General features: G+C 69.7%; 174 protein-coding genes, 5 tRNA genes, 3 rRNA genes, 1 other RNA gene and 4 pseudogenes. 77 read left to right on the top strand and 110 right to left on the bottom strand.

What is annotated here, in order from left to right:
* Window positions 1–173: 173 nt before the first annotated feature.
* Both H0524_RS24405 and H0524_RS01895 read left to right on the top strand, forming a co-directional pair.
* Window positions 174–385: pseudogene (locus tag H0524_RS24405) on the top strand (IS5/IS1182 family transposase); the annotation flags it as partial.
* 306 nt (window positions 386–691) lie between these two features.
* Entirely contained in the window at window positions 692–1,261 is a 570-nt protein-coding gene (locus tag H0524_RS01895; protein ID WP_218941338.1) for a carbonic anhydrase, read from the top strand.
* Window positions 1,262–1,354: 93 nt separating this feature from the next.
* Here the strand turns inward: H0524_RS01895 and H0524_RS01900 are convergent, their stop codons facing one another.
* The gene (locus H0524_RS01900; RefSeq protein ID WP_375371984.1) at window positions 1,355–3,385 is read right to left on the bottom strand and encodes an NAD-binding protein; all 2,031 of its coding nucleotides are present in this window, start codon (window positions 3,383–3,385) and stop codon (window positions 1,355–1,357) included.
* Between the two features lie 104 nt (window positions 3,386–3,489).
* On the opposite strand from H0524_RS01900, the gene H0524_RS01905 reads away from it, so the two are divergent.
* Window positions 3,490–5,016 (top strand): FAD-dependent oxidoreductase, encoded by a 1,527-nt coding sequence (locus H0524_RS01905; RefSeq protein WP_180197137.1) that lies wholly within the window; start codon window positions 3,490–3,492, stop codon window positions 5,014–5,016.
* Between the two features lie 24 nt (window positions 5,017–5,040).
* Here the strand turns inward: H0524_RS01905 and H0524_RS01910 are convergent, their stop codons facing one another.
* Both H0524_RS01910 and H0524_RS01915 read right to left on the bottom strand, forming a co-directional pair.
* Entirely contained in the window at window positions 5,041–5,898 is an 858-nt protein-coding gene (locus H0524_RS01910; RefSeq protein WP_180197581.1) for an enoyl-CoA hydratase/isomerase family protein, read from the bottom strand.
* A 51-nt stretch (window positions 5,899–5,949) separates the two neighbouring features.
* Window positions 5,950–6,456, bottom strand: coding sequence for an MSMEG_6728 family protein (locus tag H0524_RS01915; RefSeq protein WP_180197138.1), 507 nt, complete (start codon window positions 6,454–6,456; stop codon window positions 5,950–5,952).
* 208 nt (window positions 6,457–6,664) lie between these two features.
* Between H0524_RS01915 and H0524_RS01920 the strand changes: the two genes are divergently transcribed.
* The 3 genes from H0524_RS01920 to H0524_RS01930 all read left to right on the top strand — a co-directional run bounded on the left by H0524_RS01920 (window position 6,665) and on the right by H0524_RS01930 (window position 9,982).
* Complete coding sequence (locus H0524_RS01920) at window positions 6,665–7,834, top strand: glycosyltransferase (protein WP_180197139.1); 1,170 nt, start codon at window positions 6,665–6,667, stop codon at window positions 7,832–7,834.
* Between the two features lie 235 nt (window positions 7,835–8,069).
* A complete protein-coding gene (locus H0524_RS01925; RefSeq protein WP_180197140.1) occupies window positions 8,070–9,260 on the top strand; it encodes a globin domain-containing protein in 1,191 nt (396 codons plus the stop codon).
* Window positions 9,257–9,982: a DivIVA domain-containing protein gene (locus tag H0524_RS01930; protein ID WP_180197141.1), complete on the top strand. Its 726-nt coding sequence runs from the start codon at window positions 9,257–9,259 to the stop codon at window positions 9,980–9,982. Before H0524_RS01925 ends, H0524_RS01930 begins: the two co-directional genes overlap by 4 nt.
* Before the next feature lie 23 nt (window positions 9,983–10,005).
* Here the strand turns inward: H0524_RS01930 and H0524_RS01935 are convergent, their stop codons facing one another.
* Together H0524_RS01935 and sigJ (H0524_RS01940) are read right to left on the bottom strand one after the other, a co-directional pair.
* Window positions 10,006–11,184, bottom strand: coding sequence for an NAD(P)/FAD-dependent oxidoreductase (locus H0524_RS01935; RefSeq protein ID WP_180197142.1), 1,179 nt, complete (start codon window positions 11,182–11,184; stop codon window positions 10,006–10,008).
* 81 nt (window positions 11,185–11,265) lie between these two features.
* A complete protein-coding gene (gene sigJ, locus H0524_RS01940; RefSeq protein ID WP_180197143.1) occupies window positions 11,266–12,210 on the bottom strand; it encodes an RNA polymerase sigma factor SigJ in 945 nt (314 codons plus the stop codon).
* A 69-nt stretch (window positions 12,211–12,279) separates the two neighbouring features.
* Here sigJ (H0524_RS01940) and H0524_RS01945 point away from each other — a divergent pair, with 69 nt between their 5' ends.
* Both H0524_RS01945 and H0524_RS01950 read left to right on the top strand, forming a co-directional pair.
* Window positions 12,280–12,579 (top strand): DUF1905 domain-containing protein, encoded by a 300-nt coding sequence (locus H0524_RS01945; RefSeq protein WP_180197144.1) that lies wholly within the window; start codon window positions 12,280–12,282, stop codon window positions 12,577–12,579.
* Between the two features lie 49 nt (window positions 12,580–12,628).
* Window positions 12,629–14,887: an ATP-dependent RecD-like DNA helicase gene (locus H0524_RS01950; protein ID WP_180197145.1), complete on the top strand. Its 2,259-nt coding sequence runs from the start codon at window positions 12,629–12,631 to the stop codon at window positions 14,885–14,887.
* Between the two features lie 76 nt (window positions 14,888–14,963).
* On the opposite strand, the gene H0524_RS01955 is transcribed toward H0524_RS01950, so the two are convergent.
* Window positions 14,964–16,667: a bifunctional UDP-sugar hydrolase/5'-nucleotidase gene (locus H0524_RS01955; protein WP_180197146.1), complete on the bottom strand. Its 1,704-nt coding sequence runs from the start codon at window positions 16,665–16,667 to the stop codon at window positions 14,964–14,966.
* Window positions 16,668–16,957: 290 nt separating this feature from the next.
* Here H0524_RS01955 and H0524_RS01960 point away from each other — a divergent pair, with 290 nt between their 5' ends.
* A complete protein-coding gene (locus H0524_RS01960; protein ID WP_180197582.1) occupies window positions 16,958–18,379 on the top strand; it encodes a diguanylate cyclase in 1,422 nt (473 codons plus the stop codon).
* Between the two features lie 4 nt (window positions 18,380–18,383).
* Here H0524_RS01960 and H0524_RS01965 read toward each other — a convergent pair whose 3' ends face one another.
* Both H0524_RS01965 and H0524_RS01970 read right to left on the bottom strand, forming a co-directional pair.
* The gene (locus H0524_RS01965) at window positions 18,384–19,445 is read right to left on the bottom strand and encodes an aspartate-semialdehyde dehydrogenase (protein WP_180197147.1); all 1,062 of its coding nucleotides are present in this window, start codon (window positions 19,443–19,445) and stop codon (window positions 18,384–18,386) included.
* Window positions 19,446–19,448: 3 nt separating this feature from the next.
* Complete coding sequence (locus H0524_RS01970) at window positions 19,449–20,714, bottom strand: aspartate kinase (protein WP_018221656.1); 1,266 nt, start codon at window positions 20,712–20,714, stop codon at window positions 19,449–19,451.
* 485 nt (window positions 20,715–21,199) lie between these two features.
* Here H0524_RS01970 and leuA point away from each other — a divergent pair, with 485 nt between their 5' ends.
* Window positions 21,200–22,954: a 2-isopropylmalate synthase gene (gene leuA / locus H0524_RS01975; RefSeq protein WP_180197148.1), complete on the top strand. Its 1,755-nt coding sequence runs from the start codon at window positions 21,200–21,202 to the stop codon at window positions 22,952–22,954.
* Window positions 22,955–23,177: 223 nt separating this feature from the next.
* Here leuA and H0524_RS01980 read toward each other — a convergent pair whose 3' ends face one another.
* Window positions 23,178–24,680 carry an MFS transporter gene (locus H0524_RS01980; protein ID WP_180197149.1) on the bottom strand — a complete coding sequence of 501 codons (1,503 nt, stop codon included), beginning with the start codon at window positions 24,678–24,680 and terminating at the stop codon, window positions 23,178–23,180.
* A gap of 144 nt (window positions 24,681–24,824) precedes the next feature.
* Between H0524_RS01980 and H0524_RS01985 the strand changes: the two genes are divergently transcribed.
* Window positions 24,825–25,433 (top strand): DUF1524 domain-containing protein, encoded by a 609-nt coding sequence (locus H0524_RS01985; protein WP_375371989.1) that lies wholly within the window; start codon window positions 24,825–24,827, stop codon window positions 25,431–25,433.
* A complete protein-coding gene (locus H0524_RS01990) occupies window positions 25,430–25,891 on the top strand; it encodes a hypothetical protein (protein ID WP_180197150.1) in 462 nt (153 codons plus the stop codon). The genes H0524_RS01985 and H0524_RS01990 overlap by 4 nt, the downstream gene beginning before the upstream one ends.
* Window positions 25,892–25,946: 55 nt before the next feature.
* Here H0524_RS01990 and H0524_RS01995 read toward each other — a convergent pair whose 3' ends face one another.
* The 9 genes from H0524_RS01995 to ffs form a co-directional block, all read right to left on the bottom strand.
* Window positions 25,947–27,062 (bottom strand): ABC transporter ATP-binding protein, encoded by a 1,116-nt coding sequence (locus H0524_RS01995; RefSeq protein ID WP_180197151.1) that lies wholly within the window; start codon window positions 27,060–27,062, stop codon window positions 25,947–25,949.
* On the bottom strand, window positions 27,055–28,113 hold the full coding sequence (locus H0524_RS02000) for an ABC transporter ATP-binding protein (protein WP_180197152.1): 1,059 nt from the start codon (window positions 28,111–28,113) through the stop codon (window positions 27,055–27,057). Before H0524_RS02000 ends, H0524_RS01995 begins: the two co-directional genes overlap by 8 nt.
* 67 nt (window positions 28,114–28,180) lie before the next feature.
* Window positions 28,181–29,143 (bottom strand): ABC transporter permease, encoded by a 963-nt coding sequence (locus H0524_RS02005; protein WP_019870369.1) that lies wholly within the window; start codon window positions 29,141–29,143, stop codon window positions 28,181–28,183.
* Window positions 29,140–30,144 carry an ABC transporter permease gene (locus tag H0524_RS02010; protein WP_180197153.1) on the bottom strand — a complete coding sequence of 335 codons (1,005 nt, stop codon included), beginning with the start codon at window positions 30,142–30,144 and terminating at the stop codon, window positions 29,140–29,142. The genes H0524_RS02005 and H0524_RS02010 overlap by 4 nt, the downstream gene beginning before the upstream one ends.
* 75 nt (window positions 30,145–30,219) lie before the next feature.
* A complete protein-coding gene (locus H0524_RS02015) occupies window positions 30,220–31,881 on the bottom strand; it encodes an ABC transporter substrate-binding protein (protein ID WP_180197154.1) in 1,662 nt (553 codons plus the stop codon).
* 309 nt (window positions 31,882–32,190) lie between these two features.
* Window positions 32,191–32,784: a recombination mediator RecR gene (gene recR / locus H0524_RS02020; RefSeq protein ID WP_018218002.1), complete on the bottom strand. Its 594-nt coding sequence runs from the start codon at window positions 32,782–32,784 to the stop codon at window positions 32,191–32,193.
* A gap of 7 nt (window positions 32,785–32,791) precedes the next feature.
* Entirely contained in the window at window positions 32,792–33,100 is a 309-nt protein-coding gene (locus tag H0524_RS02025) for a YbaB/EbfC family nucleoid-associated protein (RefSeq protein ID WP_218941301.1), read from the bottom strand.
* Window positions 33,101–33,222: 122 nt separating this feature from the next.
* Window positions 33,223–35,772, bottom strand: a complete 2,550-nt coding sequence (locus tag H0524_RS02030; protein ID WP_180197156.1) for a DNA polymerase III subunit gamma and tau — start codon at window positions 35,770–35,772, stop codon at window positions 33,223–33,225.
* 165 nt (window positions 35,773–35,937) lie between these two features.
* Window positions 35,938–36,028: signal recognition particle sRNA small type (gene ffs, locus H0524_RS02035), an RNA gene on the bottom strand.
* A gap of 82 nt (window positions 36,029–36,110) precedes the next feature.
* Here ffs and H0524_RS02040 point away from each other — a divergent pair.
* Window positions 36,111–36,195: transfer RNA gene (locus tag H0524_RS02040), tRNA-Ser, on the top strand.
* Window positions 36,196–36,512: 317 nt separating this feature from the next.
* Here H0524_RS02040 and H0524_RS02045 read toward each other — a convergent pair.
* Complete coding sequence (locus tag H0524_RS02045) at window positions 36,513–37,550, bottom strand: peptidyl-alpha-hydroxyglycine alpha-amidating lyase family protein (RefSeq protein WP_180197584.1); 1,038 nt, start codon at window positions 37,548–37,550, stop codon at window positions 36,513–36,515.
* Between the two features lie 556 nt (window positions 37,551–38,106).
* On the opposite strand from H0524_RS02045, the pseudogene H0524_RS24410 reads away from it, so the two are divergent.
* From H0524_RS24410 to H0524_RS02070, 6 genes and pseudogenes are all read left to right on the top strand, one after another.
* Window positions 38,107–38,247 (top strand): annotated as a pseudogene (locus tag H0524_RS24410) (helix-turn-helix domain-containing protein); the annotation flags it as partial.
* Window positions 38,248–38,463: 216 nt separating this feature from the next.
* Entirely contained in the window at window positions 38,464–39,243 is a 780-nt protein-coding gene (locus H0524_RS02050) for a hypothetical protein (protein ID WP_309225013.1), read from the top strand.
* A gap of 95 nt (window positions 39,244–39,338) precedes the next feature.
* Window positions 39,339–39,518, top strand: coding sequence for a hypothetical protein (locus tag H0524_RS02055; protein ID WP_180197158.1), 180 nt, complete (start codon window positions 39,339–39,341; stop codon window positions 39,516–39,518).
* Window positions 39,518–39,745 (top strand): hypothetical protein, encoded by a 228-nt coding sequence (locus H0524_RS02060; protein ID WP_180197159.1) that lies wholly within the window; start codon window positions 39,518–39,520, stop codon window positions 39,743–39,745. The genes H0524_RS02055 and H0524_RS02060 overlap by 1 nt, the downstream gene beginning before the upstream one ends.
* 156 nt (window positions 39,746–39,901) lie before the next feature.
* Window positions 39,902–40,789, top strand: a complete 888-nt coding sequence (gene sigJ / locus H0524_RS02065; protein WP_180197160.1) for an RNA polymerase sigma factor SigJ — start codon at window positions 39,902–39,904, stop codon at window positions 40,787–40,789.
* Between the two features lie 90 nt (window positions 40,790–40,879).
* Window positions 40,880–41,239 carry a DoxX family protein gene (locus H0524_RS02070; RefSeq protein ID WP_180197161.1) on the top strand — a complete coding sequence of 120 codons (360 nt, stop codon included), beginning with the start codon at window positions 40,880–40,882 and terminating at the stop codon, window positions 41,237–41,239.
* A gap of 47 nt (window positions 41,240–41,286) precedes the next feature.
* Here the strand turns inward: H0524_RS02070 and H0524_RS02075 are convergent, their stop codons facing one another.
* Genes H0524_RS02075 through H0524_RS02090 form a run of 4 tightly spaced genes read right to left on the bottom strand, consistent with a single transcriptional unit; the run spans window position 41,287 to window position 43,049 of the window.
* Window positions 41,287–41,613 (bottom strand): hypothetical protein, encoded by a 327-nt coding sequence (locus H0524_RS02075; RefSeq protein ID WP_180197162.1) that lies wholly within the window; start codon window positions 41,611–41,613, stop codon window positions 41,287–41,289.
* A complete protein-coding gene (locus tag H0524_RS02080) occupies window positions 41,600–42,331 on the bottom strand; it encodes a hypothetical protein (protein ID WP_180197163.1) in 732 nt (243 codons plus the stop codon). The genes H0524_RS02075 and H0524_RS02080 overlap by 14 nt, the downstream gene beginning before the upstream one ends.
* A complete protein-coding gene (locus H0524_RS02085) occupies window positions 42,328–42,690 on the bottom strand; it encodes a WXG100 family type VII secretion target (RefSeq protein ID WP_180197164.1) in 363 nt (120 codons plus the stop codon). The genes H0524_RS02080 and H0524_RS02085 overlap by 4 nt, the downstream gene beginning before the upstream one ends.
* Window positions 42,687–43,049 carry a hypothetical protein gene (locus H0524_RS02090; protein WP_309224975.1) on the bottom strand — a complete coding sequence of 121 codons (363 nt, stop codon included), beginning with the start codon at window positions 43,047–43,049 and terminating at the stop codon, window positions 42,687–42,689. Before H0524_RS02090 ends, H0524_RS02085 begins: the two co-directional genes overlap by 4 nt.
* A gap of 193 nt (window positions 43,050–43,242) precedes the next feature.
* Between H0524_RS02090 and H0524_RS02095 the strand changes: the two genes are divergently transcribed.
* From H0524_RS02095 to H0524_RS02115, 5 genes are all read left to right on the top strand, one after another.
* A complete protein-coding gene (locus H0524_RS02095; RefSeq protein WP_180197165.1) occupies window positions 43,243–43,953 on the top strand; it encodes a class I SAM-dependent methyltransferase in 711 nt (236 codons plus the stop codon).
* A gap of 311 nt (window positions 43,954–44,264) precedes the next feature.
* The gene (locus H0524_RS02100) at window positions 44,265–45,566 is read left to right on the top strand and encodes a right-handed parallel beta-helix repeat-containing protein (protein WP_180197586.1); all 1,302 of its coding nucleotides are present in this window, start codon (window positions 44,265–44,267) and stop codon (window positions 45,564–45,566) included.
* 54 nt (window positions 45,567–45,620) lie between these two features.
* Window positions 45,621–46,547 carry an aminoglycoside phosphotransferase family protein gene (locus H0524_RS02105; protein WP_180197166.1) on the top strand — a complete coding sequence of 309 codons (927 nt, stop codon included), beginning with the start codon at window positions 45,621–45,623 and terminating at the stop codon, window positions 46,545–46,547.
* Window positions 46,548–46,595: 48 nt separating this feature from the next.
* Window positions 46,596–47,825, top strand: a complete 1,230-nt coding sequence (locus H0524_RS02110; RefSeq protein WP_180197167.1) for an MFS transporter — start codon at window positions 46,596–46,598, stop codon at window positions 47,823–47,825.
* A gap of 97 nt (window positions 47,826–47,922) precedes the next feature.
* Complete coding sequence (locus tag H0524_RS02115; protein WP_180197168.1) at window positions 47,923–48,558, top strand: hypothetical protein; 636 nt, start codon at window positions 47,923–47,925, stop codon at window positions 48,556–48,558.
* Here the strand turns inward: H0524_RS02115 and H0524_RS02120 are convergent.
* Complete coding sequence (locus H0524_RS02120) at window positions 48,542–48,922, bottom strand: YccF domain-containing protein (protein ID WP_026322547.1); 381 nt, start codon at window positions 48,920–48,922, stop codon at window positions 48,542–48,544. The genes H0524_RS02115 and H0524_RS02120 overlap by 17 nt on opposite strands.
* Window positions 48,923–49,019: 97 nt before the next feature.
* Between H0524_RS02120 and H0524_RS02125 the strand changes: the two genes are divergently transcribed.
* The gene (locus H0524_RS02125; protein ID WP_180197169.1) at window positions 49,020–50,036 is read left to right on the top strand and encodes a methyltransferase; all 1,017 of its coding nucleotides are present in this window, start codon (window positions 49,020–49,022) and stop codon (window positions 50,034–50,036) included.
* Between the two features lie 83 nt (window positions 50,037–50,119).
* Here the strand turns inward: H0524_RS02125 and H0524_RS02130 are convergent.
* A tRNA-Ser gene (locus H0524_RS02130) sits at window positions 50,120–50,209 on the bottom strand.
* Window positions 50,210–50,286: 77 nt separating this feature from the next.
* Between H0524_RS02130 and deoD the strand changes: the two genes are divergently transcribed.
* A complete protein-coding gene (gene deoD / locus H0524_RS02135) occupies window positions 50,287–50,994 on the top strand; it encodes a purine-nucleoside phosphorylase (protein ID WP_018726310.1) in 708 nt (235 codons plus the stop codon).
* Window positions 50,995–51,051: 57 nt separating this feature from the next.
* Here the strand turns inward: deoD and H0524_RS02140 are convergent, their stop codons facing one another.
* The 3 genes from H0524_RS02140 to H0524_RS02150 all read right to left on the bottom strand — a co-directional run bounded on the left by H0524_RS02140 (window position 51,052) and on the right by H0524_RS02150 (window position 52,847).
* A complete protein-coding gene (locus H0524_RS02140; protein WP_180197587.1) occupies window positions 51,052–51,516 on the bottom strand; it encodes a nucleoside deaminase in 465 nt (154 codons plus the stop codon).
* 160 nt (window positions 51,517–51,676) lie between these two features.
* Window positions 51,677–52,201 carry a tRNA adenosine deaminase-associated protein gene (locus tag H0524_RS02145; protein WP_180197170.1) on the bottom strand — a complete coding sequence of 175 codons (525 nt, stop codon included), beginning with the start codon at window positions 52,199–52,201 and terminating at the stop codon, window positions 51,677–51,679.
* 283 nt (window positions 52,202–52,484) lie between these two features.
* Window positions 52,485–52,847 carry a hypothetical protein gene (locus H0524_RS02150; RefSeq protein WP_180197171.1) on the bottom strand — a complete coding sequence of 121 codons (363 nt, stop codon included), beginning with the start codon at window positions 52,845–52,847 and terminating at the stop codon, window positions 52,485–52,487.
* Window positions 52,848–52,903: 56 nt separating this feature from the next.
* On the opposite strand from H0524_RS02150, the gene H0524_RS02155 reads away from it, so the two are divergent.
* Together H0524_RS02155 and H0524_RS02160 are read left to right on the top strand one after the other, a co-directional pair.
* Window positions 52,904–53,635 carry a M23 family metallopeptidase gene (locus H0524_RS02155; RefSeq protein WP_180197172.1) on the top strand — a complete coding sequence of 244 codons (732 nt, stop codon included), beginning with the start codon at window positions 52,904–52,906 and terminating at the stop codon, window positions 53,633–53,635.
* 31 nt (window positions 53,636–53,666) lie between these two features.
* The gene (locus tag H0524_RS02160) at window positions 53,667–54,737 is read left to right on the top strand and encodes a PHP domain-containing protein (protein WP_180197173.1); all 1,071 of its coding nucleotides are present in this window, start codon (window positions 53,667–53,669) and stop codon (window positions 54,735–54,737) included.
* Window positions 54,738–54,769: 32 nt separating this feature from the next.
* On the opposite strand, the gene H0524_RS02165 is transcribed toward H0524_RS02160, so the two are convergent.
* On the bottom strand, window positions 54,770–55,774 hold the full coding sequence (locus H0524_RS02165) for a DMT family transporter (protein WP_309224976.1): 1,005 nt from the start codon (window positions 55,772–55,774) through the stop codon (window positions 54,770–54,772).
* A gap of 165 nt (window positions 55,775–55,939) precedes the next feature.
* Between H0524_RS02165 and H0524_RS02170 the strand changes: the two genes are divergently transcribed.
* Window positions 55,940–57,610: a DUF885 domain-containing protein gene (locus tag H0524_RS02170; protein ID WP_180197174.1), complete on the top strand. Its 1,671-nt coding sequence runs from the start codon at window positions 55,940–55,942 to the stop codon at window positions 57,608–57,610.
* Between the two features lie 71 nt (window positions 57,611–57,681).
* On the opposite strand, the gene H0524_RS02175 is transcribed toward H0524_RS02170, so the two are convergent.
* Window positions 57,682–58,734 (bottom strand): DUF3068 domain-containing protein, encoded by a 1,053-nt coding sequence (locus H0524_RS02175; RefSeq protein ID WP_180197175.1) that lies wholly within the window; start codon window positions 58,732–58,734, stop codon window positions 57,682–57,684.
* Window positions 58,735–58,849: 115 nt separating this feature from the next.
* Between H0524_RS02175 and H0524_RS02180 the strand changes: the two genes are divergently transcribed.
* Together H0524_RS02180 and H0524_RS02185 are read left to right on the top strand one after the other, a co-directional pair.
* Window positions 58,850–60,064, top strand: a complete 1,215-nt coding sequence (locus tag H0524_RS02180; protein ID WP_180197176.1) for an acyltransferase — start codon at window positions 58,850–58,852, stop codon at window positions 60,062–60,064.
* A gap of 79 nt (window positions 60,065–60,143) precedes the next feature.
* Complete coding sequence (locus H0524_RS02185) at window positions 60,144–61,340, top strand: glycosyltransferase family 4 protein (protein ID WP_180197177.1); 1,197 nt, start codon at window positions 60,144–60,146, stop codon at window positions 61,338–61,340.
* On the opposite strand, the gene H0524_RS02190 is transcribed toward H0524_RS02185, so the two are convergent.
* The 3 genes from H0524_RS02190 to H0524_RS02200 are packed head-to-tail and all read right to left on the bottom strand — an operon-like array spanning window position 61,325 to window position 65,096.
* Window positions 61,325–61,519, bottom strand: a complete 195-nt coding sequence (locus H0524_RS02190) for a hypothetical protein (protein ID WP_026322543.1) — start codon at window positions 61,517–61,519, stop codon at window positions 61,325–61,327. The genes H0524_RS02185 and H0524_RS02190 overlap by 16 nt on opposite strands.
* Entirely contained in the window at window positions 61,512–63,263 is a 1,752-nt protein-coding gene (locus tag H0524_RS02195) for a hypothetical protein (RefSeq protein ID WP_180197178.1), read from the bottom strand. Before H0524_RS02195 ends, H0524_RS02190 begins: the two co-directional genes overlap by 8 nt.
* Entirely contained in the window at window positions 63,264–65,096 is a 1,833-nt protein-coding gene (locus tag H0524_RS02200) for a hypothetical protein (protein WP_255435775.1), read from the bottom strand.
* Window positions 65,097–65,309: 213 nt separating this feature from the next.
* Here H0524_RS02200 and H0524_RS02205 point away from each other — a divergent pair, with 213 nt between their 5' ends.
* Window positions 65,310–69,647, top strand: coding sequence for an alpha-(1->3)-arabinofuranosyltransferase family protein (locus H0524_RS02205; RefSeq protein WP_180197179.1), 4,338 nt, complete (start codon window positions 65,310–65,312; stop codon window positions 69,645–69,647).
* The gene (locus H0524_RS02210; protein WP_180197180.1) at window positions 69,644–70,915 is read left to right on the top strand and encodes a lipopolysaccharide biosynthesis protein; all 1,272 of its coding nucleotides are present in this window, start codon (window positions 69,644–69,646) and stop codon (window positions 70,913–70,915) included. Before H0524_RS02205 ends, H0524_RS02210 begins: the two co-directional genes overlap by 4 nt.
* Here H0524_RS02210 and nudC read toward each other — a convergent pair.
* Window positions 70,901–71,842 (bottom strand): NAD(+) diphosphatase, encoded by a 942-nt coding sequence (gene nudC, locus H0524_RS02215; RefSeq protein ID WP_180197181.1) that lies wholly within the window; start codon window positions 71,840–71,842, stop codon window positions 70,901–70,903. The two genes, H0524_RS02210 and nudC, sit on opposite strands and share 15 nt — an antisense overlap.
* 202 nt (window positions 71,843–72,044) lie before the next feature.
* Here nudC and H0524_RS02220 point away from each other — a divergent pair, with 202 nt between their 5' ends.
* Window positions 72,045–73,925 (top strand): VanW family protein, encoded by a 1,881-nt coding sequence (locus tag H0524_RS02220; RefSeq protein ID WP_180197182.1) that lies wholly within the window; start codon window positions 72,045–72,047, stop codon window positions 73,923–73,925.
* Between the two features lie 434 nt (window positions 73,926–74,359).
* Here the strand turns inward: H0524_RS02220 and rrf are convergent.
* The 3 genes from rrf to H0524_RS02235 all read right to left on the bottom strand — a co-directional run bounded on the left by rrf (window position 74,360) and on the right by H0524_RS02235 (window position 79,599).
* A 5S ribosomal RNA gene (rrf, locus tag H0524_RS02225) occupies window positions 74,360–74,476 on the bottom strand.
* 84 nt (window positions 74,477–74,560) lie between these two features.
* Window positions 74,561–77,667, bottom strand: a 23S ribosomal RNA gene (locus H0524_RS02230).
* A gap of 416 nt (window positions 77,668–78,083) precedes the next feature.
* A 16S ribosomal RNA gene (locus tag H0524_RS02235) occupies window positions 78,084–79,599 on the bottom strand.
* The 16S, 23S and 5S rRNA genes sit together here, the layout of an rRNA operon.
* 633 nt (window positions 79,600–80,232) lie before the next feature.
* Here H0524_RS02235 and H0524_RS02240 point away from each other — a divergent pair.
* Window positions 80,233–80,454, top strand: coding sequence for a hypothetical protein (locus tag H0524_RS02240; RefSeq protein ID WP_018216643.1), 222 nt, complete (start codon window positions 80,233–80,235; stop codon window positions 80,452–80,454).
* 104 nt (window positions 80,455–80,558) lie between these two features.
* Here the strand turns inward: H0524_RS02240 and H0524_RS02245 are convergent, their stop codons facing one another.
* The 6 genes from H0524_RS02245 to H0524_RS02270 all read right to left on the bottom strand — a co-directional run bounded on the left by H0524_RS02245 (window position 80,559) and on the right by H0524_RS02270 (window position 86,089).
* Entirely contained in the window at window positions 80,559–81,365 is an 807-nt protein-coding gene (locus tag H0524_RS02245; RefSeq protein WP_180197183.1) for a carbon-nitrogen hydrolase family protein, read from the bottom strand.
* Window positions 81,366–81,537: 172 nt separating this feature from the next.
* Complete coding sequence (gene clpX / locus H0524_RS02250; protein ID WP_018727848.1) at window positions 81,538–82,827, bottom strand: ATP-dependent Clp protease ATP-binding subunit ClpX; 1,290 nt, start codon at window positions 82,825–82,827, stop codon at window positions 81,538–81,540.
* A gap of 203 nt (window positions 82,828–83,030) precedes the next feature.
* Entirely contained in the window at window positions 83,031–83,693 is a 663-nt protein-coding gene (locus tag H0524_RS02255; RefSeq protein ID WP_018216646.1) for an ATP-dependent Clp protease proteolytic subunit, read from the bottom strand.
* 14 nt (window positions 83,694–83,707) lie between these two features.
* Window positions 83,708–84,349: an ATP-dependent Clp protease proteolytic subunit gene (locus tag H0524_RS02260; protein ID WP_018216647.1), complete on the bottom strand. Its 642-nt coding sequence runs from the start codon at window positions 84,347–84,349 to the stop codon at window positions 83,708–83,710.
* A gap of 170 nt (window positions 84,350–84,519) precedes the next feature.
* Window positions 84,520–85,872 carry a trigger factor gene (tig, locus tag H0524_RS02265; protein WP_180197184.1) on the bottom strand — a complete coding sequence of 451 codons (1,353 nt, stop codon included), beginning with the start codon at window positions 85,870–85,872 and terminating at the stop codon, window positions 84,520–84,522.
* A 143-nt stretch (window positions 85,873–86,015) separates the two neighbouring features.
* A tRNA-Pro gene (locus tag H0524_RS02270) sits at window positions 86,016–86,089 on the bottom strand.
* Window positions 86,090–86,371: 282 nt separating this feature from the next.
* Here H0524_RS02270 and H0524_RS02275 point away from each other — a divergent pair.
* Window positions 86,372–86,445, top strand: a tRNA-Gly gene (locus H0524_RS02275).
* Window positions 86,446–86,564: 119 nt separating this feature from the next.
* Here the strand turns inward: H0524_RS02275 and H0524_RS02280 are convergent.
* A complete protein-coding gene (locus H0524_RS02280; RefSeq protein ID WP_180197185.1) occupies window positions 86,565–86,711 on the bottom strand; it encodes a hypothetical protein in 147 nt (48 codons plus the stop codon).
* 169 nt (window positions 86,712–86,880) lie between these two features.
* On the opposite strand from H0524_RS02280, the pseudogene H0524_RS25310 reads away from it, so the two are divergent.
* Window positions 86,881–87,273: pseudogene (locus tag H0524_RS25310) on the top strand (uridine kinase); the annotation flags it as partial.
* Window positions 87,274–87,399: 126 nt separating this feature from the next.
* Window positions 87,400–87,963, top strand: a complete 564-nt coding sequence (locus H0524_RS02290; protein WP_180197186.1) for a hypothetical protein — start codon at window positions 87,400–87,402, stop codon at window positions 87,961–87,963.
* A gap of 24 nt (window positions 87,964–87,987) precedes the next feature.
* Here the strand turns inward: H0524_RS02290 and H0524_RS02295 are convergent, their stop codons facing one another.
* Entirely contained in the window at window positions 87,988–88,320 is a 333-nt protein-coding gene (locus H0524_RS02295) for a hypothetical protein (RefSeq protein ID WP_255435754.1), read from the bottom strand.
* Window positions 88,321–88,617: 297 nt separating this feature from the next.
* On the opposite strand from H0524_RS02295, the gene H0524_RS02300 reads away from it, so the two are divergent.
* Window positions 88,618–89,136: a phosphatase PAP2 family protein gene (locus H0524_RS02300; protein WP_218941353.1), complete on the top strand. Its 519-nt coding sequence runs from the start codon at window positions 88,618–88,620 to the stop codon at window positions 89,134–89,136.
* A 57-nt stretch (window positions 89,137–89,193) separates the two neighbouring features.
* On the opposite strand, the gene H0524_RS02305 is transcribed toward H0524_RS02300, so the two are convergent.
* The 5 genes from H0524_RS02305 to H0524_RS02320 form a co-directional block, all read right to left on the bottom strand.
* Entirely contained in the window at window positions 89,194–90,162 is a 969-nt protein-coding gene (locus H0524_RS02305; RefSeq protein WP_180197188.1) for an NAD(P)-dependent alcohol dehydrogenase, read from the bottom strand.
* Between the two features lie 10 nt (window positions 90,163–90,172).
* Window positions 90,173–90,433, bottom strand: coding sequence for a hypothetical protein (locus H0524_RS02310; protein WP_018216654.1), 261 nt, complete (start codon window positions 90,431–90,433; stop codon window positions 90,173–90,175).
* A gap of 20 nt (window positions 90,434–90,453) precedes the next feature.
* On the bottom strand, window positions 90,454–90,804 hold the full coding sequence (locus H0524_RS02315) for a winged helix-turn-helix domain-containing protein (RefSeq protein WP_050576931.1): 351 nt from the start codon (window positions 90,802–90,804) through the stop codon (window positions 90,454–90,456).
* Window positions 90,805–91,070: 266 nt separating this feature from the next.
* Entirely contained in the window at window positions 91,071–91,388 is a 318-nt protein-coding gene (locus H0524_RS24420) for a DUF6059 family protein (protein WP_255435755.1), read from the bottom strand.
* A 162-nt stretch (window positions 91,389–91,550) separates the two neighbouring features.
* Window positions 91,551–92,144: a hypothetical protein gene (locus tag H0524_RS02320; RefSeq protein ID WP_180197189.1), complete on the bottom strand. Its 594-nt coding sequence runs from the start codon at window positions 92,142–92,144 to the stop codon at window positions 91,551–91,553.
* Between the two features lie 141 nt (window positions 92,145–92,285).
* Here H0524_RS02320 and H0524_RS02325 point away from each other — a divergent pair, with 141 nt between their 5' ends.
* The gene (locus H0524_RS02325) at window positions 92,286–92,603 is read left to right on the top strand and encodes a hypothetical protein (RefSeq protein ID WP_180197190.1); all 318 of its coding nucleotides are present in this window, start codon (window positions 92,286–92,288) and stop codon (window positions 92,601–92,603) included.
* Between the two features lie 10 nt (window positions 92,604–92,613).
* Here the strand turns inward: H0524_RS02325 and H0524_RS02330 are convergent, their stop codons facing one another.
* The 3 genes from H0524_RS02330 to H0524_RS02340 form a co-directional block, all read right to left on the bottom strand.
* Window positions 92,614–93,081 (bottom strand): ribose-5-phosphate isomerase, encoded by a 468-nt coding sequence (locus H0524_RS02330; RefSeq protein ID WP_018727837.1) that lies wholly within the window; start codon window positions 93,079–93,081, stop codon window positions 92,614–92,616.
* Between the two features lie 83 nt (window positions 93,082–93,164).
* Complete coding sequence (locus H0524_RS02335) at window positions 93,165–94,379, bottom strand: DUF1015 family protein (protein WP_180197191.1); 1,215 nt, start codon at window positions 94,377–94,379, stop codon at window positions 93,165–93,167.
* A gap of 132 nt (window positions 94,380–94,511) precedes the next feature.
* Complete coding sequence (locus tag H0524_RS02340; RefSeq protein ID WP_180197192.1) at window positions 94,512–95,135, bottom strand: disulfide bond formation protein DsbA; 624 nt, start codon at window positions 95,133–95,135, stop codon at window positions 94,512–94,514.
* A gap of 217 nt (window positions 95,136–95,352) precedes the next feature.
* Between H0524_RS02340 and pepN the strand changes: the two genes are divergently transcribed.
* Window positions 95,353–97,899 carry an aminopeptidase N gene (pepN, locus tag H0524_RS02345; protein ID WP_180197193.1) on the top strand — a complete coding sequence of 849 codons (2,547 nt, stop codon included), beginning with the start codon at window positions 95,353–95,355 and terminating at the stop codon, window positions 97,897–97,899.
* Between the two features lie 69 nt (window positions 97,900–97,968).
* Here the strand turns inward: pepN and H0524_RS02350 are convergent, their stop codons facing one another.
* The 14 genes from H0524_RS02350 to H0524_RS02415 form a co-directional block, all read right to left on the bottom strand.
* Entirely contained in the window at window positions 97,969–98,382 is a 414-nt protein-coding gene (locus H0524_RS02350; protein ID WP_018216662.1) for a DUF5130 family protein, read from the bottom strand.
* Entirely contained in the window at window positions 98,369–98,656 is a 288-nt protein-coding gene (locus tag H0524_RS02355; RefSeq protein WP_018727832.1) for a hypothetical protein, read from the bottom strand. Before H0524_RS02355 ends, H0524_RS02350 begins: the two co-directional genes overlap by 14 nt.
* A 70-nt stretch (window positions 98,657–98,726) precedes the next feature.
* Window positions 98,727–100,193 carry an amidase gene (locus H0524_RS02360; protein WP_180197194.1) on the bottom strand — a complete coding sequence of 489 codons (1,467 nt, stop codon included), beginning with the start codon at window positions 100,191–100,193 and terminating at the stop codon, window positions 98,727–98,729.
* Window positions 100,190–101,275 (bottom strand): amidohydrolase family protein, encoded by a 1,086-nt coding sequence (locus H0524_RS02365; protein ID WP_180197195.1) that lies wholly within the window; start codon window positions 101,273–101,275, stop codon window positions 100,190–100,192. Before H0524_RS02365 ends, H0524_RS02360 begins: the two co-directional genes overlap by 4 nt.
* Window positions 101,275–101,799 (bottom strand): 3-hydroxyanthranilate 3,4-dioxygenase, encoded by a 525-nt coding sequence (locus H0524_RS02370; protein ID WP_018727829.1) that lies wholly within the window; start codon window positions 101,797–101,799, stop codon window positions 101,275–101,277. The genes H0524_RS02365 and H0524_RS02370 overlap by 1 nt, the downstream gene beginning before the upstream one ends.
* A complete protein-coding gene (locus tag H0524_RS02375) occupies window positions 101,796–102,260 on the bottom strand; it encodes a RidA family protein (RefSeq protein WP_180197196.1) in 465 nt (154 codons plus the stop codon). Before H0524_RS02375 ends, H0524_RS02370 begins: the two co-directional genes overlap by 4 nt.
* Window positions 102,257–103,030 (bottom strand): 2-keto-4-pentenoate hydratase, encoded by a 774-nt coding sequence (locus tag H0524_RS02380; RefSeq protein ID WP_180197197.1) that lies wholly within the window; start codon window positions 103,028–103,030, stop codon window positions 102,257–102,259. Before H0524_RS02380 ends, H0524_RS02375 begins: the two co-directional genes overlap by 4 nt.
* Complete coding sequence (gene dmpG / locus H0524_RS02385) at window positions 103,027–104,082, bottom strand: 4-hydroxy-2-oxovalerate aldolase (RefSeq protein WP_018216669.1); 1,056 nt, start codon at window positions 104,080–104,082, stop codon at window positions 103,027–103,029. Before dmpG ends, H0524_RS02380 begins: the two co-directional genes overlap by 4 nt.
* Window positions 104,079–105,005, bottom strand: a complete 927-nt coding sequence (locus H0524_RS02390; RefSeq protein WP_180197198.1) for an acetaldehyde dehydrogenase (acetylating) — start codon at window positions 105,003–105,005, stop codon at window positions 104,079–104,081. The genes dmpG and H0524_RS02390 overlap by 4 nt, the downstream gene beginning before the upstream one ends.
* Complete coding sequence (locus H0524_RS02395) at window positions 105,002–105,799, bottom strand: 2-keto-4-pentenoate hydratase (RefSeq protein ID WP_180197199.1); 798 nt, start codon at window positions 105,797–105,799, stop codon at window positions 105,002–105,004. The genes H0524_RS02390 and H0524_RS02395 overlap by 4 nt, the downstream gene beginning before the upstream one ends.
* Window positions 105,796–107,277 carry a 2-hydroxymuconic semialdehyde dehydrogenase gene (locus H0524_RS02400; RefSeq protein ID WP_180197590.1) on the bottom strand — a complete coding sequence of 494 codons (1,482 nt, stop codon included), beginning with the start codon at window positions 107,275–107,277 and terminating at the stop codon, window positions 105,796–105,798. The genes H0524_RS02395 and H0524_RS02400 overlap by 4 nt, the downstream gene beginning before the upstream one ends.
* A 20-nt stretch (window positions 107,278–107,297) precedes the next feature.
* A complete protein-coding gene (locus H0524_RS02405) occupies window positions 107,298–108,635 on the bottom strand; it encodes an NAD(P)/FAD-dependent oxidoreductase (protein WP_180197200.1) in 1,338 nt (445 codons plus the stop codon).
* Window positions 108,635–109,924, bottom strand: coding sequence for a kynureninase (gene kynU / locus H0524_RS02410; RefSeq protein ID WP_180197201.1), 1,290 nt, complete (start codon window positions 109,922–109,924; stop codon window positions 108,635–108,637). Before kynU ends, H0524_RS02405 begins: the two co-directional genes overlap by 1 nt.
* A gap of 19 nt (window positions 109,925–109,943) precedes the next feature.
* Window positions 109,944–110,840, bottom strand: coding sequence for a tryptophan 2,3-dioxygenase (locus H0524_RS02415; protein WP_180197202.1), 897 nt, complete (start codon window positions 110,838–110,840; stop codon window positions 109,944–109,946).
* Between the two features lie 162 nt (window positions 110,841–111,002).
* Between H0524_RS02415 and H0524_RS02420 the strand changes: the two genes are divergently transcribed.
* The 3 genes from H0524_RS02420 to H0524_RS02430 all read left to right on the top strand — a co-directional run bounded on the left by H0524_RS02420 (window position 111,003) and on the right by H0524_RS02430 (window position 113,017).
* Window positions 111,003–111,479, top strand: a complete 477-nt coding sequence (locus H0524_RS02420; protein ID WP_180197203.1) for an Lrp/AsnC family transcriptional regulator — start codon at window positions 111,003–111,005, stop codon at window positions 111,477–111,479.
* Between the two features lie 157 nt (window positions 111,480–111,636).
* Window positions 111,637–112,131, top strand: coding sequence for a hypothetical protein (locus H0524_RS02425; protein WP_180197204.1), 495 nt, complete (start codon window positions 111,637–111,639; stop codon window positions 112,129–112,131).
* Window positions 112,132–112,144: 13 nt separating this feature from the next.
* Window positions 112,145–113,017 carry a class F sortase gene (locus H0524_RS02430; RefSeq protein ID WP_218941304.1) on the top strand — a complete coding sequence of 291 codons (873 nt, stop codon included), beginning with the start codon at window positions 112,145–112,147 and terminating at the stop codon, window positions 113,015–113,017.
* A gap of 92 nt (window positions 113,018–113,109) precedes the next feature.
* Here the strand turns inward: H0524_RS02430 and H0524_RS02435 are convergent, their stop codons facing one another.
* Window positions 113,110–113,643 carry an HNH endonuclease gene (locus H0524_RS02435; RefSeq protein WP_026322881.1) on the bottom strand — a complete coding sequence of 178 codons (534 nt, stop codon included), beginning with the start codon at window positions 113,641–113,643 and terminating at the stop codon, window positions 113,110–113,112.
* Between the two features lie 300 nt (window positions 113,644–113,943).
* Between H0524_RS02435 and H0524_RS02440 the strand changes: the two genes are divergently transcribed.
* The 3 genes from H0524_RS02440 (at window position 113,944) to H0524_RS02450 (ending at window position 117,123) form a co-directional block, all read left to right on the top strand.
* Window positions 113,944–114,987: a mechanosensitive ion channel family protein gene (locus tag H0524_RS02440; protein ID WP_180197205.1), complete on the top strand. Its 1,044-nt coding sequence runs from the start codon at window positions 113,944–113,946 to the stop codon at window positions 114,985–114,987.
* 271 nt (window positions 114,988–115,258) lie between these two features.
* On the top strand, window positions 115,259–116,638 hold the full coding sequence (locus H0524_RS02445) for an MFS transporter (protein ID WP_180197206.1): 1,380 nt from the start codon (window positions 115,259–115,261) through the stop codon (window positions 116,636–116,638).
* Window positions 116,635–117,123: a globin gene (locus H0524_RS02450; protein ID WP_309224979.1), complete on the top strand. Its 489-nt coding sequence runs from the start codon at window positions 116,635–116,637 to the stop codon at window positions 117,121–117,123. Before H0524_RS02445 ends, H0524_RS02450 begins: the two co-directional genes overlap by 4 nt.
* A gap of 38 nt (window positions 117,124–117,161) precedes the next feature.
* Here the strand turns inward: H0524_RS02450 and H0524_RS02455 are convergent, their stop codons facing one another.
* From H0524_RS02455 to ettA, 4 genes are all read right to left on the bottom strand, one after another.
* Window positions 117,162–117,746 carry a YbjN domain-containing protein gene (locus H0524_RS02455; protein WP_180197207.1) on the bottom strand — a complete coding sequence of 195 codons (585 nt, stop codon included), beginning with the start codon at window positions 117,744–117,746 and terminating at the stop codon, window positions 117,162–117,164.
* 131 nt (window positions 117,747–117,877) lie between these two features.
* The gene (locus H0524_RS02460) at window positions 117,878–118,606 is read right to left on the bottom strand and encodes a hypothetical protein (protein WP_180197208.1); all 729 of its coding nucleotides are present in this window, start codon (window positions 118,604–118,606) and stop codon (window positions 117,878–117,880) included.
* Entirely contained in the window at window positions 118,603–119,049 is a 447-nt protein-coding gene (locus tag H0524_RS02465) for a thioesterase family protein (RefSeq protein WP_180197209.1), read from the bottom strand. The genes H0524_RS02460 and H0524_RS02465 overlap by 4 nt, the downstream gene beginning before the upstream one ends.
* A gap of 3 nt (window positions 119,050–119,052) precedes the next feature.
* A complete protein-coding gene (gene ettA, locus H0524_RS02470; RefSeq protein WP_018216686.1) occupies window positions 119,053–120,729 on the bottom strand; it encodes an energy-dependent translational throttle protein EttA in 1,677 nt (558 codons plus the stop codon).
* Between the two features lie 330 nt (window positions 120,730–121,059).
* On the opposite strand from ettA, the gene H0524_RS02475 reads away from it, so the two are divergent.
* Both H0524_RS02475 and otsB read left to right on the top strand, forming a co-directional pair.
* A complete protein-coding gene (locus tag H0524_RS02475; protein ID WP_026322878.1) occupies window positions 121,060–122,460 on the top strand; it encodes a trehalose-6-phosphate synthase in 1,401 nt (466 codons plus the stop codon).
* A complete protein-coding gene (otsB, locus tag H0524_RS02480; RefSeq protein WP_180197210.1) occupies window positions 122,457–125,060 on the top strand; it encodes a trehalose-phosphatase in 2,604 nt (867 codons plus the stop codon). Before H0524_RS02475 ends, otsB begins: the two co-directional genes overlap by 4 nt.
* Before the next feature lie 116 nt (window positions 125,061–125,176).
* On the opposite strand, the gene cobA is transcribed toward otsB, so the two are convergent.
* The 3 genes from cobA to cobC are packed head-to-tail and all read right to left on the bottom strand — an operon-like array spanning window position 125,177 to window position 128,719.
* Window positions 125,177–126,457, bottom strand: coding sequence for a uroporphyrinogen-III C-methyltransferase (gene cobA, locus H0524_RS02485; protein WP_180197211.1), 1,281 nt, complete (start codon window positions 126,455–126,457; stop codon window positions 125,177–125,179).
* Between the two features lie 34 nt (window positions 126,458–126,491).
* On the bottom strand, window positions 126,492–127,583 hold the full coding sequence (gene cobT / locus H0524_RS02490; protein ID WP_180197593.1) for a nicotinate-nucleotide--dimethylbenzimidazole phosphoribosyltransferase: 1,092 nt from the start codon (window positions 127,581–127,583) through the stop codon (window positions 126,492–126,494).
* Complete coding sequence (gene cobC / locus H0524_RS02495; RefSeq protein ID WP_255435756.1) at window positions 127,583–128,719, bottom strand: Rv2231c family pyridoxal phosphate-dependent protein CobC; 1,137 nt, start codon at window positions 128,717–128,719, stop codon at window positions 127,583–127,585. The genes cobT and cobC overlap by 1 nt, the downstream gene beginning before the upstream one ends.
* A gap of 121 nt (window positions 128,720–128,840) precedes the next feature.
* Between cobC and H0524_RS02500 the strand changes: the two genes are divergently transcribed.
* Both H0524_RS02500 and H0524_RS02505 read left to right on the top strand, forming a co-directional pair.
* Complete coding sequence (locus H0524_RS02500; protein ID WP_180197212.1) at window positions 128,841–130,973, top strand: transglycosylase domain-containing protein; 2,133 nt, start codon at window positions 128,841–128,843, stop codon at window positions 130,971–130,973.
* A gap of 79 nt (window positions 130,974–131,052) precedes the next feature.
* Window positions 131,053–131,871, top strand: a complete 819-nt coding sequence (locus H0524_RS02505) for an SURF1 family protein (protein WP_180197213.1) — start codon at window positions 131,053–131,055, stop codon at window positions 131,869–131,871.
* A 120-nt stretch (window positions 131,872–131,991) separates the two neighbouring features.
* Here H0524_RS02505 and H0524_RS02510 read toward each other — a convergent pair whose 3' ends face one another.
* From H0524_RS02510 to H0524_RS02520, 3 genes are all read right to left on the bottom strand, one after another.
* Window positions 131,992–132,198: a hypothetical protein gene (locus tag H0524_RS02510; protein WP_018216694.1), complete on the bottom strand. Its 207-nt coding sequence runs from the start codon at window positions 132,196–132,198 to the stop codon at window positions 131,992–131,994.
* A 149-nt stretch (window positions 132,199–132,347) separates the two neighbouring features.
* The gene (locus tag H0524_RS02515; RefSeq protein WP_180197595.1) at window positions 132,348–133,694 is read right to left on the bottom strand and encodes a dipeptidase; all 1,347 of its coding nucleotides are present in this window, start codon (window positions 133,692–133,694) and stop codon (window positions 132,348–132,350) included.
* Window positions 133,681–134,361, bottom strand: coding sequence for a uridine kinase (locus tag H0524_RS02520; protein ID WP_180197214.1), 681 nt, complete (start codon window positions 134,359–134,361; stop codon window positions 133,681–133,683). Before H0524_RS02520 ends, H0524_RS02515 begins: the two co-directional genes overlap by 14 nt.
* A 61-nt stretch (window positions 134,362–134,422) precedes the next feature.
* Between H0524_RS02520 and H0524_RS02525 the strand changes: the two genes are divergently transcribed.
* Window positions 134,423–134,899 (top strand): rhodanese-like domain-containing protein, encoded by a 477-nt coding sequence (locus tag H0524_RS02525; protein ID WP_018727800.1) that lies wholly within the window; start codon window positions 134,423–134,425, stop codon window positions 134,897–134,899.
* Between the two features lie 153 nt (window positions 134,900–135,052).
* Here H0524_RS02525 and H0524_RS02530 read toward each other — a convergent pair whose 3' ends face one another.
* From H0524_RS02530 to H0524_RS02540, 3 genes are all read right to left on the bottom strand, one after another.
* Window positions 135,053–136,606 carry a cobyric acid synthase gene (locus tag H0524_RS02530; protein WP_180197215.1) on the bottom strand — a complete coding sequence of 518 codons (1,554 nt, stop codon included), beginning with the start codon at window positions 136,604–136,606 and terminating at the stop codon, window positions 135,053–135,055.
* The gene (locus tag H0524_RS02535) at window positions 136,603–137,604 is read right to left on the bottom strand and encodes a cobalamin biosynthesis protein (protein ID WP_180197216.1); all 1,002 of its coding nucleotides are present in this window, start codon (window positions 137,602–137,604) and stop codon (window positions 136,603–136,605) included. The genes H0524_RS02530 and H0524_RS02535 overlap by 4 nt, the downstream gene beginning before the upstream one ends.
* 291 nt (window positions 137,605–137,895) lie before the next feature.
* The gene (locus H0524_RS02540; RefSeq protein ID WP_180197217.1) at window positions 137,896–138,675 is read right to left on the bottom strand and encodes a single-stranded DNA-binding protein; all 780 of its coding nucleotides are present in this window, start codon (window positions 138,673–138,675) and stop codon (window positions 137,896–137,898) included.
* A gap of 300 nt (window positions 138,676–138,975) precedes the next feature.
* On the opposite strand from H0524_RS02540, the gene H0524_RS02545 reads away from it, so the two are divergent.
* The 3 genes from H0524_RS02545 to H0524_RS02555 all read left to right on the top strand — a co-directional run bounded on the left by H0524_RS02545 (window position 138,976) and on the right by H0524_RS02555 (window position 140,664).
* The gene (locus tag H0524_RS02545) at window positions 138,976–139,365 is read left to right on the top strand and encodes an HPF/RaiA family ribosome-associated protein (RefSeq protein ID WP_180197218.1); all 390 of its coding nucleotides are present in this window, start codon (window positions 138,976–138,978) and stop codon (window positions 139,363–139,365) included.
* 102 nt (window positions 139,366–139,467) lie between these two features.
* Window positions 139,468–140,505, top strand: coding sequence for an alpha/beta hydrolase (locus H0524_RS02550; RefSeq protein ID WP_180197219.1), 1,038 nt, complete (start codon window positions 139,468–139,470; stop codon window positions 140,503–140,505).
* Window positions 140,506–140,591: 86 nt separating this feature from the next.
* Window positions 140,592–140,664: transfer RNA gene (locus H0524_RS02555), tRNA-Arg, on the top strand.
* Window positions 140,665–140,834: 170 nt separating this feature from the next.
* On the opposite strand, the gene H0524_RS02560 is transcribed toward H0524_RS02555, so the two are convergent.
* Window positions 140,835–141,146 (bottom strand): hypothetical protein, encoded by a 312-nt coding sequence (locus H0524_RS02560; protein ID WP_180197220.1) that lies wholly within the window; start codon window positions 141,144–141,146, stop codon window positions 140,835–140,837.
* A gap of 332 nt (window positions 141,147–141,478) precedes the next feature.
* The gene (locus H0524_RS02565) at window positions 141,479–141,673 is read right to left on the bottom strand and encodes a hypothetical protein (RefSeq protein WP_180197221.1); all 195 of its coding nucleotides are present in this window, start codon (window positions 141,671–141,673) and stop codon (window positions 141,479–141,481) included.
* A gap of 419 nt (window positions 141,674–142,092) precedes the next feature.
* On the opposite strand from H0524_RS02565, the gene H0524_RS02570 reads away from it, so the two are divergent.
* Both H0524_RS02570 and H0524_RS02575 read left to right on the top strand, forming a co-directional pair.
* Complete coding sequence (locus H0524_RS02570) at window positions 142,093–142,899, top strand: helix-turn-helix transcriptional regulator (RefSeq protein WP_180197222.1); 807 nt, start codon at window positions 142,093–142,095, stop codon at window positions 142,897–142,899.
* Window positions 142,886–143,077, top strand: a complete 192-nt coding sequence (locus H0524_RS02575) for a DUF397 domain-containing protein (RefSeq protein WP_180197223.1) — start codon at window positions 142,886–142,888, stop codon at window positions 143,075–143,077. The genes H0524_RS02570 and H0524_RS02575 overlap by 14 nt, the downstream gene beginning before the upstream one ends.
* Window positions 143,078–143,166: 89 nt before the next feature.
* Here the strand turns inward: H0524_RS02575 and H0524_RS02580 are convergent, their stop codons facing one another.
* A complete protein-coding gene (locus H0524_RS02580; protein ID WP_180197596.1) occupies window positions 143,167–144,960 on the bottom strand; it encodes an FAD/NAD(P)-binding protein in 1,794 nt (597 codons plus the stop codon).
* Window positions 144,961–145,250: 290 nt separating this feature from the next.
* Between H0524_RS02580 and H0524_RS02585 the strand changes: the two genes are divergently transcribed.
* From H0524_RS02585 to H0524_RS02595, 3 genes are all read left to right on the top strand, one after another.
* A complete protein-coding gene (locus H0524_RS02585) occupies window positions 145,251–146,222 on the top strand; it encodes a YHYH protein (RefSeq protein WP_180197224.1) in 972 nt (323 codons plus the stop codon).
* 72 nt (window positions 146,223–146,294) lie between these two features.
* Window positions 146,295–146,639 carry a helix-turn-helix transcriptional regulator gene (locus H0524_RS02590; protein ID WP_018216708.1) on the top strand — a complete coding sequence of 115 codons (345 nt, stop codon included), beginning with the start codon at window positions 146,295–146,297 and terminating at the stop codon, window positions 146,637–146,639.
* Complete coding sequence (locus H0524_RS02595) at window positions 146,636–147,103, top strand: SRPBCC domain-containing protein (protein ID WP_180197225.1); 468 nt, start codon at window positions 146,636–146,638, stop codon at window positions 147,101–147,103. The genes H0524_RS02590 and H0524_RS02595 overlap by 4 nt, the downstream gene beginning before the upstream one ends.
* A 193-nt stretch (window positions 147,104–147,296) precedes the next feature.
* Here the strand turns inward: H0524_RS02595 and H0524_RS02600 are convergent, their stop codons facing one another.
* Window positions 147,297–148,448, bottom strand: a complete 1,152-nt coding sequence (locus H0524_RS02600) for a hypothetical protein (RefSeq protein ID WP_180197226.1) — start codon at window positions 148,446–148,448, stop codon at window positions 147,297–147,299.
* Window positions 148,449–148,705: 257 nt separating this feature from the next.
* Between H0524_RS02600 and H0524_RS02605 the strand changes: the two genes are divergently transcribed.
* Complete coding sequence (locus H0524_RS02605) at window positions 148,706–149,254, top strand: dihydrofolate reductase family protein (protein WP_180197227.1); 549 nt, start codon at window positions 148,706–148,708, stop codon at window positions 149,252–149,254.
* A 109-nt stretch (window positions 149,255–149,363) separates the two neighbouring features.
* On the opposite strand, the gene H0524_RS02610 is transcribed toward H0524_RS02605, so the two are convergent.
* The 9 genes from H0524_RS02610 to H0524_RS02650 form a co-directional block, all read right to left on the bottom strand.
* Window positions 149,364–150,092 carry a 1-acyl-sn-glycerol-3-phosphate acyltransferase gene (locus H0524_RS02610; RefSeq protein WP_018727786.1) on the bottom strand — a complete coding sequence of 243 codons (729 nt, stop codon included), beginning with the start codon at window positions 150,090–150,092 and terminating at the stop codon, window positions 149,364–149,366.
* A 115-nt stretch (window positions 150,093–150,207) separates the two neighbouring features.
* Window positions 150,208–152,265 (bottom strand): glycogen debranching N-terminal domain-containing protein, encoded by a 2,058-nt coding sequence (locus H0524_RS02615; RefSeq protein WP_180197228.1) that lies wholly within the window; start codon window positions 152,263–152,265, stop codon window positions 150,208–150,210.
* Window positions 152,265–152,636 (bottom strand): SCP2 sterol-binding domain-containing protein, encoded by a 372-nt coding sequence (locus H0524_RS02620; protein ID WP_018727784.1) that lies wholly within the window; start codon window positions 152,634–152,636, stop codon window positions 152,265–152,267. Before H0524_RS02620 ends, H0524_RS02615 begins: the two co-directional genes overlap by 1 nt.
* A 147-nt stretch (window positions 152,637–152,783) precedes the next feature.
* The gene (locus H0524_RS02625; protein WP_018222920.1) at window positions 152,784–153,200 is read right to left on the bottom strand and encodes a CBS domain-containing protein; all 417 of its coding nucleotides are present in this window, start codon (window positions 153,198–153,200) and stop codon (window positions 152,784–152,786) included.
* 85 nt (window positions 153,201–153,285) lie between these two features.
* Complete coding sequence (locus H0524_RS02630; RefSeq protein WP_180197229.1) at window positions 153,286–153,723, bottom strand: PPOX class F420-dependent oxidoreductase; 438 nt, start codon at window positions 153,721–153,723, stop codon at window positions 153,286–153,288.
* A 173-nt stretch (window positions 153,724–153,896) separates the two neighbouring features.
* On the bottom strand, window positions 153,897–154,922 hold the full coding sequence (locus tag H0524_RS02635) for an aspartate-semialdehyde dehydrogenase (protein WP_180197230.1): 1,026 nt from the start codon (window positions 154,920–154,922) through the stop codon (window positions 153,897–153,899).
* 81 nt (window positions 154,923–155,003) lie between these two features.
* Window positions 155,004–156,350, bottom strand: coding sequence for a pitrilysin family protein (locus tag H0524_RS02640; RefSeq protein WP_180197231.1), 1,347 nt, complete (start codon window positions 156,348–156,350; stop codon window positions 155,004–155,006).
* Window positions 156,347–157,639: a pitrilysin family protein gene (locus H0524_RS02645; protein ID WP_180197232.1), complete on the bottom strand. Its 1,293-nt coding sequence runs from the start codon at window positions 157,637–157,639 to the stop codon at window positions 156,347–156,349. Before H0524_RS02645 ends, H0524_RS02640 begins: the two co-directional genes overlap by 4 nt.
* Before the next feature lie 147 nt (window positions 157,640–157,786).
* A complete protein-coding gene (locus tag H0524_RS02650; protein ID WP_180197233.1) occupies window positions 157,787–158,938 on the bottom strand; it encodes an alkaline phosphatase PhoX in 1,152 nt (383 codons plus the stop codon).
* Between the two features lie 308 nt (window positions 158,939–159,246).
* Between H0524_RS02650 and H0524_RS02655 the strand changes: the two genes are divergently transcribed.
* The 3 genes from H0524_RS02655 to H0524_RS02665 all read left to right on the top strand — a co-directional run bounded on the left by H0524_RS02655 (window position 159,247) and on the right by H0524_RS02665 (window position 160,946).
* Window positions 159,247–160,344: a 3-deoxy-7-phosphoheptulonate synthase gene (locus H0524_RS02655; protein ID WP_180197234.1), complete on the top strand. Its 1,098-nt coding sequence runs from the start codon at window positions 159,247–159,249 to the stop codon at window positions 160,342–160,344.
* Between the two features lie 39 nt (window positions 160,345–160,383).
* On the top strand, window positions 160,384–160,629 hold the full coding sequence (locus H0524_RS02660) for a hypothetical protein (protein ID WP_180197235.1): 246 nt from the start codon (window positions 160,384–160,386) through the stop codon (window positions 160,627–160,629).
* A 110-nt stretch (window positions 160,630–160,739) separates the two neighbouring features.
* Entirely contained in the window at window positions 160,740–160,946 is a 207-nt protein-coding gene (locus H0524_RS02665; RefSeq protein WP_026322870.1) for a hypothetical protein, read from the top strand.
* A gap of 100 nt (window positions 160,947–161,046) precedes the next feature.
* Here the strand turns inward: H0524_RS02665 and H0524_RS02670 are convergent, their stop codons facing one another.
* The 3 genes from H0524_RS02670 to H0524_RS02680 are packed head-to-tail and all read right to left on the bottom strand — an operon-like array spanning window position 161,047 to window position 162,281.
* Complete coding sequence (locus tag H0524_RS02670) at window positions 161,047–161,574, bottom strand: DUF1360 domain-containing protein (RefSeq protein WP_180197236.1); 528 nt, start codon at window positions 161,572–161,574, stop codon at window positions 161,047–161,049.
* A gap of 51 nt (window positions 161,575–161,625) precedes the next feature.
* Window positions 161,626–161,943, bottom strand: coding sequence for an SRPBCC family protein (locus H0524_RS02675; RefSeq protein WP_018727775.1), 318 nt, complete (start codon window positions 161,941–161,943; stop codon window positions 161,626–161,628).
* Window positions 161,943–162,281: a DUF6158 family protein gene (locus tag H0524_RS02680; protein ID WP_180197237.1), complete on the bottom strand. Its 339-nt coding sequence runs from the start codon at window positions 162,279–162,281 to the stop codon at window positions 161,943–161,945. Before H0524_RS02680 ends, H0524_RS02675 begins: the two co-directional genes overlap by 1 nt.
* Before the next feature lie 121 nt (window positions 162,282–162,402).
* Between H0524_RS02680 and H0524_RS02685 the strand changes: the two genes are divergently transcribed.
* The 3 genes from H0524_RS02685 (at window position 162,403) to H0524_RS02695 (ending at window position 164,345) form a co-directional block, all read left to right on the top strand.
* Window positions 162,403–162,834: a hypothetical protein gene (locus H0524_RS02685; RefSeq protein ID WP_018727773.1), complete on the top strand. Its 432-nt coding sequence runs from the start codon at window positions 162,403–162,405 to the stop codon at window positions 162,832–162,834.
* Window positions 162,835–162,858: 24 nt separating this feature from the next.
* Window positions 162,859–163,194, top strand: coding sequence for a DUF3817 domain-containing protein (locus tag H0524_RS02690; RefSeq protein WP_180197238.1), 336 nt, complete (start codon window positions 162,859–162,861; stop codon window positions 163,192–163,194).
* A gap of 179 nt (window positions 163,195–163,373) precedes the next feature.
* Complete coding sequence (locus H0524_RS02695) at window positions 163,374–164,345, top strand: NlpC/P60 family protein (protein ID WP_180197239.1); 972 nt, start codon at window positions 163,374–163,376, stop codon at window positions 164,343–164,345.
* 59 nt (window positions 164,346–164,404) lie between these two features.
* Here H0524_RS02695 and H0524_RS02700 read toward each other — a convergent pair whose 3' ends face one another.
* On the bottom strand, window positions 164,405–165,397 hold the full coding sequence (locus H0524_RS02700; protein WP_180197240.1) for an RNA polymerase sigma factor RpoD/SigA: 993 nt from the start codon (window positions 165,395–165,397) through the stop codon (window positions 164,405–164,407).
* A 322-nt stretch (window positions 165,398–165,719) separates the two neighbouring features.
* Window positions 165,720–166,532: a dTMP kinase gene (locus H0524_RS02705; protein ID WP_180197241.1), complete on the bottom strand. Its 813-nt coding sequence runs from the start codon at window positions 166,530–166,532 to the stop codon at window positions 165,720–165,722.
* A gap of 158 nt (window positions 166,533–166,690) precedes the next feature.
* On the opposite strand from H0524_RS02705, the gene H0524_RS02710 reads away from it, so the two are divergent.
* The 7 genes from H0524_RS02710 (at window position 166,691) to H0524_RS02740 (ending at window position 172,095) form a co-directional block, all read left to right on the top strand.
* A complete protein-coding gene (locus H0524_RS02710) occupies window positions 166,691–167,275 on the top strand; it encodes a nucleotidyltransferase family protein (protein WP_018727768.1) in 585 nt (194 codons plus the stop codon).
* Window positions 167,272–167,550, top strand: a complete 279-nt coding sequence (locus H0524_RS02715) for a hypothetical protein (RefSeq protein ID WP_180197242.1) — start codon at window positions 167,272–167,274, stop codon at window positions 167,548–167,550. The genes H0524_RS02710 and H0524_RS02715 overlap by 4 nt, the downstream gene beginning before the upstream one ends.
* A 10-nt stretch (window positions 167,551–167,560) precedes the next feature.
* Window positions 167,561–168,337: a metallophosphoesterase gene (locus tag H0524_RS02720; RefSeq protein ID WP_180197243.1), complete on the top strand. Its 777-nt coding sequence runs from the start codon at window positions 167,561–167,563 to the stop codon at window positions 168,335–168,337.
* The gene (locus H0524_RS02725; protein ID WP_018216735.1) at window positions 168,328–168,471 is read left to right on the top strand and encodes a GPGG-motif small membrane protein; all 144 of its coding nucleotides are present in this window, start codon (window positions 168,328–168,330) and stop codon (window positions 168,469–168,471) included. The genes H0524_RS02720 and H0524_RS02725 overlap by 10 nt, the downstream gene beginning before the upstream one ends.
* Window positions 168,472–168,673: 202 nt before the next feature.
* Window positions 168,674–170,017 carry an ABC transporter substrate-binding protein gene (locus H0524_RS02730; protein ID WP_180197244.1) on the top strand — a complete coding sequence of 448 codons (1,344 nt, stop codon included), beginning with the start codon at window positions 168,674–168,676 and terminating at the stop codon, window positions 170,015–170,017.
* Window positions 170,018–170,084: 67 nt separating this feature from the next.
* Window positions 170,085–171,137, top strand: coding sequence for a carbohydrate ABC transporter permease (locus tag H0524_RS02735; protein WP_180197245.1), 1,053 nt, complete (start codon window positions 170,085–170,087; stop codon window positions 171,135–171,137).
* Between the two features lie 4 nt (window positions 171,138–171,141).
* Window positions 171,142–172,095, top strand: a complete 954-nt coding sequence (locus H0524_RS02740) for a carbohydrate ABC transporter permease (protein ID WP_180197246.1) — start codon at window positions 171,142–171,144, stop codon at window positions 172,093–172,095.
* Between the two features lie 12 nt (window positions 172,096–172,107).
* On the opposite strand, the gene H0524_RS02745 is transcribed toward H0524_RS02740, so the two are convergent.
* From H0524_RS02745 to H0524_RS02790, 10 genes are all read right to left on the bottom strand, one after another.
* Window positions 172,108–173,532, bottom strand: coding sequence for an MFS transporter (locus H0524_RS02745; RefSeq protein WP_180197247.1), 1,425 nt, complete (start codon window positions 173,530–173,532; stop codon window positions 172,108–172,110).
* A 34-nt stretch (window positions 173,533–173,566) separates the two neighbouring features.
* Window positions 173,567–175,027 carry a xylulokinase gene (gene xylB, locus H0524_RS02750; protein WP_180197248.1) on the bottom strand — a complete coding sequence of 487 codons (1,461 nt, stop codon included), beginning with the start codon at window positions 175,025–175,027 and terminating at the stop codon, window positions 173,567–173,569.
* A gap of 11 nt (window positions 175,028–175,038) precedes the next feature.
* Complete coding sequence (xylA, locus tag H0524_RS02755; RefSeq protein WP_018727760.1) at window positions 175,039–176,226, bottom strand: xylose isomerase; 1,188 nt, start codon at window positions 176,224–176,226, stop codon at window positions 175,039–175,041.
* A gap of 145 nt (window positions 176,227–176,371) precedes the next feature.
* Window positions 176,372–177,847 carry a sugar transferase gene (locus H0524_RS02760; protein ID WP_180197249.1) on the bottom strand — a complete coding sequence of 492 codons (1,476 nt, stop codon included), beginning with the start codon at window positions 177,845–177,847 and terminating at the stop codon, window positions 176,372–176,374.
* Window positions 177,848–178,081: 234 nt separating this feature from the next.
* Window positions 178,082–179,812, bottom strand: a complete 1,731-nt coding sequence (locus tag H0524_RS02765) for a substrate-binding domain-containing protein (protein WP_180197250.1) — start codon at window positions 179,810–179,812, stop codon at window positions 178,082–178,084.
* A gap of 84 nt (window positions 179,813–179,896) precedes the next feature.
* On the bottom strand, window positions 179,897–180,979 hold the full coding sequence (locus H0524_RS02770) for a lactonase family protein (protein ID WP_180197251.1): 1,083 nt from the start codon (window positions 180,977–180,979) through the stop codon (window positions 179,897–179,899).
* Between the two features lie 165 nt (window positions 180,980–181,144).
* A complete protein-coding gene (locus tag H0524_RS02775; protein WP_180197252.1) occupies window positions 181,145–181,744 on the bottom strand; it encodes an ATP/GTP-binding protein in 600 nt (199 codons plus the stop codon).
* Window positions 181,725–182,108, bottom strand: a complete 384-nt coding sequence (locus H0524_RS02780) for a DUF742 domain-containing protein (protein WP_180197253.1) — start codon at window positions 182,106–182,108, stop codon at window positions 181,725–181,727. The genes H0524_RS02775 and H0524_RS02780 overlap by 20 nt, the downstream gene beginning before the upstream one ends.
* Window positions 182,098–182,523, bottom strand: a complete 426-nt coding sequence (locus tag H0524_RS02785) for a roadblock/LC7 domain-containing protein (protein ID WP_018727754.1) — start codon at window positions 182,521–182,523, stop codon at window positions 182,098–182,100. The genes H0524_RS02780 and H0524_RS02785 overlap by 11 nt, the downstream gene beginning before the upstream one ends.
* Complete coding sequence (locus tag H0524_RS02790) at window positions 182,520–184,937, bottom strand: nitrate- and nitrite sensing domain-containing protein (protein ID WP_180197254.1); 2,418 nt, start codon at window positions 184,935–184,937, stop codon at window positions 182,520–182,522. The genes H0524_RS02785 and H0524_RS02790 overlap by 4 nt, the downstream gene beginning before the upstream one ends.
* Window positions 184,938–185,379: 442 nt before the next feature.
* On the opposite strand from H0524_RS02790, the gene H0524_RS25540 reads away from it, so the two are divergent.
* Together H0524_RS25540 and H0524_RS02795 are read left to right on the top strand one after the other, a co-directional pair.
* Entirely contained in the window at window positions 185,380–185,937 is a 558-nt protein-coding gene (locus tag H0524_RS25540; RefSeq protein ID WP_375371985.1) for a hypothetical protein, read from the top strand.
* Complete coding sequence (locus tag H0524_RS02795; RefSeq protein ID WP_180197255.1) at window positions 185,934–186,290, top strand: hypothetical protein; 357 nt, start codon at window positions 185,934–185,936, stop codon at window positions 186,288–186,290. The genes H0524_RS25540 and H0524_RS02795 overlap by 4 nt, the downstream gene beginning before the upstream one ends.
* Before the next feature lie 126 nt (window positions 186,291–186,416).
* Here the strand turns inward: H0524_RS02795 and H0524_RS02800 are convergent, their stop codons facing one another.
* Window positions 186,417–188,195, bottom strand: a complete 1,779-nt coding sequence (locus H0524_RS02800; protein WP_180197256.1) for a glycoside hydrolase family 6 protein — start codon at window positions 188,193–188,195, stop codon at window positions 186,417–186,419.
* A gap of 485 nt (window positions 188,196–188,680) precedes the next feature.
* Between H0524_RS02800 and H0524_RS02805 the strand changes: the two are divergent.
* Window positions 188,681–189,142 (top strand): annotated as a pseudogene (locus H0524_RS02805) (hypothetical protein); the annotation flags it as partial.

The following is a 189,142-nucleotide window of genomic DNA, read 5'->3' on the forward strand; positions in this document are numbered from 1 at the left end:
GCCCACCATCCTCACCGCCGGAATCCTGCTCACCCTCACCGGCGCAGCCCTGACCCTTGCCACCCACCGACGCCGACCAACACACAGGCCCTGAGGAGCATCCATGTCGGCCTGACCGAACCCGCTAACGGTGCCGCTAACCGGGCGGTGTCATCGCCCGGTTAGCGGCTCGCACGTGGACGGTCAGCGTGGGCTCGATGACCAGCCGTGCGCACCAACACGCCGCCGGCGCCCGTACCGACGCCACGGGCAGAAAGAGCCACCCGGTGGTCTGCACGACGAGCCCGCCGACCACGCCCTCGGACGATTCCGCAGCGGTCTGAGCACCAAGACGCATCTGGCCTGCGAGCGGCGGGCCGCCCTCGCACCTGCGGTCCGTGGCGGCGCTGAGCACCCCACCACCTGCCGCCCGTGGGACCACCGAGAATACGCCTGCTTGTCCCCCTCTGAGGGCTTCGACGTATAATTCGACCGCTAAAGGTGAGAGTATGGCTATAAACCAGTTCAGGGGAAATCAATGAATAGAGTTGTACGCCCGAATCGGCGGGCGTTGCTCTCCGGCGCGCTGGTCGGCACCGTGGCCGCGCTCGCGGGCTGCTCCTCGACGGAGGCACAGCCGTCAACGACCAGCGCAGCGCCCCAAACGCCGCCCGCCACCCCCACCACGCCCAAGGCAGCACTCGAGCGGCTGATGGAGGGCAACCAGCGGTGGGTACAGGGCAAGCCGCAGGCCCCCCACCGGGACCCGGCCCGGCGTCAGGCCGTAGCCCAGGAGCAGAAGCCCTTCGCGGCGGTCCTCTCCTGCATCGACTCGCGGGTGCCACCGGAACTCATCTTCGACGTCGGCCTGGGCGACCTCTTCGTGACCCGCACCGGCGGCGAGGCGGTTGGCCCGGTGGTCACCGGTTCTGTCGAATACGGGCCGCTGGCCAACGGCACTCCGCTCATCGTGGTCCTCGGTCATCAACGTTGCGGCGCCATCAAGGCGGCGTACGCCTCCCTCAGTGACGGCGAAACGCCGCCCGGCAACCTGGCGGAGATCGTCGCGGCCCTGCAGCCGGCGTACGAACAGGTAGCTGAGGCGGGGGGTGACGACCCGATCGATGCCATGGTCCGCGCCCAGATCGAGTTGGCCGCGAACGAGTTGCGCTCCAACCCGGAACTCGCCCCGCTCGTGACGAAGCAGGACCTCGCCATCGTCGGCGCCTACTACTCCCTCGACACCGGTGCGGTCGAGGTCCTCAGCGGCGCCCCCTCCTGACCGGCCGAACGGTGACCGAACAACACTGGTCCCGGCCAGCCGCATGGAAGCTGGGGGCCGCTCCCCTGGTGCTGGCGCCTTCCGGGACCTGGGTTAGTCGGCAGAGTCGGATTGCTGATTAACCGAACCGTCCTGCTCCCCCGCCCGGGGCAGTGGCGGGCCCCCCGGGGGCATCGCGGCCTCCGGGGAGGAGCCGGCCGGGGGCGTCACGGCCTCCGGGGACGAGCCGGCCGGTGGCGTCACGGCCCCCGGGGAGAAGCCGGCCGGTGGCGTCACGGCCTCCGGGGACGAGCCGGCCGGTGGCGTCACGGCCCCCGGGGAGAAGCCGGCCGGTGGCGTCACGGCCCCCGGGGACGAGCCGGCCGGGGGTCCGGAAACCTCTGAATCGAGAGGGCCGGTCGCACGGAGCAGGGCATTCAGCCCGGCCCGACGGGCAACCACGGTCAAGCGGTCCCCGGCCATGATCACTAGCCGGTGGTCGAACTCCCACTCGTACCGCTGGCCGGAGCGGGCATGGGCGAGGAGCCGGACGCTTCCCGCACGGCCGACGGCGGCGAGCGGCTGACCCTCGAGCGAGGAGCCGGCGGCGACCGGGACCTCGGTGACCAACAGGGCGTGCCGGCCGACCGAGATGGTGGCGATGACGGCACGGTCCAGCAGGGCACCAGCGAACGACGGCGCCGCCAGGTACGACACGCTCCGCGAGACGCCGATACCGAAGGACCGCTGGACGCGCTCGGCGAAGTGCCCATCGAAGAGCCGCAGCACCACCTGAACATCGTCGTTGAGCGAACGGGCGGTCAGCGCGGCCCGCAGGTTCACCCCGTCGTCGGTGGAGACCACGACGAGGGCCTGGCTGGTAGCGACCGAGGCCGCGCGCAGGATCTCCTCGGCGGAGGCGTCCCCCACCACCACCGGCACGCCGAGCTGCCGGGCCAGCTCGGCGCCCCGCGCATCCGGGTTCTTGTCAATGGCGACCACCTCGACACCGAAATCGCGGAGTTGCGCGGTCACCCGCATCCCGATGTTGCCGAGGCCGACCACGACCACGTGCCCGGAACGGTCGGTCAGGGGCCGCCCGGAGTGCAGCGCCAGCCGGGCGTTGACGAGGCCGTCCACCACCACGGCGGTGATCAACGGGATCAGTGCCAGCCCGGAGAGGTTGAGGACCACCTGGAGGACCTGTTCGCCGACCGGCTTGGCGGCGTCCGGGTCCTGCCCGCTCAGGGCGGTGACCAGGGTCAGGTAGAGCGCCTCCCCCCAGCTCACCTCGGCGGTGCTGGCGTAGAGGCCGCCGAGCACGACGATCACCGCCAGCAGCGCCAACACGGCGGTGCCGATCCGGCGGGTGGCGAAGCCGCGGACCGCCCGGAGCAGCATCGTGACCGGCCGGCGCCACCGCCGGGCCCGGCGCAGTCGGCGTGCTGCCACCTCGGTTCCCGGTGGCGTACCCGCCGCCTCGGCGAGCACCACGTCGGCGGCGGTCGCATCCGCGGGCAGGACCCGGACCTCCCGCGGGTCGCGGGTATCCGCCACCGGGCAGACGACGTCCTCGTCGCGAAGGTCGACGCGGCGGGCCACATAGAGGGTTCGCCCGCCGTGTCGGAAGTGCGCCGGCGCGACCTCACCCAGCGCGGCAGCGACGAAGGCCGGGGCCGCCATCGCGGCATCGGAGAGCACCGCCGAGTCGGGGAAGATCTGTCGCACCCCGTTGGCCAGGCTGGTGTTGAACATCCGCACCACCAAACGCAGGCTCGGCTGGACCTCCTGCGCGCAGAGCGCGGCGTGCATGTTGCCCACATCGTCCTGGTGCAGCAGCGCCAAACCCTCGGCCCGGTCCAGCCGCGCTTCGCGAAATGTCACCTCGTCGAGCCGGTCAGCCTGGATGACCTCGATGCCGTCGAGATCCCGACCGTCCGGGCTGTCCGTCCGCTGCCGCCTCGGCACCACCAGCGTGATCCGGATCCGGGTCAGCTGCGGCTCGGTGCCGAGCAGCGACCTCACCACCCAGTACGCCAGGGCGTCGTGGCCACAGACCACGTAGTGCGTCCAGGGATCGCTGTTGCCTCGGAGCCGCCGCCCGGTCCACCACGCACGATCGAAGGGCCCCGTCATGTGGCGCATAGTAGACAGCCGGCGGCCCTCGTGCAGCCCATTGATCACGATTGCGACGGATCAGTAGCGCGAGTCCATTCTCCACCCGGGCCCGGCTCCGGCAAACTGGGGCGATGACGCTGTCGCAACTGGCGGGTCGGCTGCTCGGCGTCCGCGAACGCGTGGTGGAGCAGGGCGGTGAGGGCTCGCCGCGCGTACCCCACCCCGCACCCACCGTGGTGGTCGGCGGCGGAATCGCCGGCATGTCCGCAGCGGTGGTGCTGGCCGAACGGGGAGTGCCGGTCACCGTCCTGGAAGCCGCCCCCACCATCGGCGGGCGACTCGGCGCGTGGCCGGAGATCTCCCCCGACGGCACCCGGACCAACGAACACGGGTTCCATGCCTTCTTCCGCCAGTACTACAACTGGCGGAACATCCTCCGCCGGGTCGACCCGACGCTGGGCTTCCTCCGGCAGATCCCGCACTACCCGGTCCTGTCCGCGCGCTGGCCCACCGAGGAGTTCGGGCGGCTGCCACCCGCGGCGCCAGCTAACCTGCTCGCCCTCCTGCTCCGCAGCCCCAGCCTGCGCCTACGGGACCTACGCGCGATGAACCGGGACGCCGCGCTGCCGCTGCTCAGCTACGACCCGATCCAGACGTACGCCGAGTTCGACGACACCACCGCCGACGCCCTGCTCACCTCACTCCGGCTGCCGGACCGAGCCCGAGCGATGCTCTTCGAGGTCTTCTCCCACTCGTTCTTCAACCACGAAGCGGAGATGTCCGCTGCCGAAATGATCGCCCAGTTCCACTTCTACCTGCTTGGCAACCCGGAGGGGCTGGCCTTCGACTGCCCCACCGCGGACTACGCGGCGTCGATCTGGCAGCCCCTCACCCGGCACCTCGAGCAGCACGGCGGCCGGGTCATCACCGAGGCCGCGGTCACCGAGCTGCACCGCGACGCCACCGGCTGGCAGGTGATGAGCACCGCCGGCGGGTACGAGGCCCGGCACCTCGTGCTCGCCGTCGACCCACCGGCCCTCGCCGCGCTGGTAGCGGCCTCCCCCGTCCTCGCCGAGGCCGCCCCCGACCTGGTAGCGCGCATGCCCGCGTTCGGCCAATCCGGTCCGCCGTACGCGGTGGCCCGCTACTGGTGTGCCGGGGACGTGGATCCCGGGCGGGCGGTCTTCAGCGGGGTCTCCCGGCAGCCCACCCTGGACTCGGTGACGCTCTACCACCGGCTGGAGGTGGAGTCCCGCCGCTGGGCTGCGCGCAACGGCGGCGCGGTGGTCGAGTTGCACGCGTACGCCTGCGAACCGGACGTGCCCGCCGAGGAGCTGGCCGAACGGATGTGGCGCGAGCTGAGGCCCCTCTGGCCGGAGGCGGGGCGGCTGCGGATCCGCGAACTGCGGGCCCGGGTGGAGGCCCGGGCGCCCGCGTTCCCACCCGGCGGCCACGCGGGGCGGCCCGGTGTCCGCACCGACGCCGACCGGCTCTACCTGGCCGGCGACGGCATTCGCACCGACTTCCCCAGTGCGCTGATGGAGCGCTCCGCCGCCACCGGCATCCTCGCGGCCAACCACATCCTGCGGGACGAGGGCGGCGCGACCGAGCCGATCCACTCGATCCGTCCTCGGGGCCTGCTCGCCCGACCGCACTGATCGGAGGCCGGGGCGACCCCACCGCTACCCGGTGTCGCCTGTTTCGCCGGGCCCCACCTCGGGCGGGGACCACGGAAAGCGGGCCGGTCGGCGCTCGTTGGCCGCCGCCACGCCCTCCCGAGCCTCCCCGCTGGCCCGCACCTGCCCGTGCCACCAGGCGATCCGGTCATCGTCCGCCCGCCCGTCGACGATCTCCTTGGCCGCCATGACGCTGAGCCGGGACCGCGCGGCCACCGCGGCGGTAACCGCACCGACCCGGGCCGAGAGCGCGGCGGCGGGCAGCACCTCGTCCACCAGGCCAACCCGGAGCGCCCGCTCGGCGTCGATCAGCTCCGCGGTGAAGAGCAGAGCCTTCGCCGTGGACGGCCCGACCAGTCGGGCCAGCCGGCGGGTGGTGGGTGCCGGATAGACCAGGCCGAGCCGGGCCGGAGGTACGCCGAAGCGCGCGTCGTCGGCGGCGAGCCGCAGGTCGCAGGCGACGGCGAGTTGACACCCACCGCCGACGCAGGCGCCCCGAATCGCGGCGACTGTCGGCTTGGCGAAGGCGACGAGTCGCTCCTCGGCCGTCACGGCGATACTGGCGTCACCGGCGTCCAGCAACTCGTCCAGGTCACCGAGGTCCGCGCCGGCGCAGAAGGTGTCGTCGGCTCCGGTGAGCACCAGGGCCCGTACCGCCGGGTCGGCCTCCAGCTGATCGAGTACCCCCGGCAGGCGTCGCCACATCGTCGCGGTCATCGCGTTCCGCCGGGCCGGATTGTGGATCACCACGGTCGCCACCGGACCGGCCACCTCGACAAGCAGTTCCGCGTCCGCCACCGCAACTCTCCCTCCGGTTCCTGTCACCGCGGTGACGATATCGACGCAGCCGCCACCCCGCCCCATCCCGGTGACGCCGGTCACGGTCCGGTGGCTCTTCCCGGCCGGTGGCTCTTCCTAGCTGGTGGCGCGATCCGAGCGGGTGGCACGATCCGAGCGGGTGGCACGATCTGAGCGGGGCCAGACGTACTCCAGATCGATCGGGATGTCCCCAAACTGGGGTCGATAGTGCTCGGGGTCCTTGCGCAACAGCGACGAACGGTGGCTCAGGTGCAGGTCGTCGCGGCCCAGCCAGGGCGGTAGCTCACCGGCCTCAGCCAACTCGGCCTGGGTGCGTACGGTGCGTACGCCCCGGGCGGCGGCGAAGTCGGTGACCAGCGTCGCGGCACAGGTGTCGGCTCGACCTGGCTCGCACCAGACCGCGCACACGTCCAGCCCGTACCGCGTCAGCGCCTCCTCGTAGCCGGCCCACATCTTCACCGTGGGATGGTGTCGCCAGCCGTAGCCCGGACGGGTCAGCCCCCGCAGCACCTGAATCGCCTCCACCCGCTGCTTACCGAGCCGACGTTGGTCCAGCACGGCCGCGCTGGCCAGAAAGTCCGGGTACGGAAGGAACGTCTGCATCCTGACTACCTACCCGCCGCCGCGCCCGACAATCCCTCGGACAGCAGGCGGCAGGCCACGCAGCAGGCGGCGGGCAGCGCGGCGGGCGACGAAGCGACGGGGTTCGCGGACGTTATAGTCGATCTACCACAACGTCAGAACGCCCACCCAGTCCATCCTGGCTGGTCGGCAAGGATGCCAGCCGGGCGGACACCGCACAGGGGAACGCATGGCCGTCTACAGTGCCCAGCAGCTCCACGGCTTGCGAATCATCGTCACCGGCGGCGGCACCGGGGGGCACACCTACCCGGCACTGACGACCATCCGCACGCTCCGCGCCCGCCTCGCCGAAACCGGCGCCGAGCCCGACATTCTCTGGGTCGGGGTCGAGCAGGGACTGGAGGCGAAGGTCGCCCGGCAGGAGGGCCTGCCCTTCCGCGCCATCACCACCGGAAAGTTACGGCGGTCCCCCAACCGTCAGGAACTGTGGCGCAACATCACCGACGCGTTCCGGATTCCGGTCGGCGTACTGCAGGCCATGGCGACCGTGCTGCGGGTCCGGCCGCACGTGGTCCTCTCCACCGGCGGTTACGTCTCTGTCCCGATCGGTCTGGCCGCCTGGCTGGCCCGGCGCCCCCTGGTCATGCACGAGCAAACCCTCAACCTGGGCCTGGCCAACCGGATTCTCGCCCTGGTCGCCCGCCGGGTGCTGCTGAGCCACGCCTCCTCGTTGCCGAACCTGTCGAAGCGAGCGCAGGCCAGGGCGGTGGTCACCGGCAACCCGGTCCGCCCCGACATGCTTACCGGAGACCCGGCTGCCGGTCGCGCCGCCTACGGGCTGGAGCCGCACCTGCCACTGGTCTTCGTCACCGGCGGGGCGCAGGGCGCGGTGCAGGTAAACCAGATGGTCGCCGAGGTCCTCCCTGATGTCCTGCAACGCTGCCAGGTGCTGCACCAGTGCGGGGAGTACAGCCTGGACCGCATGCGACAGCTCGCCGCCCAGCTACCGCCGCACCTACAGGCCCGCTACCGGGTCGTGGACTACATCCATGGGCAACTGCCCGATGTGCTCGCCGCCGCCGACATCGTGGTGGCGCGCAGTGGCGCCGGCACGGTAGCCGAGCTGACCGCGTTGGGCCGACCGGCAATCCTGATTCCACTCGTGCCGACCTCCGGCGACGAGCAGCGGCAGACCGCGCGGCACCTCGCCGCGGCCGGCGCGGCGCGGATGCTCACCGGCGGCGATGCCACCGGCGCTGCGCTCCGCGCCGAACTCTTGACGTTGCTCGACGACGCGCAGCGTCGGCACGCCCTGGCGGAGGCTGCCCGCCGCCACGGCCGGCCAGACGCCGCTGCCGCCGCGGTCACCGAGCTGATCGACGCCGCCCGCCGCGGCTGACGGGGGCACCCGTAGGCGCCGCCGGGCTCGGGGCAGTGTGCGCCAAGTCGAGTTGGTATCATGCAATAAGTCCACTAAACCGGTTAAGTCACCATAACCGATGCCGTGGTTACACCCAACCGCCGTGCCAGTCACTCCACGGACCAGACCCAGGGGGCCGAGTGAAGTCGATGCACGACCGTACCGGCGGCGCGTCCAGTGCCGACTCCGCTCTCACACCAGCCGGCTCGTCGACGTGACAGTGGATCCTGACCGGCTACAGGCGTCCTGGGCGCGGGTTGTCGCGCACGGTGATGCGGTGCCGACCTACTTCTACGCGGCCTTGTTCGCGCGTAACCCACAGCTGCGACAGCTCTTCCCGGCGTCCATGGCGGGCCAGCGGGATCGGCTGGTCACCGCGCTCGGACGTATTGTCGCTGGCGTTGGTCAGCCAGATGTGATGCTGCCCTTCGCGCGCGGACTCGGCCGCGACCACCGACGCTTCGACGTTCGTCCCGAGCACTACCCACCCGTTGGGGAGGCGCTACTGGCCACCCTCAGCCAGTTCCTCGGCCCCGACTGGGACGCCGACCTCGCCGCCGGATGGACTGAGGCGTACAGCCTGGTCGCGCAGGTCATGTGTGATGCCGCGGCGGAGGCCACCCGCAACGAGCCCCCGTACTGGCGAGCGCTGGTTGTCGAACACGAGCGCCGGGGCCTGGACGTGGCCGTGGTCCGACTGCAGGTGGACCAGCCCATGCCCTACTGGTACCTGCCGGGCCAGTCCTGTGCGATCGAGGTGCCGACGCGGCTGCGCCTCTGGCGCTACTACTCGCCGGCGAATATTCCGCGTCGCGATGGGCTGGTCGAGCTACACGTGAAGGCAGTACCGGGTGGGGAGGTCTCCACCGCCATCGTGCAGTCGCTGCGCAACGGTGACGAGATCCGCGTCGGCGCGCCCATCGGACACAGCCTGACCCTGGACCCGGACTCCGGCCGCGACCTCTTACTGCTCGCTGGCGGCACCGGTCTGGCACCGCTGAAGGCACTGACCGAACAACTCGCCGCCGAGGGCGGCCGGCGACGAGTCACCCTCGTCGTCGGCGGCCGCACGGGTGGCGACCTGTACGACCTGCCCGCTCTGGAGACCATGGCGCAGCAGATGCCCTGGTTGACCGTCGTACCCACCCTGTCCCACGATGCCCACGCCGTCGGTGTTCACCGTGGCAACGCCGTGGATGTCGCACTACGCATGGGCCGCTGGGACGCGCACGACATCTACGTGTGCGGTCCAGCCGAAATGGTCGCCACCAGCCGCGAGCGCCTCGCCGAGGCTGGTATCGCCCCGCAACAGGTTCGAAGCGAGGACGGCACCAACGACCCCTACCGCCCCGACTCCGTAGCCACCCTCACGGTGGCCGACCGCGCCGAGGTGTACGCACGATGAACCCAGCCAACCATCCCGGCGACGAGCCTGACCTCGGCCGCCAACACACCGCGCTCCGGGGATGGCGGCCGCTGTCCCCGGAACACATCCGGGGACACCGGTTCCGCGAAACCGCACTCGGGCGCCGTGGTTACCGCCCGGACGAGGTGGAGGCCTTTCTCGCCCGAATGGCCGAGGAGGTGCAGCGGTGGACCAACACCCATGCCCGCGACCTCGCGGAAGTCAATCGGCTACGCGGCTTCTTCCGCAACCAGAACATCGACACCGAACCCGCCAGCCAGCGCGCCTTCTCCAACGAGGCGATCAACATCCTGGCCACCGCCCAGCACCAGGCCGACCAACTCATCGCCGACGCCAAGACCCACGCCCGCAGCATGCAGACCGACGCACGTGGCCAGGCCGAACGCGTCGTCGTCGAGGCACGCCGCGAGGCGGAGGCAGCCGCCCACGCCTACCGCGTCCGCGCCGGGCAGCAGTACTCCGCCGACCGCGAACAGGTCGAACGCCTCACCGCCATCGCCCGGAACATCCTCGCCGCAGTCGCGGGTGCCACCAGTCAACTCGACGGCGCCAGCGCCCAGATTCGCGCCGTGGGCGACGCCTTCAGCGCCGAACTGACCAAGCTGGTCGGTCCGCCAGCCGCCGCACCCGAACACGCCGCCATACCGGACCATCCCACGGCTACCGGCATCCAACCCGTCCACGGGCAGACACACCGATAGCCACGCGCCACCAGCCCCGCGGCTCACCGCAGCGCGTTCTGCCCGCGCGGGCTGGTGCGGTGGCGACGGGATGGCAGCAGCAGCGTGGGGTGGCGGACGCTCCAGGCCGCCCCCCTGCAGACCATCTCCTTGTACCGGGCCGCCACCCTCCCCGCGAGGAAAGACGCCTTGGCCTGGTCATCGGCGGTCACGAACTGGATGAGCCCGTCCCGCCGGCCGAGACTGACGCACTGGTTGTAGTAGCGGAACGCGAGTTTCGGCACCTCCCGGCCGGTCAGGCGGGCGGCGATCGCATCGGCGGCCTGCCAGCCCATCGGGATCCCGGTAGCACAGGACATCCGGAGCGGCCTGCCCCCGGGCCCCTCGGCGAACGCGGCATCTCCGATCGCATACACCTCGGGGTGCGAGACCGCCCGCATACTGGCATCCACCCGAATCTGTCCAGTTTCGGCAAGCTCGAGGTGCGTGGCGGCGGCGATGGGGTGAACGGCGAAGCCCGCCGTCCAGACAGTCACCTGGGCCGGAACGGTTCGGGCGTCGCCGGTAGCCGCGCTGGCCGCGTCGACCCCGACGATGTCCGTCTGCTCGTGCACGGTGATACCGAGCCGGTCGCAGACGCGTCGCAGGTGACGCCGCGCCCCGCCGTCCAGCCAGTCACCGAGGCCGCCGCGGGCGGCGATCGCGACGGCGAGGTCCGGCCGTGCCTCGGCGATCTCGGTGGCGGCCTCGAGACCGGTCAGCCCACCTCCAACGACCAGAACGTTCCCGCCGGCGCCGAGGCGAACCAGACGATCGCGCAGCCGCAGGGTGGACTCCCTTCCGGCGATGTCGTAGGCGTGCGCGGCGACACCGGGAACCCCGTGGTCAGTACCGGTGCTACCGAGGGCGTAGACGAGGGTGTCGTAGCTGATCTCGTCCGCGCCCTGCTGATCCACCAGCGCGACGACTCTGCGGTCGAGATCAACGGCGGTGACTCGCCCCAGGAGTAGCCGCACGCCCGTACCCGCGTAGATGTCGCGCAGTCGGCGGTGGGCGAGGCGCTGTCCGGCCGCCAGCTGGTGCAGCCGGACCCGCTCCACGAACTCGGCCCCGGCGTTGACGACAGTGATCTCGACGCTGTCGGGATGCAGCCGCCGGGCGAGGCGTCCGGCGGCAGCCGCTCCGGCGTATCCGGCCCCGAGGACGACGATGCGGTGCTTCATGGTCTCACTCCTGTCTCGATGCGTCTGCCTCCTGAACCGGACAGCGACGCGGTTGCTGACAGGAACTCGCCGTGAGCTGAATCACCACGCTTCGATGAGGGGTTCACCGGGCTCGACCGCGGACCAGCGGTGGGTGGCGCGGGCAAGCTTGTCGGGGTTGACCTGGGTGTGGATAGCCGCGACGCCCTCCCCGGTCAGGTGCAGGGACATGACGGCGACGACCCGGTCGTCGAGCACGACCAGCACCGCAGGCCCGCCATTGACGACGCCGGCAAAGACCGCAGGTCGACCGCCGATCCGGTCGCGTTTGACGTTGGTGGGAACGAAGAGACCGCGCAGGAACCTCGCCACCGCCAGCGCGCCGGCGACCGGTGTGGTCCGGGCCGGAACCTTGCCACCACCGTCGCCGACGCTCGTCGCGTCCGCGGTCAGGAGCTCGACGAGCCGCCCAACCTCCCCACTGGTGGCGGCCGCGAGGAACTCTTCGACAACCTTCCGCGTGCTGGTCGCGTCCACCTCCGCGCGGACCCTGCCGGTGCTGATGTGCTGCTTCGCCCGCCGATAGAGCTGTTGGCAGTTCGACTCGGTGAGGTCGAGGAACACGGCGATCTCAGCGTGCGAGTAGCCGAACGCCGCCCGGAGCACGTACACGACCCGCTCGTTGGCCGAGAGCCGCTCCAGCAGGACGAGCACCGCCATCGAGACCGACTCCCGCTGCTCCACGGTGTCGACCGGGCCGAGCATCGGGTCCCCGGGGAGTAACGGCTCGGGCAGCCAGGTGCCCACGTACCTCTCGCGCCGGGCGCGCGCCGAGGTGAGCTGGTGGAGACAGAGGTTGGTGAGCACCTTCGTCAGCCACGCCCCGGGGGTCCGGACCACCGTCCGGTCGGCGGCCTGCCATCGGAGAAACGTCTCCTGGACGGCGTCCTCGGCGTCGCTCGCCGAGCCGAGCAGCCGGTAGGCGATCGCCTCCAACCGAGCCCTGGAGTGCTCGAACAGCTCGACCTCGTGCGAACTCAGCGGCATGGCCCGACAGTAGCCACGCGGCCCTCGAGGCACCACGGCCGTGTCGGACCGTCGTGTCAGGCTGGACCAGTGATCGTCACCTTCGAGGCCGAGCTATGGAGCTGGAGTGCCCGGCGGGCCGACAGTTGGACCTTCGTCAGCCTCCCCATCGACCTGTCGGAGGAGATCCGGGAGCTGTCCGGACCGCCGCGGCGTGGCTTCGGCTCGCTGCGGGTCCGGGTCACGGTCGGTGACAGCACCTGGACAACCTCGATTTTTCCGGACAAGCAGCGAAGCTGCTACGTGCTGCCCGTCAAACGCGCCGTCCGCGCGGCGGAAAGCATCGAGGCCGGCGACGTCACCACCGTGCGCCTCGAACTCCTCGCGTAGGGAAACCCGCCCGGACCGGAGCGCCGCGCCGCCGCTGGGGTACGGCAGGATGGCCGACGTGACCGCTGCCCCCCGTCCCGCCCTGGCGACGCTCGAGGCGGTGCTGGAGCGGCTCACGTACGTCAACGAGGAGACCGGCTACACCGTGGCCCGGGTCGCCACCGACCGCAGTGGTGATCTGTTGACGGTGGTGGGTGCGCTGCTGGGCGCGCAGCCGGGGGAGAGCCTACGGCTACACGGGCGCTGGTCCTCGCATCCCAAGTACGGCCGGCAGTTCGAGGTCGACTCGTACACCACGGTCCTGCCGGCCACGATCCAGGGCATCCAGCGCTACCTCGGCTCGGGCTTGGTGAAGGGCATCGGACCGGTGTTCGCCGAACGGATCGTCGCCCACTTCGGCCTGGAGACGCTGCGGATCATCGAGGAGGAGCCGGCCCGGCTGGTGGAGGTGCCGGGGCTGGGCCCGAAACGTACCGCGAAGATCGCCGCGGCGTGGGAGGAACAGAAGGCGATCAAAGAGGTGATGGTCTTCCTCCAGGGCGTCGGTGTCTCGACCTCGCTGGCGGTACGGATCTACAAGCAGTACGGCGACGCTGCCACCGACGTGGTCACGAAGGAGCCGTACCGGCTGGCGGCCGACGTGTGGGGCATCGGCTTCAAGACCGCCGACACCATCGCCCAGTCGGTTGGTATCCCGCACGACAGCCCGCAGCGGGTCATGGCCGGCCTGCAGTACACGCTCTCCGAGGCCACCGACAACGGCCACTGTTACCTGCCCGAACCGGAGCTGGTCGCGGACGCGACGAAGATCCTCGACGTGCCGGCCGACCTCGTCACCCGCTGCCTGGACGACCTGGTCTCCGAGGAGGGCGTGGTCCGTGAGTCGCTACCGGGCGGCGACGCCGATCGGCCAGCGTCGGCAACACCCGGCCCAGCGGAGCCGGTGCGGGCGGTGTACCTGGTGCCGTTCCACCGGGCGGAGCGGTCTCTCGCCACCAGCCTGCTCCGCCTGCTCGGCGACGGGGCCGATCGGTTGCCGCACTTCGCGGGCGTCGACTGGGACAAGGCGCTGACCTGGCTGAGGACGCGCACCGGCAACGACCTCGCCCCGGAGCAGGAGCAGGCGGTCCGGCTCGCGCTGACCTCGAAGGTCGCGGTGTTGACCGGCGGGCCGGGCTGCGGCAAGAGCTTCACTGTCCGTTCGATCGTCGAGCTGGCCGCCGCCAAGAAGGCCAAGGTCACGCTGGTGGCCCCGACCGGGCGGGCCGCCAAGCGCCTCTCCGAGCTGACCGGGCATCCCGCCGCCACGGTGCACCGCCTGTTGCAGCTCCGCCCGGGCGGGGACGCCTCCTACGACCGGGACAACCCCCTCGACGTTGACCTGCTGGTCGTGGACGAGGCCTCCATGCTCGACCTGATCCTGGCCAACAAGCTCGTCAAGGCCGTCCCGCCCGGCGCGCACCTGCTGCTGGTCGGCGACGTCGACCAGCTTCCCTCCGTCGGCGCTGGCGAGGTGTTGCGCGATCTACTCGCCGCTCCCACCATTCCGCGGGTGCGGTTGACCCAGATTTTCCGCCAGGCCGCCCAGTCCGGCGTCGTCACCAACGCGCACCGGATCAACGCCGGCCGCCCGCCCCTGCTCCAGGGCCTGCCGGATTTCTTCCTCTTCGCCTGCGACGACACGGAGGCCACCGCCGACCGTACCGTCGATGTCGCCTACTCCCGCATCCCCGCCAAGTTCCGCCTTGATCCCCGCCGGGACGTGCAGGTCCTCACCCCCATGCACCGCGGCCCCGCCGGCTCGGGGGCGCTGAACACCCTGCTCCAGCAACGACTCACCCCACATCGGGAGGGGCAGCCGGAGCGACGTGCCGGTGGGCGGGTGTTCCGCATCGGCGACAAGGTCACCCAGATTCGCAACAACTATGACAAGGGGCAGGCCGGGGTCTTCAACGGCACCCTCGGCATCGTCACCCAGCTCTCCACCGAGGAGCAGACCCTGACCGTCCGCACCGACGAGGACGAGAGCATCGACTACGACTTCGACGAGCTGGACGAGCTGGCGCACGCCTACGCGATGACCATCCACCGCTCGCAGGGCTCCGAGTACCCGGCGGTCGTCATCCCGCTGACCACCAGCGCCTGGATGATGCTGCAACGCAACCTGCTCTACACCGCGGTCACCCGCGCCAAACAGCTCGTCGTCCTGGTCGGTTCCCGCCGGGCCCTCGCCGCCGCGGTCCGTACCGTCGGCGCCGGCCGACGGCACACCGCCCTCAACCACCGACTCGCCACCACCACCCCCTGATCGCGGGGAACACCGGGCCAAGACGAGGACGGGCCCCGGGTGTTCCCGGGGCCCGTCTGCGCTGGAAGCGGTGGCGTCAGCGGCCAGGCTCCCCGGTGGTACGGATCCGGTCCAGCGCCGGGGCGGAGACCGGCGAGGTCTCGGTCAGGTACGCGACGAGCGCGTCCAGGTCGATCTGGCCGGTGGCCGGGTTGGTGCCGTCGGTGAGGACGGAGAAGCCGTCACCCCCGCCGGCCAGGAAGTTGTTCACCGTGACCCGGTAGGTCCCGTCGGTCTCCACCGGTACGTCGGCGAAGGTCAGGCTGCCGGGGACCACGCGCGTGCCAGCGCAGGGGTCGTCCGCCGGGGCGGTGCTGCCGGCCGGATCGACGACGTACCCGACCGTGGCCGACGGGTAGAGCACCCGCTCGGTGACGAACTGCTGCTCCAGCAGGCAGTAGAGCTGCTCGCCGGTGAGGTCGAGGGTCACCAGGTTGTTGGTGAACGGCTGGGTGGTGAATGCCTCCCCGTAGGTGACCGGGCCGGCGTCGAGGTCGGCCCGGACACCACCCGGGTTCATGAACGCGGCGACCGCGTCCTGGTCCCCCTCGGTGGCCCAGAGCTGGGCGTCGGCGATCAGGTTCCCGAGCGGGGATTCCCCGCGAACGGTGTCGAAGAGGGTCTCCTGCGTCCGGGTGATCGCCTCGGTGGTCTCGCCGACCTCCCGGCCGGCGACCGGGCCGAGGACGGTCTGGTACCGGTCGATCAGCGCGGTCTGGGCCGGGTCCTCGGCGACGTCCCGGGTGACCACCAGGTTCTCGGCGGTGGCCCGCAGCACGTCCCCGGTCCGCCGGTCGATCTTCAGGTCGATGTCGGTGATCAGCCGGCCGTACGAGCTGGCGCTGGTCACCAGCTTGTTGTTGACCTCGCAGTTGTACGCCTGGTGGGTGTGCCCGCTGACGACGACGTCGATGGACCGGTCCATCCGGTTGACGATGTCGACCACCGGGCCGGTGAAGTCGACGCAGTCGTTGATGCCACCGGCGCCGGCCTGGTTACCGCCCTCGTGCAGCAGCACCACGATGGTCTCCACGCCCTTGCGGCGCAGTTCCCGCGCGTACCGGTTGGCGGTCTGCGCCTCGTCGGCGAAGGTCAGGCCGGCGACGCCGTCCGGGCTGACGATGTCCGGCGTGCCCTCGAGGGTCATTCCGATAAAGCCGATCTTGACGCCCTGCACCCGGTGGATCGCGTACGGGGGCAGCAGCGGCTCGCCGGTCTCGGTCACGAAGGAGTTCGCGGCGAGGTACTGGAAGTCAGCGCCCCGGTACGGGGTGCCGTCGGCGCAGCCGTCGACCGGGTGGCAGCCGCCGTGCTGAATCCGCAGCAGCTCGTCGGAGCCCTCGTCGAACTCGTGGTTGCCGACGCTCGCGTAGTCGAGCCCGGCCTGCGACAACGCCTCGATGGTCGGCTCGTCGTGGAAGGCCGCCGACAGCAGCGGTGAGGCACCGATCAGGTCACCGGCGGCGACCGTGATGGTGTTCTTCTTCTTGCTGGCCTTACGCAACTCGGCCAGGTGGGTCGCCAGGTACTCGACCCCGCCGGCCGGCTGGCCCTCGATCGTGCCGCTGGAGCCACCGGGCGGCTCGAGATTGCCGTGGAAGTCGTTCAGCGCGAGCAGCGTGACGTCGACCGGCTTCCGCCCGGCGTCCGCCGCTTCGGGGGTGGTCGCGACCGCGCCGAAGGCGGCCACAGCGAGCGCGGTCAGGCCGATCGCGGCCCGGCGCATCCCAGGGATGGACATGGAACTCCTCGTGGGAACCGGCGCGGAACATCCGGGCTAGGCACGCCCACCATTTCGCGCCATCGGCAGGATTCGGACACCGGCGGCGACGGGTACCGCCACCAGCACCGACAACAGCCTCTCATCGCTCCCGTCACCAGTCGACCGGGCGGCACACCACAGCTTCGACAACAGTGGGTAGCCCGCTGGTACGCCCGTACCGCGCAGACCGGGGTGCCAGCGACCGGCTGGCTACCCTGGTACCCGGCACCGGCAGCGGCCGGTCACCTCCGACCCGGGACAACATGCGAGTGGATCACGATCAAATCATCTGTGCCGGCACGGCCCGCCTGCCGATGGCGTCGACCGTCACCCAGGCGTGCCAGTGGACCGTCGCCGCCCTGGCCCAGTCCACCCCGGCCGCCATCTCGGTGCTGCTGGAGGTCCACGACCAGCTCCGCTGCGTCGCGGCCACCGGGTCGTGGCAGGTCTTCTCCACCGTCGGGCCGGCTACCGGCGTCGTCGGTCGGGTGCACGCCACCGGTCGCCCCGCGGTCATCACCGACCTCGGGGCGGACCCGGATCACCTCCCGGTCCGCCCCGACGCCACCGGTGAGGTCTGCGTACCGGTGCCGGGGCCGGCGGGCCGACCGGTCGGCGTCCTCGACCTGCTCTGGAACCAACCGGCGGACCTGACGGCGTGGCGGGACACCGCCGAACGCCTCGCGGAACAGCTCGGCGCGCGGATCGTGGCACTCGGCGGACCGCCGGCAGAGACCCGGAGCGAGAAGCTGTTGCGGCACGCCGCCGCGCTGGCCGCCGCCGACACCGAGCGGGAGCTGCGACACGCGGCGTGCACGGCGGCGCGGGAGGTGTCGACGCTCTCCACCGCCGTTCTGGTACTCGCCGGGCCGTCGGGTCCCCGGCTGTGCGCGCCGACCAACCGGCCCGACGAGTTGGAGGCCCAGGTCCGGGCTGCGCTCGCCGCGGCCGGCCCGGAGGCGCTGGGGCGGATCGTCGACCTGGCCCACCGCTACGGCGCCGGTTACACCCTCGGTGAAGCCGAACCGCCGGCGACCGACGACCACGCTCCGCTGACCCGGGCCGGGGTCCGCACGCTGGTGGCGGTGCCGGTCGGCGCAGCAGACGACGCCGGGCTCCTGCTGGTCGCCGACGCGCGGCGACTCCGTCCCGACCCGACCACCGTCAACCTGCTGGAGTTGCTCGCCGGCCAGACCGGAAGCGCGCTGGACCGGCTCCGGACCGTGGCTCGGCTCCGCGAGCGGGCCAGCTCCGACCCGCTGACCGGGTTGCGGCACACCGGGCCGTTCGGGGAGCGGATCGCGGCGGCCACCCCCGGGCGTACCGCCCTGCTCGCGATCGACGTGGACGGTTTCAAGACCGTCAACGACACGTACGGCCACCAGGCCGGTGACCGGCTGCTGGTGGGGCTGGCGCGGGCGTTGGAGGGCGCGTTACGCCAGGGCGACGAGCTGTACCGGACCGGTGGCGACGAATTCGCAGCGGTGATCGAGGTGAACCGTCCCGAGGAGGCGGTCCGGGTCGCCGAGCGCCTCACCGCGGCGGCGCGCGGGATCGGCCGCACCATCAGCGTGGGCGTCGCCCTCCCGTACCCGGATGAGCCCGCCGGCCACGCCCTCCACCGCGCCGACCAGGCGCTCTACCGGGTGAAACGGGAGGGCCGCGACGGCGTACGCCTGGCCGCCGCCTGAACCGTCAACGCCGGGTGAGCTCGCCGGCCAGGAGTTCAGCGATCTGCGCCGCGTTCAGGGCGGCACCCTTGCGGAGGTTGTCCCCGGTCACGAAGAAGTCGAGCGCGCGGGGGTCGTCCAGGGCACGGCGGAGGCGGCCGACCCAGGACGGGTCGGTGCCGACGGCGTCGATCGGCATCGGAAACTCGCCGGCCGCCGGTTCGTCGACCAGGATCACGCCGGGCGCGTTGCGCAGCACCTCACCGGCTCCCTCGGCGTCCACCTCGGTGCCGAAGACGGCGTGTACCGCCACCGAGTGCCCGGTGACCACGGGTACCCGGACGCAGGTGGCGGTGACCTTCAGATCGGGCAGGTCGAGGATCTTGCGCGAGTCATTACGCAGGGTCACCTCTTCGGAGGACCATCCGCCGTCGGTGGGCACCCCGGCCCAGGGCACCACGTTCAGCGCGAGGGGTGCGGGGAAGGGGCCGAGGTCGTCACCGACCGCCTGCCGGACATCTCCGGGGCGGGAGCCGAGCCCCCGGTCTCCGACGACCTTGACGAGCTGGCGGTGCAGGGTGTCCACCCCGGCCTGCCCGACATCGGAGACCGCCTGGTAGGACGAGAGCACCAGCTCCCGCAGGCCGTACTCGCGGTGCAGTGGCGCCACTGCGACGATCATGGCGAGGGTCGTGCAGGTCGCGTTGGCGACGATGCCCCTCGGCCGGTTCCGGACCTGCTCCGGGTTGATCTCGGGGACCACCAACGGAACATCGCTTTCGGTACGGAACACGGCGGTGTTGTCCACCACGATGGCGCCCCGGTCGACCGCGGTCGGCACCCACTGGGCCGAGACCGCGTCCGGAACGTCGAAGATCGCCACGTCAACGCCGTCGAAAACCTCCGGGGTGAGCGCCTGGACGGTCAGCTCCTCACCCCGGCAACACACCGGCTGCCCGACCGACCGGGGGGAGGCGACGAGTCGGATCTCGCCCCAAACGTTCCGACGGCCGGTGAGCAGCTCACACAGGATGGTGCCGACCGCGCCCGTCGCCCCTACCACAGCCAGGGTGGGCTGCGACGCCACGGGCTACCGCCCCGTCCCCGCGTACACGACCGCCTCGGTGTCACCACCGAGCTCGAAGGCGTCGTGGATGGCGCGTACGGCGTTGTCCAGGTCGGTGTCGCGGCACACCACGGAGACCCGGATCTCCGACGTGGAGATCATCTCGATGTTCACGCCGGCCTGGCCGAGGGCGGCGAAGAAGCCGGCCGCCACGCCCGGGTGGGACCGCATCCCGGCACCGATCAGCGAGACCTTGCCGACGTGGTCGTCGTAGAGCAGCCCCTTGAACTTGACGCTGTCCTGAATCTTGCTGAGCGCGGCCATGGCGGTGGGGCCGTCGGTCTTGGGCAGGGTGAACGAGATGTCCGTCCGGCCGGTGCCCTCGGTGGAGACGTTCTGCACGATCATGTCTATGTTGATCTCTGCACCGGCGACGGTGTCGAAGATCCGCGCGGCCGCACCCGGCTCGTCGGGCACCCCGACGATCGTGATCTTGGCTTCGCTGCGGTCGTGGGCGACTCCGGTGATCAACGCCTGTTCCACGGGAAGGTCCTCCATCGATCCGGTGACCATCGTGCCGGTGCTGGTCGAGTATGACGAACGGACGTGGACCGGCAACCCCGCCCGGCGGGCGTACTCCACGGCGCGCAGCGCCAGAATCTTGGCGCCGCAGGCGGCCAGCTCCAGCATCTCCTCGTAGGTGATCTGTCGGATGTGCCGGGCGTCCGGCACGATCCGCGGATCGGCGCTGAAGACGCCGTCGACGTCGCTGTAGATCTCACACACGTCGGCGTTGAGCGCGGCGGCGAGCGCCACGGCGGTGGTGTCCGAACCACCCCGTCCCAGGGTGGTGACGTCCTTGGTGTCCTGCGACACGCCCTGGAAACCGGCGACGATGACCACCGCGCCCTCGTCGAGGGCACCCTTGAGCCGCCCCGGCGTGACGTCGATGATCCGCGCCCGACCGTGCACCGAGGTGGTGATGACCCCGGCCTGCGAGCCGGTGAACGACCGCGCCTCGTACCCCAGGTTGTGGATCGCCATCGCGAGCAGCGCCATCGAGATGCGCTCCCCGGCGGTGAGCAGCATGTCCAGCTCCCGACCGGGCGGCAGCGGGCTGACCTGGTTGGCGAGATCGGTCAACTCGTCGGTGGTGTCGCCCATGGCGGAGACCACCACCACCACGTCGTCGCCGGCCTTACGGGCGGCGACGATCCGCTCGGCCACCCGCTTGATCCGCTCGGCGTTGTCGACGGAGGACCCGCCGTACTTCTGCACCACGAGTGCCACGACGGCGCACTCCCCTCCCACGTGATCCTGAGCGTGCCGACGCCGCCGACGGAGCCGGCGGCGTCATGTCAAGACGCCCTCAGGGTATCCGGCGGACCACTCGGTCGCCTCGGGTGATCCCAGCATCCGGCCCTGAGCGCCGGAACGCTCCGGACAGCGGACCGTTCCGGGTGCCTTTTCCCACATTTGCCCGCTGCCAACCGCCCCGGCGCTACCAGCGAGTTCGGCCTTCCCGCCGACCTACTGCCGGTCACTCCGGGCTGCGACTCCCATCTCACAGTCCGGGCGATCCTTCCCAGATCTGTCCCCCGCCACGTAGGGTGACGCTGTCATGTGGCAGCCGTTGCTTCTCCTTGGTCGCCGCGGCGAGGCCTGACGGCCGGCACCTCGCCGCGGGGTCGAACCGTGCCGCCCGCTCCGACCCGTTCTTCGGCGCCTCGCCGACCTCGACTGCTGACGTCACATGACCACGGAGGCACTTCCGCATGGCTCACCCTGCTGTCACCCCCGCCGCTGAGACCGACCCCATCGCCCGGCAACGCCCCAGCCGGATGCCGCACCACCGCTACCAGCCCTACCAGCGGCAGTTCCGCACCGACCTCCCCGACCGCAGCTGGCCCACCCGGCAGGTCGAGGCCGCGCCGCGCTGGTGCGCGGTCGACCTGCGAGACGGCAACCAGGCCCTGATCGACCCGATGTCCCCCGAGCGCAAGCGCCGGATGTTCCAGCTCCTGGTGCAGCTCGGCTACAAGGAGATCGAGGTCGGCTTCCCCTCGGCCAGCCAATCCGACTACGACTTCGTCCGGCAGCTCATCGCGCAGGACCTGATCCCCGACGATGTCACCATCCAGGTGCTGACCCAGTGCCGGGAACACCTGATCGACCGCACCTTCACGGCGCTGCGGGGTGCGAAGCGGGCAATCGTGCACTTCTACAACTCGACCTCGACGCTGCAACGCCAGGTCGTCTTCGGGCTGGACCGCCACGGCATCACCGACATCGCGACCACCGGCGCCCGGCTCTGCCAGAAGTACGCGGAGATCCACACCCCGGACACCGACATCCACTACGAGTACTCCCCCGAGTCGTACACCGGCACGGAGCTGGACTACGCCGTGGAGGTCTGCGCGAAGGTGATCGAGGTCCTCGATCCGACCCCGGACCACCGGCTGATCGTCAACCTGCCGGCCACCGTCGAGATGGCGATGCCGAACGTCTACGCCGACTCGATCGAGTGGATGCACCGACACCTGCCCCGACGGGACAGCCTGGTGCTCAGCCTGCACCCGCACAACGACCGCGGCACCGGAGTGGCCGCCGCCGAGCTGGGCCTGCTGGCCGGTGCGGACCGGATCGAGGGCTGCCTCTTCGGCAACGGCGAGCGCACCGGCAACGTGGACCTGGTCACCCTGGGCCTGAACCTCTTCTCCCAGGGCATCGATCCTATGATCGACTTCTCGAACATCGACGAGATCAAACGCGCCGTCGAGTACTGCAACCAGCTACCCGTGCACGAGCGTCACCCGTACGCCGGCGACCTGGTCTACACCGCCTTCTCCGGCTCCCACCAGGACGCGATCAACAAGGGGTTCGACGCCCTCGCGGCCTCCGCCGACACCGCCGGCGTCCCGGTCGAGCAGCACCCGTGGGCGGTGCCGTACCTGCCGATCGACCCGAAGGACCTGGGTCGCACCTACGAGGCCGTCATCCGGGTCAACTCGCAGTCCGGCAAGGGCGGAGTGGCGTACATCATGAAGACCGAGCACCAGCTCGACCTGCCCCGCCGGCTCCAGATCGAGTTCTCCGGCGTGGTCCAGCAGGTCACCGACGACAACGGCGGCGAGGTCGACCCGCAGACCATGTGGGAGATCTTCGCCGGGCAGTACCTGCTCGACCACCAGGCGGACCCCACGGTCACCCTGACCAACTACACGCTCGGCACGGTGGACGGCAAGGTCGAGTTCGAGGCGCTGGTCGGGCACGGCGGCGGGCAACGCGCCGTCACCGCCATCGGCAACGGCCCGGTGGACGCGTACGTCAGCGCGCTGCAGTCCCTCGGCGTCAACGTACGCGTCCTCGACTACCACGAACACGCCCTCTCCGCCGGCGGCGACGCCCAGGCGGCCGCGTACGTGGAGTGCGCGGTGGACGGCCGTACGGTCTGGGGCGTCGGGGTGGACGCCAACATCGTCACCGCCACCATCAGGGCGGTGACCAGCGCCGTCAACCGCGCCCACTGAGGCACCCGGGGCCCAGTCCGGGTTGGTCTCCACCCGAGATCAACCCGGGGGCCGGTCCGGGTTGGCCTCCATCCGAGGTCAACCCGGGCACCGGTTACCTGCCGGCCGTACCGGCCTGGGTCAACCCGGGCCCGGCCGCCTGCCGGCCGTACCGGCCTGGGTCAACCCGGGGCCCGGCCGCCGGCCGTACCGGCCTACCTCGGTCGGCCGCCCCGCTGAGCCGTCAGGAAGCCGCCCCCGTACCCTTTTCCGGCCCGGTGGCGGCCGGCAGGGACTGGCAGGGCTGCGACGGTGGCGGCGCCCGGCGCGGACGGCGCACGAAGACCACCGCCAGCACCGCCCCCATCAGCAGCAGCGCGGCGCACCAGGCCAACGCGCCCCGGTAGGCGGCGGTCAGCTCGTCCGGCCGTTCGTAGTCGGTGCCGGAGAGACCGACCAGCAGCGGTAGGGCGGCCACCGCGAGCAGCCCCCCGGCGCGCGAGGCGGCATTGTTGAAGCCGCTCGCCACTCCGGCGAAGCGGTCCGCGACGGCGGCCAGCACCGAGGCCGTCAACGGCGCCACCACCAGGGCCAGCCCGAGCCCGAAGAGAAACACCCCGGGCAGCACGTCCCGCCAGTAGGACGCCTCCGCCCCGGCCTCGCGGAGCAGCACAAGCCCGATCGCGGACACCACCGGCCCCACGGTCAACGGCAGCCGGGGCCCGACCCGAGTCGCCAGATCACCGGCGACCGGTGAACCGACCAGCAGCAGCACGGTCACCGGCAGCAGCGCGACGCCGGTGGCCAGCGCCGACCAGCCGGCCACGTTCTGGAGAAAAACGGCAACGAAGAAGGTGAACCCACTGAGCGCCGCGTAGATCACCACGGTGAAGACGTTCAGCACGGAGAAGATTCGGCTGGTGAACAGCCCGGTCGGCAGCATCGCGGTCTCCCCCCGGCGTCGCTCGACCAGCACGAAGGCCACCGAAGCGAGGACCCCGGCCGCGACGGCCAGCAACACCGCTACCGACGTCGCACCCCGAGCCGGCGCGTCGATCAGCGCGAACGTGATCCCGGCCAGGGCAACCGCCCCCAGCATCGTGCCGAGCACGTCGAACCGCCGCCGGCCCGCCCCCTTGGTCCTGGTACGCGAGGCGCTCTCGTCCCGGCTCTCCGGCACCCAGCGCAGGGCCGCCAGCAGCACCAGCACGGCCAGCGGCACGTTCAGGAAGAAGATCCATCGCCAGGAGAACTGGTCGATCAGCCAGCCGCCGACGAAAGGGCCGAGCGCGGTGGAGACGCCGGAGAAGCCGGCCCAGGCACCGATCGCCCGCCCCCGGTCGTCGGGGTGGAAACTGGCCTGCAGGACCGACAGGGAGCCGGGGGTGAGCAGGGCCGCTCCGGCACCCTGCAGGAGCCGGGCCGCGATGAGCTGCCCGGTGTCCTGGGCCAGCCCACACAGCACCGACGCCACGGTGAACCACACCACCCCGAGCAGGAAGACCCGCCGCCGGCCGAACCGGTCACCGAGCGCGCCACCGAGCAGTACGAACGCAGCGAGCATCAGCAGGTAGCCGTTAACCGTCCACTGCAGATCTGAAACGGTGGCGTCGAGGTCTTCACCAAGGCGGGGAAGGGCAACGTTGACCACGGTCCCATCGAGGAAGACCATGCCGGAGGCGAGCACCGCGGCGAGTAGCGTGCCGGCCCCCGCAGGGGTACCCAGGCGAAGGGAGGGTGGCGTCATGGCCCCAAGGTTGCCCCGACTCGATCTCGAAGCGGCTACGAAACGCCGAAACCGCCCGCCGCGGTACTGGGCGGAGCCGCCGGAAACCGCCAAGCTAAAGAGGTGTCGTCTCTGCGTACCAGATCCGGACCGCTGCTCGCGACAGTGCTGGCGCTCGGCCTGGCCGGCTGCGTCCCGGCCAGCACGCCCGACCCGTCGCCCACCAGCGACGACGGGAATGTCATGGCGAAGCTGGCCGAGCTGACGGTGGCCAGCGCCGGATCAATGAAGGGCTACAGCCGCGACCGCTTCCCCCACTGGCGGGGCACCGGCAAGAACTGCGATGTCCGGGACACCGTGCTCGCGCGCGACGGGGAGGGCATCGAACTCTCCGGCTGCAACGTGGTCGGTGGGCGCTGGGAGAGCGTCTACGACGGCCAGGTCCTCACCGACCCCTCCGAGGTCGATGTTGACCACATGGTGCCGCTGGCGAACGCCTGGCGATCCGGGGCCGACCGGTGGACCGACGCGAAGCGGGGAGACTTCGCCAACGACACCCGGTCGCCGCACCTCTTCGCGGTTTCCCGCACCGCCAACCGGTCGAAGGGTGATCAGGATCCATCCCAGTGGCGACCGGCGAACCGCTCGTACTGGTGCCGCTACGCCGAAAGCTGGGTCACGGTGAAGCATCACTGGCAGTTGTCGGTGCGCACCGACGAGAAGACCGCGCTGGCCGACATGTTGGCCGGCTGCACCGGGGGGAGCCAATCATGACCAGCACCGGGACGGAACCGACACCGCACCGGCCACCGGGAGCCGACAACGACGCGACGGCCGCCGCTGGTGGTCCCGCCCCGGGCAGCGCCGGGATGACGGCCGACGGCGCGGCCGGTGCCGCGGTACCCGGCGCCGGGATGAGCGCGGAGACCCCCGGCGCCCCGGCGGGCGGCACTCCCGGCTCCGGGATGCGGGCCGACGGCGGGTCCCGAGTCTGCAGCGCGGACATCGTCCCCGGGCCGGGCGGGGTGATGACCGACGAGGTCGGCGTGATCACCGGCGAGCTGACGCTCCGCACCGACTACCTCGACGGCCAGGTCACCCTGCGGGTGCAGTACCGCGAGGCCGACGAATGGTACGTGGTGACCGGCGGACGGGCGACGCTGCCCGACCCGGCCGGCCTCGGAGCGGTACACGCAATCGCCGTCGCCCTGCTCCACCGCCCCGACGGCTGAGCCGGGCCGCGGAGGCGGCCGGTCCTGGCTGCCCCGCGACCCGGCTTTTGACGGTTCAGCCGTCGGCGGAGTCCGCCTTCGCGGTCGGGGCCGCGATCGACACCGACTCCGGGGCCGCACCGCCGTCGGACGCCCCGGTGACTCCCGCCCCGCCGCGACTCGGACGGAGTTCCCCGCTGGCGATCCGCTCGGCCCAGTGGCAGGCCACCCGGCTGCCGCCGATCTCGCGCAGCACCGGCCGTTCGTCGGCGCAGCGCGTCGGCTGGGCCCACGGGCAGCGGGTGTGGAACCGGCAGCCCGCCGGCGGGTTGGCCGGCGACGGCAGGTCACCGGCGAGCAGGATCCGCTCCCGGCGGTCCTCCACATCCGGGTCCGGCACCGGCACCGCCGACATGAGCGCCCGGGTGTACGGGTGCAGCGGCTCGGTGTAGAGCCGGTCGCTCGGTGCCTCCTCCACCAGGGCGCCGAGGTACATGACGCCGACGATGTCGGAGATGTGCCGGACGACGGCCAGGTCGTGCGCGATCACCAGGTAGGTGAGGCCGAGGCTCTCCTGTAGTTCGTCGAGGAGGTTGACCACCTGCGCCTGGATCGACACGTCCAGGGCGGACACCGGTTCGTCGGCGACGATCAGTTCCGGACCGAGGACCACCGCCCGGGCGATACCGATCCGCTGCCGCTGCCCGCCGGAGAACTCGTGCGGGTAACGGGACAGCGCCCACCGGGGCAGCCCCACCTTGTCGAGCGCCTCCCCGATGATCGCGCGTCGCTCGTCTCGGCTACCGCCGATGCCGTGGGTCTGCAAACCCTCGGTGAGGATCGACTCGACGTTCTGCCGCGGATCCAGGCTGGACATCGGATCCTGGAAAATCATCTGCATCCGACGGCGCATGGCGCGCAGCCGGGCCGGCGGCAGTGTGGTCAGCTCGACATCGTCGAAGACGACCTCGCCACCGGTGGGCGGCGTCAGCTGGAGCAGCGCCCGACCGAGCGTCGACTTCCCGCACCCGGACTCGCCCACCAGGCCGTAGGTCTGACCGCGCGGGATCCGCAGGTCGACCCCGTCGACCGCCTTCACGTGGCCGATCGTGCGATCGAAGAGCACCCCCCGCTTGATCGGAAAGTGCACCTTCAGGTCACGGACCTCGACGAGGATGTCGTTGTCAGTCACGGGTCTTCTCCTCGTTGGGCTCCGGGCTCGCCGCCCCGGACTGGTCGGCCGGGCCGGCCTGGGCCGGGACGGCGCCGGGCAGCGGCACCGGGTCGACGCAGCGGTAGCTACGGCCGTCGTGGGTACGTACCAGCGGCGGCGTCTCGTCGAGGCAGGCGTCCACCTGCCGGGAGCAGCGCGGAGCGAACGCACAGCCCTCCGACCAGGACAGCACGTCACGTACCGAGCCGGGGATCGGGTTCAGCGGCTCGCCGCGCCCACTGTCCAGGCGGGGCACCGAACCGAGCAGACCCGAGGTGTACGGGTGCCGTGGTTCCCGGAAGAGGGGACGTCGACGGGCGGTCTCGACCACCCGACCCGCGTACAGCACGTTGATGCTGTCACACATGCCGGCGACCACCCCCAGATCGTGGGTGATCATGACAAGTGCGGTGCCGGAGTCGTGGACCAACTCCTTGAGCAGCTCCAGGATCTGCGCCTGGATGGTGACGTCCAGCGCGGTGGTCGGCTCGTCGGCGATCAGCAGCCGGGGGCGGCAGGCGAGCGCCATCGCGATCAACGCCCGCTGCCGCATCCCGCCGGAGAGCTGGTGCGGATACTCCTTGAGCCGCCGGGTCGGATCCGGGATGCCGACCCGGTCCAGCAGCCCGGCCGCTTCCTTGCGCGCCGCGTCACCCTTCATTCCCCGGTGGCGGGCCAGCACCTCGGTCACCTGCAACCCGATCGGGATCACCGGATTCAGCGAGGAGAGCGGATCCTGGAAGATCATCGCTACGTCCCGACCGCGGATGTCCCGCCGGGCGCGGTCGCCGAGTCCAAGCAGGTCGGTGCCGTCGAAGACCGCCTTACCGCCGATCCGGGTGCCAGGATGCCGCGGCAACAGACCCATGATCGCCATCGAGGTGACGCTCTTGCCGCAGCCGGACTCACCGACCAGACCGACGACCTCACCGGCGTCGACCGAGAAGGAGACCCCGTCCACCGCGCGCACCGTACGCTGCCCACGCCGGGCGAATGTGACGCTCAGGTCATCTACTTCGAGCAGTGCCATTACCGGCCCTCCGTTCGCACCTGCGGGGCTCGCGAACCCGTTTCTCGGGCTACACACATGGCGGGACCTACTTCCGCAGCTTCGGGTCGAGGGCCTCACGCATCGCCTCACCGAGCAGGGTGAAGCCGAGCGCGGTGATGATGATCGCTACCGCTGGGAAGATCGCCAGTGCGGGTCGAATGCCGAGGTACGGCTGGGCGTCGGCGAGCATGACGCCCCACTCGGGCTGGGCCGTGTCCGGGTTGCCGAGGCCGAGGAACGAGAGCGCGGCGGCCTCGATGATCGCGGTGGCCAGGGTCAGCGTGGCCTGCACGATGACCGGGGCCAGCGAGTTCGGCACGATGTGCGTCAGCGCGATCTTCGGCTTCCGGACGCCGAGCGAGGTGGCCGCGAGCACGTAGTCGCTGTTGGCCTGCGCGATCATCGAGACCCGCAGCAGTCGGGCGAAGACCGGCACCGACACCATGCCGACCGCGATCATGACGGTGCTGAGGCTCGCCCCGAGCAGGGCGGCGATGCTGACCGCGAGCAGGAGGCTGGGCAGCGCCAGCATCATGTCGATGACGCGCATGAGCGCGTTGTCGACCGCGCGCCCCCAGCGGCCACCGAGGCCGGCGGCCGCTCCCGCGACCCCGCCGATCAGGGCGCCCACGGCCAGTCCGATCAGGGTGGCGACCACGCCGACCAGCAGGGTCTGCCGGGCTCCGACGATCATCCGGCTGAAGACGTCCCGACCCTGGTGGTCGTAGCCGAACCAGTGCTCGGCGGAGGCGCCGGGGATGATGCCCTGCCCCGACTTCACCAGGCCCTCGCGAATTCCGATGGTGTCCTTCGGCTCGTAGGGGACGAAGAACGGGCCGACCAGCGCCACCAGGACGAAGGCCGTCAGAATGACGGCGCCGATGATGGCGGCGGGGTTCCGCCGCAGCCGCCGGAACGCCTCCTGCCAGAGGCTGACCCCCCGCTCGTCGTCCCGGTTCACCATCTCGGCGAGCCGGTCCAACCGCTCCTTCTTACCTGTCATCGTCATCGGACCCTCACCCTCGGGTCGATCAGGCTGTAGGAGAGGTCAACCAGGAGGTTCACCAGCACGTACACCACCGATATGATCATGATGAAGCCCAGCAGCACCGGGTAGTCACGCTGGCCGATCGCCTCGTAGATGAAGGCCCCGATGCCGGAGAACGCGAAGACCGTCTCGGTCAGCACGGCACCGGAGAGCAACCCCCCGGTGAGCAGGCCGATCGAGGTGACCACCGGCAGCAGCGAATTGCGCAGCACATGCCGGCCCCGCACGGTCCGCTCGGTCAGCCCCTTCGCCTCGGCGGTCCGGACGAAGTCCTCGTTGAGCACCTCCAACACGCTCGCCCGGGTGATTCGGACGATGATCGCCAGCGGGATGCTGGCCAGCGCGAGCCCCGGCAGCACCAGATGCCAGAGCGCGTCCATGGCGGCATCCCACTCCCGGGTCATCAACCCGTCGAGGACGAAGAAGTTCGTGATCCGGGTCGCGTCGAGGGTCGGATCCTGTCGGCCGCTGGACGGGAACCAGCCCAGGTTCTCCGAGAAGATCGCCTTCAGGACGTAGGCCAGGAAGAAGATGGGGACGCAGATCCCGACCAGCGAGCCGCCGACCGAGAGATGGTCGAGTAGCTGCCCCCGACGGCGGGCGGCCAGGTAGCCGAGGGGAATGCCGACCCCGATCGCGATCACCAGGGCGGTGATCGTCAACTCGACGGTGCCGGGGAAACGCTCCAGGAACTCCTCGACCACCGGGCGCTTGGTCGACGTCGAGGTGCCCAGGTCCAGGCGGAGGAGCCGCTGCACGAAGCGGCCGTACTGGACCAGGATCGGCTCGTCGAGACCCATACTGCGGCGAATCGCCGCGCGCATCTCGGGGGTGGCCCGCTCGCCGAGGATGGCGTCCTCGGGGCCGCCCGGTAGGCGGCGGACCCAGATGAAGAGCAGAAGCGAAAGCCCGAACAGCGTTGGTATCAGCTGGAGCAGGCGTCTGACGATAAACCGGAACACGATGCCTCAGAAGGGTGCGGAGGGACGCGGGCGGGCGCTGTGCAGCACAGCGCCCGCCCGGTTTCTTGCGTTAGATCAGGACTTGAACTCAGCGTTGGCGAACCGCTCGTCGGTGAGCGGGCTGGCCTTGACACCGGTCACGTCCTTGCCGAACACGATCGTCGGCGGCGAGTGCGAGACCGGCACACCGGGCAGGAAGTCCATGATGGTCTTGTTCAGACCCTTGTACTTCTCCACCCGTTCCGCCGCATCGACGGTGGAGTCGGCGTCCTTGAACTGCTCGAAGAGGGCCGGGTTGTCGAAGCCCCACTCGTCCTTCTGCCGGTCGAAGAAGGTGCCGATGAAGTTGTAGGCGTCGCCATAGTCGCCGGTCCAGCCGAGGAAGTGCAGGTCGTGCTCGCTACCGGAGGTGGTGGCGTTGAGGTAGTCCGGGCTCCACTTCAGCGGGATCGGCTCGACCGTGATGCCAGCGGCCTCGAGGTCCGCCGAGACCAGCTCGAAGAGATCCTTCGGGTTCGGCATGTACGGACGGGTGACGTCGGTCGGGTAGTGGAACCGCAGCGTCAGGTCCGCCGCGTCGGCCTCGGCCAGCAGCTGCTTGGCCTTGTCGACGTCGTAGTCGTAGGTGGTGACGTCGCCGTTCCAACCCTCGACCGTGTCCGGGAAGAAGTTCGTCGCGACCTTCGCGCCCGGGGGCAGTTTCGAGTCGACCAGGGCCTGCCGGTTGATCGCGTGGGCGATCGCCTGCCGGACCTTGAGGTCGGCCAGCTTCGGGTTCCCCTCCTGGTTCATGCCCAGGTAGAGAATGTTGAACGCCGGCCGGGTCAGGACATTGAAGCCCTCGCTCTTCAGCGGCTCGACATCAGCCGGCCCGACCAGGTCGTAGCCGTCGACGTCGCCGGAGCTCAGCGCCTGCTTGCGCGCGTTCTCCTCCGAGATGGTCTTGAAGATGAGGGTCTTCAGCTTGGCCTTGTCGCCCCAGTAGTCGTCGTTGCGCTCGATGGTGAGCGACTTGTTGGCGATGTCCCAGGTCTTGAACTTGAAGGGCCCGGTGCCGGTCGGGTGCTTGGTCGCGTACTCGGGGTACTGGACGTCCGTCGCGGTGCCACCGATGTTGTCCGCGTCGTACTTCTCCAGCGCCGTCGGGCTGTGGATGGAGAACGACGCCAGCATCAGGGCGGCCGGGACCTTGCTGGACGCCCGGGTGAAGGTCAGGTCGACCGTGGTGGCGTCCTTGGCGGTGCAGGACTTGAAGAGGCTCTCCGAGAGCCCTTCGTCCTCGTTCTGGGCGTAGCCGCCCATCACGTCCTGCCAGTAGGCGGTCACGTCCGGGCTCTGCATGAGGCCCGTGGCGTTGTACCAGCGATTGAAGTTGACGCAGACGGCCTCGGCGTTGAAGTCGGTGCCGTCGTGGAACTTCACGCCCGAGCGGAGCTTGAAGGTCCAGGTGGTCCCCGCCTCGTCCGGAGTCCAGGACTCGGCCAGGCCCGGGCTCACCTTGGTGCCACCCTCCTCGGGACGGACCAGGGTCTCGAAGATCTGACGGGCCACCCGCAGCGACTCACCGTCGCTGGCGAAGCTCGGGTCGAGCACCTTCGGGTCAGAGGCGACACCGAAGACAAGGGTGTCGTTGTTACTACCGCCGGAATCCTCGCGGTCGCTCTCGGCGCAGCCGGCTACCGCGAGGGCCGCGACCGCGACGGCCGCGACAGCAGCCTTCGGCCTGGATGCACGCATGGGTGCTTCACCTCGTCCTTGTGGATACGGACAACGCGGTGACCGGGGTCACCGATGGCGGGAACCATAGCCGTCCGGCCAACGCCGCGGAAACTGCCGGGTGGACAGTCGATGTCGGGTCGCGGCTTTTCGCCGCCCAGACCGAAGGATCGAAGGAAAAGCGACGATCTTCCCGAATGATCGGCGGCCGCGATGCGAAACTGTTACGTCATTCCGGCCCTGGAAGACCTCAGGTGTTAGATCAATACGACCCCCGTTGATGCGGTGCCAGCAGGGCCCAGGCCGCTGGCCTGGGATGCCAGCGGGGGGTCAGACCGTCCGGCGCCCCTCGAAGGCACGACCGAGGGTGATCTCGTCGGCGTACTCCAGGTCACCGCCGACCGGCAGGCCGCTGGCCAGCCGGGTCACGGCGATACCCATCGGCTTCACCATCAACGCCAGGTAGGTGGCGGTCGCCTCACCCTCGGTATTCGGGTCGGTGGCCAGGATCAGCTCCCGCACCGCGCCGCCGCCCAGTCGGGTCAGCAACTCCCGGACGCGCAGATTGTCCGGCCCGATCCCCTCCAGCGGGTTGATCGCGCCACCGAGGACGTGGTAACGGCCGCGGAACTCACCGGTCCGCTCAATCGCCACCACGTCCTTCGGCTCCTCCACCACGCAGAGCACCTCATCGGTACGGCGTGGATCGCGACAGATCCGGCACTGCTCGGACTCGGCCACGTTGTAGCAACTGGTGCAGAAACGCACCAGCTCCTTGACCTTGCGCAACGCGTCGGCCAGCCGGTTGATGTCGGCCGGATCCGCGGACAGGACATGAAAGGCGATCCGCTGGGCGCTCTTCGGGCCAACACCCGGCAGTCGGCCCAGCTCGTCAATCAGATCCTGGATGGCGCCCTCGTACATCGTCGGCTCAGAGACCGGGCAGGCCGAGGCCGCCCATGCCGCCGGCCACCGGCCCCATCTTCTGGTCGGTCAGCTCCCGGACCGCCTCGGCGGCGTTCCGCACCGCCGCGACCACCAGATCCTCCAGGGTCTCGACATCCTCCGGGTCGACCGCCTTGGGGTCGATCGTGACCGACTTGAGCTCGCCGGTGCCAGCGACGGTCGCGGTGACCAGGCCACCACCCGCGGCACCGGTCAGCTCCGCCTCGGCCAGCTCGGCCTGCGCCTGGGCGATCTGCTGCTGCATCTTCTGCGCCTGCTTCAGCATCTGCTGCATGTTCGGCTGTCCACCTGGGCGCACGAACGGCTCCTTAATCACTCGACCTGCTGCTAACACTGCTTACTGCTGATTACTGGTGTTCCTCACGGGTGTTGCTCCCCGCCGTCTGCACCGCTGACCTACCGGGACTCGACCTCGTCGATCCGCTCCGCGCCGAACGCCTCGCGGAGCAGCCGCACCGCCTGCTCCTCACTGGACTGACGGGCGGTCCGCTCATCAATCACCTCGTCCAGCGGCTCGTCTCCCGGATCGAACCCCTCATGCACCACCGCGGAAGCCGTACCACCACGCGGCGCACCGTCGTATTCCGGATCGTACGGCGGCTCGCCGGCCCAGTCCGGCTCCGCTATCCGTCGCGCCGGGGCGGAGGAACGCTGCGCCCGCCCCCCACCGGCAGCCGCCGCCCGGGCAGCGGCGATCGCACTACTCGCCGGGGAACCGCTCGTCGCGGACGGCCGGGATGCAGCCGCAGCGGCAGGCGCCGCACCCGCACCGGAGACCCGGCCACCACCCGCGGCCGACCCCGCCGCTGACGGCGCCGACCCCGCTGCTGACAGCGCCGGTCCCGGTGCTGATCCTGCCGACGCCGCTGCTGACGGAGCCGTGGCGGCCGAACCTGGCCCACCCGGGCGGGCGGTCGCGGGCCACTCCTCAGCCGCGCTGTCGACCGGCTCGGGCGAGGCAGCAGCCCCACCGGGGCGCGCCGGCTCCGGCCACTCCTGCTCCTCGGCGGCGAAACGCCGGACCGCACCGCCAGCCGCCCCACCGCCAGCCGCCCCACCACCGGCCGACGAGCGGGTCGGCGCGGCTGGAGCCGCTGCCGGCTCCGGCCGAGCCGGCGCGGCCGCAGGCCGAGCCGGGCCGCCGGCGCGGGGCCCGGCAGCAGGTCCGCCGACCCGCTCCCCAGCTACCTCGCACCTGATCTGCCAGCGCTCGCCCAGCTCCTCGTGGAGGGACTCGATGAGCAGATCCGGCTCGTTGGCGAGGGCCTGGGCGTGAAACGGATAACGGAAGGCCAACACGAGGGTCTGACCGTCGACCTCGTGGACCGTCGCCTCCCGCGCCCAGGCAGCGGCCTTCTTGCTCTTGCGGCCCACCAGGCCGACCACCTCCGACCAGCGCCGCCGTACGGCGGCCGCGTCGAGCGGGCCCGGGCCGGTCGTACCCGGCCGGGGCGGCTCGGGCGTGGCCGGGTCGGGCATGACCGCCGGCCGGGGGGAGGTACGGCGAGCATCGTCGGACACGGCCGGATCAGCCGGGCCCGGCGTGCTCGCGGACGTCGCGGTAGCCGCCGGGCGGGGCGGGGAGTCGGCCGCTGACACGGGAGACGGGGCGGTAGCCGGCGCGGAAGGCGTACCAGCTGCCGGGGCGGGGGCAGCCGGCGGGGCGGACGAGCCAGCAGCCGGCGAGGCGGAAGCCGGCGCGGGGGCAGTGGCCGGCGGGGCGGAAGCTGGCGCGGGGGCAGTGGCCGGCGGGGCACCGGCACCGGCACCGGCACCGGCACCGGCAAGCGTGAGCCGACGCTCCAGAGTTTCGAGGCGTTGCAGGAGGCCAACGGTCGAGTCGTCGGCGCCGGGCAGCAGCAGCCGGGCGCAGATCAGCTCCAGCAGCAGCCGGGGGGCGGTGGCACCCCGCATCTCGACCAGGCCGTCGTGCACGATGTCGGCGCACCGGGACAGGGTGCCCGGCCCGAGCCGCTGCGCCTGGGCGGTCATCCGCTCGATCTGGTCGTCCGGGCCGTCCACCAGGCCCTTCGGCGCGGCGTCCGGCACCCGCTGGAGGATGATCAGATCCCGCAGGCGCTCCAGCAGGTCAGCGGCGAACCGGCGCGGGTCGTGACCGGCGCCGACGATCCGGTCAACGGTGGCGTACGCCGCCGCACCGTCCCCCGCGGCGAGCGCGTCGCACATCTCGTCGATCAGCGCCGAGTCGGTGACACCGAGCAGCGCGGCGGCCCGGGCGTAGGTGGCCCCCTCCGGGCCTGCCCCGGCGATGAGCTGGTCGAGCACCGAGAGACTGTCCCGGGCGCTGCCGCCACCGGCCCGCACGACGAGGGGGAAGACCGCCGGCTCAACCTGGACGCCCTCGGCCTGGCAGAGCTGTTCCAGGTACGGCCGGAGCACCTTCGGCGGGATCAGCCGGAACGGGTAGTGGTGGGTCCGCGACTTGATCGTGCCGAGGACCTTCTCCGGCTCGGTGGTGGCGAAGATGAACTTGACGTACTCCGGGGGCTCCTCGACCAGCTTGAGCAGCGCGTTGAAGCCGGCCGACGAGACCATGTGCGCCTCGTCGATGACGTAGATCTTGAAGCGGCTCTGCGCGGGCGCGAAGAACGCCTTCTCGCGCAGCTCCCGCGCGTCGTCAACGCCGCCGTGACTGGCCGCGTCGATCTCGATGACATCGATCGAACCGGCGCCGTCGGTGGCCAATGCCCGGCAGGAGACGCAGGTCCCACAGGGCTCCGGGGTCGGGCCGTGCTCGCAGTTGAGCGACCGGGCCAGGATGCGGGCACTGGAGGTCTTGCCACAGCCACGCGGCCCAGAGAAGAGGTACGCGTGATTGAGCCGCCCGCTGCGCAGTGCCTGCGACAACGGCTCGGTGACGTGCTCCTGCCCGATAACCTCGGCGAAGGTACGTGGTCGGTACTTGCGGTAGAGCGCCAGCGCCACAGCGTCCCGCCTCCTCTCGACCGAGCCATTCTGCGCCGGTCCGGCCCGGGTGACCACCCGCCCCGCTGACCCCGGGGCAAGGAAGGAACCGGATTGACGCCCGCGTTAACAGAAGGAGCCCTTGCTGACAAGGCAGCTCAGCGGCAGGTGCCGACGGCGGCACCGAAAGGCCCCCCGTGCACCCGCCAGAGCCCGCTTATCCTTGCTGCCTTCCGGCCCTGGGGAGGTTCACGAGATGCACGCCGCACGGGGGGGTGCAGACAGCCTACCCGACCGGATGTCGATCAACGGGGGGTGGTGGGGCGGGCGCCCCCGGCGGGACCTGTATCCTGTTCGGCGGAGGATTCGCCTAGAGGCCTAGGGCGCACGCTTGGAAAGCGTGTTGGGTTTACACCCTCACGAGTTCGAATCTCGTATCCTCCGCTCGCGGTGAGCGCGTAAAAGCGCAGGTCAGGCCCCGGTTCACGCCGGGGCCTGACGATCTTTAGGGGACAGGGCAGGGGCAGGGGTCACTCCGCAGGCTTCCCAGGCCTCCGCGACAACCGCTTCAACACCCCCGCCACGTACCCCCTTCGCTGAGAGCGACCGGCGAGCTTAGAGCGACCGGCGATGGGTCCAGGATGCGGACGGGCGGGCACCCGCGGGCAGTGAACTGCAACGGGTCCATCAATCATCAAAGTTGCCTTCTACCTGTACCACCCGCCGACTCCGTCAACCCCCTACTGCCGTCGCGGGACTATTCACTGGGAAGCCCATCGCCACAGGGGTGCGCCGGCAAGAGCGGCCACGTAAATCTCCCCCCGGACACCGATGGCGAGTTGGTGGGGGTTGGCGCGCTGATCAGCTAGCGCCCACCGGTGGGTGACCTGCCCGGTGGTCGACAGCCGGCACACGTAGCCGCGCTGCTCACCGTTGTTCTCATCCAGGAGATCTCCGCCGTCGAGGACGTAGACCGCGTCGTCTGGACCGATCGCGACGTCGTAAGGACGGCCCAGGGCGCTGCTGTGCCACACGTGCCGCACCGACCCGTCGGCATTGAAGACCTGCACTCGTGCGTTGCGCCGGTCGGCGACGTAGACAGCTCCATTGCTGTCCAGGGCCACGCCATGCGGAATGTTGAATTGTGCGGGCTGGTCACCGAGTTCGCCCCACTGGCGGGTCAGCACGCGGTCCGTGTCGAACCGGGCCACTCGGGAGTTGCGGTAACCATCGGTGACGACGATGGACCCGTCGGCCGACACGGCCACGTCGGTGGGGCGGGCGAAGATGTACTCGTCGAGGGTGCACGGCAGGTTGCTGAGGACGTTGCGTACTCGCAGGCAGGTTTCCAGTCCGGTGGGGTAGTCGTTGCCCAGTTCACCGACCTGCCGTCCCGCCGCGTCGAACGTGGTGATCTTGTTAGTACTGACGTCGGTGACCCAATACCGTCCCTCACCGTCGGCGGTGATCGAGTGAGGGGAACGAAACCGTCCCGCTCCCCAAGTCCGACGCACCGTGCCGTCGCGCGGGTTCAGCACGACGACCGTGTCCGTGTCGATGACCGCGTCGTGGGCGAACGCGGTGCCCGCCCGGTGCAGCAGAGCTATCTCCCCGGTAGGCCCCACCGTGATTCCGGTACCGACGCGCGCCGTGGCAGGTAGCCGTCCCCACGGCCGTAACAGCCGGTCCTCGGGGATGGCGCCCACCGCAGGATCGCTGACCGTGGCTGCTGAGGGCGGATCGCCCCAGAGCGTGGCGCCGGCGGCGGTGAGCAGACCAAGACAACTACCGGTCAGCACGGCGCGGCGCGACAGTTGGGGGCGGGTCGAGCGTTTCGACGGCGGTTGCGACGACATGGTTTCACCCTGCCCATGCGCTCCCCCCAAGATCAATCAGGTGTTCCCCGGACCGAATCGCTCAGGTGTTACCCGTACGAATCCTGAGCACCTCATCAGGGCACGGGCGTCCAGGCCCGGGTCCTTGGGCGCCTCACCCGCGCGACCGATCCGCCCTTCCGGAGGAACGGGGGTAAACATCGCACCGCCTACTGCCGGGGTCGCTCTTAAGCCCCCACGCCGCCTCCTTCAGCCCTGCGGCGCCGCGACCTCGGTACGAGTCTGCCGGAGCTGGGCGCCAAGATCACCCACACTTCCCTGCTGAAAAGCCCTGAAACATCGATCTCCTTCCCAGCGTAGTCCCGTAGTCGCACGCTGAAATCACACGACGTGGCCGGATGGATCACGCAAGGTGTCCGCAGACAGCACGACGGGCAGGTGGGGAGTACCGTCGATGGCGGTGGCCCGCCGGGGTTGAGGCCGGTGGCCCGCCGCCCCGACCTCAACCTGGGGGAACCCGATGCCGGCGATCGTTGACCCCTGTTTTGGAGCTGAACTTCGCCAGCTGCGCACAGTTGCGGGAATCAGCCTCCGCCACCTCGCATCCCTTGCCCTGTCCAGTCGAGGGCATCTGCATGACATTGAAACTGGCCGTCGACAACCCACCCTGGATCTCGCTGAACGGTTGGACGACGCGCTCAACAGCGGCGACCGGCTCACCCGCTTGATCCGTCCAGCCCTGCCGGCAGGTCAGCCGGCTGACCGCCTGGCCTACGCCCAAGAGCACCCTCGCCGGGTTGAGCCCGCCACTCTCGACGCCCTCACCGATGCACTCGCCGCACACCGCCGCCTCGAAGACAGCATTGGCGCTGCCGCGGTGCTCCCAGCAGTCCGCATCCAACTCAACCTCCTCACCGACTTGACCACCGAAGCGCGCGATGGCCCGCGGCCTCGTCTCGTGGATTTGGCCGCCCAATGGGCCCAGTTCGCGGGCTGGCTAAACGCCGCCGTCGGACACCCACGCGCGGCTGATCGCTGGTACTCCACCGCTTTGGGGTGGGGTACCGAGGTTGGCAACTCGAACATGATCGCCACGGTGTTGAGCATGCGTGGACACCTGGCGTGGCAACACCGCCGACCGGGACCTTTGATCGGGTTGTCGGCGGCAGCCCGGCGGCAACCAGCCAGCCCGGGCGTACGGGCGCTTGCCGCTCAGCAGGAGGCGCGAGGTCACGCCCTGATCGGAGCGGCCTCCACCGCGATCGGGCTGCTCGACCAGGCTATTGATCTCGCCATGCAAGCGACCGCGGCTCCAGATCAGGAGCCGCCATGGATCTATTTTCACTCTCTGGACTACCTGAAGATGCAGCGCGGCCTGACCTATCGGCTGCTCGGCGACAGCGCCCTGGCAGTCGAGCACCTTCGCGCCGGCCTGCACGGATTGCCGCCGTATGCGAAAGGTGCGGCATGGACCGTCCCCTACAGATTGGACCTCGCGGCAACGCTGGCCGAACGTGGCGACGTCAGCGCCGCACTTGAGGCGTACGAACGGGTGCAGGTCATCGCGGAGACGACCGGAACAGGGAATCTGGCCAGGCGTGTCGAGTCCGCCGTTCGCAATATGTCCGCAGCAAACCTGCGGACACACACCACCTAGCAGTAATTTCCCCCTCACGGAAAGCTCCCGAATGAGGGCGGCCATAGCCAGAGTCCGGGCCGTCTCACCGCTATCGACGCTGCGGGAGCACGCACATGATCCGACTATTCCGCCGACTCCGCCGCCAGCCCGCACGGTTGGACGCCGTCGGTCCCGCTACCCGGTACGCGGCACGGGCCGGCGCCTACTCCCCGCTGCACAATCAGCCGACGGTCATCTTCGACAACCGGCCGTTGCTGACCCCGCTGGCCCGGCAACGGGCAAACCGCCGGTGATGGCCACCCACGCCCGGCCCCGCCTCGGACTGTCGACGGTCCAGCTATGCAACCGGATGATCCTGTCCGCCCGGCGGATCATCACCGAACACTGGCCGCGGGTGGACCGGTGCCCGATCTGCGGATCCGGGTGGCCGTGTCCGCCCACCGAGACCGCCTACGACTACCTCGCCACGGTCGGGCAGGGCAACTGGGTGCCCCCGCAACGCGCCGGGAGCAGACGTTGAGTCCCAAGCAACTGCTCCCGATGCACCCGGCTGCGTTGGATAGGAATCCGAGCACATCGGATCGAGGAGGCCCCCGTTCCACCGCCGGTCGGGAGGAACGGGGCCTTCATCCGACGAGAAGACCGCGCTGGCGAAGTTCGGGCCAACAGCCGGATCATGGGTCGGGTGGCTGAGGAAGTGGCAGGGGCCCCGCACGAGGCGCCCTTCATGAGGCACCGTGGCCTGTTGTACGCGGTCGCGTACCGGACGCTCGGCAGCGCCAAGGAGGCCGAGGACGTGGTGCAGGAGACCTGGCTGCGGTGGAGTCGGGTCGATCCGGCCACCGTTGCGGACGCCGAGGCGTTCCTGGTTCGGGTGACTGTCCGACTGGCGATCGACGAGCTCCGCAGCGCCCGGGTACGACGGGAGGCGTACGTCGGGCCGTGGCTGCCGGAGCCCATCCGCACTCGACCGGACATCGCCGACGACGTGGTCCTCGCCGATTCCGTCTCCACCGCACTACTGCTCGTCCTGGAGGCGTTGTCCCCGCTGGAACGTGCGGTGTTTGTGTTGAGGGAGGCCTTCGGGTACCCGTACGCCGAGGTCGCGCAGCTCCTGGGCCGCGGCGAGCCGGCGGTACGGCAGCTTGCGCACCGGGCCCGGAAGGCGGTGGAGAACCGCCACCGCCGCTATGACAGCGACCCGGCGACCCGGCAGCAGGTGACCGAGCGCTTCCTGGCCGCCTGTTCCGGTGGTGACATCACCGCGCTGATCGGCGTGCTGGCCCCAGACGTGACGATGGTCAGCGACGGCGGCGGCTTCACGGGTGCGCCGCGCAAGCCCGTTCACGGTTCGGACCTGGTGGCCCGGGCCATCGTCGTGCTCTCCCGGCAGCAGCCGGTCGGTTCGACGAGCGGGGTGCTACCCGTCAACGGTGGCCCCGGTGTGGTGGTCCGCTGCGACGGAGAGACCGTGCTCGTGATGACCCTGCACCTGGCGGGGGGCCTGGTCCAGACCATCCACGTGGTCAGCAACCCGCAGAAGCTGACCGGGATAGCCGGGTGACCTGGCTCACCCGCGGCCGCGTCACAAATCGGGTCGCCATCTCGTCCGTGAACGACTGACAACACCCCTGTCCTGTGCACGGAGGCAACGATGTTCGCAACGTATCTTGTCGTGACCCTGCTCGCCGCGGCCCTCACCGGTTCGGCCGCCGTCGCCAACCTGATCGGGCACGAGTATCCAAAGATGGAGGCGGACCGCAACCGGGTTCCCCGGTCGTGGGTACGGCCCCTGGGGGTGCTCCTCGGCGCCGGTGCGGTCGGCCTGCTGGCCGGGTTCGTCGTGCCGGTCCTGGGCACCCTCGCGGCGGCCGGTCTGGTCCTGTACTTCCTCGGTGCGCTGGGCGCACACGTGCGGGCCGGCAATTTTCGGCTCGGTGCCTGGGCACTCTTCTTCGTGGTCGCTCTCGCCGCGCTCACCGTCAACCTCGCCTATGCCGCCGTGGTGGGCTAACCAGCGGCCGGGTCTACGGTTGTACTACAAGGTTCCGGAGATATTCCTTACTGCTGATCATGGCCGGTGAGGTCCGTCGCCAGCTGCGCAGCTTGTTCGGCGAGGCGTTGTTGCTCCTCCGGGTCGAGGTTTTGTTCCCAATCTCTGAAGTGGTGGAAACGGCCAAGGATTTCGTCGCCATAGGCATCGCTGGCGGCGACTTGCCGGAGGTCGGTGTGGCCGGCGAGGACACTGCCTGCCATCTCTTGCAAGTCCTTGCCCGCGATGCCGTCGCGTAGGTGGGCGAGGCTGGAGTAAAGGATCTTGGCTAGGCCAGGGTCGCCTTCAGTGAGGTCGAGGAACTGCTGTTCTGGCCGCGACTCAGATTGCGTCATGGAGCACCGGACTGGTGTAGGGCTGATCCGGCAGCGGAAACTGGGACAAGTCGCCTCCCTGTTCGGCGAGGGTCTTTATGAAGCTGAAGAATCCCATGATGACGGTGCCGCCGGTTTGAATCTTCAATGCGGCATCGTTTATTTTTTTTGACAATTCGATGGCCTGCCAGGCGGCGATGCCGTAGCCAGCGAAGGCACCGACACCGGTTTTGATAAGCGCGGTTCCGGCAGCGGCGCTGACACCAATAATAATAGCCTTGTCAATGATCATTTTTATTAGGCCACCGACAACGTCGGCCAAGAGCCAGATAGCACGCGCGGCCTCGTGGTAATTCTCCTTGATCTGGCTCAGGACAATATTCTGCTGGACGGTTGCCACGGCAAGTTGGCGGAAGTAGACAAAGGCGGCGTCAGCGGCTTGCCCATCCCAATTCCCGTCCATCTGGGAAGCTACCAAGCTGACGTTGCGACCGATTGCCTGCAAGCTTTGGCCGAGGTTGCCGTAGGCATCCCCCGCCTTGTAGAAGGCTTCCCAATCGCCGACGAAGAAGTTGGTGACGTGGCCGATGAGGTCGTAGCCCGCGACTTCCTTGATTATTTGGTTCACCCAGTGGGATACGCTAATGGCGTCCAGGATGCCGAGCGGGTTGGCAAAGCCTTTAGTCAGCGAGGCATCCGGCTGGTTAGGCTCGACGAGAAAGTTGGTAGGATCGATCACGGCAGGGGTCCATTCATCGGTCGCCCATCGGTCGCCTCAAAGGCGCTGCGGTCAACGGCCGGGTAGGTAGCGTCCAAACGGGCGGCGTTGTCTAGGTCGGTCTGCCGGTAGTGCGTCGCGATGCTTTGCAGCCCGTCACCCGACTGTCTCAAAACCTCAACCAGGTGAGTTAGTCGATCGTTCATGGCGTTGACAAGTCGCTCGTGCGCGGGCCAAAATTCACTTAAGAGCCCTTGCTCCTGTACAGGCATGTCCGTGTGCTTGACGATGTAGGCCTTGGCTTCCTGCGCATCGTCGTTCGCGTTCTTTATTTCTCTCGCGGCGCGTTCCACGATGCTGGGGTCAACGAAGAAGGTCACGACAGGCCATCCTTGATAAGGCCCGTCACAAGGAGTAGCACCGCAGCAGTCAGCAATGCTAGGGCCATGATCCGGCCATGCCGTTTCGACTCAACGTTGTTGGCGGCCCGGTAGACGCCGATACCCGTTAGCGCAGCCACACCAAGCGGCAACGTCACCGACATGGCCCGGAAAAACGACCAGGGATTAAACACACGGCGGTCGTCACCAGCAATGACCAGTTGATAGGCCAAAAAACCTAGGCCTACCAGGCAGAAGAAAAACAGCACCATCGAAAGCAGTGCTACGCTTTTGCGGAAGTCATGCCATTGGTCCAGCTTTTCAGGTACCGCCGCCCGCTTCACCGTATCACCACTCACGGCGCGACCATGTCACAGAGCTACCGCGAGGCGCTACCCCGCTCAGACACCGTCATTGGGGCCTTACCGGAGGATCGCCGTGCCGCTCCTGGGCACCGTCGCGGCGGCCGGTCTGGTCCAGTACTTCCTCGGCGCGCCAGGCGTACACGTAAACCCATGGAGAGTTCGCGCCGCTGCGCGTAGAACCGACGACATGACGGACGCCGTGGGGCCGGGACCGCAGTACGACGCGTTCGCCGACGAGTTCTTGGAGCACGCACGCGAGGGCCTCTACAACGCTCACTACGACCGGCCGACCTGCCTGCGGCTGCTGGGTGCGGTCGCTGGGCGCACGGTGCTGGATGTGGCCTGCGGTCCCGGGCTCTACGCCGAGGAGCTGGCCGCCCGGGGCGCCCGGGTGATCGGGCTGGACCAGAGTCCGCGCATGATCCAGCTGTGTCGAGAGCGCGTCCCCGCTGGCGTCTTCCACGTACACGATCTTGCTGACCGGCTGCACTGGCTGCCGGACGCCTCGGTGGACCTGGTCTTGTTCGCGCTCGGGCTGGAGTATGTCGATGACCGAACCTCGGCGCTGCGGGAGTTGCGGCGGGTGTTGCGGCCGGATGGGGCGCTCGTGCTGTCCCGGCTACACCCCACCGGTGACTGGCTTCGGCATGGCGGCAGCTACTTCGACGTGCGCGTTGTCGACGAGACCTGGAGCAGGGGCTGGCAGGTGCGCTATTGGCTGGCCCCGCTGGAGCGGACCTGCGAAGAGCTACACGAGGCGGGCTTTCTGATTGAGCGGCTGCTGGAGCCACGACCGGCCGCCGAAGGGGCGCTGGTCGATCGAGACCGCCACGAGCGTCTGCTGCGGGAGCCGGTCGGGTTCCTCGCGATCCGGGCGCTGCCAGCCCCGGGGCGGTAGCGCCCCAGCCGGCGCTACCGCCCCGCTGGGACACGCGGCAGCGCGCTATCCACGTGACCCCTTGACTGGTTTGGGCATATTTTTCGTATTCATGTCTTTATCAGGTCTATGTCAGGTTTAACTCAGCGGTGGCTGCTACCGCCGGCCTGGTAGCCGAGGAGCATCGCACCGGCCAGCCCCGGCATGGTGGCTTCTCGTCCATGACGGGGAAGGAGACCGAGACCACGATGAGCCATCAGGAGCACACGCACCAGCCCGACCCGGCTCGATCTGGTGGACGCCGGGGGCGGTCCCGGTGGTGGGCTGTCGGAGTGACGGGCCTGGCCCTCACCACCGCCAGTGTCGCCGCCACCCCGGCCGCCCCTGCGGCCGGACGCACCCGCGCCGCTGTCGCCGACCGCCCCGCCACCGACGAGCACCGCGGCCAACTCGATGGCGGCAAACCCAGCCACCAGAGCAGGGAGGACCCGGGAAAGAAGGGCGGGACGTCACCGGGCGTACCGGTGCCCTGCGACGCGGACGCCCTGATCGCTGCGATCACCCTGGCCAACGCCCGCGGTGGGGGCGTGCTCGACCTGGCCCGGGACTGCACCTACCTGCTGACCGCGAACATCGACGGCGCCGGCCTGCCCGCAATCACCAGCCCGATCACCCTCAACGGGAGTAAAGGCACCACCATCGAACGCGCCGCCGCGGCTGACCAGTTCCGCGTCCTCACCGTCAACGCCGGCGGCAACCTCACCCTCAACCATCTGACGATCACCGGCGGCCAGACCACCGGCGCTGGCGCTGACGGCGCTGGCCTCCTGGTGGACGCGGGGGGAGCGTTGACCACTAGTCACAGCACCATCACCCGCAACATCGCCAGCGACGCGGGTGGCGGCATCGCCAACAACGGCACCGCCCGCCTCCGGTCCTCCAAGGTCAGCCGCAATACCGCCGACTCTTCCGGCGGAGGCGTCTTGAATTCCGGCCTACTCAATATCAGCAAGTCCGGCATCCACTCCAATACCGCCCTGGTGGGCGCCGGGGCCACCAGTACGGGAACTGTCCTGATCGAACACAGCAGCATCTCCGGAAATAGCGCCCGGGAAGCCAACGGCGGCCTTTTCGTCGAAAGTGGCACCGCTACGGTCACGGACAGCAGGGTTACGAAAAACAGCGCCACCGAGGTGGTCGGCGGCATCCTCGCGGGCCTGGACACAGAAGTAACGCTCCGTTCGGTTACCATCGCCGACAACGTGTCCCTGACCGCAATCGTCGGCGGCCTGGGGGTGGACGACGGCGCCTCCGTCGTCGTCGACGCCAGTGTTATCAAGAACAACAACGCCAGCTTCGAGGGCGGCGGCATCTACAACCTCTCCGAGCTGGTACTACGAAACACGAAGATCTTCGGCAACCAGGCCGGAATCCAGGGCGGTGGCATCTACAACGAAGACATCGGAACCGTCACCCTCTTCACCACCAAGGTCACCAAAAACATCGCCGGCGAGGATGGCGGTGGCATCTACAACGAGGCGGGCGGCACGGTGAACCTGAACACCGCCACCGGCACCGTCGTGGTCAAGAATCGACCGAACAACTGCGTCGAGGTTCCCGGCTGCGCCGGTTAGTAGTCGAGTACTGCCGGGCCCCTCGGGGGCCCGGCAGTAGATACATTGCCCCGCATGAGCCACGTCGATCATGAGATCACCGCGGAGCTGGTCCGGGAGTTGGTCCGCGACCAGCACCCCGACCTCGCCGAACGCCCGATCCGGCTCGGCGCGCGGGGGTGGGACAACCAACTGTGGCGGCTCGGTGCCGACCTGGCCGTCCGGCTTCCGTGGGCCACGGTGCACGCGGACGCGCTGCTACACAAGGAACACGCCTATGTACCCACCCTGGCCCCACGCCTACCGTTGCCGGTCCCCGTCCCACAACGACTCGGCGTACCCTCCGAACGGTTTCCCCGGTCGTGGCTGATCACCACCTGGATTCCGGGCGCCCCCGCCGACCAGGCCCCGGTCACCCGCCCCCTCGACGCGGCCAGGTCGCTGGCGACCTTCCTGACGGCGCTGCACCACCCCGCCCCCAGCGGGGCACCTGCCGGCTGGGGCCGGGGTGGGCCACTGGTGGACCAGTCCGAGCAGTTCGCCGAGGCACTCGCCGCCGCCACCGAACGTGGGCTGATCGACGAGCCGGACGCGCTTCGCGCGATCTGGCAGGACGCGGTTGCCGCTCCCCCGTGGACCGGCCCACCGCTCTGGCTCCACGCCGACCTGCACCCGGCCAACGTTCTCACCGCCGACGGCACCCTCTGCGGAGTGATCGACTTTGGTGACCTCTGCACCGGTGATCCCGCCTATGACCTCGCCGCCGGGTGGCTGCTGCTGCCCGAGGGCATCGACCACTTCCACGCGGCGTACGCGCCGGCCCCCGACCCCGCCACCCGGCGCCGCGCCCGCGGTTGGGCGGCGACACGTGCCCTCGGTTGCCTCCTCATCGGCGACAACGGCGTCCACGGCCGTCCCGGCGGCAAGCCCTCCTGGGGCCCACCGGCGCACGCCGCCCTCCGCCGCCTCACCGCCGCGGTGCACAGTTCACCGCCAGGCTGATGGCTGCGGAGCCGATCCGGCGCCCCCACCGGAGGCGCTGGTAGTGCAATGATGCCCGTCATGGTGACCAGTTCCGTTCCGTTGGGCCGGCCCTTCTGGACGTTCTGGAGCGCCTCGACCCTCGCCAACGTCGGTGACGGCATCCGACTGGCAGCTTTCCCCCTACTCGCCGCGTCGCTGACCGCCAACCCGATCGCGGTGGCCGCGGTAGCCGCGGCCCAGTCCCTGCCATGGCTGGTGACCGGCCTCCTCGCCGGGTCGCTGGCCGACCGCCGCCGTCCTCGCGCGCTGCTGGCCCAGGCGGACATCGCCCGGGTGGTCGTCCTCGGCGTCCTGGTGGTAGCCGTGGCGACGGGCTGGGCGTCGCTGCCACTGGTCCTGCTGGCCAGCTTCCTGCTCGGGGTCGGGGTCGGGGTCGGGGAGACGGTACGCGACACGGCCGCGCAGACGGCACTTCCCGGCCTGGTACCCGAACGGCTACTCGAGCGCGCCAACGGAAGACTGGTCGCCGGCGAGATCGTCGGCAACGAGTTCGTCGGCCCGCCGGTCGGCGCCGCGCTCTTCGTGGCCGGCGCCGCGCTGCCGTTCGCGGCGAACGGGGCGTCCCTCGCCCTGGCCGTCATGCTCCTGCTGACTCTGCCGATCAGCATCGCCGCCCGGCCACCGCAGGACGCGCCGAAGCAGGCCAGCCCGGGTGTGGTGGCGGGTCTGCGCTGGCTGGCAGGCCAGCGGGTGCTGCGCACACTCGCGTTGGTCACCGCCGCGGTCGCCGCCGCCGACAGTGCCTGGTTCGCGATCCTGGTGCTGTACGCGGAGGGCCCCCTCGGCATCGGCGCGACCGGCTTCGGAATCCTGCTCGCCGCCGGCGCCCTCGGTGGCCTGCTCGGCTCGTTCATCGTTGACCGACTCGTCGCCGGCCGCCGGCACCGCATGATCCTCACCTGCTCACTGGCGATCACCGCCGGCATCCCGGCGGTACTCGCCGTGACCACCCAGTTGTGGGCGGCGATCCTCGTCATCGTGGTCACGAGCGGCTCGTTCGCGGTGCTCAACGTCACGGTCGTCTCGCTACGGCAACGGCTGGTGCCACGGGAACTACTCGGCCGTACGGTCGCGGCCGGTCGCACCCTGAGCTTCAGCGCCGCCGCCGCGGGCGCACTGCTCGGCGGTGTCCTCACCGCAACGATCGGGATCGAAGCGCCCTTCGTCTTCAGCGGCCTGGTCGCGGTCCTGGCGACCACCGCCTGGTGGGTCGTGTCCCGGCCCGCCCCGAGCTGAGCAGGGATACTGGGGGCGTGCAGCGGAGCGGGCAACCAACGGGGACGAAGCCAGCCGGGCTCTTCGTACACATGTCTCATCCACAGCCTGTGGACACATGAGTTACCAGCTCAGCGCGATCATCGCGGACGTCGGGTTGCTGCGCGGGGAAGCCCGCGGGCTGGATCACGCGGTCCTCGGCGACCTACGCCAGGATTTCGCCCTACTGCCGGTGACCTCGCAACTGGTCGAGGAGCTGACCGGGGCGCCGCCGGACTACGCCGTCGAGGAGCCCGCCCCGGAGCGCCCGTTCACGCTGGTGCTCTCCACCGCGCTGACCGGAGTCCTGGCCGACTGGTCACGGCGCGGGCCGGTGGCGTACGTCGAGGCGGAGTTCGCCGGCGGCCTCGGCCACCAGGCAGCGGCGGTGTGGCTCGGCGGTCAGCGGTCCTGGGGGCCCCGCTTCGACTCGGTGTTCGACGGACCGCGGGAGCGGTGGCCGATCAACGCCGCCCTGGTCGAGGTGGGGGTGGAGCCGGGGCCGTGGATTGACCTCTTCGCCGAGCTCGGGCTGCACGTGGAGCGGAACACCGCCGGCTGGCTGGCGCACGGGCGTCGGGGGTTGGGGGTCGACTACTGGGACGAGTTGGTCGAGGAGTGGGAACGGCGCGAAGCCGAGGCCAGCCAGCGCCCCGAGCCAGGCGGGTTTCCGCCCGGCGAGCCAGGCGGGTTTCGGTTCAGCGGACCTCGATGACCTCCTGGCCGAGCGGCCAGAATGCCGCCGGTACGAGCTTGAAGTTGGCGATGCCGAACGGAATGCCGATGATCGTGACACAGAGCGACACCCCGGCGATCAGGTGCGACAGCGCCAGCCACCAGCCGGCCAACAGCACCCAGAGCACGTTCGCCAGCCCGGAGGCGATGCCGGCCCCCGGCTTGGTGACCAGGGTGCGGCCGAAGGGCCACAGCGAGTACGAGGCGAGCCGCAGCGAGGCGACCCCGAACGGGATGGTGATGACGAGGAGGAAGCAGATCAACGCGGCGACGAAGTAGCCGAAGGCCAGCACGATTCCGCCGCCGAAGATGAGCCACAGCACGTTCAGGACGAAGCGCATCATGCCACTAGCGTGACGCACGTCCGCCACCTCGCCGGCCTCGCGCACCACCCCCGGTGCCGGCCCATGTCCATGAACCGCTTTGTGTTCTTATCTCCTAATGATCACCCCCACTCCACTGATGCAGCTCGTAGCCGGCGTCTGGGGCTTCAAGACCCTCGCCGTTGGTGTCGAGTTCGGACTTTTCACCCGGCTGGCCGGCGGACGGACCATCACCGTGACCGAAGCCGCCACCGAATTCGGGATGGACGAACGCCCCACCGACCTGTTGCTGGCCGCCAGTGCCTCCCTGGGGCTGCTGGAGAGAGCCGGCGCCGGATACCGCAACTCCGAGCTGGCCGAACAGTTCCTGGTGGAAGGGCGGCCGTACTACTTCGGCGCCCAGGTCCGCTACTCCGACCTGCACACCTACCTGCCCTGGCACCGCATCGGCGAGGCGCTACGCGGTAATCGCCCACTGACCTGGGACCCACAGCAGCAGCAGTCCATGTTCGACACCACGGACCCGAAGCTGGTTGCCGAGTTCTGGGACGCCATGTTCTCCACCTCCCGCTTCACCGCCCGCGCGCTGGCCGACGCGTACGACTTCGGCGCCCACCGCCGGCTGCTCGACGTCGGCGGCGGCGCCGGGGCCTTCCCGATCGAGCTCTGCCAGCAACTGCCGCAGCTCCAGGCCACGATCCTGGACCTACCGCACGTCTGCGCCCGGGCCGAGGAACGGATCGCCGAAGCGGGCCTGGCCGGTCGAATCGGCGCGGTCGCCGGCGACTTCCTCGCCGACCCGGCCCTGCCGGACGGGCACGACGTGATCCTACTCAGCATGATCCTGCATGACTGGGACGAAGCAACCAACCGGGCGCTACTGGCCCGATGCCACGCCGCGCTGCCCTCCGGCGGCGCGATCGTCATCTCCGAACTGCTCCTCAACGATGAACGCACCGGCCCACCGGAGGCCGCCCTGATGGGGATGAACATGCTCGTCGAAACCGAGGGCGGCAAGAACTACTCCGGCGCCGAGTACGTCACCTGGCTCGACGACGCCGGCTTCGTGGACGCCCGGGTCGTGGCCTTCGACGCGCCCGGCGCGAACGGCGCGGTGGTGGCCCGCCGGCCCTGACATCACCACCGGGCCCAGCGATCTCGAGAAAACGAAACGCCCGGCTGGTCCTGCCGGACCGACCGGGCGTTTCGCCTGTTCACTGGCGGTGGTGGCGGGATTTGAACCCGCGGAGGGCGTAAACCCTCACACGCTTTCGAGGCGTGCTCCTTAGGCCACTCGGACACACCACCGCCGAGTAGGCTACAGGACCACCCGACGGAAGGCCCAACCGGTACGACGCCGGGGGTGGGCTGGCAGAATCCCTGCCATGAGTACGCACATCGGCGCAAAGCCGGGAGAGATCGCCGAGCGGGTCCTGATGCCAGGTGACCCGCTGCGGGCCAAGTGGATCGCGGAGACCTACCTTGAGGGCGCGCAGTGCTACTCGACCGTCCGCGGGATGCTCGGCTTCACCGGCCGCTGGAACGGGGTCGACGTGTCGATCCAGGGTTCCGGCATGGGCATGCCGTCCGCCTCGATCTACGCGCATGAGCTGATCAACGAGTACGGCGTCCGGTCCCTGATCCGGGTCGGCTCCTGCGGCGCCCTCACCGAGGACCTCCAGCTCCGCGACGTGGTGGCGGCGATCGGTTCCGCCACCGACTCGAACATGAACCGCGTACGTTTCGACGGGCTGATCGACTACGCCCCGGTCGCCGACTTCGGGCTACTGCGTACCTCGGTGGAGGTGGCCGAGCAGCGCGGCGTCACCATGCGGGTCGGGCCGGTTCTGGCGGCCGACGCCTTCTACACCGACCGGCCGGACCTCTACGACTCGCTCGCCGACTACGGCGTGCTGGCGGTCGAGATGGAATCGGCAGCCCTTTACACCATCGCCGCCCGGTTCAAGGCACGCGCGCTCACTATCCTGACGGTCAGCGATCACATCCGTACCGGGGAGAAGACCACCTCGCAGGAGCGGGAGCAGACGTTCAGCCAGATGGTGGAGATCGCCCTGGACACCATCATCGCCTGATCAACACACGCTCGACCGGGGCCGGGGGCGGGACCTGGGGCGGACCGGCCGTCGGCCCTACCGGAAGAAGGCGCGCAGGACCGCCGCCGTCTCCGTTTCCAGGACACCGCCGTAGACCTCGGGGCGGTGGTTCAGTCGACGGTCGCGCAGCACGTCCCAGAGCGAGCCGGCCGCGCCGGTCTTCGGCTCCCACGCCCCGAACACCACGGTGGAAACCCGGGCCAGCACCAGCGCCCCGGCGCACATCGTGCACGGCTCCAGGGTTACCACCAGGGTGCACCCGTCGAGCCGCCAGCGGCCGAGCCGGCCAGCTGCCCGGCGTAGCGCCAGCACCTCGGCGTGCGCGGTCGGGTCCCCCGTCAGCTCCCGCTCGTTGCGGGCGGTGGCCAGCTCGGCCCCGTCCGGGCCGAGGAGCACCGCACCGACCGGAATGTCGTCAGCGGCGGCGGAGGCCGGAATGCCGTCCGGGGCAGTGACCGTGGTCGCCGCCCCGGCGACCGCGACCTCCAACGCCCGACGCATCCACTCTTCGTGGCGCTGCCGGCGGCCGGCACCCCCCAGGCCGATCTCGCGCTCGCCCACGCTCCCGCTCCCGCCCACGCTCCCGCTCCCGCCCACGCTCCCGCCGACGGGCCCGCCAACGCTCCCGCTCCCGCCGACGGGCCCGCCCACGGCGACGGGCTCACACCTCACGCAGTTCCTCGACCTCGTCGGCGCAGCCCAACACCGTGCACGCCTCGGTGGTGACATCGGCGGGCAGCATCCCCTCGTGCCCGCAGAGCGCGATCAGCTTTGTCCCGGACACCCCCAGGTCGGCGAGGAGGTCCGCGTCCCCGACCGGGTCCGCCTCCGGGTCCGCGGCGGGCTGTTCGCTCTCCGGGTCACCGGTGATGGCGCGGGGTTCCTCGATCTCGTCGAACCCCGGCACCGACGCCTTGAGATCCCCGACCAGCAGCGCGCCCAGCTGGTTCTCCTCGGCGTACGCCGAATCCGAGCCGAAGACCCGCAGGTCCTCACCCGCATCGAGCCGCAGGATCACCAGGTACTCGTCCTCTGCCTCGACGAAGAGCAGCGACAGGTCGGCGCCGGGGTCAACGTCGCGCAACCGGTCGGCAACCCCGTCCACGTCAACAGCACCTCGAAGGTTCACCTCGGCGGCGGTCCAGCCGCTCTCGTCCCGCACCACGGCCGCAGCAAAGTACGACACGCTTCCCCCCAAAACTTCCTCGGCGTAGCCCGAAATCCTCGGACCGTCCGCGGCGGCGCGTCGTCGGTGGGCGGCCCGGCCACGGCCGGTTGCGGCGTGACCAGGCCGCCAGCCCCACCTGCCGCTCGCCCAGCGATGCCCGGACGGTCTTACGCGTGCACGTTAGCCGGTGGGGTCGCCGGACGACCGGCCAACGCCCCGACGGATGGCCAATCGACGCCGCCGCACTGGTCGAAGCAGCCGAGGGAAGGGTGGACCGGGCAGCCCCGGGTAGCCGATCCACCTACCAGAGGGGCCAGTCTCCGCTGACCATCCAGCGGCTCGCAACGACCGCGGCCGCGGTGCTCCACCCGCCACCGACGACGATCGCGACCCCGGTGGCAACTCCCCGATCGCCGTGCCGCACCAACAGCAGGGCCGCCAGCCAGGCGACGCCACCAGCGAACACCGTCCACCAGGCGAATCCCCGCACGCTGGTGCCGAGCAGCCCAAAAAGCAGCAGCCAGGTCGTGGCGACAACGCCGCCGAGGACTACCGCGGCGCCGTGAATTGGATGGGGTTCACGGTAGGTGGGCCGCGCTGGCGGCCCGGCGGGGAAGAGCCCCGACGGGTCTCCCGGGCGGCCCCCGTCGTACGGGTCGGTCACGGTCCCCTCCTCCCCGGCTTCGCCCTCCCACCGTACTGGTCTGTCAGGATGGCCGGATGCCTGCGCCGTTGACCGGATGCCGCCCGGCGTATCCCCTGCTGCTTCTGCTCGCCGCGGTGCTCACCGCGAGCTGCGCGACGACCCGCCCCGGGGTGGACACCGGCACGGCAAGTCGCCCGGCCACCACGGCCCCAACCCCCACCACCCCCGCGGCCAGCGCGACAGCGGTTCCGCCGAGCGCGTCGGCGACCCCACCGCCGCCGCGGCCCGCCGAGGTACGGCACGTCTTCCCGGTACGGGCCGGTAACGCCTCCTACCATCCGACCCACTCGGTGTATCCCGCCACGGACATCTTCGCCGACTGCGGTGCGCCGGTGGTGGCGGTGACGGACGGCTCGGTGCTGGAGGTGAGCCGGGTGGACCGCTTCGACCCGGGCGGCCCCCGCGGTCCGTTCAACGGCGGCCTGTCAGTGGCGGTGCTGGGCGATGACGGGGTGCGCTACTACGGCTCGCACCTGACCGAGGTCGCGGCGGGCCTCGATCCGGGCGTACGCGTCGTCGCCGGGCAGCAACTCGGCACCGTCGGCCGGACCGGCAACGCGAACAACGTGTGTCACCTGCACTTCGGCATCTCACCGCCGTGCCCGGGAAAGGACGGCTGGTGGATCCGGCGGGGAGTGGTGTGGCCGGCGCCCTACCTGGACGCGTGGCGACGTGGGGTCAACCGGTCACCGGCCGTGGCGGTGGCGGACTGGCAACGCCGACACGGTTGCCCGAAGGAGCCGTGAGTGTCCCGGCCGCAGCCGCTAGGTTGCAGGAATGACCGCCCGGGATCCCATCGCCGACCTGCGCCGGATAGCGTTCCTGCTGGAGCGGGCCAACGAGGCCACCTATCGGGTGCGCGCGTTCCGCTCGGCGGCGAAGGCCGTGGCCGCCCTGCCGACCGCGGAGGTCGCCGAGCTGGCCCGGGCCGGCAAGCTCACCGACCTGTCCGGGGTGGGCGCGGTCACCGCCCGCTGCGTGGCCGAGTCACTGGCGGGCGAGGAGCCGGTCTACCTGCGTCGGCTGGCGGCGACCGAGGGCACCGACCTGGACGCTGAGGCGGCAGCGTTACGGACAGCGCTACGCGGGGACTGCCACACCCATTCGGACTGGTCCGACGGCGGCTCCTCAATCGAGGAGATGGCGTTGGCCGCGGTCGAGCTGGGCCACGAGTACCTGGTGCTCACCGACCACTCGCCTCGGCTGAAGGTGGCGCACGGGCTGACCGCCGACCGGCTACGCCGCCAGCTGAAGCAGGTGGCGCGGCTGAACGAGGCGTTGCCGCCGGGGTTCCGGATCCTCACCGGCATTGAGGTGGACATCCTCGCCGATGGCACGCTGGACCAGGACGAGGAGCTGCTCGCCCAGCTCGACGTGGTGGTGGGCTCGGTACACAGCAACCTCTCCGACGAGCGGGGGCGGATGACTCGTCGGATGCTCGCCGCGGTCGCGAACCCGCACCTGGACATCCTCGGGCACTGCACCGGCCGGATGGTCTCCGGCCGACCGGCGGGCGTGACCGGGCCGGGCGACCGGGGGCACCGGCGGCGCACCCGGGGGGAGAGCGACTTCGACGCGGACGCCGTCTTCGCGGCCTGCGCGGAGCGGAGCGTCGCAGTCGAGATCAACTCCCGGCCGGAGCGGCAGGACCCGCCAAAACGGCTGATTCGGCGGGCGCTGGAGGCCGGCTGCCAGTTCGCGATCAATACCGACGCGCACGCCCCAGGTCAGCTCGACTGGCAACGGTTCGGCTGCGAACGCGCCACCCGCTGCGGCGTCCCCGCCGACCGGGTGATCAACACCTGGCCGGCGAAGCGGCTGGTGGCGTGGGCCGCAAGCCGCTCCTGACCGACGGCGGCCGATGCTCCCGCCGCCGGGGTCTAGGTACCGGCTGTCGCGGCCGGGGTTCCCGCCGCCTCGGCCGAGGTTTCGGCTGCGGCGGCCGGTTGCGCGGCGGCGCGTGCTCGGCGGCGGGGGCCGATCAGCCCCTGGGTAACGGCGACACCGAGTAGGACCACCACCGCACCGACCGGTTGGTGCCAGGTCAGCCGCTCGTCGAGCACCAGCGCACCGGCCAGCACCGCGAAGACCGGGATCACGTAGGTCACCGTCGCCGCGGTACTCGCACCGGCGACCCGGATGTTGCGGAAGTGAATCAGGAAGGCCAGTCCGGTACCGAGTACGCCGAGCGCGACCATGCTGGCCAGGACCGAGCCGGAGAGGGCGGTCGGCAGCGGCGGGGCACCCGCCACGAACGGGGTGACGACGGTGAGTAGCGCCAGCGCCATCAACAGCTGCGCCGCCGACAGGGCCAGCCCGGAGTAGGAGCGGCCCGCGACGAACTTCTTCTGATACGGGATGGCCACCCCGTAGCAGGCCGCGGCGCCGAAGCACATCAGCTGGCCGACGAAGTGCGCACCGCCAACTCCCTGCCACACCCCGAGCACCACCAGTACGCCGACGAAGCCCAGCCCGAGTCCGACCGCCCGGGCGGCAGTCAGTAGTTCGGTGCGGAAGACCAGCACCGCCATGGGAAGCACGACCAGCGGTGTGGTGGCGTTCCAGATCCCGGAGAGCATGGACTCGACCCGCTCCCCGCCGTAGCCGAACAGGGTGAACGGAAGCGCCACCCCGATGCCCCCGGTGACGACCAGGTGGGCCCAGACCCGCGGCTCGCGGGGCAGCCGGTCGCGCAGCACCGCGAGCAGGATCAGCAGCGTTGCCGCGCCGGCGCCGACCCGGTAGAGGGTCAGGTGCACCGGGTGCAGCTCCCGTACCCCGATCTTGATGAACAGAAAGCTGGAACCCCAGATCGCGGCCAACGCTAGGTACCCGGGCAGCCAGCTCCGCAGCACAGCCCGGTCAGGGGCGGACTCGACTGTCACCCCTGACACTCTGCCGGCCGTGGGCAGGAAAGTCTGGTGATTTTCCGACGCCGTGTTGGCTGTCACAGGAGTCTGCCGGCCGGTGACCAAGGGCTCGGGAGCGACCCCCGGATCCGGCGAACTCACGGGCGCATCCCGACTTCACGATCACGTAGGGTCGAGCTCGTGGGACAAATCGACGATATTGCGAACCGGTACGTGGCGGAGTGGGCCGCGCTGAGTCCGACCGGCGCCACCTACGTCGGCATCACCGGCCACGACGGCCGCCTCGACGACCTCTCGCCGGACGGCTACGCCGCCCGTGCCGACCTGAACCGCCGAGCCCTCGCCGATCTCGACGGCGTGGAGCCTCGGTCGCTGTCGGAGCAGACCGCGAAGGAGGCCATGCAGGAGCGGCTCGGCCTGGAGCTCGCCCGCTACGCGGCGGGAGAGGTCGGCCGGGGAGTCAACGTCATCACCAGCGGGCTGCACGAGCTCCGCTCGGTGTTCGACCTGATGCCGACCGAGGGCGAGGAGGCCCAGGCCAACATCGCCGCGCGGCTCAACCACTTCGCCGAAGCGCTCGAGCAGTACCAGACCACGCTGCGCGAGGCGGCTGCGGCCGGCCATTCCAGCGCGCGAGCCCAGCTGCTCGAGGTAGCCAAGCAGTGTGACACCTGGGTGGACCCGGACCGGGACAACTTCTTCCACGGGCTGGTCGAACGGCTGGGCGCGGGTGGCGCACTCGGTGCCGAACTGCGCCGGGGCGCCACGACAGCCACGGCGGCGACCGCCGAGTTCGGTCGCTTCCTCCGGACCGAACTGGCCCCGCGGGGCAGGGCGAAACAGGCCGCCGGCCGGGAGCACTACGAGCTGGCCTCGCAGTACTTTCTCGGTGCCCGGGTTGACCTGGACGAGACGTACGCCTGGGGGTTCGAGGAGCTGGCCCGCCTGGAGACGGAGATGCGAGCGGTCGCCGCGCGGATCGTCGGCCCCGGCGCCACCGTCGACGAGGCGGTGGCCGCGCTGGACGCGGACCCGGCGCGGACCATCCGGGGCAAGGAGGCGTTCCGGGGCTGGATGCAGGACCTGGCCGACAGGGCGGTCAGCGAGCTGCACGGCACTCACTTCGACATCCCGGAACAGGTCCACCAGATCGAGTGTTGCCTGGCGCCGACGAGTGACGGCGCGATCTACTACACCGGCCCGAGTGAGGACTTCTCCCGCCCCGGCCGGATGTGGTGGGCGGTGCCGCAGGGCATCGACAACTTCTCCACCTGGCGCGAGGTCACCACCGTCTACCACGAGGGCGTTCCGGGCCACCATCTTCAGGTTGCCCAGACGGTGCTCCGGGCAGAGACCCTCAACCGCTGGCAGCGGCTGCTCTGCTGGGTTTCCGGGCACGGCGAGGGGTGGGCCCTCTACGCCGAGCGGCTGATGGACGAGCTGGGCTACCTCGGGGACCCGGGCGAACGGCTGGGCATGCTCGACGGCCAGGCGCTCCGCGCCGCCCGGGTGATCGTCGACATCGGCATGCACCTGGAGTTGACGATCCCGGCCGACAACCCGTTCGGCTTCCATCCGGGTGAGCGCTGGACGCCGGAGTTGGGCTGGGAGTTCATGCGGGCGCACTGCCGAGTACCGGATGAGGTCCTGCGATTCGAGCTGAACCGCTACCTGGGCTGGCCCGGGCAGGCACCGTCCTACAAGATCGGTGAGCGAATCTGGCTGCAGGCCCGGGCCGACGCCGAGGCGCGCAAGGGGACGGAGTTCGACCTCCGGGAGTTCCATCGGCAGGCACTCGACCTGGGCTCGCTCGGCCTGGACCCGCTACGTCGGGCGCTCGCCCGGATCTGAGGGCGGGGGCAGGAGCCCGGGTAGGGGCGGGCACGACCCGCCCCTACCCCCGGGGTCAACCACCCACGCCGCTAGCTCGGATCTTGATCCACTTTGGTGGCTGCCGGACCACCGGCGACGGACGCTCCGGCGGAGTGCCGACCTGCGGCGCCCCCGGCCGAAAAGAACAGCCAGAGGCCGACAGCCAGGGCGATCAGGCCGAGGACGGCCGCGGCGATCGGCGCCCAGAGCCTGACCAGACTGATCTGGAGCCGGTTCTTCTTAACCGACTCGACGGTGCTGCTGATGGTGTCTTCCGTGTAGTTGAAGTCAGCATCGAGCAGTACGGTGGTGGGCCCGATGTCCGGACGCAGCTCCTTGCGCGGCTGGTCCCGCGCGTCGATCCAGATGCCAGTAACCGGATCGACCCAGTACGTCCGGGTGTTGCGGTAGATGACCTTGCCGGTGGTGGCCTCCGGGGCGAAGGCGCCCAGCAACGTCTGCAGGCTCTCCTCCGGGGTGTACAGCTCCTGCTCTTCGATCTGCTGCTCGTAGCGGTATACCTCGATGCCCTCGACGGTCTCGGTGCCGACGAAGGCCACCGGGAACGTCTTCTTGAGATCGCGGTCGAAGAGCGGATAGTCCTTCTTCTCCGCACCGAACGGGAACTTGTAGGTCAGCCCCGAGTATTCGACGTTGCCCAGCGGGGTCCCGTCGCTGTCGTCCTGCTTGAGCCACTGATCTTCCCAGGGAGCGGCGGTGCCGGAGACCCGGTAGAGGGCCAGTTGCGTGCTGTACGCGGTGATATCCCGGTCGTTGTCGGTCCGCCGCACCGTTTGGTAGACGTCCCAGATGACCGCGTCGCCCCTGAGCGCCTTCGGCAGCTCGTCCTTGGTGAGACCGGGTTGGGGAACAACCTCAATGGTGGACCGTAGATCCGCTCGTGGGACCTCGATCGTGACCGTTTCCGCCTCGGCCGTGATCTGCAAGAACCGGGCGTTCTTCGCCTCGGCGACCGACGTCATCGGCTCCAGGTCGTAGGGGAGCTTGGTTACGGCGGGGGCGACGTAGAGCGGCAGCCCGACCGCGAGGACCAGCAACAAGATGCCGAGCCCGAAGAGCGCGGCACTTACCCGAAGCTTCACTCATCCTCCTTTGATGCCTGCCGCCCCTACGGCCTGTCGCCCGGGGCAATCGATCCATAACATGGCGGGAGGTTACTCCTCAGTCAACATTAAAGCGAACCCCCTGGATGTCCAGATGTCCGCAACCGTTACCCCGAACGCGCCCCATCCTTCGATCACCGGCCGCCTACCCGCCCTGGATGCGCTCCGCGCGATCGGCTCGGTAGCCGTCGTCGCCCACCACGTCGGGTTCCAGACGGGCGTGAGCCTGAACAGCCAGTGGGGCACCTGGTTGGCGCGGATGGACGTCGGTGTCGCCATCTTCTTCGTCCTCTCCGGATTCCTGCTCTTCCGACCCTGGGCGCTCAACGCCGCCGTCAAGCTCCCCCGACCCAGCGTTCGCCGGTACTTCTGGCGCCGCTCCCTGCGAATCCTGCCGGCCTACTGGCTGACGGTGCTGGTCTGCCTGATCGTGCTGCCGCAGAACCAGCCCGCCTCGGCTGGCGACTGGCTCCGCCACCTGACCTTCACGCAGATCTATCAGCCCAATCAGCTCCGCGCTGGCCTCAGTCAGACCTGGAGCCTCGCCACCGAGGTCGCGTTCTACCTGGTCCTGCCGCTGGTCGCGGTGCTGGCCGTGGGCCGGTCCTGGCGCCCGGTCCGCACCCTGGTGCTCGCCGCCGGGGGCGCCCTGCTGACTGCCGGGTGGCTCACCCTGATGGGGCTTGGCGTCGTTGGCACCGCCTTCCACACCATGTGGCTTCCCTCGTACGCGGCCTGGTTCTGCGGCGGCATGGTCCTGGCGGTAGCGCATGTCGCCCTCCGGAGCGGGACGGGCCCGGCCGTTCTGCGCATCCTCGACGACCTCGCCGCGGCGCCAATCGCCTGTTGGGCCGCTGCCGGGGGCCTGCTGGCGATCGCGACGACGCCCATCGCCGGCCCACTGGACCTCGTCGAGCCGACCGCCGCGGAGTTCGCCGTGAAGCTCACCCTCTATCTCGCGGTCGGAACCCTGATCATGATTCCGGTGGCGTTCGGCGAGCGGAGGACCCGGGTGCACAAGGCCTTCGGCAGCGCCTCCGCCCGCTGGCTCGGCCTCGTCTCGTACGGGCTGTTCCTCTGGCATCCGCTGGTGATCGAAACGATCTACCTCGTGGGGGACCGTCCACTGTTCACCGGGGGATTTCTCGAGACCTTCACCCTGACGATGGCGGGTGGGTTGGTGTTGGCGGCGGCGAGCTACTACGGCGTCGAACGCCCGGCCCAGGCCCTCGGTGACCGCCGCCGCCGCCCTCGACCGACCACCCCTCAACCCGGGAGCAGAGTGCCGACAGTCAATTCACCACATTGACCCAGATAGTTCACCTAGGCATTGCCTAGACAGCTCTCGAGCTTTAGTGTGGCGCTAATTACTCGAGAGTAGGGATCACGTGGAGCACTTTTCCGCCACCGCCGGACATGTGCTGTTCCTCAACTGGCGGGACACCCGGAACCCCGAAGGCGGCGGATCCGAGGTATACGTTGAGCGGATTGCCGCAGAGCTGGTAGCCCGCGGCTTCCGGGTCACGCTGTTCTGCGCCGCGCATCGTCAAGGCATCCCCGACGAGGTAAACGAGGATGGGATTCGGCTGGTCAGGCGCGGTGGACGGCACACCGTTTACCTGTGGGCCGCCGTCTGCTATCTCGCCGGCGCCCTCGGCATCGGCCCCCTGTCCCGCCGACACGGCGGCCGACCGGACGCGCTCGTGGATGTCTGCAACGGCCTGCCATTCATGACCCCACTGTGGGCTCGTCGACCGATCGTCAAGCTCATCCACCACATTCACCGAGAGCAATGGGGGGTGGTACTTCCGGCATGGGCAGCTCGGTTTGGCTGGTGGGTGGAGTCATCCTTCGCCATATTCGTCTACCGGCGCTGCCACCACATCACCGTCTCCGACGCCACCCGTCAGGAGCTGATCCAGCTCGGCGTACCCGCGGAACAGATTTCCGTGGTACACAACGGCACCCCGCCGCTCCCGCCCACCGACGCGGAACGCGCAGCCTCCCCGCTGCTCGTCACGCTCAACCGGCTGGTCCCGCACAAGCGCGTCGAGGTGGCGTTGCAGGCGGTCGCCACCCTCGCCGATGAGCTGCCGCAGCTGCGGCTGGTCGTCGCCGGCCAGGGCTGGTGGGAGGGGCAGCTCCGCGAGGTCGCCAACGACCTGGGCATCACCGACCGGGTGGAGTTCCGGGGATACGTGACGGAGGAGGAGAAAGCGGCCCTCCTCGCCTCGGCCTGGGTGGCACTGACCCCGTCCCTAAAGGAAGGGTGGGGTCTGACCATCGTGGAGGCGGGTTCGGCGGGCACCCCGACGGTCGCGTTCCGCAGCGCGGGCGGCGTGGGCGAGGCGGTGGTGGACGGCCACACGGGGCTTCTCGCCGAGGACGTGGACGACTACGTGGCGAAGGTGCGGACCCTCCTGCACGACCACGAGCTACGGCAACAGCTGGGTACGGCGGCCCGGGAGCACGCGGCGACCTTTACCTGGCCGGCGGCCGGAAGGCGGTTCGCCGCTCTACTGGAGAGCGCGGAGTCGCCCCGTCAGACGCGTTCACGGGGCGCCCCGTCCTACCTGCTGCCGTAGATCGCGGGTGTGTAGGGGTCCGGCTCGTTGGCCTGCTTGGCCTTCTCGATGAGCTCTTCAGCCTTGGCGACCGCCTCCTCCTCGGTGGCGGTCGTAGCGGCTGCCAGCCCAGCGAGAGACAGCATCCCGAGCACCGCCGCCATCAGGCCGGTGACGACCAGGGTCACGGCTTTATGCATGCCAATCCTCCAATGTCTGAACCTCGGAGCGGAGGTTACCACGCAGTAGCCCACCGGCGTACCGCCGAAACAGGGCAGCGATTACCACCACGACGGCGACAGCCAGTGCCACCACCACCGCCCACCGAGCCGGGGCGGCCAGCACCGGGCTCGGCGATACGGCTGGGTTGCGATACAGGGCCAGGACCGCCCCCTGGTGCACGGGTTCGAGGCCGGCGAGGGTAGCCGGATCCACCTGGTCCGCGCGGTGTTGCTGGACCAACACCCAGCGCACCCCCGTCTCCGCCGCCGGCCGTCCCGCCCCGATCAGCTGCCGGATCTCCTGCAGACGCGGGTTTTCACCGATCACCGCGACGTCGCCGACCCGGAGCGTGTCGTCGATCAGGACCGTCGCCGGTAGGTAACGCGGGGCCGGGTCCAGAACGGTCCGCCCACCATTCCACGGGTACGCGCGGTAGCCGCTCAACGGCAGCGCCAAAACCTCCCCACCGGGGTCGGCGGCCAGTCGCCCCGCTACCACCGGCCAGTCCGCCGGATAACTGACCGGCCACAGCCGACCCGCGCCGCCGAACGCGAGATCCGGCATGGCTGCGACCGGCAGTAGCAGCACGCCACCCAGCACCACCCCCGCCACATCCCGGTTCATCCGCTCCACCCGGGTCACGAGCCGCTCGGCGCCCAGCGCCACACACACCACCAGCAGCAGCGCGTACGGCGCCAGGAACTTCTGCCCGTCGCGAAGCAGCCCGGCCCCCGGTAGCTCCGCCACCGCCCACCGCAGTACATCAGCGGTCCCCGGCGCCGTACCCAGCGCGGCGAGCAGGAAACCGGCCCCCGCCAGCACCAACAGCCGGGCTGAGACGCCCGGCGGCATCCGCCGCCGCAGAAGGCCAAACCCCGCGCCGGCCAGCGCCAGTAGCGCCAGGGTCACCAGCGGCACCAGGGGCAGGGCGCGGCTCGCCGGAGTGGCCTGAGCGCTCCAGATGCCCCCGGTACCGGCGAGCGCCGCCAGCGGACCCGCCCAGTTCTCGCCCCGAGCGGCGAAGGCGGCCACCCCAGCCGGGTCGGAGGCGCCGCCCGCGTCGGTCACCAGGGCAGCGGTCACCCACGGGGCGTTGAGCAGGGCGACCCCCGCCACCGCGATCGTCGATCCCCGCCAACGTCCCCGCTGCGGTGCGAGCAGCGACACCACACCGAACGCGATCAGGCCACCGGTCGGGGTTATCGCAGCCGGCGCGGCGGCGAGTAGCACGCGGGGCACCGCGCCGGCCCGCCCGGCCCGCAACTCCAACCCCGCCCGCACCAGCCACGGCAGGGCGGCGTAGCAGACCAGCAGGCCCCACTGCCCGATCAACAACCGCTCGGCCAGGTACGGCGTCCAGGCGTAGCCGACCGCGGCGAGCAGCCGAACCCCGATCCGTTCGGTCGGCACCAGGCGGGCGGCACCGACCGCCGCCAGCAGGACCGCCCCGCCCAGCGCGATCCGCTGCACCACCCAGCCCGGGACAAGCTGGGTGAGCACCGAGACCACGGCGTCCATCGGCACCGCCCGCGGCAGGCCCTGCGCTGGCGCCACGAGGTCCCAGGTCAGCGGCTGCCGGGGCACGAAGACCATGTCATAGCGCAACACGTAGCCCGGTGCCGCCAGTGGGGCGAGCACTATCGCCGTCACCACCGCCGCGACGGCGTACAACAGGAGCCGATCTCGAACCACCCGGGCCCGTGCGGCCGGTCGGTCACCCACTCACGACGCCGGCACCACCCGCCCGACGGTGATCAACCTCGTGCAGAGGGAGATGTCCGGAGTGCTGATGGTGACCTCGATGGCGTCCCCCGCACCGGGCAGCGGGAAATACAGCTGGTTCAGTCCACTCCGCACTGTGATCTCCCGGGTGGCCTCGCCCAGGCGCAGGGTCACGGTCGCGTCGCCGGAGCTCAGGTAGCCGAACTCCACCACGTACGGCCATTCCGCAACCGGTGCTGCCAACGGAATCTGAGTCGTACGACCGCTCTCCACCAGGTGCCCGCAGTCGGGCACCTGGCCCGGCAGAACCTTGACTCCGTCGATCCGGACCGGACGGATTCGACCCTCCGCGTCGAAGGTCAACGGCAGCTCGGCCACCTCGACGAACTCTGGCTGGTGCTCCGCCGGTCGGAAAAAGTGGGACTGAAGGTTGTCCGGCCAGAAATAGCCGGACACCACCCGATCAGGGACGATCGTGTCGAGGAAAACGGTGTCCGGTGGCGCGGCGGCCAGCTCGGCCTGAGCCGTGGCGAGGTACTCCCGGCCGTACTTGGTGCTCCAGTTGTCGCCAAACGTGACGGTGCTCCACACCGTACCGAGCCCGACCGCGACCAGGACAGCGATCGCCGCCCGACCAACCGCGAACGAGTCGAGCGCCCACGGAATCCCCGGTAGCGGCCGCGGGACGTACCGGTCCTGCTCGCCGGCATCCCGAAGCCCGAACAGGGCTACCCCGACGCAGATCGCGGCGACCGGAACCACATCAGCCACGAAACGCGGGACCGTGCCCACCATCGGGCCGAGCGCACCACCAAGGCGGGTCACCGCGAAGAGCACCGCGACCAGGCCGAGGTAGGAGGCCAGCAGCAGCCAGGCCCGCGCCGCCGACCGGCGCCGACGGACGGTCACCACAATCAGGGCCGCCAGCACCAGCCACGACAGCCACATCGCCACCGGATAGGGGTCCACCAACGGCGGCCCGTCACCGGCGTAGGTCCACCGCCACGGACCCCCGAGCAGGCCCGGCACGACGGTCGCACCGACCAGGTCACCGAGGAAGGTGAAAGCCTGACCGGGCGAGGTCACCTGGTCCAGGGCACGAGCCGGTCGGGTCAGGTAGAACGCCAGGTAGGCCCCGGAGAGCACGGTGAGCAACAGCCAGACCCGCCAGTGCCGGCGCACCACCGTGACCAGGCTGCGCCACGGCGAACCGTCGGTAAACAAGAATATGGTCAGCAGGAACAACAGCGGCGCTATCAGCAGCGCCTTCGGGTCGAACAGCAGCCCGAACAGCAGCCACAGGACGACCATCGCTAGGTGCCGGCGGCGGCCGGTACGCAGATACCGGACCTGCGCCCACACCGCCAGGACCAGGGCGAGTTGCACCGGCAACAGGAGTAGCCCGACCAGCCACAGCGACGACACCTCCAGCGTCAGCGGGCTGAACAGGAAGAGGGCCAACGGGACCAACAAGCCCCAGCCCGGCCGCAGCAGGTCGCGCAGCAGCCGGTAGACGGCGAAGCCCACCGCCGCCTGTCCCACCGCCAGCATCAGCACCCAGGGCCAGCTGGCGAAACCGGCCAGCCGCACCATCAGCCACGCTGTCAACAGGCCGCCGGGCATCAGGTGATTGTTGAAGGTTCGCAGCAGGAAGTCCGCGTCCAACCGGGCGTCAAGGACCTGGGCGGCGAGCACGAACTCGTCCTGGGAGAACCAGCCCCGCGCGGCGAGGCCGGCCCGCCAGGCGACCGACACCACGATGAGAGCTATCGCCACCGCTCCGACCTGGTCCGGACGTAACCGTCGAACGAACGCTTTCGGCTGGTCGGACATCGACGCGGTGGGCTCTCCAGGTGCCACAGCCCTAGCCTCTGGCATTGACATGCTCGGCAGCCTGCCACACGCTTACACGCCGTGGGGGGGTAGCCATCCATCCATATTCGTCACATCACCCGTTGCCGCCGCCCCACCCACCCCCGGTCCCGGCTACGTCGCTCGACCGTCGCCGGCTGCCGGTACCCGTACCACCGGCGAAACAGGAGCGACATGCGTGCAGAGGTGACCAGTGGCGCCGGCGCACGGCCGAATCGAGCCCGACGGCTGAACCAGAGATTCCGGCACCTCGCCATCTGCGTCGTCCTCACCGCTCTCGCCTTCCAGCAGGCACCCGGGCTGATCGTCCCCGACACCAAGGTCGACCTGAACGTCAATCCCGCGGGGTGGCTACTCCGCTCGTTGCACCTCTGGGACCCCACCGGCACCTTCGGCCAACTGCAGAACCAGGCCTACGGGTACCTCTGGCCAATGGGCCCGTTCTTCCTGGTGGGCTCGGAGCTCGGCCTGGCACCGTGGGTGATCCAACGGTTGTGGTGGGCGCTGCTCTTCTGCGTCGCCTACCTGGGTGTGGTGCGGCTGGCCCGCAGCCTCGGCATCGGCTCACCCGCCGGACGCATGATCGCTGGCATCGCCTTCGCCCTGTCACCCCGGATCCTCACCCAGCTCGGCTGGTCCTCGGTCGAATCCTGGCCCAGCGCGGTGGCACCGTGGGTACTGATCCCCCTGGTCGGCCTCGCCCGAGGTACGCCCCTACGTCGGGCGGTCGCGGGGTCGGCACTCGCCGTGGCCTGTGCGGGCGGGGTCAATGCGACCGCCGTCTTCGCGGTGGTGCCGCTCGCTCTGCTCTGGCTCGCCACCCTGGCACCAGTCCGCCGCCGGATCACCGCAATCGCCGCCTGGTGCGGTGCGGTCGCCCTGGCCACCGCCTGGTGGCTGGTTCCACTGCTCATTCTCGGGCGGTACAGCCCGCCGTTTCTCGACTACATCGAAACCGCCCAGAGCACCACCAGCGTGACCGACGCCGTGACGACGCTCCGGGGCACCTCCTACTGGGTGGCGTACCTGGCCTCCCCGGTCGAGCAGGCCATCCCCGGCGGCGCCCGGTTGGCCACCGAGCTTGGGCTGATTCTCGCCACGCTCGCCGTCGCCGCCCTGGGTGTACTGGGGCTTTCCCGGCGCGGGATGCCGCACCGCCGCTTCCTCATCACCGGCCTGGTGCTCGGCGCCGCGATGGTCGGGCTGGGACACGCCAGTGATCTCCCCAATCTCCTCACCGGAGGACAGCAACAGTTCCTCGACGGGGTGGGCGCCCCGCTACGGAACACCCACAAGTTCGACGTCCTGCTCCGGCTACCACTGGTACTCGGATTGGCCCACCTGGTTGGCCTGGTCGGGCAGGCAGCTCGTACCGCGCCCGCCGCACGACGCCGGCCGGCTGTCGCGCGGGCCTGGATCACCACCGGCGTGACCATGGCGGCGGTCGCGGCGGTCGCCAGCCCGGCGATCGTCGGCGGACTCGCCACTCCGGGAAGCGCGCGGGAAGTACCCCGATACTGGCAGGAAGCCGCCGACTGGCTGGACGCGAACACCGGTCCGGGACGGGTGCTGGTCGTCCCCGGAGCCCGCCGTCCCGCCTACGACTGGGGCAGCACCACCGACGAGATCGTCCAACCGCTGCTGGAGAGCAGCTGGGCGATCCGCAACTCGATCCCCTTCACCCCGCCCACCACTATCCGACTCCTGGACGCGATCGAGGCCACGCTCAGCTCCGGCGCCGGCTCGGCGGGCCTCGCCGACCTCCTCGCCCGCTCCGGGGTCAGCCACGTCCTGTTCCGCGCCGACCTCGACCACGGTCGCTCCGACACGACCCGCCCCGCCGTGGTTCGCCAGGCCCTGCAGCGCTCACCGGGGCTGACCCGGGTCACCACCTTCGGCCCGGTCCGGGGTGGGCCGGAGGCGGTGGACGAGCGGCGCGACCAGGGGCTCGATGTGCCCGGACGGGCGCTCGAGGTCTACCAGGTCAACCGCCGGGTGGAACCGGTCGTCGCCTACGACCGGAGGGATGTCGCGACCGTCGTCGGTGGCCCGGAGTCCCTACTCGACCTCGCTGCGGCGGGCCTGTTGAGCCCCGCCCCCACGGTCCTGGCCGGTGACGCGGATGCCAGCGCGGAAGCCGGCGACGCGGAAGCCGGCGACGGCTACGGTCCGATCGCGATGACCGACGGACTGCGGCGCCGCGAGGTCTCCTTCGGTCGGTCCCAGGACAACGCCTCGCACACCCGTACCGCCGACGAGCCCCTCGCGCCGTCGATCCCCGCGCACGACTACCTGCCCGAGTGGGCCCCGGACTGGTTCACAGTGGCCGAGTTCGAGGGCATCAGCGCGATCCGCGCAGCTACGGCACACTCACAGGTCGACATTCCGGGCGGGAACCGCTCCGAGCATCAGCCGTACGCGGCCATGGACGGTGACCCGACGACCTCCTGGCAGTCCGCTCCGCACCACCGTGGCGATCGACAGTGGATAGAGATCACCCTGGACAACCCGACCAACGTCACCAGGGTGGAGCTCAGCTTCGACCTGACGGCGGACGTCGTGCCGACCACGGTGACCGTCACCGCCGGGTACGAGAGCCAGACCGTGGAGAGCTTCGGCGATCGCATGATCTTCGACCTGGACGGTATCCACGCCACCCGACGCGTCCACATCGCCATCGACGACACCTTCGCCCTCCGCCCACTCGGTGCCGGGGTGGTGGGGATCTCCGAAATCAGCATTCCGGGCGTCGAGACCAGCCGGACTCTCCGGCTGCCGGAAGCACCCGCCACCGACCACCCACCGGCCGTCGTCGTCTCCGCGGATCCCCGTACGCCCGCCTGCTTCCAGGTGGACGGGCAGCCGCACTGTTCCACCAACGCGATCCGCGGCTCGGAGGATGGACGCACGATCGACCGTACGCTCATCCTGCCCGCTGCCGGGACCTACGACCCGCAGCTGTGGGCCCGCCCGATGGACGGCTCCGCCCTGCACGCAGTCCTGGACGAGGCGGTGACCGACGCACAGGCGCTGGGCCTGGCACCCGAGGTAAGCGCCTCGTCAACCGGCGTCCCGCACCCGACCCGCCGCCCCGGCGCGGTGTGGGACGGGGATCCGGCCACCAGCTGGTCACCGGCGATCAGCGATGACGCCCCGATTTTGCGCCTCACCTGGCTGAAGACCCAGGTGATCGACGGCCTTCGGTTCGCCGTCGACCCGGCTGTGGCGGCCACCCGGCTCGGTAGCGTACGGGTGATCGCCGACGATGGCATCCGCGGCGGCCTGCTCGGCGAGGACGGTGTGCTGACGCTGGATCCGCCGATCCGCACCAAAGAGCTCACCATCCAGTTCCTCGACCAGCCCGCCGTCACCAGCATCGATCCGTACGGATTTCGGTTGCCCGAGCCGCTGCCGATCGCGGTCGGCGAGCTCACGGTGCTTCCGGGCGCCCCCTCCAGCCCGGTAGATCTGGACACACCGTTGACGCTGGACTGCGGCTCCGGTCCAACGCTGACGGTCGGCGAAGAGACCGTGACCACCGCCCTACGCGGCACGATGCGGGACCTCCTGGAATTGCGGGAGGTGCCGGCCGAGCCGTGCGGCACCGATACCGAGTTACCGCTCGACGCCGCCGAACACCGCCTCGTCGCCGCCGCCAGCCAGTTCGCCACGCCGACCCGGGTCGCTCTCGTACCGCAGCAGCAGCCCACGGACGTGCTGGGCCCGAGCGCCCTCGAGGTCACCGCCTGGGATGCGACCGAGCGGCGGGTACAGGTCGCTGGGCATGCCGGCGAACGGGTACTCGCGGTGCGGGAGAACACCAACCGGGGCTGGCAGGCCACGCTCGCCGGCGAGCCACTGCGCCCCATGGTCGTTGACGGCTGGCAGCAGGGCTGGGTGCTACCCGCCGGCGCGGCGGGCGAGGTCGTCCTCCGCTTCACCCCGGACCGCCCGTACCAGGTGGCGCTCCTGACCGGAGGCGTCCTGCTCCTGGGCGTCGTGCTCCTCGCACTGCTCCCCGAACGCCGCGGCGGCAGCCCGACCCGTCCGACCCGGCGACCGCGACGCCGGGCCCCCCGCTCCCTGCCCCTGCTGGCGGTCGGCGCGACCGCCCTGATCCTGCTCGGCGGCCTCGCCGGCGGGGCACTCGTCGCCGCCGGAGTCCTTCTCGCCCTCCCCGGTAGGCTGCGCGAACCGCGGCCAACCGACCCCCACTGGGTACGGCTCGCCCCCCGGTTCGTCGAGTCCTGGCTTCCCGCCGGCCTCGTCCTTCTCGCCGGCTGGGCGTACCTGGACGCCACGCAGCGGCACACCGCCGCCCTTCCGCAGCTCCTGATGGTTCTCGCCCTCGGCTGCCTCTGGTTGTCGACCTGCCTTCGAGGCCGGTCCGTCCACCGCGCTCCCCAGCGCCCCGAACCCGTACCGTCGGCGGTGGATGTGCCCGTGCCGTCGCCCGGCGGCGTCACCCCGGACACCGCCCGGCGGGAATCCAACCCCTCGGGAACCGTGTGAGCCGGCGAACCAACGATGTGGACGGCTCGGGGACGCGGTCCCCGAGCGCCGGCGTCCGGGCACTCGGCACCGCCGGCCTGGCCGTGACCGCCGCGGGGCTGCTGGGCAACGGACTCGCCTACCTGGCCCCGGTGCTGGCCGCCCGCCAGCTCGACTCCGCCGAGCTCAGCGCGCTCGCCACCACGCTCGGCCTGATCGCCATCGCGAGCGTGCCGGGGTTCGGCCTGCAGCTCGCCGTCGCCGTGCACCACGCGCGGCACGGTCCCACCCCGACCCGCCGGGCAGCCCTGTTGACCGCAGCCCTCTGCGCGTCCGCCCTGGTTCTCGCCACCCCGTTACTCGTCAAAGGCTTGCGTCTTCCGGTCGAGGTGCTCCTCCTCTCCGCGGTCACCACGGCCGCCATCGTGCTCTCCTGCCGGACGTTGGGGGAGCTCCAGGGCGGGCAACGGTTCGTTCGACTGGCCATCGCCATGGGACTGCTGGCCGCCGGCCGGTACGGCGGAGTGCTGGTCGGTCTCCTGCTGGACGCCGGCCTAACCGGATCCCTGCTGCTCGGCGCCGGGACCGCCGCGCTCACCCCGGTCGGGCTGGCCGCCCTGGCCCGGTCGGCTGCCCCGCGGACCCCCTCCACGGCGCCACCGCTGGATGCCGGCCAGATCCTGACCGGCTGCGCCGCGATGCTCGCCATGCTCGTCGTCTCGTACGTGGACCTCTTCCTCGCCCGTCAGCTCCTGCCGGTCGACGACTCCGGCGGGTACGCGGTGGGGACGGTGTTGACCAAGGGCGCACTGTGGGCGCCGCAGGTGGCCACCGTGCTCGCCCTACCCCGGCTGGCCCGCGACGATCGGTTCAGTCGAGCCGTCGCGCTCGCCGTGACCGCTGGCTGCGGCGTACTGCTGATTCTCGGCTCGACGTTCGCCGGCACCCTGGCCTTCCAACTCGCCGGCGGCCCGGACTACACCCACCTGGGCCCGTTGGCGCCGCTCTTCGCCGCGGTCGGAGCGCTCTGGGCCGTCGTTTTCGTCCTGCTGAACGCGGCGGTCGCCACTGGTGTCCGCTGGCCCGCCGCGCCGCTGTGGGTGGGCAGCGTCCTGCTGGCGACGGTCGTGCTGTGGACCGCGCCACGGACCATCGCCGGGCTGCTCTGGCCCACCCTGGGAGCCGCCGTGGTCATCACCCTGGTCATGACGCTCCGTACGTGGCGGTCGACCCCAGCGCGTGCCGACCCGCGGGTGCCGGCGCCACGGCGGGCGTCAGCGGGGAGCTGAACCGGCTGCTTCGTCCTCGGCCAGCCAGCCGCTGAGCAGGTGGTTGCCGATCGAGTCCGGCCGGCCGAGCCGATGGCCTGTCGCCGCCCGCTGACGTAACTCGGCGCGAGTGAACCAGCGCGCCTCCAGCAGCTCGACCCCGTCCACCCGGATCTCGTCGGATTCGGCGGTGGCGCGGAAGCCCACCATCAGCCCCGCCGGAAACGGCCAGGCCTGCGACCCCTGGTACGCCACGTCGGTCACCACTACGCCCGCTTCTTCAGCCACCTCGCGCCGGACCGCGTCTTCCAGCGTCTCCCCCACCTCGACGAAGCCGGCGAGGGTCGAAAACGCGTTCTCGGCCGCCCCGGCGTGCCGGGCCAACAGGCAGCGGCCGGGCGAGCCCGCTGTCTCCACGAGCACAATGATGGCGGGCTCGATCCGGGGAAAGTACAGCCGGGCGCAGTCCGGATCCGTACACCGCCGGGCATGCCCGGCATCTTGGACATTGGTCGCCGCACCGCACGCACCGCAGTACCGCTGCTGCCGGTGCCAGTGCAGCAGACCACGCGCGTACCCCTGGATGGCCGCCTCGGCCGGGCTGAGCCGCCCGACGAGCGCGCGCACCCCCACCACCCGCGTCGCCCCGGCGGCCGCCAGTGCGGCGTCCTCAGTGAGCTCGGAGAGGTCCACCGCGAAGACCGCCCGCCCGGCCGCGAACCCCAGGAAGACCGTCTCCGCCGCGGCGGCGCGGGCCCGCTCCGCTGCGTCGCCGGTCAGTTGCACCGGCACCGCCTCGTTGACCAGGCAGTGGTCCTGCCACAACGGCAGCACTCTGGTGTCTGCCCCGCCCAACAGTTGCGCCAGCCGCTCCGGATCGGCGCGGAGGGCACCGGCCCGGTCCACCCAACCACCGCCGTACGCCAGGGCCGCCTCGTCCTCCCGCATGGACCCCACCGTACGGAACCCCCCGCTGGGCGATGCTGGGCGGCACCCTTACCCGCCGCCGTTGCACGTCCGGACTGACCCGCGAGGATCGGGAGGACGCGACACGCGACGCAGGACACGGCCTGCCGCTACGGGCACATGTTGGTTACCGTAGTTTCCTTCCGGGTGTGATAACCGCCCGAGCGCGACGCCCCTAGTCGAGGTGACTGTGACCCTGTACGGCGACAAAGATCTGCCCGCCGACGACCGGCCCACCGTGCAGGTGACCGCGGTGCAGTGGCCCGTTGAGGAGGCGGAACCCGCCACCCGTCAACGAGGCGGGAAGTGGGCCTTTCTAACTGGCGGCAAAAGGTTCTTTCCTCCCGGTGGGAAGTGGTCCTTTCCGCCGGGCGAGGGGCGGGCCCGCCGGGCCTGGTTGCTGCTCGCCACCGGGGTCGCCACTGTGGTGCTCGCCTCCACAGTCGGCATCGGCACCTTCGCGTACGCCGGTGACATACCCCGTGGCACGACGGTCCTCGGCACCGATCTCGGCGGTCAGAGCCAGGCGGCCGCGGTCGAGCGGCTGCACGCGGCGGTGGAACAACAGACCGCCATGCTGACCGCCCCCCTGCCGGTGGTCGTCGGTCAACAGGCTGCGGAACTGGTGCCGGCCGAGATGGGTCTCCGGGTTGACGTGGAGGCCACCGTGCGAGCCGCCATGCAGGTGGAGGCGCATGTCTTCGAACGCCTCGCCGGCTCCCGCGCGGTGCCACCGGTGGTGACGGTGGACGCGGAGAAGCTCGACGCGGCACTCGAGGAGGTCTTGGGGGACCAGGGCCGCGAGATGACCATGCCCGGCATCACCTGGAGCGGCCTCACGCCGAAGGCAACCCACCCGAAGCCCAGCCTGGAGCTCGACCCGGAGCACTCCGCGCAGGCGGTTCGGGAGGGCTGGTTGAGTGGCGACCCGGTCACCGTTCCACTGGTCGAGACCTACCCGGTGACCACCGCCGAGGAGGTGGACCGGCTGGTGACCGAGTTGGCGAAGCCGGCCGTGGCGGCCCCGGTAGCCCTGACGACGGACCAGGGCTCGGTGAGCATTCCGCCGGAGGCGATCGCGAAGAGCCTGCTGTTCACCGCCGACGAGACCGGCACGCTGTCGGCGAAAGTCGACGTCAAACGACTCCGCTCCGCACTCGGCGATGACCTGGCCAAGGTCGAGGTGACCCCGAAGAATGCCCGGATGACGCTCACCAACGGCAAGCCGAAGATCATCGATAGTAAGGACGGGAAGGAACTGGATGCCGACGACCTCGGGGAGGCCCTGCTCGCGGTCCTACCGCAGTCGGACGGCCGCCGGGTGACCGGCACGCTCGAAACGAAGAAGCCGGAGCTCACCACGGAGAAGTTGGCCGGCCTGGGCATCAAGGAGAAGGTGTCGACCTTCACCACCCAGTTCCCCGGCGGGCTCTCCTCCCCCCGCAGCCAGAACATCATCACTGCGGCCAAGGACGTCGACAACACGCTGGTGCTGCCCGGCGAGACGTTCTCCTTGAACAAACACACCGGCGAACGAAACTACGCGAAGGGCTACCAGGACGCTCCGGTCATCCTCAATGGCAAGCTCGTACCGGGGGTCGGGGGCGGGGTCTCGCAGTTCACCACGACGCTTTTCAACGCCACCTACTACGCGGGGCTGGAGGATGTCGAGCACAAGCCCCACTCGTACTATTTCAGCCGTTATCCGGCGGTCATTGAGTCCACGATCTTCTACCCAGATCTCGACTTCAAATTCCGCAACAACACCGAGTACGGACTCCTGATCGACACCTCCTACACGTCCAACAAGATCACCGTCTCGATCTGGAGTACAGAGATCTGGGACAAGGTAAAGACGGAGTACGGCCCCCGCAGCAACATCACCAAGCCGAAGACGGTCTACCTGGAGCCCGGCCCGGACTGCATCGCCGCCAACGGCAGCGACGGGTTCAGCCAGAGCGCCTACCGGGTGTTCTACAAGAACGGCAAGGAGGCGAAGCGGGAGAAGTTCAGTTGGCGCTACGCCGCGGAGCCACGCTTCATCTGCGGCCCGGAACCCTCCTGATCCCCCGCACCCACCGGAACTGACCGGGCCCTGTCGGCATCACGCCGGCAGGGCCCTCTCCTTGGGCTACCGAGGTTGGGGAACGGGTCGGCGCCGTCATCGACAACCACCGCGCAGGGCGCCGACGTCCCGTGGCCGAACCGCTGTTGTCGCCGGCAGCTGCAGAGCGTTTTCGGCCACCCGCCGAGCACATGGCACCGGCCAGCGATCCGGCGGACCACGACGGCGAGGCAAAAGAACCGGGTGCGGTCGGTAACCGCCAGGCTCCCCGAAGTCCGGGTGGTCCGGAAACCGATGTGTCACCTAAGTCCGGTAGTCGGGCACGCTGCCGGCGGCGGGCCCATAGCATCTTGGTGCTGTTGCTGGCTGGTGTTGTTCGGCGGGAAACGCGTTGAGGGCCGACCCTGATGGGGTCGGCCCTCAACTGAAGTTTTGCCCGGCGGTGTCCTACTCTCCCACACCCTCCCGAGTGCAGTACCATCGGCGCTGGAGGGCTTAGCTTCCGGGTTCGGAATGTAACCGGGCGTTTCCCCTCCGCCATGACCGCCGTAACACTTATCGACATATCAAACACACCCAACACCACAGGCAATGTTTGCTTGCCAAGAGTTACACAGTGGACGCGTAGCAGCTTAGTAGTCAAGTCCTCGGCCTATTAGTACCGGTCAACTGAACCCGTTACCGAGCTTACATTTCCGGCCTATCAACCCAGTCGTCTAGCTGGGGGCCTTACCCCACCAAAGGTGGGTGGGATACCTCATCTTGAAGCAGGCTTCCCGCTTAGATGCTTTCAGCGGTTATCCCTTCCGAACGTAGCTAACCAGCCGTGCCCCTGGCGGGACAACTGGCACACCAGAGGTTCGTCCGTCCCGGTCCTCTCGTACTAGGGACAGCCCTTCTCAAGTATCCTACGCGCACGGCGGATAGGGACCGAACTGTCTCACGACGTTCTAAACCCAGCTCGCGTACCGCTTTAATGGGCGAACAGCCCAACCCTTGGGACCTGCTACAGCCCCAGGATGCGACGAGCCGACATCGAGGTGCCAAACCATCCCGTCGATATGGACTCTTGGGGAAGATCAGCCTGTTATCCCCGGGGTACCTTTTATCCGTTGAGCGACACCGCTTCCATTCGCCAGTGCCGGATCACTAGTCCCGACTTTCGTCCCTGCTCGACCCGTCAGTCTCACAGTCAAGCTCCCTTGTGCACTTACACTCAACACCTGATTGCCAACCAGGCTGAGGGAACCTTTGGGCGCCTCCGTTACCCTTTAGGAGGCAACCGCCCCAGTTAAACTACCCACCAGACACTGTCCCTGAACCGGATAACGGTCCGAAGTTAGATACCCAAACCAACCAGAGTGGTATTTCAAGATTGCCTCCACATGCACTGGCGTGCACACTTCACCGGCTCCCACCTATCCTACACAAGCTAATTCGGATACCAATGTCAAGCTATAGTAAAGGTCCCGGGGTCTTTCCGTCCTGCCGCGCGTAACGAGCATCTTTACTCGTAATGCAATTTCGCCGGGCCTGTGGTTGAGACAGTGGGGAAGTCGTTACGCCATTCGTGCAGGTCGGAACTTACCCGACAAGGAATTTCGCTACCTTAGGATGGTTATAGTTACCACCGCCGTTTACTGGCGCTTAAGTTCTCCGCTTCGCCCCGAAAGACTAACAGGTCCCCTTAACGTTCCAGCACCGGGCAGGCGTCAGTCCATATACATCGAATTACTTCTTCGCATGGACCTGTGTTTTTAGTAAACAGTCGCTTCCCCCTGCTCTCTGCGGCCATACAACGCTCCAGCAGCACGTGCCTTCACGTCTCCGGCCCCCCTTCTCCCAAAGTTACGGGGGCAATTTGCCGAGTTCCTTAACCACAGTTCACCCGATCGCCTTGGTATTCTCTACCTGACCACCTGTGTCGGTTTAGGGTACGGGCCGCTCGGAACTCGCTAGAGGCTTTTCTCGACAGCATAGGATCACTGACTTCACCTGAATCGGCTCGGCATCACGTCTCAGCCACACGCGCCGCGGATTTACCTACGACACAGCCTACACGCTTACCCCGGCACAACCACCGGCCGGGCTCAGCTACCTTCCTGCGTCACCCCATCGCTTGACTACTACCCGCCAGGTTCCCACGCTCCCCCAGCACAGTCCGAAGACCACACCAAGCTCGGATGGTTAGCACAACGAGGTTCATCAGGGACGCTCCTTCGCGGGTACGGGAATATCAACCCGTTATCCATCGACTACGCCTCTCGGCCTCGCCTTAGGCCCCGACTCACCCAGGGCGGATTAACCTGGCCCTGGAACCCTTGGTCATCCGGCGGAAGGGTTTCTCACCCTTCATTCGCTACTCATGCCTGCATTCTCACTCGCACCGCGTCCACAACTCGATCACTCGGCTGCTTCACCCCCGGCACGACGCTCCCCTACCCATCCACACACCTACACACAACCCAAAGGCCATGCGAAGTACACGCGTGAATGCCACAGCTTCGGCGGTGTGCTTGAGCCCCGCTACATTGTCGGCGCGGAACCACTTGACCAGTGAGCTATTACGCACTCTTTCAAGGATGGCTGCTTCTAAGCCAACCTCCTGGTTGTCTATGCGACCCCACATCCTTTTCCACTTAGCACACGCTTAGGGGCCTTAGCTGGTGATCTGGGCTGTTTCCCTCTCGACTACGAAGCTTATCCCCCGCAGTCTCACTGCCGCGCTCTCACTTACCGGCATTCGGAGTTTGGCTGATTTCGGTAAGCTTGTAGGCCCCCTAGACCATCCAGTGCTCTACCTCCGGCAAGAAACACGCGACGCTGCACCTAAATGCATTTCGGGGAGAACCAGCTATCACGGAGTTTGATTGGCCTTTCACCCCTAACCACAGGTCATCCCCCAACTTTTCAACGTTGGTGGGTTCGGCCCTCCACGCAGTCTTACCCACGCTTCAGCCTGCCCATGGCTAGATCACTCCGCTTCGGGTCTAGGACACGCGACTCTGACGCCCTATTCAGACTCGCTTTCGCTACGGCTCCCCCACCCGGGTTAACCTCGCCACATGCCACTAACTCGCAGGCTCATTCTTCAAAAGGCACGCCGTCACCCCTAAAGGCTCCGACGGATTGTAGGCGAACGGTTTCAGGTACTATTTCACTCCCCTCCCGGGGTACTTTTCACCATTCCCTCACGGTACTATCCGCTATCGGTCACCAGGAAGTATTTAGGCTTACCAGATGGTCCTGGCAGATTCACGGCAGATTACAGGAGTCCGCCGCTACTCGGGAACACCCACAGGAGACTGGCAGCTTTCACCTACCGGACTTTCACCGTCTACGGTCAGCCATTCCAGACTGTTCAACTAACCACCAGCTTTATAACTCCCCACACGAGTGTCAGCCCGTGCCGCAGGGTCCCACAACCCCGACCACGCAACCCCTGACAGGTATCACACGCAGCCGGTTTAGCCTCAATCCGCTTTCGCTCGCCACTACTCACGGAATCACAATTGTTTTCTCTTCCTACGGGTACTGAGATGTTTCACTTCCCCGCGTTCCCCCCACACACCCTATGAATTCAGGTGCAGGTGACATCACATGACTGATGCCGGGTTTCCCCATTCGGACATCCTGGGATCACAGCTCGGTTGACAACTCCCCCAGGCCTATCGCGGCCTCCCACGTCCTTCATCGGCTCCTGGTGCCAAGGCATTCACCGTTCGCCCTTGACAACTTGACCACAAAGATGCTCGCGTCCACTGTGTAATTCTCAACAAACAACCAACCCGCAACCACCACCCCGCACCAGCAACACCAACCCCACCCCCCAAAAGAGGCAAAACCAGCATCCGGTATACGAGACAAGCCACGCCAGGCAACACCGCCACCCCCACAACACCACCAACCGGCAGCATCACAGGAACAACAGCCCAAGAAACAACCACACGGTCATTCCTTCAGGACCCAACAGGGTGTTCATCGCCAACCCCAGCCGCATCATCAACCCCTTCCAACCACCCCCCGAAGAGAGCGTGTACAAGAGCATCAAACCGCTGCCAAAACCGACTAGCCAGTGTCTCCGACCAATGAGCACCCCATCACCCAACACAGGCAACCGAGGCTCCATACCGCCCTTCGACGGATGGCGCTCCTTAGAAAGGAGGTGATCCAGCCGCACCTTCCGGTACGGCTACCTTGTTACGACTTCGTCCCAATCGCCAGCCCCACCTTCGACGGCTCCCCCCACAAGGGTTAGGCCACCGGCTTCGGGTGTTGCCGACTTTCGTGACGTGACGGGCGGTGTGTACAAGGCCCGGGAACGTATTCACCGCAGCGTTGCTGATCTGCGATTACTAGCGACTCCGACTTCACGGGGTCGAGTTGCAGACCCCGATCCGAACTGAGACCGGCTTTTTGGGATTCGCTCCACCTCACGGTATCGCAGCCCATTGTACCGGCCATTGTAGCATGCGTGAAGCCCTGGACATAAGGGGCATGATGACTTGACGTCATCCCCACCTTCCTCCGAGTTGACCCCGGCAGTCTTCGATGAGTCCCCGCCATAACGCGCTGGCAACATCGAACAAGGGTTGCGCTCGTTGCGGGACTTAACCCAACATCTCACGACACGAGCTGACGACAGCCATGCACCACCTGTCACCGGCCCCGAAGGACCCCCCATCTCTGAAGGATTTCCGGCGATGTCAAACCCAGGTAAGGTTCTTCGCGTTGCATCGAATTAATCCGCATGCTCCGCCGCTTGTGCGGGCCCCCGTCAATTCCTTTGAGTTTTAGCCTTGCGGCCGTACTCCCCAGGCGGGGCGCTTAATGCGTTAGCTGCGGCACAGAGAACCGGAGAGGCCCCCCACACCTAGCGCCCAACGTTTACAGCGTGGACTACCAGGGTATCTAATCCTGTTCGCTCCCCACGCTTTCGCTCCTCAGCGTCAGTATCGGCCCAGAGACCCGCCTTCGCCACCGGTGTTCCTCCTGATATCTGCGCATTTCACCGCTACACCAGGAATTCCAGTCTCCCCTACCGAACTCTAGCCTGCCCGTATCGACTGCAAGCCCGCAGTTGAGCCACGGGTTTTCACAGTCGACGCGACAAGCCGCCTACGAGCTCTTTACGCCCAATAAATCCGGACAACGCTCGCGCCCTACGTCTTACCGCGGCTGCTGGCACGTAGTTGGCCGGCGCTTCTTCTGCAGGTACCGTCACAAACGCTTCGTCCCTGCTGAAAGAGGTTTACAACCCGAAGGCCGTCATCCCTCACGCGGCGTCGCTGCATCAGGCTTCCGCCCATTGTGCAAGATTCCCCACTGCTGCCTCCCGTAGGAGTCTGGGCCGTGTCTCAGTCCCAGTGTGGCCGGTCGCCCTCTCAGGCCGGCTACCCGTCGCCGCCTTGGTAGGCCATTACCCCACCAACAAGCTGATAGGCCGCGAGTCCATCCCAAGCCGAAAAATCTTTCCACCAACCGCCATGCGGCAGCCAGTAATATCCGGTATTAGCCCCGGTTTCCCGGGGTTATCCCAAAGCCTGGGGCAGGTTACTCACGTGTTACTCACCCGTTCGCCGCTCGAGTACCCCGAAGGGCCTTTCCGCTCGACTTGCATGTGTTAAGCACGCCGCCAGCGTTCGTCCTGAGCCAGGATCAAACTCTCCAACAAAAACTTGAAGAAAATCCCAGCAACAAACAAAAATTTGCTGCCAAATTCAAGCCCAAGCCAACCCACCAAACAGCAGGCCAACCCAGACCAAAACGGCACTGGCTTTCCAAACACCCTGTTGAGTTCTCAAAGAACAACCACACACCATCCGAACCCCAAAGGGCCCATCCGGAGGCAACCGCTCTAAACTACCCGGACTATTCCGCGATCGTCAACCTGACCATTCAGGCGACAAACTCGTCTTAGCCGACCCACAATCACGCACGCCAACTTGGCGGTCGTTACTGTTGTGGGGATCGACAGACCGGCCGACATCCGCTTCGCGGCTATCCGCCCGGCTCCTGCCGGCTTCAGTACTCTACCCGGTCGGCTTCGTGATTGCAACTCCGTCTCCGGAAGCGCCTCACACCGCCCGCGCTCCAGCCCCGCTCGGCGAAGTCGCCACGGCCCTGGTACCCGCTCTCTGCCGGTTTGCCCGGCTTCCCGCGTGCAAAGAGAAAGTTACGCGGTCGCCCCGCAGAAGGCAAATCAAGATCCATCACTGACACCAACCGACGGCAGCACCCACCTCCGCCGCCACCACTCGACACCGTGCAGAAGACCGGAACCGCTCATCCGTGGGAGAGTGTCTGCATGGCCGAGCTGACAGCGACCCCGGTGCTGGCCGAGGAGGCGCTGCTCGGGCTACTCCTGCCGTTCTGGCAACTCGTCATCGGTGCCTTCGTACTCGTCGTCCTGGTCCTGTCGGTCGGCCGGCTGGCTCGCCGGGGACCTTCACGAATGACAACGGCGCTCCTGGTCACCGCCGCCGCCATCGTCGGCCTCGCAACAATCGGGGTCCTCCTACAGGGCTGAGGACGGATTCGGCGAACAGCGGCTCCGACGACAAGCCGTTCGCCGCCTGCAGCTCAGGACTCCACGGTCAGGCCATTTTCGTGGCCGAAGACCGTTCGGGGGGCTCAGGGAAGCTGGAGGCGACGGTTGGCCAGGCTCGGCAACTCGGCCCGGACCGTCCGCAGCCGCTCCAGGTCGAGGTCGACAATCGCGAGCCCAGAACCATCCGGCACCTGGGCGAGCACTGTCCCCCAGGGATCTATCACCATGCTGCGCCCGAAGCAGGTACGGCTCGGCTCGTGGTCCCCCGTCTGGGCGGCAGCCGCAACGAAGCACTGGTTCTCGATGGCCCGGGCACGCAACAGCACCTCCCAGTGGTCCCGCCCCGTGTGCAGCATGAAAGCTGCCGGGACAAGGAGTAGCTCCGCCGCACCGTCCGTAACGAGCTGACGATAGAGCTCGGGAAAGCGGAGGTCGTAGCAGATCGACAGCCCAACCCGAAGGCCCTCCACGTCTACGACGACCGGCTGCACGCCAGCGGCGACCGTGGCTGACTCCAGATACGACACCCGACCGGGAATCTCCACGTCGTACAAGTGGATCTTGCGATAGGTGGCGGCGAGCGTCCCGGAGCGATCGAACACCAGGCAGGTGTTGTACGAATGCTCCGGATCCGGGCCCCGCTCGTGAATCGAGCCAACCACGACCCAGATACCGAGCCGCTGCGCGGCGCCGGAAAAGAAGGTCCCGACCTCCCCGTCCACCGGCTCCGCGACCGGTTGCCCGGCGGCCGGGCCGAGATAGTCGACGTATTCGGGGAGGATCGCCAGATCGGCACCGCCGACCGCCGCCCGCTCCAGCAGGGCCTCGGCTGCTGCCAGATTTGACCCTCGGTCCTCCCGGGCGTTCAACTGGCAGACCGCGACTCGCATGGACCCAGGTTACGGGCAGGGGAGTCAGCGGAACAGGCGCAGGACTACGGCCGCGGCACAGTTGGCAACAGCAAGGTTGCGGGGTTCGCAACACGACGTTGCGGGGTTGGCAACAGCGAGGCAGCGGGCGGACCTTGCGGGCTCGGCTAGCCCCCGGGACGAACCAACCCGGTCACGCCGACTTCTCCTCACGCTCCCGCCGCGCCCGGCGGCTGGTGAACTCACGCGGAACAATCGTCGGGTTGACGTTCTCCAGCACCACTTCGCGATTGATCAGAACGCGGGCCGCGTCGGGGTTGCTCGGCACCTCGTACATCACGGAGAGCAGAACCTCCTCCATGATCGCCCGAAGGCCGCGGGCACCGGTGCCCCGGAGCATCGCCTGGTCGGCGATCGCCTCCAGGGCCGACTGCTCGAACTCCAGCTCGACGCCGTCCAACTCGAAGAGGCGCTGGTACTGCCGGACGAGCGCATTTCGCGGCTCGGTGAGGATCTGCACCAGGGCCTCACGGTCGAGGCTGCGTACGTTGGTGATCACCGGAAGCCGACCGATGAACTCGGGGATCAGACCGAACTTCAGCATGTCCTCCGGCATCACCTGGCTGAAGGTGTCATCGGTGGAACGCTCCGAGACCGCCCGCAGCCGGGCACCGAAACCCGTGCCGCCGTGACCGGTACGCGCCTCAATAATCTGGTCGAGGCCGGCGAAGGCACCGCCGCAGATGAAAAGCACGTTGGTGGTGTCGATCTGGATGAACTCCTGATGCGGATGCTTGCGGCCGCCCTGGGGCGGAACGTTCGCAACCGTCCCCTCCAGCATCTTGAGGAGGGCCTGCTGCACGCCCTCGCCGGAGACATCGCGGGTAATCGACGGATTCTCCGACTTGCGCGCGATCTTGTCGACCTCGTCGATATAGATGATCCCGGTCTCGGCGCGCTTGACGTCGTAGTCGGCAGCCTGGATCAGCTTGAGGAGGATGTTCTCCACGTCCTCCCCGACGTAGCCGGCCTCGGTCAGGGCAGTGGCGTCCGCGATGGCGAACGGCACGTTGAGCATCCGAGCCAGGGTCTGCGCCAGGTGGGTCTTGCCACACCCGGTGGGGCCAAGCAGCAGGATGTTGGACTTGGCCAGCTCAACGCTGTCCACGCTGGGCGCCCCGGCCGTCTCGGCCTGAATTCGCTTGTAGTGGTTGTAGACCGCGACGGCGAGAGCCTTCTTGGCCTGAGCCTGACCCACGACGTAATTGTCGAGGAACTGGCAGATCTCCATCGGCTTGGGAAGCTCTTCCCACTTCACTTCGCCCGACTCGGCCAGCTCTTCTTCGATGATCTCGTTACACAGATCGATACACTCGTCGCAGATATAGACACCGGGACCAGCGATAAGCTTCTTGACCTGCTTCTGCGATTTCCCACAGAAGGAGCACTTCAGCAGGTCGCCGCCGTCACCGATCCGTGCCACCTACAGTCTCCCTGCACTCGTCGGCCAGTGATCCGGCCATGGCTCCCGGACCCCGCGCCGCCCATCTCAGCTACCGGCCGGATCGACCGGCGAAGCGGCACAGACCCGACGTTACCCGTTGGCGCGGGTTTCTCCGACCCCAAATACGGGTGTGTCAGAGGTCGGTCGAGGCTACCCCCGGCCGACCTCTGACCCAATCCGGCTCAGTTGGCGGCGTTGGCGGCCAGCAAGCCCTTCTTACGGCTGGTGAGGATGGTGTCTACCAGCCCGTACTCGCGGGACTCCTCGGCCGTCATAATCTTGTCCCGGTCGATATCCTTGCGGACCTTCTCCACCGGCTGGTTGCAGTGCCGGGAGAGCATTTCTTCCAGCTGGGTACGCATCCGCAGAATCTCCCGGGCCTGGATCTCGATATCCGAGCCCTGCCCGTAGCCCCCCTCCGTGGCAGGCTGGTGGATGATGATCCGCGAATTCGGCAGTGCCATCCGCTTACCGGGCGTGCCGGCCGAGAGCAGCACCGCCGCCGCACTGGCCGCCTGCCCCAGGCAGACCGTCTGGATATCCGGCCGGACGTACTGCATCGTGTCGTAGATCGCCGTCATGGCCGTGAACGAGCCACCCGGCGAGTTGATGTACATGATGATGTCGCGGTCCGGGTCCGTGCCCTCCAGCGTGAGCAGCTGGGCCATCACGTCGTTGGCCGACGCGTCATCCACCTGGACCCCGAGGAAGATGATCCGATCCTCGAAGAGCTTGTTGTACGGGTTGGACTCCTTGACCCCGTACGACGTGCGCTCGACGAAGGACGGCAGGACGTAACGGTTGTGCACGGCCGCGAACTGCGGCGGCAGGCTCAGGTCGGTCATCGTCAGCTCCTCGCTCAGCTCAGGGTCCCGGCGCCTTCCGGAACCTGAGCGGCCCCGGTGATCACCTTGTCGATGAAGCCGTACTCCATGGCCTCCTGGGCGGTGAACCAACGGTCCCGGTCCGAGTCTGCCTCGATCTCCGCCTGAGTCTGGCCGGTGTGGAAGGCGACCCGCTCCTGGAACATCCGCTTGGTGTAGAGCATCTGCTCCGCCTGGATGGCGATGTCCGAGGCGGTGCCGCCCATGCCACCCGACGGCTGGTGCATCATGATCCGGGCGTGCGGCAGGGCGTACCGCTTGCCCTTGGTGCCGGCGCAGAGCAGCAGCTGGCCCATTGAGGCCGCCATGCCCATCGCCACCGTGGACACGTCGTTGTCGATGAACTGCATCGTGTCGTAGATCGCCATGCCCGAGTAGACCGAGCCGCCCGGCGAGTTGATCCAAAGGTTGATGTCGCGGTCCGGGTCCTCCGCGGCGAGCAGCAGCAGCTGCGCGCAGATGCGGTTGGCGACCTGGTCGGTCACCTCGCTGCCCAGGAAGATGATCCGCTCCTTGAGCAACCGGTTGTAGACCGAGTCGTCGAGGTTGCCAATGTTGTCGCCACCGCGGGCGTCGATCGCCCGGAGCGGCGTCGGCGGGATGTGCATGTCGGTCATGGCAGCCCTTCGCTCTCCGTACCGTCCTACCCGACACTAACGGCTCGACCGAGTGGCAGAACCCCGGTCGGGGCACTGTTCGCTCTCAGCGCAGCCCGGTCAGGCGTACCCAAAAACAGGTTTCGGCCGTCGCCCCAGCCAACGGCGGGGACGGCGGCCGAAACCAAAGATCATTCCGCGTGAGCGTGTGCGTGCGCGGCCTCGTTCTCGGCCCGCAGGGCGTCGAGGCTGACCGCCTCGCCGTTGGCGTCCTTGATCGTGATGTGATCCATGATCGAGGCCAGGGCCTTGCCCCGCCGGACGTCACCGAAGATCGCGCCGGCGGCACCGGAGCGGACCAGCTGGTCGTAGAACTGCTGCGGAGCCACCCCGGCGCGCTGCGCCCGGTGCACGATCTCGTGACCGAACTCGTCGTCGGAGACCTGAATCTCCTGCGCGTCGGCGACCGTGTCCAGCAGGAGCTGAATCTTAACGCCCTGGGTGGCCGCCTCGGTCAGCTCGGTGTTGATCTGCTCCTCGGTCTTCTCCTCGGCCGCGAGGTACTCCTCCATCGAGGCACCGATCCGCTCGAGCTGATCCACCATCGCCGCCTTGCGGCTCTCGACCTCCTCGCGGACAACGCCCTCCGGCGCCGGCACCTCGGCCGCCTCGACAATCTGCTCGAGGGCCTTGTCCCGGGCGGCGTAGATCTGCTCGACCTGCTTACTCCGGGTCACCCGCTCGCGGACGTCGTCGCGAAGCTCCGCCATGGTGTCAAACTCACTCGCCAGCTCGGCGAAGTCGTCGTCCAGCTCCGGCAGCTCCTTCTCCTTGACCGTGCGGACGGTCACCGAGACCTCGGCGTCGCGGCCGGCGTAGTCCCCGCCGACCAACTGCGTGGTGAAGGTGGTGCTCGCGTCGGCCGCCAGACCGACGACGGCCTCATCCAGGCCCGGCAGGAGCTGCTTGCTGCCGACCTCGTGCGAGAGGTTGGTCGCCGAGCCCCCCGGGACCTCCTCGCCGTCAACGGTCGCGTTCAGGTCGATCTGCACGAAGTCGCCCTCGGCGGCCGCCCGCTCGACGGTCTTCAGCGTCGCGAACCGCTCCCGCAGGCTCTGCACCTGCTCGTCGATCTCGCTGTCATCGATCATCAGCTCGTCAACGGTCACCTCGACCGTCGACAGGTCGGGGAGGTTGAGCTCCGGCCGGATGTCCACCTCGGCGGTGAAGTTGAGCGAGTCACCGTCCGCGAACTCGGTGATCTCGACCTCGGGACGACCGAGCGTCTTCAGGTCGTGCTCGCGCACCGCCGAGAGGATGTTCTGCGGGATGGCCTCCTGGACCGCCTCGTTGAGCACGGTGCCCCGGCCGACCCGCTGATCGATCACGGCGGCCGGAACCTTCCCCCGGCGGAAGCCGGGAACCTGGACCTGCTGGCCGATCTCCCGGTACGCCTTCTTGAGGCTCGGCTCGAGCTCGACGAACGGCACCTCGATGGCGAGCCGCACGCGCGTCGGGCTCAGAGTCTCGACGGTGCTCTTCACAGGCGTACTCCTTGACGGATCTTGGTGGTCTGGGCGCTGTCTACAGCCCATCGAGTGTAGGCGAGCCGGTGCGGCCTGCAGGCAGCGCCCGGGAACCACACGCAGAACGGCGGTGCCCGGGTCGACCCGGCCGCGAACGACAGTCGGGGTGGCGGGATTTGAACCCACGGCCCCTCGCTCCCAAAGCGAGTGCGCTACCAAGCTGCGCCACACCCCGTGGCGGGATGCAGTCTATGCCGTCCACGCCCACGCACAGTTCCCCGGGGCCCACACCCGATGGCGTGTTCCGCCGTTGGGTCGACCGACGGAGCTCGTCGGATGGCTCGCGGGGGACGGCAACAGCAACCCCTCCGGTCGCACCGTACCCCCGAGGAGCAGGACTGTCCCGAACGCGCCCGGACCGGGCCCGAGGTTCGTTCCCGACCACAGCGATGGGCAGGCTGCGCGGAGATCGGCGGCATTGGGTACGCTGTCGGCGCACCTCCACACGGAGGCCGTCGCGGGCGTAGCTCAATGGCAGAGCTTCAGTCTTCCAAACTGACGGTGCGAGTTCGATTCTCGTCGCCCGCTCCACGCGCTCCGGCCCAGGTCAACGGCGTGATCGCCGAACCTGGGCCGTTCTCGTTACCTGGACGACGGTCGCCACCGGGCGCGCCGGGGTGCGATAGCGGTCACAGCCCTTCCGGCTCAGGTCAAGTCCGAGATTCGCGGATCGCGGCTTCGATGCGCAGTCCAATCCCGCTGGCGCCGAGGAAGCCTGCCAGGATGTGCACCTCGGTCGGCCCGGTGTCGCTTGACAGCGTGATGACCGAGACGGGGAAGCCGGCGACCAGGGCCATGCTGCCGAGAATGCGGACGGTAGGTGCACGCCTCGATGCAGGGTTCACCCGGCGGACCGTACCGGGGCCCCTGGACCGGCGCTGTCCCGATCTGTACCCGCCGGGTGGAGAGCCGGCGACACGGCAAGTCGCCCCCCCCGGGGCCCGACAGTCCAGGGGGCGGTAAGCCTCGTGGGACAACTTCGCCGGCTGGTGGCCTCGCTTCGACGCCCAGGTACTCACCCCGCTGCTACGCGGCCAGGATGCCCACTACCAAGCGCGGGACTGGACGGACTGGTACGGCAACCGGCTCGGCGGGTGGAAGACCCAACCCTGGGCCCCGGTCGTGATCCTCGAAGGACTCACCTGCACCCGCCGCGACACGATCGGTTGGCTCGCCTACGCGATCTGGGTCGACGCACCGGTACCGTTGCGGCTGGCGCGCGGCCTCGCCCGCGACCGCTCCTTCGCCGGCGCCGCGCAGCTCTGGCAGAAGTGGATGGTCGAGGAGGAGAAGTTCTTCGCCGCCGACGGCACCCGCGACCGCGCCGACCTCGTCATCGACACCGCACACCGTGGCTGACCGCTACCGCGCACCTGGGACCACCAACCGTTCCCGGCGCGGAGCCCACTTTCCGGGATAGCGAAGCCCACCCGCCATTGCTATGGTCCACTGCCGCATCGAAGGGTCCGGCGGGAAGGGGCATCCATGTCCGACGACCTGCTCTACACCGGGGTCGTAGTTGCGCTGTTGGCGGCAGCCGTCGTGCTTGGCGGGAGGCTGGCCAAACGGCGGCACTGGCGACTTCTGCCCATGATGGCGACCCTTACCACATCGGTAACAGCGCTGACGCTGATCACGGGGCCATTCGGTATGCGTTCGTTGGCGGTAGCGCTGGCCGCCGCGCTCTGGGCCGCGGTCCTCTTCTCCACCGCAAGCTTGGTACGACACCGGCACACACTCCACGCGACCGTCGTCAGCGTGGTTGGTGGTGCCATTGCGATTAACGCGGCGCTCGTTGCGTTCGTGCTGATGAGGTTCAGCTCGACCGATGCACCCCGGGAGTACGCCCTGCACTGGTTGCCCGCGATGCTGACCGGTGGGGCCACGGACCTGGGTGGGGTGCGCAGCGAGACCGAGACGCCGCTGTTCGTGCACATGTCCGAGGATGTCAGCTTTTTGCCGTTGCTGATGGTCTTGCTGACGGGCTTCGCCCTGTCCTATGTCGTGCGACGAGGGGCCCTCACCCGTACGGCCGAACTTGCGGGCTGAGCTGGCGCTTTGATCCGGTTGGTGTCATCCGCCGGCGGCTGGACGCGGCGAAGGCGCCGCTCGGCCTGGCCCCGGCGACCGGACGCCCCGCCGGATGCGGCGCTGGGTGCTGCTGCTCGCCGCGTGGGGCGCTGCCGCGACGAACGCCGGCTCCCGGGCCAGCGCAGGCCCTTCAACGGCCGGGCCGAGCGTGCCCTGTCCCAACCGGCCGCCAGCCGCCCAGTGGAAGCTCAACCCGGCGAACGACAGCGACCAGAGGCCAGCGCCGTAGCCGGCCCAGGAGCCCCGTCGCCCCCCAACCGTGCCGGCGGTGCCCCCGCCGCGCCGGTCATCGGTGTTCATGGCGCTCCGGCTCACGTTGCCCTCCCGGTGAATCGGCCCCGGTGTGGTAGCACTGTGCGGTTCCAGCACGGACCACCGACCGGCCCGAAACTGACGGGGTCCAATGCTGCCACCCAGGTGGCTCGGGCCTACCATTCGACGGGATGGCTCCTGGCACGTTCCCCGTACCCCGCCGGCGCCATTCGCCGAAGAAGTCAAGAGGTAGGAAGCTCTGTGGTCGGATCTACCGAGGTAGCCGCCCCGCACCCAACGTCGAGTCGCGCCGCCCGCACAGTCACGGAGGCGTTCGCGCCGGCGGTGTGGGCGACGGCCATGCCACTCGCCGTCGCCCTCCACGCCACCGCGCCGTCGTGGTTCGCCGGGCTCGGTTGGGGGCTGCTCGCCGTCCTGTTCGGTTCCCTCGTGCCGTACGGCATCATCTATTTCGGCGTACGTCGCGGCACGCTCACCGATCACCACATCGGCGTCCGCGAACAACGCCGCAAGCCACTGGTCTACGGACTGTTCTCCCTGCTCGCCGGCCTCGTCGTGCTGGTCTTGCTGGGTGCGCCGCGGCCGCTTGTCGCGATGGTTGTCGTGATGTTCGCGGTCCTGCTGGTCACCACCGGGATCAACCAGGTGTGGAAGCTCAGCGCGCATGCCGCGGTGTCGGCCGGCTCCGCTGGTGTGCTCATCAACGTCTTCGGCCCGGCACTTCTCGTCGTCGTCCCGGTCGTGGCGCTGGTCGCCTGGTCGCGGGTCCGGCTCCGCGATCACACCACCAGCCAGGTCCTCGCCGGAGCCGCCGTGGGTGTGCTGGTCGCGGTCCCCACGTTCCTCGTACTCTCGTAATCCGGCCCGGCTCAGGGCCGGCGTGCAGTGCGACGTCGAACGAGGTGAACCGGCCGGTCAGACGGTGATGATGACCTTTCCCCGGGCGTGGCCTCCCTCCAGGTAGCTGATCGCCTCGGGCACCTCGCTCAGGGGGTAGGTCCGGTCGAGGACCGGGGTGACCTTTCCGGATTCGAAGAGATCGCACAGCGCCGCCAGGTCGTCCCGGTTGGGGCTCGCCACGAAGAACACCAGGCGTTGCCGTACGAACGGCGACAGGGCGAGCCCACGGAGTACGCGAGCCAGCGGGCCGAGCAGCCCGTCGCCCGTACCGCTGTTGAGGATGAGTGTGCCCCGCGGGGTGAGCATGCGTCGGCAGGCGAGCAGCGGGTGGTTACCGACGTTGTCGAGGAGCAGGTCGTAGCGTCGTCCGCCGCGGGTGAAATCCGCTGTGGTGTAGTCGATGACATGGTCGGCACCCAGATCGCGGACCAGCTCGACGTTTCGGCTGCTGCAGACCCCGGTCACCTCGGCTCCCAGTGCCTTGCCGATCTGTACGGCGAAGGTGCCCACGCCACCCGCCGCGCCGTTGACCAGGAGCCGCTGACCGGGTTGCAGCCGCCCGTGGTGCCGTAGCGCCTGGTAGGCGGTGAGGGCGGCCACCGGCACGGAGGCGGCCTGTTCCAGGGTCAGGCTGGCCGGCTTTTTCAGCACTCCGGCGTCGTGGCGCATCGTGACGTACTCGGCGAACGCCCCCTGCTGCAGGGCGAACACCTCGTCTCCGACCTCGAGCGTGGTGACGTTACTGCCCACCGCTTCGACCTGCCCGGCCAGGTCGTACCCGAGCGTGTTCGCCTTGGGACGGGCCAGCCCACCCTGGGCCCGGGTGATGTACGGGCTGCCGCGCATCATGTGCCAGTCCAACGGGTTGACCGAGGCGGCCCGCACCCGGACCAGCACGTCGTCGGCACCGACGGCCGGCATCTCGAGATCTTCAAGGGTGAGGACGTCGGACGAGCCGTACGCGTAGTAACGGATTCCTTTCATCGGTTCCCTCTCATTCCACGCTGCGGAGGATGTGTTCGATCGATGCGGTACGGGTTCGTAGTTCGGCGAGGTCAACGGCGCTTCGCTGCTGGGCGTCGAGAGTGTTCTCGGCGAGCTTCTCGAACCGGTGCACGAGCTGACGCAGGTCGTCTGCGCGGGCGGCTGCCCGCTTCTCCTTTCGGCCCTCGAACAGCCCGACGATGACCAGGGCGACCAGGAAGGCCGCCACGATGACCACGACCAGCAGGAAGACTGTCGTTGGCCAGGACATTTCCCCTCCAAGCGGGTCCATTACGTTGACTCCTTGGGTGCGGGACCCTTTCCTGGGTCCGGCCGGGTGAGGGTCTGGGCCGCCTCGGCCACCGCCGATGCGGTCAGATGTAGATCGAAGTCGGTGACTTCGTAGTACTTCATGGCTTTCCCATCGTCGGAGAGCTCGAGCCGGCCGGTGATCAGGCCTGCTGCCTCCAGCCGCCGCAGGTGCATGTGCAGGAGTGGACGACTCACTCCAAGCTCGCGGGCCAGCTGGCTCACGTAGTCACGACGGCCGGCCAAGGTTGCGACGATGCGCAGTCGAATCGGATTGGCCAGAGCCGCCAGCATCTCGACCAGGTCGTCTCCGGTCGGTCCGCTCACTGACACAAGACCCCTTCACATGTCATTTTTTACTTACACGTGAAACTCTAGCAGTCCCCGCCCCCGCCGGCAACGCTCACCGCCGGCCGACAATGCGCGCCACCGGCCAGCAATGCGCACCGCCATTCGACCCGGCGCTGCCGCAACGACCGCCCAAGGCCAGGGGCGCGATGCCGACCCACGATCGAGGTCACTGCGGGATTCGGGCTAGTCGGCGGCGAGCTGGACGGCGGACAGCTGACCGCCACCCGCAGCACAGGGGGCCCGGATGATCACCACAACTGGCGCCAGATCCGCCGCTCCTCGTCGGTGAGGGGCTGATCTGGGACCAGCCGCTCCGGGTGACCCGGCGGCGGCTGCTCGATAACCCGCCGCCTGGAAGCGCCAGCCGGCGGACCCCCAACGACCGGGGGGAAACTGTCGGCCGGGACAGAGTCGCCTTCCGGGCCGGCACCGCCCGCGGGCGCCGCGTCACCCCAGCGGGCCCGACCGCCCCGCAGAATCTCCCGGGGATCCATTCCGACGACCGACGCCCCGAACAGGCTCAGGCCGAACGCCAACTCGGACGCGATTCGCCGGAGCCAACCCATCAGCCCGCCACCCCCGCGACAGGAGCGGCACGGTCGGCAACCAGTCCGGCCACTGATGCGTACGTCACGGAGCTCCTCGGGTCCGGCTCCAAGCTGAGCCGACCGATTCTCCCGAGCTCCACTCAACGGCGACTCAAGTCAACGGACGGAAGACCCGCCCCGTCAACTGTTGGTGATCCAGCTCCAGAACGACACCACCCACTCGGTCTGCTTGAGCCACCCGAAGCCGAGGCTGACCAGAAAGACCGCCGTCACCAGGTGCGCGCCGCGGGCGCCGCGTCGCACCCGGCCCAGACGCTGCTCCAGTACCACCCGGCCAACAAGCCGGGCGAGGGCGAAGAGCCCGACCGCGACCAGCAGACTCAGCAGAAAGATCAACAGTGGTGCGGCGAGGTTACCGCCACCCGAAATCGCCCAGATCCCCCAACAGACGAACGCGAAGAGTGCTCCGCCGGCGCTCCACTCCCGGCCCGGGCGGAGCTGCGCGAGGTGCCAGCTCATCGGCCGACGCGAAGGCCGCGCCTCCGGCCAGCCCGCTCCGTCCTGCTCCGGCTCGACCACCGGGAACGGCGTGGTCCGACCGACGCCGGTCTGCCCTACCGAGGCCACCCCCCGCTGGAAGGCATCCGGCTGCGGCGGCATCCCGCCTCCCCACTGCGGCGGCACCCCGATCCCGGGCTGCGGCGGCACCCCGACGCCTGGCTGCGGCGGCACCTCGACGGTCCGCTCGGCCCACGGTTGCGTCTGGTCGGCCATGTCGTCCCTCCCCTGGACCAGACGGGGACCGGCGGACCCCGTCTGCCTATCGAGGGTAGCCAGCACACAAACGTGGGTCCGGTCAGCACCGGCCTCCCGCTGCCATCGAGATCTTCGGACACCGCGGGGTACGGTCGGTTGATGGGTGACGTGGAACGACGACGGCGGCGGCACCGGAAACCCGCTGACCCCACCACCGAGAGCCCGAGCCCGGCCCGGACCGCGGCCGGGGGACAGAGCGGCGGCCAGCCGTCCCGGGTCCGCCGGGGCGGCGCCGAGGAGAGCGAACGCGGGCTGCGGGGCCTGGTCGGCTCGGGCTCGTCGCAGCTGAGCGTGACCGCGGCGATGCGAGCCCGGGACGCCACCCGACCGACGGAGCAGGACCTGGCGGAGGCGGAGGCCCGGGTAGTCCTGGTCCGCCGGAACTGGGTTCCACGCGAGGACCTCCCCCGCCGGTGAACGGCCCGGTTCAGGGCAGGTCCGGAAGCTTCCGGGTGCGCTCGTAGTCAGCCACCTGGTCGATGCGGCGGGTGTGTCGTTGCTTTTCGGAGAACGGCGTGGTCAGGAACGCCTCGACGATGGCGGTGGCCTCATCGAGGGTGTGCTGCCGCCCGCCGATCGCGACCACGTTGGCGTTGTTGTGCTCCCGGGCCAGGTGCGCGGTGTCGATACTCCAGGCCAGTGCTGCCCGCACACCGTCGATCTTGTTCGCGGCGATCTGCTCCCCGTTGCCGGAGCCCCCGATAACCACGCCGAGGCTACCCCGGTCGGCAACCACCCGGTCGCCGGTGTGTAGGCAGAACGCCGGGTAGTCGTCGTCCGGGTCGTAGGCGTGCGGGCCGACGTCAACCACGTCGTACCCCTCCTTGGCCAGGTGGTTGGCCAAGTGCGCCTTCAGCTCGAAACCGGCGTGGTCGGATCCCAGGTAGACACGCATACCGGCAGTCTGACAGGAGGTGACTCCGACCGACGCTCGCGGGTCGGTCGGAGACAACTTCAGCACAGCCCGGGTGGGTGTGCCTACCCTCCGCCCGGTCCGGACAGCAACTCGGCGACGACCAGGCCGCCACGGGCCTTCGGGGTGAACCAGGTGCTCTTGCGGGGCATCTTCTCCCGCGCCAGGTTCACCGCGACGAAGTCGTCCACGGTCACCGGTGCGACGAGCACGGCCAGCTCGGCGCGGCCGGCGTCAACCTCACCGGTGAGCCAGCTCGCCGGGTAGTCGCCGCCGACGTAGGTGATCCGCTTGTCGCCCGGGTCCAGCCCCAGCGTGTCCCGCAGCAGCAACCGCTCGACCAGGGCATGGTCCAGGTTCTCCAGGCGCCCCGCGCCGACCGGAGGCAGGCGTACGGCGTACGCCGCATCGGGGAGCCGGAGGTGGATGGTGCCGCCGGCCGCCGGGACCTCGACCGGGCCGTCGATCGGCTCGACCTGGGCACCGGCCGCGCGGAGCCGGTCGATCACCTCAGCTGGGCTGGTGGTGAGCTCGTCAACCAACCGGTTGTACGGGGCGATGGCGACCGAGGCCGGCGTGGTGACCACGGCCAGGAAGCGCGGTAGCCCGCCGGTCTGGGCCGCCAGACTGCGGTGGTTGCCGTCGGCGACGACCAGCTCGCCACCGCCGGCCAGAGCGGTCAGCTCGTCCTGCTGCTCGCCCGGACCGACCAGCCAGATGGCGTGCGTCCGTCCGGTCTGGTCGGTGTCGGTCGCCGCCGGCGCCCCGGCCCGGTCGGCCGCCGCCGCGAGGGCGGTGTGTAGCTCGTCGCCCCGGCCGGTCTGCAGCAGGAGCACCGGCGACAGCAGATGCCCCAGCGCCTCGGCCAGGGCCACCCGCTCGCGCACCTTGGCGATGAAGACATCCTCGTTGCGGATGACCAAGCCCGGCTCGGCGGCGCTGGTGGAGATCTGGTCGGTGTCGACCATGACGAACAGCCCGTACCCGGGCTCCTCCTGCGGGGCGCTGATCCGGTAGAGGACCACCACCTGCTCGGCGGGGGTGTAGCTGCCCGCCGCCTTCGCCTCGGCAAGCCGGGCTACCGCCTCCGGGAGCGCGTCGAGAAAGGCCTTCCCCCTGCTCTCCGGGGCCCGATGCGGCATCTCGATGCCGAGGGCGCTGTGCGGATTCACCTCGATGATCGAGGTGATCTCCGCGTCGTCGGCGAACTCATCGTAGTTCTGCGCGCCGGTGCCGCCGGTGGTGATCCAGGCCCGGGCGATTGGATGGGCGACCGTCATGCCCGCTGACGCTACCGGTATCGCTCATCCCCGGTATCCGGGCCCACCCGCTGCGCGCCGGAGCAACCCCCGATACCGGCGGTACTGCGGGCCCCGGGCATCTCCCGGGCGATGCCGGGGCCCGCCGCGCACTCAGTCGAAGATGGGGTCGAGCTCACGGGAGCGCTTGAGTTCGAAGAACCCCGGCGTGGCGGCGACCAGCAGGACTCCATCCCACAGTCGGCCGGCGACCTCGCCCCGGGGAGCCGGGGTGACGACCGGGCCGAAGAAGGCGACCGGTTTCCCGTCCGGACCCGGGGCATGGATGACGGGGGTACCGACGTCGGTGCCGACCGGCCGCATGCCCGCCTCGTGGCTGGCGCGCAGCGCTTCGTCGAACTCGGTGCGCTCGGCGGCCCCGGCCAGCTCCGGGTCCAGCCCGGCGTCGGTCAGGGCAGCGGTGAACAGCTCCCCGGTGAGCTGCTCGGACTGCAGATGGATCCGGTTGCCCAGCGCGGTGTAGAGGTCCCGCAGCGCCCCGGTGCCATACCGCTGCTCGGCGGCGACACAGACCCGGACCGGACCCCACCCGGACTTCATCAGCGCCTGGTACTCCGCCGGCAGGTCCCGGCCCTCGTTGAGCACGGACAGACTCATCACGTGGAAGCGGATCTCCACGGGCCGGACCCGCTCGACCTCCAGCAGCCAACGAGAGGTGATCCACGCCCACGGGCAGATCGGGTCGAACCACATGTCGACGGTGACACGCTCACTCACAGTGAAGCCCCTTTACGACCGGTGCGCCGGTTTTCGACGCCTGCCCCGATCCTCGCCGCAAGTTCCCGGGCACAACACGGAAAGAGACCGTGACCTGTCCCACCCACCGACACGGGTGCGTGTAAGACTCGACTCGCGCGACCGCTACGAGCGGTTGCCCAACGACGCCGCGGTCAGCGTGCGGTGAGACGAGAGATGGAGACGAACAGTGCCGGGAGTGCGCAACCTGAGGCAGGCGGAGGCCATTGAGCGAAGCCGGCTACTCGACGTGACCGGGTACGACATCAACCTGGATCTGTCGAGCGCCGTGCAGGCCGAAGGCGACACGTTCCGGTCCCGGACCGAGGTCCGGTTCCGGTGCAGTGAGCCGGGTGCGAGCACCTTCATCGAGGTCGCCGCGAACTCGGTCCGGTCGGCCACCCTGAACGGCACCCCGCTGGAGCTGGGTGGCTGGTCGGCGGAGGCGGGGCTCACCCTGCCCGACCTGGCCGCGGAGAACACCCTCGTGGTGGACGCGGACTTCGCGTACTCCAACAGTGGCCAGGGGCTACACCGCACGGTGGACCCGGTCGACGGCGAGACCTACCTCTACAGCCAGTTCGAGACGGCGGACGCGCAACGGGTCTACGCGGCCTTCGACCAACCCGACCTGAAGAGTGTCTACACCTGGCACGCCACCGTGCCGGAGCACTGGAAGGTCGTCTCCAACATGCCGGTGGAGCGGGAGGAGCCGGCCGGCGAGGGTGGCAAGACGGTTCACTTCGTGGAGTCGGTGCGGATGAGCACCTACATCACCGCGCTCTGCGCCGGGCCCTACCACGAGGTGCGGGACAGCCACGACGGCATCGACCTGGGCGTCTTCGTGCGCGCCTCGATGGCGCAGTACCTGGACGCCGACGATCTCTTCCTGGTCACGAAGCAGGGCTTCGACTTCTTCCACGCCCAGTTCGACATTCGGTACCCGCTACCCAAGTACGACCAGCTCTGGGTGCCGGACTTCAACGCGGGCGCGATGGAGAACTTCGGCTGTGTCACGCACGCCGAGTCGCTGTTCATCTTCCGGTCACAGGTCACCGACTTCGAGTACGAGCAACGCGCCAACACGATCCTGCACGAGCTGGCGCACATGTGGTTCGGCGACCTGGTCACCATGCGCTGGTGGAACGACCTCTGGCTGAACGAGTCGTTCGCCGAGTGGGCCAGCCACTGGTGCAACACCCACGCGACCCGCTTCTCCGAGGCGTGGACCACCTTCCTCTCCGTCCGCAAGAACTGGGGTTACCGACAGGACCAGCTCTCCTCCACCCACCCGGTCTACTGCGAGATGCCGGACCTGGAGGCGGTCGAGGTCAACTTCGACGGGATCACGTACGCCAAGGGCGCGAGCGTGCTCAAGCAGCTCGTCGCGTACGTGGGCGAGGAGCCGTTCGTGGCCGGGCTCCGGTCGTACTTCCGCAAGCACGCCTGGGGTAACGCCACCTTCGACGACCTGCTATCCGAGCTGGAGGCGGCCTCCGGGCGGGAGCTGCGCAAGTTCGCCGCCCAGTGGCTGGAGACCGCACAGGTGAACACGCTGCGCCCGGAGCTGACGATCGGCCCCGACGGCAACTACCAGCGGGTCGTGGTCCGCCAGGAGGCGCCGGCCGACCACCCGACCATGCGTACCCACCGGATCGGGGTCGGCCTCTACGACCGCACCGACGGCGGGCTGGTCCGCCGCGAGCGGTTGGAGGTCGACGTCGTCGGCGAGACCACGGAGCTGGCCGAGCTGGCCGGGGTTCCCGCCGCGGACGTGCTGCTGCTCAACGACGACGACCTGACCTACACCAAGCTGCGGCTCGACGAGCGGTCGATGGCCACCGTGGTGCAGCACATCACCGGCTTCGAGTCGTCGCTGGCGCGGGCGCTGTGCTGGACTGCCGCGTGGGACATGATCCGTGACGCCGAGCTGGCCGCCCGGGACTATGTGGCGCTGGTGCTCGCCGGCCTCCCCACCGAGACCGACATCAACCTGGTCACCGCCACCCTGCGGCAGGTCACCACCGCCCTCACCTTCTACGCCGACCCGACGTGGGCACCGAGCGGCTGGGCCGACCTGGCCCGCACCGCGAAGACCGCCCTCGCCGCCGCCGAGCCGGGCAGCGGCTTCCAGCTCGCCTGGGCGCGGGCGTACGCCTCCGCCGCTCGGTCGGCTGAGGACCTGGCGGCGTTGCGTGGCTGGCTGGAGGGGAACGGGGTCCCGGCCGGGCTGCGCATGGACACCGAGCTGCGGTGGTCGGTGCTTACCGCGCTGGTGACCAACGGCGCGGCCGGCCCCGACGACATCGAGGCGGAGCTGGCCTCCGACCGTACCGCCAGCGGCGAGCGGGAAGCCGCGTTGGCGCACGCGCTCGTGCCCACAGCGGAGAACAAGGCAGCCGTCTGGGCCCGGTTGACCGGCCCGGAGCCGCTGCCGAACTGGCGGCACCGTGCACTGTTGCGGGGCTTCGCCCACCCGACGCAGGTCGAGCTGGTCCGCCCCTACCGGGAGCGGTACTTCGCCACCATCGCGCAGGTCTGGGCCAGCCGGGACAGTGAGCCGGCGCAGGAGTTCGCCCTGCTGGCGTACCCGGCGTACCTGGTGGAGGAGGAGACCGTGGCGGCGACCGACGGGTGGCTGGCCGGCACGGGCCAACCGGCACCGCTGCGGCGGCTGGTCGCCGAGGGCCGCGACGGCGTCGTCCGGGCCCTCAAGGCCCGGGCGCGGGACGCCCGAAGCGGCTGACACGCAACGGCCCGGGGTCGGTGTGGAGCGTTCGCCCACACCGGCCCCGGGCCGAGTGCCTGCCGCGGGTCAGCAGCCCTTACCGGCGTGGCTGGCCAGTTGGTCCAGGCCGGTGACGATGCCACCGGTCAGGTCGCCGCCCCCGAAGGCGGCCACCATCGACAGCGCGGCGAGCCGCGCGTACGTGTCCGGGATGCGCCGGCGGGCGTGCTGGCCGGTGACGATCTCCAGCTGCCGCTGGTTCGGCGAGATCGCGATCAGGACCGACCGGTCGGGGTCGGCGAGCTGGCGGTGCCGCCGCTCGGCGTCTTCCCGGACCGGCTCGTCGAGGCCACCGACGAAAATCGAGAAGGTCAGCCCGGTGCTCTCGTCGGCCAGGCGCATGGCCTCGTCGACGCGGAGCAGCTGGCGGGTCGAGAACGGGCCGTCCAGCTCCGGCGGGGCCGCCGTCTCGGACGACGACTGCAGCTCACCAACGGTCACTTGCGCCTCCGGTTCCACCAGCCGGCGCCTGTTGGCCGGCCTGCTCCTGCTTACGGCCCGTCAGCGCGGGCGCCTGGGCGCCGGCGGTCAGTGCGGTGCCCGCCGAGTCGGCCAGCGCCTCCGGACTACTCAGGAACCAGACCGGAGTGAAGTCGAAGGGCCGGCCGGGGCGGTAGCGCTTGCCACCGCCACCAGCGCCGCGGCTGTTGGCGGCGTATGCCACACCAGCGATTACCAGCGCTGCTACCGCCGGGATTCCGACGAAGACCAGCAACGTATCGGTTACAGACAATCCCAACGCCCCCAGGCGAAAGAGAGACCAGGAATCCGGGTCGGGTGGACGGTCAGGTGGACGATTCCCCGACTCCGCTTGTGGTATTCACGTTAGCGGAGCCAACCGCCCGCCAGATTGCGGGGTGGCGATCCCACCCCCCACTGAGCTGCTCCAGCTGGGCGGCGGCGGCGAGCAGCTGCGCGTCGTTGCCCAGCCGGCCGCTGAGGAGGACCCCGACCGGTAGCCCGTCGGCGGTGGTACCCACCGGGAGCGACACCGAGGGGTCACCCGTGACGTTGAAAATTGCACAATACGGTGAGAACCGACGTTGACGGTCAAAGTCGTCCGCCGGGTCACGAACGTCGGCAAACCAGCCCACTGGTGCCTGCGGTGCGGCGAGGGTGGGACAGAGCAGCAGATCGCAGCCGGCGGTCCGGCGGATCCCGAGCCGGACCTGCGCCTGAAGCTCACCGAGCGCGGCGGTGAGGCTGGCAGCGGAGATCGCCGCCCCGCGGTCCCGCAGCAACCGGGTCAACGGCAGTAGCTGACTCTCTCGCTCGGGCGGCACCGGGGCGAGCGAGAGCACGTACCAGACGGTCTCGAACAGCGGCCATGCCGTCGGCGTCAACGGCGGCGGCACCTCGACCACCTCATGTCCGGCGGCGGTGAACAGGGCGGCGGCCTGGTCCACGGCGGCGACACAGTCCGGGTGGACGGGCTCGTCGGCGAGCATCGGGGTGGTGAAGCGGCCGATCCGCAGCCGGCCCGGCGTGGCGGTCCGGGCCGCCGCCAGCCAACCCCCGGCCGGCGGTGGCGGCGCCAGGTAGGGCTCACCGGGAACCGGCTGCGCCAACACGTCGAGCAACGCGGCCACGTCGGCCACGGTCCGCCCGATCGGGCCGCTGGTCGGCAGGCCGTACGCCCCGAAGCCGATCGGACCGCCGGAGACCACCCCCCGGCTGGGCTTGTAGCCGACCAACCCGCACAACGAGGCCGGGATACGCAGCGAACCGCCGCCGTCGGAGCCCTGGGCCACCGGAAGGAGGCCGGCCGCCACCGCGGCCGCCGCACCACCGCTCGAGCCGCCGGCGGTGTAGGCGAGATCCCACGGGTTACGGGCCGGCGGGGCGACCCGCCCTTCGGAGTAGAGCGAGCAGCCCAGCTCGGACGTGGTGGTCTTGCCGAGGCTGACCAGGCCAGCGGCCCGGATGAAGCGGACCACGTCCGCGTCGACCGGCGGTACGAAGTCGGCGAAGGCAGCGGAGCCGAAGGTCGTGCGTACGCCGGCGGTGAGGGTCAGGTCCTTGATCGCCGTGGGCACACCGTGCAAAGGTCCGCGGGCCGTGCGCCCAACGGCGTCCGCCGCGTCAGCGGCAGCGAGAGCCAGCTCCGGGGTCACGGTGACGAACGCACCGACGGTGTCCCCGAGCGCTGCCACCCGGGTCAGGTGGTGCTCGACCAGTTCCCGGCTGGTCCGCTCGCCGCTGGCGATCGCGGCAGCCTGCTCCAGTGCGGTCAGATCGTGCGGCTCGGTCATGCCGTAATCCTGCCCGCTGCCCGAACAGGCCGCTGCCCCGACAGGCCGTACGGGTCGGCCGCGGTGGGTTCGCCCTGCGCCCCGGCGGCGAGAAAACGCAGCGCGTTGCCGCCGAGCAGGCCGGCCCGTTGGTCCGGGGTGAGGAAATCGGAGCGATGCACGACCGCACCGACCGGCCGCTCCCCCAGTGGATACGGATAGTCGCTGCCGAGCAGCACCTGGTCGACGCCGATCGTGTCGACCAACAGCCGCAGCGCCGCCGGTTCGAACACCACCGAGTCGACGAAGAACCGGTCCACGTACGAACTGGGAGGCCGGGTCGAGGCGCCACGGACCAGATCTCCACGACGGCGCCAGGCATTGTCCGCGCGGCCCAGCCAGAACGGGAAGCTGCCACCGCCGTGCGCGAAGCAGATCCGCAACGTCTCCGGCACCCGGTCGAAGACCCCGCCAAGGATCATCGCCAGCACCGACAGGTGGGTCTCGGCCGGCATCCCGGTGAGCCACCGCGCCATCCACCGATCCAGCCGCGGCCCGCCGGGCATGTCCCACGGGTGGACGAAGACCGGCGCGCCGACCTCGGCGCAGTGGGTGAGGAACTCGACGATGCCGCTGTCGTCCAGGTCGAGGTCGCCGACGTGGTTGCCGATCTCCACCCCGGCGTGCCCGGCGGCGAGACAGCGGTCCAGCTCGGCGCTGGCGACCTCCGGGTCCTGCAACGGCACCTGGCAAAACGGCACCAGCCGGCCGTCTCCGGCGGCCGTGATCTCCAGCATGCGGTCGTTGAAGATCCGAGCCACCCGGGCCGCCTGGGCGGCGGGGCGGTCGTAGCTGAAGAAGACGGGCGTCGGCGAGACCACCTGCACGTCGACACCGTCGGCGGCCATGTCCGCCAATCGGATCGCCGGGTCCCAGCACTCCGCGCCGACCGGGCGGAACTCCATCTCGCCGACCATGATCATCGCAGCGCGCTCGGAGTCGACCCGCAGCCAGGGCCAGCCAGAACCACCGCAGGCCGCGGCGAGGTCCGGCCAACCCCGCGGTACGGCGTGCGAGTGCACATCAATAACGGGGCTACCCATCAGCCCTTGCCCGGATGCAGCGTGCCGCACTGGTCACAGGTCCGCGCCGCCTCGTCGGCGTAGAAGGTGGCGAAGACCGGGGGCAGGTCGGCGGCGATGTCCCGGACCTGCAACTCCACCTCGTGCACCTGGTTGGCGCACTCGGGGCAGTACCACCGGAACCGCTCCAGGGTGCCCTCCTCGCGGACCCGCTCAATCACCACACCGATCGAGCCGGCCTCCGGCCGCTGCGGCGAGTGCGGAACTCCGCGCGGCAGCATCCACATCTGCCCCTCGCGGATGTGCACCGTCTGCGGCCCGTCCGGGAGCATCAGGTTGACGTGCATGTCTCCTTTGACCTGGTAGAAGAACTCCTCGTACGGTTCGACGTGATAGTCGGTGCGCTGGTTCGGCCCACCGACGACCATGACGATGAAGTCGGAACTGCCGGGGAGTAGTTCCTTGTTGCCCACCGGTGGCTGCAGCAGGTGCTGGTTGTCCACGATCCAGCCGGGGAAGCTGAACGGCGCGGCGATCTCGCTCACAACGGACCTCCTTCGGGGCGCAGGGCAACGGCCTGCATTTCGATCAACAGGTGCGGGTGCGGTAGCTGGTGGACCGCCACCGTGGTCCGGGTCGGCCCGCCCGCGTCGAAGAACTCCGCCCACACCTCGTTGTAGCCACCGAAGTCGTTCATGTTGACCAGATAGCTGGTCACCTGCACCAGGTCGGCCAACCCGGCACCGACCGGCTCGAGCAGATCCCGGATGTTCGCGATCACCGCCCGGGTCTGGGCCCGGATGTCGAGGTTGGTGGTGCCGAACTCGTCAACGGCGACACCCGCGAAGGTGTTGTCCGGGCGGCGGGAGGAGGTGCCGGAGACGAAGATGAAGCCGCCGGCCACCTTGACGTGCGGGAAGGCCCCACGCGGCACAGCCTTCCCGGCCACGACCCGGGCGGCTGCCCGTCCACCGGGGTCCAGCACCGGCGGCGCCCCGCCGGTCACGCCGCCGCCCGCAGCGACGCGACGCCGAGCTTCTCCACCACCGCACGGACGTGCGCGCCAGGTCGCAGCGCGACGGCGGCCGTCGCGGCACCGGCCAGGAAGACCCAGCCCTGGTGGAGCCGAACCCCATTTTGGCCGGCGAGCCGGACCCCCTCGTCGAAGGCGCGACGCGGGTCACCCAGGATCGCCGCGGTCGACCCCACCTGGGCGACCTGGCCATCGATCTCCAGCAGCACGCCAAGGTTGTCCAGGCCGTCCGGAACCGGGCACCACGGCCCCACCACGAAGGCCCCCGCCGACGTGTTGTCGGCGATGACGTCCGGCAGGGAGAAGGTGAAGTCCGCGTACCGGGAGTCAATCAGCTCGATGGCCGGGGCGACCGCGCGGACCGCGGTGGCGAACTCCGCGACCGGCTCGCCCGGCTCGGGCTGCCGGTCCAGCAGAAAGGCCACCTCCGGCTCCACCCGGGGATGGATGAAGTCTCCGACCGAGACGGTCCCGCCGTCGGCGACCCGCATCCGGTCGGTGAGCCGGCCCCAGATCACCTCGTCCACACCGACCTGGGCCATCTTCGCCTTACTGGTCAGCCCCATCTTGAGGCCCACCAGCTGTTCACCCCGGTCCAGCCGGCGCCGCACCAACTCGGCCTGCACCGCGTACGCGGCGTCGACGTCGAGCCCGGTCTCGGCGGCGAGTTGGCCGATCGCCGTACCCCGGTCGGCCGCCGCGGCCAGTTGACCGGCGATCCCGGCGATATCTGCTCCGATCACGTCTCCTCCTTGCCGGCCAGGTCCAGCGCCACATCCACGATCATGTCCTCCTGGCCGCCGACCATCTGGCGCCGGCCCAGCTCGACCAGGATCGAGCGGACGTCCACGCCGTAGCGTTCGGACGCCCGCTCGGCGTGCCGAAGGAAGCTGGAGTAGACGCCGGCATAGCCCAGCGAGAGCGTCTCCCGGTCCACCCGTACCGGTCGGTCCTGCAACGGCCGGACCACGTCCTCGGCCGCGTCCATCAACGCGAAGACATCGCAGCCGTGCTCCCAACCGTGCAACTCGGCGACCGCGACGAAGACCTCCAGCGGCGCGTTGCCCGCGCCCGCACCCTGCCCGGCGAGGGAGGCGTCGACCCGGACGGTTCGGCCGGCCGGCGCGTCCAGCGGCCCATCCCCGAGGACCCGGCCGTGCTCCACCGCGACCACACTGTTCGCCACCCCGAGCGAGAGGTTGTGGTGGGCGTGGATGCCGATCTGCGTCTCCGGTTCGAGCACCTGACGGTAGGCGTCGACTCGCTCGGCCACGTCGGACATCAGCAGCCGACCGCCGGAGTCGGTGACGTAGACGCAGTGCGCCCCGTACGACTCCATCAGCTTGGCTTGCCCCGCCAACGCGGCCGGGTCGTTCATGTGGGCCATCATCAGGAACCCGGAGACGTCCATCCCGTTCTCCCGGGCCCAACCGATGTGCTGGGCGGAGATGTCGGCCTCGGTGCAGTGGGTGGCGATCCGCACGCTGGTGACGCCGAGGTCCCGCGCCGCCCTCAGGTCGGCGATGGTGCCGATTCCGGGCACCAGCAGCGTGGTCAGCCGCGCCGAGGTCAGCACCTCGGCCGCCGCCGCGATCCACTCCGCGTCGCTCGCCGCACCATGCCCGTAGTTGACACTCGACCCGGCCAGCCCGTCGCCGTGCGCCACCTCGATCGCCGCGATTCCGGCGGCGTCGAGCGCGGCGGCGATCGTCCGCACCTGGTCAACGGTGTAGCGGTGCGCGATGGCGTGCATCCCGTCCCGCAGCGTCACATCCTGGAGGTAGAGCTGGGTCATGCCGGCACCGCCCGCCGGGCGATCAGCCGCTCCGCGGTACGCAACGCGGCCGAGGTCATGATGTCCAGGTTGCCCGCGTACGTGGGCAGGTAGTGCCCGGCCCCGGAGACCTCCAGGAACGTCGAGACCTGCAGGGCGGTGAGGCGCCGACCAAGCGCCGGTAGGTAGCTGTCCACCCGGTCGAACTGCACATCCTGCTTCAGGCGGTAGCCGGGGACGTACTCCTGTACGTCCCGGACCATGTCGGCGATGGCGGTGGCGATCGCGGCGCGGTCCGCGTCCGGTTCCGGGCAGAGGCAGTACACGGTGTCCCGCATCAGCAGCGGCGGGTCAGCCGGGTTGAGCACGATGATGGCCTTGCCCAACTCGGCACCGCCAACCACCTCGATCGCCCGGGCGGTGGTATCGGTGAACTCGTCGATGTTGGCCCGGGTGCCCGGCCCGGCCGACTTCGCGGAGATCGAGGCGACGATCTCCCCGTACGCGACCGGGGTGACCCGGGCGACGGCGGCGACGATCGGCACGGTCGCCTGTCCGCCGCAGGTGACCATGTTGACGTTGGCTTCCTGCAGGTGTTCGTCCAGGTTGACCGGGGGTACCACGTACGGCCCGACCGCGGCGGGGGTCAGGTCGACCACGGTCCGACCGTGGGCGCGCAGCACGGCGTCGTGGTGTCGGTGCGCACCGGCGGAGGTGGCGTCGAAGACCAGCGCCACATTGGCGAACTCGGGTAGCGCCACGAGCCCCGCCACCCCCTCGGCGGTGGTGGTGACGCCGAGTCGCCGGGCCCGAGCCAGCCCGTCGGAGTCCGGGTCGATGCCCGCCATGGCGACCATCTGCAGACTGTCGCTGAGCCGCAAAACTTTGATCATCAAGTCGGTCCCGATATTCCCGGAACCGAGCACTGCCACCCCGACGCTCATTCCTCGACCTCCTTCGCGAAGCAGGTACGTACCGATCCGAGGCCGGAAATCCGCGCCTCATATGCGGCGCCGGGCGTCGCCGGCACCAGCGGGCCGAGCGCCCCGGAGAGCACCACGTCGCCCGCCCGCAGCGGATCGCCGGAGCGGGCGAGGGTCCGGGCCAGCCAGGCCAGCGCGTGCAGCGGGTTGCCGAGGCAGGCCGCCGCGGCACCGACCGAGACCGGCTCACCGGCCTGCTCCAGCACCATGCCGGCGAGCCGCAGATCCACATCGGCGAGCCGGCGGGGTGTGGTACCCAGCACGAACAGCCCGCTGGAGGCGTTGTCCGCGATGGTGTCCACGATGGCAATATCCCAGCCGGCGATCCGGGAGTCCACAATCTCGATCGCCGGTAACAGGTGATCTACCGCCCGGGTCAGGTCGGCGGTGGTGATCCGCTCGTCCGGCAGGTCCGCGCCGAGTACGAACGCGATCTCGGCCTCCACCCGGGGCTGGAGCAGCCGACCAGGCGGCACCTCCACCCCGTCGGGCACCGCCGTGACCTCGGTCAGCACCCCGAAATCCGGCTGGTAGACGCCGAGGCTCTCCTGCACCGCTGCAGAGGTCAGACCAATCTTCGCGCCCACCCGCCGGTGCCCCTGCCGCAGCCACTGGCGCACCTGCGCCTGTTGCACGAGGTACGCCGAGTCAATGTCGCCGTCCGGGATGAGCCGCCCGCGCAGCGGTGGGCAGGGTTTGCCGCTCTCCCGAGCCTCGATGAGCTCCCGGGCGGCGGTCTCGCAGTCGACAGTCATGTCAGGTCCACACAGACGTTGGTGAGCTCGGAATAGAAACCCAGCGAGTGAATGCCGCCCTCCCGGCCGACGCCGGAGGCCTTCACCCCGCCGAACGGGGTACGCAGATCACGCAGATACCAGGTGTTGACCCAGACGATCCCCGCGTCCAACCGGACACCGGCCCGGTGGGCCCGGCCCACGTCCCGGGTCCACACCGCCGCCGCCAGGCCGTACTCGGTGCCGTTGGCCAACGCGTACGCCTCCTCCTCGTCGTCGAAGGGCGCCACGTGCACGACCGGGCCGAAGATCTCCTCCCGGTTGGTCCGCGCATCCGGGCCGAGCCCGGTGAGCACCGTCGGTTGGATGTACGCGCCGCCGTCGCGGGCGTCGCCGAAGCGGGGCGTACTCCCGCCGGCGAGGACCTCCGCCCCGTCGGCGCGGGCCAGCTCGTAGTGGCCGAGCACCTTCTTCCGGTGGGTGGGCGAGATCAGCGGCATGTTCATCGTGGCCTCGTCAACGGGCCACCCGTACGGCAGCGCGGCGGCCCGCCCGGCCAGCCGGGCGGTGAACTCCGCGAAGACCGGACGCTGCACGTAGATGCGTTCGGTGCAGAGGCAGACCTGGCCACCGTTGGTGAAGCTGGACCGCACCGAGCCCTCCACCGCCGCCGACAGGTCGGCGTCGGCGAAGACCAGCCCGGCGTTCTTGCCACCCAGCTCGAAGGAGACCGCCTTCACCCCGTCGGCGGCGGCCCGCATGATGGCTCCGCCGGTGGTCGACTCGCCGGTGAAGGTGATCGCGTCGACGTCGGGGTGCCGGGTGAGGAACTCCCCGGCCGAGCCGGCTCCGAAGCCGTGCACCACGTTGAAGACGCCCTCGGGCACGCCGGCAGCGGCCATCACCTCGGCGAGCAGGGTCGCCGAGGCGGGTGTCTCCTCACTGGGCTTGACCACCACCGCGTTGCCGCAGGCCAACGCGGGCGCGACCTTCCAGGTGAGCAGGAGCAACGGCAGGTTCCACGGGACGATCACGGCGACCACGCCGACCGGCTTGCGCAACGCGTAGTTCAGCGCCCGACCACCGGATGGGGTGCGGGTACTGAACGACTCGGTCGGGGTGGTCGCGGCGATCTCGGCGAAGGCCCGGAAGTTGGCCGCGCCGCGCGGGATGTCCAGCGTCCGGGCCTGTGAGATCGGCTTGCCGGTGTCGGCCACCTCGGCGGTGACCAGGTCATCGAAGCGGCGCTCCAACTCGTCGGCGACCCGGAGCAGCACCTCGGCGCGCTCTCGTTCGCCGAGCCGGCCCCAGAGGCCGCGCAGCGCGGCACGGGCGGCGGCCACCGCGCCGTCCACTCCGGCCTGATCCGCCGCAACAACCTCGAAGAGCGGCTCCCCGGTGACCGGGCTGTGCTTGGTGAAGCGACGGCCAGTGGCAACGAACTCACCAGCGATGAAGTTGGGCAGCAGGGCCGGCCCGTCCGGTGCCCGGCCCGTCATCTGGCGCGCATCCCACCGGGTCATCCGCGCCTCCCTCGGCGGAGCGCCGCCCCGAGCACGCCGGCCAGCAGGGCCGCCGCGCCACCGACCGCCACCCCCAGCAGCTGGTGCTGGCGACGGACTCGACTGCGCACCTGCGCGTACGGGGTGGTCGAGAAGGAGACCAACTCGTACCGGGACACGTACCGGCCGGGCAGCGCCCGCTCCAGCGTCTGCTCCACCCGTCGGCTGAGCTGGAACAGCGGCGAGGCGACGCGGTCGCGCATCTCGACGAAGTTGGTCAGCGCCATCTGGGCGATCGCCTCGGCGTTGACCTGCCGACGGTGTTGGAACAGCGGTAGCGCCGCGGACCAGTCGTCGGCACACTCGTCGAGGCAGCGGTCCAGTTCCACCACGTCCTCGAAGGCGCAGTTGGCGCCCTGACCGTAGAACGGCACGATGGCGTGCGCCGCGTCGCCGAGCAACCCGACTCTCCCGTTCGCCTGCCAGGGGTCACAGCGGACGGTGCCGAGGATGCCGACCGGATTGTGTAGATAGTCGTCAACCAGGTTCGGCGCGAGGGGAAGCAGGTCCGGGTAATGCTGCGCGAAGTGTTGCTCGATCGCCGCCGGGCTGCCCAGCGAGGCGAAGCTCGCGGTGCCGTGGGTGGGCCAGAAGAGCGTACAGGTGAAGGAGCGGTCCGGGTTTGGCAGCGCGATCATCATCGAGGTGCCCCGCGGCCAGATGTGCAGTGCCTCCGGGTCGAGCGCGAAGTCCCCGCCCACCGGCGGAATGGTCAGCTCCTTGTAGCCGTAGTCGAGAAAGTCCAGACTCTCCCGCAGCAGGCCGTGGCCGAGTAGCTGGCCACGGACCGCCGAACCGGCGCCATCCGCGCCCAGGACCACCGACGCGATATCGGTGACCTTCCCCTGTGGAGTCTCGAAGGTCATCTCGCCGGTGGTTGGGTCAAGGTCGACCAACCGGTGGTCGAAGGCGACCCGCACGCCCGGCAACGCGGCGGCCGCGGAGAGCAGGGCGTTGTTCAGCGCCCCCCGACTGATCGAGTTGATCGCCCGGTCCCCGGCCGCGCTGTAGCCCTGAAACTGTGGCTCGCCGGCCACCGGATGAATCATCCGCCCCCGCATCGGCAACGCGTCGGCCAGCACCCGGGCGTCCAGGCCGATCCGGCGCAGCGCGTCCAGCCCTCGTTCGGAGAGCGCCAGGTTGATGGAGCGACCCCGCTCCACCCGACCGGCCCGGGGGTCGGGGCGGCGTTCGTAGAGGGCGACCGGATAGCCCCGCCGGGCCAGGAAGGCAGCGAGCAGGCAGCCGGAGAGTCCGGCACCGACGACGGCGACCTCAGCGCGCTCTGTACTCATCAATGCACCTCCACCGTGGCGGCCAACGCGTCGGCCACCCGCCAGCAATCGTGGTACGTCGAGTAAAGCGGCACCGGTGCGAAGCGGACAACATCTGGCTCCCGCGCATCTGCGACAACCCCGTGCTCCAACCGCAACCGCTTCGCCAGATCCGCGGCGCTCCCGGTGCCGATCCGCACCGACAGCTGTGCGCCCCGGCGGGCCGGGTCACGCGGGGTGACCACTGCCAGCGGCCGACCCGGAGTGACCTGGTCCAGCAGCCACTCCAGATAGCCGGTGAGCCGGACACTGCGCTCCCGCAACGCCGTCATGCCGACCGAGTCGAAGAGCTCCAGCGACGTACGTACCGGCCCCATCGCGAAGATCGGCGGGTTGGAGACCTGCCAGGCCTCCGCCGTCGCCGGCGGTCGGGCAACCGGCGACATCTCGAACCGGGTAGCCGCCTCGGTACTCCACCAGCCCTCGAACCGGGGCAGCGTCGGATCGGCGAGGTGGCGCTCGTGGACGAACACCCCGGAGAGCCCGCCCGGCCCGGAGTTCAGGTACTTGTAGGAGCACCACGCCGCGAAGTCGACATCCCATCCGTGCAGGGCCAGTGGCACGTTTCCCGCGGCGTGCGCCAGATCCCAGCCGACCACCGCACCGGCCGCCCGACCGGCGGCGGTGATCTCCGGGATCTCCATCAGCTCGCCGGTCAGATAGTTGACGCCGCCGAGCAGCAGCAACGCGATCGTGTCCCCCTCCGCCGCGAGCAGGTCAAGCACGTCGGCCGTACGCAGGGTGTCCTCACCGGGACGGGGAGCCAGGCGCAGCACCGTGGTATCCGGGTCGAGACCGTGGAACCGGGCCTGGCTCCGGACGGCATAGCTGTCCGAGGGGAAGGCGCTGTCCTCGATGACAATCCTGGTACGGGTGCCGGTCGGCCGGTAGAAGCTCACCATCAGCAGGTGCAGGTTGACGGTGAGGGAGTTCATCACCACCACCTCCGCCGGCCGGGCGCCGACCAGCCGGGCGGTCGGCCCGGTCAGCAACTCGTGGTAGGGCAGCCACGGTCGACCGGCCTCCAGGTGTCCCTCCACCCCGAGCCGGCGCCACGCCTCCAGATCGGCGAGCAACTCGTCCCTGGTTGCCCGGGGTTGCAGGCCCAACGAGTTCCCGGCCAGGTAGGCCGCCTGCTGGAAACGGCCACCGTCGGCGGGGGGTACGTGGAACAGGTGCCGGTGGCCAGGGTCAGCGGTGTCCAACCGGTTCGCCGCCTTCTCCTCCTGGCTCAGCTCTTCCTTGTGCATACCTTCGCTCCGCTCCCGCTCACATCTCGGTCCGGGCTGACCACAGCTCCGGGAAGACCACCCGGGCCATGCTCCGCTGCAGCCAGGCCAGGCCGGCGGAGCCACCGCTGCCGACCTTGGCGCCCATCGTCCGCTGCACTGCCTTGACGTGGTTCCAGCGCCAATCGCCGAACCCCTCGGCCACCTCGGTCAGTGCCTCGCCGAGCAGCCGAAACTGGTCGTCGGGGCGGCCGGCGTAGATCCGCACCCAGGCCGCCTCCACCGCCGGATGCGGCTGGTGTTCCTCGGCGACGTCCCGACCGAGGAGCTCCGGAGGAAGGTCGTGACCGTGCCGGGCGAGCAGCGCGAGCACGTCGTCCCAGAGGCTGGGGGCGTTCAGGGCAGCGGTCAGTTCGGCATGTACCTCGACCTGCCGACGGAACGGGCGGATCAGGGCCGGATCACGCAAGCCGAGCAGGAGCTCGACGTGGCGGTACATCGCCGACTGGAATCCGGAGCCCTCGCCGAGGAGATTACGGAACCGGTTGAAGTCGGCGGGAGTCATCCAACGCAGGCTCCGCCAGGCGGCGTTGAGCCCTTCCAGGTGCAGGGCGGCACGACGCAGCGGCGCCTGGGTGTCCGGAATCCGGTCCGCCCGCAGCAGCCGCTGGGCCTCGCGCAGTTCGTGACAGGTCAGATTGAAGTACAGCTCCATGATCTGGCTGGTCACGAGGAAGGACATCTCGCCCGGGTCACTACTCAGCGGAGTCTGCAGCCGGTGCAGGGTACTGGCCTGCACGTAGGCGTCGTACGGAATCCGCCCGGTGAACTCCAGGGTCGGCTCACCGCCGTTGCGGGCCGCTCGCGTAGCGCGTTGCCGCGCAGTTACCGGCCGTACCTCCGTCGGGGTGGCCGCCCGTACCTCTGTTCGTTCCACCAGTCCGCTCCCTCCGCTCGAGCCGGCCGTACTGCGGTAGCGGTCATGATGTCGCGGCGGACGGCACCAGTGGAATGCCGAGACAACGGCTGTCCCGGCGGTTCACCTACCAAACGGAAGGCAATACCCCAGATCTGGTTGGAGAACGTAAGATTCCCCAGTGTGGACGAGATGGACTGGGCCCTGCTGCGTGAACTGCAGGCCGACGCCCGGCTGTCGTACAGCGAGCTGTCCCGACGGGTGCACCTCTCCCCACCGGCGGTAGCCGAGCGGGTACGGCGGCTGGAGGAATCCGGCGTCATCACCGGCTACCACGCACACGTGGATCCGGCCCGAGCCGGGCGAACGGTGGTCGCGTTGATCCGCATGTCCTGCTACGGAGCCCGCTGCATCCTCAACAGCCCGGAGATCACGGACTGGCCGGAGATCATGCAGATCCACCGGATCACCGGCGACGCGTGCAGCATGCTGACCGTCACCGCCGGCTCGATCGAGGAGTTCGAGGCGGTGATTGATCGACTCGCTCCGTACGGCCAACCGTCCAGCACGATGGTGCTCTCCACCCCACTCGGCTGGCGTCCGGTCACACCAGCTGGCTCCGCGGACAGCGAACCGACCCCGCCCCGCCGCCGCCGCTGAGTGCCACGCCGGTTGGCCGGGACCTGGTCCTCGCCCCTGCCGCTGCCGCGGGCCCCGAAGGCCGCTGCGCGCCCACGAGGGTTTGCCCGGAAACCAGGGGGAAAGCAGGCCTCGGTACCCGGGGAGGGTCCGGTGGTCGGCACCGGGAGGGGGAATCATGCGGGGTCGTCGCGTACTCGCCTTGCTGGCTCTGGTGGCAGCGTTCGTCCTGTTCGGGGGCGTACCTGCCAGCGCCGGCGAGCACACGTTCATCGAGGTCACACCGAATCCGGCGCAGGCGGGCACCCGTGTCGATCTCCGGGCCAGCTGCGACCGGGACAACAACCGTCAGGCGACGGTGCACTCAGGTGCCTTCGATGGCCAGGTCTTCCTCCGACCGGACAACGGTTTCCTCACCGGCCACGCCACCATCCCAAGCAACAAGGAGGCCGGCGACTACCGGGTTGACCTGCGCTGCGAAAACAACAAGACGGCCAACACGACACTGACAGTGCTCAACATGTCCCAGCCGACGAAGGGCCCGGCGACCGGTGGCGGCGGCACCGCCGTCGGTCGCACCGGCTCCTACCTTCTGGCCGGGGGCGTGGTGGCGGTGGCGCTGGCCATCGGCTTCGGCTTCTTCGGCAACCGCCGCACCGGGAACGGCGCCTGACCCGACCGCCACCATGGCCCGAGCAGACAGACGGAGGCGACCGCAGGCGGCGGATGCTGCCGGCGCGGTGGGCCGCAGACGGGTCCGCGCGGGCGGCCGGCGGGCGGTGTCGGCCGCTGCCCGGCTGGCCGCCGGAACCGCCCGCCGGCTACGCCAGGCCGCCGGGCAGGCGTCCGCGGCGAGCGTCGTCACCACCGACCCGGCCACCGAGCCACTGCCCCCACGTCCACGCCAGCGGTGGGTACGGGCCCGGCGGCAGCTGGGGTTCTCCCGCAGCCCCGGGATACCCGTACTGGCCATCGGGGCCCTGATGATGCTGATCATCGCCATGCTCGGGGTGGAACAGGTGACCGGCATCAGCGTCCTCCCGGAGCGGTTCACCGCCGGCCTGCGACCGCCGCCGAAGAAGTTCCCGGTGCTACCAGCGAGCGATCCGGTCTCCGTCGAGATCGATGCCATCGACGTCACCGCCCCGGTGCACAGCGTCGGGCTGGCACCGGACGGCACCATCGCGGCGCCGGACGCGGCTCGCGCCCAGGAGGCGGGCTGGTACGACCAGGGTCCCACGCCCGGGCAGTACGGTCCGGCGGTCCTCGTCGGGCACGTGGACACCGACACCGGCCCGGCGGTCTTCCAGGGGCTACGTAACCTCCGCGCGGGCGACCGGGTCGAGGTGGACCGGACCGATGGGCAGGTCGCGGTCTTCGAGGTCAACTCGGTGGAGCGGTTCGCCAAGGAACGATTCCCGACCGACCAGGTGTTCGGGGACTTCGACCGACCGAACCTACGGCTGGTGACCTGCGGCGGCCAATGGGTTGGTGGCCAGACCGGCTACGCCGACAATGTGGTGGTCTTCGCCTCCCTGGTCGAGGCGCGGAGCGGCTGAGCCACCGGCGCGGCCGCTCTGGCGGCTTCGGGCTCGCGCGGTGGCTCAGCCGACTCCGGGCTCGCGCGGTGGCTCCGGGTTCGCGCGGCGGCTCAGGCGGCTTCGGGCTCGCGCAGGTCGAGCCAGTCGACCCAACGCGGGTCGGGAGGTCGGTGCCCGAGGACCCGCCACGCGATGCCTCTCGGCGCCATCGGGGTGGCGGGGAGCCGCCAGCCAAGTTCGGCCGGCGTCTTGTCACCCTTGGTGTGGTTGCACCGGCCGCACGCCGCCACCACGTTCTCCCAGGAGTGCCGACCACCCCGACTCCGCGGGAGGACGTGATCGATGGTCTCCGCCGGGCCCCGGCAGTAGGCGCACCGCCACCCGTCCCGCGCGAAGATCGCCCGCCGGGACAGCCCGACGTGAGCCCGAAAAGGCACCCGGACGAAGCGGGTGAGCCGCACGACCGAGGGGACCGGCAGCGAGTTGCGGGCACTGTGCAGGACACCATCACCATCGGCGACGCAGACAGCCTTGGCGGTGAGCACCAGGATGGCCGCACGTCGGACCGACACGACGCACAGGGGCTCGTAGGTGGCGTTGAGGACCAGCGCGCCGGAGCCCACTGTGGGTCGTATGTCAGGCATCGCGCTCACCCCTCCGGTTCAGCGCCCCTCGCTAGCACCACCGGACGGAAGCGGGCGCAGCGACCCACCGGTCAGACGTCGCGCCAGATCATCGCCGTCCGTGCGCCAATCGTCCCTGATAAGGCTCGGGATTGCACGCGTTAATCCGGGGTACCCCGCGGGAGGCTTTCTGGCGACGACCCGGCCCCGGCCACCCGGCAACGGTGCGCAGTCACCGCACCGACGCTGCGCGCCAAGGCTGTTGGCGGTCGTCGGCGGGCCGCGCGCGGCGACCGCAGCCGGCTACGGTACGAAGGCAGGGTGGATGCCTCCATTGTTTCGGCCGCGACCGCCGGCTCCCTCGCCACCGATGAGCCCAACGCGAAGTGTCTTCAGGAGCCGCTCTGCGCCGCCCTGCACGACCTGACCGGCGCCGTGTGGTTCGCCGAGGGCAGCTACTGGATCTTGATCAAGCCACTCCGGATCGCACTGATTCTCATACTGGCCCTGGTGGCCCGATGGCTGATCAGCCGAGCCATCAGGCGGCTCGTCCGCAGCACCAGCAGTGCGGGCATGCCCACGATGCTGCGACCGCTGCGAGAGCGGATCCCCACCACGGTCACCCAGCCGGGTGAGTTCGTGCCGGAGCGACGCCGACAGCGCACCGAGGCCATCGGCTCGGTACTACGCAGCCTCTCCACGGCCTTTATCTTCGGCATCGCGTTGCTGATGGTGCTCAAGGAATTCAGCTTCGACCTGGCGCCACTGCTCGCCAGCGCCGGCATCGTCGGCGTGGCCCTGGGTTTCGGCGCGCAGAGTCTGGTGAAGGACCTGATCGCCGGGCTGTTCATGCTGATCGAGGACCAGTACGGCGTCGGGGACACGGTCGACTTCGGCGAGGCGACGGGCTTTGTGGAGTCGGTCGGCCTGCGGGTGACGACGGTACGCGACGCGCGCGGAGTCCTCTGGTACATCCGCAACGGAGAGATCATCCGGGTCGGCAACAAGAGTCAGGGCTGGGCGCTGGTCGTGGTGGACCTGCCGATCGGCTTCGCCAGCACCGAGGAGGCGACAGCGGTGCTCCGGGACGCAGCCGCATCGGTCGCGGTGGACCCGGACCTGGCCGCGGAGGTCATCGAACCGCCTGAGGTGCTGGGTGTCGAGCAGATGACGATGGACGGCGCGGTGATCCGCACGGTGGTGAAGACGACGGCGGACGGTCAGTTCGCCGTCGGCCGGGAACTACGTCGCCGGCTGGCCGGTGCACTGGAGAACTCTGGCTTTACCGATAAGATCGCCGCGGCCCGGTTCCCGGGCCTGCCGGCGCAGGCATCCCGGGTGGGCGGTGCCGGCGGCACGCCGTAACCGAAGCGGCACGTTCGGTCGACCACCGCTTCGACTATCCTCTTTTCGTTCAGTCGGCGATCCGACGATCAACCATTTCGCCCTGGCTGGTTGCCGACGAATCCGGCAGAATCCGATACAGCTCCCCGGCAGCGAGGAAATTCCCCTCGCTGATCGACGAATCGGACGATGCCTCCCGGCTCGGCCCATCAGCAGTGCTTGATCCGGGAACGATGGAGGCGATGTGCCCAACGGCCGACCTTCTCCAACCCGTCCGGCCACCTTCAGGGAGGTGTTCGCCCAACGCGAGTACCGATTTGTTCTGACGGCCGGAGTCCTCTCCTGGGTTGGTGACTACCTCGCGAAGGCTGCGGTGACCCTCCTGGTCTATCGCGAGACCGAGTCGGTAGCCCTCTCCGCGGCGGCATTCGCCATCAGCTACCTGCCCTGGTTGGTCGGCGGTCCACTGCTCGCGACCATCGCCGAACGGCATCCCCACCGAGCCGTGATGGTCACCTGCGACCTGACCCGGATGGTGCTGCTGCTGGTCATCGCGGTGCCCGGGATGCCGACTCCGCTACTCCTGGCGCTCCTCTTCACCGCCACCCTTGCCAACCCGCCGAGTCAGGCAGCCCGGTCGGCGCTGCTGCCACGGATCCTGACCGGTGACCGCCTCGTGGTCGGATTGTCGATCAACGCCAGCGTCGGCCAGGCAGCGCAGGTGGTCGGCTATCTGGCTGGCGCGGCGATCGCGGCGGTCAGCCCCGCCCTCGCCCTGCTGGTCACCTCGGCGACCTACGCCGTTTCCGCCACGCTGATCCGTCTCGGGGTGGTCGCCCGACCAACGGAGATGAAGGCTGCGCACCGCAGCCATCTGCTGCGGGAGACCGGCGAGGGATTCCGCATCGTCTTCGGCCAACCCGTGCTACGCGCCATCGCGATCCTCGTGTTCAGCGCCATGCTCTTCTCCATCGTCCCGGAGGGGCTGGCGGCGGCGTGGGCCGGCCAGCATGCGGACGACATGGACAAAGGCCTCGCCCAGGCCATCATCATGGCCGCCGTCCCCGTCGGGTACATCCTCGGCGGCCTGATCGTCGGTCGCCTGGTCGCACCGGCCCGACGGATCGCCCTGATGCGTCCGCTGGCAGTGCTCGCTCCGCTGCTTCTGGTTCCCACCCTGCTCGACCCGTCACCACTGGTGGTGGCGCTGCTGGCCGCCGGGTGCGGATTCGCCGTCGCCGGGCTGCTGCCAACGGCCAACGGCCTGTTCGTCCAGGCGCTGCCGGACGGCTACCGAGCTCGCGCCTTCGGTGTCATGGCCTCCGGCATGCAGGTGATCCAGGGGCTGGCGGTTCTGGTGACCGGGCTGCTCGCCCAACGGTTCTCCATCCCGCTCGTGGTCGGCCTCTGGAGTAGCGCCGGGGTGCTACTGATGACCATCGCGGCGCTGTCGTGGCCGAGTCAGGCGAGGGTTGACGCCGCGGTCGAGTCGGCTTCGGGAGCTGGCACACCCGATCCGGCGCCGGCGCCGCCCGCCCCCCGGCCAGGATCTGCGGCTGTCGACCGCCCCGGGGACCAGCTGGTCGACATCCCGGGCGAAGGCCGGCAGGACGCCCAGCAACGGCAGCGCAACACGGTGTCCGCGCCGGGTCGGAGGCAAGCCGGTACGTGACCCGGCCCACGTACGGCCGGCGGTGGACGGCCACCGAAACCTGGCAGGATGGAGCCGTGCATCCCGCAGGTAAATCCGGCAACCCCGCCTCCACAACAAGTTTCTTTGCTGCGGTTGGCGGCGAGCCCACCTTCCGTAAGTTGGTGGACGAGTTCTATGCGGGCGTCGCCGACGACCCGCTGCTGCGGCCGATGTATCCAGAGGAGGATCTGGGGCCCGCCGCGGAGCGGCTCACCCTGTTCCTGATGCAGTACTGGGGCGGGCCGAACACCTACTCCACCCAGCGGGGACACCCGCGACTACGGATGCGGCACGCACCGTTCCGGATCGGGGCGGCGGAACGGGACGCCTGGCTACGGCACATGCGGCAGGCCGTGGATCGACTGGACCTGCCACCGGAGCTCGCCACCGCGCTCTGGGACTACCTGGAGCGGGCTGCGTACTTCATGGTGAACGCACTGGAGGACCCGTCCGCTTCGGCATGACCCGGCAGACCCGGGCGGTCCGAGCAGGGTGGGGCGGGTCAGAGCAGGGCACCTTCGTCGTGCAGCCAGTCGACGAAGCTGGTGGCTACCGCCGCCCCACAGTCGATCATCTCAACCAGGAGCGCGTCGTGCACGCCAGCGGCGAACGGCACCTGCAGCTCGGCATAGATCGGAAGCTGGCCACGTTCGGACGGATCTCCGATGTACGCCTTACAGAAGCGACGGGTGTGGTTCCACTCGTTGACCACCCGATAGGCCCGATCCTCCCAATCCGGCGGGACGGTCGCATGCGGCCGAACCCGCAGCACCAGGATCTCGTCGTCCGGGCCCTCGAGCGCGACCAGGACCGCGTGCCGCTCCCACATCGCCAGCAGGTTTCCGTCGCCGTCGGCCAGGAAGCGGACGTCGAGCTGGTCGAGCGCGGCGCTGATCCGGCCGAGCGTGACCGGTGCGACCGTGGCGGAGGTGTCCACGGCCGGGGAACGATCGACTCCGGTGTAGCTGTCGCCCGGTTGTCGGGGAGCCGGCGGGCTGACCCGGATCGTGTCCTCCACTGTGGCCCTGCTCCGGCTCTCCGGCTCACCGCTGTCAGCGGGACCGGGGCGCCACGACCACCACGGCATCGCTCACCCACCTCACTCCCCAGCGGATCCAGCCCTTAACGCTGCGTTGGATCCGAGGATGGACGGTACCCGGACAGTCGGGAAGAAGCACCCCCCTAATGAACTCCCTAGGACAGAAGGACGAGGGGGGATCATCCGGACTGCCGACCAAGGATAGGCCGAACAGTTAGATCTGTCACCCTCTGCAACCATACTGCCCCGTAGGGACCGACCAGGCCGACCCATTGGCCGACCGCCCGCACCTGCACCACCCCACCGGGCGCCTCCGGTGCACCGAGAAAGCCCATCCGCACCAAGCCCTGAACCAACCGCTGGGGTACCTCGACCGGCGTGGTGGGAGCGTCGTCCGGAGTGACGACCACCGGCACATGATCCAGGAGCGCATCGCGCAGCACCCGCTCCCCGAGCGCCCTACCCTCCACTCCGCGCCCAGCGGCGGCATCCCGGAGGGCCGCCGCCGCGGCTTCGGCCACCCGCCGCAGCTCGGCCGCGGGGAGCGTCTCCACCCGCCGGCTGGCGGGCGGCGGCAGCGGCCAGCGCCACTGCGCGTCCCGCCGGACGGGCAGTGCCGAGCCGCCCGCAGTCAGCTCCGCCAACAGCCCGCTGGCGGAAACGGTGGCGTCACCGGGGCCGCGGCCGGCCACCGTGTGGACCACCAGCACGCCCCACGGCAACCGCGCCCACAGGGCGGTCCGCTCCGGCCCGCTGGCAGGCCGCAACCGCACCAACGCTCCCCGGTCCAGCCGGACCAGCCGGGCCAGGAACGCGCCCGCGTCAGCGACACCGGTCAGCCCGTGGCCCGTCCCGCCGGGCACCGTGGGCGGATAACCGCCCCGTCCCACGGTGCCCGGTTCAGTCACGCCGACCCCTCCTGGATGAGGTAGGTGCACAGGAAGGCCCGCTCCTCGGCGGAGAGGCGGCGCGGCAGCTGCCGGCTCAGATCAAACGGCACCAGCACCGACCGGGCCCGGCTGACCAGCACATCACCGTCGTACATCTCGTAGTCGACGGTAACGGAGGCGACCCGAATCTCCGACACCCAGAGCTCGATGCGGACCGTCGGCGCCGACTCCGCGGTGGCCCGGCCGAGCGCGTAGTCGACCGGCCGCAGGTAGTCCACCTCGTGCCGCCGAATCACCACACCGTCGGCGAACGAGCCGACGCCCCAGGCCCGCCCCCCGGCGAACATCAGGGCCACCCGCGCCTCCTCGTAGAGGGTGAGGAAGCGTGAGTTGTTGATGTGCCCGTACGCGTCCAGGTCGGACCAGCGGAGCGTGCAGTGGTAGAGAAACCGGTCAGCCATGGGTCAGTCGCGGGTGAGCTTGCGGTAGGTGACCCGGTGCGGCCGGGCCGCCTCGGCACCGAGGCGCTCGATCTTGTTCTTCTCGTACGCTTCGAAGTTGCCCTCGAACCAGAACCACCTCGCCGGGTTCTGGTCATCCCCCTCCCAGGCCAGGATGTGCGTGGCGACCCGGTCCAGGAACATCCGGTCGTGGGAGATGACCACGGCGCAGCCGGGGAAGTCCAGCAACGCGTTCTCCAGGCTGGAGAGGGTCTCCACGTCCAGGTCGTTGGTCGGCTCGTCCAGCAGGATCACGTTTCCGCCGATCTTGAGCGTCAACGCCAGGTTGAGCCGGTTGCGCTCGCCCCCGGAGAGGACCTTGGTCGGCTTCTGCTGGTCCGGCCCCTTGAACCCGAAAGCAGCGATGTACGCCCGCGACGGCATCTCGACCTTGCCCACCATCAGGTGGTCCAGGCCGTCGGAGACGACCTCCCAGACCGTCTTGTCCCCGGCCAGCCCCGCGCGGGTCTGGTCCACGTACGACAGGGAGACGGTGTCACCGACCTTCACGCTGCCCGCGGTCGGCTGCTCCAGCCCGACGATGGTCTTGAAGAGGGTCGTCTTCCCGACGCCGTTCGGGCCGATGATGCCGACGATGCCGTTGCGCGGCAGCGAGAAGCTCAGGTCGTCGATCAGCACCCGGTCGCCGAAGCCCTTGGTGAGGTTCTGCGCCTCGATCACGGAGCTACCCAGCCGTGGGCCCGGCGGGATCTGGATCTCTTCGAAGTCCAGCTTACGAGTCTTGTCCGCCTCGGCGGCCATCTCGTCGTACCGGTCGAGACGGGCCTTGGACTTGGTCTGGCGCGCCTTGGCGTTCGAGCGGACCCACTCCAATTCGTCGGAGAGCCGCTTCTTCATCTTGGCGTCCCGCCGGCCCTCGACCGCCAGCCGGGCCGCCTTCTTTTCCAGGTAGGTGGAGTAGTTGCCCTCGTAGCCGACGGCCCGGCCCCGGTCCAACTCCAGGATCCAGCCGGCCACGTTGTCCAGGAAGTAGCGGTCGTGCGTGATCGCGATGACGGTGCCGGCGTACTTGGCCAGATGCTGCTCCAGCCACTGCACGCTCTCCGCGTCGAGGTGGTTGGTGGGCTCGTCGAGCAGGAGCAGATCGGGCGTCTCCAGCAGCAGCTTGCAGAGCGCGACCCGGCGCCGCTCACCACCGGAAAGCTGGGTCACGTCGGCGTCCGGCGGCGGGCAGCGCAACGCGTCCATGGCCAGTTCGAGCTTGGAGTCGATGTCCCAGGCGTCGGCGTGGTCCAGCTCCTCCTGGAGACGGCCCATCTCCGCCATCAACTCGTCGGAGTAGTCGGTGGCCATCTGCTCGGCGATCTTGTTGAACCGCTCCAGCTTGGCCTTGGTCTCGGCGACCGCCTCCTCGACGTTGCCGAGGACCGTCTTCGCGTCGTTGAGCGGTGGCTCCTGCGCCAGCATGCCGACGGTGTAGCCGGGCATCAGCCGGGCCTCGCCGTTACTCGGCCGGTCCAGCCCCGCCATGATCTTCAGCAGGCTGGACTTGCCGGCGCCGTTCGGGCCGACCACACCGATCTTGGCACCCGGCAGGAAGCTCAGCGTCACGTTGTCGAGCACGACCTTGTCGCCATGCGCCTTGCGCGCCTTTTCCAGGACGTAGATGTACTGGGCCACGGTGCGGGCTACCCTCCATCGATCAACGGGTGTGGTCTAAACGCGGGCGGGGCCGCCGCGGATGCGGAGCCGAGGTCGCCCGTCGGCGGGCCGATCACGCCGGCCCGCCGTCAATCCTGACAGGTCACCCTGGCTGCGCCCACATCACCCCGCCGGGCCGGCGACCCGACCTGACCGCCGCGGCAGAACCCCAGAATTGTCGACAAGATCACGTTTGGGATTCGGGGCCGGTGAGCGGGTGGGCTAAGTCCGGCACGGTACACCAGACGCCGCGGCTACGCTCAGTACGCTCGACGCGGGGGATTCGTCAGCACCCGGAGGTGGCCCAACGTGACCGTCCGCAGCTCCTTTGTCGTAGTGGCCAATCGACTGCCCGTAGACGAGGTGAGCACACCCGAGGGACGGCAGTGGCGACGCAGCCCGGGTGGGCTCGTGACCGCACTGCATCCTGTCCTCGCCGAGCACCACGGCACCTGGGTGGGCTGGGCCGGCGGTAAGGGGGCCGCGCCGGAGCCGTTCGACCTGGAGGGCATCCGGCTACATCCGGTGCCGTTGAGCACGGAGGAGTTGGAGCGCTACTACGAGGGGCAGTCCAACGCCATGATCTGGCCGCTGTACCACGACGCGGTCGAGACCCCGGTTTACAAACGCCGCTGGCGGGAGACCTACCGGCTGGTGAACGCCCGCTTCGCGGAGGCGGCATCGGATGTCGCTGCGGAGGGTGCCACGGTCTGGGTGCAGGACTACCAACTCCAGCTGGTGCCGGCGATGCTCCGCGAGCTCCGCCCCGACCTACGGATCGGCTTCTTCCTGCACATCCCGTTCCCGCCGATCGAGCTGTTCATGCAGATGCCGTTCCGCACCGAGATCCTCCGCGGGCTACTCGGCTCCGACCTGGTGGGCTTCCAGCAGCGGCTCGCGGCGCAGAACTTCGTCCGACTGGCCCGGCACCTGCTCGGGCTGCGCTACGAGGGGCAGATGATCCAGGTCGACGGCCGCCGGGTGAAGGCGGGCGCGTTCCCCATCTCCATCGACACCCAGGAGATGGAGCGACTCGCGGTGGATCCGACGATCCGGGCGCGGGCGGAGGAGATCCGCGCGGAGTTGGGAAACCCACGCACGATCATCCTGGGCGTTGACCGGCTCGACTACACCAAGGGCATCGAGTTACGACTCAAGGCCTTCCGCGAGCTGCTCTCTGACGGAAAGTTGACAGTTCCGGACGCGGTTATGGTGCAGGTGGCGACGCCGAGCCGGGAACGGGTGGAGCACTACCAGGCACTTCGCGTCAAGGTGGAGCGCGAGGTTGGTCGGATAAATGGCGAATTTGGCCGGGTTGGGGTACCGGCGGTGCATTATCTGCACCAGTCGTACAGTCGCACCGAACTGGCCGCGATGTACGTCGCCGCCGACGTGATGATGGTGACCCCGCTGCGAGACGGAATGAATCTGGTGGCCAAGGAGTACGTAGCAGCGCGCGCCGACCGGGGTGGCGCGCTGGTGCTGAGTGAATTCGCTGGCGCCGCCACCGAGCTGCGCCAATCGTTCCTGTGTAACCCGCACGACCCGGACGCGGTCAAGGAGGCCCTGCTGCGGGCCGTGCACGTGGAGAAGCCGGAGGCGCGTCGCCGCATGCGGACAATGCAACGTCATCTGCGCACCCACGACGTGGGGCACTGGGCGAGGTCCTTCCTCACCGAACTCGGCGTACCGGGACCGGATGCCTCGTGAGCACCGGCACCACACTCGGCAACCCGGCCGGCGGCGGCCTGGGGCAGGACCTGCGCACCGCGATCGGTCGCATCGCCCGCGTCCCCCAGCTGCTGATCGCCTGTGACTACGACGGCACCCTCGCCCCGATCGTCGAGGACCCGAGCCGGGCCGTACCGCTACCGGAGGCGGCCGCTGCGGTGCGGGCGCTCGCCTCGCTACCGCAGACCAACGTGGCGGTCGTCTCCGGGCGGGCGCTGCGGGACCTGGCCGCCCTGTCCCGGCTGCCCAGCGAGGTCCACCTCGTCGGCAGCCACGGTTCCGAGTTCGACATCGGTTTCGTCGAACGGCTCTCCCCCGAGCTGGTCGCCGTCCGCACCCGGCTCCGGGACGCGCTGCGCGAGATTGTCGCCACCCACCCCGGAGTTCGGCTGGAGCGCAAGCCGGCCAGTGTCGCCGTACACACCCGTGGGATTGATCCGCAGATCGCCGCCGCAGCCGTCGAGGCAGTCCGCAACGGCCCCGCGACCTGGGACGACGTCACCGTCACCCAGGGCAAGGAGGTCATCGAGCTGTCGGTGGTCGCCACCCACAAAGGCACCGCCGTTGACCAACTGCGTACCCAGCTCTCCGCCAGCGCGGTGCTGTTCATCGGCGATGATGTCACCGACGAGAACGCCTTCGGCAACCTGCACGGGCCCGATGTCGGCATCAAGATCGGGCCCGGCGAGACCAGGGCGCAGTATCGGGTAGCCGAGCCGATCGTGGCCGCCCGCGCCCTCGGCCTGCTGCTGGAAACCCGCCGGAACTGGCTCTTCGGCGAGCGGGCGGTGCCGATCGAGCGGCACTCGATGCTGGCCAACGGCCGGACGGTCGCGCTCCTCACCCCCGAAGCCAAGGTCACCTGGCTGTGTAACCCCAAGCCCGACTCCGCCGCGATCTTCGCCGACCTGGTCGGCGGCAGCCCCGCCGGCTACTTCAGCGTCGTACCGGAGCGTGGTGGTATCCCACTCGGCCAGCGCTACCGCTCCAACACGATGACCGTGGAGACCCGGTGGTCCGGCCTGACCGTGACCGACTGGCTGGACACCCCGGACACCGAGACCACACCGGACGGGCCGGCGATCGTCAGTGCCGACTCGGCCCTGGTCCGGGTGCTCACCGGACGCGGCCGGGCGCAGCTGGAGTTCGCCCCCCGGCCCGAGTTCGGCCAGGTCGCCGTCCAGCTCCAACCGCTCGACGACGGGCTGCTGGTGCTCGGCTCCAACCACCCGGTCGCGCTCTACTCTCCCGGCGTCACCTGGGAGGTGGTCGGCGACGGCGTGTACGAGACGGCGAAGGCCACCGTCGACCTCTCCGCCGCGGGCGGGCCGGTCGTGTTGGAGATGCGCTTCGGCACCCACAGCCTGGAACACCACCGGCAGCCGATCCACGAACGGCAGGCCGCGGCGGAGCAGCCCTGGAAGGACTGGGTCGCCACGCTGCGGTTGCCGACCACCGGCCGGGACCTGGTCGCCCGCAGCGCGCTCACCCTCCGCGGGCTGTGCCACCAGCCGAGCGGCTCGATCCTGGCCGCCGCGACCACCTCCCTCCCCGAGGAGTTGGGCGGCGTCCGCAACTGGGACTACCGCTACTGCTGGCTCCGCGACGCGGCGCTGACCGCCCGCGCTCTGGTTGACCTCGGCTCCACCGGGGAGGCCGAGGCGCTGCTGCGCTGGATCGACGGAGTCGTTGACCGTACCGGCGGGCACCCCGAACGGCTACACCCGCTCTACACGGTTGACGGTTACGAGTTGGGCGCCGAGGCGGTCATCGACACCCTGCCCGGCTACGCCGGCTCCCGACCCGTACGGGTTGGCAACCTCGCCAACCACCAGCTCCAACTCGACGTCTTCGGTCCGATCGCCGACCTGATCGCGGCGGTGGCCGACGCTCGCGGCTCCGTCCGGGACGACGAGTGGCGGGTCCTGGAGAACATGGTGGAGGCGGTCCGCCGCCGCTGGCACGAGCCGGACCACGGCATCTGGGAGGCGCGGCTGGCGCCCCGACACCACATCTTCTCGAAGGTGATGTGCTGGCTGACCGTCGACCGGGCACTGCACGTGGTCCGCAAGCACGGCGGTGCGGAGCAGCCCGAGTGGATGGAGCTACGCGACCGGATCGGCGCCAACGTGCTCGAGTTCGGCTGGCACGAGCAGGCCGAGGCGTACAGCGTCGCGTACGGGCACGAGGACAGTGACGCCTCCTCGCTCTGGATCGGCCTCTCCGGCCTGCTCCCCGGGGACGACCCCCGCTTCGTCTCCACCGTCCTCAAGATCGAGGCAGATCTGCGCAGCGGCCCGGTGGTCTACCGCTACCACTGGGAGGACGGCCTACCCGGTCGGGAGGGCGGTTTCCACATCTGCACCTCGTGGCTGATCGAGGCGTACCTGCGTACGGGCCGCCGGGGCGACGCGGAGGAGCTGTTCACCCAGATGATCGACACCGCGGGGCCGACCGGGCTGCTGCCCGAGCAGTACGACCCGCTGACCGAGCGCGGGCTGGGCAACCATCCACAGGCCTACAGCCACCTCGGCGTGATCCGCTGCGCCCTGCTGTTGGACAACATGCTCAAGCAGTGAGCCGCGGCCCGGCAGCCGGCGCGCGCCGGCTGCCGGCCGACTCTCCTCGTGCTGGCAGCCCGCATCGGGCGGCCACCACGAGCACGGCGCGGCCACCACGAGCGTCGGGGCGCCCCTCAGAAGTCCAGCGCCCCGACCACGTCGCCGACGACCACGACCGCCGGGGGGCGGAGGCCCGCCGCAGCCACGTCGGCCGCCACCACGCCCAGCGTTGAGCGGATCGTACGTTGGGCACCGGTCGTGCCCTCCTGTACGACCACGGCCGGGGTCTGGGCCGGGCGGCCGTGGGCGACCAATGTCGCGGAGATCGCCGCCAGATTCTTCAGTCCCATCAGAATCACCAACGTGCCACGCAGCCCGGCAAGGTGCTCCCACCGCACCATGGAGGCGGGCGAGTCCGGCGGAAGGTGCCCTGAGACCACGGTGAACTCGTGCGCGACCGCCCGGTGGGTCACCGGGACACCGGCGCCGGCCGCGGCGGCGATGGCGCTGGTCACTCCGGGTACCACCGTCACCGGTACGCCCGCACCGGCGCAGGCCAGCAGCTCCTCGCCGCCGCGACCGAAGACGTACGGGTCGCCTCCCTTGAGCCGGACCACGGCCCTGCCAGCCCGGGCCCGGTCCACCAGGATCCGGTTGATCTCCTCCTGGGTGCAGGCCGGGCCGTAGGGGATCTTGGCGGCGTCCACCAGCTCGACCTCGGGGCCCAACTCGTCCAGGAGCAGCCCGGGCACGAGCCGGTCGGTGACCACCACCTCCGCCTCGGCGAGGAGCCGCCGCCCCTTGACAGTGATCAGCTCCGGGTCACCCGGGCCCGCGCCGACCAGGGCGACCTGTCCACCGCGGCGGGTTGGGTGCGGCGAAGCCGGCCAGCGATCGACGCCCACCGGCCCGGGAGCACCGCCGGCGCCGACCTCGGCCGGCGGCGGGGCCAGCCGACCCGGTCCGGCGGCGAGCAGATCCCGGACGGCGTCCCGGACGGCCATCGCCCGGCGGGGGTCACCACCGCCGAGAACCGCCACCGTCACCGGGCCCTGCCGGGTCACCGCCGGCGTCCACGCGGTGGCGGCGGCGCGATCATCGGCCCGAACGCAGAAGATCCGCCGCTCGTCGGCCACCGCGCTGACCGCGGCGGCGGCGGTCGGGTCATCTACCGCGACCTGCACCAGCCAGGCGCCGTCGAGGTCGTCCGCGGCGAACCGCCGCCGCTGCCAGCGCAGCCGCCCGGCGTCGGCGTGGGCGCGCAGCGCCGGGGTCAGCTCCGGCGCGACCAGGAGGACGTCCGCGCCCGCGTCGAGCAACGCCGGCACCCGGCGGGTGGCCACCACTCCGCCACCGACCACGACCACCCGTCGGCCGGCCAGCCGCAGACCGAGCGGGTACGGACTGCCGCTCACGCTGCCGTCCCGGCCGGTCGGACGGGCAGTGCACTCATTTCTGCGCCACCCCCGCCGAGTCGAACGTGGCGACCTCGTGCAGCACGCGGACGGCACCCGTGACCACCGGCAGGGCCAGCAGCGCCCCGGTGCCCTCGCCGAGGCGCAGCCCGAGGTCGACCAGGGGGGTCAGCCCCAGCCGGCGCAACGCCACCGTGGCCCCCGGCTCGACCGATCGGTGGCCGGCCACCATCGCGCCGGTGGCGGCCGGGGCGAAGGCTGCGGCGGCCAGCGCGGCGGAGTCGGCGATGACGCCGTCGAGCAGCACCGGCACCCGGCGGGCGGCAGCGCCCAGAATCAGCCCGGCCAGGGCCGCGTGTTCCAGGCCACCGACCGCGGCGAGCACACCCAGTGGGTCCGTCGGGTCCGGCTGATGCCGGCGCAGCGCCGCCTGGACCACCTCGATCTTGCGCTGGTACGTCGGATCGTCCACTCCGGTGCCCCGACCGGTCACCGTGGCGGGGTCCGCCTCGGCGAAGACCGCGATCAGCGCGGCGGCCGGCGTGGTGTTGCCGATACCCATATCCCCGGTGAGCAGGATGGCGGCGCCGGCATCGATGAGTTCGCCGGCGACCCGAATGCCCGTCTCCACCGCGGCCCGGGCCTCCTCCCGGGTGAGGGCGGCGGTGACGGCCAGATCCCGGGTACCGCGCCGGACGTTCGCCTCGACCAGCCGGGGTCCGGTGCCGCCGGCCGGACCCGACCCGGACGGTACGGCCGCAACCGGCGTTGGCGGCGTGGCGACCCCGACGTCCACGACGGTGACCGCGGCGCCGGCCTGCCGGGCGAACGCGTTGACCACCGCCCCGCCGGCGAGGAAGTTACCGATCATCTGCCCGGTGACCTCCTGCGGCCAGGGCGTCACACCCTGGGCGTGCACCCCGTGGTCTCCGGCGAAGATCGCCACCGCGGCCGGCTCGGGCAGCGGCGGCGGGCAGGTGCCGGCCAGGCCGGCGAGCCGAATGGAGAGAACTTCGAGCGCCCCGAGGGAGCCCGCGGGTTTGGTCAGCCGTCGCTGCAGGTCAGCGGCGGCAGCCATCGCCTGTTCGTCGAGCGGTCCGATCGCCGCTCTCGTCGTCTCCAGCATCATCCCTCCAGAATCTCGGCCAGCACGGTGGTAAACGCATCGGTCGTCGCCGGATCGCGGACCGCGATCCGCAGCCAGTCCGGCCCCAGCCCGGGGAAGGTGTCGCCGCGGCGTACTGCCCAGCCTCGCTCCCGCAGGGCACGCCGTACCGCGTGGGCGCCCGGGTGGTGGACGAGGACGAAGGCGCTCGCCGGCCGGCCGACGACACGTACCCCCGGTAGGGCCGCCAGCCGGGCGAGGAGGTGGTCGCGGTCGGCGGCGAGGTCGGCGGCGATCTGGCGTTCAGCTCGCACCGCTTCGGGGCCGGCGCAGGCTGTCGCGGCAGCGAGGGCCGGACTGGAGACCGGCCACAGCGGCTGCACGGCGGCCAGGCGGTCCAGCAGTTCCACCGCACCGAGCAGGTATCCGACGCGTAGCCCGGCCAGCCCCCACGTCTTGGTGAGGCTCCGCACCACCAGCAGGCCGGGCAGGTCGGACCGGGCCGCAAGCGACTCCGGCTCGCCGGCTACTCCGGGCACGAGGGTGGTGTCGGCGAACGCCTCGTCCACCACGAGCACCCGGCCGGGCCGGGCGAGCGCGGCCAGGTCGGCGGCCGGGTGCAGCACCGAGGTCGGGTTCGTGGGGTTACCGATCAGGACCAGGTCGGCATCGGCCGGGACCTGGGCGGGGTCGAGCCGGAAGCCGTCGCCGGGGTCGAGCAGCACCCGTTCGACCCGGTGTCCGGCCGCACGCAGGGCCGCCTCCGGCTCGGTGAACTGCGGGTGCACCACCACCGGGCGGCGGACCCCCCGCAGCGCCTGGGCGATCAGCACGAATCCCTCGGCCGCTCCGGCGGTGAGCAGCACCTGCGCCGGTTCTCGACCGTGCCGGGCAGCGACGGCGGCCCGCGCCGCAGCCGGGTCCGGATACCGCGCCAGGTCACCGAGGGCCGCGGTGATCGGGTCGGCCAGCCAGTCCGGCATCGACGCCTGGCGCACGTTCACCGCGAGGTCGACCAGACCGGGTACGGCCTCGACATCGCCATGGTGACCAAGGTCGAGCTCCGGTGCCGCCGGGACGTCCGGTGGGTTGTCCACCGGGGCATCCGGCAGGTTGTCCGGCAGCGCGGCCGCTCCCCCGCTCGACTGCGTACGCATGACCGCGATCCTGCCGGGAAGGGGGCGCGTGGCACAGCTCATCGCGACGTGGGCCGCATCACGAACGACGGATTAATGAATATTTCTCTAGTACGAATCGGAAATGTCATAACTTGTCCCTGTGAGCAACCGTCCCCTTGCTGCCGCCGGTCGTCTCGTCCCACTTCTCCGCGCCGGGCTCATCGCCGGCATCGTCATCGCCGCCCTGGCCTACCCGATCGCCGCCGCAGCCGGCATCGGCGCCAAGGTCACGGCGCACGCGATGGAACACAAAACCAAGATCCTCAAAACGGCCCTGCCAGCCGAGACCTCGTACCTGTACGCGCCGGACGGCAAGACCGTCCTGACGATGTTCTACGAGGAGTACCGGCAGTACACCAAGCTCGCCGACGTGTCGCCGAACATCCAGCAGGCCGTCATCGCCGCCGAGGACGCCCGCTTCTACCAGCACAGCGGCGTCGACCCAAAGGGCATCGCCCGCGCCTTCGTGGCCAACGCCCGCTCCAGCGGCATCTCCCAGGGCGCCTCCACCATCACCATGCAGTACGTCCGGATGGCCCTGCGGGACAGCGCCACGACCCCGAAAGAGGTACAGGAGGCGACCCAGCAGACCAGCCTGCGCAAGATCCGGGAAATGCGGCTGGCCATGGACCTGGAGAAGGAGCTGACCAAGGAGCAGATCCTGGAGCGGTACCTCAACTCCGCGTACTTCGGGCATCGCGCCTACGGCATCTACGCCGCCAGCGAGATCTACTTCTCCAAGACCCCGAAGGACCTCTCCGTGATCGAGGCCGCCACCCTCGCCGGGCTGGTCAAGTCGCCATCCCGGTTCGACCCGGCCAGCTCCGACCAGAAGGAGGCGACCGCCCGCCGCAACTACATCCTGGACCGGATGACCGACCTCGGATACCTCTCACCGGACGCCGCCGCCAGCGCCAGGTCCGAACCGATCGAGCTGACCCTGAGCTACCCGTCCAACGACTGCGCCTCGGTGCCCCAGGAGTGGAACAGCTGGGGATTCATCTGCGACTACGTGAAGAACTGGTGGAGTGCGCAGCCCGCGTTCGGCGAGAACCGCCTGGAACGGATGGACAAGCTGCGTCGGGGCGGGTACCGGATCGTGCTCAGCGTGGACCCGAAGATTCAGGAGGCGGCGGAGAAGAACGTCGGCACGAAGGGGAGAACCGGCAGCCCGTACGCGAACGGCATCGTGGTCACGGAGCCCGGCACCGGGCGGCTCAAGGCCATGGCGGTGAACCGGACCTACTCCCTGAACCTGGACGGGAATCCGCTCAGCTCCAACCCGGAGGTCGGCCCGAAGGTCAAGGCCAGCTACCCGAACACGGTCGCACCCCTGCTTGGCGGCGGTGACCTCCCCGGCTACCAGGCAGGATCGACCTTCAAGATGTTCCCGCTGCTCGCCGCCCTCGATTCGGGTATGACCCTGAACACCACCTTCAACGCGCCGTACCGGTACCGGTCGGAGGTCTACAACGGCTGGGCCCCGTCGAACGCGAGCGGCGCCATGTCCGGTGTGCAGACCATGTGGTCCGGCTTCGGTAAATCGGTCAACACGTACTTTGTCTGGCTTGAGGAGCAGGTCGGGGCAGACCGGGCGGTACGCCTCGCCGAACAGCTGGGGCTGCGCTGGCGCACCGATGTGGACCGACACCACGCCGCGCCGGCGAACGCGAAGACCTGGGGTGCCTTCACCCTGGGGGTCTCCGACGCCACCCCGCTGGAGATGGCGAACGCCTACGGTGCCGTCGCCGCCGAGGGCCGCTACTGCGAGGCGATCCCGGTGCAGGCGATCTACAACCGGGACGGCGCCCCGGCGATCTTCCGTACCGCCGGCGGGATCGAGCGGGAGGTCGCCAAGCCCCGCTGTCGCCAGGTGGTCAGCGCCGACGCTGCCCGGGCCGCGACCGACGCCGCGCGGTGCCCCACCGGTGACTCCCCAGCCCGGGGCGGCTGCGGCGGCTGGTCAACGGCGGACAGTGTCCGCGGCACCGTGGGCCGCCCGGTGGCCGGCAAGACCGGTACCACCGACAGCACCCGGTCGGCCTGGTTCGTCGGTTTCACGCCCGAGCTGGCCGCGGCCAGCTTCATCTCCGACCCGGACAACCCCTTCAACGCCGTCGGTGACGGTCAGTCGCAGATTCCCATCCATGCGGTCGCGAACACCCTGCGCGACGCGCTTGAGGACCAACCGAGCCGCGACTTCACACCCCCCTCGGACGCCATCGTCGGCTGACCCTGGACGCCTACCTGGGCAGGGGGCAGCGGCCACCGGTGGTCGCACCGATCGACCCGCCACGCCTACGGGTAACCTCATGGCCGTGTACCGGTTCCTGCTGACGCCACGCTGGCTGGGCGCGCTCGCGCTGACCCTGGTAGCGGCGGTGATCATGGTGTTGCTCGCCGACTGGCAACTGGCCCGTTACCACGATCGCACCGCGATCAACGAACAGATCGACGCCGGCCAGCAGATGGACCCGGTGCCGCTGCCCGAGGCGGTAGCCGCCCCGACCGGGGAGACCGGCACCGTCGGGCCCGCCCCCGCCACCGAACGAACCTGGACGAAGGTCAACGCCACCGGACGGTACGACGCCGCGAACGTGATCCTGGTCCGGGGGCGCTCACTGGACCGTACGGTCGGCTTCGAGGTACTGACCCCGCTCCTGCTGACCGACGGCACGGCCGTGCTGGTCAACCGGGGCTGGATCCCGCCCGCACCGGGCGGGGACGCCACCGTCCAGCCGACCGTGCCCGCGACCCCCGCCGGCACGGTCACCGTGACCGGCCGCATCCGCGCCGGTGAGGGCGGTTCGCTCCCGGTCACCCGCCGCGACGGCAAACTGGAGACCCGCCGCGTCAGCCTGCCCAAACTGGCCGGGGAGCTGCCGTACCCGATCTACGGCGGGTATGTGCTGCTCGATCAGCAGACCCCCGCCGCCGACCCGACCTTCAAGACGGTCCCGGTCGGCTACACGAACAACTGGCAGAACTACGGGTACGTCGTACAGTGGTGGATCTTCGCCGGGATGACGCTGCTCGGCTTCGGCTACTTCGCCCGGCGGGAGGCCCAGCGACGGGCCGGCGTGGTGCGCGAACGTCCCACCGACCGGACCGCCGAAGCAACCTTGACCTGATCATCGGGTACGAAGCTGGCACGGCCGGGGAACCGCCTCGGTGCGCGTCCGCGCCGCCGCACCGGCGGGCGGCGCGCGCCGGCCGGCGGACACCGGGCGGCTGGCGCCGGCCGGCGGGCATCAGAACGAAACGGGCTCCTCGATGCGCAGGCCCCGGGCGCGCACCCCGTCAGCGACCCGGGCGAGCGTCGAATCGAGTGCGACCAGCGCGACAGAGAGCTGACCGAGCCGCTCCTTGAGTGACTCATCGGACCACGCGGAGACGTCAACATCTCCCAAAGCACTGACGGCGGCCTCCAGGCGGGCCATCACCTCGTTCGTACTCATGTACGAAGGCTATCCCAACCCGGTGACCGACACGCCGGAAACGCCCAGCCAGAACAGGACGTTATGATTCCGACACTCACGACGGCCGGGAACACGCCGACGGGATCCACCCACCGCCGACGCGCCCCGCCCGCAGACCGTGCTGGGGCTCAGTCCCGCCCGGCGGTGGCCACGTTACGCAGCAACAGCGCCTCGGCCAGGCACACCCGGGCGAACTCCCCCAGGTGCAGGCTCTCGTTCGGGCCGTGCGCCTGGGCGTACGGATCTTCCACCCCGGTCACCAGGATCGCGGCCTGCGGGAACATCTCCTGGAACGTGGCGATGAACGGGATCGAACCACCGACCCCGATATCCACCGGGTCGGTGCCATCCCAGGCGGTACGGAACGCGGAGCGAGCCGCGTCAAACATCGGGCCGGAGGCGTCGATGCGGCTCGGGTCGCCGTCGTGCTCCAGGGTGACCGACACCTGCGCGCCCCACGGAGCGTTCTTGCTCAGGTGCGCGCGAAGCGCCGCGTACGCCCGCTTGGGGTCATCACCCGGTGCCAGTCGCAGACTCAGCTTGGCCTTCGCGGCCGGGACCAGGGCGTTCGGCGCCTCCCCGGTGGCCGGGGCGTCGATGCCGAGTACCGCCAGGGCCGGCTTGGTCCAGAGCCGGTCCGTGATCTGATCGGTGCCGATGAACTGCACGCCCTGCGCCAGCCCCGCCTCGGCGCGGAAGCGGTCCTCCGGATAGTCCACCGCCGCACCGCCGCGGCTGACCAACCCGTCCACGGCCACGTTCCCAGCGTCGTCGTGCAGGGTGGCGAGCAGCCGGGCCAGCGCCGTCAGCCCGTCCGGCACCGGGCCGCCGTACATGCCGCTGTGTACGGCGTGCTCCAGCGTGCGGACCTCGACGAAGCAGTTCACGATCCCGCGCAGCGACGTGGTCAGCGCCGGCACACCGATGTCCCAGTTGGTGGAGTCGGCGATCACGATGACATCCGAGGCGATCTCGTCCCGGTACTCGGTGAGCAGCCCTTCCAGCGAGTCAGAGCCGTACTCCTCCTCACCCTCGATGAACAGCACGACGCCCACCGGCAGCGAGTCACCGAATGCCCGCAGCGCCGCGATGTGCGCCATGATGCCCGCCTTGTCGTCGGCGGCGCCACGGCCGTAGAGGCGGCCGTCCCGCTCCACCGGCTCGAACGGGTCCGACTCCCACAACGACCGGTCACCGACCGGCTGGACGTCGTGGTGGGCGTAGAGCAGCACGGTCGGGGCACCGGGCGGCGCCGCCTTCGTCCCGATCACGGCCGGCTGCCCGCCAGACCGGGCCAGCCGCACCTCAAGGCCGCAGTCCCGCAGCAACTCCGCGACCGCTGCCGCGGAACGCTCCACGTGAGTGTGGTCGAAGCCGTCGAACGCGATACTCGGGATCCGGACGAGGCGCTCGAGGTCCGCCCGGACGCCGGGCAGCTCCCGCTCGAGCGCGGCCCGCAGGTCAGACTCGGACATGATCGGTGTTGTCATGACCGGCATCGTATGCCGGCCTTACCGACCGGCCTCGCCGCAGGTAGTACCGGGCGCGGTCGTGGGGCAACACCGGCGCGCCGTCCACCACCAGGTCCGCCCGTCCGCAGGTGCCGTCGGCGGCGAAGTGGGCCCGCTCGCCCGCGTGCCAGCGACGCAGCTCCGGCAGAATCCCCGGGCCATCCCGGGTCACCGCGCGGGTGAGCCGCAGCTGCGCCGGGGCGGTCACGAACACGGCGAGGCTCAACTCCGGTGCCACCGCGGCACGCGCCGCACTCACCCCTTCCAGCAGCAGGACCGGCGACACCGGCACCGGCACCGGGCGGGGCAGGAACGACCGCCGGACCCAGCTGAACCGCCGGTACTCCCCCGCCCGCCCCGCCCGCACCGGCGCCAGCACCCACTCCTCCAGCCGGGACCAGAAGGTGAGCTGATCAGTCCAGCCGTCGAGCAGGTCGTCGGTGTGTATCACCACCGGGCGGGCCCGACCAGGCCCGGCGGCGAGCGCATCGGCGAGCCGCCCCGTGAACCAGCTCTTGCCCGCGCCGCTGGGTCCATCCACCGCCACCAGCCGGGTCTTTCCCAACCGCGCCGGCGCCGCACACACCCGCTCTGCCAGCCGGGCGTATGACTCCATCACCGCTACCGCCACGGCCTGACCGTATCCGGCGGCGGAGCCGCGCCACCTCGGTCCGTCGCCCGTTCGGGCGGTCGTGCCGCTGGCCGACGCCGTTCGACCGCGCGTGGCCGGGCGCGGGCGGCATGATCGGCTGGTGTCCCACAGCGTGATGAGTCCAGGCGTTGACGCCCTGTTGGAGCAGGCCCGCGCCGGAGTGCGCCGGCTGACCCCGCACCAGGCCGTCGAGGCGATCCGCGCCGGGGCGTTGCTGATCGACACCCGCACCGAACGGCAGCGGGCGGAGCAGGGTGAGCTGCCCGGTGCGATCGTCATCGAACGGGCGGTGCTGGAGTGGCGGCTGGACCCGGCCAGTACCTGGCGGATCCCGGAGGCCACCCGGTACGACCGGGAGGTCGTGGTGGCGTGCCGGGAGGGCTACAGCTCCAGCCTGGCGGTGGCGGGCCTACGCGCGTTGGGCCTACGTCGCGCCACCGACATCATCGGAGGGGTACAGGCCTGGCGGGAGGCGGGACTCCCACTCTCTGACCGGCCCGCCGACATCCGCGACTGACACCGGGACCGCCTCCCCGTTAGCCAGCGGGTGCCCAGCAGACGGCCGGCTCCCGTTAGCCAGCGGGTGCCCAGCAGACGGCCGGCTCCCGTTAGCCAGCCGGCGCCCGTCAGGCGGCTGCCCGCCCGGCGGCCCCCGTCAGCCGGCTGCCCGTCAGGTCGCCGGGTCCCCGTCGGGTGCGCCCGGCGGGATGAACGGCAGGCCGGGCGGCGGTCCGGTTTCGATCAGCCGCCACAGTGCGGCGGTGTCCAGGTGCTCCTCGACCAGATCCCCGAGCAGGTTCAGGGAACGTTCGCGGGCGCCGGCGAAGGAGGTGTCCGGGTCCGCCCGGAACCCGTGTCGCCCCGCTTGGCGGGCCACCTCGGTCAGGAAACGGCGGCGGAACCCGTCCGACTCGAACGCGCCATGCCAGTGGGTGCCGTACACCGCCCCGGCGATCGCGCCCTCACCGGTGCCGTCGGCGTACGTGAAGAGCGCGGCGAGCTCAGGGTCGGTGGCCGAGACGTACCCGTGGTGGATCTCGTAGCCGCGGACCGGAATGCCGTCCCACCCGGTGCCGGCCGACTGCCGGACCGTCTTGCTTCGGTCGAAGGTCACCTCGACCGGCAACAACCCCAGGCCGCCTACGCTGCCCTGCCCGCTCTCCACCGGGTCGTGGATGCGGCGGCCGAGCATCTGGAAGCCTCCACAGATGCCGAGCAGGGGCCGCCCGGCGGCGGCGTGGGCGAGCACGGCATCCGCGAGGCCGGTCTGGCGCAGCCAGGCCAGGTCCGCCACCGTTGCCTTGGAACCGGGCAGCACGACCAGGTCGGCGGCGGCGAGCTCGGCGGGCTCGACGGTGAGCCGCACCCGCACGCCCGGCTCGGTGGCGAGCGCCTCGACGTCGGTGGCGTTGCTGATCCGGGGCAGCCGGACCACGGCCACGTCCAGCCAGTCCTGGCCGTGGGGCGCGGCCGGACGGCCGAGTACCCGCCCGTACGCCAGCGAGTCCTCCGCGTCGAGCCAGAGGTCAAGCGACCAGGGCAGCACCCCGTAGGTGGGCCTTCCGGTGACCTGGCGCAGCATGTCCAGGCCCGGCGCCAACAGGCCCGGGTCGCCGCGGAACTTGTTGATGACGAACCCGGCGACCAACGCCTGGTCGGCTTGCTCCAGCAGGGCCACCGTGCCGAACATGGAGGCGAACACCCCGCCCCGGTCGATGTCCCCGACCACGATCGCGGGCAGCTCGGCGTGCCGTGCCAGCCCCATGTTGACGTAGTCCCCGGCCCGCAGGTTGATCTCCGCCGGGCTACCCGCCCCCTCGCAGATCACCACGTCGTAGGCCGCCCGCAGGTCAGCCAGGGCCGCGTACGCGGTTTCGGCGAGGCGGGGGCGAAGCTGCCGGAACGAGCCGGCGGTGAGGGTGTCGACCGCCTCGCCGAGCAGCACCACCTGGCTGCTCCGGTCGCTGCCCGGTTTGAGCAGCACCGGGTTGAACCGCAGCTCCGGGGCGAGGCCGCAGGCCGCTGCCTGCATCGCCTGCGCCCGGCCGATCTCACCGCCGCGCCCGTCCGGGCCGACCACCACCGCCGAGTTGTTGGACATGTTCTGCGCCTTGAACGGCGCCACCCGGACGCCCTGCCGGTGCAGCCAGCGGCAGATCCCGGCGGTGAGGACGCTCTTGCCGGCGTCCGAGGTGGTCCCGGTGACCAGCAGTCCGCCGCTCACCGTCGCCACCCGCCTGCGGCCCGTTGCCCGCCGCTGATCGCCCGGCGGCCCACGGCGGAGAGCAGACGCCCCACGGTCAACGGGTACGTCGCCGCGAGCCCGAGCGTGGCGAGCCCGACGGCGGCGGAGGCGCGGGCCACCCGAGGAAGGTGGCTCGCGTCTGGACGGGGTCCGTCGCCGAGGAACGGGCGTACCTCGACCCGGCCGGCGTAGACGTTGCGTCCGCCGAGCCGGACACCGAGCGCCCCGGCGACCGCCGCTTCGCACTGCCCGGCGTTGGGACTGGGGTGGTCGTTCCGGTCCCGGCGCCAGACCCGCCAGGCCCGCTCCCGGTCCCCTTGGACCAGCGGCGCCGCGGCGACCGTCAGCAGTCCGGTCAGCCGGGATGGAACGAGGTTGAGCAGGTCATCGAGGCGGGCCGCAGGGGTGCCGAAGCGCGCGTACCGGGAGGAGCGGTGGCCAACCATCGCGTCGAGGGTGTTTGCCGCCCGGTAGCCCAGCAGCCCGGGCAGGCCGGCGACCGCGCCCCAGAGCAACGGGGCGACGACAGCGTCGGAGGTGTTCTCGGCCACCGATTCGACGGCGGCGCGGGCCAGCTCCGGCTCGTCCAGCGTTGAGGGGTCCCGCCCGCAGAGGTGTCCCAGGCGTTGCCGGGCCGACGGCAGGTCACCATCGCCCAGCGCCGCACCGAGCACCGCTGCCTCCCGGCGCAACGTGCGCCCGCCGAGCACAGCCCAGGTGCCGGCAGCCACGACCGCGCCCCGCGCAAAGGGGCGCCCTCGGGTGGCGACCGTCGCCGCGGCACCGAGCGCCACCGGCACTCCCACCGCCAGCGCGGTGTAGGCCGCCCCGGCCGCCCGGTCCGGCCGGTAGATCCGCCGCTCCAGGGCACTCGCCGCACGGCCGAACCCGGCCACCGGGTGCCAGCGACGAGGGTCGCCGACCAGCGCGTCCACCGCGTATCCCGCGACGAGCCCCGCTACCGTCGCCTGCCGCACCGGCCATCACCTCCGGCCGGTCAGCGTAGCCGAGCCCCACGTCCGGCCCGCCCGACCGTCTCGCTCGCTCCCGCGGCGGCGGACCGAGCCGGGCGGCGATCCGGACGAAGATGGCACCGGGCGGGTGGCGGCCCGCCGGGCAGGCTGGGTGCCAGCCCGTGAACAGGTGGGGTGACAGCCCGGTGGACGCACGGGGTGACGGCTACGCCAGCCGGCACCCCGCCCCCGTCGCGCCCTTTCCCACCGGACCTTCGCCGGCCGGCACCAACCCCCGCCCGAGACTGGTCGCTGTCAAACGGACACTCGGCCGCGGTCCCGTCGGGCTCGGCTACCGCTGGGTGCCGGCTCTGCGCTCCGGCCGGCCGAATCGATCTGGCTGGCTCCGTCGATCGCCTCTGCTGGCCCAGGCGTGCTCTCGGCTGAGGGCGACTCGTCGGTCTGACCAGAACCAGCGTCGCCCCGGCCCGGGTCAGCAATCGGGGCGTCCAGGAGATCCACGTCAGCACCGGAAACGGGCAGGAGGTCGGGCAGCGCGGGCAGCTCGACCTCCTCGTCGACTGGCTGGTCAACCTGCTGGTTGGCGGGAGCAACCGATGCCGACCCGGTCTGCGCACCGGGCACCCGCAGTTCCGCTGTGGCATCCACCAAGGGATCGGCCGCCGTGGAATCGGCTGTGGGGTCCGCCGTTGCGCTGTTCGTGACCACCGGTCGGTTACGCAGAAACCGACCCCGGCCGCGGGAGAGGTCGTGCCCGACCGCGACGGCTTCCAGTTCGTAGTGGGTCCGGTGGCTGCCGGCATCGTCGGTCCAGTCCCGGGTGTGGAGCCGCCCCGAAACGATCACCGGGTCGCCGACCATCACCGAGGTCACGACCCCCTCGGCGAGCCGACGCCAGCAGTTGACCCGAAGGCGGAGGCTGTTGCCGTCAACCCAGCGACCGCTCTCGCGGTCGAGGCGGCGCGCGGTGGAGGCCACCTTGAAGTTGGCCACCAGGGTCTGGCTCTGGCTGGTGCGCCGCCACTCGGGTGCGGTCACCGCAGTGCCGATCACCGTGACGTGGGTGTCGAACATCGTCCCTCCCGGGTCAGGTTGTCATCGCGATTGCGCAAACCTGAGCCTGTCCGGCCCCGTCGGGCACCGCCATCGCACTGGGGTGAGCTGTGGACAACAGAGCAGGGTGTGGACAACGACCTGTTCAAAGGCCCGTGTGCTAGGGGCCTCTGGCCCTGGGACAGCAGCGGAGCGAGCAGCAGAATTGACCATGTTCCGGAACGGAAAAAACTGGGTACACCTGGATCAGAAAGAACGTAACCGGACGAAGGGGTCAGTGATCATGATAACGATCACCACCGGCACCGGCCAGGCGCAGTCATGAGCGGGGTCACCAACCCGGCCACCGTCAACGAGTGCCTCCGGGTGGGGGCCGGCTTCGCGCAGGGCGATCGGGCCTGGATCGCCGACCATTTCCACATGCTCGATGCCCGGCTCGCCAGCTTCCACGCCGACGCCACCGAGCTGGAGGTGTCGGTCAAGAACCGGGAGACGAAGGGGCAGAAGGTCACCCTGGAGTGCTGGATCGCCGGCCGGCAGAAGATCGTCACCACCTCGGCGGAGGAGGACCTGCAGGCGGCACTCAACGACGTCCGGGACGACCTCCGCCGCCGCCTCAACGACGCGAAGACCCGACAGGAACCCCGGCACAACAAGCACCTGCGCGACACCACCCCGCCGCCCAAGGCAGCACAGGACCCCGACGACTGACGGCCCGGACCGCCACCAGCTCGGAACGCACCCGGCCCTCCTCCCGCACCACGCCGGGAGGAGGGCTACCGTCCGGTAGCTGGCCGGCGTACCGTCGCAGTCGTGGAACCGGACGTGCTGGGGCCGCCCTACGAGCGGCACACAATCGACCTGGGCACCGACGACGAGGGGCCCGTGGTGGCGACCTTGGTGCGCCGCCGCGCCGAGCGGCCCACCAACCGTGCGGTGCTCTACGTGCACGGGTACGTCGACTACTTCTTCCAGACCCACGTCGCCGATCACTTCGCCGCCCAGGGCTGGGACTTCTACGCCCTGGACCTACGCAAGTACGGTCGCAGCCTGCTCCCGCACCAGACGGCGAACTTCTGCCTGGACCTCGGTGACTACTTCGCGGAGTTGGACGCCGCCGCAGAGATCATCAGATCGGATGACGGGCACGACACCGTGCTCGGCATGGGCCACTCCACCGGCGGCCTGATCGTCTCGCTCTGGGCGCACGCCCGGCGGGACACCGGTGTGGTTGACGGGCTCTTCCTCAACAGCCCCTTCTTCGACCTGAATCTCCCCTGGGTGCTGCGGCGCCCCGCAGCGGCGGCCGTCGCCCGTCTGGCGCACCGGTCACCCAAGCGCACCCTCGCCAACGGCCTCAGCACCGTCTACGGCGAGAGCCTGCACGCCAACCACCGCGGCGAGTGGAACTACGACCTCGCCTGGAAACCACTCGGCGGCTTCCCGATCCGGGCGGGCTGGCTGGCCGCGATCCGGCGGGGCCAGCAACAGCTCCACGCTGGGCTGAACATCCCGGCACCGACGCTCGTGGCCGCCTCGGCGCGCAGCTTCAAGGGGTTCAGGTGGCGGGAGGCGGCCGCCAGCGCCGACTCGGTGCTGGATGTGGAGCACATGGCGCGCTGGGCGCCCCGGCTCGGCCGGCACGTCACCCTACTCCGGGTCGACGGCGGCCTACACGACCTCACGCTCTCCGCGCCCACCGTCCGCGACAGGGTCCTGACGGAGGTCGGACGATGGGCCGACGGATTCCTCGGCGCCGGCAGAATCGACAGCGGACGCCCGACAGCGCAGGCGGCGCCACCGACGCCCCGCCAGGCCGCCGAGGCGAAGTCAAAGGCACCGCCAGCCTGATCGCCGCCAGGCGCCGGTCACCACCACCCGCTCCTCCGCCGACCGGGCCTGCGGCGGTACCCTTCTCGGGCACCACTCCGCGGCACGCGCCCGTAGCTCAGCGGATAGAGCAGGGGACTTCTAATCCCAAGGCCGCAGGTTCGAATCCTGCCGGGCGCACAGGCACTTCCTTTCCGCCGAACCGGCCTCCTGGGGCTATACGTGGTGCGGCTATTCGTGGTTGAAGATCGCCTCTCCCACCCAGCAAGCATGCCGCAGGTCGTACCGCCGCAGCCGGTCGAGGCCGGCCAGCTATCGGCGCAGCCAGGTAGCACGGTCGGGCGAAGCGGTCACCTTCGCCGGAAGAGGAGGTCTGCCCTCAGGGCCTCGTTGAGCTTGGGCTCTGCGGCCGTTCCCACCGACCAACCCTGTCGGTCGAAGGGAACTCCGGCACGCCGGAGAAGTAGGAACGCGCCGGCCAGCATGACCAGAGAAAGCCAAGCGTAGGAGAAAACCGCAGCTGCCAAGCTGATGTCATCAGCCAGGGCAACGACGGCGAACGGCACCAGCTGCGGCACGATGGCCAGCCGCCCCAACCACAAGCCTGATTGGTACGCCGGTCGCCGACGGATGACGGCCAATTCCTCGTCGCTCATCGTCACAGGCCGACGGTAGACGACTGCCGCAACGAGCGACCGGACCGGGGCAGGTACCTGACCAGCCCATCCGCGACCTGCTTAAATTCCCCGATGGCGGACATCGACAGGCTGTTGGCCGGATGAGGTCCGCCGCCTACCTGGCTACCGGGCGCGTCGAAACGGATGCGCCGAGGCGTAGCGCGGGCACTCCTTCGACGGGGCGCCCGTTGGGGGCGCATTTAGCGTGGGCATTCTGATGTTTCCCGGCCGGGTGGCCAAATGCGGCCAACAGTGCGGCATAGGGGCGCGAAGTTTAGCCCTCCTCCGGAGTTAGCCGGGAGATTCTTTCGACCTCGTCACCGGAGCACGCCGATTACGACAGCGGCAACAACGATCACCACCACCAGCACTGCCGTCAGTTTCTGCCGGGTGGTGAGTAGGCTCGGGTCCGGGGGGCGACTCGCTCGCACCCAGTGGCCGTCGGGCAGTGGGGGCGTCCCGGACGGGTCGCGGTTGGGGTGCAGCTCAGACGGTCTTCGGTCGTCGGTCATCACAGCCTCCGCAGCCCAGCAGGAACAGCTCGAAGCACGTCCTCGCGGACGTGAAAGACGTGCGCTCTCCCCACCGCACGCCCACCAGCCCCCATGCTCAGCAAACGCGGGAACCCGACTTCAGACACGGCCCGACCCTTTCGCTGCGGCAAATCTTGGCTCACTACTGTCGGCACAACGACACTCCCACATCTGAATGGATATTGGTAACGTCGCCCTCGCCTGAACTCCTTAAGCGAAGGGCGACCCCGACGGCGCCTCCGGCGGACTCAGATGCCCACCGACTGAGGATCTAACTCCAGGTTGTACGCCACAGCCCTGGGATTGCCAGGCGTGTGGGTCCGTTGGGCCGCGGTGGGCTAACGCCAGTCCGCCAGGTGGCGAGATGGGTAGTCGATCACCGAATTGAGGAGTGCTGAATGACCGATGTACCAGGGCCGATCGCCGACTTCATCGTGAGCGAGATTCGCCGGGCCAGGGGCGCGGCGGGTCTGACGCAGGAAGCCTTCGGGCGGGCGGCCGGATACACCGCCTCACACGTCATCTCCGTGGAGAACGGCAGCCGCGCGCTCACCATCGACTTCATCCGGGGGACCGACCGCGCGCTCAGGACCGGCGGGCTGTTCGAGCGGCTGGCCTCCAAGCTGGGTACCCCGTCCTGGTTCCTGCCGTGGCTGGACGCGGAGCGCAGCGCGACCCAACTTCGCTACTTCGAGCCGATCCTGATTCCCGGTCTGCTCCAGACGGAGCACTATGCCCGGAGGGTTCTCCGCGCCGACGACAGCCTCAGTGACAGTGAGGTCGAGCAGTTGACCGCCGCGCGGCTGGAGCGGCAGAAGATCCTGACCAACGATCACCCCCCGCAGCTCGTCGCGGTGCTGGACGAGGGGGCCCTGCGGCGCACCGGTGACAGCTTCAGCGGGATCATGGCACAGCAGATCGCCCATTTGATCTCCATGACCGAGTTGCCGCACGTACACGTGCTGATCGTCCCCGCCGCCACCGGCATCCACATCGGGTTGTCGGGGCCGTTCGCGCTGGCCCGATCGGCTGAGGGGCGGTGGATCGGCCACCTGGAAAATCAGCTTGGCGGCGAGGTGGTCGACAAAGACGACGGAGTGGCTAAGCTGCACATGATGTGGGAGAGCGTTCGCAATGAGGCTCTGCCGCGCAACCCGTCCGTCGACCTGTTGAAGGAAGTAGAGACCTACCATGGACCTCAATAGCGCCCGGTGGAAGAAGTCAACCCGTAGCGGTTCGAGCGGCGGCAACTGCGTCGAGGTCGCCGACAACCTGCCGGGAGTCGTCGGCGTCCGGGATTCCAAGGACCCGAGCGGCCCGGCGTTGGTGTTCGGGCCCACCGCGTGGCGTGCGTTTGTCGCGCAGCTCCCCGAGCAGTCCTGACCCCACCTCACCCAGGGCAGCTCCCCAACGCGAAGAGAATCCCCAGCCCAGGTCCGACCGGGCTGGGGATTCTCGGCGTTGATGGGCGGCTAACAGGAGAGCGCGGCCCGGGCAATCGCGTCCGCATTCTCGAGAATCGCGGACCCGACCCCGGGTCGGATTGTTTCGTTCAGCGACCAGGAAACCGACTCGATCGGCGGCCCGTAGGCGAAACGGTACGGATGGGGGGTACCGTCGGCATCAATCAGCCGAAATGGTCGTGGGGTGACGTCGAGCCCGCCGCTCTCGTAGGCACCGCTGGCGTCTGGAATACGGTACGGCCGGCACTGGCCGGTATCGAACAGGGAACGTAGCAGCGGGTTGGCGCTGTGCGGTAGATCTGGTTTGGGAATGCGCGCCTCTATCAGTGCCGTGGCCCGGGTTGGCCGCCCCGGGATCATGGTGGACCGCACGGTGAAACAGCCGCCTCGCGGATCTGCTCGTATCTCCGGCTCGGGGCCCACCACCTGCAGCAAGCCGCACTCGATGAGCGCCACCATCTGCTCGACCCGCAACGGCGGCGGACCGGCCGAAAAGAGAGTGCTCAGCGGCGTGAACCAGTGGACCACCTCGTCGCGATACGAGGACCCGGTGACTCCGGACAGGTCGATGGCCAGCCGGATCTCCCCGTGCAGGTCGCGTATGACATCCAGCGCTGTTTTTACGGGGTCGTCAATATTACCGACCTCGGCCCGGTCGATATCCTTGCGGAGGTGGTCGAGCAGCCATTCATTGAAATCAGCCCGTTCGGGGAAATCGCGCGAACGCCACGGCCGGCCAATGTTCTCCCAACTCCACTCGTCCGACTCGGTCACGCCGTGCCGTCGAAGAGTGCCGGAGTCATCCGACGCGGAAAGATAATCTTCCTGAAATTTGCTGGCGGCTGCTGATCCGTGACGTTGCGTAACGAGAGCCGAATAGTAGACCATGCGGACCTCGGCATCCAACAGCGGCCACACGTCTCGTCGAAAGGTCGACTCCGGAGATTCCCGAATACGACGGGCAGCGCTGTCGGTCAGGAACCGGGGGTTATGCTTGCCCGTGGCGCCCTTCTGGTTCCGCCCCCGGGTATAGTCCGGAATACCGTGGTGGGCCCCGGCGTAGAGAACTGGTTCCCGACCGGAGGGTTTATACCGTAACCCCTTGTCCAGCGGTGTGAACCGGCCACCACGACCCTCCGTGACCAGGGCGAGGACGTCGAAGAAGGCAAGCCCGAGCCCCCGCACGGCGACCGCCTCCCCAGCATCGATTGCATCCAGGTCGAAATCCGCCGGGTTTCCGGGCGGGAAGTAGCGCAGACCGTGACTCTCGGCGAAATCCGCCAGCTCACGCTCATCACCCGTGAGTTCCGTGTCGAGGTGACCGAGCGACAGCACCACGGCGTCCATGTCCGGCAGGCGATCCCCGTTGTCCAGAGTGACGCACTGGCCGTCACTCCCGTCCTCCAACGCCACCGCGGTGGCGCGGTGGACATTAACGCGGACGGTGTCGGGCGCGCCGGACACCACGCGTTCAAAGACCCACCTCAGATAGCGGCCGTACAGTCTCCGCGAGGAGTATTCGTCCGCCCCCCGGTGCCCCTGGTCCGCCCCGGCATCGCGGCTGTCCATCCAACCGTGCAGACTCGGACCCCGCCGGATCGGGCCCGCACAGTCGACACTCTCATCGGTAAACTGGCTCACCTGGGCGGTAACCGTGTTCATCAACAGGTGGGGTGACTGCTGCTCCCGCCATATCCTTCCCGATCCCGGCGGAAAGGGATCCACCAGGTGGAGCACCAACTCGTTTTCACCATCGTGGTTGGCGCACAGTCGCTCCAGGACCGCGAGCCCCCGCGGCCCCATCCCCACCAGGCAGATCTTTCTGGTACGCACCGCGCGCAACCTTTCACATTTCTGGCCTGCCCAGGGGGCGGGAGCGAGCTCGCAGCGCCTCTCAACATACCGCCCCTGCCGCGGGTAGCAGCCCAAACCTGTGAACCGGAGACATTCGTGGTTCTGTCATCAGATTCATGGTGGTAGTCGATCCACAAGGTTTGGTCGATGACATCGGGACCGATGTCATTTCAGCGATTATCAGCTGGTCCACAGGCTGTGCACAGTCACCACCTGAGATCAGCGGCCACAGTAGCGGCATGGCTTCTCCTCGACCCGGTTCTGGTCGACCCACCCGCCGCGTCTTCCTGCTCGGTGGGCTCGGCGCCGCCCTCGGAGTCTCGGCGTGTGGCCGGACGACGGTCACCGGGGTCAACGACCCCTCGACGTCCGCCACCTCCGTCGACGCACCGACCACCCCGGTGTCGACCGAGCTGACGGGCAACTACTCGATCGCCGACAGCGCCACCGGGACCCAGATCGACGTGACGGTAACCGGGGACAGTCGGACCATCCGCGCCAACGGACTGCCGAACCACCCGAGGGGCAGCTTCCCGAACGCCCACAACCCCCACACCGTCTCGGCCCAGGCGTACGAGTTCCAGCTTCCGCTGAACGGCACCCAGGCCAGCCGCGCCACCCCACTCGTCCTGCCGCAACCCTTCGGCATCGCGATCAACGGGGTCCCCTTCGACCCGCTCGCCGCCGAGTGGTACCGACGGGACCCGGCCTCCGGCTGGACAGTCGAGGCGATCAGCCCCAAGACGAATCTCGGTTTGGATGACAACAACGCGCATGTCCAGCCGACCGGGGCCTACCACTACCACGGCCTACCCACGGCAGTGGCCGGCCAGCGGGACGCGAGCCGCCACTCCCCGCTGCTCGGCTGGGCCGGCGACGGCTTCCCCGTCTACGCGGGACTCGGTTACGCCGACGCGATGGACCCGGCCTCCGGCATCACCGAGTTGACCTCCTCGTACCGGCTCCGCTCCGGTGTCCGGCCGGACGGCCCGGGCGGAGCCTACGACGGCACGTACACCGAGGACTTCGAGTTCGTGGCGGGCCACGGCGTGCTGGACGCGGCCAACGGTCGAAACGGAGTCACGCCCGAGTACCCCGACGGCACCTACTACTACGTCCTCACCGACACGTTCCCGTTCATCCCGCGACAGTTCGTCGGCACCCTCGCGGAGAGCTTCCGCCACTCCGGAGGCGGGGGCAGGCCCCGGTAGCCGCACGACCAGGGATGCCAGCTCACACCAGACTCATTGAACTGAACGGTTCAGTGTTGTAAGGTGAACTGCATGGTTCACCAAGATGTCCTGGACCGGGTGTTCGCGTCGCTGGCCGATCCGACCCGCCGCGGCATTATGATCAGGCTCGGCGATGGCCCGGCCACCATCGGCGAGCTCGCCGAGCCCACCGGGATGAGCCTGACCGGCATGAAAAAGCACGTCCAGGTGCTCGAAGACGCCGGGCTCGTGATCACTGAGAAAGTCGGCCGGTCGCGCCAGTGCCGCCTCGGCGCCGCGCCGCTGGACGAGGCGATGGCCTGGATCAGCTTCTACCAACGGCTCTGGGCCCGCCGCCTCGACGGGCTCGACGCCTACCTCACTCTCCAGTCCGACTCGAAGGGACAGAACTCTTGACGCTCGACATGCGGTTGACGCGACACCTGCCCGCGACACCCGACGAGGTCTTCGACGCGTACACGGACGCCGAGAAGCAGAAAATCTGGTTCACCATCCTCGACGAACAGCCCGACGTCCTCGAGATCGAGGTCGATCTTCGGGTTGGTGGCCAGCAGACCGCGGTGTGGGGACCCAGCCCCGACCAGCTGTTCCGGGAGACGCAGACCTTCGTCGAGATCGACCGCCCGCACCGGCTCGTCACCGACTCCACCGGCGCCAGCCCGGACGGCACGACCATGACGACCCGCATCGAGGTTACGTTCGAAGAGAAAGACGGCGGCACCCTGATGACCATCGTCCAGAGCGGCTTCCCGACTCCCGAGGTCCGGGACTTCTTCGCCAACGAGGCGTGGGACGGTGCACTCGCCCGGATCGAGGCGTTCCTGGCCCGGCAGCGTGGGACCGCGCCTGCCGATGCCTAAGCTCTCCCGGTGGCAGTCGTCGCTCCCGGCGGCGTCACCGTCGCTGGCTTCAGCGCGATACCGCTGCTGATCGGCTGCTGCAGCGCCAGGGCCAGGCCTTCGACCGACCGCAGCCACAACTGCCGACGGCAGCTACCGCCCTCGGTGTTCATGGAAGGAAGGGCTGGACCTGGTTCGAAGCCGACGCAACGCGTCACACTGTGTTGCCGATAACGCGCAGCGCTCCTTCGACGAGGACAGGCCCCACCTTGACGGCGACGGCCAGATCGGATGCGTCCAGCCAGTCAGGGTCGTGGCTATCTTCCCAGGCGACGATGTTCGTCGCGACTGCGAACGCTTGCTCGTCGCGGTTGCGCACGAGGGCTTCGGCAAGTTGCAGGTAGGCGCCGGGTTGGGTGCCGTCGAACTCTAGTGCCAGGCTGGTGATCTGGTCGGCGACCTGATGCCCATGGTGGGGAAAAAGCGCAGCCAGGCAGGCCAACACGAATTTCACCGCTGGTGGTTCGATCTCCCAGCGCGCGAGCAACGCTGGCACTTGCTCGTCAACGGTGCAGCGGACATCGCGGGTCCATGCCGCAGGTTGGGCCAACCGGCCCCTGGCCATGGCGCGGTCTACGTCGCCGCACAGTCCGTGACCCCACTGGTCAACGGCGAAGAGTAACCATCCGTAGAGATCAAGCCGTTGTTTGACGGGCAGCGCCCCGGAGACGATCATGCGCGCGAGGAACGGCAGCGCCGGCGCGGTGGCCGAATAGCAGGTTCCCTGGTGCAGCAGGTTATCTCCAAACAACTCGTCCAGGGTCTGGTCCCAGTCGCCGTGCGGGTCTGCCAATGCCCGCAACAGGTCGGGGATGTCCTCCGCGCTGCCATGGGCGTGCTCAAGGTCGACCCAGGGGATCTCGTCCAGGCCAGCCAGGTCGATGTGCGTATCTTCGAACTGGTCGGGAGTAAGGGCCAACGGTATGGCCGGCGGCGGGTCAACCACCACGACGCTGGGCCTGGGTGGCCGTGCACCGGGGTTGGTGCACACGATTGGCCCGCCGGGGCCGCGGAGGATCGGCAACATGCTCAGTTCGCAGCTACCTCCACCCTCCGAGTAGCCGCCATGCTGGCGAGCGATGACGGCAGCGGCGCGCCCGACCGCGTCGAACATGCGATGTCCGGATGTGTCGGCCGGATAGGGTCCGTCATCGACGGCACGGACCCTCCATCCGCCCCCAGGCGACGGCAGGGCTGTGACGTAGGCGAAACCGTGCGACGCCAATGCTCCAGCCAGCTCGTGAGCGTGCGTGTGGTCCGGCACGATGAACTCGTGGATGCCCGCAATAGCTGACCAGCCGGTCATATCGTCGCCTCCGATGGTTGTGGACCGCCTCGGTGAACTCCCATGATCACTGACCCCCGGATGATCAACCTAAGCCATCATTGCCGCGCTGTGCCGGCCGCTTCCGCCGCTCCGGACGCGGGGGCAGGCCGCGGTTAGCCGCCGGCCGCGACCGTCGGCTACCGACCCCGGCCTCCGCTACCCGTACGGCCCGGAGCCGGTTGTCATACCGGGGCTCGACAATCAGCTATCCGGTACGGCGGTCGAGGGAGATCTGCATGCGCAAGCTCGTGCTCTACACGCTGATGTCAATGGACGGGGTGGTGGAGGCACCCGACCGCTACATTTTCGACTTCGATGAGGTGATGTACGCCAACCTCGCCCGCACGATCAAGGCCCAGGACACCGTGCTGCTCGGCCGACGGACCTACGACGAGTGGGCGCCGTACTGGCCGACGGCGGAGGAGCAGCCCTTCGCCGACTTCATCAACGAGGTGCCGAAGTTCCTGATCAGCTCGGCGACTCCGACCGTGCCGTGGGCCAACACCACGGTCGTCTCGAGCCCGGTCGCCGATCTCGTCCGCCGGCTCAGGGAGCGTCCGGGCGGCGACATCGGCGTCCACGGCAGCATTCGCCTCGCCCAGTCCCTCCTGGCGGACAATCTGGTTGACGAGCTCCGACTCGTCATCGCCCCGGCGGTGCTGGGCTCCGGGCGACGACTACTCGGCGAGGGCGACGAGCAGCTACGGCAGTGGAAGCTGCTGCGGCTGGAGGGCACCCCCTCCGGCGCCGTGCTCGCCGACTACGCGCTCAACCGAACCGGCTGACAAGCCGGACTTCCACTGCCCGGACCGAGGGGATCACCTACTCGGCACGACCACGGCGGCGGGGCGGGTGACCGCGTCCACTCCGAAGCAATCCAGATCCGTGGGTGGCTCAGGAGCGGTCCAGGGTGCCCGCCTCGGCGGGGGTGGGTGCGCTGCCGCCCAGGTGCGCCGGGAGCCACCAGGTGTCGTCGGGGCCAGCCGGACGCTCCGGGTACTCCCGTTGGTTCCGGTCGACCAGGGTGCTCAGCCGCTCGGCCAGGTCCGTGGTCATCGCGTTCGCGTCCGGGTAGGCGGCCGGCTTCATCGGCTCCCCGATCAGGATGGTGATCGGGGTGTGCCGCCGGCCGAGGGTGCGCGGCCGTCCCTTGGTCCACAGCCGCTGGGTTCCCCAGACCGCCACCGGCAGCACCGGCACCTCGGCCTCCCGGGCCATCCGGGTCGCACCGCTCTTGAGCTGCTTGACGGTGAAGGACCGGCTGATCGTCGCCTCGGGGAAGACCCCGACCACCTCGCCCCGCCGCAGCGCGGCGACCGCCTCGACAAAGGAGCCGGTTCCGGCCCGGCGGTCGACCGGGATGTGCCGCATGCCCCGCATCAACGGCCCGGAGATCCGGTGCGTGAACACGGACTTCTTCGCCATGAACCGGACCAGCCGCTTCGACTCGCGCGCGCCCAGGCCGCAGAAGATGAAGTCGAGGTAGCTGACGTGGTTGCTGGCGAGGACCGCGCCGCCGGTCCGCGGTACGTGGTGGGCACCCTCAATGGTGATCTTCAGGTCGAGTACCCGGAACATTGTCTTGGCGGCGGCGATCACGGGCGGATACACGAGTTCCGGCATCCGCCGACCTTACCCCGGCTTCGGGGGCCGACCGGTAGGTGGAAGCCCTCATTGTTGGCACCGCCGGCCGGGGCCGGGCCGAGGTCGGGCGGGGTTCGGGCCGGGCCGACTCACCTCACTCGCCGCGCCGCTGCAGGTCGAGCCGGCCGCGGGCGAACGCGTCCACCCGACCCCACCGGCCCGGGATGTCCAGCACCTCGATCCGCCCCATCCCCGCTGGTAGGCGCGGCTCGACAACCAGGTGGCCCTGGTGTGGTTCCAGCCCGAGCATGGTCCGCAGCAACAGCAGCGGGGCGCCGGTGGACCAGGCCTGGGGCGTACACGCGGTCGGGTACTCGACCGGGAACTTGGTCAGCTCCCGTGGGTAGCCGCCGAACGCCTCCGGCAACCGACCGTCGAAGTAGCGGGCGGCGTCAAGAATGCCGTTGGCGACCGTCGCCGCCTCCTCCGCGAAGCCGTACCTGCGCAGGCCCCAGGCGACGAACGAGTTGTCGAACGGCCAGATGGTGCCGTTGTGGTAGCCGATCGGGTTGTATCGGGCCTCTCCCCTGGCCAGCGTCCGTACCCCCCAGCCGGAGAAGAGCCGTGGCCCCACCAGGTGTTCGGCGATTCTCGGGGCTCGCTCGTCGTCGACGATGCCGCTCCAGAGCAGATGCCCGAGGTTGGAGCTGAGCACGTCGCACTGCCGGCCGTCCGGGTCCAGGGCGAGTGCGTAGTACTCACCGTCCTCCACCCACCACTCCCGGTTGAACCGCTCCTTGAGGTCGGCCGCCTCCCGCTCCAGCTGCTCGGCGAAGGCCGGGTCGTCCCAGAACTCGCGGGCCAGCCGCGCCGCCCGCACCTTCGCGTCGTACGCGTATCCCTGCACCTCGCAGGTGGCGCGGGGGAACGGTGGCAGGGTGCCGTCGCGGTAGGAGATGGAGTCCCAGGAGTCCTTCCAGCACTGGTTTTCCAGCCCGGTGTCGGTGTTGCGCCGTTCGTACCAGATGTAGCCGTTGCCCACCAGGTCGGCGCAGCTGTCGATCCACTTCAGCGCGGCCCGGCACTCGACCTGCAACGCCCGCACCAGTTCGGCATCCCCACTCCACCGCTCGTACTCGTCGAGGAGCACAATGAACAACGGGGTCGCGTCCACCGAACCGTAGTACGGCGAGTGCGGCTGCTCCTCGAAGGCCGCTGTCTCGCCGTACCGCATCTCGTGCAGAATCCGGCCCGGGTCCTCCTCCCGGAAGTCGTCGAACCGGGTGCCCTGGAGTGCGGCGAGCACCTGTAGCGTCGTCTTGGACAGCTCCGGAGTGAACGGCAGTACCTGCAGGCAGGTCAGGATGCTGTCCCGGCCGAACATGGTCATGAACCACGGCAGGCCGGCAGCCGGTAGCGCCGCCCCACCCAGCGAGAACGGAACGAAGCGCAGCGCCGCCAGGTCGACCAGGCAGCGGTGGTACGTCGCGGTCAGATCCTCGCGTTCGCTGTTGACCTTGGGGGCGTTCGCGATCCACTCCTTGAGGTCCTGTTCCAGGGCGAGCCGCTCGTCGCCGTGCGCACGTAGACCCCGGCGCAGGTCCCGGCCGCTGGGGCCGAGGGTCAGGGTCCGGACGTCGATCTCCGCCACCCACTGCTCATTCGCCGCCAGGTGGATGGTGTACGCGAAGCCGCCCCGGTCGAACCGGGCCGGCACCGACGAGGTGATCATGGTTTCGCGCCGGAAGTTGCCGCGCCGGTAGCCCAGCCGCAGCCGGTCCGACTCGGCCTCGGTGTAGAGCTCGCCCTTCTTGTTCAGCTGGTCGTCCTTGATCTCGAACAAGTCGGCGAAGTCGGCCGCCGCCGCCATCCGTACCTCCAGCTCGACCGGATTCTCGTCGTGATTGAGAATGGTGAGCGTCTCCCGGAAGCTTCCCCCCACCGCCCGTTCCCGGATGACCGAGAGCTTGGCGTCCACGTAGTGCGTCGCCGCCCCCGGCACCAGGAAGAACCGCGCCTCGTAGTACTGCAGGTCGTCGTAGGAGAGCGGGTTGAGCCGTTCGCCGTTGACCGTCAGCACCCAGGTGGACAGGAAGCGGGTGTCGAGGGAGAAGAGACCGGTCGGCTCGGTCGGCGTCGCCTCGATGTCCCCACTCTCCGCGGAGACCACGAAGGTGTTGCCGTCCAGGATGCGCACCGTGTTGCCCGGCATCAACGTACCTCCCGCTCGAAGGCTCGGCGCGGCCCTCGCGCGCGCGGGTCGCCCGGGAAGAGCCGCTCCACCTGGACGAAGAGCCGTGGATCACCGCTGACCCTCAGGTCTCCCCGCAGGCTGGCCGCGATGGCGTGTTCCCGGCCGGCGGCCAACTCCTCGAAGAGCGCCGGGCTGAGCCCGATGACCGCGTCGGCCTCCAGATCCTCCCGACTCACCCGCAGCCGCCCCCGGTCGATCCGGAGGAACCAGTGCGTCGTGTGCGCCCCCTCGTGCAGGTCGAACCGGACCGTCGCGGTGGCCCGCATCAGCAGCGGCTCGTAGCCCCGCTGGTCGAGATCCCTGAAGAAGGCCGTGGTCGCTTCCGACATGGGTCCCACCTCCCGCCGGCCCGTCCGCGCACGCGACCGGGGCCGCCCGTGGCAGGTCCCGACGTCGTGCCGTCGCCTCCGGGCACGGGTCCCCCGATCCGAAAGCGGTCAACCTCGCCCGGATCGGGTGAACCGGGTCGGGCCGCGCTAGTTGTTCGGGTCGTCCGCGCTGATGTCCGCGAGCACCGACTGCGGTTCGCGCTCCACCGCCAGGTCCCCCATCGACACCAGGCCGATCAGCTGCCCGTCCTCGACCACCGGCAGGCGACGCACCGCGTACGTCCGCATCAGGTCGGCGGCGGCCACGGCGTCGTCGTGCTGGCTGACCGTGATCACATCCCGGGTGGTGATCTCGTTCAACCGGGTCGAGGCCGGATTCATGTTCTCCGCCACCGCTCGAACGGTAATATCACGGTCTGTAACGATGCCGACGACATCATCGCCGTCCGTGACCACAACATCCCCGATGGCGCAGTCCCGCATCTCCTGGGCGGCCGCGATGAGCGTGTCGTTGCCGTCCATCGTCACCAACCGGGTCGTCATGAACTCTTCGACCGTTGTCATGGTGCTCCCCTCTCGCTGTCGGCACCGCGGACTACCCTCACCGGGGCGGCAGGTAACGGGCCCGGACGCGACGGGGTCGGGCCGCTCAGCCGCGCGGGGGCAGGCCGTAGACCCGCTCGACGGGCAGCCGCAACACCAGTCGGCGCTGCGCCACCATCTCCCGGCGGAAGTCGTCCCAGTCCGGGTGTTCACCCTGCATCGCCCGGTAGAGGGCGACCAGCTCCTCGACCGTGGGGTCGTCCGCGCGCTCGGCGACCGGAGTCAGCTCGGCCCGCCCCTCGGCGACCGCGTACGCCCAGCCGGCGCCGCTGCTGACGTGGAAGCTGGCCCGCGGATCCCGGCGTAGGTTGACGACCTTGGCCCGGTTGTCGGTGGCCGAGATCCGGATCAGCCCGGCTGCCGGGTCGTACTGGTAGAGCACGGTGGAGAGCTGCGCCGGCCCGTCCCGCCGCAGCGTCGCCAACACACCCATCCGATGCTCCGCGAGGAGCTCGAGCAGCGGCGCCTGGCTCTGGTCGGTCACGGTTGCCTCCCTCGTCGGGTCACCCACAATCCAAACACGTCGGCGCCGCCCCCGGGGGGATGAGCGGCGCCGACGGTGGGGCTCAGCGGCGCTCGACGCCGACGGTGGGACTCACGCGCGCTCGGCGCCGAAAAGGTGGGACTCAGGCGCGCTCGGCGCCGAAAAGGTGTGGCTCAGGCGTGCTCGGCGGCGACCAGTTCGGCGATCTGTACGGCGTTGAGCGCCGCCCCCTTCCGCAGGTTGTCGTTGGCGCAGAAGAGGGAGAGACCGTGTTCGACGGTCTGGTCGGCGCGGATCCGGCCCACATAGGTCGGATCCTGGCCGGCGGCCTGCAACGGCGTGGGCACCTCGGAGAGGGCGACGCCGGGCGCGTCAGCGAGCAACTCCCGGGCCCGCTGCGGGGAGATCGGCCGGGCGAAGCGCGCGTTGACCTGAAGTGAGTGACCGGTGAAGACGGGTACCCGGACGCAGGTGCCGGAGACCTTCAGCTCCGGGATCTCGAGGATCTTGCGGCTCTCGTTCCGCAGCTTCTGCTCCTCGTCGGTCTCCTCGGACCCGTCGTCAACGATCGAACCGGCGAGCGGGAGCACGTTGAACGCGATCGGCTGGGCGAACGACCGGGGCACCGGGAAGTCCACCGCCGCGCCGTCGAAGGTGAGGCCGCTCGCGTGCTCGGCCACCTTCCGGACCTGCTCGTCCAGCTCAGCCACACCGGCGAGGCCGGCACCGGAGACCGCCTGATAGGTCGAGACGACGAGACTCACCAGCTCCGCCTCGGCGTGCAGCGGACGCAGCACCGGCATCGCGGCCATCGTGGTGCAGTTCGGGTTGGCGATGATCCCTCGGGGCCGTTGCCGCGCGGCGTGCGGATTCACCTCGGCGACGACGAGCGGCACCGCCGGGTCCAGCCGAAAAGCCGACGAGTTGTCGATCACCACGGCTCCGGCTTCGGCGACCCGGGGGGCCAGGTCCCGGGCGGATTCCTTGCCGGCCGAGAAGAGAACGATGTCCAGCCCCGAGTAGTCGGCGACGGCGGCGTCCTCCACCGTCAACTCGCCGCCGCGCCAGGGCAGGGTCCGCCCCGCCGACCGCGCGGAGGCGAACAGCCGAACCTGTTCCGCGGGGAAATCCCGCTCCGCCAACACCTGCCGCATTACCCCACCGACCTGGCCGGTGGCCCCCACAATGCCGATCCTCATACCCGCGAGGCTACCCAGCGGAGCCCGCCAACCAAGAATCCTTTCCCACCGCCCGGACCTGGCGATCCGGGCGGTGGGCGGTCAGCGCGTGCTGGTGATGACCTCCCCCAGGCCGGTCGCCGCCAGCTCGGCCCGGATCAGGGCGGCGTCCCCCTCGACCACCAGGGTCAACTCCTCCGGGTGCAGGTGCGCGGCGGCGGCCGCCGAGACCTCCTCGACCTCGGCGGCGAGCAGCGCCGTACGCAGCCGGGCGTGGTAGTCGTCGGGCAGGTCGTGGACGACCAGCGTGGTCAGCGCCGCGGCGATCGCCCGCGGGGTCTGCAACTCGACCGAGAGCTGGCCGGCCAGCCAGGAGCGGGCCACCGCCAGCTCCGGTTCGGTCACCCCGGTCTGCTGGGTACGGGTGATCTCGCCGACCGCATCGACCAACGCGGGCGCGGTCACCGCGGTCTGCACACCGGAGCTGACCGCGAACCGCCCGAACCGACGCGACGACACGAAGTCACCCCGGATCCCGTACGTATAGCCCCGCACCTCACGGATCAGGTGGTTGAGCCGGGAGGTGAAGGCGCCACCGAGCACGGTGCCGGCGAGCCGCATCGGCACATGGTCGGGGTGTGCGCGGTGCGGCGACGGATGCCCGAGCCGCAGCGTCGACTGCACCGAACCCGGCCGGTCCACCAAGATGATCTTGCGGCCGTCGCGCGGGGCGGCCTGGACCGGGCCACCCCGGTCCACCGCGCCGCCGCCGGTGCCGGCGAACGCCGTCGCCGCGAGGGCGTCCAGGTCGAGGCGCTCCAGGTCCCCGACGACGATCAGAGTGCCCGGCCGGAGGAACCACTCCGAGTGGAAGATCCGGACGTCCTCGACCTCCAGCGCGGCCACCGTCTCCGGATCGCCGTACAGCGGCCGGCCCCAGCGGTTCTCGGCGCCGAACAGGTCGGCCCGCAGCGCCGCGTCGGCCCGCGGGCCCGGATTCGCCCAATCCATGCGCTGGGCGGTCGCCTCGTCGTCGCGTACCCGCCGGACATCGTCCGGTGCCAGCCGCGGCGTGCGCACCGCCTCCGCCAACAGCTCCACGGCAGCCGGCAGCCGATCCACCGGCACCTGCACGCTCACCTGGAAGGAGTCCCAGTCCAGGCCGGCCACCAGCTCGGTGCCGAGCGCCTCGATGGCCAGGGCGTACGCCGTCGCGTCCCGCTGCGCGGTCCCCTCTTCCAGGGCCTTGGCGAGCACCGTGCCCAGCCCCTCCCGCCCCTGTTTTTCACGGCCGGCGCCGGCATCGAGCAGCAACAGCGCCACCGCCAGCGACTGCCCCGGCAGGTGCGCGGCGACCAGTTGCCCACCCGCGACACCACGGCGAACCACCTGGGGAAAGCGGTACGGTCGGGCGGGCCCCGGACCGGGCCGGGTGCTGATCAGCGTCATGAGCTCTCCTCGGGCAGGTAGGTCAGGGTCACCCGGTCGGCCGGGGCGAGCACCTCGGCGGCCACCGCCGCGATCTGCTCGGCGGTCACCGCCAGCCACGCCGGCAGCCGCTCGGCCGCCCGGCGCGGGTCACCGAACTGTGTCGCGTACCGGCCGAGGGTGTCGGCCCGGCCCTCCACCGTCGACATCTGCCGCCACCAGGCGGTGCTGAGCAGCGCCTTGGCCCGGTCCAACTCCGCGGCGGTAACCGGCACGGTGGTCAACTCGTCAACGACCTCGCCCAACCCGGCGGCCAACCGCTTCGCCGACACCCCCGGGCGGGCGGTGGCGGTGACGATCAACGGCGCCGGGGCGTACGCCAGGTCCACCCCGTACGCCCCGACCAGGTCCGGCTGCGCGACCCGCTCCCCGTCGACGAGCCGTTGGTAGAGCCGGCTGCCCCGCCCGCTGCCGAGGACGGTGGCGAGCACGCTGGTCACGTCGTAGCCGGCGGTGCCGAACGGGTGGGTACGGTGCGCGACGTACACCCGGGGCGCGGGCACCTCGGTGACGACCGTCTCCGTCGTCGCCACGCCGGTGCCGGAGACGTGCTGGCCGTCCGGCGCGGCCGGGATCTCCGATCGGGCCGGGATCGCGCCGAAGTACTTCTCGGCCAGGGCGAACACCTCATCGGCGGAGGTGTCGCCGACGACCGTCAGAACAGCGTTGTTCGGCGCGTAGTACGCGGAGTGGAACGCCTGGAAGGTGGGGAGGTCAGCGGCGTTCAGGTCGGCCATCGAGCCGATCGTCGAGTGGTGGTATGGGTGGCCGGGTGGGTAGAGCAGCGGCAGCAGCCGCAGCCAGGCGTCGCCGTACGGGACGTTCTCGTAGCGCTGCCGCCGCTCGTTCTTGACCACGTCCCGCTGGTTGTCCAGCGTCTCCTGGGTCAACGCCGGCACCAACCCGCCCATTCGGTCGGCCTCGAGCCAGAGGGTCAGCTCAAGGTGCTCGGCGGGGACCGTCTCGAAGTAGTTGGTGCGGTCCGGGTTGGTGGTGGCGTTCAGGGACCCACCACACCCCTGGACCAGCTTCATGTGCTCGGTCTTCGCCACGTTCGTCGAGCCCTCGAACATCAGGTGCTCGAAGAGGTGGGCGAAGCCGGTCTGCCCCTCCGGTTCGTGCCGGGAGCCGATGTCGTACCAGAGGTTCACGGCCACGGCGGGGGCGGTGCGGTCCTCACTCACCACCACGCGCAGGCCGTTGTCCAGTCGGGTCGTCTCGATGGGCCAGGGAAAACCGCTGTCGGGCATGGGAGGACGCTATCCGATCGCCGAGGCGCGGGGACGGTGCGCCGCGGGACGGGGACGGCGCGCGCCACGAAACGGGGCCCAACGCGGACGGTGCGCCGCGGGACGGGGCCCGACACGCTGGCTCAGCCGCGGGCCCCGCCGGCTCGCTCAGCGGAACGGGCCACGTACCTCGTAGGTGATGCCGCCGGAGGACGATCCGGAGCTGCCGCGCTGGGACGAGAAGTAGAACCGGGTGCCGTCGGGCGAGAACGCCGGACCGCAGATCTCCGACCGGGACTGACCGGTGATCCGCAGGAACGGGGCGACGACCTCGTCCGGGGTGATGATGTTGATCTCCATGTTTCCGCCGTCCTCGGCGACGTAGAGGTCACCGCCGGCGGTACCGGTGATGTTGTCCACCCCGGTCAACGGGGCGGTACCGGGGACCAACGAGTCGTCGTACGCCAGGTCGATCCGCTCGTTGACCGCGTCGTACGCCCAAACCCGGTTGTCCCCCTTCGTGGTGAACCAACAGGTCCCGTCGGCGTACCAGCAGCCCTCCCCGCCGTTGAATCGCTTCGCCCCGGAGACCTGGTCCCGGGTGTACGTCGGCGAGCCGTCCGGGTCGGGCACCGGGGCCCAGGACACCGGGCCGCTGGTGGCGGTGCCAGCCACCAGCACCTCCAGGGTGCCGGCCGAGAGGTCACCCCAGGTCGTCGGCCGGAACCGGTAGAGGCAGCCGTCCCTCTCATCCTCGGTGAGGTAGATCACCTGACGGCTTGGATCGCAGGCGGCGGCCTCGTGCTTGAACCGACCCATCGCGTCCCGCCGGAGGGCGTTCGCGCCACCGGTCGGGTCGGTCTCGTAGACGTAGCCCCGGCTGACCTCCTCGCAGGAGAGCCAGGTCTCCCACGGTGTCGCTCCACCCGCGCAGTTCTGCCGGGTGCCCGACAGGATCTGGTAGGCCGAGGCGACACTGCCGTCGGCGTTGAACCGGATCGCCGACGCGCCGCCACCCGGGGTGATCTCCGAGTTGGAGACGTAGATCCAGCCGGCACCGGCGGCGAAGCAGGCGCCACCGTCGGGCGCGTCGTGCCAGGTGTACGCGGTACCGGTGACGGCCTGCCGGGAGCGGGCCACGATCCGACTGGTGAATCCCGCGGGCAGCTGGATGCCCAGGGCGTCGGCCGACTGCAGGGGCCCATAGGGGCTCTCCCCGGGCTGGGCGGGGTCGGCCAGCGCGGCGCCGGCCCAGAGACTACCGGAGAATGCCGCGGCGCCACCGGCGACGCCAGCGCGGAGCAGAGTACGACGATCCATCGAAAACCTCCGGGAGAGGGAGTGGTCGGTCGTTGGCGCCACAAACCTATCGATATCGCCATCGAAGCTGGTAAAAATCAGATGAGCCTTTCCGAACGGGCGGGTGGCCATTGCCGTCGAGTCAGGTAGACTCACCGACGTGACACGCTCGTATCGATGGTTTAGGCAGCCGGCTCTCCCGCCGGTGACCTCATCGTGAGCTGAAGTCACCCGCACGAGCCGGCAAGGCAGGAGCTTCCGCTCCTGCCTTTTTGCGTACGAGCAGCCGGCTCTCCCGGGCACCGGCCCCGGGCACGGTCGGCGAAGGGATGCCCACCGTGACCACCTCCGAGACGAACCGGATCAGCGACCAGCGGATCGACCGCGTGGTGCCGCTGACCACCCCGGCCCTGCTACACCACGAACTCCCCCTGGACAGTCCGCTCACCTCGGCCGTACTGACGGGCAGACGGGCCGTCGGCCGAGTGTTGGACCGCACCGACGACCGCCTCCTGGTAGTGGTCGGCCCCTGTTCGGTACATGACCCGGTCGCCGCCCTCGCCTACGCGCACCGACTCCGCGAGCTCGCCGATCGACTCGCCGACGACCTGCTCGTGGTGATGCGGGTCTACTTCGAGAAACCGCGCTCGACCGTCGGCTGGAAGGGGCTTATCAACGACCCCGGCCTGGACGGCTCCGGTGATGTGAACACCGGCCTGCGCCGGGCCCGGGCGCTCCTGATCGACGTGCTGCGCCTGGGACTTCCGGTCGGCTGCGAGTTCCTCGACCCGATCACCCCGCAGTACATCGCCGACACGGTGGCCTGGGGCGCGATCGGCGCCCGGACGGTGGAGAGCCAGGTGCACCGCCAGCTCGCCTCCGGCCTGTCCATGCCGATCGGCATGAAGAACCGTCCCGACGGCAGCATCTCCACCGCGGTGGACGCCATCCGGGCGGCCGGCGTGCCGCACGTCTTCCCCGGCATCGACGCCTCCGGCACTCCGGCGATCATGCATACCCGCGGTAACACCGACGGCCACCTGGTGCTGCGCGGTGGCGGTAACCAGCCGAACTACGACGCCGAGTCGGTGAACGACGCGCTGGCGCTGCTGCGCGCCGCCGGGCTTCCCGAACGGCTGATCATCGACGCCAGCCACGCCAACAGCGGCAAGGACCACCGCAACCAGCCACTCGTCGCCGCCGACGTGGCCGCCCAACTCGCCGGCGGCCAGCACGGCATCGTCGGCGTCATGCTGGAGAGCTTCCTGCTCGCGGGCCGGCAGGACCTGGACCCGACCCGCGAGCTGACGTACGGGCAGTCGATCACCGATGCCTGCATCGGCTGGGACACCACGGAGCAGGTCCTGGCCGACCTGGCGGCCGCCGTACGCACCCGGCGTCGGGCTCCGGCCGTCACCCCGGTCTGATCGCCGGGCGGGTGGTTTACCGGTTACGGCCCCGGGTAGTTGGGCGCCGTGACCGACAACCCACCCGTTACCGCGGTGCCCGAGACCGAGTCGGACCTGCGCCGTCTCGACGACCTCCTCGAGGATCTCTACCGAGGCCAGGAGCGGATCAGCCAGGGCGACATCTACCGGCGAGCGGTCGCCGCCCAGATGCCGGCGGAGCTACTCACCCGCATCTGCGGACTGCCCGAGGGCGAGTACTCCGTGGACGAGGCGGCCGACCTGCTGGGCGGGTCCGTCACCTGATCGGGTCGCGGCCGACGAGCCGGTCCACTGGTCCGGCGATGCCCGGCAGTGGGTCCGGCGATGCCCGGCGGCGGTCCGCAGCCCGGTGATCCGTCATGAAGGAGAGTGACATGTCCCAGCCCGCCGAGCGGCACTCCGAGCAGCAGGAACAGCTCGCGGCTCTCGGCCAGCCGCCGGAGGGCCGGGACACCCTGCCGGAGCCGGACTTCGCCCGGGAGCACGATGTCACCGCGGTTGATCGAGACATCATCACCGGGGCGGACGCCGACGAGCGGGAGGAGGAGTCTCCCCGCGGTTGGTCAGGCGAGGAGAGCTGAGCGCCTGCTCCGCTCGGCGCAGGCCGAGGAAGGCGCGATCGCGGGCGGGGCCCGGCTACCGCCCCGCCCGCGATCGCGCGACTTGAGGTCAGCCGGCTGCCTAACCCGAGCTCCGCTCGGCCGCCTGCTGCGCCGTCGCCTGCGCCAGCTGGAGGAAGTCCGACGCCGTCATAGCGGTCAGAGCGGTGGCGACGAGACGGGTCAGCCGCGGCGTCAGCACCAGCCCGCCGGTGAGCCCGGTAGCTACCCAGACGGCCAGGCAGAACGGGCAGCTGACCAGCTCACCGACGGCGTGCCGGGTGGAACTGCCCGAGTCGCGCACCTCCTCCATCACCTCGCCGCTGCCGATCGGCCGGGCGTAGCGGGTGAACGGGGCCCGCAGCGGACTGGTCACGGCCTTCTTGGAGAGCAGTCGGCTGAGCTTGTGGGTCGCGATGGCCAGCAGGACCACGTCGGCCGTCGCGGGCCGTTCCGGCAGCGGCCGCCGAGTGGCCTTCACCAGCCCGGCGATCGCGGACGTCACCCCGGCGTAGGCACCCATGGCCACCAGGTAGCCGCCGAGCGGCCGATACTCGTGTGGCGCGTAGGCCCGACGCAGACGGGTCACTTTCGCCTTCAACTCGGTCACCGCTCCCTCGGTCTGGTCGCCGAGCCGAAGGGCTCGACGGTTGCGCCCGACTCAGCCCGCCTGGAGGTTGTCGGCCACCGCTTGGGCGAGGTCTTCCAACGCCTCGTCCACCAGCCGCTCGGCGGTGCCGCCGGTCAGGTCGAGCCGGATCCACGCCCCACCGGCGTCGGCCGGGTCAACCCGGATCTCGGCGGTCCAGTCCCCGGTGGCCCGCCAGCGGGCCGTCAGCTCCGCCCGGCGGATGTCGGTGGCCGGCCGGCCGCCGACGCGAAGCGGCTCGGGGAGCCACGCCGACATCCGGCTCGGGTCGATCGCCGTGTTGAACACGACCTCCGGGGGGGCCGAGATACCCCGCTCGGCTGAGGCCATCACGACCCCCGCAGTCGGCTCGGGTCGACCTCCCGCCCCGGACGCCGGGCGAGATACTCGGTTTCGAGCTCGGCGGTCCGGCGCAGGTGGGTGGCGAGCGCCGCGTCGGCGGCGTGCCGCAGGGTGTCCAGCCGCGTTCGGTGCAGGCTGTGCAACTCACGGATCAGGTCGGCATCGCCGAGTTCGGCCGGGTCGACGCCGAGCACCTCGCCGTCAGAGTCCGCGGTGCCGGAGTCAGTGGTGCCGGAGGCCCGGTCGTGCAGGTGGTCTCCATCCCATTCGGGCATCCGCTGCTCCGGGCTCGGGTACTCATCCCGCCGCACGGATCCGGTCATCATCGCCCCCTTCACTGTTCTGGGCTGGCGTCTGGCCGGATGCCCACCCGAGGTGCCGGCAAACCAGCCCGCCGCGAGGACACGGCTGTCGGAACACGCCCCCGGCCCCGGTACCCTCGAGGCCATGAAGCGGCTCTGGACCCCGGCGTGGATCGTGCGCCACGTGGCCCTGGTCGTGCTCGTCGTGGGCTTCCTCGGGCTCGGCTGGTGGCAGCTCAGCCGTGCGGCCGGCGGCAACCCGATCAGCTGGGGATATGCCGTGGAATGGCCGGTTTTCGCCGGCTTCGTCGTCTTCGTCTGGTGGCGGGAGGTCCGCCAGGAACTCCGCGGACCCGAGACGCCGGGCCCAGCCGCGGAGACCACCGAATCATCCGCGACCACCGAGCCGTCCGCGACCACCGAGCCGACCCGGCTGACGGTACGCCGGCCGGTACGGGCCAGCCGTACCGCGGCCACCGTGCCGGACAGTGACGATCCGGAGCTCACCGCCTACAACCGCTACCTGCGGTGGCTGACCGACAATCCGGGTGCTCGACCCGGCGACTACCCCGGCTAGGCCGGGTCGGAAGGACGGACGACGGTGGGCGCAGCCCTGACCCGGTACCGCGTGATCGCCTGGATCGTCGGCGTGGTGCTGATCCTGCTCATGGTGATCGGAATGCCGCTCAAATACGGCTTCGACTACCCGCTCGTGGTGGAGACGGTGGGCCAGGCCCACGGCTTCCTCTACATGGTCTACCTGGTAGCCGCCTTCGACCTGTCCCGGCGGGCCGGCTGGCCGTTGTCCCGCATGATCCTGGTGATGCTGGCGGGAACCGTTCCGTTCGTCTCCTTCTTCGCCGAGCGGCGGGTGAGCGGGTGGGTGACCGAGCAGGCCGCGACTCCGGAGCCGGTCGCCGACACCCCCGTCCGATAGAAGTTCACATACTTCCGTTCGGCAACAATCGCCTCGACTTCCCCTGCGGTTCACTCCTGCCCCGGGTTACCTTGTCCGGGCCGGCCCGCCCAACGCCGTCCGTCCGGAGGGCACGGGTCCGGCGCCGCTGGGGCCTCCGCCCCTACCCGGTGGCTGGTGGGGAGAAGGAGCCGTCGCACTTGCCGTCCATCCGGAAACGACTTCCCGCCCTCGCCGTCGCGGCGATCTCGGCCACGCTGGTCGCACCGGTCGCGCCCGCCCAGGCCGAGCCCTCCCCCGCCGAGCTGACCCGGCGGATCGAGAAAGCCTCCACCGAGCTGGAGCAGGTCGTGGAGGCGCACAACACCCTCGCCGAGGATCTCAAGGCGAACAAAGCCACCCTGGCCCGGTTGACCGCCCGGCTGGGCCCGCTGGAGCAACAGGTCGCGCGGAGCCGGGCCGAGGTCAACCAACTCGCGGTGGCCGCGTACAAGACCGGTGAACTCGGCACCGCCACCGCACTACTGCGCCCAGACGACGCCACGACCCTGGTCAACCGGCTCACCACCGTCGACCGACTCGCCCAGGAGCGGCAGAAACGCATCACCGCCGTCACTAACGACCAGCGGCAGCTCCTCGCGCAACGGAGCCGGCTGGAGGCAACCGTGGAGAAGGCGGCAGCGCAGGCCCGAGGGCTGGCCAGCACCCGCAAGCGGATCGAGCGCGACCTGGCCGACCTGTACGAGCTGCGCCGGCAGGCGTACGGCCGGGCAACCGAAGCCGCTGGGACCAGCCCGGACCAGGTCCAGACGGCACCATCGGTCTCCGGCGCGGCCGGGGTGGCGGTGCGGTACGCGTACGGGGCGCTGGGCAAGCCCTACCGGTGGGGCGGGGACGACGGCGCCGGGTACGACTGCTCGGGCCTGACCTCGGCGGCGTGGCGAGCGGCCGGGAAGTCGCTGCCGCACAGCACCCGCCGACAGTGGGAGGTGGTGGCGCACCTCAAACGCCACGACCTGAGCCCCGGTGACCTGGTCTTCTACCGCGGGCTGGGGCACGTCGCCCTCTACGTGGGCAATGGTCAGATCATCGATGCCCCCACCGCGGGGCGCAACGTGCTCAAACGCGACATGAACATCATGCCGATCGTGGGGTACGGCCGGGTCCGCTGACCAACACCCGCCCGGACAGCGCCGGGCCGGCGTCCCGACGGACGCCGGCCCGGCACCACTCAGGCTGCTGTCTGGAGCCCTTCGGCGCGGGCCAGCTCGCGCAGCCGGCCGAGCGCCTGAATCTCCAGCTGCCTGATCCGCTCCCGCGAGAGCGAAAAGCGGGAGGCCACCTCGGTAAGCGAGTGCTCCCGACCGTCCTCGAGGCCGTACCGGGCGCGCATGATGCCCGCGGACCGGTCGTCCAGGTGGCTGAGGAGGCCCTCGATGCGCTGCCGTTCCAGACCGGTGAGGACGATCTCCTCCGGCGACGGCGCGTCGCTGTCGGCGACCAGGTCACCGAGATTGGTGTCGCCGTCGTCACCGACCGGGGTATCCAACGACACGGTGTCCTGCGACCAGCGAACCAGCTCGTTGACCCGCTCGACGGTGACGCCGAGCGCCGTCGCGATCTGCTCCGGCTCCGGGTCGCTACCGAGCTCCCGGGTGAGCTGCCGGGCCATGTTCCGCATCCGGTTGACGTCCTCCACCAGGTGCACCGGCAGCCGCACGGTGCGCTCCTGCTGGGCGATCGCCCGGCTGATCGCCTGGCGGATCCACCAGGTCGCGTAGGTGGAGAACTTGAAGCCACGCTCGTAGTCGAACTTCTCCACCGCCCGGACCAGACCGGTGTTGCCCTCCTGGATCAGGTCCAGCATCGGCATCCCGGAGCGGACATACCGTCGGGCGATCGACACGACCAGTCGCAGGTTGGCCCGGATGAACAGGTCCTTGGCCCGCGCCCCGTCAGCGACCAGCCGTTGGAGTTCGGCGTTCTCGACGCCGACCGGGACGCGGTCCTCGTCGAGCAGATGCTCGGCATAGAGGCCGGCCTCGATCGCCTTGGAGAGATCGACCTCCGTGGCGGCGTCCAGCAACGGGGTCCGGGAAATCTCGTGAAGGTAGACGCCGACCAGATCGCGCTCCTCGGCGACCTCGTCGGTCCGCATGCCGATATTCTTGTCCACGTTACTCACGGTCCCCTCGCTCGCGCCGGTTGCCCGGTTCCTTGCCATCCCCACGTCCGCCAGCTCCCTCCCCGTACCTTCCGCTGCTGCTCATCGGCGCTGACACCTGCACAACAGTTGAGACGCGTCAGGGATTCCATTCCGTGAGTCGAACGTGTCACGAATGCCTGATAATTAGCTGAGAGAACGGTCCATACTTGCTGTCAGCACCTCAGGTGGCGGCCCGGAGCTGAGCACGGCGCCCGGCAGCTGGATCGACGGCCGCCGGTCCGGGCCAGGTCCAAGTCCAAGTCCATCGCAACACCACCCCGACCGCGGCACAGCGACCCGGGTCACCACCGAGCTGCGATCCTGGTCACGCCTGGATCTGCTACGGCGGCCCGGCCGGTTCATCCACACCCGTGGTGATACCCCACGCCCGGGTGAACAATCCGCGGGCCGTTTCCCTGCCGGGCCCGGGGGTCCAGCCGGCGGCCACCCCACCATTCGTGCCGATCACCTCAGACACCGGAACCCGAGCCGGCTCCGACGCGCCCAACCACCTGTGCAGGTGCTCCCTGATCTGCCGGGTCACCTCGTCCGCCGGACGGTCCGCGTCCACCAGTACGAAGGTGGGGTGCTCTGGCAGGCTCCGGTACGCGCGATCCGCCGCGATCAGGTATCGCATACTCTCGTGGTCAGTGCCGCGTCGCTCGATCCGCCGGTACGCCTCGGCGGGGTCAACAACCAGCAGAAACGTTACCTGCGGCCGGGGGAAGACCCGGTAGCCGAGCCGGGCCAGCCGCTCCCACCGGTGACCGCCGTGCGCCCGGATGCTCGCAAACTGGCAGGCGGAGTAGCGGTCCATCACCGCGACCCGGCCGGTCAGCCGGCGCACCAGTAGGGCGGCGGCGATGGCAAGCCAACGCAGCGCGGACTCTGCGACCAGAAGGCCGGCCCGCCCAAGGAGCCGCTGCGCGTCCCGCCGGCCCAGCCACCGCGCCATCCGGCCGAGGAAACGCCGGCCTCCGGCGTTGCGATGGTAGGTGGCGGGAAGCCCGATCGCGGTCAGTGCCGCGGCCAGCCGGTGGGCCTGCGTCGTCTTACCCGAACCGTCGATGCCGATCAGGGCGACGGCACGCAGTCGGGCCCTGCCGCGTCGCAGTCGGGCCCTGCCGCGTCGCGCCACCTTGGAATCGGCCACCCTGCACACGCTATCCGACCCATGCTCCCGCTCTTTCGGCCGATCCACCACCTTTGGTGGCAGCTGACGCTTTCCCGCCCGCGGTGCCAGGTGTGGCAGACCACGATGCCGGGTACCGACCTGACACCTCCTCCCGACCACCAGGAACGGAGAGCCAGATGGCCGAGCGCGGGGCCGAGACCCTGGTGCACACGTTGAAAAAGGTCGCCGCCGTGCTCAAGCAGCAAGACATCCCCTTCGCGCTCGGCGGCAGCTTCGCGGTCTACGCGCACGGCGGCCACTCCAGCGAACACGACGTCGACTTCCTGATCCGGGAGGCCGACGTCGAACAGGCCCTGGGCGCCCTGGTCGCAGCCGGCTTCCTCGCCGAGCGCCCGCCCGAGGACTGGCTGGTCAAGGTCATCGACGACGACCGCGTGGTGGACCTGATCCACCGGCCTGTCGAAACACCGGTGACCGATAAGACCTTCGTCGAGACCATCGTCCGGCCGGTGGACGCGATCCACATGCCGGTGCTCTCGGCGACCCAGCTGATGGTGCACAAACTCCTCAGTTTCTCCCAGCACCACTGCGACTTCACCCGGGGCCTGCCCCTGGCTCGCTCGCTGCGCGAGCAGATCGACTGGGAACGGGTATGCCGGGACACGCGCCACTCGCCGTACGCCGAGGCGTTCCTGGTGCTGCTGGACCGGCTTGAGGTGGTGGCGTACGCCGGCACCCCGGAACGAGAGGGGACACCGTGACCGAACACCAGGACGTTGCCACGCGACGGGCTACCGACGAGTACGTGGCAGCCGAGATTCACCGGCTCCTCGCCGAGGACCCCAACGTGGCCGAGCAGGGCATCACCGTGGTCCGCCGGGAGCTCGGCCTGGTGCTGCACGGCGAGGTGGAGAGCGTACAGCGCCGGGACGAGATTCTCCGCCGCGTCGCCGAGCACTTCCCGGAGCTGGCGGTCACCAGCGACATCGGGGTGGTCCGCGCGCACCCGCCCACGGAAATCGAACAACTGCCCTGAGGGAGACCCGATGGTGATCCGAATCGCCGCCGTGGGCGACGTGCATCTGGACGAGGACGTGGTCGGCCGCTTCCGGCCGGCTCTTGAAGAGATGCCGAACCACGCCGACGTGCTGCTGCTCGCCGGTGATCTGACCCGCCACGGCACCGAGGCGGAGGCGCAGTGTGTGGCACGCGAGTTCGGTGGCCTGGGGGTGCCGGTGGTGACCGTACTCGGCAACCATGACTACCAGTGCAACGAGGTACCACAGGTGGTGGAGGTGCTCGAGGCCGCTGGAATCACCGTGCTGGAGGGTAACGGGACGGTGCTGGACTGCGGCGGCAGCCGGCTCGGCATCGCCGGGGTGAAGGGGTTCGGTGGTGGCTTCGCCGGGCGGTGCGCCGCCGACTTCGGCGAACCGGAGATGAAGGCGTTCGTGCAGGTCAGCACCGAGAGCGCAGACGCGCTCAAGGCCGCCCTACATTCCCTCGACTGCGACCTGCTGGTGGCCCTGACCCACTACTCACCAGTGCCCGACACGCTGGCCGGCGAGCCGCCGGAGATCTATGCCTTCCTCGGCTGCTACCAGCTGGGCCAGGCGATCGACTCAGCCCCCACCACACTCGCGCTACACGGACATGCTCATCACGGGACCGAACGCGGCACCACCCCCGGCGGAGTACGGGTGCGGAACGTGGCACACCCGGTGATCAAACAGGCGTACAGCGTCTTCCACCTGGGTGAGCACCTCGAACCGGGCGAGGTTTCTCGGATGGGCAGCCTGGGTACCAGGCCGGCATGGAGCTGATTCTCTGGCTGATCTCGGCCGTCCTGGTGGTGGCCGGCATTCTCGCCCTGTTCCGGCAGCGGATCCTGTGGGGAGTCGTCCTCATCGTCGGTGGGCTGCTGGTCGGACCGGGCGGGGTCAACGCCATCAGCTGACGGTGGAGCGGAAGCACTCCCGGGTGCGTGGCTCAATGCGTGACCGGCCCGGGCCATCGCATCGACGTTTTCAGATCGTTACCCGCTCGTGTCGTCTTCGGGGTGGACCACACCAGCTGCAAACGCTTTCGTGTGGAGCATGCCCATCGGACCGGCGCCAGGTCTGTCGCACTGACCCGCGCCGGCCAGGAAGGAGGACGGCATGGCGGTCTTCGCCAGACCACGCCAAGCCTTCGTATTAGCTGGCGTGCTCGGCCTGGCCGTCGGCGCCACCGCCTGCGGTAGCGACGACGGCGACAGCGGCAGGGCCGATTCCCCAGAATGCGCGCCATACGAGCAGTACCAGGGCAACGGCGACACCGAGGTCTCCATCTACGCGTCGATCCGCGACGCCGAGGCGGACCTGCTCGAGCAGTCCTGGGAACAGTTCGCCGACTGCACCGGCATTGAGATCGACTATGAGGGCAGCGGCGAGTTCGAGGCACAGCTCCAGGTCCGGGTGGACGGCGGCAACGCCCCAGACATCGCCTTCATCCCACAGCCGGGCCTGCTGAACCGCTTCGCGCAGGCCGGCAAGCTCAAGCCGGCATCGGCCGAGACCAGGGCGATGGCCGAGGAGAACTACGCTGCCGACTGGCTGCAATACAGCACCGTGAACGGGGAGTTCTACGGTGCTCCGCTGGGCTCGAACGTCAAGTCATTCGTCTGGTACTCCCCGAAGATGTTCCAGGAGCAGGGCTGGTCGGTGCCGGCCAGCTGGGACGATCTGATCAAGCTCAGTGACCGGGCCGCCGCCGACGGCATCACCCCGTGGTGCGTCGGCATCGAGTCCGGTGACGCCACCGGCTGGCCAGCCACCGACTGGATCGAGGACGTGCTGCTGCGGACGCAGACCCCCGAGGTCTACGACCAGTGGACCACCCACGCCATCCCCTTCAACGACCAGCGCGTCGTGGACGCCGTCGATCGCGCCGGCACCATCCTGCGAAACGACACGTACGTCAACGGCGGCTACGGCGGCGTGAAGAGCATCGCCACCACCTCGTTCCAGGAGGCCGGCCTGCCGATCCTCCAGGACGAGTGCGCCCTGCACCGGCAGGCGTCGTTCTACGCCAACCAGTGGCCCGAGGAGAGCGAGGTCGCCGAGGACGGCGACATCTTCGCGTTCTACTTCCCGCCCATCGACCCGGCGCAGGGCAAGCCGGTGTTGGGGGGCGGCGAGTTCACCGTCGCCTTCGACGACCGTCCGGAGGTCCAGGCGGTGCAGATGTACCTCGCCTCCGGTGAGTACGCCAACGCCCGGGCCAAGCTGGGCAACTGGGTGTCGGCGAACACGAAGCTCGACCTCTCGAACGTGACCAACCCGATCGACCGGCTCTCGGTCGAACTGCTGCAGGACGAGCAGACGGTCTTCCGCTTCGACGGCTCCGACCTGATGCCCGCCGCCGTCGGCGCCGGAACGTTCTGGAAGGAGATGGTGTCCTGGATCAGCGGCAAGGACACCGCGGCGGCCCTGACCGCCATCGAGAGTTCCTGGCCCAGCTGATCAGCCCGCCCCGGTGGCCCGGCCCCACGGCCGGGCCACCGCCAGCCCACGCATCCCCGGAGGGCGGATGAACTTCGACCTCGCCGACGAGGCACCAAAACTCGCCATGTTGCTGTACGGGGTGGTCGCCTTCGTGGTGGTGGTCGGTGGCCTGCTGCTGCTACTCGACGTCGTCCCCACCCGGCTCGCCCGCCGTCGGCAGGCCCGGCTCGCCGCGACCGTCGCCGCCGGGACGCCGCTCGAGCCGGGCCGGCGCCGCTCCCGCGAGGGCCTGTTCGCCCTCTTCTTTCTGCTACCCACGGTCCTGATGCTCGGCATCGGGCTGGTCATCCCCGCGATCCGCACCCTCGTGCTGTCACTCAAGAACGGCGACAGCACGCAGTGGGTCGGGCTGCGCAACTACGGCTGGATGGTCGACCGGCCCGAGATCGTCGACATCCTGCGAAACACCGCGCTCTGGGTCCTCCTGGTGCCGCTACTGGCCACCTCGGTCGGCCTGATCTACGCAGTGCTCATTGACCGCGCCCGCCTCGAGGCCCTGGCCAAGTCCCTGATCTTCCTACCGATGGCGATCTCGTTCGTCGGCGCCGGCATCATCTGGAAGTTCATCTACGCGTTCCGGCCCGCGGGGGCAGACCAGATCGGCCTGCTGAACCAGATCTGGGTATGGCTCGGCGGCGAGCCCCAGCAGTGGTTGGCGAACCCGCCACTGAACACGCTGCTGCTGATCGTGGTGATGATCTGGATCCAGGCCGGTTTCGCCATGGTGGTGCTCTCGGCGGCCATCAAGGCCATCCCCACCGACATGATCGAGGCTGCTCGCATCGATGGCGTGAACGCCTGGCAGCAGTTCTGGCGGATCACCCTGCCGGGCATCCGGCCCGCCCTGGTCGTGGTGGTGGTGACCATCTCGATCGCCACGCTGAAGCTGTTCGACATCGTCCGCACGATGACGAACGGCAACTTCGACACCAACGTCATCGCGACCGAGATGTACAACCAGGCGTTCCGGTACGGGCAGACCGGCCAGGGCTCGGCCCTCGCTGTCGTCCTGTTCATCCTGGTCATTCCCATCGTCATCTACCAGGTACGCAGCCTGCGCCGGCAGCGGGAGGTATGACCCCGTGACCACCACCACCCCGACGCAGGCCGGAGCCGCGGCACCGCCGACGATCGCCGGCCGCGTCCGTCGGCGGCTCAACACCCGCTGGGCCACCGCTGCCTCAATCGTCATCGCGATTGTCTGGACCATCCCGACCTTCGGGCTCCTCGTCTCGTCCTTCCGACCCGAGGACCAGATCAAGACGACCGGCTGGTGGACGTTCTTCGCTGATCCACAGCTGACGTTGGAGAACTACGAGCAGGTGCTCTTCGGCCGTTCCTCGTCGGCCGGCCAGTTGGCCAGCTACTTCCTCAACTCGATCGTCATCACGCTGCCGTCGGTGTTGTTCCCGTTGGCCTTCGCGGCGCTGGCCGCGTACGCGCTGGCGTGGATCAACTTCCGAGGGCGGGACTGGATCTACATCGGAATTTTCGCGTTGCAGATCGTCCCGCTCCAGATGGCCCTGGTCCCACTGCTCAGCTTCTTCTCCCAGGGCATCGGTGTCGGCGGCATCGAGCTGCTGCCCGCCTGGAACCTCGACGACGAGCAGCGCTTCATCCAGGTCTGGTTCGCCCACACCTGCTTCGCGCTGCCCCTGGGTGTCTTTCTGCTGCACAACTTCGTCTCCCAGCTGCCCCGGGACCTGATGGAAGCAGCCCGGGTCGACGGTGCCACCCACCCCAAGATCTTCCGTACGATCGTGCTGCCGCTGATCACCCCAGCACTCGCCGCGTACGGCATCTTCCAGTTCCTCTGGGTCTGGAACGACCTGCTGGTCGCGTTGATCTTCGCGGGCGGCGGGGACGAGACCGCACCGCTCACCGTCCGCCTCGCCGAGTTGGCCGGAACCCGGGGCAACGAGTGGCAACGCCTCACCTCCGGCGCATTCGTCGCGATCGTCGTACCGCTGCTCGTCTTCCTATCGTTGCAGCGCTACTTCGTCCGCGGGCTCCTCGCCGGCAGCGTCAAGGGGTGACTGCGCCCCGTACTACATCCGCTTGGCGCGGGCGCGGAGCAGGACCCGCACCGCAGCGATGTCCCGTGGGGAACTGCGGGCGGCGAGCCAGTACATGATCCCGGTCGGCACGAAGAACAGCTGAAACGCGGCGAGCCCGACCGCGTAGTTCAACGGCGGCGGGAAGGCCGCCCGTAGCCCATGGAACACCACCCCGACCAGTCCGTTCCCGGTCGCTCGGCCGACCCCGTTGACCAGGTTGCCGAGACTGTACACAGTGCCGCGATGCTCCGGCGGGTTGACATCGGCGATCAAGGCGAACCAGTTCGGTGAGTTGGCCGAGGTCAGGGCGAGCGCCAGCAACGCCGTGAGCAGACTCAGCCCGACCGTCGGCTCGGTCAGCACACTCGCCAGCACCGCCCGGACGATGGTGCCCGAGCCGGCTCCGTCCGGCACGTCGATGCGAATCGGCACGAAGAAGAGCACCAGATAGAACGGCAACGCCGCGAGGATCCCGACCGCGGCGACCATCGCCCGGCCGGACGGGGTACGGCGTTGCAGCGCATCGCCGACCAACCCGCCCACGATGGAGAAGACCCCACCGAGCTGGAACAGGGTGGCGAAGACACTGCCCACCACGACCGCGGTGGCGGCCGAGTAGCCCTGCGCCTCGGCCCGTTCGGCGAAGAGCACCGGCAGCCAGACCAGCGAGCCGAACGCGGCCTGCGCGGTGAGCCCCTGCAGGATCAGCCAGCGATTAGTCCGCCGGCCCAGAATCCGCGGCAGGTCGGCCCGGCTGATCCGGTGATCGTACTCGGCGCCACCGGCCAACCGGTCGGCCAGCTCCGGTTCGCTCTGACCACGCTGGATGTCGAAGGTGAACAGGTAAGCCGCGGTGGCGAACAGCCCAACGACGGTGAGCACTAGGAACGGACGTCGCCAGTCCGCCGCACCGAGCAGGCCACCCACCAGGGTGCCGGCCAGCGTGCCGACCCCCTGGGACAGCCCCCAGAAGCTCATCACCAGACCCCGCCGGCGGGGTGAGATCAAGTCGGTGACCACCGAGAAACCCACCGAACCGACGGCGCCGAGCCCCACCGCGCCGACCACCTGGGCGGCCAGGAAGGTCGGATAGCTGCCCGCCACCGCACTGCCACCGGTGCCGAACGCCCAGATCAGCGTGCCGACCATGAGCAGCGGCTTACGGTTGGTGCGGTCCCCGACGTAGGCCCACCCCACCGCCGCCACCGCGCTGACCAGGAAGTTGGCCGCGGTGACCAGGCCGAGTAGGCGCCGTGACACCTCGAACGCGTCGGCGATCGAGCCATACAGCGGAGGCACCAGGCCGATCGCCACATTGTCCAGGGAGGCGAGCAGCACGAACACCACGACGCTGTAGAACCGGTGCGTCGGGCTGCCACCCCACGTCCGCACCGGCCCACCGGTGACCAAGGCCATACCGGCAGCCAACCAGGGCCGGCCCACCGTCCGATCACCGGGGTGACGACGAGGCGCCCCCGTGGTCGAGGACGTGCTCCCGGGCCTGCGCATACCGGGCCCGAATCGCCGGCACCGGGTCCGCCTCGTAGCTTCGTGACCCGGCCACGGTCCACCTCGGCGGCTGCGCCCCGCCCAGGACAGCCCAGGCGGCCTGGCGGGCGGCGCCGTCGGCGACGTACTCGCCCGGGGGCGGCACCACCACCGGCACCCCGAAAACCTGCGGAGCGACCCGGCGTACCGCGGCGGAGCGGGCGCCACCACCAACCAGAATCACCCGCCGTACGGCGACCCCCTGCGCGACGAGGGCGTCCAGGCCGTCGGCGAGCGCGCAGAGCATCCCCTCGACGGCCGCCCGCGCCAGATGCGCCGGGGTGGCGGTACGCAGCGTCAGCCCGTGTACCGCGCCGCTGGCTTCCGGCCGGTTCGGGGTCCGCTCCCCCGCCAGGTAGGGCACCAGGACCAGGCCGTCCGCCCCGGGTGACGCGGACAACGCCAGGTCGGCCAGCTCACCGAGGCCGACCCCGAGCAGCGTGGCGGCGGCGTCGAGCACCCGGGCCGCGTTGAGCGTACAGACCAACGGCAGGTATCGACCGGTGATGTCGGCGAAGCCGGCGACGACACCCGTCGGGTCCGCGGTCGGCTGGTCCGCGACGCCGCACACGGTTCCGGAGGTGCCGATCGAGACGACCACGTCACCGGGGCCCGCGCCGACCGCGAACACGGCGGCGGCGTTGTCCCCCGCGCCGGGGCCGAGCGAGACCTCCGGCAGCTCCGGGGCTCCCGCGAGCACGGACGGGTCGAGTCGGCCGGCCGACTCCACCGGACCGAGCACCCGGGGCACGGTCACCATCCGGCCGAACGCCTGCTCGAGCAGGTCCCGGCGGTACGTTGCGCTGGCCGGGGACCAGTAACCGGTACCACTGGCGTCGCTGCGGTCGGTGCTCAGCGCCGCCAGGCCGGGGGCGCCGGCGAGCCGCCAGGTGAGCCAGTCGTGCGGCAGGCAGACCGCAGCCACCCGGGCGGCGTTGCCCGGCTCGTGCCGGGCCAGCCAGCGCAGCTTGGTGACGGTGAGGCTGGCTACCGGCACCACACCCACCGCGTCCGCCCAGAACCGTCGGCCGGTGTCGCCGGCGCCCGCCTCGGCGACCAGGTCGGCGGCGGCGCCGGCGGAGCGGGTGTCGTTCCAGAGCAACGCCGGACGGACCACCGCGCCGGCGTCGTCAAGGCAGACCATGCCGTGCTGTTGCCCGGCGACCGAGATCGCCGCGACGTCGGCGAGCCCACCGGCGGCCAACACCGCCTCGCCCAGCGCGGACCACCAGGCCGCCGGGTCGACCTCGGTACCCTCCGGGTGCGGCGCCCGACCCTGGCGGACCAGGATGCCGCTCTCCGCGTCCCGAATGACGATCTTGCAAGACTGGGTCGACGAGTCGACTCCGGCGACCAGCCGCATCCGGCCCGCCCTCAGCGCGCGCCGAGCAGATGCTCGACCGCGAGTTGGTTGAGCCGGACGAAGTGGTAGCCGCGGGCGCCGGCAGCGGTCACGTCGTACTCCTCGAAGGCAGTACGGTCGGCGCGGAGCCCGGCATGGGTCTCGCCCGGGGCGAGGGTTGGTGTTGCCAGCTCACCCACCCGGCTCGTGGCCAGCGCCGCGGTCACCTCCGGATCCGCCCGGAACGCCGCAGCCCGCTCCTTGAGGAGCAGGTAGGTGCGCATGTTCGCCTCGGCCGAGGCCCACACCCCGGTCCGGTCCTCGGTGCGCGACGGCTTGTAGTCGAAGTGCCGGGGGCCGTCGTAGGCTGGCCCGCCCCCCGGACCGCCGTTCTCCAGGAGGTCGACCAGGGCGAAGGCATTGAGCAGATCACCGTGGCCGAAGACCAGGTCCTGGTCGTACTTGACCCCACGCTGGCCGTTGAGGTCGAGGTGGAACAGCTTGCCCTGCCAGAGCGCCTGCGCGATGCCGTGGGCGAAGTTGAGCCCGGCCATCTGCTCATGGCCGACCTCCGGGTTGAGACCGACCAACTCCGGGCGGGCCAGGGTGGCGATGAAGGCGAGCGCGTGCCCGACGGTGGGCAGCAGAATGTCGCCGCGCGGCTCGTTGGGCTTGGGCTCGATCGCGAACCGCAGCTCGTACCCCTGCGCCGCCACGTACTGGCAGAGCAGGTCAACCGCCTCGCGGTAGCGGTCCAGCGCGGCGCGGACATCCTTGGCGACGTCGTACTCGGCGCCCTCCCGACCGCCCCACAGGACGAAGGTACCCGCGCCCAGCTCCGCGGCGAGGTCCACGGCGCGCAGCGCCTTGCCGAGCGCGTACCGCCGGACATCCCGGTCGTTGCTGGTGAAGCCACCGTCCTTGAACACGGGATGGGTGAAGAGGTTGCTGGTGACCATCGGGACCACCAGGCCGGTCTCGTCGAGGGCCCGACGAAACCGGGTGAGGTGGGCGTCTCGGGTGGCAGCGTCCGCCCCGAAGGGGAGCAGGTCGTCATCGTGGAAGGTGATGCCGTACGCCCCCAACTCGGCGAGGCGGTGCACCGCCTCGACCGCGTCCAGCGCCGGCCGGGTGGCATCGCCGAACGGATCGCGGGCCTGCCAGCCCACCGTCCAGAGGCCGAAGGAAAACTTGTCGGCAGGGGTGGGACGGGGCGCCATGCCAGCCTCCGGGGTGTCGTCCGCCAGGTTCTGTGCCTTGGTCTACCAGACCAAGGCCAAAGACCCCCACCACGCGCAGCATCCGAAACCGCGGGGGCGAGCGGCGCCGGAACGCTCGGCGCACACGAACCAGTACGCCCGGCGGCTAGTACGCCCCGCGGCGGTTCACCACCGCGCCGAAGGTCTTCCACAGGATGGTCAGATCGGCGGCGAGCGACCAGTTCTCCACGTAGTAGAGGTCGAGCCGGACACCGTCCTCCCAGCTCAGGTCGGACCGGCCACTGATCTGCCAGAGGCCGGTCATGCCGGGCTTGACCAGCAGCCGCCGGGCGACATCGCCGTCATACCGGGCGACCTCCGAGGGCAGCGGCGGGCGGGGGCCGACCAGGCTCATCTGCCCGAACAGGACGTTGACCAGCTGTGGCAGCTCATCCAGGGACCAGTTGCGCAGCAGTCGACCGACCCGGGTCACCCGGGGGTCGTCCCGCAGTTTGAACAGCAGGCCGTCGGTCTCGTTCCGCGCCGCCAACTCCACCAGTTGGGCGTCGGCGTCGACCACCATCGTGCGGAACTTCCACACCCCGAACTCCCGGCCTCCCTGTCCGACCCGGGTCTGCCGAAACAACACCGGCCCCCGGCTGTCGACCAGCACAGTCAACGCAATCACGATCAGCACCGGCAGCAGCAGGGTCAGTGCGAAGAGCGCGAACGCCCGGTCGACCAGCCCTTTCACCAGTTTGCGGGCGCCCCGGAACTCCGGGGCCTCGACGTGGATCAGCGGTAGTCCGGCCACCGGACGGGTGTGGATCCGGGGTCCCGCGACATCGGTCAGTGCTGGTGCGACCACGAGATCAACCCCGGTGCTCTCCAGCTGCCAGCCGAGCCGACGCAGCCGGGTGGCGGTCAGTTCTCCGGAGGCGGTCACCGCCACGGTGTCGGCGCCGATGGCGGTGGCAGCCTCGGGGATGCCCCGAAACGAGCCCACCACGGGCACGTCCCCCAACTGCTGCGGGACCGGTGCGAGCAACACATCCGGGATGCACGCCCCGATTACCTGGTAACCCGCGTACGGCTCGCGCCGCAGCGTGTGCACCAACTCCAGGACATGCGCGGCGTCCCCGACCACGAGTACCTTCCGGGACCAACCACGGCCTCGGGCGCGGAACCGGTGCAACCTCTTGCGGGCAACGAAGCGGGCCAGCTCGAGCCCGACCACACCGGCGGCGAAGGAGGTGAGGAGGAACCCCCGGGGCAGGCCGACATCCAGGATCCAGCCCGCGATCACGACTCCACTGGCAAGGCGCAGGCTGGCCACACCCACCCGCCGATACTCGTCGGCGCCATAGCCGACGACCCGATCGTCGTAGCAGCGAAAAGCCTTGAGCGAGACCAGCCACGCCAGCACCAGGCCGGGCGCGAACACGACGTAGGGCAGCTCAGCGCCGCCGGGGGGCCCGACGCCGAAACGTGTGAGGTATCCGCCGAGAACGGCGAGGCTGAGCGCCACGGTGTCGAGCACCACCAGAGCCCGGAGGTAGGACCGCAGCGCGGCGCGAGTCCTTGGCGGGGACAGACCGCCCGCCGTTGACCGGCCGGATGTCAGCAGCGTCGCCGAGTTCACCGACCCTCCCCCACCTCACCTCGCCCCCGGGGACATGGCCGGAAACGGCCCGGTGGTCCGAGCCGAGGATGGCCTGGTTCCCGCCGGAACAACGACATCCTGCCCTGCGCATTATGGGCACCGAATGTTTCCGACGTATTACCGTCACTTTGCGCGGCGGCTGCCCGGCCGAGTCAGTCCCGCCGCATCGTTCCCGACGTTGCTGACAAACTCGCCGCTGCCCCTCGGGTCAGCTCAGGAGCCCGTCTCGCGCAGCGCGATGGCGTTCAGGAAGATGTCACCAATCTTGGTCGGATCCTCGGTGATGAAGGAGCCGCCGCCGGTAACCTTCGTGATCGACTCCAACTCTGCCTTGCTGACGTCCGCGCCGATCCCGATCAGAACCACCTGCACCGGCCGCTCCGGATCCTTGATCCGCTCCAGTTCGGCGACCAGTTGCTGCTGGCTGATGCCGTTGTCGTCGTCATTCTTACCGTCGGTGAAGAGCACGATCGAATTGACCTGCCCCTGATCCCAGTCCTCCTGGACCGCCTCGTACGCGGCGAGCACCGTGTCGAACAGACCAGTGTCACCGCGGGTCGGCCGGATCTGGGTCAACGCCGCTTCAAGCTCGCTCCGCTGACTACTCAGCGGGCCGATCTCGACCAGCCGCCGATAGTCCCGTCCGTTGCCCAGGTTGGTCGAGAACTCCCACAGCCCGATCTGCCAGCTGTCGTCGAAAAGGTGGAGCCCACGCCCCGCGGCATCAAGGGTGACCTGCTGGCGGCTCATGCCGTTGGCGCTCGCCACGGGTTCCCGCATCGAGCCGGAGACGTCGATGACACAGAGCATCCGGCCGGACTGGGTGGCGATTGACCAGCTGGAGACCGCTCGCTCGACCGCCAATAGGTCCAGGTCGCCGGTGGCGCTGGCGCCGTCGGCCGCCGGGCTCGGCGCACCTTCGGGCACGCTGAAGCCGGCACCCCAGGTACCGTCCGGCCCCCGTAGCGACAACGACGCCAACCGGTCCTTGAAGCTGGCCGTGGTGAGCACATCGAAGAGCATCCGGGCAGCCGCCGCCTTGGCCGACCCGACCCCCGGCAGCACCGCATACGGATAGTCCAATGGTGTCGCCGCCGGCGTTGGGTAGAGCGCGGCCAGCGGCACCGCGGGATTCCGGGCATTGTAGGAGAGCAGATCCTCCTCCGACAACGCTGCCGCGCCGAGACTACGGGCCATCGTGGTGGGGTCGGAAGAGGTGGGGAACTTCGCGAGCAGTTCCTGGCGCCGATCCGCACTGCTGGTGGACAACGCACGCAACGCGCCGACGGTTGCCGCCTGACCGCCCTCCCCGGCCGCGGCCGCGGCGCTCAACGCGAGTAGCCCGGAGAGACCGGCGGCATCCTGGGTCGGGTTCACGGTGCCAGCCTTGAGCGGCTCATCGTTGTTGACCTGGCCGACCAACGCGGACCAGGTGAACTCCTGCTCCGGCCAGCCAAGCTGGGAGGCGATCGGCTCGGGTACGCCCACGACCACCGGGCTCCGGGCGATCGATGCTCCGTTACCCGGGTTGAACTCGGACGCTCCACCGCCCTTCAACCGCAGCAGCCACGCCGACGAATCCGGCACCCAGACATCCGGGCCTACCGCGGCGCCGCTGACCTGACCCACCCCAGGGAGGATGGCACCGTGTTTGGCGGCGACGGTGGCGGCTATCCCGACCGGCTCGGACGCGGTCACGCTCACCTCAACGCAGGTGCCGCCAACGGCCGCGCCCGCGTTCTCCCACTCGGTCGCCGCGGAATCGACCGCCGGTGCCAGCTCAGTAGCGACCGCTACTGCCAGCTCGACCGAGCCGGAACAGCGCGGCGCCGCGAGCTGCCGGTAGCCGAAATATCCACCAGCAGTAACGACCAACACGCCGACGGCTGCGGCGACGCTGGCGACATGGATATTCGTTCGGTTGCGATGGCGGCCTGCAGACACGGGGTCATTTTCCGGCTGCCGGCGAGCAACGGCTACCTCCGATTAACTTTAGTTACGCAGAAGCAACAAATACCCCTACACTTACTACGCTACGTGAGCATGAGAACTCCGTGCGCCGTGCTCCTCCGTCCAGGGCAGGACACAGGTGGGGCTCCGGACCCCAACCGCCTCGTGAACCAGCGACGGCACGCCGGTCGCCGGGTTGACCCGGAACACGCCGATCAGGTCGGCCCGCTCGTCCGCGACATACAGGTTGGCACCGACCCGCGCGAAATGCCGGGGCCACTCCCCGCCGGAGTCCACCTCGGCGACCAGCACCGGCAACTCGCCGTCGAGCGCGAAGACAGCGATCGTGCCGACACCCCGGTTCGCGACGTAGAGGAAGTGCCCCTCCGGCCCGACCGCGACCTCCGAAGGTTGCATCGGCCCCGGCCGCCCGCTGGCCGGAACCCGGCCCCGGAAGCGCAGGGAAGCGTCACTGGTGACCTCGTAGGCCAGGACCGAGCCGTCCAGCTCCCCGACCAGCCAGCAGCGTCTTCCGTCCGGGTGCCGGGCCAGGTGCCGGGGCCCGACACCAGCGGCGATGTGCACCCGCGGAGCCCGTTCCACCAACCGCCCCGGCCCGGCGTCGAGCTCGTACCGGTAGATCGAGTCGGTGCCGAGGTCAACCGCGAGCAGCGGTCCTCCGTTTCGGCCCGGAACAACCATGTGGGTGTGCGCCCGCTCCTGCCGCTGCGGGTCCACGCCATGCCCCTCGTGCCGGACCAGGTCGGTGCGCTCCCCGGGCACCCCCTGCCGGTCAAGCGGGAGTACCGTCACGCTCCCGTCGCCGTAGTTGGCCACGAAGAGGTGCCGGCCGTCGTCGGCGACCGCAAGATGGCACGGATCGGCGCCACCGGTGGGCCGGCTGCCCAACGCGGTGAGATCCCCATTCGCGACAACCCGGAAGGCGCTGACCCCGCCGTCGGCCACCTCATTGACCGCGTACAGGACTGGCAGGTCCGGATGCCGGGCGAGGAACGAGGGCGCCGGGGTGACCGCGACCGTGCCGAGCGGCGTGAGCGCACCCGAATCCGGCTCCCGCTGAGCGACGACGATCCCCTCGCCATGCCCCCCGGCGCCCGCCGTGTAGCAACCGAGGTATACGAATGCACCCTGAACCGCCACCGGACCACCCTCCGCGCCGACTCCTCCGATCCAACCAGAGGTTCGTCCACGCCGCGGCGCGTCACGCCGGAAGGCCACAACACGGCTCCACGTCCGGAGCGGGCGCCACCCGGACTAATAGCGAAACCGCGGCGAGGCGGATGCCCCGCATCGGCCGGCACCGGGTCAGACCGGCACCGGTTCCCCGTGCTGCCGGGCCACATGTTCGACGAGTGCGATCAACACCTGCTTGCCGGACTGCCGGTCCCGGGCGTCACAGAGCAGCAGCGGCACGTCGGGGTCCAGGTCCAACGCCTCACGTACGGTCTCCAGGTTGAACCGGCGTGCCCCATCGAAACAGTTGACACCGACCACGAACGGAATCCCCCGCTGTTCGAAGTAGCCGATGGATGGGAAGCAGTCAGCCAGGCGTCGGGTGTCGGCGAGCACCACCGCGCCCAGCGCCCCGAACGCCAACTCGTCCCAGAGGAACCAGAACCGGTCCTGTCCCGGCGTGCCGAAGAGGTAGACCAGGAGATCTTCGTTGATGGTGATCCGACCGAAGTCCATCGCCACCGTGGTGGTGGACTTCGCCTCCACCCCAGCGAGATCGTCGGTGCCGACCCCCGCATCGGTCAGCATCTCCTCGGTCTGGAGCGGGCGAACCTCACTCAACGCGCTCACCAGCGTCGTCTTCCCCGCGCCGAAACCCCCGGCGATGAGGATCTTGAGTGCGATCGGGATGCGGGCCCCGGTTTGTGGAAGTTCAGAGCGCACGGAGTCCACTGACCACCGCCTTGAGAATATTGTTGTCGGGCAGGTACGGGCCGGCCGAGGGCTGGTGGACCGTCACCAGACCCCGATCCACCAAATCGCCGAGCAGCACCCGGACGACGCCAACCGCGAGGTCGAGGCCGGCCGCCAGCTCGGCTACCGGTACCGGCCGGGCGGCCAGCGCCACCAGCCGCAGGTGCTCGGGATGCAGGTCGAGGTGTACGGCAGGCTGCGCGTTCCGGTCGGCGAGGACGTACGCGACCAGGTCGAACCCGCCGGCCGCCCGAACACGTCCCCCGGTCAGGGTGTAGGGGCGCACCACCGGAACCGCATCGGCATCCAGCCAGTCATGCGGCCTGCCGGGCTCAGCCCACATCGCGTGGGCCCGCCGCTGGCCGGGCCGGGATGCTCATCTTCTCCCCCACCTGGGTCACCAGCATCGCCATCTCGTACGCCACCAGCCCGATGTCGGCGTCTGCGTCGCTGACCACAGCGAGGCAGGCGCCCTGCCCGGCCGTGGTCACGAACAGAAATGCCGATTCCATCTCGACGACAGTCTGCCGAACGGGACCACCGGTGACGTGCCGGCTTGTGCCCCGGGCCAGGCTGGAAAGGCCAGAGGCGAGAGCACACAGGTGCTCCGCATCGTCCCGTTCCTGCCCGGCGGAGGCCCCCAGCAGCAGCCCGTCGGCGGAGAGCACCACCGCCTGCCGGGCGGGCGGCACCCGCTCCACCAGTTCGTCGAGCAACCAGTCGAGATCAACATTCTGCCTGGCAGATTGCAGCATCACGCGTCCCTCTCAGCTGCGGTCGGGGGTTCGAGATCGTTCGAGGGGTCGACCGGCTGAGCGCCGGGTCCGACCTCGGACATTGGTACTCGGGCGGCGGCGACCCGACGCCCCCTCGTGGTGCCGGCTTGTAGCGCCGCCATAATCCGGCGGGTTTCCTCCGGTGAGCGGGGGGTCGGGTCCGACGACGGGGACTGCCGACCGTCCACGGCCAGTTGCCGCGCCATCTGCTCTTCCACCATCGGCCGGAGCCGCTGGGTCTCGGTGTTCGCCCCATCTGGCACCGCCGCGCCCATCCGGCTCCGCGGTGCCCCGGACGGGCGACGCCGAACCCGCCGCGGCAGCCCGTCGATCTCGCCGGCCACCTCGACGGGCGCCGGGCCGGCATCGGTCCCGGCCGACTCACCGGCAGTCGGGACCGGCGTACGGTCGGCGAGCGCCAACGGACCCGGCTCGGCGGGCGACCGACGCGGCGGCTCCCGCCGGACTGCCCGGGGCTCCGGACGCTCTCGCTCACCGCCACCCAGAGCCGCCGGCTCCGGCTCCTCGGTGACCAACTCGTCCGGGATGAGAACGACCGCGGTCAGACCAGCCGACTCGGACCGACGCAGCCGAACCCGTACCCCATGCCGGGCGGCCAGTCGGGCCACCACGAAGAGCCCGAGCCGGTCGGTCCGGGTCGGGTCGAACTCGGGCGACGAGGACAGCAGCGAGTTGGCGTCCGCCAACGCCTCCCCGCTCATGCCGAGGCCGTGGTCAGTGATCTCGAAGATGTAACCGTCGGCCCTGCGCACGCCGGTGACCTGGACCCGGGTCCCCGGCGGTGAGAACCTGGTGGCGTTCTCGATCAGCTCGGAGAGCAGGTGGATCAGGTCACCCACGGTCCGGCCGGTGAGACCTGCCGACTGCACGCCGCCGAGGTCAACCCGCTTGTACGCCTCGACCTCGGACAGCGCCCCCCGAATCAGATCGACCATGGCGACCGGGTTGCGCCAGCCCCGGCTCGGAGCTGAGCCAGCCAGAATCACCAGGTCCTCCGCGTGCCGCCGCAGCCGGGTGGCCAGGTGGTCGACCTGGAAGAGCTCAGCTAGCTCGTCCGGTTTCTCGGTGCGCCGCTCCATCCGGTCGAGCAGGGCGAGCTGGCGATGCACGAGCCCCTGGCTACGGCGGGCGATGTTGAGGAAGACCTCGTTGAGGCCACGGCGCAGGTTCACCTCACCCTCGGCGGACCGGATGGCGGTCCGCCGCACCGCGGTGAAGGCGCGCCCCACCTGGCCGATCTCGTCCGTGCCGAAATCGACCGGTGGCGCTTCCCGTTCCACGTCCACCGTCTCACCCTGGCGCATCCGCGCCACCAGCTCGGGCAACTGACGTTCCGCCCGTTCGAGTACGGTGTGCAACCCGGCTAGCCGGCTAGCCAGGGAACGGCCGACCCGAACCCCCACCACCAGGGAGACCACGACCGCGACGAGGCCCAGCAACCCGGCGGAGGCAAGCAACAGAAAGACGCGTATGGCCAGGGGCTTCGACCGATCGGCCAAGCCGTCGGCCTGGTTCAACTCGTACTCCCGCATCGCCTGCTGGACCGCGTCGTAGTCGGCCTGCCAGCTCGCAGCCACGATCGGCAGCCGATCGGCGGAGTTCTCGATCAGAAGTTCCTGCATCTCACCAAGTCGGCGGAACTCCGCCTGTTCGGTCAACTGCTGAAACGCGCTACGTTCCGCCGCCGGCAAGTCGGCTACCGCCGAATCAGCGAGGAACCGCTGGTTGGTGATCGTCTGCACGAGCTTCCGGTGCTCACCCTCGGCGAGGCTGCCCGCGACGAACGCCCCGGCCAACACGGCGTCGGCCTGACCGAGCAACTCGCGGGAGTGGCCGAGCGCGGTCACCGCCAACGCCTCCCGGTGCAGCTCGGGGTCCGGCAGCTCTGACAGCGCCGCGAATGCCTGGAAAGCCGACGAGATCATTCCGCTATAGAGATCAACGATGCCGGATGGGTCCGTCTCGCCCCGGTCGATCTGGCCACGCCCGTCCGGCAAATCATCCAGGGTGACGAGGAGCCGGTCCAACCGCACATCCAGCAGGTCGCTGGTGGCATCCCGAAGGTCGTCGCCGGCAGCTCGACGACGCAGTTCGGCGATCGCCTCGTCCGTATGCCTCCGCTGTTCATCGAGGCCGACCTCAGCAGACTCGGCAGCCAGGTACACGACCGAGAGCCGACGCTCGCGTTGCAGCTCGGCGACGACCGCCTCACCGGGCTGCCCAAACTCATTGAGGAGGGTACGGGCGGAGAGCAGGCTCTGTGCGGGTCCGAAGGCGAGCGTGGTGGCAAAGATCCACAGCGCCAGGAGCGCAGCTATCGGCGCCACCACCAATGCGGTCAGCTTGTAGCGGATCGGCCAGTCGCGAGTGTTCAATCAGGACCTCGCCCAGATCGTTGGGGGCTGCGGGGGGTGCGGCACACGCCCGGACAGCACCCGCCGGAACGCGCCCCAAATCGTACCGGGGCGCCAATGGCGGTCGCCTTGGGCAGGATACGGAATTTGCTCCGGTTGCACTACCGTCTGTCTCGGCCATGGACGTGACGGCCGGATGCCCGCTGGCCCGGGCAGCGCGGCGACCAGCACGTGCCCGCCCGCAAAACGGGCGGGCACGGCAGACCCCAGAGCGGCTGCCCTCGACGCTGACGACCTCAGCACACTGTCCATCTACCATCCACTTAATCCGGCACCGTATGCCGGCAACAAACCCGAATGGCCGAGTTCCTCAGGCCACCGAAAAGTGCGCCGGACCGGGATTGATGCGCTGCATCAGGTGGGATACCCAAGGCAGCGGAGGAGCCAGGTTGAGGAGTCGAGAATGCGCCAGGACGAGCAGCAGGACGACACTGAGCACCCGGAGGCCGCACCCGTCGCAGCCGCACCAACACGGCCGAAGGGTGGTCGACCGACGACCGGCGACGAAAACGACCAGCGCGTCGCCGCGGACGGGAATAGGGACGACCGGCCCGAGTTTCACCGACCCGCCCCGGTCCCGAGCGCCTTCGGTGCGCCCTCAGTTGGCGGGGCGGTCGCCGCGTCCGCGCTGGCCGGCGGGGCAGAGGAGGCTCCGGACGCGCGGGCCGAGTCAACCGCCAGAGCCGGCGACGGCGCCGTTGACATGGCGCGAGAGGGCTGGCGGGCGGACCCGACGGCCGAATTCCGCGGTGGCCCGGGATGGGTACAGCGGCGGGCCGAACGAGCTTCGGCAACTGCCGAGCCTTCCACCGCTTCGAGCCACCGCGAGCAGCGGGAGGACGGCGCGCCCCGAGCCGCCGGCTCCACCGCTGAGCAACGGCCCGATGCAGGTGGTATGGCACCCGATGCACGGGGTACGCGGGAAGGTAGCGCAGATACGGACGGGAGGGCGACACCATGACCGATCGGGACCGGTACCGACCGTTGGAGGAGAGCGCTGAGGTAGCCGCGGCGGTCGAGGATGACGCCGGCGCCCCCCAGCTGATGACCGGCGGGGGTGGCGACCGGAACACCCCCGCCTTCGCCGCCGCTGGGGAGCAGGCCGACAGCGGCGCGTCGACCGAGGACCTCCTTGGCGACCCGTACGACGCCGGGGGTGGCGGGGACGGCGTCCGCACCGGCGCGGAGCAGCCGTGGCAACCGGAGGATCTGGTGGCGGCACGCGGTCAGGACCTGACCCCGGAGAATGTTGAGCGGGCCCGCCGGGACCTGGTCGAGAAGGGCCCGGCGGCGATCGAACGTACGGTCCCCTGAGACGCAGCCGGCGGGGTCCCCGAGACGGAGCCGCCGGTGCCCCGGACCCGATCGAACTGATCGGATCCGGGGCTCGGGGAACCCCGCCGCCCAAGCGCCTCACAACCCCAGCGGCTGGGTTCCAAATCAGGGCAGCGGCGGATGGGCGTTCTGCATGAGCTGCTGGAACTGCGCCGGGAACCAGGCACCGGAGATCGGGGCATCGGGCAGGGCCCCGGTGGGGCTGAAGCCGTTCCGGGCGTTGCCCTCGTACGTCGGGTCGCACATCCGGTCAAAGCCCTTGCCATCGTCGTTCGGGATCTCCTCGCTGGAGCCGTCCGACTCGCCCGGCGGCTTCACCCAGACGTAGGCGTCGATTCCCGGCTCCGGTGCGGCCTGCGGCCGCTCGCCCAGGCCCGCGCCAGACTGGTTGCACCAGTTGCCGGCGTGGATTCGTCGATCAACCCGGCCACCGTCGACGTAACTGTCGACATCGGTCATCGGCCCGGGCCCGGCTGGCCGAGCGCTGCCACCCCAGCCGTTGCGGGAGGTGTCAATCAACATTCCCACCTCCGAGTCGAAGCCCTGGCCGACCAGTTCGTCCCGGAATGCCTGCGCGAACGTCAGCTCGTCGACGTACTGATTCCAGTCCACCCACGTGGACTGGCGGATCGTCTGACCGTTGACCGTGTCGGTGATCTGGAAGTAGGGCTCACGCAGGGCCGAGTAGTTGGCCGTGTTGACGATAAAGCCGTGCACGTCGGCGACCGTGCTGCCCGAGGCGGTGGCGGCATCCTTCAGGAGCAGGGCAACCGGGCTGAAGTTGGAGTCCCAGCCAATCCAGCCATGGTGGGCGGCGTCCACGTAGTTGTAGACGTTGCCGATCGCACCCAACGTGGCCAGTGCATAGCCGATGCCGTTGACGTAGGCGCCGTTCTCCTTGACCAGGTCACAGGTCGGGGTGGCGCCTGGGTTACCGCCGGTGTTGGCATGCAGGTTCGGCAGCGAGTCGATCTCGATGATGTTGATGATCCGGAGGTCCTGATACGCCGGGTCACTCTGGATTTCCGCGATCGGATCGATGAACTCAGCCTGGTAGCGGGGCAACTCATCCGGCGCCAGTTCACCGTTCGAGGCGAGTGCAGCGCAGTCCCGACCAGGTAGGTTGTAGACGACGAACTGGATGTAGTCCGCCCCCTGGCTCAACGCCTCGTCCAGGTGATCCCGCACGCCCATCGGTCCGTTGGACTGACTGTCGTCAGTGCCCTCGATGGCGGCGATCCGGTCGATCCAGACGGCGGTCGACGTATCCGAAACCCGGTTGCCACCCGGCACCGACTCGGCCTTGGCCTTCCACTCCGGATTCACGTAGCCCACCGCGTTCAGGTACGGGTTATCGACCCGGCTTCCGGGTGGGGCGGTGGTGGGAGGTGGGGTGGTCGGCGGTGCTGTGGTGGGAGGTGGGGTGGTCGGCGGCGGCGCCGTGGTGGGTCCGCCGCCGCCGCTGCAGGCCACCTCGTTGAGGGTGAACGATGTCGGTTTGGGGTTGCTACCACTCCACGAGCCGTTGAAGCCGATATCGATCGTGGCGCCGCTGGCTACCGAACCGTTGTACGACTCGTTCTGTGCAGTGACGTTCTGCCCGGACTGGCTATACCGGGCCGACCAGCCATGCACAACCTGCTGACTGCTGTTCGGGAAGGTAAAGCGAAGCGTCCAGCCGTCGAGCGCCTCCCCGGTGTTCTTGATACTGACGGAGGCGGTGAAACCGCCGGGCCAGTCATTCGTGGTATACGAGACCTCACACTGGGTCGCGGCGTGGGCCATGGTGACCGGCAGGGTCACCAACCCGCCTACGACCAGGACGCCCGCGCCGGCCAGCGCGAGGGACGGGCGTGGGCCGGTGAGTCTTCTCCACACATTCATGCCACAGATCTCCTTGGGCGAGACCGTTCCGCGGACGGCCCGACCGATCGACTCGGTGGATGCCGACGTGGACAGCCACCGATGCCAGCGGATACTTCCTGGGCCGCCCTGGACCGGGTGGTGGTCTTTGCAGACCTGCGATGCAGGTCGGTCGGACCGGCAGGATGATCGTCCGGCGAACCGGTTGCCCTCGATGCCCCTGCCGCTGCTGGTGTGGCTCCCTAGGTACGCCGATTCTCCCATGGGAGCGCTTCCATCGCAATCCTTCGACGGGATCGGCTCTGACCGCCACTCTCATAGGAATAAAGGTGCAAAACGTGGGAAGAGCACACCAGCTCATCAGACCGAAGGTCATCAAACCCTACATAGATCCTAAAGCCGGAAAATACGAAATTTCTCCTTCATAGGTTGTGAAACGGACTAACGTCTGCCCTAGCTCGGTTGTCACCGAGTTCAGGACAACAGGGGATGGAGTGACGCACGTTATGGCAAAGAAGCTGCTCGGGAAGGTCGTGGCAGGTGCGGCCCTCGGTGGCGCCTCCCTGCTCGTATGCGCGCCGGGAATCGCGGTCGCGGACGATCATCGCCGGGGTAATGAAGGCAGGGTCCAGGCCAAGCCGCATGCGGTCAAGGCCGGCCAGGAGGTCAAGCTAATCCAGTTCTGCCCGACGCCGCAGGAGCACGCCTATGTCTGGTCGAAGGTGACCGGCAAGGTCCCGCTCCGGCCAGCTGAGGACCGGCGGGACGGCAAGGACTACCGGGGCAAGGGCGGTCACGACTGGAAAGACAAGGGCTACGACTACAAGGGCTACGACTACAAGGGCTACGAGTCAAAGGGCCACGACTACAAGGGCGGCGGGGGCAGCGAAGCCCGCGAAGGCGAGTCCGAGGGCAGCGTGACGCCCAGCGAGGACGCACGAACCCGGCTGGAAGGCGCCAGCGCACCG

Origin of the sequence: Salinispora sp. H7-4 (assembly GCF_013416675.1) — a bacterium.
Classification (GTDB): Bacteria; Actinomycetota; Actinomycetes; order Mycobacteriales; family Micromonosporaceae; genus Micromonospora; species Micromonospora vitiensis.

What these genes read in the sequence shown, in the direction of transcription:
- H0524_RS01935 (WP_180197142.1), bottom strand. Translation starts at nt 11,184, where the DNA reads ATGAAGCACCGCATCGTCGTCCTCGGGGCCGGATACGCCGGAGCGGCT.
- H0524_RS02000 (WP_180197152.1), bottom strand. Translation starts at nt 28,113, where the DNA reads ATGGCACTGCTCGAAGTAGATGACCTGAGCGTCACATTCGCCCGGCGT.
- H0524_RS02650 (WP_180197233.1), bottom strand. Translation starts at nt 158,938, where the DNA reads ATGGATCGTCGTACTCTGCTCCGCGCTGGCGTCGCCGGTGGCGCCGCG.
- H0524_RS02680 (WP_180197237.1), bottom strand. Translation starts at nt 162,281, where the DNA reads ATGATGACCGGATCCGTGCGGCGGGATGAGTACCCGAGCCCGGAGCAG.
- H0524_RS02245 (WP_180197183.1), bottom strand. Translation starts at nt 81,365, where the DNA reads ATGCGAGTCGCGGTCTGCCAGTTGAACGCCCGGGAGGACCGAGGGTCA.
- H0524_RS02510 (WP_018216694.1), bottom strand. Translation starts at nt 132,198, where the DNA reads ATGAGTACGAACGAGGTGATGGCCCGCCTGGAGGCCGCCGTCAGTGCT.
- recR (WP_018218002.1), bottom strand. Translation starts at nt 32,784, where the DNA reads ATGTACGAGGGCGCCATCCAGGATCTGATTGACGAGCTGGGCCGACTG.
- H0524_RS02780 (WP_180197253.1), bottom strand. Translation starts at nt 182,108, where the DNA reads ATGTGGGCTGAGCCCGGCAGGCCGCATGACTGGCTGGATGCCGATGCG.
- H0524_RS02575 (WP_180197223.1), top strand. Translation starts at nt 142,886, where the DNA reads ATGGACCTCAATAGCGCCCGGTGGAAGAAGTCAACCCGTAGCGGTTCG.
- H0524_RS02335 (WP_180197191.1), bottom strand. Translation starts at nt 94,379, where the DNA reads ATGACGGTCGCCCATCCAATCGCCCGGGCCTGGATCACCACCGGCGGC.
- H0524_RS02015 (WP_180197154.1), bottom strand. Translation starts at nt 31,881, where the DNA reads ATGCGTGCATCCAGGCCGAAGGCTGCTGTCGCGGCCGTCGCGGTCGCG.
- H0524_RS02615 (WP_180197228.1), bottom strand. Translation starts at nt 152,265, where the DNA reads ATGCCGGGCAACACGGTGCGCATCCTGGACGGCAACACCTTCGTGGTC.
- H0524_RS02205 (WP_180197179.1), top strand. Translation starts at nt 65,310, where the DNA reads ATGCGTGCAGAGGTGACCAGTGGCGCCGGCGCACGGCCGAATCGAGCC.
- H0524_RS02070 (WP_180197161.1), top strand. Translation starts at nt 40,880, where the DNA reads ATGTTCGCAACGTATCTTGTCGTGACCCTGCTCGCCGCGGCCCTCACC.
- H0524_RS02545 (WP_180197218.1), top strand. Translation starts at nt 138,976, where the DNA reads ATGAGCGGGGTCACCAACCCGGCCACCGTCAACGAGTGCCTCCGGGTG.
- H0524_RS01910 (WP_180197581.1), bottom strand. Translation starts at nt 5,898, where the DNA reads ATGGGGCGGGGTGGCGGCTGCGTCGATATCGTCACCGCGGTGACAGGA.
- H0524_RS02055 (WP_180197158.1), top strand. Translation starts at nt 39,339, where the DNA reads ATGATCCGACTATTCCGCCGACTCCGCCGCCAGCCCGCACGGTTGGAC.
- H0524_RS02405 (WP_180197200.1), bottom strand. Translation starts at nt 108,635, where the DNA reads ATGAGTACAGAGCGCGCTGAGGTCGCCGTCGTCGGTGCCGGACTCTCC.
- H0524_RS02025 (WP_218941301.1), bottom strand. Translation starts at nt 33,100, where the DNA reads ATGCAGCAGATGCTGAAGCAGGCGCAGAAGATGCAGCAGCAGATCGCC.
- H0524_RS02180 (WP_180197176.1), top strand. Translation starts at nt 58,850, where the DNA reads ATGTCCGCAACCGTTACCCCGAACGCGCCCCATCCTTCGATCACCGGC.
- H0524_RS02640 (WP_180197231.1), bottom strand. Translation starts at nt 156,350, where the DNA reads ATGACGCTGATCAGCACCCGGCCCGGTCCGGGGCCCGCCCGACCGTAC.
- H0524_RS02005 (WP_019870369.1), bottom strand. Translation starts at nt 29,143, where the DNA reads ATGACGATGACAGGTAAGAAGGAGCGGTTGGACCGGCTCGCCGAGATG.
- H0524_RS02095 (WP_180197165.1), top strand. Translation starts at nt 43,243, where the DNA reads ATGACGGACGCCGTGGGGCCGGGACCGCAGTACGACGCGTTCGCCGAC.
- H0524_RS02060 (WP_180197159.1), top strand. Translation starts at nt 39,518, where the DNA reads ATGGCCACCCACGCCCGGCCCCGCCTCGGACTGTCGACGGTCCAGCTA.
- H0524_RS01980 (WP_180197149.1), bottom strand. Translation starts at nt 24,680, where the DNA reads ATGACGCCACCCTCCCTTCGCCTGGGTACCCCTGCGGGGGCCGGCACG.
- H0524_RS02540 (WP_180197217.1), bottom strand. Translation starts at nt 138,675, where the DNA reads ATGTTCGACACCCACGTCACGGTGATCGGCACTGCGGTGACCGCACCC.
- H0524_RS02400 (WP_180197590.1), bottom strand. Translation starts at nt 107,277, where the DNA reads ATGACGGGCCGGGCACCGGACGGGCCGGCCCTGCTGCCCAACTTCATC.
- H0524_RS02570 (WP_180197222.1), top strand. Translation starts at nt 142,093, where the DNA reads ATGACCGATGTACCAGGGCCGATCGCCGACTTCATCGTGAGCGAGATT.
- H0524_RS02425 (WP_180197204.1), top strand. Translation starts at nt 111,637, where the DNA reads ATGCGGGGTCGTCGCGTACTCGCCTTGCTGGCTCTGGTGGCAGCGTTC.
- H0524_RS02115 (WP_180197168.1), top strand. Translation starts at nt 47,923, where the DNA reads ATGAGTTACCAGCTCAGCGCGATCATCGCGGACGTCGGGTTGCTGCGC.
- H0524_RS02635 (WP_180197230.1), bottom strand. Translation starts at nt 154,922, where the DNA reads ATGAGGATCGGCATTGTGGGGGCCACCGGCCAGGTCGGTGGGGTAATG.
- H0524_RS02710 (WP_018727768.1), top strand. Translation starts at nt 166,691, where the DNA reads ATGGCCGAGCGCGGGGCCGAGACCCTGGTGCACACGTTGAAAAAGGTC.
- deoD (WP_018726310.1), top strand. Translation starts at nt 50,287, where the DNA reads ATGAGTACGCACATCGGCGCAAAGCCGGGAGAGATCGCCGAGCGGGTC.
- H0524_RS02325 (WP_180197190.1), top strand. Translation starts at nt 92,286, where the DNA reads ATGGGTGACGTGGAACGACGACGGCGGCGGCACCGGAAACCCGCTGAC.
- H0524_RS02465 (WP_180197209.1), bottom strand. Translation starts at nt 119,049, where the DNA reads ATGGCTGACCGGTTTCTCTACCACTGCACGCTCCGCTGGTCCGACCTG.
- H0524_RS02120 (WP_026322547.1), bottom strand. Translation starts at nt 48,922, where the DNA reads ATGATGCGCTTCGTCCTGAACGTGCTGTGGCTCATCTTCGGCGGCGGA.
- H0524_RS01920 (WP_180197139.1), top strand. Translation starts at nt 6,665, where the DNA reads ATGGCCGTCTACAGTGCCCAGCAGCTCCACGGCTTGCGAATCATCGTC.
- H0524_RS02800 (WP_180197256.1), bottom strand. Translation starts at nt 188,195, where the DNA reads ATGAATGTGTGGAGAAGACTCACCGGCCCACGCCCGTCCCTCGCGCTG.
- H0524_RS02310 (WP_018216654.1), bottom strand. Translation starts at nt 90,433, where the DNA reads ATGTCCTGGCCAACGACAGTCTTCCTGCTGGTCGTGGTCATCGTGGCG.
- dmpG (WP_018216669.1), bottom strand. Translation starts at nt 104,082, where the DNA reads ATGACCCAGCTCTACCTCCAGGATGTGACGCTGCGGGACGGGATGCAC.
- H0524_RS02685 (WP_018727773.1), top strand. Translation starts at nt 162,403, where the DNA reads ATGAAGCGGCTCTGGACCCCGGCGTGGATCGTGCGCCACGTGGCCCTG.
- H0524_RS02110 (WP_180197167.1), top strand. Translation starts at nt 46,596, where the DNA reads ATGATGCCCGTCATGGTGACCAGTTCCGTTCCGTTGGGCCGGCCCTTC.
- nudC (WP_180197181.1), bottom strand. Translation starts at nt 71,842, where the DNA reads ATGCGGGAGGACGAGGCGGCCCTGGCGTACGGCGGTGGTTGGGTGGAC.
- H0524_RS02700 (WP_180197240.1), bottom strand. Translation starts at nt 165,397, where the DNA reads ATGGCAAGGAACCGGGCAACCGGCGCGAGCGAGGGGACCGTGAGTAAC.
- H0524_RS01915 (WP_180197138.1), bottom strand. Translation starts at nt 6,456, where the DNA reads ATGCAGACGTTCCTTCCGTACCCGGACTTTCTGGCCAGCGCGGCCGTG.
- H0524_RS02610 (WP_018727786.1), bottom strand. Translation starts at nt 150,092, where the DNA reads ATGCCGGAACTCGTGTATCCGCCCGTGATCGCCGCCGCCAAGACAATG.
- H0524_RS02720 (WP_180197243.1), top strand. Translation starts at nt 167,561, where the DNA reads ATGGTGATCCGAATCGCCGCCGTGGGCGACGTGCATCTGGACGAGGAC.
- H0524_RS02580 (WP_180197596.1), bottom strand. Translation starts at nt 144,960, where the DNA reads ATGGGGCCGCGGGGGCTCGCGGTCCTGGAGCGACTGTGCGCCAACCAC.
- H0524_RS02320 (WP_180197189.1), bottom strand. Translation starts at nt 92,144, where the DNA reads ATGGCCGACCAGACGCAACCGTGGGCCGAGCGGACCGTCGAGGTGCCG.
- H0524_RS02075 (WP_180197162.1), bottom strand. Translation starts at nt 41,613, where the DNA reads ATGACGCAATCTGAGTCGCGGCCAGAACAGCAGTTCCTCGACCTCACT.
- H0524_RS02655 (WP_180197234.1), top strand. Translation starts at nt 159,247, where the DNA reads ATGCCCACCGTGACCACCTCCGAGACGAACCGGATCAGCGACCAGCGG.
- xylB (WP_180197248.1), bottom strand. Translation starts at nt 175,027, where the DNA reads ATGCGGCTGGTCGCCGGAGTCGACTCGTCGACCCAGTCTTGCAAGATC.
- H0524_RS02190 (WP_026322543.1), bottom strand. Translation starts at nt 61,519, where the DNA reads ATGCATAAAGCCGTGACCCTGGTCGTCACCGGCCTGATGGCGGCGGTG.
- cobC (WP_255435756.1), bottom strand. Translation starts at nt 128,719, where the DNA reads ATGCGTACGCAGTCGAGCGGGGGAGCGGCCGCGCTGCCGGACAACCTG.
- H0524_RS01895 (WP_218941338.1), top strand. Translation starts at nt 692, where the DNA reads ATGGAGGGCAACCAGCGGTGGGTACAGGGCAAGCCGCAGGCCCCCCAC.
- H0524_RS02585 (WP_180197224.1), top strand. Translation starts at nt 145,251, where the DNA reads ATGGCTTCTCCTCGACCCGGTTCTGGTCGACCCACCCGCCGCGTCTTC.
- H0524_RS02430 (WP_218941304.1), top strand. Translation starts at nt 112,145, where the DNA reads ATGGCCCGAGCAGACAGACGGAGGCGACCGCAGGCGGCGGATGCTGCC.
- H0524_RS01900 (WP_375371984.1), bottom strand. Translation starts at nt 3,385, where the DNA reads ATGCGCCACATGACGGGGCCCTTCGATCGTGCGTGGTGGACCGGGCGG.
- H0524_RS02645 (WP_180197232.1), bottom strand. Translation starts at nt 157,639, where the DNA reads ATGCCCGACAGCGGTTTTCCCTGGCCCATCGAGACGACCCGACTGGAC.
- H0524_RS01990 (WP_180197150.1), top strand. Translation starts at nt 25,430, where the DNA reads ATGACCAGCACCGGGACGGAACCGACACCGCACCGGCCACCGGGAGCC.
- H0524_RS02330 (WP_018727837.1), bottom strand. Translation starts at nt 93,081, where the DNA reads ATGCGTGTCTACCTGGGATCCGACCACGCCGGTTTCGAGCTGAAGGCG.
- H0524_RS02305 (WP_180197188.1), bottom strand. Translation starts at nt 90,162, where the DNA reads ATGAAAGGAATCCGTTACTACGCGTACGGCTCGTCCGACGTCCTCACC.
- H0524_RS02600 (WP_180197226.1), bottom strand. Translation starts at nt 148,448, where the DNA reads ATGACCGGCTGGTCAGCTATTGCGGGCATCCACGAGTTCATCGTGCCG.
- H0524_RS02675 (WP_018727775.1), bottom strand. Translation starts at nt 161,943, where the DNA reads ATGGCCTCAGCCGAGCGGGGTATCTCGGCCCCCCCGGAGGTCGTGTTC.
- H0524_RS02455 (WP_180197207.1), bottom strand. Translation starts at nt 117,746, where the DNA reads ATGCCGTGGTGGTCGTGGCGCCCCGGTCCCGCTGACAGCGGTGAGCCG.
- H0524_RS02795 (WP_180197255.1), top strand. Translation starts at nt 185,934, where the DNA reads ATGACCGATCGGGACCGGTACCGACCGTTGGAGGAGAGCGCTGAGGTA.
- H0524_RS02735 (WP_180197245.1), top strand. Translation starts at nt 170,085, where the DNA reads ATGAACTTCGACCTCGCCGACGAGGCACCAAAACTCGCCATGTTGCTG.
- H0524_RS02565 (WP_180197221.1), bottom strand. Translation starts at nt 141,673, where the DNA reads ATGACCGACGACCGAAGACCGTCTGAGCTGCACCCCAACCGCGACCCG.
- H0524_RS02140 (WP_180197587.1), bottom strand. Translation starts at nt 51,516, where the DNA reads ATGCGTCGGGCGTTGGAGGTCGCGGTCGCCGGGGCGGCGACCACGGTC.
- xylA (WP_018727760.1), bottom strand. Translation starts at nt 176,226, where the DNA reads ATGGCGCCCCGTCCCACCCCTGCCGACAAGTTTTCCTTCGGCCTCTGG.
- sigJ (WP_180197143.1), bottom strand. Translation starts at nt 12,210, where the DNA reads ATGCCGCTGAGTTCGCACGAGGTCGAGCTGTTCGAGCACTCCAGGGCT.
- kynU (WP_180197201.1), bottom strand. Translation starts at nt 109,924, where the DNA reads ATGCACAAGGAAGAGCTGAGCCAGGAGGAGAAGGCGGCGAACCGGTTG.
- H0524_RS01955 (WP_180197146.1), bottom strand. Translation starts at nt 16,667, where the DNA reads ATGTCCATCCCTGGGATGCGCCGGGCCGCGATCGGCCTGACCGCGCTC.
- leuA (WP_180197148.1), top strand. Translation starts at nt 21,200, where the DNA reads ATGGCTCACCCTGCTGTCACCCCCGCCGCTGAGACCGACCCCATCGCC.
- H0524_RS02390 (WP_180197198.1), bottom strand. Translation starts at nt 105,005, where the DNA reads ATGAGCGTCGGGGTGGCAGTGCTCGGTTCCGGGAATATCGGGACCGAC.
- H0524_RS02605 (WP_180197227.1), top strand. Translation starts at nt 148,706, where the DNA reads ATGCGCAAGCTCGTGCTCTACACGCTGATGTCAATGGACGGGGTGGTG.
- H0524_RS02730 (WP_180197244.1), top strand. Translation starts at nt 168,674, where the DNA reads ATGGCGGTCTTCGCCAGACCACGCCAAGCCTTCGTATTAGCTGGCGTG.
- H0524_RS02365 (WP_180197195.1), bottom strand. Translation starts at nt 101,275, where the DNA reads ATGGGTAGCCCCGTTATTGATGTGCACTCGCACGCCGTACCGCGGGGT.
- H0524_RS02665 (WP_026322870.1), top strand. Translation starts at nt 160,740, where the DNA reads ATGTCCCAGCCCGCCGAGCGGCACTCCGAGCAGCAGGAACAGCTCGCG.
- H0524_RS02625 (WP_018222920.1), bottom strand. Translation starts at nt 153,200, where the DNA reads ATGACAACGGTCGAAGAGTTCATGACGACCCGGTTGGTGACGATGGAC.
- H0524_RS02745 (WP_180197247.1), bottom strand. Translation starts at nt 173,532, where the DNA reads ATGGCCTTGGTCACCGGTGGGCCGGTGCGGACGTGGGGTGGCAGCCCG.
- H0524_RS02360 (WP_180197194.1), bottom strand. Translation starts at nt 100,193, where the DNA reads ATGACCGAGCCGCACGATCTGACCGCACTGGAGCAGGCTGCCGCGATC.
- H0524_RS02260 (WP_018216647.1), bottom strand. Translation starts at nt 84,349, where the DNA reads ATGACCGACATGCACATCCCGCCGACGCCGCTCCGGGCGATCGACGCC.
- H0524_RS02240 (WP_018216643.1), top strand. Translation starts at nt 80,233, where the DNA reads ATGGCCGAGCTGACAGCGACCCCGGTGCTGGCCGAGGAGGCGCTGCTC.
- H0524_RS01905 (WP_180197137.1), top strand. Translation starts at nt 3,490, where the DNA reads ATGACGCTGTCGCAACTGGCGGGTCGGCTGCTCGGCGTCCGCGAACGC.
- H0524_RS02590 (WP_018216708.1), top strand. Translation starts at nt 146,295, where the DNA reads ATGGTTCACCAAGATGTCCTGGACCGGGTGTTCGCGTCGCTGGCCGAT.
- H0524_RS02155 (WP_180197172.1), top strand. Translation starts at nt 52,904, where the DNA reads ATGCCTGCGCCGTTGACCGGATGCCGCCCGGCGTATCCCCTGCTGCTT.
- H0524_RS02725 (WP_018216735.1), top strand. Translation starts at nt 168,328, where the DNA reads ATGGAGCTGATTCTCTGGCTGATCTCGGCCGTCCTGGTGGTGGCCGGC.
- H0524_RS02395 (WP_180197199.1), bottom strand. Translation starts at nt 105,799, where the DNA reads ATGACTGTCGACTGCGAGACCGCCGCCCGGGAGCTCATCGAGGCTCGG.
- H0524_RS02290 (WP_180197186.1), top strand. Translation starts at nt 87,400, where the DNA reads ATGTCCGACGACCTGCTCTACACCGGGGTCGTAGTTGCGCTGTTGGCG.
- H0524_RS02515 (WP_180197595.1), bottom strand. Translation starts at nt 133,694, where the DNA reads ATGTCCGAGTCTGACCTGCGGGCCGCGCTCGAGCGGGAGCTGCCCGGC.
- H0524_RS02200 (WP_255435775.1), bottom strand. Translation starts at nt 65,096, where the DNA reads ATGTCCGACCAGCCGAAAGCGTTCGTTCGACGGTTACGTCCGGACCAG.
- H0524_RS02505 (WP_180197213.1), top strand. Translation starts at nt 131,053, where the DNA reads ATGGCCGTGTACCGGTTCCTGCTGACGCCACGCTGGCTGGGCGCGCTC.
- H0524_RS02620 (WP_018727784.1), bottom strand. Translation starts at nt 152,636, where the DNA reads ATGTCGGAAGCGACCACGGCCTTCTTCAGGGATCTCGACCAGCGGGGC.
- H0524_RS02435 (WP_026322881.1), bottom strand. Translation starts at nt 113,643, where the DNA reads ATGCCTGACATACGACCCACAGTGGGCTCCGGCGCGCTGGTCCTCAAC.
- H0524_RS01930 (WP_180197141.1), top strand. Translation starts at nt 9,257, where the DNA reads ATGAACCCAGCCAACCATCCCGGCGACGAGCCTGACCTCGGCCGCCAA.
- H0524_RS02280 (WP_180197185.1), bottom strand. Translation starts at nt 86,711, where the DNA reads ATGGCCCTGGTCGCCGGCTTCCCCGTCTCGGTCATCACGCTGTCAAGC.
- cobT (WP_180197593.1), bottom strand. Translation starts at nt 127,583, where the DNA reads ATGCTGGAGACGACGAGAGCGGCGATCGGACCGCTCGACGAACAGGCG.
- H0524_RS02125 (WP_180197169.1), top strand. Translation starts at nt 49,020, where the DNA reads ATGATCACCCCCACTCCACTGATGCAGCTCGTAGCCGGCGTCTGGGGC.
- H0524_RS02105 (WP_180197166.1), top strand. Translation starts at nt 45,621, where the DNA reads ATGAGCCACGTCGATCATGAGATCACCGCGGAGCTGGTCCGGGAGTTG.
- sigJ (WP_180197160.1), top strand. Translation starts at nt 39,902, where the DNA reads ATGGGTCGGGTGGCTGAGGAAGTGGCAGGGGCCCCGCACGAGGCGCCC.
- H0524_RS02300 (WP_218941353.1), top strand. Translation starts at nt 88,618, where the DNA reads ATGCCACTCGCCGTCGCCCTCCACGCCACCGCGCCGTCGTGGTTCGCC.
- H0524_RS02255 (WP_018216646.1), bottom strand. Translation starts at nt 83,693, where the DNA reads ATGACCGACCTGAGCCTGCCGCCGCAGTTCGCGGCCGTGCACAACCGT.
- H0524_RS02160 (WP_180197173.1), top strand. Translation starts at nt 53,667, where the DNA reads ATGACCGCCCGGGATCCCATCGCCGACCTGCGCCGGATAGCGTTCCTG.
- H0524_RS24420 (WP_255435755.1), bottom strand. Translation starts at nt 91,388, where the DNA reads ATGGGTTGGCTCCGGCGAATCGCGTCCGAGTTGGCGTTCGGCCTGAGC.
- H0524_RS01950 (WP_180197145.1), top strand. Translation starts at nt 12,629, where the DNA reads ATGGCCGACGTGACCGCTGCCCCCCGTCCCGCCCTGGCGACGCTCGAG.
- H0524_RS25540 (WP_375371985.1), top strand. Translation starts at nt 185,380, where the DNA reads ATGCGCCAGGACGAGCAGCAGGACGACACTGAGCACCCGGAGGCCGCA.